General features: G+C 67.8%; 206 protein-coding genes and 2 riboswitches (1 of these 208 running past the window's edge). Of the genes, 100 read left to right on the top strand and 106 right to left on the bottom strand.

Features of this window, described 5'->3' with window-relative positions:
• Both IM708_RS01295 and IM708_RS01290 read right to left on the bottom strand, forming a co-directional pair.
• A protein-coding gene (locus IM708_RS01295; protein WP_209424486.1) for a cell division protein ZapA crosses the window boundary here: on the bottom strand, nucleotides 1-110 show its 5' end (the start). Its footprint begins 280 nt before the window's first position; 110 of the gene's 390 nt are visible here — the first part of the coding sequence; its start codon is at nucleotides 108-110; its stop codon lies off the left edge, out of view.
• Nucleotides 111-120: 10 nt separating this feature from the next.
• On the bottom strand, nucleotides 121-633 hold the full coding sequence (locus tag IM708_RS01290) for a hypothetical protein (protein WP_209424485.1): 513 nt from the start codon (nucleotides 631-633) through the stop codon (nucleotides 121-123).
• A 188-nt stretch (nucleotides 634-821) separates the two neighbouring features.
• Here IM708_RS01290 and tkt point away from each other — a divergent pair, with 188 nt between their 5' ends.
• The 4 genes from tkt to IM708_RS01270 are packed head-to-tail and all read left to right on the top strand — an operon-like array spanning nucleotide 822 to nucleotide 5,710.
• Nucleotides 822-2,834: a transketolase gene (gene tkt / locus IM708_RS01285; RefSeq protein ID WP_209424484.1), complete on the top strand. Its 2,013-nt coding sequence runs from the start codon at nucleotides 822-824 to the stop codon at nucleotides 2,832-2,834.
• A 30-nt stretch (nucleotides 2,835-2,864) separates the two neighbouring features.
• Nucleotides 2,865-3,842, top strand: a complete 978-nt coding sequence (locus tag IM708_RS01280) for a TRAP transporter substrate-binding protein (protein WP_209424483.1) — start codon at nucleotides 2,865-2,867, stop codon at nucleotides 3,840-3,842.
• Nucleotides 3,843-3,867: 25 nt separating this feature from the next.
• A complete protein-coding gene (locus IM708_RS01275; RefSeq protein ID WP_209424482.1) occupies nucleotides 3,868-4,446 on the top strand; it encodes a TRAP transporter small permease subunit in 579 nt (192 codons plus the stop codon).
• Nucleotides 4,447-4,450: 4 nt separating this feature from the next.
• Nucleotides 4,451-5,710 (top strand): TRAP transporter large permease, encoded by a 1,260-nt coding sequence (locus IM708_RS01270; protein ID WP_209424481.1) that lies wholly within the window; start codon nucleotides 4,451-4,453, stop codon nucleotides 5,708-5,710.
• Here IM708_RS01270 and otsB read toward each other — a convergent pair.
• The 14 genes from otsB to mbhE form a co-directional block, all read right to left on the bottom strand.
• Nucleotides 5,707-6,432, bottom strand: a complete 726-nt coding sequence (gene otsB / locus IM708_RS01265) for a trehalose-phosphatase (RefSeq protein ID WP_209424480.1) — start codon at nucleotides 6,430-6,432, stop codon at nucleotides 5,707-5,709. The genes IM708_RS01270 and otsB overlap by 4 nt on opposite strands.
• A complete protein-coding gene (locus IM708_RS01260; RefSeq protein WP_209424479.1) occupies nucleotides 6,429-7,808 on the bottom strand; it encodes a trehalose-6-phosphate synthase in 1,380 nt (459 codons plus the stop codon). Before IM708_RS01260 ends, otsB begins: the two co-directional genes overlap by 4 nt.
• 143 nt (nucleotides 7,809-7,951) lie before the next feature.
• Complete coding sequence (locus tag IM708_RS01255) at nucleotides 7,952-8,626, bottom strand: adenosylcobinamide amidohydrolase (protein WP_209424478.1); 675 nt, start codon at nucleotides 8,624-8,626, stop codon at nucleotides 7,952-7,954.
• A complete protein-coding gene (locus IM708_RS01250) occupies nucleotides 8,623-9,381 on the bottom strand; it encodes an ABC transporter ATP-binding protein (protein ID WP_209424477.1) in 759 nt (252 codons plus the stop codon). The genes IM708_RS01255 and IM708_RS01250 overlap by 4 nt, the downstream gene beginning before the upstream one ends.
• The gene (locus tag IM708_RS01245; protein ID WP_209424476.1) at nucleotides 9,381-10,370 is read right to left on the bottom strand and encodes an iron ABC transporter permease; all 990 of its coding nucleotides are present in this window, start codon (nucleotides 10,368-10,370) and stop codon (nucleotides 9,381-9,383) included. The genes IM708_RS01250 and IM708_RS01245 overlap by 1 nt, the downstream gene beginning before the upstream one ends.
• On the bottom strand, nucleotides 10,370-11,200 hold the full coding sequence (locus tag IM708_RS01240) for an ABC transporter substrate-binding protein (protein WP_245242917.1): 831 nt from the start codon (nucleotides 11,198-11,200) through the stop codon (nucleotides 10,370-10,372). Before IM708_RS01240 ends, IM708_RS01245 begins: the two co-directional genes overlap by 1 nt.
• On the bottom strand, nucleotides 11,178-13,043 hold the full coding sequence (locus IM708_RS01235; protein ID WP_209424475.1) for a TonB-dependent receptor: 1,866 nt from the start codon (nucleotides 13,041-13,043) through the stop codon (nucleotides 11,178-11,180). Before IM708_RS01235 ends, IM708_RS01240 begins: the two co-directional genes overlap by 23 nt.
• A 120-nt stretch (nucleotides 13,044-13,163) precedes the next feature.
• Nucleotides 13,164-13,367: riboswitch (cobalamin riboswitch) on the bottom strand.
• Nucleotides 13,368-13,426: 59 nt separating this feature from the next.
• Nucleotides 13,427-13,759 (bottom strand): monovalent cation/H(+) antiporter subunit G, encoded by a 333-nt coding sequence (gene mnhG, locus IM708_RS01230; RefSeq protein WP_209424474.1) that lies wholly within the window; start codon nucleotides 13,757-13,759, stop codon nucleotides 13,427-13,429.
• Nucleotides 13,752-14,069 (bottom strand): cation:proton antiporter, encoded by a 318-nt coding sequence (locus IM708_RS01225; protein WP_209424473.1) that lies wholly within the window; start codon nucleotides 14,067-14,069, stop codon nucleotides 13,752-13,754. Before IM708_RS01225 ends, mnhG begins: the two co-directional genes overlap by 8 nt.
• Nucleotides 14,066-14,545 (bottom strand): Na+/H+ antiporter subunit E, encoded by a 480-nt coding sequence (locus tag IM708_RS01220; protein WP_209424472.1) that lies wholly within the window; start codon nucleotides 14,543-14,545, stop codon nucleotides 14,066-14,068. Before IM708_RS01220 ends, IM708_RS01225 begins: the two co-directional genes overlap by 4 nt.
• An 8-nt stretch (nucleotides 14,546-14,553) precedes the next feature.
• On the bottom strand, nucleotides 14,554-16,056 hold the full coding sequence (locus tag IM708_RS01215; protein WP_245242916.1) for a Na+/H+ antiporter subunit D: 1,503 nt from the start codon (nucleotides 16,054-16,056) through the stop codon (nucleotides 14,554-14,556).
• A complete protein-coding gene (locus tag IM708_RS01210; protein ID WP_209424471.1) occupies nucleotides 16,053-16,415 on the bottom strand; it encodes a Na+/H+ antiporter subunit C in 363 nt (120 codons plus the stop codon). The genes IM708_RS01215 and IM708_RS01210 overlap by 4 nt, the downstream gene beginning before the upstream one ends.
• A 1-nt stretch (nucleotide 16,416) precedes the next feature.
• Complete coding sequence (locus IM708_RS01205) at nucleotides 16,417-16,839, bottom strand: MnhB domain-containing protein (RefSeq protein ID WP_209424470.1); 423 nt, start codon at nucleotides 16,837-16,839, stop codon at nucleotides 16,417-16,419.
• The gene (gene mbhE / locus IM708_RS01200; protein WP_245242915.1) at nucleotides 16,836-19,124 is read right to left on the bottom strand and encodes a hydrogen gas-evolving membrane-bound hydrogenase subunit E; all 2,289 of its coding nucleotides are present in this window, start codon (nucleotides 19,122-19,124) and stop codon (nucleotides 16,836-16,838) included. The genes IM708_RS01205 and mbhE overlap by 4 nt, the downstream gene beginning before the upstream one ends.
• 320 nt (nucleotides 19,125-19,444) lie before the next feature.
• Here mbhE and IM708_RS01195 point away from each other — a divergent pair, with 320 nt between their 5' ends.
• Both IM708_RS01195 and IM708_RS01190 read left to right on the top strand, forming a co-directional pair.
• Nucleotides 19,445-19,873, top strand: a complete 429-nt coding sequence (locus tag IM708_RS01195; protein ID WP_209424469.1) for a peptidylprolyl isomerase — start codon at nucleotides 19,445-19,447, stop codon at nucleotides 19,871-19,873.
• 78 nt (nucleotides 19,874-19,951) lie between these two features.
• The gene (locus IM708_RS01190) at nucleotides 19,952-20,548 is read left to right on the top strand and encodes a thymidine kinase (RefSeq protein WP_209424468.1); all 597 of its coding nucleotides are present in this window, start codon (nucleotides 19,952-19,954) and stop codon (nucleotides 20,546-20,548) included.
• Here the strand turns inward: IM708_RS01190 and IM708_RS01185 are convergent.
• The 8 genes from IM708_RS01185 to IM708_RS01150 form a co-directional block, all read right to left on the bottom strand.
• Nucleotides 20,503-21,462 (bottom strand): hypothetical protein, encoded by a 960-nt coding sequence (locus IM708_RS01185; protein ID WP_209424467.1) that lies wholly within the window; start codon nucleotides 21,460-21,462, stop codon nucleotides 20,503-20,505. The genes IM708_RS01190 and IM708_RS01185 overlap by 46 nt on opposite strands.
• Nucleotides 21,463-21,719: 257 nt before the next feature.
• The gene (locus IM708_RS01180; protein WP_209424466.1) at nucleotides 21,720-22,199 is read right to left on the bottom strand and encodes a hypothetical protein; all 480 of its coding nucleotides are present in this window, start codon (nucleotides 22,197-22,199) and stop codon (nucleotides 21,720-21,722) included.
• 84 nt (nucleotides 22,200-22,283) lie between these two features.
• On the bottom strand, nucleotides 22,284-22,748 hold the full coding sequence (locus tag IM708_RS01175) for an Lrp/AsnC family transcriptional regulator (protein WP_209424465.1): 465 nt from the start codon (nucleotides 22,746-22,748) through the stop codon (nucleotides 22,284-22,286).
• Nucleotides 22,749-22,920: 172 nt separating this feature from the next.
• Nucleotides 22,921-23,700 (bottom strand): succinate dehydrogenase iron-sulfur subunit, encoded by a 780-nt coding sequence (locus IM708_RS01170; RefSeq protein ID WP_209424464.1) that lies wholly within the window; start codon nucleotides 23,698-23,700, stop codon nucleotides 22,921-22,923.
• Nucleotides 23,701-23,711: 11 nt separating this feature from the next.
• Nucleotides 23,712-25,517: a succinate dehydrogenase flavoprotein subunit gene (gene sdhA, locus IM708_RS01165; protein ID WP_209424463.1), complete on the bottom strand. Its 1,806-nt coding sequence runs from the start codon at nucleotides 25,515-25,517 to the stop codon at nucleotides 23,712-23,714.
• Between the two features lie 9 nt (nucleotides 25,518-25,526).
• Nucleotides 25,527-25,907, bottom strand: a complete 381-nt coding sequence (sdhD, locus tag IM708_RS01160) for a succinate dehydrogenase, hydrophobic membrane anchor protein (RefSeq protein ID WP_209424462.1) — start codon at nucleotides 25,905-25,907, stop codon at nucleotides 25,527-25,529.
• A 12-nt stretch (nucleotides 25,908-25,919) separates the two neighbouring features.
• Entirely contained in the window at nucleotides 25,920-26,306 is a 387-nt protein-coding gene (gene sdhC / locus IM708_RS01155) for a succinate dehydrogenase, cytochrome b556 subunit (protein WP_209424461.1), read from the bottom strand.
• 180 nt (nucleotides 26,307-26,486) lie between these two features.
• Nucleotides 26,487-27,692: an acetoin utilization protein AcuC gene (locus tag IM708_RS01150; protein WP_209424601.1), complete on the bottom strand. Its 1,206-nt coding sequence runs from the start codon at nucleotides 27,690-27,692 to the stop codon at nucleotides 26,487-26,489.
• A 177-nt stretch (nucleotides 27,693-27,869) separates the two neighbouring features.
• Between IM708_RS01150 and trxA the strand changes: the two genes are divergently transcribed.
• The 4 genes from trxA to IM708_RS01130 all read left to right on the top strand — a co-directional run bounded on the left by trxA (nucleotide 27,870) and on the right by IM708_RS01130 (nucleotide 30,242).
• Nucleotides 27,870-28,775 carry a thioredoxin gene (gene trxA, locus IM708_RS01145; protein WP_209424600.1) on the top strand — a complete coding sequence of 302 codons (906 nt, stop codon included), beginning with the start codon at nucleotides 27,870-27,872 and terminating at the stop codon, nucleotides 28,773-28,775.
• Nucleotides 28,776-28,802: 27 nt separating this feature from the next.
• A complete protein-coding gene (locus IM708_RS01140) occupies nucleotides 28,803-29,453 on the top strand; it encodes an LON peptidase substrate-binding domain-containing protein (RefSeq protein WP_209424460.1) in 651 nt (216 codons plus the stop codon).
• A 47-nt stretch (nucleotides 29,454-29,500) separates the two neighbouring features.
• Nucleotides 29,501-29,656 carry a Trm112 family protein gene (locus tag IM708_RS01135; protein ID WP_209424599.1) on the top strand — a complete coding sequence of 52 codons (156 nt, stop codon included), beginning with the start codon at nucleotides 29,501-29,503 and terminating at the stop codon, nucleotides 29,654-29,656.
• 196 nt (nucleotides 29,657-29,852) lie between these two features.
• Nucleotides 29,853-30,242 (top strand): hypothetical protein, encoded by a 390-nt coding sequence (locus IM708_RS01130; protein ID WP_209424459.1) that lies wholly within the window; start codon nucleotides 29,853-29,855, stop codon nucleotides 30,240-30,242.
• A 4-nt stretch (nucleotides 30,243-30,246) separates the two neighbouring features.
• Here IM708_RS01130 and pheT read toward each other — a convergent pair whose 3' ends face one another.
• Together pheT and IM708_RS01120 are read right to left on the bottom strand one after the other, a co-directional pair.
• Nucleotides 30,247-32,664 (bottom strand): phenylalanine--tRNA ligase subunit beta, encoded by a 2,418-nt coding sequence (gene pheT, locus IM708_RS01125; RefSeq protein ID WP_209424458.1) that lies wholly within the window; start codon nucleotides 32,662-32,664, stop codon nucleotides 30,247-30,249.
• A 483-nt stretch (nucleotides 32,665-33,147) separates the two neighbouring features.
• Nucleotides 33,148-33,915 carry a cell cycle transcriptional regulator TrcR gene (locus IM708_RS01120; protein ID WP_209424457.1) on the bottom strand — a complete coding sequence of 256 codons (768 nt, stop codon included), beginning with the start codon at nucleotides 33,913-33,915 and terminating at the stop codon, nucleotides 33,148-33,150.
• Nucleotides 33,916-34,059: 144 nt separating this feature from the next.
• Here IM708_RS01120 and IM708_RS01115 point away from each other — a divergent pair, with 144 nt between their 5' ends.
• Entirely contained in the window at nucleotides 34,060-34,710 is a 651-nt protein-coding gene (locus IM708_RS01115; protein WP_209424456.1) for a ribonuclease T, read from the top strand.
• Between the two features lie 186 nt (nucleotides 34,711-34,896).
• Complete coding sequence (locus tag IM708_RS01110) at nucleotides 34,897-35,484, top strand: outer membrane beta-barrel protein (RefSeq protein WP_209424455.1); 588 nt, start codon at nucleotides 34,897-34,899, stop codon at nucleotides 35,482-35,484.
• Between the two features lie 100 nt (nucleotides 35,485-35,584).
• Here IM708_RS01110 and IM708_RS01105 read toward each other — a convergent pair whose 3' ends face one another.
• Entirely contained in the window at nucleotides 35,585-36,046 is a 462-nt protein-coding gene (locus IM708_RS01105) for an Lrp/AsnC family transcriptional regulator (RefSeq protein WP_209424454.1), read from the bottom strand.
• A gap of 122 nt (nucleotides 36,047-36,168) precedes the next feature.
• Here IM708_RS01105 and putA point away from each other — a divergent pair, with 122 nt between their 5' ends.
• From putA to IM708_RS01085, 4 genes are all read left to right on the top strand, one after another.
• Nucleotides 36,169-39,615, top strand: coding sequence for a bifunctional proline dehydrogenase/L-glutamate gamma-semialdehyde dehydrogenase PutA (gene putA, locus IM708_RS01100; RefSeq protein WP_209424453.1), 3,447 nt, complete (start codon nucleotides 36,169-36,171; stop codon nucleotides 39,613-39,615).
• 162 nt (nucleotides 39,616-39,777) lie between these two features.
• Complete coding sequence (locus tag IM708_RS01095; protein WP_209424452.1) at nucleotides 39,778-40,749, top strand: ABC transporter substrate-binding protein; 972 nt, start codon at nucleotides 39,778-39,780, stop codon at nucleotides 40,747-40,749.
• A complete protein-coding gene (locus IM708_RS01090; protein ID WP_209424451.1) occupies nucleotides 40,749-42,470 on the top strand; it encodes an iron ABC transporter permease in 1,722 nt (573 codons plus the stop codon). The genes IM708_RS01095 and IM708_RS01090 overlap by 1 nt, the downstream gene beginning before the upstream one ends.
• Nucleotides 42,458-43,549, top strand: coding sequence for an ABC transporter ATP-binding protein (locus tag IM708_RS01085; protein WP_209424450.1), 1,092 nt, complete (start codon nucleotides 42,458-42,460; stop codon nucleotides 43,547-43,549). The genes IM708_RS01090 and IM708_RS01085 overlap by 13 nt, the downstream gene beginning before the upstream one ends.
• 172 nt (nucleotides 43,550-43,721) lie before the next feature.
• On the opposite strand, the gene IM708_RS01080 is transcribed toward IM708_RS01085, so the two are convergent.
• Entirely contained in the window at nucleotides 43,722-44,525 is an 804-nt protein-coding gene (locus tag IM708_RS01080; RefSeq protein ID WP_209424449.1) for an alpha/beta fold hydrolase, read from the bottom strand.
• Nucleotides 44,526-44,648: 123 nt separating this feature from the next.
• On the opposite strand from IM708_RS01080, the gene IM708_RS01075 reads away from it, so the two are divergent.
• Nucleotides 44,649-45,440 (top strand): inositol monophosphatase family protein, encoded by a 792-nt coding sequence (locus tag IM708_RS01075; protein ID WP_209424448.1) that lies wholly within the window; start codon nucleotides 44,649-44,651, stop codon nucleotides 45,438-45,440.
• A gap of 8 nt (nucleotides 45,441-45,448) precedes the next feature.
• On the opposite strand, the gene IM708_RS01070 is transcribed toward IM708_RS01075, so the two are convergent.
• Nucleotides 45,449-45,766: an antibiotic biosynthesis monooxygenase gene (locus IM708_RS01070; protein WP_209424447.1), complete on the bottom strand. Its 318-nt coding sequence runs from the start codon at nucleotides 45,764-45,766 to the stop codon at nucleotides 45,449-45,451.
• Nucleotides 45,767-45,870: 104 nt separating this feature from the next.
• Nucleotides 45,871-45,972, top strand: a riboswitch (TPP riboswitch).
• A gap of 38 nt (nucleotides 45,973-46,010) precedes the next feature.
• Between IM708_RS01070 and thiB the strand changes: the two genes are divergently transcribed.
• The 3 genes from thiB (at nucleotide 46,011) to IM708_RS01055 (ending at nucleotide 50,194) form a co-directional block, all read left to right on the top strand.
• A complete protein-coding gene (gene thiB / locus IM708_RS01065) occupies nucleotides 46,011-47,012 on the top strand; it encodes a thiamine ABC transporter substrate binding subunit (RefSeq protein ID WP_209424446.1) in 1,002 nt (333 codons plus the stop codon).
• Between the two features lie 955 nt (nucleotides 47,013-47,967).
• Nucleotides 47,968-49,515, top strand: coding sequence for a thiamine/thiamine pyrophosphate ABC transporter permease ThiP (locus IM708_RS01060; RefSeq protein ID WP_209424598.1), 1,548 nt, complete (start codon nucleotides 47,968-47,970; stop codon nucleotides 49,513-49,515).
• Nucleotides 49,502-50,194, top strand: a complete 693-nt coding sequence (locus IM708_RS01055) for an ATP-binding cassette domain-containing protein (RefSeq protein WP_209424445.1) — start codon at nucleotides 49,502-49,504, stop codon at nucleotides 50,192-50,194. The genes IM708_RS01060 and IM708_RS01055 overlap by 14 nt, the downstream gene beginning before the upstream one ends.
• 64 nt (nucleotides 50,195-50,258) lie before the next feature.
• On the opposite strand, the gene IM708_RS01050 is transcribed toward IM708_RS01055, so the two are convergent.
• Both IM708_RS01050 and IM708_RS01045 read right to left on the bottom strand, forming a co-directional pair.
• Nucleotides 50,259-51,803, bottom strand: coding sequence for an alanine/glycine:cation symporter family protein (locus IM708_RS01050; RefSeq protein ID WP_209424444.1), 1,545 nt, complete (start codon nucleotides 51,801-51,803; stop codon nucleotides 50,259-50,261).
• A gap of 19 nt (nucleotides 51,804-51,822) precedes the next feature.
• Nucleotides 51,823-52,254, bottom strand: coding sequence for a universal stress protein (locus tag IM708_RS01045; protein ID WP_209424443.1), 432 nt, complete (start codon nucleotides 52,252-52,254; stop codon nucleotides 51,823-51,825).
• Between the two features lie 283 nt (nucleotides 52,255-52,537).
• On the opposite strand from IM708_RS01045, the gene IM708_RS01040 reads away from it, so the two are divergent.
• Together IM708_RS01040 and IM708_RS01035 are read left to right on the top strand one after the other, a co-directional pair.
• A complete protein-coding gene (locus tag IM708_RS01040) occupies nucleotides 52,538-54,328 on the top strand; it encodes an ABC transporter transmembrane domain-containing protein (RefSeq protein ID WP_209424442.1) in 1,791 nt (596 codons plus the stop codon).
• Between the two features lie 119 nt (nucleotides 54,329-54,447).
• Nucleotides 54,448-56,343: an acyl-CoA synthetase gene (locus IM708_RS01035; protein ID WP_209424441.1), complete on the top strand. Its 1,896-nt coding sequence runs from the start codon at nucleotides 54,448-54,450 to the stop codon at nucleotides 56,341-56,343.
• A 31-nt stretch (nucleotides 56,344-56,374) separates the two neighbouring features.
• On the opposite strand, the gene IM708_RS01030 is transcribed toward IM708_RS01035, so the two are convergent.
• Nucleotides 56,375-57,106 (bottom strand): alpha/beta hydrolase family protein, encoded by a 732-nt coding sequence (locus tag IM708_RS01030; protein WP_209424440.1) that lies wholly within the window; start codon nucleotides 57,104-57,106, stop codon nucleotides 56,375-56,377.
• Nucleotides 57,107-57,207: 101 nt separating this feature from the next.
• On the opposite strand from IM708_RS01030, the gene IM708_RS01025 reads away from it, so the two are divergent.
• Entirely contained in the window at nucleotides 57,208-57,648 is a 441-nt protein-coding gene (locus IM708_RS01025) for an NUDIX hydrolase (protein WP_245242914.1), read from the top strand.
• Between the two features lie 357 nt (nucleotides 57,649-58,005).
• Here IM708_RS01025 and trxB read toward each other — a convergent pair whose 3' ends face one another.
• On the bottom strand, nucleotides 58,006-58,971 hold the full coding sequence (gene trxB / locus IM708_RS01020; protein WP_209424438.1) for a thioredoxin-disulfide reductase: 966 nt from the start codon (nucleotides 58,969-58,971) through the stop codon (nucleotides 58,006-58,008).
• Between the two features lie 267 nt (nucleotides 58,972-59,238).
• On the opposite strand from trxB, the gene IM708_RS01015 reads away from it, so the two are divergent.
• Nucleotides 59,239-59,739, top strand: coding sequence for an Lrp/AsnC family transcriptional regulator (locus IM708_RS01015; protein WP_209424437.1), 501 nt, complete (start codon nucleotides 59,239-59,241; stop codon nucleotides 59,737-59,739).
• Nucleotides 59,740-59,977: 238 nt separating this feature from the next.
• On the opposite strand, the gene ald is transcribed toward IM708_RS01015, so the two are convergent.
• On the bottom strand, nucleotides 59,978-61,096 hold the full coding sequence (gene ald / locus IM708_RS01010; protein ID WP_209424436.1) for an alanine dehydrogenase: 1,119 nt from the start codon (nucleotides 61,094-61,096) through the stop codon (nucleotides 59,978-59,980).
• A gap of 132 nt (nucleotides 61,097-61,228) precedes the next feature.
• On the opposite strand from ald, the gene IM708_RS01005 reads away from it, so the two are divergent.
• The 3 genes from IM708_RS01005 to IM708_RS00995 all read left to right on the top strand — a co-directional run bounded on the left by IM708_RS01005 (nucleotide 61,229) and on the right by IM708_RS00995 (nucleotide 64,636).
• Entirely contained in the window at nucleotides 61,229-61,687 is a 459-nt protein-coding gene (locus IM708_RS01005) for an Lrp/AsnC family transcriptional regulator (protein ID WP_209424435.1), read from the top strand.
• 153 nt (nucleotides 61,688-61,840) lie between these two features.
• Nucleotides 61,841-63,106: an MFS transporter gene (locus IM708_RS01000; protein WP_209424434.1), complete on the top strand. Its 1,266-nt coding sequence runs from the start codon at nucleotides 61,841-61,843 to the stop codon at nucleotides 63,104-63,106.
• 195 nt (nucleotides 63,107-63,301) lie between these two features.
• A complete protein-coding gene (locus tag IM708_RS00995) occupies nucleotides 63,302-64,636 on the top strand; it encodes a dienelactone hydrolase (protein ID WP_209424433.1) in 1,335 nt (444 codons plus the stop codon).
• Between the two features lie 93 nt (nucleotides 64,637-64,729).
• Here IM708_RS00995 and IM708_RS00990 read toward each other — a convergent pair whose 3' ends face one another.
• Nucleotides 64,730-65,641: a hypothetical protein gene (locus tag IM708_RS00990; protein WP_209424432.1), complete on the bottom strand. Its 912-nt coding sequence runs from the start codon at nucleotides 65,639-65,641 to the stop codon at nucleotides 64,730-64,732.
• A gap of 272 nt (nucleotides 65,642-65,913) precedes the next feature.
• Here IM708_RS00990 and IM708_RS00985 point away from each other — a divergent pair, with 272 nt between their 5' ends.
• On the top strand, nucleotides 65,914-66,522 hold the full coding sequence (locus IM708_RS00985; protein ID WP_209424431.1) for a papain-like cysteine protease family protein: 609 nt from the start codon (nucleotides 65,914-65,916) through the stop codon (nucleotides 66,520-66,522).
• A gap of 238 nt (nucleotides 66,523-66,760) precedes the next feature.
• On the opposite strand, the gene rpsU is transcribed toward IM708_RS00985, so the two are convergent.
• Entirely contained in the window at nucleotides 66,761-66,967 is a 207-nt protein-coding gene (gene rpsU / locus IM708_RS00980) for a 30S ribosomal protein S21 (RefSeq protein ID WP_209424597.1), read from the bottom strand.
• A 116-nt stretch (nucleotides 66,968-67,083) separates the two neighbouring features.
• Between rpsU and IM708_RS00975 the strand changes: the two genes are divergently transcribed.
• The 5 genes from IM708_RS00975 (at nucleotide 67,084) to IM708_RS00955 (ending at nucleotide 70,973) form a co-directional block, all read left to right on the top strand.
• Nucleotides 67,084-67,833: a COQ9 family protein gene (locus IM708_RS00975; protein ID WP_209424430.1), complete on the top strand. Its 750-nt coding sequence runs from the start codon at nucleotides 67,084-67,086 to the stop codon at nucleotides 67,831-67,833.
• Nucleotides 67,834-67,902: 69 nt separating this feature from the next.
• The gene (locus IM708_RS00970) at nucleotides 67,903-68,760 is read left to right on the top strand and encodes a branched-chain amino acid aminotransferase (protein ID WP_209424429.1); all 858 of its coding nucleotides are present in this window, start codon (nucleotides 67,903-67,905) and stop codon (nucleotides 68,758-68,760) included.
• Between the two features lie 106 nt (nucleotides 68,761-68,866).
• Nucleotides 68,867-69,871 (top strand): NAD(P)H-quinone oxidoreductase, encoded by a 1,005-nt coding sequence (locus tag IM708_RS00965; RefSeq protein ID WP_245242913.1) that lies wholly within the window; start codon nucleotides 68,867-68,869, stop codon nucleotides 69,869-69,871.
• A 167-nt stretch (nucleotides 69,872-70,038) separates the two neighbouring features.
• Entirely contained in the window at nucleotides 70,039-70,374 is a 336-nt protein-coding gene (locus tag IM708_RS00960; protein WP_209424428.1) for a GYD domain-containing protein, read from the top strand.
• Between the two features lie 176 nt (nucleotides 70,375-70,550).
• Nucleotides 70,551-70,973, top strand: a complete 423-nt coding sequence (locus tag IM708_RS00955) for a hypothetical protein (RefSeq protein ID WP_209424427.1) — start codon at nucleotides 70,551-70,553, stop codon at nucleotides 70,971-70,973.
• 23 nt (nucleotides 70,974-70,996) lie between these two features.
• Here the strand turns inward: IM708_RS00955 and IM708_RS00950 are convergent, their stop codons facing one another.
• A complete protein-coding gene (locus IM708_RS00950; RefSeq protein WP_209424426.1) occupies nucleotides 70,997-71,323 on the bottom strand; it encodes a cytochrome c in 327 nt (108 codons plus the stop codon).
• Between the two features lie 228 nt (nucleotides 71,324-71,551).
• Complete coding sequence (locus IM708_RS00945; RefSeq protein ID WP_209424425.1) at nucleotides 71,552-71,770, bottom strand: hypothetical protein; 219 nt, start codon at nucleotides 71,768-71,770, stop codon at nucleotides 71,552-71,554.
• A 272-nt stretch (nucleotides 71,771-72,042) separates the two neighbouring features.
• Here IM708_RS00945 and IM708_RS00940 point away from each other — a divergent pair, with 272 nt between their 5' ends.
• From IM708_RS00940 to IM708_RS00920, 5 genes are all read left to right on the top strand, one after another.
• On the top strand, nucleotides 72,043-73,839 hold the full coding sequence (locus tag IM708_RS00940) for a DNA polymerase III subunit gamma/tau (protein WP_280859296.1): 1,797 nt from the start codon (nucleotides 72,043-72,045) through the stop codon (nucleotides 73,837-73,839).
• 17 nt (nucleotides 73,840-73,856) lie between these two features.
• Nucleotides 73,857-74,213, top strand: coding sequence for a YbaB/EbfC family nucleoid-associated protein (locus IM708_RS00935; RefSeq protein ID WP_209424424.1), 357 nt, complete (start codon nucleotides 73,857-73,859; stop codon nucleotides 74,211-74,213).
• Between the two features lie 3 nt (nucleotides 74,214-74,216).
• Nucleotides 74,217-74,816, top strand: a complete 600-nt coding sequence (gene recR, locus IM708_RS00930; RefSeq protein WP_209424423.1) for a recombination mediator RecR — start codon at nucleotides 74,217-74,219, stop codon at nucleotides 74,814-74,816.
• A 289-nt stretch (nucleotides 74,817-75,105) separates the two neighbouring features.
• Entirely contained in the window at nucleotides 75,106-76,020 is a 915-nt protein-coding gene (locus IM708_RS00925; RefSeq protein WP_209424422.1) for a ParB N-terminal domain-containing protein, read from the top strand.
• Nucleotides 76,021-76,207: 187 nt separating this feature from the next.
• Nucleotides 76,208-77,470 (top strand): hypothetical protein, encoded by a 1,263-nt coding sequence (locus IM708_RS00920; RefSeq protein WP_209424421.1) that lies wholly within the window; start codon nucleotides 76,208-76,210, stop codon nucleotides 77,468-77,470.
• 96 nt (nucleotides 77,471-77,566) lie between these two features.
• Here IM708_RS00920 and hisI read toward each other — a convergent pair whose 3' ends face one another.
• Nucleotides 77,567-77,926 carry a phosphoribosyl-AMP cyclohydrolase gene (hisI, locus tag IM708_RS00915; RefSeq protein ID WP_209424420.1) on the bottom strand — a complete coding sequence of 120 codons (360 nt, stop codon included), beginning with the start codon at nucleotides 77,924-77,926 and terminating at the stop codon, nucleotides 77,567-77,569.
• Between the two features lie 39 nt (nucleotides 77,927-77,965).
• Here hisI and IM708_RS00910 point away from each other — a divergent pair, with 39 nt between their 5' ends.
• Nucleotides 77,966-78,409 carry an iron-sulfur cluster assembly scaffold protein gene (locus IM708_RS00910; protein ID WP_209424419.1) on the top strand — a complete coding sequence of 148 codons (444 nt, stop codon included), beginning with the start codon at nucleotides 77,966-77,968 and terminating at the stop codon, nucleotides 78,407-78,409.
• On the opposite strand, the gene IM708_RS00905 is transcribed toward IM708_RS00910, so the two are convergent.
• The 5 genes from IM708_RS00905 to argH form a co-directional block, all read right to left on the bottom strand.
• Nucleotides 78,406-79,290, bottom strand: a complete 885-nt coding sequence (locus IM708_RS00905; RefSeq protein WP_209424418.1) for a DMT family transporter — start codon at nucleotides 79,288-79,290, stop codon at nucleotides 78,406-78,408. The two genes, IM708_RS00910 and IM708_RS00905, sit on opposite strands and share 4 nt — an antisense overlap.
• A 115-nt stretch (nucleotides 79,291-79,405) precedes the next feature.
• Nucleotides 79,406-81,868 carry a DUF4175 family protein gene (locus IM708_RS00900; protein WP_209424417.1) on the bottom strand — a complete coding sequence of 821 codons (2,463 nt, stop codon included), beginning with the start codon at nucleotides 81,866-81,868 and terminating at the stop codon, nucleotides 79,406-79,408.
• Nucleotides 81,869-81,879: 11 nt separating this feature from the next.
• Nucleotides 81,880-83,145, bottom strand: coding sequence for a diaminopimelate decarboxylase (lysA, locus tag IM708_RS00895; protein ID WP_209424416.1), 1,266 nt, complete (start codon nucleotides 83,143-83,145; stop codon nucleotides 81,880-81,882).
• 38 nt (nucleotides 83,146-83,183) lie between these two features.
• Nucleotides 83,184-83,507: a DUF2834 domain-containing protein gene (locus tag IM708_RS00890; protein WP_209424415.1), complete on the bottom strand. Its 324-nt coding sequence runs from the start codon at nucleotides 83,505-83,507 to the stop codon at nucleotides 83,184-83,186.
• Nucleotides 83,508-83,615: 108 nt separating this feature from the next.
• Nucleotides 83,616-85,007, bottom strand: coding sequence for an argininosuccinate lyase (argH, locus tag IM708_RS00885; RefSeq protein WP_209424414.1), 1,392 nt, complete (start codon nucleotides 85,005-85,007; stop codon nucleotides 83,616-83,618).
• Nucleotides 85,008-85,284: 277 nt separating this feature from the next.
• Between argH and IM708_RS00880 the strand changes: the two genes are divergently transcribed.
• The 4 genes from IM708_RS00880 (at nucleotide 85,285) to IM708_RS00865 (ending at nucleotide 89,443) form a co-directional block, all read left to right on the top strand.
• Complete coding sequence (locus IM708_RS00880; RefSeq protein ID WP_245242935.1) at nucleotides 85,285-86,025, top strand: EAL domain-containing protein; 741 nt, start codon at nucleotides 85,285-85,287, stop codon at nucleotides 86,023-86,025.
• 126 nt (nucleotides 86,026-86,151) lie between these two features.
• Nucleotides 86,152-87,324 carry an acetyl-CoA C-acetyltransferase gene (locus IM708_RS00875; protein ID WP_209424412.1) on the top strand — a complete coding sequence of 391 codons (1,173 nt, stop codon included), beginning with the start codon at nucleotides 86,152-86,154 and terminating at the stop codon, nucleotides 87,322-87,324.
• A 454-nt stretch (nucleotides 87,325-87,778) separates the two neighbouring features.
• Nucleotides 87,779-88,501, top strand: a complete 723-nt coding sequence (phbB, locus tag IM708_RS00870) for an acetoacetyl-CoA reductase (protein ID WP_209424411.1) — start codon at nucleotides 87,779-87,781, stop codon at nucleotides 88,499-88,501.
• Nucleotides 88,502-88,561: 60 nt separating this feature from the next.
• Nucleotides 88,562-89,443 carry an EamA family transporter gene (locus tag IM708_RS00865; RefSeq protein ID WP_209424410.1) on the top strand — a complete coding sequence of 294 codons (882 nt, stop codon included), beginning with the start codon at nucleotides 88,562-88,564 and terminating at the stop codon, nucleotides 89,441-89,443.
• On the opposite strand, the gene IM708_RS00860 is transcribed toward IM708_RS00865, so the two are convergent.
• The 3 genes from IM708_RS00860 to IM708_RS00850 form a co-directional block, all read right to left on the bottom strand.
• Entirely contained in the window at nucleotides 89,421-89,588 is a 168-nt protein-coding gene (locus IM708_RS00860) for a DUF465 domain-containing protein (RefSeq protein ID WP_209424409.1), read from the bottom strand. The genes IM708_RS00865 and IM708_RS00860 overlap by 23 nt on opposite strands.
• Nucleotides 89,589-89,701: 113 nt before the next feature.
• Nucleotides 89,702-90,460: a methyltransferase gene (locus IM708_RS00855; protein ID WP_209424408.1), complete on the bottom strand. Its 759-nt coding sequence runs from the start codon at nucleotides 90,458-90,460 to the stop codon at nucleotides 89,702-89,704.
• A 3-nt stretch (nucleotides 90,461-90,463) separates the two neighbouring features.
• Nucleotides 90,464-90,667: a DUF2007 domain-containing protein gene (locus IM708_RS00850; protein WP_209424407.1), complete on the bottom strand. Its 204-nt coding sequence runs from the start codon at nucleotides 90,665-90,667 to the stop codon at nucleotides 90,464-90,466.
• Nucleotides 90,668-90,718: 51 nt separating this feature from the next.
• On the opposite strand from IM708_RS00850, the gene IM708_RS00845 reads away from it, so the two are divergent.
• Nucleotides 90,719-91,720 (top strand): polyprenyl synthetase family protein, encoded by a 1,002-nt coding sequence (locus IM708_RS00845; protein ID WP_209424406.1) that lies wholly within the window; start codon nucleotides 90,719-90,721, stop codon nucleotides 91,718-91,720.
• Here the strand turns inward: IM708_RS00845 and IM708_RS00840 are convergent.
• The 3 genes from IM708_RS00840 to IM708_RS00830 all read right to left on the bottom strand — a co-directional run bounded on the left by IM708_RS00840 (nucleotide 91,696) and on the right by IM708_RS00830 (nucleotide 96,035).
• Entirely contained in the window at nucleotides 91,696-92,556 is an 861-nt protein-coding gene (locus IM708_RS00840; protein ID WP_209424405.1) for a 4-(cytidine 5'-diphospho)-2-C-methyl-D-erythritol kinase, read from the bottom strand. The two genes, IM708_RS00845 and IM708_RS00840, sit on opposite strands and share 25 nt — an antisense overlap.
• Complete coding sequence (locus IM708_RS00835; protein ID WP_209424404.1) at nucleotides 92,556-94,262, bottom strand: tetratricopeptide repeat protein; 1,707 nt, start codon at nucleotides 94,260-94,262, stop codon at nucleotides 92,556-92,558. The genes IM708_RS00840 and IM708_RS00835 overlap by 1 nt, the downstream gene beginning before the upstream one ends.
• 123 nt (nucleotides 94,263-94,385) lie before the next feature.
• A complete protein-coding gene (locus tag IM708_RS00830) occupies nucleotides 94,386-96,035 on the bottom strand; it encodes an electron transfer flavoprotein-ubiquinone oxidoreductase (RefSeq protein WP_209424403.1) in 1,650 nt (549 codons plus the stop codon).
• Between the two features lie 212 nt (nucleotides 96,036-96,247).
• Here IM708_RS00830 and greA point away from each other — a divergent pair, with 212 nt between their 5' ends.
• From greA to IM708_RS00810, 4 genes are read left to right on the top strand one after another with little or no spacing between them, the layout of a single operon-like run.
• A complete protein-coding gene (greA, locus tag IM708_RS00825; RefSeq protein ID WP_209424595.1) occupies nucleotides 96,248-96,718 on the top strand; it encodes a transcription elongation factor GreA in 471 nt (156 codons plus the stop codon).
• A gap of 16 nt (nucleotides 96,719-96,734) precedes the next feature.
• Nucleotides 96,735-97,685, top strand: a complete 951-nt coding sequence (locus IM708_RS00820) for a hypothetical protein (protein ID WP_209424402.1) — start codon at nucleotides 96,735-96,737, stop codon at nucleotides 97,683-97,685.
• A gap of 17 nt (nucleotides 97,686-97,702) precedes the next feature.
• Nucleotides 97,703-98,461, top strand: coding sequence for an AzlC family ABC transporter permease (locus IM708_RS00815; protein WP_209424401.1), 759 nt, complete (start codon nucleotides 97,703-97,705; stop codon nucleotides 98,459-98,461).
• Nucleotides 98,461-98,790: an AzlD domain-containing protein gene (locus IM708_RS00810; RefSeq protein WP_209424400.1), complete on the top strand. Its 330-nt coding sequence runs from the start codon at nucleotides 98,461-98,463 to the stop codon at nucleotides 98,788-98,790. The genes IM708_RS00815 and IM708_RS00810 overlap by 1 nt, the downstream gene beginning before the upstream one ends.
• 6 nt (nucleotides 98,791-98,796) lie before the next feature.
• Here IM708_RS00810 and IM708_RS00805 read toward each other — a convergent pair whose 3' ends face one another.
• From IM708_RS00805 to IM708_RS00790, 4 genes are all read right to left on the bottom strand, one after another.
• Nucleotides 98,797-99,405: a hypothetical protein gene (locus tag IM708_RS00805; protein WP_209424399.1), complete on the bottom strand. Its 609-nt coding sequence runs from the start codon at nucleotides 99,403-99,405 to the stop codon at nucleotides 98,797-98,799.
• Between the two features lie 51 nt (nucleotides 99,406-99,456).
• Nucleotides 99,457-99,591 carry an aa3-type cytochrome c oxidase subunit IV gene (locus tag IM708_RS00800; RefSeq protein WP_209424398.1) on the bottom strand — a complete coding sequence of 45 codons (135 nt, stop codon included), beginning with the start codon at nucleotides 99,589-99,591 and terminating at the stop codon, nucleotides 99,457-99,459.
• A gap of 76 nt (nucleotides 99,592-99,667) precedes the next feature.
• Nucleotides 99,668-100,723 carry an MBL fold metallo-hydrolase gene (locus IM708_RS00795; RefSeq protein ID WP_209424397.1) on the bottom strand — a complete coding sequence of 352 codons (1,056 nt, stop codon included), beginning with the start codon at nucleotides 100,721-100,723 and terminating at the stop codon, nucleotides 99,668-99,670.
• On the bottom strand, nucleotides 100,720-102,429 hold the full coding sequence (locus IM708_RS00790) for an acyl-CoA dehydrogenase (protein ID WP_209424396.1): 1,710 nt from the start codon (nucleotides 102,427-102,429) through the stop codon (nucleotides 100,720-100,722). The genes IM708_RS00795 and IM708_RS00790 overlap by 4 nt, the downstream gene beginning before the upstream one ends.
• A 127-nt stretch (nucleotides 102,430-102,556) precedes the next feature.
• On the opposite strand from IM708_RS00790, the gene IM708_RS00785 reads away from it, so the two are divergent.
• A complete protein-coding gene (locus IM708_RS00785) occupies nucleotides 102,557-103,531 on the top strand; it encodes an L-threonylcarbamoyladenylate synthase (protein ID WP_209424395.1) in 975 nt (324 codons plus the stop codon).
• A gap of 267 nt (nucleotides 103,532-103,798) precedes the next feature.
• Here the strand turns inward: IM708_RS00785 and IM708_RS00780 are convergent, their stop codons facing one another.
• The 3 genes from IM708_RS00780 to rpsD all read right to left on the bottom strand — a co-directional run bounded on the left by IM708_RS00780 (nucleotide 103,799) and on the right by rpsD (nucleotide 106,588).
• A complete protein-coding gene (locus IM708_RS00780) occupies nucleotides 103,799-104,728 on the bottom strand; it encodes a prephenate/arogenate dehydrogenase family protein (RefSeq protein WP_209424394.1) in 930 nt (309 codons plus the stop codon).
• Nucleotides 104,728-105,828, bottom strand: coding sequence for a histidinol-phosphate transaminase (gene hisC / locus IM708_RS00775; RefSeq protein ID WP_209424393.1), 1,101 nt, complete (start codon nucleotides 105,826-105,828; stop codon nucleotides 104,728-104,730). The genes IM708_RS00780 and hisC overlap by 1 nt, the downstream gene beginning before the upstream one ends.
• A 139-nt stretch (nucleotides 105,829-105,967) precedes the next feature.
• Complete coding sequence (gene rpsD / locus IM708_RS00770) at nucleotides 105,968-106,588, bottom strand: 30S ribosomal protein S4 (RefSeq protein WP_209424392.1); 621 nt, start codon at nucleotides 106,586-106,588, stop codon at nucleotides 105,968-105,970.
• Between the two features lie 306 nt (nucleotides 106,589-106,894).
• Here rpsD and IM708_RS00765 point away from each other — a divergent pair, with 306 nt between their 5' ends.
• On the top strand, nucleotides 106,895-107,197 hold the full coding sequence (locus IM708_RS00765; RefSeq protein ID WP_209424391.1) for a tryptophan synthase subunit beta: 303 nt from the start codon (nucleotides 106,895-106,897) through the stop codon (nucleotides 107,195-107,197).
• A 119-nt stretch (nucleotides 107,198-107,316) separates the two neighbouring features.
• Here IM708_RS00765 and IM708_RS00760 read toward each other — a convergent pair whose 3' ends face one another.
• Nucleotides 107,317-108,099 carry an SDR family oxidoreductase gene (locus tag IM708_RS00760; RefSeq protein WP_209424390.1) on the bottom strand — a complete coding sequence of 261 codons (783 nt, stop codon included), beginning with the start codon at nucleotides 108,097-108,099 and terminating at the stop codon, nucleotides 107,317-107,319.
• The gene (locus IM708_RS00755; RefSeq protein WP_209424389.1) at nucleotides 108,096-109,355 is read right to left on the bottom strand and encodes an acyl-CoA dehydrogenase family protein; all 1,260 of its coding nucleotides are present in this window, start codon (nucleotides 109,353-109,355) and stop codon (nucleotides 108,096-108,098) included. The genes IM708_RS00760 and IM708_RS00755 overlap by 4 nt, the downstream gene beginning before the upstream one ends.
• Before the next feature lie 97 nt (nucleotides 109,356-109,452).
• Between IM708_RS00755 and IM708_RS00750 the strand changes: the two genes are divergently transcribed.
• Complete coding sequence (locus IM708_RS00750) at nucleotides 109,453-110,484, top strand: phosphotransferase (RefSeq protein ID WP_245242911.1); 1,032 nt, start codon at nucleotides 109,453-109,455, stop codon at nucleotides 110,482-110,484.
• 495 nt (nucleotides 110,485-110,979) lie between these two features.
• Here IM708_RS00750 and IM708_RS00745 read toward each other — a convergent pair whose 3' ends face one another.
• Genes IM708_RS00745 through IM708_RS00735 form a run of 3 tightly spaced genes read right to left on the bottom strand, consistent with a single transcriptional unit; the run spans nucleotide 110,980 to nucleotide 115,435 of the window.
• Entirely contained in the window at nucleotides 110,980-111,867 is an 888-nt protein-coding gene (locus tag IM708_RS00745) for a DmsC/YnfH family molybdoenzyme membrane anchor subunit (RefSeq protein WP_209424388.1), read from the bottom strand.
• Complete coding sequence (locus IM708_RS00740; RefSeq protein WP_209424387.1) at nucleotides 111,867-112,616, bottom strand: 4Fe-4S dicluster domain-containing protein; 750 nt, start codon at nucleotides 112,614-112,616, stop codon at nucleotides 111,867-111,869. Before IM708_RS00740 ends, IM708_RS00745 begins: the two co-directional genes overlap by 1 nt.
• Nucleotides 112,613-115,435 carry a molybdopterin oxidoreductase family protein gene (locus tag IM708_RS00735; protein ID WP_209424386.1) on the bottom strand — a complete coding sequence of 941 codons (2,823 nt, stop codon included), beginning with the start codon at nucleotides 115,433-115,435 and terminating at the stop codon, nucleotides 112,613-112,615. Before IM708_RS00735 ends, IM708_RS00740 begins: the two co-directional genes overlap by 4 nt.
• Before the next feature lie 243 nt (nucleotides 115,436-115,678).
• Here IM708_RS00735 and IM708_RS00730 point away from each other — a divergent pair, with 243 nt between their 5' ends.
• Both IM708_RS00730 and clpX read left to right on the top strand, forming a co-directional pair.
• Nucleotides 115,679-116,308 carry an ATP-dependent Clp protease proteolytic subunit gene (locus IM708_RS00730; protein WP_209424385.1) on the top strand — a complete coding sequence of 210 codons (630 nt, stop codon included), beginning with the start codon at nucleotides 115,679-115,681 and terminating at the stop codon, nucleotides 116,306-116,308.
• Nucleotides 116,309-116,416: 108 nt separating this feature from the next.
• Nucleotides 116,417-117,685, top strand: a complete 1,269-nt coding sequence (gene clpX / locus IM708_RS00725; RefSeq protein ID WP_209424384.1) for an ATP-dependent Clp protease ATP-binding subunit ClpX — start codon at nucleotides 116,417-116,419, stop codon at nucleotides 117,683-117,685.
• A 163-nt stretch (nucleotides 117,686-117,848) separates the two neighbouring features.
• Here the strand turns inward: clpX and IM708_RS00720 are convergent, their stop codons facing one another.
• The 3 genes from IM708_RS00720 to edd all read right to left on the bottom strand — a co-directional run bounded on the left by IM708_RS00720 (nucleotide 117,849) and on the right by edd (nucleotide 121,573).
• The gene (locus tag IM708_RS00720; RefSeq protein ID WP_209424383.1) at nucleotides 117,849-119,027 is read right to left on the bottom strand and encodes a pyridoxal phosphate-dependent aminotransferase; all 1,179 of its coding nucleotides are present in this window, start codon (nucleotides 119,025-119,027) and stop codon (nucleotides 117,849-117,851) included.
• Nucleotide 119,028: 1 nt separating this feature from the next.
• The gene (locus IM708_RS00715) at nucleotides 119,029-119,658 is read right to left on the bottom strand and encodes a TetR family transcriptional regulator C-terminal domain-containing protein (protein WP_209424382.1); all 630 of its coding nucleotides are present in this window, start codon (nucleotides 119,656-119,658) and stop codon (nucleotides 119,029-119,031) included.
• Between the two features lie 109 nt (nucleotides 119,659-119,767).
• On the bottom strand, nucleotides 119,768-121,573 hold the full coding sequence (gene edd / locus IM708_RS00710) for a phosphogluconate dehydratase (RefSeq protein WP_209424381.1): 1,806 nt from the start codon (nucleotides 121,571-121,573) through the stop codon (nucleotides 119,768-119,770).
• A gap of 242 nt (nucleotides 121,574-121,815) precedes the next feature.
• Here edd and IM708_RS00705 point away from each other — a divergent pair, with 242 nt between their 5' ends.
• From IM708_RS00705 to IM708_RS00695, 3 genes are all read left to right on the top strand, one after another.
• Nucleotides 121,816-121,992, top strand: coding sequence for a hypothetical protein (locus tag IM708_RS00705; protein ID WP_209424380.1), 177 nt, complete (start codon nucleotides 121,816-121,818; stop codon nucleotides 121,990-121,992).
• 115 nt (nucleotides 121,993-122,107) lie between these two features.
• The gene (locus IM708_RS00700) at nucleotides 122,108-123,310 is read left to right on the top strand and encodes a class I SAM-dependent rRNA methyltransferase (RefSeq protein WP_209424379.1); all 1,203 of its coding nucleotides are present in this window, start codon (nucleotides 122,108-122,110) and stop codon (nucleotides 123,308-123,310) included.
• A gap of 1 nt (nucleotide 123,311) precedes the next feature.
• The gene (locus tag IM708_RS00695) at nucleotides 123,312-123,833 is read left to right on the top strand and encodes a PIN domain-containing protein (RefSeq protein ID WP_209424378.1); all 522 of its coding nucleotides are present in this window, start codon (nucleotides 123,312-123,314) and stop codon (nucleotides 123,831-123,833) included.
• A 248-nt stretch (nucleotides 123,834-124,081) separates the two neighbouring features.
• Here the strand turns inward: IM708_RS00695 and IM708_RS00690 are convergent, their stop codons facing one another.
• Nucleotides 124,082-128,269 carry a PAS domain-containing protein gene (locus IM708_RS00690; protein ID WP_209424377.1) on the bottom strand — a complete coding sequence of 1,396 codons (4,188 nt, stop codon included), beginning with the start codon at nucleotides 128,267-128,269 and terminating at the stop codon, nucleotides 124,082-124,084.
• Nucleotides 128,270-128,469: 200 nt separating this feature from the next.
• On the opposite strand from IM708_RS00690, the gene IM708_RS00685 reads away from it, so the two are divergent.
• The 3 genes from IM708_RS00685 (at nucleotide 128,470) to IM708_RS00675 (ending at nucleotide 131,341) form a co-directional block, all read left to right on the top strand.
• Nucleotides 128,470-129,183, top strand: coding sequence for a response regulator transcription factor (locus IM708_RS00685; RefSeq protein WP_209424376.1), 714 nt, complete (start codon nucleotides 128,470-128,472; stop codon nucleotides 129,181-129,183).
• 146 nt (nucleotides 129,184-129,329) lie between these two features.
• Nucleotides 129,330-129,521 (top strand): hypothetical protein, encoded by a 192-nt coding sequence (locus IM708_RS00680; protein WP_209424375.1) that lies wholly within the window; start codon nucleotides 129,330-129,332, stop codon nucleotides 129,519-129,521.
• A complete protein-coding gene (locus tag IM708_RS00675) occupies nucleotides 129,518-131,341 on the top strand; it encodes an ATP-binding protein (RefSeq protein ID WP_209424374.1) in 1,824 nt (607 codons plus the stop codon). The genes IM708_RS00680 and IM708_RS00675 overlap by 4 nt, the downstream gene beginning before the upstream one ends.
• A 213-nt stretch (nucleotides 131,342-131,554) precedes the next feature.
• On the opposite strand, the gene IM708_RS00670 is transcribed toward IM708_RS00675, so the two are convergent.
• From IM708_RS00670 to IM708_RS00660, 3 genes are read right to left on the bottom strand one after another with little or no spacing between them, the layout of a single operon-like run.
• On the bottom strand, nucleotides 131,555-132,484 hold the full coding sequence (locus IM708_RS00670) for an endonuclease/exonuclease/phosphatase family protein (RefSeq protein WP_209424373.1): 930 nt from the start codon (nucleotides 132,482-132,484) through the stop codon (nucleotides 131,555-131,557).
• Nucleotides 132,485-132,488: 4 nt separating this feature from the next.
• On the bottom strand, nucleotides 132,489-133,253 hold the full coding sequence (gene hpaI / locus IM708_RS00665) for a 4-hydroxy-2-oxoheptanedioate aldolase (RefSeq protein ID WP_209424372.1): 765 nt from the start codon (nucleotides 133,251-133,253) through the stop codon (nucleotides 132,489-132,491).
• Nucleotides 133,254-133,260: 7 nt separating this feature from the next.
• Entirely contained in the window at nucleotides 133,261-134,691 is a 1,431-nt protein-coding gene (locus IM708_RS00660) for a pyridoxal-dependent decarboxylase (RefSeq protein WP_245242910.1), read from the bottom strand.
• Nucleotides 134,692-134,868: 177 nt separating this feature from the next.
• Here IM708_RS00660 and IM708_RS00655 point away from each other — a divergent pair, with 177 nt between their 5' ends.
• The 9 genes from IM708_RS00655 (at nucleotide 134,869) to IM708_RS00615 (ending at nucleotide 145,742) form a co-directional block, all read left to right on the top strand.
• Nucleotides 134,869-135,996, top strand: a complete 1,128-nt coding sequence (locus tag IM708_RS00655; RefSeq protein ID WP_209424370.1) for an MlaE family lipid ABC transporter permease subunit — start codon at nucleotides 134,869-134,871, stop codon at nucleotides 135,994-135,996.
• Nucleotides 135,996-136,778, top strand: a complete 783-nt coding sequence (locus IM708_RS00650; protein WP_209424369.1) for an ABC transporter ATP-binding protein — start codon at nucleotides 135,996-135,998, stop codon at nucleotides 136,776-136,778. Before IM708_RS00655 ends, IM708_RS00650 begins: the two co-directional genes overlap by 1 nt.
• Nucleotides 136,779-136,780: 2 nt before the next feature.
• Complete coding sequence (locus IM708_RS00645; protein WP_209424368.1) at nucleotides 136,781-138,913, top strand: MlaD family protein; 2,133 nt, start codon at nucleotides 136,781-136,783, stop codon at nucleotides 138,911-138,913.
• Nucleotides 138,910-139,530 (top strand): ABC-type transport auxiliary lipoprotein family protein, encoded by a 621-nt coding sequence (locus IM708_RS00640; RefSeq protein WP_209424367.1) that lies wholly within the window; start codon nucleotides 138,910-138,912, stop codon nucleotides 139,528-139,530. The genes IM708_RS00645 and IM708_RS00640 overlap by 4 nt, the downstream gene beginning before the upstream one ends.
• 27 nt (nucleotides 139,531-139,557) lie before the next feature.
• Nucleotides 139,558-140,010, top strand: coding sequence for a tRNA (N6-threonylcarbamoyladenosine(37)-N6)-methyltransferase TrmO (gene tsaA / locus IM708_RS00635; RefSeq protein ID WP_209424366.1), 453 nt, complete (start codon nucleotides 139,558-139,560; stop codon nucleotides 140,008-140,010).
• A 108-nt stretch (nucleotides 140,011-140,118) separates the two neighbouring features.
• A complete protein-coding gene (locus IM708_RS00630) occupies nucleotides 140,119-141,084 on the top strand; it encodes a TAXI family TRAP transporter solute-binding subunit (RefSeq protein ID WP_209424365.1) in 966 nt (321 codons plus the stop codon).
• Between the two features lie 164 nt (nucleotides 141,085-141,248).
• Nucleotides 141,249-143,963: a TRAP transporter permease gene (locus tag IM708_RS00625; protein WP_209424364.1), complete on the top strand. Its 2,715-nt coding sequence runs from the start codon at nucleotides 141,249-141,251 to the stop codon at nucleotides 143,961-143,963.
• A gap of 11 nt (nucleotides 143,964-143,974) precedes the next feature.
• Nucleotides 143,975-144,400, top strand: coding sequence for a universal stress protein (locus IM708_RS00620; protein WP_209424363.1), 426 nt, complete (start codon nucleotides 143,975-143,977; stop codon nucleotides 144,398-144,400).
• Between the two features lie 13 nt (nucleotides 144,401-144,413).
• Entirely contained in the window at nucleotides 144,414-145,742 is a 1,329-nt protein-coding gene (locus IM708_RS00615; RefSeq protein WP_209424362.1) for an aspartate aminotransferase family protein, read from the top strand.
• Between the two features lie 183 nt (nucleotides 145,743-145,925).
• Here IM708_RS00615 and IM708_RS00610 read toward each other — a convergent pair whose 3' ends face one another.
• The 6 genes from IM708_RS00610 to sucC form a co-directional block, all read right to left on the bottom strand.
• Nucleotides 145,926-146,315 carry an MAPEG family protein gene (locus tag IM708_RS00610; RefSeq protein ID WP_209424361.1) on the bottom strand — a complete coding sequence of 130 codons (390 nt, stop codon included), beginning with the start codon at nucleotides 146,313-146,315 and terminating at the stop codon, nucleotides 145,926-145,928.
• Nucleotides 146,312-146,710 carry an MAPEG family protein gene (locus IM708_RS00605; RefSeq protein ID WP_209424360.1) on the bottom strand — a complete coding sequence of 133 codons (399 nt, stop codon included), beginning with the start codon at nucleotides 146,708-146,710 and terminating at the stop codon, nucleotides 146,312-146,314. Before IM708_RS00605 ends, IM708_RS00610 begins: the two co-directional genes overlap by 4 nt.
• Nucleotides 146,710-148,332, bottom strand: a complete 1,623-nt coding sequence (gene odhB / locus IM708_RS00600; protein ID WP_209424359.1) for a 2-oxoglutarate dehydrogenase complex dihydrolipoyllysine-residue succinyltransferase — start codon at nucleotides 148,330-148,332, stop codon at nucleotides 146,710-146,712. The genes IM708_RS00605 and odhB overlap by 1 nt, the downstream gene beginning before the upstream one ends.
• A 3-nt stretch (nucleotides 148,333-148,335) precedes the next feature.
• Nucleotides 148,336-151,308, bottom strand: a complete 2,973-nt coding sequence (locus tag IM708_RS00595) for a 2-oxoglutarate dehydrogenase E1 component (protein ID WP_209424358.1) — start codon at nucleotides 151,306-151,308, stop codon at nucleotides 148,336-148,338.
• A 67-nt stretch (nucleotides 151,309-151,375) separates the two neighbouring features.
• On the bottom strand, nucleotides 151,376-152,260 hold the full coding sequence (gene sucD, locus IM708_RS00590) for a succinate--CoA ligase subunit alpha (protein WP_209424357.1): 885 nt from the start codon (nucleotides 152,258-152,260) through the stop codon (nucleotides 151,376-151,378).
• A gap of 5 nt (nucleotides 152,261-152,265) precedes the next feature.
• Entirely contained in the window at nucleotides 152,266-153,459 is a 1,194-nt protein-coding gene (gene sucC / locus IM708_RS00585) for an ADP-forming succinate--CoA ligase subunit beta (protein ID WP_209424356.1), read from the bottom strand.
• 300 nt (nucleotides 153,460-153,759) lie between these two features.
• Here sucC and IM708_RS00580 point away from each other — a divergent pair, with 300 nt between their 5' ends.
• The gene (locus IM708_RS00580) at nucleotides 153,760-154,509 is read left to right on the top strand and encodes a lipopolysaccharide kinase InaA family protein (protein WP_209424355.1); all 750 of its coding nucleotides are present in this window, start codon (nucleotides 153,760-153,762) and stop codon (nucleotides 154,507-154,509) included.
• Nucleotides 154,510-154,615: 106 nt separating this feature from the next.
• Here the strand turns inward: IM708_RS00580 and IM708_RS00575 are convergent, their stop codons facing one another.
• The 4 genes from IM708_RS00575 to rpsF form a co-directional block, all read right to left on the bottom strand.
• On the bottom strand, nucleotides 154,616-154,966 hold the full coding sequence (locus IM708_RS00575) for a metalloregulator ArsR/SmtB family transcription factor (RefSeq protein ID WP_209424354.1): 351 nt from the start codon (nucleotides 154,964-154,966) through the stop codon (nucleotides 154,616-154,618).
• A gap of 137 nt (nucleotides 154,967-155,103) precedes the next feature.
• Nucleotides 155,104-155,676 carry a 50S ribosomal protein L9 gene (gene rplI, locus IM708_RS00570; protein WP_209424353.1) on the bottom strand — a complete coding sequence of 191 codons (573 nt, stop codon included), beginning with the start codon at nucleotides 155,674-155,676 and terminating at the stop codon, nucleotides 155,104-155,106.
• A gap of 10 nt (nucleotides 155,677-155,686) precedes the next feature.
• On the bottom strand, nucleotides 155,687-155,914 hold the full coding sequence (rpsR, locus tag IM708_RS00565; protein ID WP_209424352.1) for a 30S ribosomal protein S18: 228 nt from the start codon (nucleotides 155,912-155,914) through the stop codon (nucleotides 155,687-155,689).
• Between the two features lie 23 nt (nucleotides 155,915-155,937).
• Nucleotides 155,938-156,306 (bottom strand): 30S ribosomal protein S6, encoded by a 369-nt coding sequence (rpsF, locus tag IM708_RS00560; protein ID WP_209424351.1) that lies wholly within the window; start codon nucleotides 156,304-156,306, stop codon nucleotides 155,938-155,940.
• A 233-nt stretch (nucleotides 156,307-156,539) separates the two neighbouring features.
• On the opposite strand from rpsF, the gene IM708_RS00555 reads away from it, so the two are divergent.
• The 3 genes from IM708_RS00555 (at nucleotide 156,540) to IM708_RS00545 (ending at nucleotide 158,827) form a co-directional block, all read left to right on the top strand.
• Nucleotides 156,540-156,752, top strand: coding sequence for a hypothetical protein (locus IM708_RS00555; protein WP_209424350.1), 213 nt, complete (start codon nucleotides 156,540-156,542; stop codon nucleotides 156,750-156,752).
• Nucleotides 156,753-156,824: 72 nt separating this feature from the next.
• A complete protein-coding gene (gene fabD / locus IM708_RS00550; protein ID WP_209424349.1) occupies nucleotides 156,825-157,763 on the top strand; it encodes an ACP S-malonyltransferase in 939 nt (312 codons plus the stop codon).
• Nucleotides 157,764-158,233: 470 nt separating this feature from the next.
• Nucleotides 158,234-158,827 (top strand): invasion associated locus B family protein, encoded by a 594-nt coding sequence (locus tag IM708_RS00545; protein WP_209424348.1) that lies wholly within the window; start codon nucleotides 158,234-158,236, stop codon nucleotides 158,825-158,827.
• Between the two features lie 241 nt (nucleotides 158,828-159,068).
• Here IM708_RS00545 and lpxD read toward each other — a convergent pair whose 3' ends face one another.
• Nucleotides 159,069-160,178: a UDP-3-O-(3-hydroxymyristoyl)glucosamine N-acyltransferase gene (lpxD, locus tag IM708_RS00540; protein WP_209424347.1), complete on the bottom strand. Its 1,110-nt coding sequence runs from the start codon at nucleotides 160,176-160,178 to the stop codon at nucleotides 159,069-159,071.
• A gap of 45 nt (nucleotides 160,179-160,223) precedes the next feature.
• Entirely contained in the window at nucleotides 160,224-161,849 is a 1,626-nt protein-coding gene (locus IM708_RS00535) for a L,D-transpeptidase family protein (RefSeq protein ID WP_245242909.1), read from the bottom strand.
• A gap of 395 nt (nucleotides 161,850-162,244) precedes the next feature.
• Between IM708_RS00535 and IM708_RS00530 the strand changes: the two genes are divergently transcribed.
• Nucleotides 162,245-162,814, top strand: a complete 570-nt coding sequence (locus tag IM708_RS00530; RefSeq protein ID WP_209424346.1) for a DUF882 domain-containing protein — start codon at nucleotides 162,245-162,247, stop codon at nucleotides 162,812-162,814.
• 182 nt (nucleotides 162,815-162,996) lie between these two features.
• Nucleotides 162,997-164,295, top strand: a complete 1,299-nt coding sequence (locus IM708_RS00525; protein ID WP_209424345.1) for an HlyC/CorC family transporter — start codon at nucleotides 162,997-162,999, stop codon at nucleotides 164,293-164,295.
• Between the two features lie 263 nt (nucleotides 164,296-164,558).
• Here IM708_RS00525 and IM708_RS00520 read toward each other — a convergent pair whose 3' ends face one another.
• From IM708_RS00520 to IM708_RS00510, 3 genes are all read right to left on the bottom strand, one after another.
• A complete protein-coding gene (locus IM708_RS00520; RefSeq protein ID WP_209424344.1) occupies nucleotides 164,559-165,344 on the bottom strand; it encodes a DUF2189 domain-containing protein in 786 nt (261 codons plus the stop codon).
• A gap of 82 nt (nucleotides 165,345-165,426) precedes the next feature.
• Nucleotides 165,427-166,554 carry a peptide chain release factor 2 gene (prfB, locus tag IM708_RS00515; RefSeq protein WP_209424343.1) on the bottom strand — a complete coding sequence of 376 codons (1,128 nt, stop codon included), beginning with the start codon at nucleotides 166,552-166,554 and terminating at the stop codon, nucleotides 165,427-165,429.
• 87 nt (nucleotides 166,555-166,641) lie between these two features.
• On the bottom strand, nucleotides 166,642-169,176 hold the full coding sequence (locus IM708_RS00510; RefSeq protein WP_209424342.1) for a penicillin-binding protein 1A: 2,535 nt from the start codon (nucleotides 169,174-169,176) through the stop codon (nucleotides 166,642-166,644).
• A gap of 174 nt (nucleotides 169,177-169,350) precedes the next feature.
• Here IM708_RS00510 and IM708_RS00505 point away from each other — a divergent pair, with 174 nt between their 5' ends.
• Together IM708_RS00505 and IM708_RS00500 are read left to right on the top strand one after the other, a co-directional pair.
• Entirely contained in the window at nucleotides 169,351-170,106 is a 756-nt protein-coding gene (locus tag IM708_RS00505; RefSeq protein WP_209424341.1) for a DsbA family protein, read from the top strand.
• Between the two features lie 129 nt (nucleotides 170,107-170,235).
• Nucleotides 170,236-171,270, top strand: coding sequence for a hypothetical protein (locus IM708_RS00500; protein WP_209424340.1), 1,035 nt, complete (start codon nucleotides 170,236-170,238; stop codon nucleotides 171,268-171,270).
• Nucleotides 171,271-171,379: 109 nt separating this feature from the next.
• Here IM708_RS00500 and infC read toward each other — a convergent pair whose 3' ends face one another.
• Nucleotides 171,380-171,919, bottom strand: a complete 540-nt coding sequence (gene infC, locus IM708_RS00495; protein WP_209424592.1) for a translation initiation factor IF-3 — start codon at nucleotides 171,917-171,919, stop codon at nucleotides 171,380-171,382.
• A gap of 227 nt (nucleotides 171,920-172,146) precedes the next feature.
• Here infC and IM708_RS00490 point away from each other — a divergent pair, with 227 nt between their 5' ends.
• Nucleotides 172,147-172,833 (top strand): hypothetical protein, encoded by a 687-nt coding sequence (locus IM708_RS00490; RefSeq protein ID WP_209424339.1) that lies wholly within the window; start codon nucleotides 172,147-172,149, stop codon nucleotides 172,831-172,833.
• Nucleotides 172,834-173,033: 200 nt separating this feature from the next.
• On the opposite strand, the gene IM708_RS00485 is transcribed toward IM708_RS00490, so the two are convergent.
• The 6 genes from IM708_RS00485 to IM708_RS00460 all read right to left on the bottom strand — a co-directional run bounded on the left by IM708_RS00485 (nucleotide 173,034) and on the right by IM708_RS00460 (nucleotide 179,296).
• Nucleotides 173,034-173,855: a ferredoxin--NADP reductase gene (locus IM708_RS00485; RefSeq protein ID WP_209424338.1), complete on the bottom strand. Its 822-nt coding sequence runs from the start codon at nucleotides 173,853-173,855 to the stop codon at nucleotides 173,034-173,036.
• Nucleotides 173,856-173,944: 89 nt separating this feature from the next.
• Entirely contained in the window at nucleotides 173,945-175,570 is a 1,626-nt protein-coding gene (locus tag IM708_RS00480) for a GMC family oxidoreductase N-terminal domain-containing protein (RefSeq protein ID WP_209424337.1), read from the bottom strand.
• 31 nt (nucleotides 175,571-175,601) lie between these two features.
• On the bottom strand, nucleotides 175,602-175,769 hold the full coding sequence (locus IM708_RS00475; protein WP_209424336.1) for a hypothetical protein: 168 nt from the start codon (nucleotides 175,767-175,769) through the stop codon (nucleotides 175,602-175,604).
• Between the two features lie 174 nt (nucleotides 175,770-175,943).
• Nucleotides 175,944-177,785 carry a M3 family oligoendopeptidase gene (locus tag IM708_RS00470; protein WP_209424335.1) on the bottom strand — a complete coding sequence of 614 codons (1,842 nt, stop codon included), beginning with the start codon at nucleotides 177,783-177,785 and terminating at the stop codon, nucleotides 175,944-175,946.
• 71 nt (nucleotides 177,786-177,856) lie between these two features.
• A complete protein-coding gene (gene bmt, locus IM708_RS00465; RefSeq protein ID WP_209424334.1) occupies nucleotides 177,857-178,900 on the bottom strand; it encodes a betaine--homocysteine S-methyltransferase in 1,044 nt (347 codons plus the stop codon).
• A 78-nt stretch (nucleotides 178,901-178,978) separates the two neighbouring features.
• Complete coding sequence (locus IM708_RS00460; protein ID WP_209424333.1) at nucleotides 178,979-179,296, bottom strand: DUF1476 domain-containing protein; 318 nt, start codon at nucleotides 179,294-179,296, stop codon at nucleotides 178,979-178,981.
• A 177-nt stretch (nucleotides 179,297-179,473) separates the two neighbouring features.
• Here IM708_RS00460 and purC point away from each other — a divergent pair, with 177 nt between their 5' ends.
• Nucleotides 179,474-180,235, top strand: coding sequence for a phosphoribosylaminoimidazolesuccinocarboxamide synthase (gene purC / locus IM708_RS00455; RefSeq protein WP_209424332.1), 762 nt, complete (start codon nucleotides 179,474-179,476; stop codon nucleotides 180,233-180,235).
• 11 nt (nucleotides 180,236-180,246) lie between these two features.
• Complete coding sequence (gene purS / locus IM708_RS00450; protein ID WP_209424331.1) at nucleotides 180,247-180,489, top strand: phosphoribosylformylglycinamidine synthase subunit PurS; 243 nt, start codon at nucleotides 180,247-180,249, stop codon at nucleotides 180,487-180,489.
• On the opposite strand, the gene IM708_RS00445 is transcribed toward purS, so the two are convergent.
• The 3 genes from IM708_RS00445 to IM708_RS00435 are packed head-to-tail and all read right to left on the bottom strand — an operon-like array spanning nucleotide 180,465 to nucleotide 185,062.
• A complete protein-coding gene (locus IM708_RS00445; RefSeq protein WP_209424330.1) occupies nucleotides 180,465-182,051 on the bottom strand; it encodes an indolepyruvate oxidoreductase subunit beta family protein in 1,587 nt (528 codons plus the stop codon). The genes purS and IM708_RS00445 overlap by 25 nt on opposite strands.
• Nucleotides 182,048-184,210 carry an indolepyruvate ferredoxin oxidoreductase subunit alpha gene (locus IM708_RS00440; protein ID WP_209424329.1) on the bottom strand — a complete coding sequence of 721 codons (2,163 nt, stop codon included), beginning with the start codon at nucleotides 184,208-184,210 and terminating at the stop codon, nucleotides 182,048-182,050. The genes IM708_RS00445 and IM708_RS00440 overlap by 4 nt, the downstream gene beginning before the upstream one ends.
• Nucleotides 184,211-184,270: 60 nt before the next feature.
• Nucleotides 184,271-185,062 (bottom strand): cyclase family protein, encoded by a 792-nt coding sequence (locus tag IM708_RS00435; RefSeq protein ID WP_209424328.1) that lies wholly within the window; start codon nucleotides 185,060-185,062, stop codon nucleotides 184,271-184,273.
• A 311-nt stretch (nucleotides 185,063-185,373) separates the two neighbouring features.
• On the opposite strand from IM708_RS00435, the gene IM708_RS00430 reads away from it, so the two are divergent.
• Entirely contained in the window at nucleotides 185,374-187,677 is a 2,304-nt protein-coding gene (locus IM708_RS00430) for a DEAD/DEAH box helicase (RefSeq protein ID WP_209424327.1), read from the top strand.
• Between the two features lie 376 nt (nucleotides 187,678-188,053).
• Here IM708_RS00430 and IM708_RS00425 read toward each other — a convergent pair whose 3' ends face one another.
• A complete protein-coding gene (locus tag IM708_RS00425) occupies nucleotides 188,054-189,040 on the bottom strand; it encodes a D-glycerate dehydrogenase (protein WP_209424326.1) in 987 nt (328 codons plus the stop codon).
• A 139-nt stretch (nucleotides 189,041-189,179) separates the two neighbouring features.
• Here IM708_RS00425 and IM708_RS00420 point away from each other — a divergent pair, with 139 nt between their 5' ends.
• The 3 genes from IM708_RS00420 to IM708_RS00410 are packed head-to-tail and all read left to right on the top strand — an operon-like array spanning nucleotide 189,180 to nucleotide 192,444.
• Nucleotides 189,180-189,716, top strand: a complete 537-nt coding sequence (locus tag IM708_RS00420) for an SH3 domain-containing protein (protein ID WP_245242908.1) — start codon at nucleotides 189,180-189,182, stop codon at nucleotides 189,714-189,716.
• Between the two features lie 56 nt (nucleotides 189,717-189,772).
• Nucleotides 189,773-191,731: a PAS-domain containing protein gene (locus IM708_RS00415; protein WP_209424324.1), complete on the top strand. Its 1,959-nt coding sequence runs from the start codon at nucleotides 189,773-189,775 to the stop codon at nucleotides 191,729-191,731.
• Nucleotides 191,732-191,739: 8 nt separating this feature from the next.
• Nucleotides 191,740-192,444 carry a response regulator transcription factor gene (locus IM708_RS00410; protein WP_209424323.1) on the top strand — a complete coding sequence of 235 codons (705 nt, stop codon included), beginning with the start codon at nucleotides 191,740-191,742 and terminating at the stop codon, nucleotides 192,442-192,444.
• Here IM708_RS00410 and fliP read toward each other — a convergent pair.
• Genes fliP through fliF form a run of 4 tightly spaced genes read right to left on the bottom strand, consistent with a single transcriptional unit; the run spans nucleotide 192,441 to nucleotide 195,660 of the window.
• Nucleotides 192,441-193,151 carry a flagellar type III secretion system pore protein FliP gene (gene fliP / locus IM708_RS00405; protein WP_209424591.1) on the bottom strand — a complete coding sequence of 237 codons (711 nt, stop codon included), beginning with the start codon at nucleotides 193,149-193,151 and terminating at the stop codon, nucleotides 192,441-192,443. The genes IM708_RS00410 and fliP overlap by 4 nt on opposite strands.
• Before the next feature lie 25 nt (nucleotides 193,152-193,176).
• Nucleotides 193,177-193,491, bottom strand: a complete 315-nt coding sequence (locus IM708_RS00400; RefSeq protein ID WP_209424322.1) for a FliM/FliN family flagellar motor C-terminal domain-containing protein — start codon at nucleotides 193,489-193,491, stop codon at nucleotides 193,177-193,179.
• Complete coding sequence (locus IM708_RS00395; RefSeq protein WP_209424321.1) at nucleotides 193,484-194,080, bottom strand: hypothetical protein; 597 nt, start codon at nucleotides 194,078-194,080, stop codon at nucleotides 193,484-193,486. The genes IM708_RS00400 and IM708_RS00395 overlap by 8 nt, the downstream gene beginning before the upstream one ends.
• Nucleotides 194,080-195,660, bottom strand: a complete 1,581-nt coding sequence (gene fliF / locus IM708_RS00390; RefSeq protein ID WP_245242907.1) for a flagellar basal-body MS-ring/collar protein FliF — start codon at nucleotides 195,658-195,660, stop codon at nucleotides 194,080-194,082. The genes IM708_RS00395 and fliF overlap by 1 nt, the downstream gene beginning before the upstream one ends.
• 130 nt (nucleotides 195,661-195,790) lie before the next feature.
• On the opposite strand from fliF, the gene IM708_RS00385 reads away from it, so the two are divergent.
• The 5 genes from IM708_RS00385 to IM708_RS00365 all read left to right on the top strand — a co-directional run bounded on the left by IM708_RS00385 (nucleotide 195,791) and on the right by IM708_RS00365 (nucleotide 200,534).
• Nucleotides 195,791-196,273, top strand: coding sequence for a flagellar basal body-associated FliL family protein (locus tag IM708_RS00385; RefSeq protein WP_209424319.1), 483 nt, complete (start codon nucleotides 195,791-195,793; stop codon nucleotides 196,271-196,273).
• 86 nt (nucleotides 196,274-196,359) lie between these two features.
• On the top strand, nucleotides 196,360-196,836 hold the full coding sequence (locus IM708_RS00380) for a hypothetical protein (RefSeq protein WP_209424318.1): 477 nt from the start codon (nucleotides 196,360-196,362) through the stop codon (nucleotides 196,834-196,836).
• The gene (locus tag IM708_RS00375) at nucleotides 196,833-197,474 is read left to right on the top strand and encodes a hypothetical protein (protein WP_245242906.1); all 642 of its coding nucleotides are present in this window, start codon (nucleotides 196,833-196,835) and stop codon (nucleotides 197,472-197,474) included. The genes IM708_RS00380 and IM708_RS00375 overlap by 4 nt, the downstream gene beginning before the upstream one ends.
• Before the next feature lie 55 nt (nucleotides 197,475-197,529).
• Nucleotides 197,530-198,399 carry a flagellar motor stator protein MotA gene (motA, locus tag IM708_RS00370; RefSeq protein ID WP_209424317.1) on the top strand — a complete coding sequence of 290 codons (870 nt, stop codon included), beginning with the start codon at nucleotides 197,530-197,532 and terminating at the stop codon, nucleotides 198,397-198,399.
• The gene (locus tag IM708_RS00365) at nucleotides 198,396-200,534 is read left to right on the top strand and encodes a hypothetical protein (protein ID WP_209424316.1); all 2,139 of its coding nucleotides are present in this window, start codon (nucleotides 198,396-198,398) and stop codon (nucleotides 200,532-200,534) included. Before motA ends, IM708_RS00365 begins: the two co-directional genes overlap by 4 nt.
• A 42-nt stretch (nucleotides 200,535-200,576) precedes the next feature.
• On the opposite strand, the gene IM708_RS00360 is transcribed toward IM708_RS00365, so the two are convergent.
• Nucleotides 200,577-201,308: an RlmE family RNA methyltransferase gene (locus IM708_RS00360; RefSeq protein ID WP_209424315.1), complete on the bottom strand. Its 732-nt coding sequence runs from the start codon at nucleotides 201,306-201,308 to the stop codon at nucleotides 200,577-200,579.
• Nucleotides 201,309-201,312: 4 nt separating this feature from the next.
• Nucleotides 201,313-202,467: a Ppx/GppA phosphatase family protein gene (locus tag IM708_RS00355; RefSeq protein WP_209424314.1), complete on the bottom strand. Its 1,155-nt coding sequence runs from the start codon at nucleotides 202,465-202,467 to the stop codon at nucleotides 201,313-201,315.
• A 368-nt stretch (nucleotides 202,468-202,835) separates the two neighbouring features.
• On the opposite strand from IM708_RS00355, the gene IM708_RS00350 reads away from it, so the two are divergent.
• The 6 genes from IM708_RS00350 (at nucleotide 202,836) to IM708_RS00325 (ending at nucleotide 207,358) form a co-directional block, all read left to right on the top strand.
• Nucleotides 202,836-203,477 carry an outer membrane beta-barrel protein gene (locus IM708_RS00350; RefSeq protein WP_209424313.1) on the top strand — a complete coding sequence of 214 codons (642 nt, stop codon included), beginning with the start codon at nucleotides 202,836-202,838 and terminating at the stop codon, nucleotides 203,475-203,477.
• Between the two features lie 270 nt (nucleotides 203,478-203,747).
• On the top strand, nucleotides 203,748-204,401 hold the full coding sequence (locus IM708_RS00345; RefSeq protein ID WP_209424312.1) for an outer membrane beta-barrel protein: 654 nt from the start codon (nucleotides 203,748-203,750) through the stop codon (nucleotides 204,399-204,401).
• A gap of 210 nt (nucleotides 204,402-204,611) precedes the next feature.
• Nucleotides 204,612-204,917 (top strand): virulence factor, encoded by a 306-nt coding sequence (locus tag IM708_RS00340; protein WP_209424311.1) that lies wholly within the window; start codon nucleotides 204,612-204,614, stop codon nucleotides 204,915-204,917.
• Between the two features lie 16 nt (nucleotides 204,918-204,933).
• Nucleotides 204,934-205,842 carry a methylenetetrahydrofolate reductase gene (locus IM708_RS00335; RefSeq protein ID WP_209424310.1) on the top strand — a complete coding sequence of 303 codons (909 nt, stop codon included), beginning with the start codon at nucleotides 204,934-204,936 and terminating at the stop codon, nucleotides 205,840-205,842.
• A 19-nt stretch (nucleotides 205,843-205,861) separates the two neighbouring features.
• Nucleotides 205,862-206,821: a methyltetrahydrofolate cobalamin methyltransferase gene (locus IM708_RS00330; RefSeq protein WP_209424309.1), complete on the top strand. Its 960-nt coding sequence runs from the start codon at nucleotides 205,862-205,864 to the stop codon at nucleotides 206,819-206,821.
• 126 nt (nucleotides 206,822-206,947) lie between these two features.
• Nucleotides 206,948-207,358: a universal stress protein gene (locus IM708_RS00325; protein ID WP_209424308.1), complete on the top strand. Its 411-nt coding sequence runs from the start codon at nucleotides 206,948-206,950 to the stop codon at nucleotides 207,356-207,358.
• Nucleotides 207,359-207,820: 462 nt separating this feature from the next.
• On the opposite strand, the gene IM708_RS00320 is transcribed toward IM708_RS00325, so the two are convergent.
• Nucleotides 207,821-209,365 carry a trimethylamine methyltransferase family protein gene (locus tag IM708_RS00320; RefSeq protein ID WP_209424307.1) on the bottom strand — a complete coding sequence of 515 codons (1,545 nt, stop codon included), beginning with the start codon at nucleotides 209,363-209,365 and terminating at the stop codon, nucleotides 207,821-207,823.
• A gap of 149 nt (nucleotides 209,366-209,514) precedes the next feature.
• Between IM708_RS00320 and guaA the strand changes: the two genes are divergently transcribed.
• Nucleotides 209,515-211,071 carry a glutamine-hydrolyzing GMP synthase gene (gene guaA, locus IM708_RS00315; RefSeq protein WP_209424306.1) on the top strand — a complete coding sequence of 519 codons (1,557 nt, stop codon included), beginning with the start codon at nucleotides 209,515-209,517 and terminating at the stop codon, nucleotides 211,069-211,071.
• Between the two features lie 440 nt (nucleotides 211,072-211,511).
• Here guaA and ade read toward each other — a convergent pair whose 3' ends face one another.
• Together ade and IM708_RS00305 are read right to left on the bottom strand one after the other, a co-directional pair.
• Complete coding sequence (ade, locus tag IM708_RS00310) at nucleotides 211,512-213,206, bottom strand: adenine deaminase (RefSeq protein ID WP_209424305.1); 1,695 nt, start codon at nucleotides 213,204-213,206, stop codon at nucleotides 211,512-211,514.
• Nucleotides 213,199-214,077, bottom strand: a complete 879-nt coding sequence (locus IM708_RS00305) for an NAD(P)-dependent oxidoreductase (protein WP_209424304.1) — start codon at nucleotides 214,075-214,077, stop codon at nucleotides 213,199-213,201. Before IM708_RS00305 ends, ade begins: the two co-directional genes overlap by 8 nt.
• Before the next feature lie 92 nt (nucleotides 214,078-214,169).
• Here IM708_RS00305 and IM708_RS00300 point away from each other — a divergent pair, with 92 nt between their 5' ends.
• The 3 genes from IM708_RS00300 to metA all read left to right on the top strand — a co-directional run bounded on the left by IM708_RS00300 (nucleotide 214,170) and on the right by metA (nucleotide 218,595).
• Nucleotides 214,170-216,659, top strand: a complete 2,490-nt coding sequence (locus tag IM708_RS00300) for a penicillin acylase family protein (protein ID WP_209424303.1) — start codon at nucleotides 214,170-214,172, stop codon at nucleotides 216,657-216,659.
• A 39-nt stretch (nucleotides 216,660-216,698) separates the two neighbouring features.
• On the top strand, nucleotides 216,699-217,571 hold the full coding sequence (locus IM708_RS00295; RefSeq protein ID WP_209424302.1) for an ATPase: 873 nt from the start codon (nucleotides 216,699-216,701) through the stop codon (nucleotides 217,569-217,571).
• Nucleotides 217,572-217,665: 94 nt separating this feature from the next.
• Nucleotides 217,666-218,595: a homoserine O-succinyltransferase gene (gene metA, locus IM708_RS00290; RefSeq protein WP_209424301.1), complete on the top strand. Its 930-nt coding sequence runs from the start codon at nucleotides 217,666-217,668 to the stop codon at nucleotides 218,593-218,595.
• Nucleotides 218,596-218,727: 132 nt separating this feature from the next.
• Here metA and IM708_RS00285 read toward each other — a convergent pair whose 3' ends face one another.
• Nucleotides 218,728-219,684 (bottom strand): DMT family transporter, encoded by a 957-nt coding sequence (locus IM708_RS00285; protein ID WP_245242905.1) that lies wholly within the window; start codon nucleotides 219,682-219,684, stop codon nucleotides 218,728-218,730.
• Between the two features lie 85 nt (nucleotides 219,685-219,769).
• Between IM708_RS00285 and IM708_RS00280 the strand changes: the two genes are divergently transcribed.
• Entirely contained in the window at nucleotides 219,770-221,407 is a 1,638-nt protein-coding gene (locus IM708_RS00280; RefSeq protein WP_209424300.1) for an AMP-binding protein, read from the top strand.
• 243 nt (nucleotides 221,408-221,650) lie between these two features.
• Nucleotides 221,651-222,682 (top strand): hypothetical protein, encoded by a 1,032-nt coding sequence (locus IM708_RS00275; RefSeq protein WP_209424299.1) that lies wholly within the window; start codon nucleotides 221,651-221,653, stop codon nucleotides 222,680-222,682.
• Between the two features lie 162 nt (nucleotides 222,683-222,844).
• Here the strand turns inward: IM708_RS00275 and upp are convergent, their stop codons facing one another.
• Nucleotides 222,845-223,477 carry a uracil phosphoribosyltransferase gene (upp, locus tag IM708_RS00270; protein ID WP_209424298.1) on the bottom strand — a complete coding sequence of 211 codons (633 nt, stop codon included), beginning with the start codon at nucleotides 223,475-223,477 and terminating at the stop codon, nucleotides 222,845-222,847.
• Nucleotides 223,478-223,558: the final 81 nt, after the last annotated feature.

The following is a 223,558-nucleotide window of genomic DNA, read 5'->3' as shown; positions in this document are numbered from 1 at the left end:
TGAGCCTCGGCATCGAGCATGCCAGCGGCGGCGTGCAGGAACTGTTCCTCGCCAGCCTGGCAGGCCACTTCGAAGGTCTTGCCGCCGATCGTGATCTTCTCTTCGGGCATCGCGTCCTCCTCAGCCGGCGGTGCGGCCGTCAGCCGCGACAAACGGTTTCAGTTCGCTCAGGATCTCTTCCATCTCGGCCATTTCGGCGCGGCGTTCTGCCTGCAGCGCTTCCAGATCGGCGGAAATCGAACGGTTGATCAGCTGGTGATCCGGAAAGTTCTCGACATAGGCTTCGCGCAACGCCGCGTGAGCCTCCATCAACCGGGTGTTGGCCTTCTTCAGGCGCAGCATCTCCAGGCTTTGCAGGTCCAGCTGTTCCGTCAGCCGTGCCAGGCGTCGCTCCAGTTGACCCACCTGTCCGTCCTGCCGTTGCCGCGAGGCAGCCAGCCGTTCCGAAAGCTGCACATTTGTCGCGCGCTCCTTCTCAAGCGCCGACCTGAGCTGTGCAATGGTCGCTTCAGTGGCGGGATCCGGTTTTGCGGACACCTGTGCCGCGGCCGGACCCGGCCCGGCCTCGATCCGGCGGGCGATACGGTCCAGCGCAGCGGTAATGCGACGCTCATAGGCGGCAAGGTCGCTCATCTCGATCCTCCGTTTCGCAAGCACTCCGGCCAGGGCCGCGAATCAACCCGCAATTGCTGTCGGCCTCGGTTGACGCGCAGATTAGGCCGATTGCGCCGCCATTCCAACCAAGGGCTTGCAGCACGCGCTTGAACTTGCTCTTGAGCCTGCTAAGACGCGCTCAACCCCCTTTACGAGAGGACGTCGCCTTGGACATCGACACCCTGCGCACCCGGCACCCCGATCACTGGCAGAAAGCCTGCGCGATCCGTGTGCTTGCACTGGATGCCGTTGCCGCGGCGAATTCAGGCCATTCCGGCATGCCGATGGGCATGGCCGACGTGGCGACCGTCCTGTTCGAAAAACACCTGAAGTTCGACCCCAGCGCCCCCGACTGGCCGGACCGCGACCGTTTCATCCTGTCGGCGGGTCACGGGTCGATGCTGCTCTACGCGCTGCTGCATCTGACGGGCTATCAGGACATGACGCTCGATCAGATCAGGAACTTCCGCCAGTGGGGTGCGAACACCGCAGGGCACCCGGAATACGGCCACGCCAAGGGGATCGAGACGACGACCGGCCCGCTGGGCCAGGGGCTTGGCAATGCCGTGGGTTTCGCGATTGGCGAGGAGTCGCTGCGCGCGCGCTGGGGGGCGAAGATCCAGGACCATCACACCTGGGTCATCGCCGGCGACGGATGTCTCATGGAGGGCATCAGCCACGAAGCAATCGGTCTGGCAGGCAAACAGAAGCTGTCGAAGCTGGTCCTTCTGTGGGACAACAATGACATCACCATCGACGGCAAGGTCTCCATCGCCTGTATCACCGACCAGAAGGCGCGCTTTGCGGCCTCCGGTTGGGACGTGTTCGAATGCGACGGCCACGACCCCGACGACATCGACCGCGCGCTGACTGACGCCAAGACCAGCCCGGGCCCGGCGATGGTGGCCTGCCGCACGCATATCGCGCTTGGATCCAGTGCACAGGACACCGCCAAAGGTCACGGCGCCCTGACCGATGCCCAATTGATCGCGGACACGCGCAAGGCCTATGGCTGGGACCACGGCCCGTTCGAGATCCCTGACGAGATCAGGAAGGCCTGGAAAACGATTGGCGCCCGTGGTGGCGCGCCGCGCGAGGCATGGGAAAGACGCCTGGCGGAGCTATCGGCCGCCAAGCAAACCGAATTCGCCCGGATCTTTGCGCGCGAACTTCCCAAGCGCCTGCCCGCGACGATCCGCAAGGTGAAGAAGGAGGCCATCGAAAGCCGCCCGAAACTGGCCACCCGCGCGGCATCGGAGGCGGTGCTGAAAGCGATCAATCCGGTCGTGACCGAAGCCTTTTCCGGCTCGGCCGACCTGAGCGGGTCGAACAATACCAAAACCCCGGACCTGGGCATCTTCGAACCGGGAAACCGCAAGGGCCGCTACCTGCACTACGGTATACGTGAGCATGGCATGGCGGCGGCGATGAATGGCATGGCGCTTCATGGCGGCATCCGCCCCTATGCCGGCACCTTCATGGCCTTCACCGACTATGCGCGCCCCTCGATGCGGCTATCGGCGCTGATGGGTGTGCCGGTGATCTATGTCATGACGCACGACTCGATCGGCCTGGGCGAAGACGGGCCGACGCATCAACCGGTGGAGCATCTGGCGATCAGTCGCGCGACGCCAAACACCCTGGTCATCCGCCCGGCCGACCTGGTCGAAACCGCCGAAGCCTGGGAAATCGCACTGGATCAGACAACCACCCCCACAGTTCTTTCGCTGACCCGCCAAGGCGTCGAGGCGGTACGGACGAAGCACAGCACCAGCAACCTGACCGCCCAGGGCGCCTATGTCCTGGCCGAGGCCGAAGGCAAACGTCAGGTCATTCTGATCGCCACCGGCTCCGAGGTGAGCGTGGCCATGGCAGCGCGCGAAAAGCTGCAGACGCAAGGCATCGGCGTACGCGTCGTCTCCATGCCATGCATGGAACTGTTCGCCGCCCAGCCCGAGGCCTATCGGCGCCGCGTCCTGCCTGCGGGTCCTGTGCGCGTGGGCGTCGAAGCCGCGGTACGCGCGGGCGGCTGGGATCGGTGGCTGCTGGGCGAGCGCGCGAAGAAATCCGATTTCGTCGGGATGGAGGGCTTCGGCGCCTCGGCCCCGGCAGAAGTCCTCTACCGCCAGTTCGGCATCACGCCCGAGGCCGTTGCCGAGCGCGCGCAAGCCCTGCTCTGACCCGAATGACCATCCTGAAGGGAACCGCCGATGAAACCAAAGAAGTTCCTCGCCGCCTCCCTCGTCGCCCTTCTGGCTCTGCCCGCATCGGGGCAGGAGCGCAGCTTCGGGCTGGGATTGATCACCCCGCCGGTACATGTCTGGAACCAGGAGGTCGCGGCCATGGGCGAGACGCTGGCCAGTCGCTCTGACGGACGCTTCTCGGTCACCGCCTATCCCTCGGGCCAGTTGGGAAATGAAGCGACGATGCTGCAGCAGCTGCAGACGGGCGCCTTGGACATGGCCTGGCTGACCACGGCCGAGATCACGTTCCGCGTGCCGGCCATGGCGGCCCTGCACGCGCCTTTCCTGGTCGAAAACATCGCCGATGCCGCGCGCGTCCTGCGCTCGGACGAGGCGCGCGAGATCCTCGAACTTCTGCCGCGCGCCACCGGCACCATGGGGCTTTGCTACGCGATGACCGGCATGCGTCAACTGGTGACCCGCCAGCCCGTCGCATCGGCGGCGGATCTGAGCGGGCTGCGCTTTCGCATCACCCCCGCGCCGCCCATCCGTTCGTTCTTCGAGATGTTCGGCGCCGCACCGGCGCCGATGCCCTTGACACAGGTCTATGATGCGCTCGCCAACGCCCAGATCGACGCCATCGACATGGATTACGAGTCGATCATCAACTTCCGCTACTTCGAGCATGCGCCGCACCTGATGGAGACGAACCACCACATGTTCGGCATGGTCGCGCTCGTCTCGGCACGGGTCTGGGCCGGCCTGCCCGAGGATGATCGTGAACTCATCCGCGAGGCGACGCAGGAGCATTGTGACCGCACCATCGACCGCTTCGTCGCCGAAGAGGACGGCAAACTCGCACGACTGAGCGAGACCCCCGGCATCCACATCACCGAGGACGTCGGCCCCGATTTCTTCGGCGATGTCGTTGCGCGGTGGGATGCGGAATGGGGTGCGCAGACGCCCTATGTCGCGCGGTTGCGCGAACTGGTCGCGTCGTTCTGAGGGCTTGGGGCACGAGGGGCGGCCAATGACCCTCGTCCACCTCCTGCGGGGCATCTCGGACATTCTCACCGTGGTCGAGCGATGGCTCCTGACGGTGCTGATCGCGGGGGTCGCCGGGTTCGTTTTGATCAACGTGAGCTTTCGCGCCTTCGGTGTGACGCTCGCCTGGGCGGACGAATCCGCGATCCTTTCGATGACGCTCGCCACCTTCGTCGGCGCCTCGTTGATGCTGCGGGCGCGTTCGGATCCGGCAATGCGCGTGCTGCACGAGGTTGCGACGCCGCTTCTGCTGCGCGCACTGCGTGTCGCCGCGTCGGCGATGGCGGTCACCTTCGCGGTGCTGCTGGCCTGGCTCTGCTGGCGGTGGTTCGATCTGCCGGGTCTCTCGTCGGCGGGCTACGACATCGGGGAATTCGAGCTGAGGCATTTCAACTTCCTCTATACCGAGGTGACGCCCGTCCTGGGACTGCCCTACTGGTGGTTCTACCTGATCATGCCGTGGTTCGCGCTGACACTGATCGTGCATGCGCTCACCAATCTGGTCGAGGATCTGGGCTTGATCGACCGCCGTGCGTCAGACCTAAATTCCGGGGGCGAGGGATAGGGGGATGACGGTCGCAGCGTTCCTCGTTCTGTTGATGATCGGCCTGCCGATCGCGCTGGTCCTCTGCCTTGCCGCCCTGGTCTTCATCTTCGAGACCGGCAATCCCCTGCTGCTCGACAGCTATCCGCTGAAGATGTTCACCTCGCTCGACAACTTCGGCCTGCTGGCGATCCCGGTCTTCATCCTCGTGGGTGAACTGATGAACGGCGCAGGGGTCACGGCGCGGCTGGTCCGGCTGGCAGCCGTCTTCGTCGGCGCGTTGCGCGGGGGGCTTGCCTATATCAACGTCATCGCGAACATGATGGTTGCGTCGATCCTCGGCTCGGCAACCGCGCAGATCGCGATGATGAGCCGCGTCATGGTCCCCGAGATGGAACGCGCGGGTTACGAGCGCGCCTTCGCCGCGGGCCTTACGGCCTTTGGCGGCCTGCTCGGGCCGATCATCCCCCCGTCGATCGTCTTCGTGGTCTATGCGGTGCTGGCACAGGTCGCTGTGCGGGACATGCTGATCGCGGGCATCCTGCCGGGATTGATGCTGAGCGGGTTCTTCCTGCTGACGCTCGCAGCACTCGGCTGGCGCCATGCCTATCCGCAGGGCGAGCGGCTGGACTGGCCGTCCCGGTGGCGCGCGGCGCGCGCGGCGCTGCCGATGCTGGCGATCCCGACGGTGATCATCGGCACGATCCTGGGCGGTTTCGGCTCGCCGACCGAGGCGGCGGCGTTGGGGGCGGTGACAGCGGCGCTGATCGGATTTCTCTACACGCGAACGCTGCGATTGCGCGATCTGCCGGCGATCCTCCTGCGAACGGGTTTGAACACCGCGCTCGTCCTCTTCCTGGTCGCGGCGGCGGGCGTCTTTTCCTGGGTCCTGATCTACGGACAGGTGCCGCAAACCGCGGCAACATGGATCCAGTCGGTGGCGACAACGCCCTGGGCCTTCATGCTGCTGGTATTGCTTCTGTTGCTCCTTGTCGGGACGGTGATCGATGGCATCCCGGGTCTGATCATGGTGGTGCCGATCCTGCTGCCCATCGCGACCGAGGTCTACGGCATCAACCCGCTGCATTTCGGTGTGGTCGTCTCGATCAACCTGATCCTCGGACTGCTGACGCCACCGGTGGGGATCGGACTGTACGTTGCCGCCTCGGTCAGCGACACCGGCGCGCTTCAGATCTTCCGCGCCACCCTGCCCTTCTTCGCCGTGGCCTGCGTGGCCCTGGTGATCCTCGCGCTGGTTCCATGGCTGAGTCTGGCCCTGCTCTAGGCTCTCTCGGCCTCGCGGGCAATCCAGGCGCGCACGGCAGCGGGGTCGTTTGCGCGCAAATCGGCGACGCTCTCGCCCTCGCCCACCTTGACCGCGATCCCGCCAAGCGCACGCGCCGCCCGCATTGCGTCTTCGTCGGTGGTGTCGTCGCCCAGCATGATCGGCCGCCGCCCGGCGAAGGGTTCCAGCGACGCCAGACGGCGCAAGGCCGCGCCCTTGTCCGCGCCCTGGGGTTTCAGTTCCACGATCATCTTGCCGGATTGAACACTGTAGCCGGGCGCCAGGTCCAGCGCGGCTTTCGCCGCCTCAAGGCAGGCGACTTCGGCCTCGGGCGCGGCGCGGTAATGGATCGCGACGACAGGGCCCTTCACTTCGATCCGCACGCCAGGAATGACTGCAAGCGGCAGCAACGCATCCATGAAGGAACCGGACGGAGCGGAGGCGGCAGGAGGGATGGTCGCGCCAGGCGGCAACACCTCCAGCCCGTGCCCGCCGACGCGCCAAAGACTGTCGGGCGTGCGCCGCGCCAGGTCGCGCAGATCCCGTCCCGATAGCACCGCCAGCGCCCCGCCCAGGCGCGCGGCCAGCGCCGTCAGCGCGGCAAGCGTGGTGGCAGACAACATGATCGCGTCGGGGTCCGGACCGATCTCGGCAAGCGTGCCGTCGAAATCGAGATAGAGCGCGTCGCGCGCCGTCAGCCGCAAGGCGTCCAGGTCGCTCACGTCTCATCCCGTCCCATTCCTTCAAGGGCCGACAGGAAATTCTGCCGCCAGGCGACGACGTCGTGGTCCCGCACCTCCTGCATCAGACTTGTCCATCGTTCCGTGCGTTCCTCTCGCGACATCTCCAGCGCCCGTCGGATCGCATCGGCCATGCCATCGACATCGTGGGGGTTCACCAGGATCGCGGCCTGCATCCGTTCGGCGGCACCGGCGAACTCCGACAGGATCAGCACGCCCGGATCCTGCGGGTCCTGCGCGGCGATGTATTCCTTGGCGACAAGGTTCATCCCGTCGTGCAGCGGTGTCACCAGCCCGACGCGCGCCAGCCGGAACAGCCCCGCAAGAACCTCGCGCGAGTAGCTGCGCGCAATGTAGCGGATCGGCGTCCAGTAAAGGTCGGAATGATCGCCGTTCACCCGCCCGGTCAGGCGGTCGAGCTCTTCACGCAGATCCCGATAGGCCTCGACCGTCTCGCGCGAAGGGGGGGCGATCTGCAACAGGTTGACCCGTCCGCATAGCCGCTCGTCCTCATCCAGAAGCCGGCCAAAGGCCTGAAGCCGCTGAGGCAACCCCTTGGAATAGTCCATGCGGTCGACGCCGATGACCAGCGAACGACTCTCGATCATCCGACCCAGTTGATTTGACGCGGTGCGCGCCTCCTCGCTCTCGGCCATGGACGCGACCTCGTCGGGGTCGATACCGATGGGGAAGGCCTGCGCGCGGATCAGATGGTCGAAGACCTTGATGCGCCCATCGTCGAGACGTTCGGCGCCATGCTCCTCGACCATGTACCGGGTGAAGTTGCCGACATCCCGCTCGGTCTGGAAGCCCAGCAGATCGAATGCCGCCATGCCGCGCGCCAGGCGCTGGTGGTGGGGCAAGGCGGCGAAGATCTCGGCAGGCGGAAAGGGAATGTGCAGGAAAAACCCAATCCTGCCACGCCATCCATTGTCGCGCAGGGCATCGCCCAGCAACAGAAAATGATAGTCGTGGACCCAGACAACATCCGCCGGGCGCAACAGCTGAAGAAGCAGACGGCCGAACCGGCGGTTCACCGCGGCGTAGGTGTCAAAGGCGGCATCGTCGAAAACGGCGAGATCGACGCGGTAGTGAAAGACCGGCCAGAGCGCGCGGTTGGCGAAGTCGAGGTAATAGCCCTGATGTTCAGCCGCCGTCAGGTCGGCCAATGCGAAATCGATGTTGCCCTCGACCGCGAGGCGGATGCCGCGGGTTTCTCTCGGGACGATCTCGCCCGACCATCCAAACCAGACGCCGCCGCGCTCGGCCAGAGCATCTCCCAAGGCCACGGCCAAACCGCCCGCGCGTTCCTCGCCGGGGTTCGCGGTTCGGTTCGACGCGACGATCAGTCGGCTCATTCGCGATCCTTCCAAGGGTTGCCGTTCCAACGACGTGACGCGCCGGTGGTTCCGTGTCCAGGTTCGCGTTGCGCTTCAGACCGGCGTCGAAACAGGGTGGATCGTGACACAGCCCGGACCGGATTTCCACGGGGGCTGGTCGATCAACCCCCCCTGATCAAGCCTACCGTCGACTGCCAATCGCGCGCGCCGGCAAGCACGGCACCGTAGACCGCCCTCCCGAGCGCCACGCCGCAGTCGGTATGGAGGCCCGCGTAATCGTCGACGCCTTCGGGTGCGGCAATCGCGATGCAGTCGGTACCGGTTCCCGTCGCCAGCCCGGTCGGCAGATGTACCTGGGCGTCAAGGATCGCGGCGGTACGCGCCTCGGTCACGATGCTCAGCGCCTCCAGCATCCCCGCGCGCGACAGCGGGTGATCGACGCGCACCCCCACGTTGACCGTGCCGTAATGCGCCCCAAGGTCCAGGTCCCAGTTTCGGCCGGTTCGATCGGTACGCGTGCCGACCCGTTCGGCATTCGATAGTCCCACGGTCGCGACGGCGCAGGCCGCGACCGTGCCTTCACGCGCGTCATGCCGGACAAAGGCATCCAGCCGGCGCGAGGTCAGCAGGCAGGGCGCATCGGGCTTTCCCAAACGGGCGGTTTCCGCGTCGAGCCACGCCTTGACGTTCAGATCGGGCGGCAAGTCGGCGTTGCGGATCTCTCGCCAGATCAGATGGCGTCCGCGCACGAATCCGGGGCGGTTGACGGTCCAGCTGAGCACCGTCATCTCAACGCCCAGATCGAAGGACAGCCAGGGCCGATCGAGCACGATCATCGGATCAGCCCCAGCGGCTGAAAGACCGGCCCCTCGGGTCCCGAGGCGAAATGCGCGGTGATGTGAAAGACCCGCGCCAGCAGGTCGGGCGACATCACCGCGTCCGGCGCGCCATCGGCGGCGATACGGCCACGGTCCAGCACGACGACACGCGTGCAATGCCGCACCGCCAGACCCAGATCGTGGAGCGACGCCACGACCGCCCTGCCCTCGCGCGCGGTCTGGGCGAACAGTTCCATCAGGCCGATCTGGCTGCCCGGGTCCAGGCCCGCCGTCGGTTCGTCGGCCATCAGAAGCGGCGTGTCCTGCGCCAGCGCGCGCGCGATCAGAACCCGCGCCTGTTCGCCGCCGGAAAGTTGCGTGGCGATGCGCGTGCGAAAGCCGTCCAGTCCCATGCGCGTGATGGCAGCGTCGATTGCGACCCGATCCTCGGCGCCGGGACACTGGCCCGGCGCCAGATGCGGGGCGCGGCCCAGGGTGATCACCGTCTCCACGTCCATCGGCCAGGCGATTTCGCGCGCCTGGGGCAGCCAGGCGACGGCGCGGGCGCGGGCGCGGCGGTCAAGGGCAGCAAGGTTCGACTGCCCGCGTGACTGCATCAAGCCGAGCGCGGCGCGCATCAGCGTGGTCTTGCCGGCGCCGTTGGGACCCAGAAGCCCGACGAACTCGCCCGCCGCGACCGAAAGCGAGATGTCGTGCAGGACGTCACAGGGGCCCCGTGCCGCGTAGAGATTCGAAAGCGTCAGCAACGCCATCACAACCCCTCGCGTCGGGTGCGGTAGATGAGATGCAGGAAAAGCGGCGCCCCGACCAGCGCGGTCAGCACGCCCAGCTTCAGGTCGCGCTCGGGCAGGATCAGCCGCACCGCGATATCCGCCGCCAGCAGCATCGCCGCCCCACCCAGTGCCGAGGCCGCCAGCAGGCGCGACGGCCGCGCCCCGACCACCGGGCGCAGGATATGCGGCACCACAAGGCCGATGAAGCCGATGGCCCCGGAAATCGCCGTGCCCGCCCCGACCACGCAGGCCGTCCCGCCGATCAGCACCAGGCGCATCCGCGTCAGCGACACGCCCAGCGTCGCCGCCGCATCCTCGCCCAGCGTCAGCGCATCCAAGCCGCGCCCCAGCGTCGCGAGCAGCGCCCCGCCCACCACCATGAACGGCAGCGCGAGCCAGACATGGGTCATCGACCGGTCGGCCAGCGAGCCCATCATCCAGAACACGATCTCGGCAGCGGCGAAGGGGTTGGGCGACAGGTTCAGGACCAGCGCGGTCAACGCCCCCGCCATGGCAGAGACCGCGATGCCGGCCAGGATCAGCGTGATCGACCCGCCGCTGCGCCCCGCCAGCAGCAGGATCAAGCCCACCGCAACCACCGCCCCCGCCATCGCCGCCAGAGGCAGCGCCAGCACAAAGGCTGCGGCGACGCCGGTCTGCAGCGCCAGCACCGCCCCCAGCGCGGCCGAGCCCGAAATGCCTATCAGCCCCGGCTCGGCCAGCGGGTTTCGCAGATAGCCCTGCATCGCCGCCCCGGCCAGCCCCAGCGAGGCCCCGATCATCGCCGCCAGAAGCGCCCGCGGCAGGCGGATCTCGCGCATCACCAGCGTCTCGGCAACCCCCTCGCCCCGGATCAGCGCGGCCAGCGCGCGCGCCGGCACAATCCCGGCCGGGCCAACCAGAAGCGAGGCGGCGAAAAGCCCTGCCACCAGTAGCGCCAGCACGCCCAGCAGCAGGGGAAAGCGCATCAGCGCACCTCTGCCCGGAGCGCGACAAGGCGGGCCAGCGCGCGCAGCACGTTCGGCGTGCCGCAGACCCAATCGGCGTCGGACACGCCGCCTACGCGTCGCTCGCGCAACGCAATCATCGCGGGATGATCCAGCACCGCCTCGGCCCGACTTTCGCCCGGATAGCGCTGACCCGAGATCACCAGATCGGGTGCCAGCATCACGATCCGTTCCATCGGCAGCGTGCCACCGCCGCGCAAGCCTTCCTCGGCTGCGATGTTGATGAACCCGGCCAGGTTCAGCAATTCGTTGGCCAAAGTGCCCCCACCGGAGGTGTAGTTGTTGGCGTAATGCAGTACCGCGCGTGGGCGCAGGTCCGTCTCGGACGTCAGCGCTGCCAGCCCCTCGTTGAAATCGTCGATCAGGGCCTCGGCGGCACGCTCGCGGCCCAGCCAGGCACCCATCTGCGAGATCGTTTCGGGAATGTCCTGCAACCGATCGGCAAGCGGCAGTTCGCGCACCTCGACCCCCAGTCGCCGCAGCAACCCCACGGTGTAGCGCGAAGTGTAGGGCCCCGCCAGCACCAGGTCGGGCGCCATGGCATGCACTTCCTCGGCCTGGCCGTAGTTCAGGCGAAAGCGCGCGGCCTCGGCGGCCTGCGGCGAAACCCGGGGGTCGGCGGCAATGTGGCTTACCGAAACGAGCTGCCCCGGCGCGGCCAGCATGATCGCAAGCTGGTCGGTGCACAGATTGATCGAGACCACCCTTTCGGGTGGCCCCGCGGACGAGGCCGTGGCGCCGCAAAGCACCACGGCCAGCGCCGCCAGATCAGAAGCGCGCGGCAACGCCAAGGTAGAACGACCGACCGGGCGTCGCGTAGCCCGGCACCAGTTGATACTGCTGGTCGAACAGGTTCTCGACCCGCAGGTACATATCGGCGCTGTCGGTCACCGCGTAGCGCAGGCTTCCGCTCACGACGGTATAGTCGTCGAAGGCCGCGCCGAACTCCGCCGCGCGCCCCGAGACGCGCTGCAGATCGACCGCCCCGCGCCAGCGGTCGGCCAGTACCGCATCCAGCCCAAGCGCAAGGTCATGGCGCGGCACCCGCGTCAGCCTACCGCCCGACGGCAGGCGCGCATCGGTATAGGTATAGGCGCCGGTCACGGTCAGGCGGTCGCCCACCGGCAGGCTGCCCGACAGCTCCAGCCCATGGCGACGCGAGGTTCCGGGCACGTTGTTGAGCGTGTTGGGAACAGCGAGCCCGTCGTAGGTGATCAGGTTAGAAGTATTCAGCCAGAAGAGCGTGGCGCTGACCTCGCCGCCCCCAGCAAAGCGATGATCGAGACCGATCTCGGCGCTGTCGCTCGTCTCGGGCTGCAGGGCCGGGTTGCCGACGAAGAAACCGTAATCGCCAAAGCGTTCATCCAGCGATGGCGCGCGGAAGCCGCGGGCGAGCGCACCACGCAACGTGGTGCCCGGTGCGACCTGCCATGCCGCGGTCAGCCGGCCGGTCCTGAACGACCCGAAGGCCGAATTCCGGTCGACCCGCGCCGTCGCGCCCAGATCCAGTTGCGCGGTCGGTGCCCAAAGAAGTTGAGCAAATGCGCCGCTAGTCCGGGTGCTCTCGGTCCCGGCGGGGATCGTGTCGGCGGTCGCGCGCTCCTGCGTCGTGTCGGCGCCCCAGATCAAGGTCAAGTCAGGCGTGACTTCGGCGACGCCCTGATACGCCAGCCCGGCGCGCCGCCCGACATACCCGTTGGTCAGTGCGCCCAGTTCGTAAAGATCGCGGTCAATGCGGTACCGGGAAAACGACAGTTCATGCTGAACGATGCCGGTCTCGATCTCGGCGAAGACGCGGGCGCCACGGGTGCGCCAGCGCGACTCGGCATCGGAATTCGGGTCGGTCGGCCAGCCGGTGTCGTAGTCGTTGCGCGACCTCTGCCCGAAAGCGGAGAGTCCGAAGGTCAGCACCTCGCTGGCGCGGTAGCGGAAACTGGCCGACAGGCGGGTGGCCTCGAACCCGTCGGGCTCGGCGTCCGGGCTGAAGCCGGGGGTGCCGGGGATACCCTCCCAGGCAGTGAAGCCGCGCGTCCGGCGATGGACCAGCGACAGCCCCGCCTCCATCCGGTCGTCGCGGAACGACAGCGCGTAGCGCGCCGCGCGCGTGCGGTAGCTGCCCAGTTCCAGCCCGGTTTCCTGGCTGAAGCCGTCCCGCTCGGGCCGGTGGGTGGTGATGCTGATCACGCCGGCAACGGCAGACCCGCCATAGAGCGCCGATTGCGAGCCGCGCAGAACCTCGATCCGGCTGACGTCATCCAGAAGCATGTGCCCGAAATCGGTCTGCACCGAGGTCGCAGTGGGATCGTCGACGCGAATGCCGTCGACATAGACCGCGACATAGCCCGGCGCGGCACCGCGCATGCGCAGGCCGGTCAACGTGCCGGGACCACCCGTGCGCACGATGCTGACACCCGGCAGACGCGCCAGCAGATCGGCAAGCTGGGTGGCGCCGCTCGCCTCGATCGAATCACGCTCGATGACGCTGACCGAGGCGCCGCTGCGCTGAACCTCGGTCGCGACGCGCGTCGCCAGAACGGTGATGCGGCCCAGATCGACGATCTGCGCCTGGACAGGAACGGCGGCCAGCACGAAAAGACCGGCCAAGGCGGGTTTGAGAATTGGAAGCGAAGGCATGTAACCATCCCGAAAGTCGGCGCCGGGCGCCAAGTGACGACATGTCTGGGAGGCATTCCTCCGCAGACGGTGGGGCATCACCTCTACGGACGGACCGTTGCCCCTGCGCCACCCGCGCATGAACAGGGTGATCGCCTCGGCAGGTTTCCTGACTCGCGGGTCGTCGCTTTGCCGGGCCTTCCCATGGCTTGCGCCACAGTGGCATGTGCCGACATCGCTCGCCGCTTACAGTTGCGGGGGCAGTCGCGGAATTGGCCGAAGGGCCGCACCGCATTCCCTTTTAACAGGCAGAGTACCGCCTGCACCGAAGCAACCTTTGCTTAATCCAATCGTCCGCGCCGGGCAAGACAAGCTTCCACCCAGCGCCGCCCGATCGCGCAATACTATCCCTGGTTGTACTGCACAGGCGCCGAAGGATCGGCGTCGCCGGGGCGCTTTCGCCGCTCGGTCCGGGCATAGGCGCGACCGATCATATGCGCGGCGATGGGCGCGGTCAGCAGCAGGAAAAGCGAGGTGGCGATCGCCTTGCTGATCACCTCGGCCGAGCCGACATGGACGGCAAGGCCGGCCAGCACCAGCAGGCTGCCCAGCGTGCCGGCCTTGGTCGAGGCGTGCATCCGTGTCAGCAGGTCGGGCAGGCGCACGATGCCGATGGCGGCGATCAGCACGAAGGCGCCGCCTCCCAGCAGCAGGATGCCGGTGAGGATCTCAATCATGGCCCGCGCCCCCGCCGTTCTTGTCACCGTCGCGTTCGAACCGTCGCTCGGCGTAGCGCGCCAACGCCACCGTGGCCAGAAACCCGACCAGCGCCAGCACGATCGCCACGTCTAGGAACGACGGCTCGCGCACGGCAACAGCATAGACGCCGCAGAAGGCGATGATCGTGATCGTCATCATGTCCAGCGCCACGACCCGATCCGCCAGGGTCGGGCCGATGGCAAGGCGGACGAAGGCCACCACCAGGCCCAGCAGGATCATGCCCAGCGTCAGATTGACGGCGAAATCCAGAAACTCGGTTGCGGTCATTTTTCGAATACCTCCGCTACCAGCCGTTCCAACCCGTCCTTCAGTTCCGTCACCAGCGCCTCGGGGTCGTCGGCGAACATCGCGTGCACCAGCAAGGTCTCGCGGTCCGGCGTCACATCGACGCTCAGCGTCCCGGGGGTGAGCGAGATCAGGTTGGTCACCAACAGGATCTCGATATCGCTTTTCACGCTCAGCGGCATCTCGATGATCGCGGGCTGGTTGCGCGGAAAGGGGCGGATGACATCCCAGGCGACGCGAATCGACGACAGGGTCAATTCCCACAGGAAGAACAGCGCCAACCGCACGATCCGGTAGACCCGCGCGAAGTACAGCCGCTCGATCCCGATCAGCGGCGCGGATAGCCACAGCGCGAAAAAGCCCAGCACCGCCCCCGTGATCAGCGATCCCAGCGTGAAGCTGCCCTGCATCCCGGCCCAGGCGAAGGCCAGCAGCAGGTTGACCACCAGTGCATTCATGGACGTTTTCATGGTCGCGCCCCCAGCACGGTCTCGACATAGTCCGTCGGGTCCAGCAACTGCGCTGCCGCCACCTCGGCGAACTGCACGAAGGGTTCGGGGTAGAAACCGATGAGGATGGTCATCGCCGCCAGCCCGCCGATCGGGATCATCATCGGGATGCGCACCTTGTCGGGCACGCGGTCGGGCGTCGGGTCGATCCCGTCTGGATGCGGTTTCCAGAACGCCATGCCCCAGATCTTGGTCATCGAGAAGATCGTGAGCAGACCGACGAACAGCGCGACGAAGGCGATGAGCCAGTTGTCCAGTTCGATCGCCGCCTTGACGATCAGGTACTTCGCCCAGAAGCCCGACAACGGCGGGAAACCGGCAAGCGAAAACGCCGGGATGACGAACAGCGCGGCCAGCAGCGGCGAGGATTTGTAAAGCCCGCCGATGCGGTTGAGGTCGGTATGCCCGGCCAGCTTGTTCGCCACACCGGCGACTAGGAACAGATTCGCCTTCACGATGATGTGGTGCACCAGATAGAAGACGCCGCCCATCAGCGCCAGCGGCGTGTAAAGGGCCAACCCCAGCGTCATGTAGCCGATCTGGCTGATGATGTGGAAGCTGAGGATCTTGCGGAAATCGGTCTGCGCCGCCGCCCCCAGAACCCCCGTCAGCATGGTCAGCGCCGAGACCCAGATCAGGATCTCATGCGTGAAGCCGATGTCGCCCACGAAGACCAGCGTGAACATCCGCATCAGGGCGTAGACACCGACCTTGGTCAGCAGCCCCGCGAACACCGCCGAGACCGCGAAGCTGGGCGTGTGGTAGGACGCGGGCAGCCAGAAGAACAACGGAAAGACCGCGGCCTTCACCCCGAAGCCGACCATGAACATCATCGCGATGACGGTGATCAGGCCCTGGTTCTCGGCATTCGCCACCGCGTCGCGCAGGTCGGCCATGTTCAGCGTGCCGGTCACGCCATAAAGCAGCCCGATCCCCGACAGGAAGACCAGGGTCGAGACCAGGTTCAGCGCGACATACTTGATCCCCGCGTCCAGCTGCTCGCGCGATCCGCCCAGCACCAAGAGCCCGAAGGACGAGATCAGCATGACCTCGAACCAGACATAGAGGTTGAAGACGTCGCCGGTCATGAACGCACCGGTCACGCCGGCGATCAAGGTCTGGAACAGCGCGTGATAGCCCAGCTTCTCCAGCCGCGCGGGGATCTCGCCGAGGGCGTAGATGGCGGTCGCCAGCCCGGTGATGGCGGTGATCACCACCATCACCGCACCCAGGTAATCCACCACCAGCGTGATCCCGAAGGGCGCGTCCCAGCTCGACATCTGCGCGGCGACCACGCCGCGCTCCAGCACCGCGACCATCAGCGCCGCCGAGGCGAGCAGCGACAAAGCCGAACCCGCCAGCGAAATCCAACGCCCCGCATCGGACATGCGCATCAGATACGCCACGACCGCCGTGGCGAAGGGGATGGCGATGGGCATGACCAGAAGCCAGCTCATCATTCACGCTCCTCCTTCGGTTCGGCGTATCGCATCTTGTCGCTGTCCATCGTGCGCAGGCGGCGATAGGCCTCGAAGGCCAGCGCCAGGGTGAAGGCGAGCAGCCCGAAGCCGATGACGATGGCGGTCAGCACCAGTGCCTGCGGCAGGGCGTTGCCGACCACGCCAAGGGGCGTGTCCTCTCCGTAGGGGACAAGCGCGGGTGCGCCCGGCGTCATCCGCCCCGAAGCGAAGATGGTCAGGTTCGCGGCGTTCGACAGCAGGATCAGCCCGAAAAGAAAGCGCATGAAATTGCGCGCCAGCATCAGGTAGACCGAGGCGGCGACCAGAACGCCGATGATCAGGGCGGTGAGCGTTTCCATCTCAGGTCTCCTCCTCGAAGGCGAAGGCGATCGAGAGGATTCCGCCGAGGACCACCAGATAGACGCCGATATCGAAGACCAGCACCGAGTTGATGGAAAAGGCAGCGGTCTCGTAGCTGTCGCCGCCGACCCAGTACCATTGCCCGGTGAAGAACGGATCACCGAAGACGAAGGACACAAGTCCCGCCAGCAGCGCCACGCCCAGACCCACCATTGCCAGCCCCTCAGGGCTGACGCGCAGCGCCGTGCGCGCCTCGGCCGACCCGCAGGCCAGCGCATAGACGATGAACGCGATCGCGCCGATCAGCCCGCCGATGAAGCCGCCGCCGGGCAGATGGTGTCCGCGCAGCAACATGAACAGCGAAAAGACCAGCAGCAGCGCCACCAGGATCCGGGCGCCCGCGGTGAAGATGATGGAGTTCATTTGCTGTCCTCCTTCTCCGCCTCACCCTCGGCCCCGCGCTTCAAGCCGCCCTTGAGCAGGGCGAACGCCCCCAGCGCGGCGATGATCACGACCGCGATCTCGCCGAAGGTGTCCAGCGTGCGGAAATCGACCAGGATGACGTTGACGATGTTGCGCCCGAACGCCTCCATCCAACTGGCGCCCTCGAAGAAATCGGTCAGGCGCCGGTCGAAGGGGGTTTCGACCACCAGCAGCAGCACAGCCGCGGTCAGCCCGCCGACGACCAGTGCCAGGATCGCATCCATCGGGCGATGAACCTGCCGGTTGTCGGGGTCGAGATGCGGCATCTTCAGCAGCGCCACCGCCAAAAGCACCACGACCAGCAATTCGACCAGCAGCTGCGTGATTGCGACATCGGGAGCCGAGTAGACGATGAAGATCAGCGCCACGCCGATGCCGACGACACCCAGCCCGGTCAGCGCCACGATCCGCGAGGAGGTCAGCAGCACCAGCACGGTGCCCGCACAGATCAGGAAGCCGATACCCCATTCAAGAAAGCTCAGCCCCGCAAAGGTTAGCGTCATCCCGCCCACCGGTCGCAGCACCATCGGCACCACGATCGCCAGCGCCAGGACCGTGAACGTGGCGAAAAGGTACTGATGCATCACGCCGGTCTGGATCACCCGCGTCTGCAGCTTGGCGAAGTCCATGAAGCGCTCCAGCATCCGGTCCCAGCCGGCATCGAGGTTGGGGCCGCGCGCCTCGATCCGCGCCAGAAGCGCGCGCAGATCCTGGTGGAACCAGTAGAGCACGAACCCCAGCGCGAAGGTCGCAAGGCTCAGGACCAATGGCAGGTTGAACCCGGCCCAGAGCTTCAACCGCCCACCCGTATCCGGCGCGCTCATCACTGCGGCCACCGCCGGTTCGACCAGATAGTAGGCGGTGACCCCGGGCATGAGGCCGGCCAGAAGCCCCAACACCGCCAGCGTCGCGGGGCCGATCAGCATCGGCCAGGGCCCCTCGTGCGGTTTGCGCGGCAGCGCGCCCTGCGGGCCGAAGAAGGGGCGGTAAGCCACGATCGCCGCCACCGCGAACATCAGCGCGAAGGCCGCCAGCGACATCAGCACCACGAAGACCGTCAGCGCCATGCTCAGCCCGCCGGCATAGGCGACCTCCTTGGCGATGAAGCCCAGGAAGGGCGGGATGCCGGCCATCGCCAGCCCCGCCAGCAACGCCATCATCGCCGTGATCGGCATGGCCCGCGCCAGCCCGCCCAGAACATCGGCGTCGCGGGTGCCGGTCGCGTGGTCGATCACGCCGATGGTCAGGAAGAGGCACGCCTTGTAAAGCGAATGCACTATCAGAAACGTCATTGCCGCGGTGATCGCATACCCGGTGGACCCGGCCAGGAACATCACCAGCGTACCCAATGCCATCAGCGTCGTGTAGGCCAGCGTCTGCTTCAGGTCGATCTGCCGGAGCGCCATGAAGGACGCAAAGACCGCCGTGACCGCCCCGAAGATCGTCAGCACCCAGACCCAGACATCGGTACCCGACAGGCTGGGATGCATCCGTGCCAGCAGATAGACCCCCCCCTTCACCATCGTGGCCGAGTGCAGATAGGCCGAAACCGGCGTCGGCGCCGCCATCGCATTCGGCAACCAGAAATGGAACGGCACCTGCGCCGACTTGGTGAAGGCGCCCAGCAGCACCAGGATCAGGATGCCCAGGTAATAGGGTTGCTCCGCCATGCTGCCCGCGGCATTCAGCTCGGACATCTCGAACGTGCCCTGCGTGACGCCGATCAGGATGAAGCCCGCCAGCAGCGCAAGCCCCCCCGCCGCCGTCAGTAGCAGCGCCTGCAGCGCGTTGCGGCGCGACTTCGGATCGGTATGCGAAAAGCCGATCAGCAGGTACGAGGTGAAGGTCGTGAGTTCCCAGAAGACGAAGATCGCGATCAGGTTATCGGCCAGCACCAGTCCCAGCATCGACAGCATGAAGCTGAACAGATAGAGCGCGAAGCGGTTGTACTGCGGATGCCCCGCCAGATAGCGCGCGGCATAAAGCATCACGAACGCGCCGATTCCGGTGATCAGCAGCGCGAACATCAGGCTCAGCCCGTCCAGCCAGAACGACAGGTTGATCTGCAGGCTGGGAATCCAGTTCCAGCTCCATTGTACGGGTGATCCCGCCGCGACGACCGGCAGGTACTGCAGGAAAAAGGCGAACAATGCCGCCGTCAGCGCGACGGTCGCCATCCCCGCAAGATTCACCCAAGGCGCGTTCGCGTCCGAATGTTCCGCCATCTCCCCGTCCCGGCTGTTTCGCCTTTTTATTGATGTTGCACCCAGTCCGGCGCACCCGACCCATCGTGCCGGAGAACTTTGTTTCCCATCTTGAGCGGGATTTCGCAACGCCCAACCGACCGGAAAGCGATCCTTCCTTGCCTGACGATGCGCGTTTGCCCGTTCACGGAAGGGTCAACCAATCCGAACAAACCCTCATGAAGACCTGCCGGCGACGGGGTTTTCAGTTGCAGCATGTTTGGTTACGATGGCCTCGCACAGCGGAGCAACCGGCGCGTACAGCACCCCTCCGGCCATTCACCCCCGATCACGAGGTTTCCATGACCCAGGCAAAGGCGGGCGATACCGTCCAGCTACACTACACCGGCACGCTCAGCGACGGATCGGTCTTCGACAGTTCCGACGGGCGCGACCCCCTCTCCTTCACGGTCGGCGCCGGGCAGATCATCCCCGGGCTCGACGCCGCCGTCGAAGGCATGGCGGTCGGCGAGCAGAAGACCGTCACCATCCCGTCCGAGGACGCCTACGGCGACTACCAGCCCGAGGCGCGCCAGGCCGTCCCGCGCGAACAGATCCCCGAGCATATTCCGCTGGACCCCGGCACCATGCTGCAGATGCAGACCCCCGACGGCAACGCGATGCCGGTCGTCGTCGCCGAAGCCGACGAGTCGACGGTCGTGCTGGACGCCAACCATCCGCTGGCCGGCAAGGATCTGACCTTCGCGGTCGAGGTCGTGGCGATCGGCTGAAACCTCCGCCCCGCGGGCATGCGCAACGGGGGTCCGCCCGCCGTTGCGCGTGCGGCGAACTGCGGCTAGAGCCACGCCATGGCCAAGCTGCACTTCCATTATTCGACGATGAATGCCGGCAAGTCGACGATCCTGTTGCAAGCCGCGCATAACTATCGCGAACGGGGCATGATCCCCTATCTGCTGACCGCCCGGCTCGACCGTCGGGCCGGCATGGGCCGCATAGCCTCGCGCATCGGCATCGACGAGCCTGCGGATACCTTCAGCCCCGACGATGACCTTTTCAACCGTGTCGCCGAACGGCAGGCCGAAGGCCCCGTCGCCTGCGTGTTCGTCGACGAGGCGCAATTCCTGACGCGTGACCAGGTCTGGCAGCTTGCGCGCGCTGTCGATGACCTGTCCGTCCCAGTCATGTGCTACGGTCTGCGCGTCGATTTCCGGGGAGAGCTGTTTCCGGGCTCCGCCGCGCTGCTGGCGCTCGCGGACGAGATGCGCGAAGTCCGCACGATCTGCCATTGCGGCCGGAAGGCGACGATGGTCGTCAGGCTGGGACCGGACGGGGAACCGGCGAAGGACGGCGCGCAGGTGCAGATCGGCGGGAACGAGACTTATGTCTCGCTCTGCCGCCGTCACTGGCGCGCGGCGATGGACGGCCGCCCGGCAAGCCAGCGGTAGAAGCGCGTCATGACCAGCGGCGTCAGGTACATCGGGATCTGGTAGAGCCCGATGAAAAGCAGCAGTTCATCGGCCAGCGACGCCGGCAGGACCGACAGGAAAAGGGCGATGTTGCGATTGCCCGCGACGATCCCCAGCGGCGCAGCCGCGCTGTCAGACCCAGCCGCCCGCGCCAGCAACGCCACCCCCGCCTGAAGACCGAAGTTGAGCGCCATGGCCAGCGCCAGCAGGCCCCAGACGCTTCCCCCGTCCGCCAGGGCCGGGCCGACCGCCCCCATGATCGCCACCACGACGACACCCAGGATCAGCGAGGCCAATCCGTCCATCCGCCGCAGCGCCCGATCGTGACCCGGCACCACGCCACGCAAACGCAGGAACAGCGCAAGGCCCCCCGCCAGGGCGATCACACCCAGCAATCGAAGGACGATCGCGGCAACCTGAGCCGGCTCCCCAAAGGCCGGAACCAGCGCGAAGACCGGGATCACCGTCAGCGGCAGAAACGTCGTGCCCAGCACCAGTTGACGCAACGCCGGCACCGGGTCGCCACCGGACATGATGGCGATGTTCGGACAGCCGGTCAGCGGCGCGGCGCACAGGACCAGCACGACGCCCAGCGCCGCCGCGCCGTGCCATCCCAGAAGCAGTAAGGCCAGCGCCGCGACCACCGGTAGCAGCAGTTGCAGCACCAGCGTCACGCCCAGCGCGCTTCCGATCCCGCGCAGGCCTGCACGCACCCCTTCGGGGCCCAGTCTCAGGACCGCGAGGAACAGCAGCAGCACGACCATCGGCGCGATCAGCGCCCGACCGGCTTCGGCGACCGACGGCGCCGCAATGCCCAGCGCGATCCCGGCCACCAGACCGGCAACCAGAACGCCCCGCCCGTGCCGGGCGCAGTAGTCGAGCATTCCACCCATGCCTGCCTCCGCCGGACAGGCTACAGGGCGGCGCGGCTTTGTCCAGACAGACCCGCCGCAGGCCCGGAAACTCGCGCCGAATACTGGTGATCAACCGGGCAGGAACGTATGGGCGGGACTGTCGAACATCCTCAAACCGGCCCAGACAACCCGTCCGGAGAAAGTTTCACTGCGATTAACGCGACTGATTTCTCTCACCAAATCAACCACTTGGGAAAGCGCTCGCATGCGAGCACTTTCCACGACCGGCCGCGCGATCAGTCTTCCTCTTCGTCGTCCGTCGCGTCTTCCGCGCCGTCGGCCTCATCGGCGAGTTCGCCCTCGGCCTTGACGTCGACATCGATCGCGTCGTCGATCTCATCGTCCCCGGCACTTTCGGACTCACTGCTCTCATCCGAGGTATCACTCTCGTCGGCAGTATCGTTTTCGTCCGCGCTGTCGTTCTCTTCCGCGCTGGCCTGATCTTCGGTGTCGCCGTTCTCCTCGTCATCCGCCGCCGCCGCCGCGTCATTGACAGCCGCGCATCCCTCCATGTCCGGCGCCCTTTCGCAAACCAGAAGCCGCACCAGAACCGTCGCGCACCCCTCGGCCAGACGATCGTCCAGGCAGGTCTGGATTCGCTCGGATGTCAGGGTCGCGGCGGGACCACCTGCCTGCTGGGCTGACGCCGGCAACGCAACCACCGGCAAGCCGAGGACCGTAAGGGCAGTGAGGGACTTCATGAGGGGGCGCAGCATAGCGGACTCCTTTATCTGGGTTGACGTTCCTGGCGTTCCGTTTGCCGTACTCGGCCGCAGCGGCCCCAAGCCACCGTCCGGCGCTCATACCGGCAGGATGGTCGTGGCCTTGATCTCCTCCATCGATAGCAGCGCGGTGACGTTATAGATACGCACATCCCGTATCAGGGCCTGGTAAAACACATCATAGGCCCGCGCGTTCTGCACGCGCACCTTCAGGATGTAGTCGATCTCTCCGGCGAGGCGGTGCGCCTCCAGCACCTCGGGCCGGGCGCGGACGGAGCGCAGAAAGCGATCCTGCCAGTCGGCCTCGTGCTCCGACGTGCGGATCAGCACGAAAAAGCACGCCTCCAGCCCCAGCGCGTCGGGATCCAGCAGCACGGTCTGGCGGCCGATCACCCCGGCGTCGCGCAGCTTCCGGATCCGGTTCCAAACCGGCGTCTTGCTCGACCCGACCTTGCGCGCGATCTCGTCCAGCGACTGGCCCGCATCCTGCTGCAGTTCGGCAAGGATCTTGCGGTCCAGCGGATCGAGATCATGGGCAGGCATCTATCACTCCAAAGGGCGCCTCAGCACTAGCGCCGTCCGGAACAACGAGCAAGCCGCCGCGCCGGTTCCCTTGCACCGCGGTGCAGTTGGACTTGCAAGGAAGAAACGAGCGGCCAGACCCAGACGCTGAAGACGGCGACAGCGACTTTGCCGACCCTCCGAAAAAGGCGCCTTAGACCACCCGTTCGACCATCAGCTTCTTGATCTGCGCGATCGCCTTCGCCGGGTTCAAACCCTTCGGGCAAGTCTTCGTGCAGTTCATGATCGTGTGGCAGCGATAAAGCTTGAACGGATCGTGCAGATCGTCCAGCCGCTCGCCCGTCGCCTCGTCGCGGCTGTCGATGATCCAGCGATAGGCATGCAGCAACGCGGCCGGGCCCAGGTAGCGGTCGCCGTTCCACCAGTAGCTGGGGCACGCGGTCGAGCAGCAGGCGCACATCACGCATTCATAGAGTCCGTCGAGCTTCTCGCGATCCTCGATCGACTGGCGCCATTCCTTCGCCGGCGTGTTCGACTTCGTCTCCAGCCACGGCTGGATCGAGGCGTGCTGGGCATAGAAATGCGTCAGATCCGGCACCAGGTCCTTGACCACCGGCATGTGAGGCAGCGGGTAGATATTCACGTCACCCTTCACCTCGTCCATGCCGAAGATGCAGGCAAGATGGTTGCCGCCGTCGATGTTCATCGCGCAGGATCCGCAAATCCCCTCGCGGCAGGACCGCCTGAAGGTCAGCGTCGGGTCGATCTCGTTCTTGATCTTGATCAGCGCGTCCAGAACCATCGGCCCGCAATTGTCCATGTCGACGAAATAGGTGTCGACCCGCGGGTTCTCGCCGTCGTCCGGGCTCCAGCGATAGATGCGGAAGGTCCGCAGATTTGTCGCCCCCTCGGGCTTCGGCCAGGTCTTGCCGGTGCGCATCTGGCTGTTCTTCGGCAGGGTCAGTTGAACCATCGATCCATTCCTCAGTAAACACGGGCCTTGGGCGCGATCTTCTTCAGGTCGATCCCACCCTGATCGGCCGTGGTCAGCGGGTCGGTGACGACCGGGCGGTAGTCCAGCCGCACCTTGGTGCCCTCGACCCAGGCGAGCGTGTGCTTGCGCCAGTTGGCGTCGTCGCGGTCGGGGTAATCCTCGTGCGCGTGGGCGCCGCGGCTTTCCTTGCGCGCCTCGGCCGAGACGATGGTGGTCAGCGCGTTGGGCATCAGGTTCTCCAACTCCAGCGTCTCCATCAGGTCGGTGTTCCAGATCAGCGAGCGGTCGGTGACCTTGATGTCGGCCATCTTGGCGGCGACCGCCTCCATCTTCTTGCACCCCTCGGCCAGGGTCTTGTCGGTGCGGAAGACGGCGGCGTCCTCTTGCATGGCCTTCTGCATCTCCAGCCGCAGATCGGCGGTGGGCACCGCACCATTGGCGTTGCGGGTCCGGTCGAAACGCTCCAGCGCCTTGTCGACCGCGGCTTTCGATGCGCGCGGAATGGCGCTGTCGCGGTCGACGACCTGCCCCGCGCGGATCGCCGCGGCGCGGCCAAAGACCACCAGATCGATGAGCGAGTTCGACCCCAAACGGTTGGCCCCGTGGACCGAGGCACAGGCCGCCTCGCCCACCGCCATCAGCCCAGGGGCCAGGCGGGTCGGGTTCTCGGCATCGGGGTTCAGCACCTCGCCCCAGTAGTTGGTGGGGATGCCGCCCATGTTGTAGTGCACCGTCGGGAGGACCGGGATCGGCTCCTTGTTCACGTCCACCCCGGCAAAGACCCGGGCCGATTCCGAAATGCCGGGCAGGCGCAGATGCAGCGTTTCGGGCGGCAGGTGGTTCAGGTGCAGGTGGATATGGTCCTTGTCCGGGCCGACCCCCCTGCCCTCGCGGATCTCCATCGTCATGCAGCGGCTGACGACGTCGCGGCTGGCCAGGTCCTTGTAGGTCGGCGCGTAGCGTTCCATAAACCGCTCGCCCTCGGAGTTGGTCAGATAGCCGCCCTCGCCGCGCGCGCCTTCGGTGATCAGGCAGCCGGCGCCGTAGATGCCGGTCGGGTGGAACTGCACGAATTCCATGTCCTGAAGCGGCAAGCCCGCCCGCGCCACCATGCCGTTGCCGTCACCCGTGCAGGTATGCGCCGAGGTGGCGCTGAAATAGGCGCGCCCGTAGCCGCCGGTCGCCAGCACCACGACCTTTGCGTTGAACTGGTGCAGCGTGCCGTCATCCAGCTTCCACGCCAGCACGCCGACGCAGCCGCCGTCCTCGTCCATCAGCAGGTCGGTGGCGAAATACTCGATGTAGAACTCGGCCTTTTCCTTCAGCGACCGGCCATAAAGCGTGTGCAGGATCGCGTGCCCAGTCCGGTCGGCGGCGGCGCAAGTGCGCTGCACGGGCGGGCCTTCGCCGAATTCGGTCGTGTGCCCGCCAAAGGGGCGCTGATAGATCTTGCCATCCTCGGTCCGCGAAAACGGCACGCCGTAATGCTCCAGCTCGTAGACCGCCTTCGGCGCCTCGCGGGCCAGGTATTCCATGGCATCCGTATCGCCCAGCCAGTCCGATCCCTTGACGGTGTCGTACATGTGCCACTGCCAGTGGTCGGGACCCATGTTGGACAGCGACGCGGCGATGCCGCCCTGGGCCGCGACCGTGTGCGACCGGGTCGGAAAGACCTTTGTCACGCAGGCGGTCTTCAGCCCCTGTTCGGCCATGCCCAGCGTCGCGCGCAGCCCGGCGCCGCCGGCACCGACCACGACCACGTCATAGGAATGTTCTTCGATTTCATATGCAGGCATGGAGTATCCTCAGGCGCGCAACAGGATGGTCAGGATGGCGAAAACACCGGCGAGCGCGAAGGCCCCGCAAAGCAGCGTGTTGCCCAGCAGCAGCCCCATGCGCGGGCCCTTTTGCGGGACGTAATCCTCGACCACCACCTGCAGCCCCTGCGCCAGATGCCAGAAGCCGACCAGCAGGAACGCCACGGCGACAAGCGCGTTCCCCCAGCCGGAATAGGTGGCGAGGATCGCCTCGTACCCGCCGCCCAGCGCGCGGCCAAAGGGGATGACGAAAAGCGGCGTCAGCGGGATCAGCGCCAGCGACGAGATCCGCTGCCCCCACCAGTGGCCAACGCCTTCATGTGCGGCGCCGAGGTTCTGAACGCGTGCATAATCGGTCCGGTAGCCCATCGTCGCCCCCCTTTACCAGATCGCCAGGATGAAGATCAGCGTTAGCACGACCGATCCGCCAAGGACGACGTAGTTCGCTTTCTCGGTGAACTCCAGGTCGAACCCGCGCCCGATGTCCCACCACAGGTGCCGGATGCCGTTCAGCGCATGGTAGCAAAGCGCCCAGAGGCTTCCGATCAGGATCAGCTGCCCCAGGATCGAAGCCAGCAGCCCGTCGACGAAATCCGAATACCCCGGCCCGATCGCCGCCGCGATGAACTGCCAGGCGACCAGCAACGCGCCCAGCGTCAGCCCGGCACCCGTGATCCGGTGCAGGATCGACATCTTCGCGGTCAGTGGAAGGCGGTAGACCTGCAGATGCGGGGAAAGCGGCCGGTTGCCCCGGTTCACGTCAGCCATGATCGGTCCCTTTCGTGTGGCAGGCGGGACCAGATGCCCCACCGGCTTCGACGGAATGAATAACGCATTTTCCGGCCGAGTCACGCCCGGATTGCCGATTTCTGCGCGGGCTGCGACACTACGGATAGGGATTCCTTCCTTTGTGATCACTGTGAATAATTCAGTGATCACAAATAATCGCTAACCCGCAGAACCGCTTGCCACCCGCGCACGCGGATCGTGGGCGCCGGCGCCTTTCGCCGCCGCAGCCGTGTCGGCCATGCGCGCCAGCGTCCGCGGCAGCCGCGCCCGCAGCACCTGGATGCGACCCTCCAGCTCTTGCGTCACCGCCCCTGGACGCGGCGGATCGGCCAGCGTCGTCTTCCATTCGGCGGGCGGGGCGCGGCCGGCCGCGCGGCCCGGCCAGACCAGCGCCTCCAGCACCGCCGCGGCCTCGGGCGGCAACCGCTCGGGGATCGCATGGCCGCTCAGCGCGCCCCAGATCCGCGTCCAGCAGCGCGCCACCGACCACGGGTTATAGCCGCCGCCGCCCAGCACGATCAGCCGCGGGGTCATCGCGCGCAGCGCCAGCGCCATCGCCGCATGCGCCCCGTTCGACAGCGCCAGCCGCGACAGCGGGTCCTCGCTCACCCCATCGGCGCCCGCCTGCAGGACCACCGCGTCGGGTTCGAACGCCGCCAGCGCGGGCAGGATCAGGCGGTCGCGCACCCGCGCCATGCCGGCATCGCCAAACTCGCGCGGTACCGGCAGGTTGAAAGCGTTGCCGCCGCCGTCGTCGCCCAGCGCACCCGTGAACGGCCACCGCCGCTCCTCGTGTACGGACAGCATCAGAACGTCGCCCGCGCCGCCCAGGCCCGCCTCGACCCCGTCGCAATGATGCGCATCGATATCGACATAGGCGATGCGCCGCATTCCCAACGCCCGCAGCCGCAGGATGCACAGCACCGGATCGTTGAGATAGCAGAACCCGTTCGCCCGGTCCGCCATCGCGTGATGCGTGCCGCCGCCCGGCACATGCACCACGCCGCCCGCGCGCACCAGGTCGGCCGCCAGCATCACGCCCCCCGCCCCGGTCGCCGGGCGGCGGAACATCTCGGGAAAGACCGGATTCGCGAAGGTGCCCAGCCCGTGGCGCGCGCGCGTCGCCGCGTCGACCGCGCCCTCGGCCTCGGCCCGCGCCAGCGCCGCGACATAGGCGGGCGCGTGAAAGGCGGTCAGCGCCGCCGGCTTGGCGCGCGGGCTGGTGCGGTACTGCCCCGCCGGCAGCCAGCCCAGCGCGCGCGCCAGATCCATCACCGTCGACACGCGCGCGATCGCCAGCGGGTGCCGTCCCCCGTAGCTGGAGCGGCGATAGATCTCGGACCCGATGAAGACCGGCGCCTGCATCACCGGACCACGCCGGCCCTGCGATGACGACGACAATGACCGACACCTGCGCGCATCCGGCCCTCCCTTCCCGGTTGCGCGCAAGGTATCGTTTGCCCCCCGTCGATCAAGCGCCCCCTTGGCCTTTTTGCCCCACATGCGCATATAGGGGCCAAAGTCATGTCAGAGAGGACCATCATGCTGGGAATGTCCGAGCCCAAGGCCGCATCCGCCGCGCCGATCATCAAGGATACGACCGAGGCCAGCTTCATGGCCGATGTCGTCGAAGCCAGCCAGGAAGTTCCGGTCATCGTCGACTTCTGGGCCCCCTGGTGCGGCCCCTGCAAGACGCTGGGCCCGGCGCTGGAGGCCGCGGTGACCGCCGCGCGCGGCAAGGTGCGCATGGTCAAGGTCAATGTCGATGAAAACCAGATGATCGCCCAGCAGTTGCGCATCCAGTCGATCCCCACGGTCTACGCCTTCTGGCAGGGCCGCCCGGTCGATGCCTTCCAGGGCGCGCTGGCGCCGTCCGAACTCAAGGCCTTCGTCGACAAGCTGTCCGATCTGGCCGGCGACGGCGGTCTGGGCGAGGTGCTGGACGAGGCCGAGCGGCTGCTCACCGACGGCGCCGCGGTCGAGGCGGCGCAGCTCTACGCCGCGATCCTCGGGCAGGAGCCCGAACAGCCCGCCGCCCTCGGTGGCCTCGCCCGCGCTCATATCGCGATGGGCGAACTTGACCAGGCCGAGGCACTCCTGAACAACGCCCCCGCCGCCATCGCCTCCGCCAAGGAACTCGAAGCCGCGCGCGCGCAACTGGCGCTCGCCCGCCAGGCCGCCAACGCCGGCCCGGTCGAGGACTATCGCGCCCGGATCGAGGCCGACCCCGACGACCACCAGGCGCGTTTCGACCTGGCGCAGGCGCTGCACGCCCGAGGCGACGCGGCGGGCGCCATCGACGAGTTGCTGGAGCTCTTCCGCCGTGACCGCGACTGGAACGACGGCGCCGCCAAGACGCAGCTTCTCACCGTCTTCGACGCGCTCAAACCCAACGATCCCCTTGCGCAGAAGGGCCGCCGCCGACTCAGTTCGATGATATTTGCCTGAACGCCCCTGCGCATTAGCTGTAGGTCCATGAGCAAAGCCAGCGACCTGCCCGAAACGATCCCGATCTTCCCGCTTCCGGGGGCGCTGCTTCTGCCGCGCGCCCGGTTGCCGCTGCATATCTTCGAGCCGCGCTACCTCGCCATGCTCGAGGATTCCCTGAAAACGCGCGAGCGGCTGATCGGCATGATCCAGCCGCGCAGCGTGCCCGGCAGCGAGGCGCCGCGCCTGCATTCGATCGGCTGCGCCGGGCGGCTCACCGCGTTCTCGGAAACCGAGGATGGGCGCTACATGATCACCTTATCCGGGGTCTCGCGCTTTCGCCTGACCGCCGAGGTCGAGGGCTTCGCCCCCTATCGACGCGCGCATGTCTCCTGGGCCGGGTTCGAACGCGATACCGGCCCGACCGAGGCCGACGCTGGCTTCGACAAGCCGGCCTTCCTCGATCTTCTCGTGCGCTATTTCCGCACCGTGGACCTGTCGACCGACTGGGGCAGCTTGAAAGAGGCCGAGGACGAACTGCTGATCAACTCGCTCTCGATGCTCTGCCCCTTCGCGCCGGAGGAAAAGCAGGCCCTGCTCGAGGCGCCGTCGCTCTCCACCCGCCGCGAAACGTTGGTCACGCTGATGGAATTCACCCTCCGCGGCCAGAGCGGCACGCCCGAGGACCAGATCCAGTGACCGACGCCGCTCCCCCACCCGCGGACCGCCCCGCCTTCGACCGCAAGATGCTCGAGGCGCTGGTCTGCCCGGTGACCCAGGGCCGGCTCGGCTACGACGCCCAGCGGCAGGAACTGATCTCGCGCACCGCCCGCCTGGCCTTCCCGATCCGTAACGGCATCCCGATCATGCTGGCCTCCGAGGCGCGCGAAATCGACGTCTGACGCCACTACCGTCGGCGCAGGCCCGCAGGACCTGCGACCCCAAGTCGCCCCCGCCCGAACCGCCGTGACCCGACCCGCGCCCGGACGTCACGCCCACCCACCCGCCCCGTGCCGCCCGGGCGCGGGTCAGCCGTTGGCCACTGGACCCCGGGGCGCGGGCTGCTACACTCCGACTCACCCCGGAACGGAGTCGCCGATGCCCGCCTTCCGCCCCCTCACCGCGCTGGCCGCCCTCGCGCTTCTGGCCGCCTGCGGCACCCCGCTCGAACGCTGCGTCCTGCGCGCAGAGCGCGAGGTTCGCCTCCTCACCGAGGAACTGGCCGAACGTCAGGGCAACCTGATCCGCGGCTATGCCCTTGAGACGCGCATCGTCCCGCGCCTCGGCCCCGCCTGGTGCCGCGACAGCGAGGGCAGGGTCTACAGCTGCGTCGACTGGGTCGACACCCTGCGCGAATTCCGCCGCCCCATCGATCCGCGGGCCGAGCGCGCGCGCGTCGCCCTCCTCGAGGACGCCATCGCCCGCGAACGCCGCATCGCCGATGCGCAGATCGCCGCCTGCCGCACCCAGTTCCCCGAGGAGGGCTGACCCCTCAGCCGCGCAGGCTGCCGCCGGTGGCCTTCGCCACCTTCTCGACGATCTTCGCGCTCACCGCCTCGATCTCCTCCTCGGTCAGCGTGCGCTCCATCGGCTGCAGCCGCACGCTGATCGCCAGCGACTTGCGGCCCGCGCCCATCTGCGCCTCGGCCTTCGGGCCGGCGAACTCGTCGAAGACCCGCACGCTCTCGATCAGCGCCTTGTCCGCGCCCTGCGCCGCCTGCGCCACCACCTGCGCCTCGATGCGCGCATCCAGCACGAAGGCGAAGTCGCGCTCCACCGCCTGCAGGTCGCTGATCGCCAGCGCCGGGCGCGTCGCCTCGGACTTGCGCGGCTCGGGGATCGCGGCCAGTTCGACCGTGAAAGCGACCGCCGCGCCCTTGATCCCGTGGCTGCGCAGCACCCGCGGATGCACCTCGCCAAAGGCCGCCAGCCCCCGTTTTGGACCCAGCGTCAGCCGACCGGCGCGACCGGGATGGAACCAGCCGGCGACCTGCCGGTCGATCTGCACCCGCGCCGGCGCGCCCAGCGCCGCCAGCACCGCCTCGGCATCGGCGCGCGCGTCGAACGCGTCGACCGCCCGGCGGCTGCCGTGCGGATCGCGCGGCCCGGCGTGGCCGACCAGCAACCCCGTCGCGTGGATCGCCTGCTCGCCCGGCTGGCCGCCCGAAAACACCGGTCCCAGCTCGAACAGCGCCAGGTCCGGGATACCCCGCGCCTGGTTGCGCGCCGCCGCCGCCAGCAGGCCGGGCAGCAGGTCCGGGCGCAGATGCGTCATCTCGCTGGAAATCGGGTTCTCCAGCCGCACGGCATCGCCGCCGCCGCCAAAGGCCGCGGCCGACGGCGCGTCGATGAAACTGTAGGTCACGCATTCATGATAGCCCAGCGCCGCCAGCGTCCGCCGCGCCAGCCGCTCGCGCTTCTGCGCCGGCGTCAGGATCGGCGCCGGCACGCCGGCGGGACGCGCCAGCGGCCGCCCCTCCAGCCGCGTCAGCGAGGCCACGCGCGCCACTTCCTCGATGATATCGGCATCGCCCAGCACATCTGGCCGCCACGGCGGCGGCATCACGCTCTCGCCCTCCAGACGGAAGCCCAGCGCCTCCAGGATCGCGCGTTGCTCGGCCTCGGGCAGGTCCATCCCCACCAGCCGCCGCATCGCGTCCGGCTCGAACCGATAGGTCCGCGCGGTCTCGAGCGGCGCGCCATCCTCCGCCAGATCCGACGCCTCGCCGCCGCACAGGTCCAGCACCATCCGCGTCGCCAGTTCCAGCCCCGGCAGCGTGAACTCCGGATCGACACCGCGCTCGAACCGGTAGCGGGCGTCCGAATTGATCTTCAGCGCCCGCCCGGTCGCCGCCACCGTGATCGGGTCCCACCAGGCCGATTCCAGGAACACGCTGGTCGTCGCCGCGGTACAGCCGGTCTCCTCGCCGCCCATGATTCCGGCGATGCTCTCGACCCCGCGCAGGTCCGAGATCGCCATCATCCCCGGCGCCAACCGGTAGGTGCGGCCGTCGAGCGTCAGGATCTCCTCGCCGCCCGCAGCCGGATGGATGCGCAGCACGTCGCCCGAAACCTTCGCCATGTCAAAGGCATGCAGCGGACGGTTGAGGCCGAACGTGAAGAAGTTGGTGATGTCCACCAGCGCCGAGATCGGCCTCAGCCCGATCGCCTTGAGCCGGCGCTGCAGCCAGTCCGGCGACGGCCCGTTCGTCATCCCGCGGATCACCCGGCCGGCGAAATGCGGACAGCCCCGCGCCTTCAGCGCCGGATCGATCTCGACCCGAAGCGGGCTCGCGAAGACGCCGGGCACCGGCACCACGGACAGCGGCTTCAACGTGCCCAGGCCGCGCGCCGCCAGATCGCGGGCAATGCCGCGCACGCCCAGCGCGTCGGGCCGGTTGGGCGTGACCTTGATGTAGAGCATCGGGTCGTTCAGCCCGGCATAGTCGACATAGCGCGCACCCAGCGGCGCATCACCCGGCAGGTCGATGATCCCCTCGTGGTCGTCGGACAGTTCCAGCTCGCGCTCGGAACACATCATGCCGTTCGATTCTTGGCCCCGGATCACGCCGGGCTTCAGATCCACCCCGGTGCCCGGGATATGCGTGCCCACCGGCGCGAAGACCCCGACCAGCCCGGTGCGCGCATTCGGCGCGCCGCAGACCACCTGCACCTCCTCGGCCGCGCCACCCGACTCGTCCAGCACCTCGACCCGGCAAAGCCGCAGCCGGTCGGCGTCGGGGTGCGGCGCCGCCTCCAGGATGCGCGCGATGCGAAACGCGCCCAGCCGCTCGGCCGGGTCGTCGATCTCCTCGACCTCGAGGCCCAGATCGGTCAACGCCTCGGCGATCTCGGCCAGCGTCGCTTCCGTTTCCAGATGGTCCTTGAGCCACGAGAGGGTGAATTTCATCGCCTGTCCCCAAATTCCCTGCCGGCCCCGCCGCAGACGCGCCCGCAGCTTCCCCGCAGCCGGACCGCGCCCCGATTAGCCCAATCGGCGGGCCTTGGAAAGCCGCGCAAACCCCGACCGAATGAAAAGCCGACGGAAGTTCTCCCGCCCCTCGTCAGGCTGTGCGCGTTCCGCGCACGAACCTTCCTCGCGTTGGGCCGGGCGCCGCGCGCTGCGCGCGCGGCGAAAAGAGGCTGCGCAGCGAACGGCAGGCAACCCCCACCTCCCCATACTTTTCCTGTCCGAAAGTATCCCGGGGGGTGAATTGGCGCAGCCAAGAGGGGGGCAGCGCCCCCCTCCCTACCTCTCCCACAGCCCGAACCCGCGGGCTCAAACCTTACGCGATCCCTGCCGCACCGTTCGGAACTGCCATACGTTTGCCATACGCTTGCCAGCCACTTGCCATACGCCCGCCAGCACCCTGCCGGCGCGGCGCGGGGCGCCTCAGCCGCGCGGGTCGGTGTCGTCCTCGTCCTCGTCCTTCTCGTCCTCGTCGGGCAGGTTGAAGAAGCTTTCGGCATCCGAATAATCGGCGCGCTCGCGCTTCTCCTCGGCCATGTCCGAGATCGAGAAATTCTCCAGCCCGGCGATGTTGCTGGGCAGTTTCGGCTCGGCCGGCATTTCCAGCGACTGCTCGGTCGACACCAGGCGGCGCCGCGCGTCGTCGTCCATCACGCCACCCTCGGCGGCTTTCTTCTTCGCCGCCTTCTGCACCTCGCCATCCAGTTCGGACTGCTTGCAAAGGCCCAGCGCAACGGGATCGATCGGCTGGATGTTGTTGATATTCCAATGCGTTCGCTCCCGGATCGCCTGGATCGACGGGTTCGTCGTGCCGACCAGCTTGCGGATCTGCGCATCGGCCAATTCGGGGTGGAACTTGATCAACCACAGGATCGCCGCGGGCCGGTCCTGCCGCTTGCTCAGCGGCGTGTAGCGCGGGCCGCGGCGCTTTTCCTCGCCCTGGGCGGCGGGGTTGTACTTCAGCTTCAGCGTGTAGGCCGGGTCGGCCTCGCCCTTCTTGATCTCGACCTCGTCCAGCTGGTTGTGCGCGATCGGGTCGAACCCCTTGACCCCGGCCGCCACATCGCCATCGGCGATGCCCTGCACCTCCAGGTCGTGCAGCCCGCAGAAATCGGCGATCTGCTTGAAACTCAACGTCGTATTGTCCACCAGCCAGACCGCGGTCGCCTTGGCCATCAGGGGTTTTGCCATCGTCTTGGTCCTTCTCGCTTCCTGTCCTGCGGGCATGCGGCGACGCCCGCCGGGGTCACCGGCCGCGGGCCGGCGGCCGCGCATCCTCGCTTTCGGGGGATGGCGCGTATATAAGGGCCGAAATTCCGCAAGGAAAGAGAAAACATGGCCCCGTCCCGGCTGTTGCGCGCGCTGATCGCAGCCCTGCTTCTGGCCGGGGCGACGCCCGCCGCCGCCGAAGAGCGCGGTTTCGACCACTACCTGCTGGCGCTGACCTGGATGCCCAGCTTCTGCGAATTCGAAGGCGACGCCCGCGAGGACTCGCGTTGCGCGCCGGACAGCGGGCACGGCTGGACGGTCCACGGCCTTTGGCCGCAGCGCACCGGCGGGTCCTGGCCGGAATACTGCGACACCGCGCACCGCAACCCCTCGCGCCGGGAAACGGCGGCGCAGGTCGACCTTTACGGCGCCTCCGGCTCGGCGGGGCACCAGTGGAACAAGCACGGCCGCTGCACCGGGCTCAGCGCGGCGGACTATTTCGCCCTGACCCGCGCGGCCGCAGGAAGGCTGACGCTGCCGCAGGTCTTCGACGCCCTCGATCAAACAATCGTGCTGTCGCCCGATGTCGTCGAAGCCGCCTTCATCGAGGCCAATCCCGGCCTGACCTACACGATGATGCTGACAACCTGCCGGCAAGATGCCATAGTCGAGTTGCGCCTGTGCCTGACGCGCGACCTGCGCCCGCGCCCCTGCGATAACGCCCTGATTTTGCGGGGATGTTCGCTGGACGCCGCCAGGATGCCCGGCCTGCGCTGAACCTCGCGCCGCGACCCTCCGGCGCCGCCCCGCAGCACGATGAGCGGAAAACTGTTGCCGCGATGCCGCAACGCGTTTTTGATCCTTCCGGGGCGTTGTTCTCTCAGCCAGTTCGCCTTAAAATGGTATTCAATCGAACGGTCATGACTCCCTGCTGGCCGCGTCACGTCTTGAAGGAGTGTAACGATGAAAAAGTTGATCGCGTTGACTGCCGCCGCCCTCCTGGCCGCGCCCGCCGCCTTCGCCGGCAGTGCTGCGGCCCCGATGGCCGAGCCCCCGGTGGTGGCGCCGGCCCCGATGGCCCCCAGCATCGACTGGACCGGCCCCTACCTGGGCGTGACCGCCGGTGTGGCGCGCACGACCTGGAACGGCGGCCGCTCGACCGATGGCGCCGCGGCGCTGCATGCCGGCTACAACTACGACCTGGGTGACTGGGTCGCCGGTGGTGAACTGTCGATCGCCCCGGGCTTCAATCAGGAAATCGCCAACCGCGAAGTTCGCTGGGGCGCAGCCGCGCGTCTGCGCGCCGGTCCGAAGTTCGGCCCGGCCGGCAACACCTGGGGCTTCGGCTCGCTGGGCCTGACCCATGTCGAACACAAGCCGGTCGGCGGCGGCGCAAGCCGCAGCAGCAACGGCTGGCTGGTCGGCGTCGGCGCCTCGCACCTGCTGCAGAACAACGTCATCCTGACCGGTGAAGTCAACCACGGCCGTTTCGGCGGCAGCACCGACGTGCGCAGCACCGGCGTGACCGTGGGCGTCTCGTTCCGGTTCTGAACGACCGGGCCGGCAAAAACCGCCAGCCCTTCGGCACAAGAATAGAAAACGGCAGCCCGCGCTGCCGTTTTTTTTCGTTCCAGGGCCAGCCCCGAAGCGGTCACCGCCCGCCCTGTTCCTTCACGGATTCCATCGCGACATGGGTCGAGGTCGACGCGACATGCGGCAGGATCGAGATCCGCTCGGCCAGGATCGCGCGGTAGTTCTGGATATCGGCGCTACGCACCTTCAGCAGGTAGTCGAAGGCGCCCGCGATCATGTGGCACTCCTCGATCTCGGGCGTGGCGCGCACGGCGGCGTTGAACGCCTTCAGCGCCACCTCGCGCGTATCGGACAGCTTGACCTCGACAAAGGCGATATGGTCGTTGCCCAGCCTCGCATGATCGACCAGCGCCTGATAGCCGGTGATGTAGCCCTCGCGCTCCAGCCGTTTCAGCCGCGCCTGCGTGGGCGATTTCGACAGGCTGATCCGCCCGGCGAGTTCGGTGACGCTCAGCCGGCCCTCCTGCTTCAGGATGCGCAGAATCGCGCGGTCGAAATCGTCGATGGCGTCGCGGGACATTGAACTGCCTTTCCTGACAACTGCAGGCGAATACGCCGAACTTAGGGCAGAATCGGGAAACGGGAATTAAAATCTCGCGGTAAGCTACGGAAGATCGACCCCACAGACAAAACGGTGCTGCCTTGCCCCTTCCCGACGCCATCCTGCATGCCATCCCGCGCGACGAGGACGCCTGCGTCGCAACCCTGATCGAAACCGCGGCCCTTGACGCCACCGCGCGCGCCCGCATCGCCGCGGCCGGCGCGGACCTCGTCCGCCGCATCCGCTCCAGCGCGCGCCCCGGCCTGATGGAGGTCTTTCTGGCCGAATACGGCCTCTCGACCGACGAGGGCATCGCGCTGATGTGCCTGGCCGAGGCGCTGCTGCGCGTGCCGGACTCGCTGACCATGGACGCGCTGATCGAGGACAAGATCGCGCCGTCGAACTGGGGCAAGCACCTGGGCCATTCGTCGTCGTCGCTGGTCAACGCCTCGACCTGGGCGCTGATGCTCACCGGCCGCGTCCTGGACGAGGGCGAGCCGGGCGTCGCCAGCAACCTGCGCGCCGCCGTCAAGCGGCTGGGCGAGCCGGTCATCCGCACCGCCGTCGGCCGCGCCATGAAGGAGATGGGCCGCCAGTTCGTGCTGGGCGAAACCATCGAGGCCGCGATGCGCCGCGCCCAGGGGATGGAGGCGAAGGGCTACAGCTATTCCTACGACATGCTGGGCGAAGCGGCGCGCACCGGTGACGACGCCAAGCGCTATTTCGACGCCTATTCGCAGGCGATCCGCGCCATCGGCAAGGCCGCGACCAAGGGCGACATCCGCGCCAATCCCGGCATCTCGGTCAAGCTTTCGGCGCTGCACCCGCGCTACGAGGAAGCCCAGCGCGACCGGATCATGGACGAACTGGTGCCGCGCGTGACCGAACTTGCCCGCATGGCCGCCGAACGCAGCATGGGCTTCAACATCGACGCCGAGGAGGCCGACCGCCTGGCGCTCTCCTGCGACGTGATCGCCGCGGTGCTGGCCGACGAAAACCTCGCCGGCTGGAACGGCTTCGGCGTCGTCGTGCAGGCCTACGGGCCGCGCGCCGGCGCCATGATCGACTGGCTGCACGCGCTGGCCGAACGGCTGGACCGCAAGGTCATGGTCCGGCTGGTCAAGGGCGCCTACTGGGACACCGAGATCAAGCGCGCCCAGGTCCTGGGCCTGCCGGGCTTTCCGGTCTTCACCGCCAAATCCGCGACCGACGTCAGCTACATCGCCAATGCCCGCAACCTGCTGGCCAAGGTCGACCGCATCTATCCGCAATTCGCCACGCACAACGCCCACACCGTCGCGGCCGTTCTGGACCTTGCGCGCAGCATGGGAACCGACAAGCGCGCCTTCGAATTCCAGCGCCTGCACGGCATGGGCGAACGCCTGCACGACCTGGTGCTGGAGGGCGAAAAGACCCGCTGCCGCATCTACGCCCCGGTCGGCGCGCATCGCGACCTTCTCGCCTACCTCGTCCGGCGCCTGCTGGAGAACGGCGCGAACTCGTCCTTCGTCAACCAGATCGTCGATGACGCCGTCCCGCCCGAAACCGTCGCCGCCTGCCCGTTTGACACCTACGCCGCGCGCAAGCCGCGCCCGATCCGCACGGGCCCCGACCTCTTCGCGCCCGAGCGGCCGAATTCCAAGGGCTTCGATCTGACCGACCGGCCCGAGTTGCAGGCGATAGACGTCGCGCGCACGCCCTTCGCCGACCAGCGCTTCACCGCCGCCCCGATCCTTGCCGCGAAGGCCGAAGGCGGCGCGACCTATACCGCCCGAAACCCCGCCCGCCCCGACGACATCGTGGGCGAGGTGACGCAGGCCACGCGCGCCGATGTCGCGGCAGCGCTCGACGCCGCCCGCCCCTGGGACGCCCCGGCGGCAGAGCGCGCAGCGGTACTCAACCGCGTCGCCGACCTCTACGAGGAAGACTACGGCCGCATCTTCGCGATCCTCTCGCGCGAGGCCGGCAAGTCCCAGCTCGACGCGGTGGGCGAATTGCGCGAGGCGGTGGATTTCCTGCGTTACTACGCCTCCCGCATCACCGAAGGCATGCGCCCGCGCGGCCGGATCACCTGCATCTCGCCCTGGAACTTCCCGCTGGCCATCTTCACCGGCCAGATCGCGGGCGCGCTGGCCGCCGGCAACGCGGTCCTCGCCAAGCCCGCCGAACAGACCCCGCTGATCGCCGCCGCCGGGATCGCGCTGATGCACCGCGCCGGCGTCCCCGCCACCGCGCTCCAGCTTCTGCCCGGCGAAGGCGCCGAGGTTGGCGCGGCGCTGACCTCGGATGCGCGCGTCGACGGGGTGGTCTTCACCGGCTCGACCGAGACCGCGCAGGCGATCCGCAAGGCGATGGTCGCAAACCTTGATCCCGGCGCGCCGCTGGTGGCCGAAACCGGCGGCCTGAACGCGATGATCGTCGACTCGACCGCACTGCCCGAACAGGCGGTGCGCGACATCCTCGCCTCGGCCTTCCAGTCGGCGGGGCAGCGCTGCTCGGCGCTCAGATGCCTTTACGTGCAGGAAGACGTTGCCGGCCACCTGCAGGACATGCTCTTCGGCGCGATGGAAGAGCTGAAGCTGGGCGACCCCTGGCACCTGCCCACCGATGTCGGCCCGGTCATCGACGCCGACGCCCGGCAGGACATCGCCGACTATGTCGCCAAGGCTAGGGCCGAGGGGCGCGTGCTGAAGGAACTCGACACCCCGGCCGAAGGCCATTTCGTCGCCCCCGCCGTCGTCCGCGTCAGCGGCATCCAGGACCTCGCGCGCGAGATCTTCGGCCCCGTCCTGCACCTTGCCCGCTTCAAGGCAAAGGACCTCGCAAAGGTCATAGCGGACGTGAACGCGCGCGGCTACGGGCTGACCTTCGGGCTGCACACCCGCATCGACGACCGCGTGCAGGACGTGGTCGAGGCGGTGCGCGTCGGCAACCTCTATGTCAACCGCAACCAGATCGGCGCCGTCGTCGGCAGCCAGCCCTTCGGCGGCGAGGGGCTGTCCGGCACCGGCCCCAAGGCCGGCGGGCCGGACTACGTGCCGCGCCTGGCCGCGCCCGCCCCGGCCACGCCCTCCGCATCGGCAGGCGACACGGCAGGTTCGGCGGATATCTCCGCGCTCGAACGCCAACTCGCCAAGCCCCCGGCGGCCGCGGTGGTCGAGACGCTGGACCTCCCCGGCCCGACCGGCGAATCGAACCGCCTCCAGCTCAGCCCGCGCGCGCCCGTCCTCTGCCTCGGCCCCGGCCGGGCGGCCGAAGCCGCGCAGGTCGAGGCCGTGCGCATGCTGGGCGGCCGGGCCATCGCCGCCGGCGGCACCGTGCCCGCCGACTGGCTGGCGCGCGCGACCGGGTTCTCGGCCGCGATCTGGTGGGGCGATACCGACACCGCGCGCGACCTCGCCACTGCGCTGGCCGGTCGCAAGGGGCCGATCCTGCCGCTGATCACCGCGATGCCCGACCGCGCGCATGTCCTCACGGAACGCCATCTCTGCGTCGACACCACCGCCTCGGGCGGGAACGCGCAGCTTCTGGCCGCCGTGTCGGACTGAACAACCTCGCCGATACCCGGGGGGCAGCCTTGCAGCTTGCCCCCCGGCGCGTATAGAACGCGCCAGACCACCCCGCGCGCCGTCACGCACGCGGCTGTCATCGGCCTGTCATGCCATGCGCCTACCACCGCGCCATCCACAGGAACCACGAAGGGGACCCCGATGCGCACGCTTCTTCTCGCTCTCGCCGCCACCGCCCTGGCCGGCGGCGCGCTGGCCCAATCCGGCCCGCTGGTCATCTACACCTCGACCCCCAGCGATCAGATGGATCAGCTGGTCACGCGCTTCAACGAAACCCACCCTGACATCCAGGTCGACTACTTCCGCTCCGGCACGACCGAGGTGATGAACCGGCTCGAGGCCGAATTCGCCGCCGGCAACCCGCAGCCTGATGTCCTGCTGATCGCCGATACCGTGGTGATGGAGGGGCTGAAGGCCGAAGACCGCCTGCTCCCCTTCCCCGACGCCGTGACCGACGGCACCGACCCCGCCCTCCACGACGCCGACGGCACCTACTTCTCGACCAAGCTCATCACCACCGGCTTTGCCTACAACACCGAACGCGTCACCGACCCCGCGACCACCTGGGCCGAACTTTCCGACCCCACCATCGCCAGTCGCCTGACCATGGCCAGCCCCCTCTATTCCGGCGCCGCGATGATCCATGTCGGCACGCTGGCGGCGACCGACGGCTTCGGCTGGGACTATGTCGAGGCGCTCGCCACCGGCGGGGCGCTGGCCGGGCGCGGCAACGGCGGCGTCCTCTCGGCCGTCGCCACGGGCGAGGCGGACTACGGCATCATCGTCGATTTCATGCCCCTCAACGCCGCGGCCGACGGCTCGCCCATTGCCTTCGTCTTCCCGGACGAGGGCGTGACGGCGGTGACCGAACCCGTGGCGATCCTGTCGACCGCCGCCAATGTCGAAGCCGCGCAGGCCTTCGTCAACTGGCAGCTGTCCGAGGAAGGCCAGCGCTTCGCCGTCGAACAGGGCTACCTGCCGCTGCGCGCCGATGTCGGCCGCCCCGCCAGCTTTCCCGACACCGAGTTCCGCGTGATCCAGGCCGATCCCGCGCTCCTGCTCGAGCAGTCCGAGGACATCAAGCGCCGCTTCGCCGAGCTTTTCGGCGGCTGATGACCCCGGGCGCCGCGCGCAGGCTGGCCGGCTGGCGCCCGGCCCTTTCGGCCGAGGCGCTGCTGCTCGCGGCCCTCGGCGTCTACGTCCTCGGCCTCTGCGTCCTGCCGCTGCTGCGCCTTCTGGCGCTGGTCCTCGACGGCGGCGTGACCCAGGGCGCGGGGCTTCTGGCGCAGACCTGGGCCAGCCCCGCCGCGCGCACCGCGACCCTCAACACGCTCGACGCCGCCCTCTGGGCCACGGCCCTGTCGACGCTCCTTGGCGGCGGCATGGCGCTGCTGGTCAGCCTGACGGACGTGCGCGGGCGCGTCGCGCTCGTCTTCCTGCTGATCCTGCCGCTTCTGATTCCGCCGCAGGTCTCGGCGCTGGCATGGCTGTCATTGATCGGCCCGCAAAGCCCGCTCTGGGCGTTGCCGGGGCTCGACGGGCTCCGCCCCACGCGCAACCCGCTGCTGGGCCGCGAAGGCGTGATCCTCGTCATGGGCATCGAACACGCGCCGATGGTCTTTCTGGCCCTGCGCGCCGGCCTCCGCGCGCTGCCGGGCGAATTGATCGACGCCGCCCGCGCCGCCGGCTCGCGCCCCTCGGGCACCGTGGTCCGGGTGGTCCTGCCCCTGATGCTGCCCGCCGCCTCGGCCGGCGCCGCGCTCGCCTTCGTCTCGGCCATCGGCAATTTCGGCGTGCCGGCGCTGCTGGGCATTCCCGGCCGCTTCCCGGTCCTCTCGACGCTGATCTACCAGCGCCTCTCGGGCTTCGGCCCCACCGCCCTGCCCGAGGTCGCAGCACTCGCCCTCATCCTCGCCGGCATCGCCGCCACCGGCATCGCCCTGCAGGCCTTCGCGCTGCGCCGCTTCGCCGTGCCGACCGACCGCACCGCCGGCGGCCACCGGGGCTTCACGCTGGGGCGCGCGCGCGGACCGGTCACCGCGGCGGCCTGGGCGCTGATGACGCTGATCGCACTCCTGCCGCTGGCCGCGCTCGGCGCGCAGGCGCTGGTCCCCTCGGTCGGTGTGCGGCTGACCCCCGCCACCGCGACGCTCTCGAACCTGATCGAGGTGGTGACCAGCCTCGGCACGACCCGGCGCGCCTTCGTCAACAGCCTGACGCTGGCCACGCTCGCCGCCACCCTGACGCTCGCCGCCGCCATTCCGCTCGCCTGGCTCATGGCGCGCGGCTCGCGCACCGCACGGCTTCTCAACCTCGCCGCCGACGCGCCCTATGTGCTGCCGGGCATCGTGCTCTCGATCGCCTTCATCCTGACCTTCCTGCCGCCGCTGCCGCTTCTCGGCATCAGCCTCTACAACACGCTCTGGATCCTGCTTCTGGCCTATCTCGCGCGGTTCTTCGCGCTGGCCCTGCGCCCGGTCGTCGCCGCCCTCGCCCAGCTCGACCCGGCGCTGGAGGAAGCCGCGCGCAACGTCGGCGCCCGCGGCCTGCGTCGGCTTTTCACCATCGTCCTGCCACTGGTCGCCCCGGCGGCCGGGGCCGGCGCGATCCTCGTCTTCCTCGGCGCCTTTTCCGAACTCACCGTCTCGGCGCTTCTCTGGTCGCGCGGGAACGAGACTCTGGGCGTCGTCATCTTCTCGCTTTATGACGAGGGGCGAACGACCATGGCGGCGGCGGTCTCGGTCTGGGTGCTGGCCGTGGTCCTCGCGCTGGCGGGCGCTATCTCGCTTCTTGCCCGCCGCCTGCCGGAAGGAGTGCTGCCATGGCAGTCGTGACCATCGCCGATCTGGGCTTCACCGCCGGCGGGGCGCAGATCCTCGACCGCGTCGGGCTGGAGATAGCCGAGGGCGAGTTTCTCGCCCTGCTCGGCCCCTCGGGCTGCGGCAAGTCGACGCTCCTGCGCCTGATCGCCGGGTTCGAGCGCGCCAGCACCGGCGAAATCCGCCTCGACGGCCGCCCCGTCTCTGCCCCCGGCCTGCATGTCCCGCCCGAGGATCGCCAGATCGGCATGGTCTTCCAGTCCTACGCCCTCTGGCCGCACATGGATGTCGCGGGCAATGTCGGCTACGGGCTGCGCGTGCGACGCTTGCCCGCGTCCGAGCGCATCGCCCGCGTGGCCCAGGCGCTGGAAACCGTGGGCCTCGGCGGGTTTCAGAACCGCCGCGTGCAAAGCCTCTCGGGCGGCCAGCGCCAGCGCGTCGCCCTCGCGCGCTGCCTTGCCATGCGCCCGCGCCTTCTGCTTCTGGACGAACCGCTGGCCAATCTCGACGCCCATCTGCGCGAGACGATGGTCGAGGAATTTCGCCGCCTGCACCGCGCGACCGGCGCCACCATCCTCTACGTCACCCACGACCAGGCCGAGGCGATGGCGCTGGCCGACCGCATCGCGGTGATGGACAGCGGCCGCATCCTGCAACTCGCCCCGCCCGACCGGCTCTGGCGCGAACCCGCCTGCGCCACGGTCGCGCAATTCCTCGGCCGCGGCCAGATCGTCCCGGTCGAGGTGATCGCCCCCGGCCCCCCCGCCCGCGTGCGCCTTTTCGGGCAGGAACTGATCCTGCGCGCGCCTCACGGCCTCAGCCCCGGCCCGGCCCGCGCCTGCCTGCGCCGCACCGACCTGCACCCCGCGACCGAGGGGTTTCCGGCGCTTCTCGCCGACAGCCGGCGGCTGGGCGACCGGCACATTCTGACCCTCTCGCCCGAGGACACGCCGGACGTCCTGCTGCGCGCCGAGGCCGCCTATCCCCCCGCCGCCAACGGCGTCCTGCGCATCCGCGTCGCCGACGGCTGGGTCCTGCCCGGCCCGACCGAAAGCCTGCCCGCGCAACCCGCTCGCCGCACCCCCCGCGCCTGAAACGGGCCGGACGACGCGCCGGCCGGGAGCCCGGCAGAAATGAACGGAATTCCCTCCGCAGGCCCGCACTCGGCGGTTAAAATCCGGTTGACAAAAAATACGTTTCTACATGAAAACATTGGCTTGCGCCTTTGCTCAAGCTTGCGCACGTCCACCTCGCCGGGCTTTCCGATCAGTCCGCCACCGCCGCCACCGCGGCGCGCAATGCCCGCGTAAACGCCGCCTCGCCGTAAAGATCGTTGTGCCCGGCGGCCACCGTCTCGTCAAAGACCAGCCGCGGCGCCCCCGCGCGCAGCGCCGCCCGCAACGCCTCGGTCCGCGCCGCCGGCACGATCGAGTCCCGCGCCGCAGTGATCAGCGCCACCGGCAGATCCGCCCCCGCCAGATCCGCCGCCGGCGCCATCCGGTGGCGCAGGAGGAGCCGCACCGGCACCCAGGGGTAATGCGCGCCGGCCAGCGCGGTCAGCGAATCGAACGCCGTCACCAGCACCAGCCCCGCCACCGGCCGCGCGCCCGCCAGATGCGCCGCCGGCCCCGCGCCGATGCTGAACCCGACCACCACCACCCGCCCGGCCTCCAGATCGTCAAAGATTGCCACCGCATCCGCCAGCAGCGCCGCCGCCCCCGGCCGCCCGGTGCTGGGTCCGTAGCCGCGATAGTGAAACGCCACCACCTCGTGCTCGGGAAAGACCTGCGCCAGGTACCGCGCCATCGCCGCCCCGTCCCAGGCATTGCCGCCGAACCCCAGCAGCACCGGCGCCCCTTCGGCACCCCCCGCCGGGCGCAACCGATGCCCGACCAGCACCACCCCGTCCGGCCGCGCCACCTCCAGCCGCTCGGCGCCCGGCGGCAGATCCGGCCCCGGCCCCATCGCCCAGCGCGGGAACAGAAGCGCCGTCTGCGCCAGCGCCAGCACCGCGATCAGCACCGCATAGATCGCCACCGCGCCGAGAATTAGCTTCACAAACCAGACCATCCCGCGCCTCCGCCCGCAACATCGCAGCGCCGCGCCGCGCCATCAACCCACAGGTTTCCCCGCGCCCCTTTCCTTTGCCGGCCTTACCCCCTATGAGGGCGCGCGAAACCACGGGAGCCGGGCATGAAGGGCAGCGCGAACCTCAATCTGATGATCAAGGCGGCGCGCCGGGCCGGGCGCAGCCTGGTCAAGGATTTCCGCGAGGTCGAGAACCTGCAGGTCTCGGCCAAGGGACCGGGCGACTTCGTCTCCAAGGCCGATCTGGAGGCCGAGCGCATCCTGCGCGAGGAACTGCTGGACGCCCGCCCCAACTACGGCTGGCTGGGCGAGGAAACCGGCACCACCGAGGGCACCGATCCGACCCGCCGCTGGATCGTCGACCCGCTCGACGGCACCACAAACTTCCTGCACGGCCTGCCGCACTGGGCGATCTCGATCGCGCTGGAGCACAAGGGCGAGATCATCGCCGGCGTCGTCTACGACGCCGCCAAGGACGAGATGTTCCAGGCCGAGAAGGGCCTCGGCGCCTTCATGAACGACCAGCGCATCCGCGTCTCGGGCCGCTCGAAGATGATCGAATGCATCTTCGCCACCGGCGTGCCCTTCGGTGGCCGCTCGACCCTGCCCGCGACGCTGCAGGACCTCGGCCGCCTGATGCCGGTCTGCGCCGGCGTGCGGCGCTGGGGCTCGGCCGCGCTCGACCTCGCCTATGTCGCGGCGGGGCGCTACGACGGGTTCTGGGAACGCGCCCTCAACCCGTGGGACGTCGCCGCCGGGATCCTGCTGGTGCGCGAATCCGGCGGCTTCGTGGCCGGCCGCACGGCGACCGAGAACCCGCTCGACAGCAAGCTGATCCTGGCCGGCAACGGGCAGGTGTTCGAGCAGTTCGCCGGGATCATCCGCAACCCGGCCTGACCGCCGGCTCAATAAACCGCCGTGACCTCGTAGAGCACCGGCTCGAAGCGTGAACACATCGCGGCGATGGCGCGGTTGCGCTTGCGCATCTCGGCGGTGCGCAGCATCGCCTGGAAATCCTCGCGCCGGGTCCAGCGCGAATAGGTGGCGATCCGGGTCTGCGCGTCGTTGACATGGATCGCCGCGCCCAGGAACCCCGGCTGGTGGCGGATCACCTCGTCATAGGCGGCGGTCAGCGCCTCCAGCAGGTCGGTGCAGGTGCCGGGCGTCATCTCGAAGGTGGAAATCACGGTCTGGCCGGGGGCGTCGGAAGGAATATCGAGCATGGCGGGGCCTCCTCGCTGGCGGATCAGGCTGGCGCGTCCATTCTGGCACGCTTTGCCCGGCGATGCATCCTCCCCTTGATCGTCCCGGCGGGATGGTTAAGTCTCAGGCTACCTCGGGGTGCCCCTGATCGGGCTGAGATGCGTCGCGCGAACCCGTTGAACCTGACCCGGTTCGGACCGGCGGAGGGAAGGTGACAGGTCCGCCTCCACCCCCGACCCGCCCGTCGCAGATGGAGGATGAAACATGCGCTATCCGACACTCGCCGCGGGACTGCTGGCGGCCACCGCCACCGCGGCCCCGATGGCCACCCAGGCCCAGACCCCCGAACTGCTCGTCTACACCTACGACAGCTTCGTCAGCGACTGGGGCCCCGGCCCCGCCGTGACCGAGGCGTTCGAGGCCGTCTGCGACTGCCGGCTGAACATGGTCGGCGTCGGCGACGGCGCGGCGCTGCTGGCGCGGCTGCAGCTGGAAGGCGACCGCGCCGCGGCCGATGTCGTCCTCGGCCTCGACACCAACCTGACCGCGCGCGCCGCCGCCACCGGACTTTTCGCCCCGCACGGGGTGGAGGCCGCGCTGGACCTGCCGGTCGCCTGGGAAGACCCGCTGTTCCTGCCCTTCGACTGGGGCTGGTTCGCCTTCGTCCATGACCGCGAGCGCCTGCCGAACCCTCCTTCGAGCTTTCGTGAACTTATCGACAGCGACCTCAGCATCGTGATCCAGGACCCCCGCTCCTCGACCCCCGGCCTCGGCCTGTTGATGTGGGTCGAAGCCGCCTATGGCGAGCAGGCCGCCGAGATCTGGGCAGGGCTCGCCCCGCGCATCCTCACCGTGACCTCCGGCTGGTCTGAAGCCTACGGGCTGTTCCTGGAGGGCGAGGCCGACATGGTCCTCAGCTACACCACCTCGCCCGCCTATCACCTGATCGCCGAGGACGACGCCAGCAAGGCCGCCGCCCCCTTCGACGAGGGGCACTACCTGCAGATCGAGGTCGCGGGGGTGCTGGCGTCGTCCGAGCAGCCCGACCTTGCCCGGCAGTTCATGGAGTTCATGACGTCCGAGGCGTTCCAGTCGATAATCCCCACGACCAACTGGATGTACCCCGCCGTCACCCCCGAAGCCGGCCTGCCCGACGGGTTCGAGACGCTGCACCAGCCCGACACCTCGCTCCTCTTCCCGGATGCCGAGGCGGCGGCGATCCGCAATGCCGCGCTCGACCGCTGGCTGAACGCGCTGGCGCAATAGCGGGCGCGGCGGTGGCCCGGCCCCTTCCGACCGCCCGCAAGGGCCGGGTCCGGGCCCCGATCCGGCGCGGGGATTTCCCCGCGGGGAAATCCCGTGGGGTCATAGACTGCCCCCGACACGGCGCCCGGCGACCCCACGCGCCCCCACATTTCCACGCGGTAAAATGCACCCCGGCATCCTCCCCTTTCCCCGCGGGGAAACCCTTAACGACTTCCTATTTCCCCGCGGGGAAACGCGCCCACCCCGTCCCATCCCGCCCCGATTACCCTGAGGAGAGATCCCGCGAGGTCGTGGGCCACTCCCATAGCGCCCCGCGGCGCGGCACCCGTCGCCCGCCTGCGCCCCCGCAATTCCCCGCGGAAAAATGCACCCCGGCATCCTCACATGTCCCCGCGGGAAAAGCCTTAACGATTTCCTATTTCCCCGCGGGGAAATGCAGTTCGGCATCCTCCCATGTCCCCGCGCGGAAACCCTCAACGTCTTCCCAATTCCCCGTGGGGAAATGCGCCCCCTCCGTCCTATCCCGCCCCGATTACCCTGAGGAGAGATCCCGCGAGGTCGTGAGCCACCCCCATCGCGCCCCGCAGCGCGGCATCCGACGCCCGCCTGCGCCCTCGCATGTCCCCTCGGGGAAATGTTCCTTAACGATCTCCTATTTCCCCGCGGGGAAATGCATCTCGGCGTCCTCCCATGCCCCCGCGTTGAAACCCTTAACGTCTTCCCAACTCCCCGCGGGGAAATGCACCCCCTCGTCTTCGCATTTCCCCGCGGGGAAATGCGGGCCGCGCGCGCGGGGGGCTGCGCGCCGGATAACCCTCACCCACTGGCCCGCCGTGCCACGACACCGGGCCGGGGCGCGCGCATGAGCACCGCCGCCGCCCCCGGCGCCGCCGCGGCCGCCATCGTGCGGCTTCCCGCTCCGCCCTTGCCCTGGCGCAGACCCCTGCCGTTGGCGCTGGGACTTGCGGCCGGCGCGGTGGTCCTCGTGCTGCTCGCCCTCAACCTCGGCGCGCTGGCGGCGGTCGGCTGGCGGGCCGATCCGGGCAGCGCGGTCTTTCGCGCCGCCGACTGGGCGGCGCTGCGCTTCACACTGCTGCAGGCGGCGCTGTCGGCGCTGATCTCGGTCGTGCTGGCGATCCCGGTGGCGCGCGCACTGGCGCGCCGCCGCTTTCCGGGGCGCGGGGCGCTGATCGTGCTGATGGGCGCGCCCTTCATCCTGCCGACGCTGGTCGCCGTCGTCGGCGTGCTGGCGGTGTTCGGACGGGCCGGCATCGCCAATCAGGCGCTGGCCAGCTTCGGCATCCCGCCGGTTTCGATCTACGGGTTGCAGGGGGTGCTGGTCGCGCATGTCTTCTTCAACCTGCCGCTGGCGACGCGGCTGATCCTGCAGGGCTGGGGCCGCATTCCGGCCGAGCACCTGCGGCTGGCGGCGTCGCTGGGCTTCGACCGGCGCGCGATGTGGCGCCATGTCGAGGGGCCGATGCTGCGCCAGGTCGTCCCCGGCGCGCTGGCGGTGATCTTCCTGATCTGCCTGACCTCGTTCGCGGTGGCGCTGACGCTGGGCGGCGGGCCTCGCGCAACGACACTGGAACTGGCGATCTATCAGGCGTTCCGCTTCGAGTTCGACCTCGGCCGCGCCGCCCTTCTGGCGCTGGTGCAGGCGGCGGTCGGCATCGCGGCCCTCCTGATGCTGGCGCGGCTGGCGCTGCCGGTCGGCGCGCTCTCGGGCCTCGACCGTGCCGCGCCGCCCGCGCCGGGCGCGCTGTTGCGGGGGCTGGACGGCGCGGCGATCGTTCTGGCCGCGGCGTTCCTTCTGGTGCCGCTGGCGCTGGTCGTCTGGCGCGGCGCGCCGCACCTGCTGTCGCTGCCCGGCCCGGTCTGGACGGCAGTGCTGCAGTCGCTTCGCGTCGTGGCGCTGTCGGTCACGCTGCTCGCACTCTTCACCCTCGCGCTGGCGCTGGCCACGCTCTGGACACGTCGCGGCGCCTGGGTGTTCGAGCCCGTCGGCCTCAGCGCGCTGGTCGCCTCGCCGATGGTGATCGGCACCGGGCTTTTCATCCTGACCTTTCCGCATGCCGACCCGGCGCGGCTGGCGCTGCCGGTCACCGCGCTGGTCAATGCCGCGATGGCGCTGCCCTTCGCGCTGCGTGCCGTCCTGCCCGCGCTGCGGCAGGCCGAGGCCGACTACGCCCGCTTGTCGGCCGCACTGGGGCTTTCGACCGCGGCGCATCTGCGGCTGGTTCTCTGGCCCCGGTTGCGCCGGCCCTTCGGCTTCGGGCTGGGGCTGGGGGCGGCGCTGTCGATGGGCGATCTGGGCGTGATCGTCCTTTTTGCGCAGACCGGGGGCGAGACGTTGCCGATGCAGCTCCACCGCCTGATGGGCGCCTACCGGACGGCGGATGCGGCCGGGGCGGCGCTGCTTCTGCTGATCCTCGCGCTGGGGGCGTTTGTGCTGATCGAGCGGCTGGTGGGCGGAAAGGAGCCGCGCCATGCTGGAACTTGACGGGTTGCGGATCGAACAGGGCGATTTCCGCCTGGCCGCCGACCTGACGGTGGCCGAAGGGGCGCGGGTGGCTATCATGGGCCCGTCGGGCGGGGGGAAGTCGACTTTGCTGGGCGCCATTTCGGGTTTTGTCGAATTGACCGCCGGCAGCATCAGGTGGCAGGGCAAGCCGCTCGACCCTCTGCCGCCCGCAAAGCGCCCGCTGAGCATCCTCTTTCAGGACCACAACCTGCTGCCGCACCTGAGCGCGTTCGAGAATGTCGCACTCGGCCTCGATCCCAACCTGCGGCTCTCGGCCGAGCAGCGGCGTCGGGTCGAGGCGGCGCTGGACCGGGTCGGCCTGCAGGGACTGGGCGCGCGCCGGCCGGCGGAACTGTCGGGCGGGCAGATCAGCCGCACCGGGCTGGCGCGGGTCCTGTTGCGGGCGCGGCCGCTGATCCTGCTGGACGAGCCCTTTTCCGCGCTGGGGCCGGCGCTGAAGACCGACATGCTGGACCTTGTCGAAGCGATCACCGCGGAACAGGAAGCGACGCTGCTGATGGTCACCCACGACCCCGCCGACGCGCGGCGGATCTGCCCCGAGGTGGTGGTCGTCGCCGAAGGCCGCGCCGCACCCCCCGCCCCGACCGCGGACCTGCTGGACAACCCGCCGCCGGCGCTGGCCGCCTATCTGGGCTGAGCCGGCAACGCAAAAGGGGCCGGGCACCTGCGCGCCCGGCCCCCGTTTTTCGCCAGTCAGACGCTTACTTGTAGGCCTTGATCTCGCCCGACTTCAGCCGCGCGAGGTAGCTGTTCAGCTCCTTCTTGACGATCGGCATCAGGAAATAGAGCCCGATGATGTTGACGATCGCCATCGCGAACAGCGCCGCATCCGAGAAGTCGATCACCGCGCCCAGGCTGGACACCGCGCCGATGAAGACGAAGACGCAGAAGATGACCTTGAACACCATCTCGCGGTTCTTGCCCTCGCCGAACATGTAGGTCCAGGACTTCATCCCGTAGTAGGACCAGGTGATCATGGTCGAGAAGGCGAACAGGAACACCGCCAGCGACAGCGCGTAGGGCGCCCAGCCGAAGGCCGATCCGAACGCCGCCGAGGTCAGCGGCACGCCCGGCGCGGTGCCGCCCGCCGTGGCAATGCGCCCGGCATCGTCCAGCAGGTAGCGCCCGGTTTCCGCATCCACCAGCAACTGCCCGGTGATGATGATGACCAGCGCCGTCATGGTGCAGATCAGCACGGTATCGATGAACGGCTCCAGGAGCGACACGAAGCCCTCGGTGATCGGCTCCTTGGTGCGCACCGCCGAGTGGGCGATGGCCGCCGAGCCGATGCCCGCCTCGTTCGAGAAGGCGGCCCGGCGGAAGCCCTGGATGATGGCGCCGATGAAGCCGCCGACGATGCCCGAGTCGGTGAAGGCGCCGCGCAGGATCTCGCCAAAGGCCCAGCCGATCATGTCGAAGTTCGCAAACAGGATCACGAGACCGGTCAGGAAATAGCCGATGCCCATGAAGGGCACGACCTTTTCCGTCACCCGCGCGATCGACTTGATCCCGCCGACAATGACCGCGAAGACGATGACCGACAGTACCAGCCCGGTGATCCAGGTCGGGATGCCCAGCACGCTTTGGACCTGGGATGCCGCCTGGTTGGCCTGGAACATGTTGCCGCCCCCCAGCGACCCCAGCACGCAGAAGATCGAGAACATGACCGCCATGAACCCGCCCAGCGGCAGGCCGCGTTCGGCAAAGCCCTTCTTGAGGTAGTACATCGGCCCGCCGGAGACGGTGCCGTCGGGGTACTCGTTGCGGTATTTCACGCCCAGCGTGCATTCGGTGAACTTCGACGCCATGCCCAGAAGACCCGCCAGGATCATCCAGAACGTGGCCCCCGCGCCGCCGATGCTGACCGCGACCGCGACGCCGGCGATGTTGCCCAGCCCCACGGTGCCCGAGAGCGCCGTCGCCAGCGCCTGGAAGTGGCTGACCTCGCCCGCGTCCCTGGGGTCCGAATACTTGCCGCGCACCAGCTGCAGGGCGTGACCGAAAGCGCGGAACTGGATGAAGCCGAAGTAGATCGTGAAGACCGTGGCGCCGGCGACCAGCCAGCCCACGATCCAGGGCAGGTCGACGCCGATGATGCCCGCGGTGGGCAGGGTGGCGAAGATCAGGTTGACAAACCAGCCGGTCGACTGCGCGAAGATCGTATCGACCTGGTCGGCCCATTGCGCATGCGCCGGCAGGGCGGCCAGCGCGATCAACGCGGCCAGGATAAAGGCTTTGGGTTTCATGAGGTTTCTCCCCGGAAGATCAAGGTACGATGGTCAGCGGCACCGGCGCGATCTGCGCCAGCGTTCCTGCCACCGATCCGAACAGCCGTGCGGTTATGCCGGTGGCCCCGGTACGCCCGACGACGATGCTGTCGGCGCCGGTGTCCTTGGCGATGTCGACCAGCGTCTCGGCGACATGGCCGTAGCGGATCTCGGCCTCGACCTCGATCCCGCGCGCCTTCAGGTCGCGCAGCACCGGCGCCACCACCGCGTCACGGGCGCGCGAGAGTTCCTGCTCGCGGCGTTTGTGGCGCTCGGCCAGTTCCTCGGCAGACAGAAAGCTGTAGGGCGACCATTCGAGCACATGCGCCAGGATCAACTGCGCGGCCCCCCCTTCTGCATGCGCGACGGCATGGGCGACCGCACGTTGGCCGGCCTCCGATCCGTCATAGGCGACGACGATTTTCTCCATTCCAGAGTACCTCGCGTTTGTTCCCCGTCCCTTCGGGTATCGGAGAGCCTATTTCAATCAGGACGGGATATTCTCCGAAATACCGGGATTTTCGGAATGTTATTCGAAAGATGTCGCTTAATTGGCACTTTTTTCGGCGTATTCATGATGATTCGACAAGCATCACAGAACATTCTTGCGCCAGATCGCGAACGCGCGACGATCCTGCCGGCGACAGCCTGTCGCCTTGCCCCGGCGCGCCGGCTCGCCTAAACCCCGGGGTCGGAGAGGCAGCGGACGGAACATGGCGGACACGCAGCTGGCAGAGATCGAGAGCCGCGGGAAATCCCGCCGCATCCGGGCGCTGGTCGGGCTCTGGCCCTTTCTGGCGCGCTACCGGGGGCTGATGCTGGGGGCGATGGCGGCGCTGGTCGCCACGGCGGTCGTGTCGCTGTCGCTGCCGCTGGCGGTGCGCCGGGTCGTCGATGGGTTCGAAACCGGCGAACTGGGGCTGCTGAACCAGTATTTCCTGGCCTTCCTGGCCGTCGCAGCACTGCTGGCGGCGGGCACCGGCGTGCGCTACTACCTGGTCACGCGGCTGGGCGAACGGGTGGTGGCCGATATCCGGCGCTCGCTTTTCGCGCGCGTCATCGGCATGTCGCCGGCCTTCTACGAGCGCATCATGACCGGCGAGGTGCTGTCGCGCCTGACCACCGACACCACGCTGATCCAGTCGATCGTCGGCTCCTCGGTGTCGATCGCGCTGCGCAACGCGCTGCTGCTGCTGGGCGGGCTGGCGATGCTGGCGCTGACCTCGGCCAAGCTGACCGGGCTGGTGCTGCTGATCGTGCCGGCGGTGATCGTGCCGATCGTGGTGCTGGGCCGCCGCCTGCGCCGCCTGAGCCGCGAGAACCAGGACTGGATCGCGGCCTCGTCCGGCAACGCGTCCGAGGCACTGGGGGCGGTGCAGACCGTGCAGGCCTTCACGCACGAGGGGCCGTCGACCGCGACCTTCAACAGCGTCACCGAACGGTCCTTCGATGTCGCCATGCAGCGGGTGATGACGCGCGCGGCGATGACGGTGATCGTGATCTTCCTGGTCTTTGCGGGGATCGTCGGCGTGCTGTGGGTCGGCGCGCTGGACGTGCGCGCGGGCACGATGTCGGTGGGCGAGTTGGTGCAGTTCGTCATCTACGCGGTGATCGTCGCCGGATCGGTTGGCGCGCTCTCTGAGATCTGGGGCGAATTGCAGCGCGCCGCCGGGGCGACCGAGCGGCTGGTCGAGTTGCTGGAAACCACCGACAGCGTCCGCGACCCGGCCGCGCCCGCCGCCCTGCCCCGCCCCGTGCGCGGCGAGGTCGCGTTCGACGATGTGCGCTTCCACTACCCCTCGCGCCCCGAGCAATCGGCGCTGGAGGGGGTCAGCTTGCGCGTGAAGCCGGGCGAGACGGTGGCGCTGGTCGGCCCGTCGGGTGCGGGCAAGACCACGATCATCCAGCTGCTGATGCGCTTCTACGACCCGCAGGACGGGCGCGTCACGCTGGACGGGGCGGACCTGAGGGACCTTGCGCGCAGCGACCTGCGCAGCGTCATGGCGCTGGTGCCGCAGGACCCGGTGATCTTTGCCACCAGCGCGCGCGAGAACATCCGCTTCGGCCGCCCCGACGCCCCCGATGCCGAGATCGAGGAGGCCGCGCGCGCCGCCGCCGCGCACGACTTCATCGCGGCCCTCCCGCAGGGCTATGACACCGAACTGGGGGAACGCGGGGTGATGCTGTCGGGCGGCCAGCGCCAGCGCATCGCCATCGCCCGCGCCATCCTGCGCGACGCGCCGGTGCTGCTGCTGGACGAGGCGACCTCGGCTTTGGATGCCGAGAGCGAGCGCGCGGTGCAGGCCGCCGTCGAACGCCTGGCCGAGGGGCGCACGACGCTGGTCGTCGCCCACCGGCTGGCCACCGTGCGCAAGGCCGACCGCATCGTCGTCTTCGATCAGGGGCGGATCGTCGCCGAGGGCACGCATGACGCGCTGGTCGGCCAGGGCGGGCTTTACGCACGGCTGGCGCGGCTGCAGTTCACCGACGGCGAGGCCGCCTGACAGCACGCCCCGACGCCGGCCGAAGCGCCGGTTGACGCGACGCTCCCGCGCTTTCCAGAGCATTGCCGTCGCGTCGCAAAAAGGTCATGCTGCGGGTCGGAGGAACAGCAGGAAACGCCATGACCCGCAGATTTGCCAGCGTCGCCGACCGCGATGCCGCCCAGCAGGAAATGCCCTGGACCGATCGCGACGTGCCGATCACGGTCTACGACCAGATCGCGCGGACCCGCGACACGCATGGGCCCCGCAACGCCATCTCGTTCCAGATGTTCTCGGACCCCGGGGGGAAGGCCGAGACGCTGACCTGGAACGACTTCATGGGCAAGGTCACGCAGGCCGCGAACCTGTTCCGGTCGCTCGGCGTGAACGAGGGTGACACCGTCGCCTACATCCTGCCCACGATCAACGAGACCGCGATCACGCTCTTCGGGGCGATGACGGCGGGGATCGTCAACCCGATCAATCCGCTGCTGGAGCCCGAGAAGCTGGCCGGCATCCTGCGCGAGACGAACGCCAAGGTCGTGGTCACGCTGCGCGCCTTCCCCAAGACCGATGTCGCCCAGAAGGTGGCCGAGGCGGTGGCGAACGCGCCCAACGTCAAGACCGTGCTGGAAATCGATCTGCTGCGCTACCTGACCCCGCCGAAAAGCTGGATCGTCCCCTTCATCCGCCCCAAGACCGAGGTGCACCACAACGCCCGCGTGCTGGATTTTGCCAGCGAACTGGCGCGCCAGCCGGCGGTCAAGCTGACCTTCGATCTGCCGCCGAAGGACCGGGTCTGCGCCTATTTCCACACCGGCGGCACCACCGGCCTGCCGAAGGTCGCGCAGCACAAGGCCTCGGGGCTGATCTACAACGGCTGGATCGGGTCGGAACTGCTCTTCAAGGCCGAGGACGTGATCCTCTGCCCGCTGCCGCTCTTTCATGTCTTCGCCGCCTATCCGGTGATGATGTCGGCGCTCTGTTCGGGCGCGCATGTCGTGTTTCCGACGCCGCAGGGCTACCGCGGCGACGGCGTCTTCGACAATTTCTGGAAGCTGATCGAACGCTGGCAGGCGACCTTCATCTTCACCGTGCCGACGGCGCTGGCCGCCCTCATGCAGCGCAAGGTCGATGCCGACATCTCCAGCCTGCGCAACGGGTTTTCCGGCTCGGCCGCGCTGCCGGTGGAGCTTTACAAGCGCTTCGAGAAGGCCACCGGAGTGTCGATCGTCGAGGGCTACGGGCTGACCGAGGCCACGTGCCTCGTCTCCGCCAACCCGCCCGAGGGGGAAAAGAAGATCGGCTCGGTCGGCATCCCGTTTCCCTATACCGAGGTGCGCATCCTCGATTGCGGCTCGAACGGCGACATCCGCCACGAATGCGGCACCGACGAGGTGGGCGAGATCTGCATCGCCTCGCCCGGCGTCTTCGAGGGCTCGACCTATACCGAGGAGGCCAAGAACCTGGGCCTCTTCGCCGAGGACCGCTACCTGCGCACCGGCGATCTGGGCCGCATCGACGCCGACGGCTACCTGTGGATCACCGGGCGCGCCAAGGACCTGATCATCCGCAGCGGCCACAATATCGACCCCGCGATGATCGAGGAGGCGCTGCTCAGCCATCCCGCGGTGTCCTTCGCCGGGGCGATCGGCCAGCCCGACGCCACCGCGGGCGAGCTGCCCTGCGCCTATGTCGAGCTGGTCGCCGACGCCAAGGCCACGCCGAAGGAGTTGCTGGAGCATGTCTCGGACCGGATCGCCGAGCGCGCGGCGATCCCGAAACACATCGAGGTGCTGGACGAATTGCCGAAGACCGCCGTCGGCAAGGTGTTCAAGCCCGACCTGCGCCGTCGCGCCATCACCCGCGTGCTGGATGCCGACTTCGCCGAGAAGAAGCTTTCCGCCCGCGTGGCCGACGTGGTCGAGGAGAAGAAACGCGGCCTGGTCGCCCGGATCGACCGCAAGGGCGAGACCGACGAGGCCGGCGTGTGCGGCGTGATGGACAACTACACGATCCCCTGGGACTGGGCCTGACCGGCGCCGGCGGGCCCGTCCGCGGACGATGTCAGGGATTGGCCAGCTTGCGGATCGCGCTGGCCAGCGTGATGCCGTGATCGAAGGCGCCGTAGCGCAGGAACTCGACCACCTCGGCGATGGCGATCGGGTTCATCATGATCATCGCATGCGTGGCCGGCAGCACGATGTGATCGGTCATGCCCGCGACCCGCGTGCTCTCGACCGAGACGGTGCCGTCGTTCTCGCCCTCGATCAGGAACGGCCCGAGGGGGCTGATCGCGCGGTTGCCGGCGACGATGCCCAGTTCGTAGTCGGGTTCGGGCAGCTGGTTCAGGATCGAGCCCGCATCGGTGCCCAGTTGCACCACCGCCGGCCCGTGCATGAAGGTCATGATGTCGTGGAACAGCTCGTTCTCGGCCAGGTTGTCGACGATCTCGGTCCCGTGATTCGGCGGCGCCAGCATCACCACGCGCCCCATCAGCGCCGGGCGCTCCTCGCTCAGCCAGGCGCGCACCAGGATGCCGCCGAGCGAATGGGTGACGAAATGGGTCTGCTGGAACCCGCACTGATTGACCGCGAAGCCGACATGGCGCACCAGGTTCTCCACCGCCTCGTCGGTGGAGGGATAGTGGTAGTTGATCACCCGGTAGCCGTGATATTCCAGCGTCTCGGCGATCAGCCACATGGAGCTGTCGGTGCGCGACAGCCCGTGCATCAGCACCACGCAATCGGCGCGCGCAGGCAGCGGCAACAGCAGGAAGAGGACAAGCAACAGGCGCATGGCCGCAGTATAGTCCGTGCGGCGGTGCAGCGAAAGCCGGCGCGGGGCCGGCACGGCGGGAAGCGGCGGATGTCGGTGTCACGATGCTGAGAGGGGGTCGGATGCCGCGGCTGGCGGTGCGCGCGGTGATCGTGCAGGACGGCCGGTTGCTGGTGGTCAACGCCTGGCCGGGGACGGAAAGTGACCTCTGGTGCGCGCCCGGCGGCGGGGTCGAGCCCGGCACCTCGCTGCCCGAGAACCTGATCCGCGAGGTGCACGAGGAAACCGGGCTCGGCATCCGCGTCGGCGCGCCCTGCCTGGTCAACGAGTTCCACGACCCCGAAAGTGGCTTTCACCAGGTCGATGTCTATTTCCACGCCCGACCCATCGGCGGAAAGCTGTCCCCGGACTGGGCCGATCCGGCCGGCGTCGTCAACCGCCACCGGCTGGTGACCGCCGCCGAGTTGCGCGCGCTGCGCTTCAAGCCCGACAGCCTGCCCGATGTCGCCTTCGGCCCGCCCGGCCGGCTGCTCTACGACCCGCTGGAGCCGATCCTGCGCTGAGTTTTCCCGGGCCGGCCCCACCACGGGCTCCCGCCCCTTGTTGCGCTGAACCTGCGGTTCAACGCGCCTCGCGTTGGGCCGGGCTCGGGCGCTGCGCGCCCGAGCCTGACCTTGCGAAGAAGGGGGGCGCTGCCCCCGTCCCCGCCAAAGCGGGGACTCCCCCGGGATATTTGAGGACAGATGAAGCGCTGTGCGGTGGTGCTGCGGGCGGGACCTCTGTTCGCCGCGCCCGGCACGGGCGCGGCGCCCGGCCCAACGCGAGGAAGGTTGCACCAAGGATGCAGCCTGACGAGGGGCGGGAGCACCCTCTGGACCTGTGGCACCGGCGGCGCGGCGGGCGGCCGGGGGCCGCGCGGCTCAGACCGTGTCGAGTCCGCGCGCCGCTTCCAGCGCGGCGAGGTAGTGCTCGGCGTCGAGCGCGGCCATGCAGCCCATGCCGGCGCTGGTCACCGCCTGGCGGTAGACATGGTCGGTGATGTCGCCCGCGGCGAAGACGCCGGGGACCGAGGTGCGGGTCGATCCCGGCTCGACCCAGACATAGCCGCCGTTGTGCAGCTTCAGCTGGTCGCTGACCAGCTCCGACGCCGGCGCGTGGCCGATGGCGACGAAGAAGCCGGCGCAGGGGATGACCCGCTCGGCGCCCGTGTCGACATGGCGGATCCTGACGCCGGTCACCCCCAGCGGGTCGGCGTCGCCCAGCACCTCCAGCGGCACGTGGTCCCAGACGACCTCGATCTTGGGGTGCTTGAACAACCGGTCCTGCAGGATCTTCTCGGCGCGCAGGCTGTCGCGGCGGTGGACCAGGGTGACCTTGCTGGCGAAATTGGTCAGGAACAGCGCCTCCTCGACCGCGGTGTTACCGCCGCCGATCACCACCACCTCGCGCCCGCGGTAGAAGAACCCGTCGCAGGTCGCGCAAGCCGAGACGCCGAAGCCCATGAACTTCTGCTCGCTCGACAGGCCCAGCCATTTCGCCTGCGCCCCGGTCGCCAGTACCAGCGCGTCGGCGGTGTAGACCGTGCCGCTGTCGCCCTCGCCGCGGAAGGGGCGCTGGCCCAGGTCCAGCTTCAGGATCGTGTCGGTGATGATCTCGGTCCCCATCTCGCGCGCATGCGCCTCCATCCGCGCCATCAGGTCGGGGCCCATGACCGAGGCGTCGCCGGGCCAGTTCTCGACATCCGTCGTGATGGTCAGCTGCCCGCCGGGCTGCATCCCCTGCACCAGCACCGGCGCCAGCATCGCGCGCGCGCCGTAGACCGCCGCGGTATAGCCGGCGGGGCCCGAGCCGATGATCAGAAGGCGGGTGTGGCGGGACTCGGTCATGGGGTATCCTTTCGGTCTGTCGAGCAGGGCTTTACCGGCTCCGACCCGGATTGCAAGCCCTGCGGGCCGGGTGCGCGCCTTCATATTCGTGAACCTACATATATCCGCCACGGCCGATTTCAACCGCCGCCGCGCGGGCGCGTCGGCGCGCGGCGCTTGACCCTCCGGTTGCCGGGCCCGGAAAGATTCTTTCGGCCGCGCGAAACATTCTTGCGCAGGCATGCGGCCTGACGTAAGAACGGGCAAACACGCAACGGAGGCCCCGCAATGCCGAGCGCCAAGCTCGATCCGATCGACCGCATGATCCTGGCCGAGCTGCAGGCCGACGGTCGGATGACCAATGTCGAGCTGGCGCGCCGGGTCGGGATCTCGGCCCCGCCCTGCCTGCGCCGCGTCCGCACGCTGGAGGAGGCGGGCTATATCCGCGGCTATCACGCCCGCGTCGACGCGCGCGAGCTGGGCTTCGAGGTGCATGTCTTCGCCATGGTTCGCCTGCACCGGCAGAACGAGGCCGACCTGAAGGCCTTCGAGGATCGCTGCCGCGCCTGGTCGCTGGTGCGCGAGTGCCACATGCTCAACGGCGAGATCGACTTCATCCTGAAATGCACCGCGCCGGACCTGTCGAGCTTCCAGCGCTTCCTGACCGAGGAATTGCTGGCCGCCGACAACGTCGCCAGCGTCAAGACCTCGCTGGTGATCCGCTGCGCCAAGGACGAGCCCGGCGTGCCCTTCGACGTCATGGAAGAGCGCTACCGCAAGGAACCCTGAACCGCCCCGCGCGGCACAGCCCCGCGCCGCGCCCGGAACGGGCGCGGCGCCTGGCCCAACGCGAGGAAGGTTCGTGCGCGGAACGCGCACAGCCTGACGAGGGGCGGGAGAACGCCCGTCACCCCCGCGCGCCGGTTGCGAGGTCGCGCGGGGGGCCGTCTGCCCCCCAGGGCTCCTGCGGAGCCCTCCCCCCGAGGATATTTTCGGACAGATGAAGGCGGGCGGGACCGCCGCCGGGTCAGATCCGCAGCGCCTCGCGCGGGTTGATTGCCGGCAGGTCGAGCGCCTTGCCGACCGCCTCGTAGGTCAGCTTGCCGGCATGGACGTTGAGCCCGTTGAGCAGGTGCTCGTTTTCCGAACAGGCCAGCCGCCAGCCCTTGTTGGCCAGCGCCATCAGGAAGGGCAGCGTGGCGTTGCCCAGCGCCTGGGTCGAGGTGCGGGCGACCGCGCCGGGCATGTTGGCGACGCAGTAATGCATGATCCCGTCGACCTCGTAGATCGGGTCCTGGTGGGTGGTGGCGCGCGAGGTCTCGAAGCAGCCGCCCTGGTCGATGGCGACATCGACGATCGCCGCCCCCGGCTTCATCTCGGACAGTTGCGCGCGACTGACCAGTTTCGGCGCCGCGGCGCCGGGGATCAGCACCGCGCCGATCACCATGTCGGCATCGGCGACATGGCGCGCGGTCTTCTCGGCGCTGGCAAAGCCGTTCTTGAACTGCCGGCCGAAGACATCGTCGAGATAACGCAGCCGCGGCAAGGAGCGGTCGAGCACGGTCACATCCGCCCCCATCCCGGCGGCGATGCGCGCCGCGTGGGTGCCGACGACGCCGCCGCCGATCACCACCACCTTCGCCGGTGCCACGCCCGGCACGCCGCCCATCAGCACGCCGCGCCCGCCATTGGCCTTCTGCAGCGTCCAGGCGCCGACCTGCGGCGCCAGCCGCCCGGCGACCTCGGACATCGGCGCCAGCAGCGGCAGCCCGCCCGCGGCGTCGGTGACGGTCTCGTAGGCGATGGCGGTGCAGCCGGAGGCGATCAGATCCTCCGTCTGCGCCCGGTCCGGCGCGAGGTGCAGGTAGGTGAAGAGCACCTGCCCCTCGCGCAGGCGCTTGCGCTCCACCGCCTGCGGCTCCTTCACCTTGACGATCATCTCGGCACGCGCGAACACCTCCTCGGCGGTGCCGACGATCTCGGCGCCCATGGCGCGGTAGTCGTCATCGGGAAACCCGGCGCCGCTGCCGGCCTCGGTCTCGATGATCACCTGATGGCCGGCGCGCGTCGCCTCCATCACCGCGGCGGGCGTCATGCCGACGCGAAATTCCTGTGGCTTGATCTCTTTCGGGCATCCGATAAGCATGGCGTCCTCCTCTGCTGGCGCATAAATCGCCGAAATCGCCGGGCGGGTGCTTGGAAAGCGCGAGCCGATCTGGCAGATTTGAACAAGAAGCTTCGAGGATTCCATGACCCGTTCGAAGATACTTGCGCTGCGATGCGGCTAGACCCGACCGACCGTCGCATCCTCCATGTCCTTCAGCGCGAGGGGCGCATCTCCAATGCCGAACTGGCCGAGCGCATCGCGCTGTCGCCCTCGGCCTGCCACAGGCGGGTGAACCGGCTGGAATCCGAAGGCTACATCCGCGAGTATGTCGCACTTCTGGACATGCGCAAGGTCGGCAAGCCGACCGTGGTCTTCGTCGAGATCCGCCTCTCGGGCCAGAGCGACGAGACGCTGGAGGCCTTCGAGAAGGCGGTGCGCAAGATCCCCGACGTGCTGGAATGCCACCTGATGGCCGGCGAGGCCGACTACCTGTTGAAGGTCGCGGTCGAGGATACCGAGGATTTCGCCCGCATCCACCGCCAGTACCTGGCCCGCCTGCCCGGCGTCGCGCAGATGCAGTCGTCGTTCTCGCTGCGCACCGTGGTCAAGACGACGGCGCTGGAGGTCTGAGGCGCCCCGCACCGGCCGCCCGGCGCGGGGCCGGAACCGGCGCGCGAGTCGCAAACGGACACGCATGCGGCGCTGCAGCGACGGCAGCCCGCGCCGGTCTGGTGCAAAGCCTCGGCCAGACGTCACCCCCGGCGCGCGAAGGGATGCTTTTTCATGGCGACAGTGCTTTCCGGGGTCTGGGCGCTTCTGCTCGGCATCGTCTTCATCATGCTGGGCAACGGCATGCATTTCACCCTGATCGGCCTGCGCGGCGGGATCGAGGGGTTTTCGGCCGCCGAGCTGGCCATCGTCACCTCGGGCTACTTCCTGGGCTTCCTGTCGGGGGCGCGGATCACGCCGATAATGATCCAGCGGGTCGGGCATGTGCGGGTCTTCGCGGCGCTCGGCAGCTTCATGTCGGCGGCGCTGATCGCCTTTCCGCTGCTCGCCGATCCCTGGGCCTGGACGCTGCTGCGCATCCTCGTCGGCTTCTGCATGTCCGGCGTCTATGTCGCCGCCGAAAGCTGGCTCAACCACGCCTCCACGAACGAGACGCGCGGCAAGGTGCTTTCGGCCTACATGATCGCGCAGACGCTGGGCATCATCGGCGCGCAGGGGCTGCTGACGCTGGGCGACGCCGGCAACGCGACGCTCTTCATCGGCGCCTCGATCCTGGTGTCGATCTCGTTCGGGCCGATCCTTCTGTCGGCGGTCCCGGTGCCCGCCGTGCAGGTGGCGCGCCCGATGCGCCTGCGCGCGCTTTTCGAGGGCTCGCCGCTGGGCACCGTGGGGATCTTCCTTCTGGGCAGCGTTTTCGCCACGCAGTCGGGAATGGGCGCGGTCTTCGGCTCGCAGATCGGGATGACCGCGTCGCAGATCGCGCTTTTCGTCGCCATGCTCTTTGCCGGGGCGCTGGTGATGCAGTACCCCATCGGCTGGCTGTCGGACCGGTTGGACCGGCGCAAGCTGATCTTCGGCGCGGCGGCGCTGGGCGCGGTCTCCAGCATGGTCGGCTGGATCACCGGCGGCGCGCTCTGGCCGCTGATGGCCGCGGCCTTCTTCGCCGGCGGGGTGACGACGCCGCTCTATGCGCTCTTTCTGGCCTATACCAACGACTTCCTTTCGGCCGAGGACATGCCGGCCGCCTCGGGCGGGCTGATCTTCACATTCGGGCTGGGCGCGATCATCGGCCCGCTGGTCACCGGCTGGGCGATGCAGGGCTTCGGCCCCTTCGCCTTCTGGCCGGTCCTCGGCGCGACCTTCGCGCTGATCGCGCTCTACGCGCTCTACCGCATGACCCAGCGCGCCGCCTCCCCCTCGCAGGAAACCGAAAGCTACCTCGGCGTGCTGCCCACCGCCTCCATCGTCGCGGTGGAGGCTGCGGGCACCTGGGCCGCCGAACAGGCCGAGGCCGAGCGCGAAAGCGACGCCCCGACCTGACCGCACCCCCGCCGACACCGCGGTCTTGACGGGCGGGCGTGCCGCCGCGCCCGTCGCAGATCCGTCGCCTTGCGGTGCTATGGAACGGTCACCGCGCCCCGGCGCGCCGGTCAACCATGGCTTGTGCGATCCCCGAAGGGTGCTAAGAAGGTTAACGCAACAATAATGCGCCAAACAACCTGGGAGGGATCGGAAATGAGGCATCTTGCACTGACCACCGCCGTCATCGCGGTGGCGCTTGCCGCACCGCTTGCGGCGCAGAACCGGATCGACGGGCAATCGCCCGACGCGCCCGAGCTTGCGGCCTATGGCCCGTTGCCCGTGGGCGTGCGCCAGCTTGCCTTCACCAACCCGGACCAGGTCGACATCGTGGCGATCAGCCCGACCGGCGCGCCGCCGGCGGAGCTGCCCCGCTACGACCGGCCGCTGACGGTCGAGATGTGGTATCCCGCCGCCGAGGGGGCGACCGGCGATACCTCCTTCAAGACCCTGCTGCGCGACGGCACGACCGAGGTGACGCTCACGGGTCAGGCCATGCGCGACGCCGCCCCGGCCACGGTCGACGCGCCGCTGCCGTTGGTGCTGCTCAGCCACGGCTATCCCGGCAACCGCTTCCTGATGTCGCATCTGGCAGAAAACCTCGCCTCCAAGGGCTATGTCGTCGCCTCCATCGATCACACGGACTCGACCTACGACAACCAGCGGGCCTTCGCCTCGACGCTGGTGAACCGGTCGCTGGACCAGCTCTTCGTGCTGGACCAGATGGCGCGGATGAATACCGACGCGGGCTCAGGCATGGCCGGGATGATCGACGCGGGCAACACCGCGCTGGTCGGCTATTCGATGGGCGGCTACGGCGCCATCGTCACCGCCGGCGGCGGCGTCAGCGATTTCGCCCTCAACTTCGCACCACACGGCACGCTGGGTATCCACAAGCAGGGCAGCGAAACGCACGAGGCGCTGCCCGACCCGCGGATCAAGACGGCGGTGGCGATCGGTCCCTGGGGCATGCAGAACGGCTTCTGGGACGCCGAGGGGCTGGCCGGGATCGAGATCCCCATGCTCTTCATCGCCGGCTCGAACGACACGGTCTCGCAGTATGAAACCGGCGTGCGCGCGATCTGGGAGGGGGCGAGCAGCATCGACCGCGCGCTTCTGACCTTCGACGGCGGCGGCCACAACACCGTCGCGCCGATCCCCGCGCCCGTGGAAAGCTTCGAGGCCGGAGTCTCCGGGCACTACACCGATGCGGTCTGGGACACGGTCTTTATGAACAACGTCGGCCAGCATTTCGTCACCGCCTGGTTCGACCTGCTGCTCAAGGGCGACACCAGCAAGGCCGCGTATCTGGACCTGCCGCCTATCGGCGGCGACAGCTACTGGAAGGGCTTCGCCGAAGGCACCACCGCCGGCCTGCGCTACGAGACGCTGGCCCCCACGCCGATCCCGCTGCCCGCCTCGGTCTGGATGCTCGCGCTGGCGCTGGGCGGCATCGGCGCGCTGCGCCTGCGCCGCGCCCGGACCGCCTGACCCGGCCGCACGCCCGCCTTCAGATCACGAACCCACGGCCCCCTCGGGGCCGTGGTCTTTTGCCCCCCGCGCCGGCCGCGCCAGGCACGGACCTCACAACAAGGCGCGCGCGTGCCTTTCCAGTTGCCGCCCGGCCACATGGACAAAGCTGGAGTTTCCGGTCCGCCGGTAGACGTAGAACGCCCCCGCCCGCCGCGGCGCGTCATGCGAGAGCCCGCGCGCCCAGTACTGGTTGTTCGGCGGATCGCCGACGCTGATGTAGATGCGCATCTGGTCATTGGTGTTGTCGCTGGGCCGGACCTGAAAGTAGGCGCCCGCGCCAAGGTGGCGCGCGACGCTCGGCTGGTTCACCGCATGGTCCGACGCGCTGTTGAGCTGGTTGTTCCTGTAGCGGTAGCAGGCCTCGTCGCAATCCTTGCCCATCTGCACCTGCTGATCCGCCCATTCCTGCTGCGGCGTCGGCGGCACCCAGGGCGTCTGCTGGGGCCGGACCTCGCTGGGCCGCCGGTCGGCCTTGGCCTTGCCAAAGCTTGTCGTCTTGGCGAAGCTTAGCGCGAAAAACTCGTCGTCGGACAGGTCCTTCGACTTCTTCTTCTTCGCCTTCGGCACCGCGGCCTGTACCGCCGGCTCGGGCTTCGCGGTGCTGGCGGCGACCACCGGCTGCGCCCGCGCCCGCGCCTCCAGCTGGCGGATCTCCTTCTCGATCTCGGGCAGGAACTCTTCCTTCAGGTCCTGCAGCCGGGACCGGACCGCATGCGCGTCCCAGTACGAGATCGTCTGCTCCGCCACCTCGCCCAGCAATTGCCACCAGTCCAGCACCAGGAAATCGAGTTCCTGGTCCTCGGGCGTCTTCTCGGGCAGTTTCAGCAGCGCCGCGCGCAACTCCTCGTAGAGCCGCTCGATGTCGCGCCGCAACTCCACCGGGTTGCCGTACCACATCTGATAGACCCGGTTGACCTCGCCCTGCCAACTCGTGTCGAACCTCAGCTTCTTTCGCGTCACCATGCCCGCCACCCCTGCCCTTGCGCTGAATCCCGAGGCCCCCGCGACACCCCGCAACAAGCCCCCTTGCAGAGCCCGCCCGACCACCACCCGACCCCGCCGTCAGTTAAGCGACACACCCCGCGCGTTATCAAGAAAAAAGCCCTGACGGGCGCCGCGACCTCGGGGCCGCGGCGCGTGTCCTGGGCAATCTCGGATTTCAGGCTTGAACACAGTCGCCCTTCGCCAGGCGCGGGGTTTGCCCGCGTGCCAGGGACATTATCGGCGCTTCGGCGATGACGATGCAGATAGACTTGTGCAGGGTCGCTCGCTACCGTGGCCCGCCAGGCTTGCTTTCCGCACTGTGCCACCCAAAGGAGACTGCGGTGAAAGTTCCCATGTTCATAGCAAAGACGGTCCTCGGGCGATCGGGATATTCCAAGACCCGCCTCCAATCCGACGGCTACGGATACGAAGTTCCCTTCCTCAAGCAGAAGCACGCCAACATGTGCGGCGACGCCTGCCTGGAGATGCTGAGCCGGTATTTTGGCTGGGGCCTCAACATCGATCTCGGCACCAATCCACGCGGCATGGCGGACGGCCTTGGCGGCAGTAGCATCCTCGCCTCCTACGGCGCCCGGGTCTGCCAGGGATTTGCCAGTGATGCGCAGGTGCTGACGGGTTTGTTGAAGCGCCGTGGGCCCATCATGTGCTCAGGTATCTTCGCGCACATGGGGCTGATGGGCGATCAGGGCCACTGGATACTGATCAAGGGCGCGGACGCCGCCCATTTCTGGACGCATGACCCGTGGCACGGCGCAAACGTGAAGATCAGCAAGGCGCAGCTCTATGCCAATCGGTCCGCCAACCCGTTGGGCGACCCATCGCTGCTTTATGCTGCGTGACCCACAACGAAGCCCGGTGCCCACGGGTGCCGTCCTTCGGTGGACATCCACCCCTTTTGAGCGGATCTTGCGCCCCGCTTCCGCCGTGAAAGGGCATTCCCGCAGGTCGGTCTGAAAGCGCAGGTTCGCAGCGCGTGCAGCGATGGACCGCATTCGGCGCTCCCCCCCCGAACAGAAAACCCCCGCGCACCAGGTGCCGGGGGTTCCCCATCGTCGTCTCGGGCGGGTCGGAACCCGGTCAGAGGCCGTTTTCGCGTTGCGCCTTCTTGCGCGCCAGCTTGCGCGCGCGGCGGATCGCCTCGGCCTGCTCGCGGGCCCGCTTCACGGAAGGCTTCTCGAAATGCTCCTTGAGTTTCATCTCGCGGAACACGCCCTCGCGCTGAAGCTTCTTCTTCAGCGCCCGAAGCGCCTGTTCGACATTGTTGTCACGAACAGATACCTGCATGTGGTTTTCACCACCTTTCCAAGCTAGAGTTACATCAATGATGCAGGGAGCGGCCTGATAGCAGACCGGGCCGCGCCTGTCCAGCCGTGCCAACCCCCGTCCCGCAGGAGGGTCCGATGCCCGAATCGCCACAACAGTCCCCGCAACCCCAGACCGAAACCCTGGCCGAGAGGGTGCTGGAGGCGGCGCTGATGCATGTGCCCTTCGACGGCTGGTCGCAGGCGACGCTGGCCGCCGCCATCACCGACACCGGCATCGACCCCGCCCTGGCGCGCGCGCTTTTTCCGCGCGGCGGGCTGGACCTGGCGCTGGCCTACCACCGGCAGGGCGACGCGCAGATGCGCGCCGGGCTGGCCGCGCGCGCGGCCGAGGACATGCGGATGCGCGACCGCGTGGCCCTGGCCGTGCGCCTGCGGCTGGAGGCGGCGGACCCCGAACTGGTGCGCCGCGCCTCGGCGCTCTTCGCGCTGCCGCCCTACGCGCCCGAGGGGCTGCGCGCCGTCTGGGGCACCGCCGACGCGATCTGGGACGCGCTGGGGGATACGTCCGAGGACGGCAACTGGTATTCCAAGCGCGCGATCCTGTCGGGGGTCTATTCGGCGACGCTGCTCTACTGGCTGGGCGATACCAGCCCGGGGCACCAGGACACCTGGGCGTTCCTCGACCGGCGCATCGACGAGGTGATGCAGTTCGAGAAGACCAAGGCGAAGGTCCAGCAGGACCCGGTGCTGCGCCGGATTTTCGCGCTGCCGATGGCCGCGATGGGCGCGCTCCGCAAACCCGCCGAGGGCAACCTTCCGGGCCGCTGGCCCCCCGACCCCGGCGCCGGCGCGCCGGGCCGCGACGACCCGCCCCCCTCGGCTTGACGCTTGGTCAGCCGGGGGCTAAGCCCGGCGGGACGCAGGGGCGGGAACGCGCCGCCGAGGGAGGTTCGCATGGCTGTCGGCACCGAAATCGTCACCTGGTACGAAGGCCGGTGGCACCGCGGCAACGCGCCGATCATCAACGCCGCCGACCACGCCGCCTGGCTGGGCAGCGCGGTCTTCGACGGCGCGCGCCAGTTCGAGGGGGTGCGCCCCGACCTCGACCTGCATTCGGCGCGCATCGTGCGGTCCGCGCGGGCGATGGGCATGGTCCCGCCGGTCGACGCCGCGACCGTCGAGGGCCTGCTGGAGGAAGGCGCGCGCATGTTCGACGAGGGCGCCGCGCTATATTTGCGGCCGATGATGTGGGCGCGCGATTCGACCGCCGGGATCATCGACCTGGAGCCCGAGAGCACCGGGTTTGCGATCTGCATCGAGGCGCTGCCGATGCCGCCCATCGACGGCTTCTCGCTCACCGTCTCGCCCTATTCGCGCCCGCGGCCCGACATGGCGATGACCGAGGCCAAGGCCGCCTCGCTTTATGCCAACAACGGCCGGATCATGGCCGAGGCCCGCGCGCGGGGCTTTTCTAACGCGCTGTCCCGCGACCCCGACGGCAACGTGGCCGAGACGGCCTCGACCAATGTCTTCATGGTCAGGGACGGCCAGGTGCTGACGCCGGTGCCGAACGGCACGTTCCTCAACGGCATCACCCGCCAGCGGGTGATGAAGCTGCTGGCCCAGGACGGGACCGAGGTGCTGGAAACCGTGCTGACGATCGAGGATTTCGCCCGCTCCGACGAGATCTTCTGCACCGGCAACATCGCCAAGGTGATGCCGGTGGCCAAGTTCGAGGACCGCGAGATGCCGCCCGCGCCGGTCACCACGCGCGTGCGAGAGATGTACTGGGATTTCGCGCATTCCCGTTGACCAGGGCGCGGGGGCTGCCCGCCCCCGCACCCCCGGCCCAAGGGGGCACGCGTGCCCCCTTGGGAAACCCCCGCACCCCGTGCCGCAACCGACCGGAGACCCCGAGATGCCGCAATCCGTCCCGCAATCCCACCTGATGCGCGCCATCGAGATCGGCAAACACGGCGGCCCCGAAGGGCTGGTGCCCTGCGACCGCCCCGTCCCCGTGCCCGGCGCGGGCGAGATCGTCATCCGCGTCGCCTGGGCCGGCGTCAACCGCCCCGATGTCTCGCAGCGGCTGGGCAACTACGCGCCACCCCCCGGCGCCTCGGACCTGCCGGGGCTGGAGGCCGCGGGCCATATCGCCGCCATCGGCCCCGGCGTCACCCGCTGGCGTGAGGGCGACGCGGTCTGCGCCCTTCTGCCCGGCGGCGGCTATGCCGAATACGCCGCCACCCCCGCCGAGCACGCCCTGCCGATCCCCGCGGGCCTATCCCTGCGCGACGCCGCCGCCCTGCCCGAGAACTACTTCACCGTCTGGACCAATGTCTTCGAGCGCGGCAACCTTCAGGCGGGCGAGCGGTTCCTCGTCCACGGCGGCTCCTCGGGCATCGGCACGACGGCGATCCAGCTGGCGCAGGTGCGCGGCGCGCGGGTCTTCGCCACCGCCGGCTCGGCCGAGAAATGCGCCGTCTGCGAGAAGCTCGGCGCCGAGCGCGCCATCAACTACCGCGAGGCGGATTTCGTCGAGGTGCTGCGCGCCGAGGGCGGCGCCGACCTGATCCTCGACATGGTCGGCGGCGACTACATCCCGCGCAACCTCAAGGCTCTGGCCGACGACGGCCGGCTGGTGCAGATCGCCTTCCTGCAGGGCCCCAAGGCCGAGGTGAACTTCGCCCAGCTGATGGTCCGCCGGCTGACCATCACTGGCTCCACCCTGCGCCCGCAGTCCGACGCCGCCAAGGCCCGCATCGCCGCCGCGCTCGAGGCCGAGGTCTGGCCGCTTCTGGCCGCCGGCCGCATCGCGCCGATCGTGCACCAGGAATTCCCGCTCGAAGACGCCGCCGAGGCCCACCGCCTGATGGAAAGCTCGACCCATATCGGCAAGATCATGCTGAAGGTCGAGGACTAGCGCCGCCCCTCGCGACCGTCGACGCCTGCCCCGCCGCGTGCTATCCTCGCCGACGCAGGCCCCGGCTGCCGGCCGCTGCCCGGCGGTGTCGCGGAAGGGCGGGCGTCCGACTGCAGGGTCCGGGGAGACGCCGCCCGCCCCGCCCGCGTTTCGCGAAAGGAAAGGCCATGCCTTTCTACCTCTACCAGATCGCCTATACGCCCGAGGCCATGAAAGCCATGGTCGCGAACCCGCAGGACCGCACGAAGGCCGCCGAACAACTGGTCGAGGCGCTCGGCGGGAAGCTCCACCACCTCTTCTTCGCATTCGGCAAGTTCGACGTCATCTGCCTGATCGAGGGGACGGACGACACGATGATGGCCGCCGGCGCGATGGCCGTGGCCGCCGCCGGCACCGTCTCGCGCTCCGAGACGGTGAAGCTCCTGACCGCCGCCGAGGCGCGCGAGGCGATGACCCGGGCAGGCAAGGCCACCGGCGCCTACAAGGCCCCCTCCGCCGCCTGACCCGCGCGCATGACTGGGGGCCGGTCGGTCGCCCCGCCCCGCCCGCTGACCGACCGGCCCCGGCAGGGCGGCTGTACGCGCGCTTGACGCCCGCCGCCCGCTCGCGGTTTAGTTGATCGCGCGACGGCGCTTCGGCGTCCGGTTGCACCGCTCAACTCAGCTTCAAGGGGATGCCAATGGGCGAAATCGACATGGGTGAATTCTCGAGCGTCGACGCCGCGCGCGACGCCATCAAGCGCAATCACCCTCGGGTTGCCGACTACACGACCCCCTGGTGGGGCGACAAGGAAACCGCCTCGGGCAACATGAGCAACCGCGGCTTCGTCATCGGCTTCCGCGACGAGAGGACCAGCGCCCAGTGGCGTCTGGACTATGACGAGATCAAGAAGCTGCACATCAACTGGACGCAGGAACTCAGTGGGCGCGACACCCTGAAGGAATGCTACCGGATCGCGTCCATCCGACCGCAGGAAACGCTTTGGGACTATCTGGTCGGATGGACCAGACCGCGCAGCGACGACATTCCCTCCGAGATCAAGGCGCGGCTGGACAAGGACGGCGGCGCAAAAAGGTGGAACGGTCGATACTGGGCCACTTGAGCGGCTGACGCGCTGGGCGCTTTCTACTCCGTCCGCAGGCTTTCGATATACGCCAGCAGGTCGCGGATTTCGGCGCGCGTCAGGCTCAGGTCCGGCATCGGCGGATGCGGGTCCATCAGAAAGCCCGCCAGCGCATCGATCGCCTCGGGCGTCCGCTCCGCGATCGACAGGAAGGTTGGCGCATCGACCGGCGCGCGCGCCTGATCCTCGGAGACGAGGTGGCAAGCCGCGCACCAGCGCTCGGCAATCTCGGCACCCTCGCGGGCATCGCCGGTCATGCCCTGCCCCAGCGCGGGGCCCGCAACCCCGATCACCGCGAGGCTGCCGATCACACGAAGCACCTTCCGCATCCGATCTCCCGTCACACTCGCCCCTTCCCTCGATCCCCTGCATGGCGGCGCAATCCTTCCGCAGCCCCATTCGGAGTCACTTCTACCGCAAGAACGCTATCATCATCCCGCCGCCGCGCAAACGCCCTTCAGCGACGCGCGCGGCCAGCGCCCGCGGGACGGGGGCCGTCCCGCGGGCGCTGGCCGTGCTTTCCCCCGCCGGATCCGCCCCCCCGATTTTCCCGCGCCCTACTTGTTCGTCCGCCCGCGCTGCCTCGGATCAACGCCGCCCTGCGGGGTGGTGTCGTTCTTCACGTCGCCCTCGAACGTGTTCTCCCCCTCGAGCGGCGGCTCGTTCGTCCGCGCGAACCGGCCCTTCGACCGCCCGATGCCCGGATCGTCCTCCAGATTGTTGGGAAGATCGGCCTCGATCTCCTTGTCGGACTTCGGCTGCTTGCTCTTGCTCATGGCGCACTCTCCCTTTCGTCGCTGAAAGCTCAACCGGACCGGCACCGCCCCGGTTCCCCCTCCAGCGCCAATCGTGAACGCGGCAGGTCGGGTCGGGACAGGCAGCGCGGCCGCGGTCGCGGCGAACCCCCACCGCGCCCCGCGCGCATCGTCAGCGCCCGCGGGACGGGGGCGGGTGGGTGGGCCGTCCCGCGGGCGCTGGCCGGGCTTCCCCCCGCCGGATCCGCCGCCCCCCGATTTCCCGGTTTCCCTTCCCGGCCGTCCGCACTACCCTGCGCCCAAGCCGCACGACGCCCGATGAAAGCCCCATGAGCGATTCTCCCGCCTACCAGGTCCTCGCCCGCAAATACCGGCCGGAAACCTTCGCCGACCTGATCGGGCAGGAGGCGATGGTGCGCACGCTCAAGAACGCGTTTGCCGCCGACCGCATCCACCACGCCTTCCTGATGACCGGCATCCGCGGCACCGGCAAGACCACCACCGCACGGATCATCGCCAAGGGCCTCAACTGCATCGGCCCCGACGGCGCCGGCGGCCCCACCACCGACCCCTGCGGCCAGTGCGAGAACTGCCGCGCCATCGCCGAGGGTCGCCATGTCGACGTGCTGGAAATGGACGCGGCCAGCCGCACCGGCGTCGGCGACATCCGCGAGATCATCGATTCGGTCGCCTACCGCGCCGCCTCCGCCCGCTACAAGATCTACATCATCGACGAAGTCCACATGCTGTCGAACAGCGCCTTCAACGCGCTCCTGAAGACGCTGGAGGAACCGCCGCCGCATGTGAAATTCATCTTCGCCACGACCGAGATCCGCAAGGTCCCCGTCACCGTGCTTTCCCGTTGCCAGCGGTTCGATCTGCGCCGGGTGGAACCCGAGGTGATGATCGACCACCTGACCCGCATCGCCGGCCAGGAAGGCGCCAATATCGACCGCGACGCGCTGGCGCTGATCACGCGGGCCGCCGAAGGCTCGGTCCGCGACGCGATGAGCCTGCTCGACCAGGCGATCAGCCACGGCGCCGGGCAGACCGGCGCCGATCAGGTCCGCGCCATGCTGGGGCTGGCCGACCGCGGCCGCGTCCTCGACCTGATGGAGGCGATCCTGCGCGGCGACGCCGCCGGCGCGTTGAACGAGTTGTCCGCGCAATACGCCGACGGCGCCGACCCGGCGGCGGTCCTGCGCGATCTCGCCGAAATCGCGCACTGGCTCAGTGTCATCAAGATCACGCCGGCCGCCGCCGAGGATCCCACCGTCGCGCCGGACGAACGCGCCCGCGGCCTGACGCTGGCCGAGCGCCTGTCGATGCGCATCCTCGCCCGCTTCTGGCAGATGCTGCTGAAATCGCTGGAAGAAGTCGCCCTCGCCCCCAACGCGATGATGGCCGCCGAAATGGCCGTCATCCGCCTGACCCATGTCGCCGACCTGCCGACGCCCGAGGATCTGCTGCGCCGCCTCCAGGACAGCCCGCCGCCCCCCGGCCCCGCCGGCCCGTCCGGCCCCTCGGGCGGCGCCTTCCCGCCCGGCGGTGGCGCGCCCGCGCCGCGCGGCCCCACGCTCGCCACCTCCGGCACCGGCGGCGGCAACGGCGGCGCCCGGGCCAGCGCTCTGCGCGCCGAGCACCCCGCGCCGCTGGCGCAATACGCGACCTTCGACAGCGTCGTCGCCCTGATCCGCGCGCAGCGCGACATGCGCCTCCTGATGGAGGTCGAGACCCACATCCGCCTCGTGCGCTACTCCCCCGGCCGGATCGAGTTCGAACCGACCGCCGACGCGCCCCCCGACCTCGCCGCCCGCCTCTCGGGCCGGCTGCAGGCCTGGACCGGCGCGCGCTGGGGCGTCTCGGTCGCCGGCAGCGGCGGCGGCGCGACCCTGGCCGAATCCCGCGCCCGCGACGACGACGCGCGCAAGGCCCGCGCCCGCGACAACCCGCTGGTGCAGGCGCTCTTCGCGACCTTCCCCGGCGCCCGCATCACCGCCGTCCGCGACCCCGCGCCCGACGCCCCCTCCCCCGCCGAGGAGGCCCTTGCGCCGGTCGAGGACGAATGGGACCCCTTCGAGGACAACTGAACAAAGGACGACACGACATGATCAAGGGATTGGGCGGCCTGGGTGGCCTGGGCGACATGGGCAAGATGATGAAGGCCGCGCAGGAGATGCAGGCGAAGATGGCCGAGTTGCAACAGCAGCTCGAGACCATCACCGTCACCGGCGAATCCGGCGCCGGCCTGGTCAAGGCCACCGCCACCGCCAAGGGCACGCTGACCGGGCTCGACATCGACCCCTCCATCTTCTCGGCCGAGGACAAGGAGGTGGTGGAGGACCTGATCCTCGCCGCCATCAAGGACGTGCAGGCCCGCGCCCAGGAACGCTCCAAGGCCGAGATCGGCAAGATCGCCGAAAGCATGGGCCTGCCGCCGGGCATGGACCTGCCGAACTTCTGATCCATGCCCGACGCACCCGGCGACATCGAGGGGCTGATCGCGCTGATGGCCCGCCTGCCGGGCCTCGGGCCGCGCTCGGCGCGCCGGGCGGTGCTGCACATGCTGCGCAAGCGCGCGGTGGTGATGGAACCGCTCGCCCGCGCCCTCGCCCAGGTCGCCGAAACCGCGCGCGACTGCCGGCTCTGCGGCAACATCGCCACCGCCGATCTCTGCCCGGTCTGCGCCGATCCGCGCCGCGCCACCGGCACAATCTGCGTGGTCGAGGATCTCGCCGACCTCTGGGCGATGGAGCGGGGCGGCGGCTTCAAGGGCCGCTACCATGTCCTCGGCGGCACGCTCTCGGCGCTCGATGCGATGGGCCCGGAGGAGCTGCGCATCCCCGCCCTCGTCGCCCGGATCGGGGCCGAGGGCGTGAGCGAGGTCATCCTCGCCCTCAACGCCACGGTGGAGGGGCAGACCACCGCCCACTACATCGCCGACGCGCTGGCCCCCACCGGCGTCGCCCTCTCGGCGCTGGCCCAAGGCGTCCCGATGGGGGGCGAGCTCGACTACCTCGACGACGGCACCATCGCCGCCGCCCTCTCGGCCCGCCGCCGGCTGTAGCGTCCGATCTTCTTTTTCTTCGGCCGTGCGCCAGCACGGCCAGCGCCCCCTCTACGCGCGGTAGGCATCGAAAAGCACGGCCAGCGCCCGACCCGAGGGGTGGGCGTAAAGCGCCCGCCCCGTGGGGGCGGGTCGGGCGCTGGTCGTGCTGACGCACGACCAAAAAGAAAAAAGAAAAAGCCCCCCGCGCCCCCCTACCAAATCCCTACCCCACCGTCCGCCGCGCCCGCCCTTCCTTCACCCAAACCCCGGTCAATCCCCCCGCACCCACGCGCCAAGGAGACCCCGGATGACCGACCACCCCACACCCCCCGAAACCGCCCAAACCCCCGCAACCCCCGCCGACACCACCGCCGCCCCGCAGGTCCACCTGATCGCCCCCGCCGACATCCTGGCCGAGGCCCTGCCCCGCGACCGCACCGCCCTCGACCCCGCCGCCCTGGCCGAGCTGGAAATGTCCGTCCTCCTCGACGGCCTGCGCCAACCGATCGAGGTCTGGGCCATCCGCAACCCCGCCGAGGGCGGGCCGCGCTACGGCCTCATCTCGGGCATGCGCCGCCTGACCGTCTTCCAGCGCCTCCACCAGCACAAGCCCGACGCCCGCATCCCCGCCTTCATCCGCGAGCCCCACGACCTCCCCGACGCCATGGCCCGGATGATCGCCGAGAACGAGATCCGCGCCGAGATCTCCCCCTGGGAAAAGGGCCGCATCGTGGTCGAATCCGTCCACGAGGGCCTCTTCGACACCCTCGACGCCGCCGTCGCCACCCTCTACAAACCCCTGAACAAGCAGCGCCGCAATCGCATCCGAGCCATTGCCGAAGTCGTTTCCGAAATCGGCGACCGCCTGCTGAGCCACCCCGAAACCCTGTCGCAGACGCAACTGACCCGCATCGCTGCCGCGATTCGCCAGGACCGCGGCCCCTTGATCGAACATGCGCTTCTGCACTCGGCTGACCGCTCACCCGATGGTCAGTGGAAAATCCTCCTCCCCATCCTCGAGGAAGTCGAGGGAGAGACCCGTGCGCCGCAATACGACTACCGCCCCGGCCGCCCCCGTCGGATCGTCCACCCCCGCGTCGGCCTCCACATCCGCCGCGAAAAGAGCGTTGAGGGCTGGAACCTCCGCTTCACCGGCCCCGACGCTACCGGCCCGCTGATGGAGGACATCATGGACTACGTCGAACAGCAGTTCGGCCGCTAAGTCGCGGTTCAGTTCTGAGCGTCGCAAATCGAAATCGATCTGTCACGATCAGAATTTCTGGCCGTGGGGAGCGAAACCGGCGGAGGAGCTGACCGGTTTTCGCCGCTTTGTCAAGTAAGCGTTGCTCAACGTAGATCAATGAATATAATGCCGGTGGCAACCACAACAAACTCTTCCGCTGCCGGAAATGCTAGGATTCAAAGTCAACCTTTTCGAGCTGATTGAGGGTATCCGTGAAGGAGTTTTCGGGTTCCTCGGAAACTTTTTTTGGACACTCATCGTCTTGTTGCGCCATCCCGTTCGGGGACCAAAATTTCTTGCAACTAGGTTCCAGAATAGAAACTACTTGCAGATCGGCCCGTTCACCTTAATTACGACGTTTGTGCTTTGCGCGCTGCTAATTTTTGCGAGCAACGACCATTTACGCAGTGACGAGGTACTGAGAACGCCTTCTGGCCAACCTGTAACGATCAACGCATCGGATTACCTTGATCTGCTTTCAACCTCCAATGCAGTCTTGCTCTTGTTGACCTCGGCGCTGTTCGCCATCCTACTCCAAGGAATGCAGTGGGTCTTTTTCAGACGATTAAGAAGTTTTTCGACAAAGCAAGGCTTAGAAAAGATACATAGCGCGCTAGGTTATTCTTCAGTTCCAGTTTTGTTGACCTCAACAGCATTCTTCATGGCCGGGGCCATCCCTGTCTTTCTTATTCTGCTAATGTCAGAGAGCATTCGATTTCTCGGTGCGGGAGAAGACAACGAAATCGCCATTTTCCTCTCTTTTTCCACGTTGTTTGTTTTGGCAGTTTCTGCAGGCTGTATATTTCCGGTTATTTCAGTTCGGCGTCACATGCGCCGTGCGTTGAAGGCAGGGTCAATCTTGGCCGAACCGCTTAATTGGAGAAACGCTCTATTTCGGTGCACTGTGCCTTATTTTTTCGCAGTCAGCATCACAAGTGGAATCGTGGTTATTTCACTTCCTGAGCCACCACGGATCTGGATCTCACATGTGAAGTGCAGCGCGGCATCCGGACATATCAGGGCCGACTTCATCGTTGCAAACCAGACAGCAGGCGACATTATCGTTCCACGCGACTTCTTTGAAATCGAAGTCACACCTGATCATGGTGGCGTTGGTGGTTTTGCGGCTGCTGGGTTCTTTTCGGTATTGACCGGAACCGCGCACAATGTCCGTGGACAGACTATGTTCTCCACCGAGAACAGCAGAGATATACATACAGCAGTTATTCTTGAGGGTGGAAAAATCTATCATGGCACGCTGGTTTTTGAACTAGGCGCCGATCAGTTGGCCGACTTGAATCGGTTCCTTTCTGGAACTAGGGAGTTGAGGTGCCGGTTGCATCCGGGGGGAAGGCAGAACTCAGAGATCGTTAGAAACGTGAAGTTTGAGTATCCAATGGCAGCCGGCGAACAAATCAGTGACGAATGATCGGACGAAACCGTTGCCAAGTGCTTAACAAAAAAAACGATTTCTCATCTATTCAATAGCTTAGCCTCCGGTCCACGCGTGGACCGCACCTTCCCCTCACCCCTCCACCCCAAAGATCTCCACCTCCTCCCCGTCCCGGATCGCCGTGAAAAAGCAGCTCCGCCGCCCGGTGTGGCAGGCCGGGCCGGTCTGCTCCACCCGCACCAGCAGGCAGTCCCCGTCGCAGTCCAGCCGCATCTCGACCAGCCGCTGGACGTGGCCGGATGTCTCTCCCTTCACCCAGAAGGCCTGCCTTGACCGCGACCAGTAGGTGACCCGCCCCGTCGCCAGCGTCCGGCCGACGGCCTCGGCGTTCATCCAGGCCAGCATCAGCACCTCGCCGCTGGCATGATCCTGCGCGATCGCCGGGATCAGGCCGTTCGCATCGAAGCGCAGGGATTGCGGATCGAAAGTCATGATCTATATCCTGAACCAGTCCGACAGGAGCGCCCCCTAGTGTCCGATACCGCCGATCTGATCAAGCTCTATTCCGCCCGCATCCTGGCGCTGACGACCGACATCCCCCATCTCGGCCGGCTCGACGCGCCGCAGGTCAGCACCCGCAAACGCTCCCCCCTCTGCGGCTCCACGGTGACCGTCGACCTCGACATGCAAGCCGGCCGCGTCGCCCGCTTCGGCCAGGACGTGAAAGCCTGCGCGCTGGGCCAGGCCGCCGCCTCGGTCCTCGGCGGCGCGGTGATCGGCCGCACCCCGGCCGAACTGGACCGCGCCGCCGCCCAACTGGAAGCGATGCTGAAGGAAGACGGCCCCGTCCCCGACGCCCCGTTCGACGGGTTCGAGGCGCTGCTACCGGCGCGCGAGTTCCGCAACCGCCACGCCTCGATCCTCCTGGCCGTGCAGGCCGCGTCCGAAGCCGCGCACCAGGCCGTAGACGCCTAGGCCTGCGGCCGCGGCACCGGCGCCGCCTTGGTCAGCTGCACCGCCAGGATGCCGGCCATGATGATGACAACGCCGACCAGGTCCATCGGCCCCAACGCCTCGCCCAGCAGCAGCGCCGCGATCGCCACCCCGAAGAACGGATTGAGGAAGTGGAAGGTCGCGCCCCGCACTGCCCCGATCCGCTGCACCAGCATGAACCAGACCCAGGTCGCCGCCAGCCCCGGCACCAGCGTCGTGTAGGCGAACGCCAGCACCAGCTGCAGCGACCAGTTCACCACCGGCTCCTCCAGCGCCAGCGCCGGGCCGATCAGGATGGCGGCGCCGACCAGCATCTGCAGCCCGACGACCATCATCACGTTGCCCCCCGCCGACGCGCCCCGCATCGACAGCGTCGCCACCGTCAGCGCCCCCGCCGCCAGCACGCACAGCCCCACGCCCAGCGGGTCCAGCCCCCCGCCCCAGCGCGCGCCCATGATCAGGATGACCCCCCCAAACCCCGCAAACAGCCCGGCGACGGCCACGGGCTTCAGCCGGTCGCCCAGGAACGCCCAGCCGGCCGCCGCGACCAAGAGCGGCAGGGTCGAGGCGATGATCGCCGCCACCGACGCCTCGATCCACTGCATGGCGACGAAGTTGAGCCCGAGGTAGAGCGCGTTCTGGCACAGCCCGAAGATGATCGTCGCCCGCCACTGGCCCGGCGTCAGCCGCCAGCTCTGCCCCAGCGCCAGCGCGATGGCGACGCCGATCACCCCGGAAAGGAAAAACCGCAGCGACAGCGCCAGCAGGGGCGGCGCATCCAGAACGATCATCCGCGCCGAGGTGAAGGCCGAGGACCACATCAGCGCGAAGGCCAGCCCCATCAGTATCGCGCGGATGTCCAACTCTGCCCCCTGCCCGGTCCGGCGCCTGCTTAGCCGCTGCGCCGCGCCAAGGCCAGAGGGGGAAGTCCCGCGCCAGCCACCCGGCGCGGGAAAGGCCGGGCCGCCGCGCCGGGGGTCAGAAGCGGTCGATCAGTCGGTTGAGGTAGTCGCGCTCGGCCTCGGGACGCTCCAGCTCGGCCGAGCGGCGGCGGATCTCGTCCATCAGGTCGCGGGCGCGTTCGCGCGGGTCGGCACCGGGCACGGTCGTGCCGCCTTCGCCGCCGGTGGCCGAGTCGCCCTCGCGCTCGCGGCCCAGCGGATCGCGGCCCAGTCCCTGGCCCTGGCCCTGCGGCGCGTTGTCGGCGCGCTCCCGGCGGTCCTGGCGCATCGCGTCGCCCAGTTGCCGGAGGCCCTCGCGCATCGCCTCCAGCGCCTCGGCCTGGCGTTCCAGCGCCTCGCGGGTTTCGCCGTCGCGCAGGGCGCGCTCGGCCTCGTTCATCGCGCGCTCGGCGTCCTCCAGCGCGTCGAGGGCGCTGTCGCCTTCGGGCGTGCCTTCGCCGGGCAGGGTCTGCAATTGCTGCCCGCGCAGGCGTTCGCGCAGCTCCTGCTGGCGCTCGGCGAGGCCCTGCCCGCTATCGCCCGTGCCCTCGCCTTCGCCTTCACCCTCGCCCTCGCCGGACTCCTCGCCGCGGCCGAACTGTTCCTGAAGGTCGCGGAAGGTGTCGTCGGCCAGGTCCTGCTGATCGGACAGCGTATCGCCCAGACCCTCCATCGCCTCGTCGCCGGGCATCGGCTCGCCGCCCTCGCCCTGCCCCTCGGTCACCTGCAGGTTTTCCAGAAGCGCGTTGAGCTGCGCCATCAGCTCGGCCGCCTCGTCCATGCGGCCCTCTTCCATCAGCTCCTGAATGCGGTTCATCAGCTCCTGGATCTGGTCGCCGGTGACCTGCATCTGCTCGCCCGGATCGCGCTCGCCCCGCTCGCGCGGCTGTTCGGCCAGCATGCGGATGTAGTCGCGCATCGCCTCGCGCAGCTCTTCCATCAGCGCCGCAATCTCGTCCGAGGAGGCGCCGTCGCGCATCGCCTGGTCCAGCATCTCCTGCGCGCGCTGCAGGCGTTCGCGGGCGTTGGCGAGTTCCCCTTCCTCGATCAGCAGCGCCAGATCCCAGAGCCGTTCGGCCAGTTCGTCGCGCGCCTCGTCGCTGAGGCCCTCGTCCAGTCGGGCCTCGATATAGTCGACGGCGCCGCGCAACTCGCCCGGCGCTGCCTTGGCGCGAAAGGCGTCCTCCGACTGGTGCAGCATGGCCCGCATCAGCTGCGCGGACCGCGGCGCGTTCGCGCGGTTCCACAAGATGTCACGACGCAGTTCGGACACCGCCAATGCCGCGGGTTCGAAGAACCGCCGCCCCGGCAGCGTCCCCTCAACGATGCGGCTTTCGGCGGACTGGCCGGCGGCATCGGCGACTCGCAGCACCACGCGCACCGGCAGATGCGCCCAGACGTGCTGCGACATGTCCTCCTGCAGGATCTCGTCGAATTCGGTGCGATTGGCGGTCATCGGCAACGGCAGGTCGATGCGCAGGGGATCGCGCGCCTCGGGCGCGATCGTCAGCCCGTGGGACCTGTCGACGGCGTCGAGGTCGAGCACGATCTCGGCCTCGCCGAAGGTGATGCCGTAGTCGTCAACGGCCCGGAACGGCTGTTCGAGGATGCCGCCGCGCCCGCGCCGCAGGGGTTCGGTCGCCGTGACCTCGGGTTCCTCGTCGCGCAGGACCAGCACATGCCAGGCGCGCCCGCCGGGCCCCTCCACCGCCAGGCGGCCGGTCTGCAGGGCGGGAAACTCCACGACCTGTCCGGTGTCGTCGGCGCTTGCCTCGCCGCCAAGTCCCTGCTGCACGCTGAGGACACCATCGGCACCGTAAAGGCGCATGACCACGCGCGACCCCGACGGCACCTCGAAGGACTCGCGCGCGACCTCATTGAGATAGAGCGCCGGGCGCCCGGTATAGGCGGGCGGGGTGATCCAGCCCTCCCAGGCCGGGGCGATGGCGGCGCCGGCGGGGGCGGTCAGGCTGCCGACCTCGGAAAGGCGCAGGGGTTGGCCGAAGGTCAGCGCGACCGCCGCGCCGGTCAGCGCGATCAACCGCAGGCCGAACGGGTCGCGCCGCGGCAGGCCCGGACGCGGGCCGATGGCGCGGGCTTTCGCCGCGGAGGCCAGCATGCGCCCGCGATGCAACGCCCAGAGCGCGCTGGAGGCCGCGTCGTTCCCGCCGATCGCCTGTTCGTCCGACAGCGCGGCCAGCGGCCGGCCTGGCAGGCTGCGGTCCAGCCGGGCGACGGCTTCATCCCGGCGCGGCCAGTGAAACCGACGCAGCGCAAGGATCAGCGAAACGAGGAGAAGCAAGGCAAACCCGGCCGTGGCCCAGCCCCTCCAGCGCACCGGCAGCAGGGAAAGCAGATCGAAGGCAAGGACTGTGAAGCCCAGCAACGCCAGCGCGACCGGCAGCCAGAAAGCCTGCGTCAGCCGTTCGGCCACCAGCCCCGCCTGCGTCAGCCGCACCGCGCGGGTGATGACGACGGTGGGATCGGCGCGTCGGGCCATTCGATCCTCGTTCACATCCACGCGGGAAACGTATCGCGTGCGAGCATCTCGTCAAAGGTCGGGCGTGCCCGGATAACCGCGAAGTGATCCCCGCAGACCAGAACCTCGGGGATCAGCGGGCGGGAGTTATACTCCGAAGACATGACCGCACCATAGGCCCCGGCCGAACGGAAGGCGACAAGATCGCCGGCGGCAAGCGGCGGCATCGGGCGCTGGCGGGCAAAGGTGTCGCCGGTTTCGCAGACCGGTCCGACGATATCGACCGGGGCAAGCGGCGCGCCGGCCTCGGGTTCGATCAGCGGCACGATGTCGTGGTGCGCGCCGTACATCGCCGGGCGGATGAGGTCGTTCATCGCCGCGTCGAGGATCAGGAAGTCGCGCCCCTCGCCCTCCTTGCGGTAGATGACCTGCGCGACCAGCACGCCCGCGTTGCCGGCGATCAGGCGGCCGGGTTCGATCTCGACCTCGCAGTCCAGATCGCCGAGGACGCGCTTGACCATCGCGCCGTAGTCGGTGGGCAGCGGCGGCGCCTCGTTCGAGCGGGTGTAGGGGATCCCCAGCCCACCGCCGAGGTCCAGCCGTTCGATGCGATGCCCCTCGGCGCGCAGCGCGCGGGTCAGGTCGGCCATGCGGGTATAGGCGGCCTCGAACGGCGCGAGGTCGGTCAGCTGGCTGCCGATATGCATGTCGATACCGACGACTTGCAGACCGGGCAGCGCCGCGGCACGGGCATAGATCTCCGACGCGCGGGCGATGGGCACCCCGAACTTGTCCTCCTTGCGACCCGTGGCGATCTTCTCGTGCGTTCGGGCGTCGACATCGGGGTTGACGCGCAGGGCGATCGGGGCCGTCGCCCCCATGCCCGCGGCCACCTCGGACAGCGCTTCAAGCTCGGGTTCGGATTCGACGTTGAACTGGCGGATGCCGCCCTCCAGCGCGATGCGCATCTCCTCGCGCGTCTTGCCGACCCCCGAGAAGACGATCCGCTCTCCGGGGACGCCAGCGGCCCGGGCGCGCAGGTATTCGCCGACCGAGACCACATCCATCCCCGCGCCCAGGTCGCCCAGGTGCTTCAGGACCGCGATGTTCGAGTTCGCCTTCACCGCAAAGCAGACCAGATGCCGAAGCGGCGACAGCGCATCGGTGAAAAGCTGGTAGTGGCGGGTCAGCGTCGCGGTCGAATAGCAATAGAAGGGTGTGCCGACGGCCGCCGCGATGTCGCGCAGGACGACGTCTTCGGCGTGCAGTTCTCCGTCGCGGTAGAGGAAATGATCCAAGCGCGCCTCCTCGGGCTGCGTCGTTGCGGACCCGGCGCTCAGGCGACGCGCGTGGCGATGGGCCGCAGGAAAAGATAGAGCGGCAGCCCGCAGCTGACTCCGATGCAATAGGTCGCCGGTATCGCCCAGAGACCCCGCCAGTTGCGCGTGCGGATCGATTCGACCGCGACCCAGATCGTCAGGGTCACGGCGGCGATGGTCAGATCCCACACCAGGCCCGAACTGGCGAGGTTTGCGTGCCAGGCGTCGACCATCGCCAGGATTGACCATTCGTTCGCCAGAAACCAGCCGATGAAGTAATACATGGGATGCACGGTGCCCCAGACGGCGAGGGCAAGCCAGAGATAGCGGATGGACGGCATGTCAGTCGCTCCAGAACGCCGCAAGGTCGGGTCCGCCAGGCGGTGCGGCAGGCGGTTCGGCCACGCCGCAGCCCGCCAGCACCAGCGTCAGAAGGAGCGCGACAGCCCTCATCCCAGTACCTCCTGCCATCGGGCGAGCTCTGCGCGCACGCGCTCGGGCGCCGTTCCGCCGTATGACATGCGCGAACGGACGGAGTTTTCCACCCCGAGCACCTCGAAAACCTCGGCGGTGATGCCGGGATGGACCGACTGCATCTGCGCAAGCGTCAGGTCGGGCAGGTCGCAACCCGCCTCCTCGGCCATCCGGACGAGCGATCCGGTGACATGATGCGCGTCACGAAACGGCAGGTTCAGCGCGCGCACCAGCCAGTCGGCAAGATCCGTCGCGGTCGAGAAGCCCGAGGCGGCCGCGGAAGCCAGCGCGGCACGGTTCGCGTTCATGTCGCGCACCATTCCCTCCATCGCTGCCAGCCCCAGCATCAGCGTGTCGGCGGCGTCGAACAGCTGTTCCTTGTCCTCCTGCATGTCCTTGGAATAGGTCAGCGGCAGGCCCTTCATGACGACCAGAAGCGCCACCTGCGCCCCCATCACGCGCCCCAGCTTGGCGCGCAGCAGTTCGGCCGCGTCGGGGTTCTTCTTCTGCGGCATGATCGACGAGCCGGTCGAGAAGGCATCCGAAAGCGTGACGAAGCGAAACTGCGCCGAGGACCAGATCACCAGTTCCTCGGCAAAGCGCGACAGGTGCATCGCGCAGATCGACGCGCCCGAGAGGAAGTCGAGCGCGAAGTCGCGGTCCGAGACCGAATCGAGACTGTTCCCGGTGGGCCGGTCGAACCCCAGCGCCCGCGCGGTCGCGTCCCGGTCGATGGGGAATGAGGTGCCCGCCAGCGCGGCGGCGCCCAGCGGGCATTCGTTCATCCGCGCGCGCGCATCGGCAAAGCGGGACCGGTCGCGCGCCAGCATCTCGACATAGGCCAGCATGTGGTGACCCCAGGTGACCGGCTGCGCGGTCTGCAGATGGGTGAAGCCGGGCATGACCCAATCGGCGCCGGCCTCGGCCTGGGCCAGGAAGGCGCGCATCAGCGCCTCGATGCCAAGGATGGCCGCGTCGCACTGATCGCGCACGAAAAGCCGGAAATCGACCGCCACCTGATCGTTGCGCGACCGCGCCGTGTGCAGGCGACCGGCGGGTTCGCCGATCAGCTCGCGCAGCCGGGCCTCGATGTTCATGTGGATGTCTTCGAACTCGGTCCGGAAGGGGAAATCACCCGCTTCGATCTCCGCGGCCACCCGGCTCAGCCCGTCGTCGATGGCCTGTGCATCCGCTTGCGTGATGATCCCCGTCGCCGCCAGCATCGACGCATGCGCGCGCGACCCGGCGATGTCCTGCGCCGCCAGCCGCCTGTCGAAGCCGATCGAGGCGTTGATCGCCTCCATGATCGCGTCGACGCCGCCCGCGAAGCGCCCGCCCCACATCGTGTTCGCGCCGCCTTCGTTCATCCTGCGCCCCCGCATGCAACTGTCCGCGCCCCTATAGCGGCCCCGTCAGGCTGGCGCAATTGGCCCAGACCCGCACAATTCTAGCAATCTCGGGCGCGGTCAAAGGCCGCGCTTCATATCGCCTTAACCGCTGCCCGGCACTCTGCCCCCCAAAGCCCCTTTCCGGCGGAGTTCCACGATGTCCGACCCCAATTTCGACGATTCCGATCCGGTCCCCCGCGACCAGACCGAGACCCGGGATGTCAGCCGGACGCCGGAGGGGCAGGAAACCCTGACCATGGTCGAACACGCGCTGGACGAGCGGCGTGGGCTGCTGGCCTACCAGCCGGTGGTTCAAGCCCGCATGACCAACCGCATCGCGTTCTACGAAGGCTTCATCCGCATCCTTGACGAGGACGGGAATGTCTTGCCCGCGCGCAGCTTCATGGATGTGGTCGAGACGACCGAGACGGGGCGCCGGATCGATTGCCTGGCGCTCGAGTTGGGACTACAGGCGCTGGCCGAGGAACCCGGCCTGCGGCTATCGATCAACATGTCGGCGCGCTCGATCGGCTATCCCGCCTGGCTGACGACGCTGCAACGCGGGCTGCGTGGCGACCCCGCCATCGCCGAACGCCTGATACTCGAGATCACCGAATCCTCGGCAATGGACGTGCCGGATCTGGTCAGCGAATTCATGTCGGACATGCAGGCGCGCGGCATCTGCTTTGCGCTGGATGACTTCGGCTCGGGCTACACGTCCTTCCGCTACCTGAAGGATTTCTTCTTCGACATCGTCAAGATCGATGGCGAGTTCATCCGCGGCATTGCCACGGACACCGACAACCAGGTGCTCGCCCAGGCGCTGGTGACCATCGCACGCCATTTCGACATGTTCACCATCGCCGAGGAGGTCGAGTCGTCCGAGGATGCGCGCTACCTCATCGACATCGGCGTGGACTGCCTGCAAGGCTATCATTTCGGCGCCCCCGAGACCGAGGCGCCGTGGCGAACCTCGCGTCTGATCCGCCATGCCTGACGGGCTGCATGGGGGTGCATGGTGACTGCCTTTTGCGGCGCGGCATTGCCCTGAAGCGGCTTCACGCGTAAGACTCCCGCCAGATACGGGTGCGCCCCCGCGCGCCCTTCGAGGAGAGGAGTCCCTATGACCAATGTCGTGATCGTTTCCGCCGCCCGAACCGCGGTCGGGTCCTTCAACGGAGCCTTCGCCAACACGCCCGCGCACGATCTGGGCGCGGCCGTGATCGAGGCGCTGATCGCGCGGGCCGGCATCGACAAGGCCGACGTGTCCGAAACCATTCTCGGCCAGGTGCTGACCGCCGGGCAGGGCCAGAATCCGGCGCGCCAGGCGCATATCAACGCGGGCCTGCCGAAGGAATCCGCGGCCTGGGGGATCAACCAGGTCTGTGGCTCGGGCCTGCGGGCCGTGGCACTGGGCGCGCAGCATATCCAGTTGGGCGACGCGGGCATCGTGGTGGCCGGCGGCCAGGAAAGCATGTCGCTGTCCCCGCATGTCGCGCATCTGCGCTCTGGCACCAAGATGGGCGACACCAAGTTCGTCGATTCGATGATCAAGGACGGGCTCTGGGACGCGTTCAACGGCTACCACATGGGCCAGACCGCCGAGAACGTGGCGCAGAAATGGCAGATCAGTCGCGAGGCGCAGGACGAATTCGCGGTGGCCAGCCAGAACAAGGCCGAGGCCGCCCAGAAGGAAGGCCGCTTCAAGGACGAGATCGCGCCCTTCACCGTGAAGACCCGCAAGGGCGAGACGGTCGTCGATCAGGACGAGTACATTCGCCACGGTGCCACGATCGACGCGATGGCCAAGCTCAAGCCGGCCTTCGCCAAGGACGGCTCCGTCACCGCGGCCAACGCCAGCGGCCTCAACGACGGGGCCGCAGGTGTGATCCTGATGTCGGCCGAGGAGGCCGAAAAGCGGGGCCTGACGCCGCTCGCGCGCATCGCCAGCTACGCGACCGCCGGGCTTGACCCGGCAATCATGGGCGTGGGGCCGGTCCATGCCAGCCGCAAGGCGCTGGAAAAGGCCGGCTGGAAAGTCGGCGATCTGGACCTGGTCGAGGCCAACGAGGCCTTCGCCGCCCAGGCCTGCGCGGTCAACAAGGACATGGGTTGGGACCCCGAGATCGTGAACGTCAACGGCGGCGCCATCGCCATCGGCCACCCGATCGGCGCCTCGGGCGCGCGAGTCCTCAACACCCTGCTTTTCGAGATGCAGCGCCGCAACGCGAAGAAGGGCCTTGCCACGCTCTGCATCGGCGGCGGCATGGGCGTTGCGATGTGCCTGGAACGCTGACCTGATGGTCGCCCGCCGCCCCCCAAGTCGGGTCGGCGGGCGACGACATTCAGCCGCTTGTCCGGTCTTTCCGGACCGGGCAGCATCGGGGGCTCGCCGGCCATCTTGAACTCTTTGGGATGGTTGCGGGCATGGTCGACGTCCCGGCGCTGCGCCGGCGGATCATTCGCCAAGGTCGGCGCCAGCCCGTACCGCGGCACCAATCCAAAAGTTTCATTGCGGTAAACGCCCTCATTTTACTCCGTTTCATCAATAGCTTGCCAAACTGTCCACGCGTGGACACCCGCGCCTTTTCGTCGCTTCATGCCACCTCAGCCACCGCCGCCACGATGCCGCCCCCGGTCTGACAAGCCGGCGGGAAAACCCACCCCGGCCGCAGAAAGCTTGTATCACTGCCTCCGGGGCGCTAGTCACGAAAGGGGGCAGGTGGGCCCGCTGATTAAGGGAGGAACGCATGGGTAGGGTTGCATTGGTCACGGGCGGCTCGCGCGGCATCGGCGCCGCGATTTCAAAGGCGCTCAAGGACGCGGGCTACACGGTCGCGGCGAATTACGCCGGCAATGACGAGGCCGCGTCGAAGTTCAGCGACGAGACCGGAATCAAGACCTACAAATGGAACGTCGCGGATTACGACGCGTCGAAGGCGGGGATCGCAAAGGTCGAAGCCGACCTCGGCCCGATCGACGTGGCCGTCGCCAATGCCGGCATCACCCGCGACGCCCCCTTCCACAAGATGACGCCGGACCAGTGGAAGCAGGTCATCGACACCAATCTCACCGGCGTCTTCAACACGATCCACCCTGTCTGGCCCGGCATGCGCGAACGCAAGTTCGGCCGCGTCGTGGTCATTTCCTCGGTGAACGGCCAGAAGGGGCAGTTCGCGCAGGTCAACTATGCCGCGACAAAGTCCGGCGACATCGGCATCGTGCGCAGCCTGGCGCAGGAGGGCGCGCGCTTCGGGATCACCGCCAATGCTGTCTGTCCGGGGTATATCGCGACCGAAATGGTCATGGCCGTACCCGAGAAGGTGCGCGAACAGATCATTTCCGGCATCCCCGCCGGCCGTCTGGGCGAACCCGAGGAGATCGCGCGCTGCGTCGCGTTCCTCGTGTCGGATGACGCGGGCTTCGTCAACGGCTCGACGATCAGCGCAAACGGCGCGCAGTTCTTCGGCTGAATCGCGCCGCAGGAAACCGGGGCCGGGTTTGCGCCCGGCCCTTTGTTCCGGACACGCCCGATGACCCGCGCTACCGCCACGCTCATCGGTTTTTCCGCGGTCCTCCTCTGGGCGCTTCTGGCTTTCTTCACCGTCGCCTCGCAGCCGGTGCCGCCGTTCCAGCTGAACGCGCTCTGCTTCGCAATCGGGGGTGGCGCAGGGCTGATTTGGCTGCTGGCAACGGGCGGCTGGCGAAAGCTTTCCGGCATACCGCTGCGGGTCTACGCCTTCGGGACCGCCGGGCTTTTCGGCTATCACTTCCTCTATTTCAGCGCGCTGCGCCTCGCCCCGCCGGCCGAGGCGGGGCTGATCGCCTATCTTTGGCCATTGCTCATCGTGCTCGGCTCAGGCCTTCTGCCGGGCGAGCGTCTGCGCGCGGGGCATGTGATCGGCGCCGTGATGGCCTTCGTCGGCGCGGGGCTGATCGTCACCGGCGGGATCGGACGGATCGAGGGCGCGCTGACGGGCTACGCGCTGGCCTTCGTGGCGGCGCTGACCTGGACCAGCTATTCCCTCGGCTCGCGCCGACTGGGAAAGGTACCGACAGCCGCGGTGGTGGTCTTCTGCCTGGCATCCAGTGGGCTGTCGGCGCTGGCGCATCTTGCGCTGGAAGTCCCGGCCTGGCCCAGTGATCCCGCAGCCTGGGCCGCGATCGCTGGCCTTGGGTTGGGCCCGGTGGGGCTTGCGTTCTTCACCTGGGACATCGGCGTCAAGAAAGGGGACATCCAGCTTCTGGGCACGGCCTCCTATGCCGCGCCACTCTTGTCCACGCTCATCCTGGTCGCGACCGGGATGGCCTCAGCTAGCTGGTCGTTGGTGCTGGCGGCAGTCCTGATCACGGGCGGCGCGATCCTTGCCGCGCGCGCCGCCCGCAGTGGCTTCAGTCGGCCGAAAGACGGGTAATTTCTTCCTTCAGACGCAGTTTCTGCTTCTTCATTTCAGAGATCTCCAGATCATCAGAAGCCGGCGATCGCTGCGCCTCCTCCACCTTTTGAGAAAGGGCTTCGTGCTTGCGGCGCAGTTCCTGAAGATGCGAAGTCAGCGTCATGGATTCCTCCTCTGAAGGTATGTGACGGGCCGATAGGAACATATCTTCGAGCAGTTGTCACATGAAACCGGCGTGCAATTGCCGAGGACAGCTCGCCTAATAGGTGTGCGCGATCAGTTCCAGTCGAGCGCCGCCGCATCGCGCAGGATCGCGCGCGCCTCGCTCGCGAAATCGTCGCCGTCCTTCGTGTGCGACAGACCGGCATGCAGGATCAGCGGCGCAAGCAACCGAAACGGCGCGCGCGCGCCCTTGCGTGCCTGGACCAACACGCGACCCGCTGCCCGGCCGGTCCGTGCGGCGAGCGGCCGAACCGCAACGGCCCCGACTCGACCCTGAAGCGCAGAAAGGATCTCGGGCAAGCGTTCGGCCCGGTGAATCAGCGTCAGATACCCGCCATCATTCACGCGGCGCAGACCGGCATCGATCCAGAGGCTGAGCGGCGTCGCTTCACGCAGCGCGCCGTCGCGTCCAGGATCGCTTGCCGGCGTCGCCGTCGGTGGATGGAAGGGCGGGTTGGCCATGACGTGGTCGAACCTCAGCGTGCGCAACTCGGGCGGCATCCGGGTCAGGTCCGCATGCCAGATCACTGCCGGGATTCCATTCTCCGCGGCATTTAGCCGCGCAAGTTCGGCGTAGTCCACCTGCCGCTCGACGCCGACAAGCTGCAGATCCGGGACCCGGCAGCCAAGAGAAAGCAGCGCCACCCCTGCCCCGCACCCAAGTTCCAGAGCGGACTGGCCCGGCCTGGCCGCGACCGCCGCGGCCAGCAGAACCGGATCCGTGGAGGCCCGATACCCGGATCGCGGCTGCAGGATCTCGACCCGCCCGCCGAGGAAGGCGTCGCGACTGAGTTCCGCCGCCGAGAAGCCCATGTGTCAGCTTTCCAGCGGCACGCCGGCTTCGCGCAGAATTGCGCGGGCCATGAACAGGTCGGTATCGCGAACCATCAGCCGCCGGGGAACGAAGCCCAGGGTGCTCATATGGACGTCGAGTTCAAAGCACTCTATACCTTCACCGTGGAGAAGGGTCGTGGCGTAGGGGATGACCGTCGGGTCGTTCGTGCGCAGAAGTTCCTTCATGAAGACACTTAATGGCAGGCCCGCGGGCTTGTCGAGCCGTTGCGGAAACCGATGCTGCTGAACCCTTCCATCACCGCGCCGCACGACCGCCTCGCCCAGTGGCTGGCCCACGACATGGCGCGCGTGAACGAACTGATCCGCGAGCGTATGGCGTCCGAGAACGCGCCACGCATCCCCGAAGTGACCGCGCATCTGGTCGAGGCCGGTGGCAAGCGGTTGCGCCCCCTGCTCACGCTCGCCACGGCGCGGCTTTGCGGGTACGAGGGTACGGCCCATCACGCGCTGGCCGCGGCGGTCGAGTTCATCCACACCGCGACGTTGCTGCACGACGACGTCGTGGACGAAAGCCGCCAGCGCCGGGGGCGTCCGACGGCGAATCTGCTGTGGGACAACAAGTCGAGCGTGCTGGTCGGCGATTACCTGTTCGCGCGGTCGTTCCAGTTGATGGTCGAAGCGGGCAGCCTGCGGATCCTGGGGATCCTGTCCAACGCCTCGGCCACGATCACCGAGGGCGAGGTGCTGCAACTGACGGCGTCGCAGAACCTGGCGACGACCGAAGCGATCTACCTGAAGGTCGTCCGGGGCAAGACTGCGGCGCTTTTTTCCGCGGCAAGCGAGGTGGGCGGGGTGATTGCGGGCGTGCCGGAATCCCAGGTGCGGGCGCTGCATGCCTATGGCGACGCGCTCGGGATCTGCTTCCAGATTGTCGACGACTACCTGGATTACGCCGGGCTGGGCGAAAGTCTGGGGAAAAACACCGGTGACGATTTCCGCGAACGCAAACTCACGCTGCCACTGATCCGCGCGATCGAGCGCGCCGACCCAGACGAGCGCGCCTTCTGGGAGCGCGTGATCGCGCGAGGCCGTCAGGAAGCGGGTGATCTGGACCGCGCCCTGGAGATTCTGAACCGTCACGGCGCGCTGGAAAGCACGCGGGCGACCGCCCTTCAATGGTCGGCGCGCGCGCGTGCTGCGCTTGAGGATCTGCCGGATCACCCGCTGCGCGAAATGCTGGCTGATCTTGCGGACTACGTTGTCGCGCGGGTCAACTGAACGTCGCCGTTCAGAGTTTCCGTGGCCGCGACAAAGCGCCCCGGAGCGTGCATAGTCTCTGCCGCCCGCCGCAAGGCATTCCGATCGCTGAAGATCCCAAAGCAGGTTGCACCCGACCCCGTCATCCGTGCCAGCCGGCAACCCGGTTGATTGGCGATCGCCTTGAGCAATTCGTCGATTACGGGTAGCAGGCGTCGCGCCGGTGGTTCCAGGTCATTGCGCATGTCGGCCAGCCAGGCGCAGAAGTCATCGGCGTCGGACCAGTCCGGCAGCACGTCGGGCATCGGCGAGTTGTCCCGGATTTTCAGCGCCGAAAAGACCGCGGCGGTCGACAGCGGCACTCCCGGATTGACGATCAGCAGTCCCAGTTGCGGCAGCGGCGCCAGCGGCTCGACCCACTCGCCGCGTCCGCGCATGCGGCAGGGCGCCGGCGCGGCCATGCAGACGGGCAGATCGGCGCCGAGGCCCATGAGCGCCGCCCGCGTCGGCAGCGGCAATCCCCTGCATTCCGCCAGTAGATGCAGCGCCGCCGCCGCGTCCGAGGATCCGCCCCCCATGCCGGCCGACGCGGGCAACCGCTTGTCCAGAATAAATGCGGCAGCTGGCGCTTCGATCAGGCGCGCGGCGCGGGCGATCAGATTTTCCGGCCCCTGCGGCACGCCGGTGGCCAGCGGACCGGTGATGCGCAAACCCGCATGCGCGCCGGGTACGAATGTAACGATATCGCCAACGGCTGCAAAAACGACAAGGGAGTCGAGAAGATGATAGCCATCGGGTTGTCTGCCAGTGACATGAAGGGTCAGGTTCACCTTGGCGGGGGCCAGCCGCGACGGCATCAGTCCACCTGGTGCGGCAAGGGTTCGCCTTCTTCCTCCAGCACCTCGTAGAGACCGACCTCGATCTTTCTGCGTACGCGATCCATGTCAAGATCATCGTGCGGACCGAAGGAAAGCGCCCGCCGCCACTGAAAACGCGCCTCTCGGTAGCGGCCAAGCGTCCAATAGACATCGCCCAGATGATCGTTGAGGATCGGATCGGACGGCATCAGTTCCACCGCGCGCTCCATGTGCGGCAGCGCCTCCTCGTATCGTCCGAGCCGGAACAGCGCCCAGGCGAGGCTATCGACGATATATCCGCTGTCGGGATCGCCCGCGACCGCGCGCTCGATCATCTCCAACGCCTCGTCGAGATTCTCGCGCCGCTCGACCAACGAGTAGCCCAGGTAGTTGAGCACCAGCGGTTGATCCGGCGCATCGACCAGCGCGCGACGGAAATCGGCCTCGGCCTCAGCCCATTGCCCGCTCCGCTCATGAGCGACGGCGCGCGAGAACCAGAGCGGCCATTCCGCTTCGATCCCCTGCGCCTCCAGCAACTCGATGGCGCGGGTATAGGCCCCCAACGACTCCTCGTGACGTTCTGCGCGGCGCAGGAAATCGGCGAGGGCCTGGTGGGCGCCGGCCGCATCCGGGTAACGCGCCACCAGATCTTCAAGCACCTCGATCGCTTCATCCAGTTGGCCGAGGTTGTCGAGGACCTGCGCGCGGCCCAGTGTCGCGGCCATGTCGAAACCGCTGTCGGGCGGCAGAACGCCAAAGGCCGTCTCCGCCAGTTCCGGCTGCTCCAGTTCCACGAACAACTGGCCCAGCATGAGCTGCACATCCGGCATCTGCGGGTTGATCCATTCGGCCGCGCGCGCATAGAGCAGCGCATCGAAACCGCCCTGCCCGCCGCGCACGGCCGAGGCCATGACGGCCAGCACCTCGGCCATCCCCTCGGCCGGATCGGCGATCAGGTCGAAGGGTACGGCGCGGCCTTCGGCATATGCGGATTTCATCTGCTCAACCCGCTCGTCCTGCATGCCGTTGAAGGCGCGGTTCAGCAACTCCAGCGCGTCGTCGAACCGCTCCAACTGTCCAAGGATCTGTGCGTGCGCGATCACGCCACGGCGGTTCAGCGCGGCGGAAACGCCCGTCTCAGGGCCCTCGATGATCTCGACCGCGCCTTCGAAATCGCCGACGATCGCCAATGCCAGCGCGCGGCAGTAGAACGTGAAAGCCTCCATGCCGTCTTGCGCGGCGACCTCGTCGAAAGCCTCGAAAACCTCGGCCATGCTGCCCTGGCCCAGATTCGCCCAGGCCCGCGCCAGTCCATCGACCGCCGGATGGGTCAGCGCGCCGGCGTCGAGATGGGCCAGCACCGCGGCATAGTCGCGGGTCGAGAACGCCTCGGCCATCAGAACCAGCGCCGCGGTACTGCTTTGCGGCAACTCGTCCAGCAAGATCCCTGCCGCACGCGCGGCTTCCTCCTGCCGACCGAGCGCAAGATAGGACCCCGTCAGGCTGTCGCGCAACTGCGGATTGGCGATCTCGCTGTCCATGAGCCGCTCAAGGAAGGGCACCGCGCGCACGAAGTCATTGGCGGTGCCGGCAGCGCGGGCAGCGAGGAATGCGCCTGCCGTCCCGTCCTGAGCGACCGAGACGGACGGCGCGAGCGCCAGAGCGGCGGCAAGCGTCAGGGAAGTCAGAGTGATGCGGCGCGGCAAGGACGGCTCCCGGTCTGGTTGCGGCTGGGTCCCAGGCCGCGCCCGGGGCTCGGCGCAGATGTAGCCCCGCCACGGGACAAGGGCAATGCACCGCCGTGTGATGACAGTGCGCGGCTTTCGGGATCACATGTTCGGATAGTTCGGCCCGTCGCCGCCTTGGGGGGTTACCCAGACGATGTTCTGGCTGGGGTCCTTGATGTCGCAGGTCTTGCAGTGGACGCAATTCTGGAAGTTGATGACGAAACGGGGCTCCTCTCCCGCTTCCTCGACCACTTCATAGACCGCGGCCGGACAGTAGCGCTGTGCGGGCTCGGCGTATTTGGGCAAGTTCACCGCGATCGGGATCGACGGGTCCTTGAGCGTCAGATGCGTCGGCTGATTTTCCTCATGGTTGGTGAAGGAAAAGGCGACATTGGTCAGCCGGTCGAAGGACAGCACGCCATCGGGCTTCGGATAGGCGATCGGTTCGAACTTTTCGGCCAGACCGGTCGCCGCGGCATCGGACTTGCCGTGCTTGATCGTGCCGAACGCCGAAAATCCCAGCGTGTTGGTCCACATGTCGAACCCGCCGAGTGCGAGCGAGGGCACAAGACCCCATTTCGACCACATCGGCTTGACGTTACGCACCTTCTTCAGGTCCCTGCCGACCGGCCCGTCGCGCAGTTCCTTCTCGTAGGCGCTCAGTTCGTCGCCTTCGCGGCCGGCCTTGATCGCGTCATGCGCGGCCTCGGCGGCGGCGATACCGGACAGCATGGCGTTGTGATTGCCCTTGATCCGCGGCACGTTCACCAGGCCCGCGGAACAGCCCAGAAGCGCCCCACCGGGGAAGACCACCTTGGGGATCGACTGATAGCCGCCCTCGCTGATCGCGCGCGCGCCGTAGGCCACGCGCTTGCCGCCTTCCAGCAGCTCGGCGACCATCGGATGGTGCTTGAAGCGCTGGAACTCGTGATAGGGGGACAGATACGGGTTCTCGTAGTTGAGATGCACCACGAAGCCCACATAGACCTGATTATTGTCGAGGTGGTAGATGAAGGACCCGCCGCCAGCGTTCCCCCCCAGCGGCCATCCCATCGTGTGCGTGACCGAGCCCTCCCGGTGTTTGTCGGGGTCGATCTCCCAGATCTCCTTCATTCCGAGGCCGAACTTCTGCGGCTCATAGTCCTTGGACAGATCGAACCGCTCCATGACCTGTTTCGACAGCGATCCGCGGACGCCTTCTCCCAGGAAGACGTACTTTCCCAGCAACTCCATTCCCGGCTCGTAGTTCGGACCCAGCGTGCCATCGGGGTTCTTGCCGAACTCCCCGGCGACGACACCCCGGACGCGGCCGTCCTCGCCATAAACGACCTCGGAAGCCGCCATCCCGGCGAACACCTCGACCCCCAGCGCCTCGGCCTGTTCGGCCATCCAGCGGCAAACGTTGCCCATGGAGACGATGAAGCAGCCATGGTTCGACATCAGCGGCGGCATCGGCCAGTTCGGCACGCGCAACTGCCCCGCCTGTCCCAGCACGTAGAACCGGTCTTCCTTCACCGGGACGGTGATCGGCGCGCCCAACTCCTCCCAGTCGGGAAGGAGGCGATCCAGGCCAACGGGATCGAGCACCGCGCCGGACAGGATATGTGCGCCGACTTCAGACCCCTTCTCCAGCACGACGACGCTCAGGTCGGCATCGAGTTGCTTCAGCCGGATCGCCGCGGACAGACCCGCAGGCCCCGCACCGACGATGACGACGTCGTATTCCATGGACTCGCGTTCGATCTCGCTCATGGGGGCTCCCGGTTGATTGCTGGCTGATCGCAGGCGTTGCATCGATACCGCAGGCTGGCCGCAGGGGTCAATCATGACCCCACATCAAAAGCCCGCGGGTTCGGCGCGGGCGACGCGAGGCTTGCAATTTCCCGAGCCGTGGTATCTGTTGGATCGAAGGACAGCAATGCCCCCGGCCTTGGCCGCGGGCGTTTTCATTCATGGTGCAGCCGATGGAAAAGATACCGATCACGCGCCGGGGCTTCAACGCGCTGGATGCTGAACTCAAGCAGCTCAAGAGCAGTGAGCGGCCCGCGGTCATCCGCGCCATCGCCGAAGCGCGCGCGCATGGCGACCTGTCGGAGAACGCCGAGTATCACGCCGCGCGCGAGAAGCAGAGTTTCATCGAGGGCCGCATCAAGGAACTCGAGTCGATCATTGGCCGGGCCGAGGTCATCGATCCGACGCGCCTGCATGGCTCGATCAAGTTCGGAGCGACGGTCAAGCTCATCGACGAGGACACCGAGGAAGAGCGGACCTACCAGATCGTCGGCGAGGCCGAAGCCGATATCGAGAACGGTCTGCTGAATATCCGCTCCCCTCTGGCGCGCGCTCTGATCGGCCGGGAACCGGGGGATTCCGTCGAAGTGCGCACACCTGGTGGCGAGCGCAACTACGAGATCGTCGCGGTCGAGTATCGCTGAAGCGGGAGGCGCCATCATGGCCGAAGCGGATGACCGCGAGGCTGGCCTCGGCGGCGAATTGAAGACTGCGCTGGGACTGATTGCGGCGACCGTGCTTTGGGGCGGCGCGATCTGGGTCGCGCTCAACCGTCCCGACCTGACAGATCCCTATGGTCCCGAGGCGCGGTTCGCGGCTCTCGCCGTGGCCTGGGGGATTCCGCTTCTGCTGACGATCCTGTCCTGGGCAACGCTGCGACGCGCGCGTGAAGCCCTTGCCGCCGCGCGCGCGCTTCACGCCGAAACCGACGCCCTGGCGCGTCACATGGCCGAAGCGCGCCGGACCAGCGGGAGTCAGTCTGCCGCTGCCCCCGCCGCATGGCCCGAGGCGGAGCCGAAACCCGCCGCACCCGCTCCGGCCCCGCAGACGGAAACGCCGACACCCGACCCGACGGCGGACATCATTCAACGGGTACCACGCGCGCCCTTGGCAGCCGGCGAGCCGACCCCGACACGCACGACACCGCCCGATGCCCTGTGGGCCGCGCTCGACTTCCCGCGTTCGGAATCCGACGAGGCCGCTTTCGCGGCGCTGCGCCGCGCGATGGCGGACGAGCCGTCGCTGGCCGACGTCATCCGCACTGCACAGCATGTGCTGTCGCTACTGGCCCAGGAAGGCGTGCATCTGCAGTCGACGGATCGAAGTCCGCCGCCGCCTGAAGTCTGGCGGCACTACGTCGACGGAACGCGCGGACCCGCCCTCGCCCCGCTTGGCGAACCCGAGGACCGGGAGAGCCTGGCCCTGACCGTGGGCCGGCTGCGGCGCGACCCGGCCTTTCGCAGCGCCGCACATCGCTTCGTCGCCGCCTTTGACACCTGGCTTGCCGGCTTCGCGCGCAACGCCGATGACGTCACACTCCAACGCGTCGGCAGCAGCCGGACGGCGCGCGCCTTTCGTCTGCTGGGCCGCGCGACCGGCAGCTTTGGTTGACGGCAAGACCCAGACGCATGTCACAGAACCTTCCGCCACGCTCCGATGACGCTGGCCCGCAGGCACCTTGGCCGGGGCGCGTTTTCCTGCAGGGATTGCGCGACAGCCTGCCTTTTCTTCTCGTCGTGGTTCCCTTCGGCATGGTGTTCGGCGTCGTGGCGACCGAGGCCGGCCTGAGCCTCGCGCAGACCATGGGATTTTCCGTCGGTGTCTTCGCCGGCGCCTCGCAACTGGCGGCATTGCAACTGATGAGCGCGAATGCCCCCGTGTTGATCGTCATGGCGACCGCGCTTGCGGTCAATCTGCGCCTGGCGATGTACTCGGCCTCCCTCGCCCCCTATCTTGGCGCAGCACCCGTCTGGCAGCGCGCGATCGTCGCCTGGCTGCTGGTCGACCAGTCCTACGCGCTGGCGCATGCGCGCTACGAATCCAGCCCGCGCATGCCGATCCCCGCGCGCTTTGCCTATTACCTGGGGTCGGTTACGCTGATCGTGCCTTTCTGGTGCGTGGCAAGCTACCTGGGCGCGGTTCTGGGCAATCGCATTCCCGCTGGCCTGCCGGTCGATTTCGCCGTGCCGATCACCTTTCTGGCGGTGATCGCGCCGATGTTGCGGACGCTTGCGCATGTCGCCGCTGCGCTGACCTCGGTGGTTGGCGTCCTCGCCTTCGCCGCGCTGCCCTTCAACCTGGGCCTTCTGGTCGCCGCACTGATCGCGATGGTGGTCGGCGCTCGGGTCGAGGTCTGGCTCGCACGCCAACAGGGCGGAGGGCGGTGATGGACTACACCCTCACGCAGATCTGGGCGATCATCGCGGTCCTGGCCGTCGGGACCTTCGCGTTGCGCTACTCGTTCCTGGGTCTGATCGGGCGTCGCGAGTTGCCGGAATGGACGCTGCGCATCCTGCGATACACGCCGGTCGCGGTGCTGCCGGGACTGATCGCACCGCTCGTTCTTTTTCCGGCTGCGACAGATGGACAGCCCGACCTTGCGCGCGCGCTTGCCGCGGTCGTCACACTGGCGCTGGGGCTGTGGACCAAGAGCGTGCTCTGGGCGATCCTCGGCGGAGCCGTGACGCTTTTTGCGGTGCTTCACGTCGTCGGCTGAGGCCTGTCAGCCCGGTGTCGGCGTCGCCACGGGCGCTGGGGGCAGATTGGGTTCGCGGTCGGAATAGACGCGCTCCTCGGTCACGCCGGGTAGCAGCGCAAAGGCATCCGAAAGAACCGTCGGAAACCAGGTCATCGGCAACGACCCGAAACCGTCAAGCTCGCGCAGGATCTCGGCGATCGCCCGCGTGCAGTACGAATCGGAGACCGGGCCCGCTGCACGCGCCCGGGTCAGGATCCGTTCGGCCAACTCCGGCGAGACCTGCATCCGGTACATTCGGACATGGTGGGTGTTGCGCGCGTGGTAATGAATGTAGTTCTGCAGGGCACGTTCGTTGAAACCATGATGGACGTCGTGCCGCTCGGGCGCCGCCGAATGCGACCAGCTTCCTGCCGGGTCGAAAATGACACGCTCGCTGGCGTTGATCATCAGGGCGGCGTGCGCGCCCCCTCCGGTTTCATTGTTGACGACGTTGAAAAGCGTGATCTCGGCGGGTCCGGCGTGCCGGTAGCGCGCCGCGGCCACGGCGTCATCGGGCGCCCATACGACCGGCTTGGTGCAGCCGGCGAACGAGATGATCGCAACCAGCAGGGCAATCGCCGCGGCAATTCGCATCGCGCACACTCATGGGATCAGTGGCGCGATCGCGCAGCGACCGCGGCCAGTTTAGGAATTGGCCAGCGCCAGAAAGAGCAGGATACCGATGCTGACGCCCGCCACCCAGGCCGACGCACGCAGGAAGCCGGCAAAGGTCTTTTCCTGCTCGGTGGTGTCCATCGATCCGTGTTCGTGCTCGGCCATGCGATGCTCCCGTTTGTACTGATTTGCCGACTCTCTAGCCGATGCGCCCCGCGCTGTCATCCCGTCAAAGCATCGGTCACGCCGCTTCGAACAGCCAGACCCCTTCGGCGGTGCTGCGCCGCCGCACGCGCCCGGCCCGATGCAGGTGGTTCAGATGCGCCACCGCCTCGACCAAGGCAAGACCATAGACCCCGGGACCGATCGGCCGTTTGAAGAGGGGCGCAAAGCACTCCGCCGCGCTGCGCGGCCGGTCGAGATGCGCCACCAGTCGCTCCAGCGCGCCGTGATGGTTGTCCGCCATCTGTCGCAGGCGCAGCGGCAGGCCAACGAAGGGCAGCTTATGTCCCGGCAGCACGAACTGGCCGGCCGTGGCGAAGCCGGCAAACCGATCGCAGCTTTCCAGCCATTCGGCGATGGGGTCGGCCTCGGGCTCGGTCGCGTAGACGCCCAGATTGGGCGATATCCCCGGCAGCAGCTGATCGCCGCCAATGACCAGATCGTCGTCAAGGCTCCAGAACGTGGCGTGTTCGGGCGCGTGACCATTGCCCATCCGCACAGCCCAGCGGCGCCCGCCCATCCGCACGGTGTCGCCTTCGCGCAGGCGATGGAATCCCAGCGGCATCGGCGCGACGACATCGCAGAAGTTGAAGGGCCGTTCCTCGGCCCGCTGCGCCAGCAAGTCAGGGTCCATGCCGGCCGCCCGCCAGAACGCGATCGACTCGGCCGAGGGGCGCTCCTGCTCGTCAAGAACCAGCATCCGGGCGAACAGCCAGGCGGTGCGCGTGGTCCAGAGTTCCGCGCCGTGTTCGGCCTGAAACCAGCCGGCCAGCCCGATGTGATCGGGATGGTGATGGGTGACGACCACGCGCCGGATCGGCCGCCCGCCAAGCGGCCCGGCCATCAGGTCCGTCCAGATCGCGCGGGTCGTCTGCGTATCGAAGCCGGTATCGATCAGCGTCCAGCCGTCGCCCTCCTCCAGCGCGTAGACATTGACGTGATCCAGCGCCATCGGAAGCGGCAGCCGCAGCCACAGGATGCCGGGCGCGACCTCGATCGCCCCGCCGCGTTCCGGCGGTGCCTCGAACGGGTGCCGGATGCCCTCGGCCACGGCTGTCCTGTGGGACGGATTCATGCGGCTTCCAACTCCTCCGCCGAAAGGGCGTAGAGCGCCGCTGCCCCCTCTTTCGCGCGCACCAGCAGCGCGGCGTGCTCGGGCAGAAGCCGGCGGATGAAGACGCGCGCGAGACGCGCCCGCGGCCCGTCGGGATCGACCTGCGCCGCGCAGAGGTGATAATGCGCGCCCAGGACGCGGGCAAAGGCCCGCAGATAGGGCACCGCGCCGGCGAAGCGGTCGGTCATGTCCTGCGCGATCAGCCACTCGGTCGCCTCGCGCAATGTTTCCGCCGCCGACCAGACATCGCCCGCCAGTTCCGGCAGAACCGCGCGCGCGGCTTCGGCCCGGTCCTCGACCTCCTGCAGCAGACGGAAGGCAGCCTCGCCCCCGTCCATCATCTTGCGCGCCACCAGGTCCATTGCCTGAATGCCGTTGGTGCCCTCGTAGATCGGGGTGATCCGCGCATCGCGGTAGAACTGCGCCGCGCCCGTCTCCTCGACAAAGCCCATGCCGCCGTGAATCTGCACGCCCAGGCTGGAAACCTCGCAACCGATATCCGTGCCGTGCGCCTTGGCGATGGGGGTCAGCAGCGCGGCGCGGGTGTGCCAGTGATCCTGGCCCGTGGCCCGGCCCATGTCGATCGCCACGCCGCAGGCCAGCGCGATGGCGCGGGCGGCGAACACCTCGGCGCGCATTTCGGTCAGCATCCGGCGGACATCGGCATGATCGAGGATCGCCCCCTCACCCCTTGGCGTGCGCCCCTGCTTGCGATCTTGCGCATAGGCCAGCGCGTGCTGGTAGGCCGCTTCGGCCACGCCCACCCCTTGCACGCCGACACCCAGACGCGCGTTGTTCATCATCGTGAACATCGCGGCCATGCCGCCGTGGGGCTCGCCCACCAGCCAACCGGTTGCGCCGTCGAATTCCATCACCGCGGTGGGAGATCCGTGAATGCCCAGTTTGTGCTCCAGCGAAACGACGCGCAGGGAATTGCGCGCACCCGGTCGCCCCGCTTCGTCGGGAATGATTTTCGGCACCAGGAAAAGGCTGATCCCCTTGGTGCCGGGCACACCGTCGGGCAGCCGGGCAAGAACCAGATGGCAGACATTCTCGGCGACATCGTGATCGCCCCAGGTGATGAAGATCTTCTGACCGCTGATCGCATAGGTGCCGTCGCCCTTCGGCTCGGCCTTGCTGCGCAGGGCGCCGACATCCGATCCCGCCTGCGGTTCGGTCAGGTTCATCGTCCCCGTCCATTCGCCCGAGATCAGCTTCGGCAGGTAGAGCGCCTTCAACTCATCGCTGGCGTGATGCTCCAGCGCCTCGATCTGGCCCTGGGTCAGAAGCGGGCAAAGCTGCAGCGACAGGCAGGCGCCCGACATCATGTCGGCGACCGCCGTATTCAGCGCCTGGGGCAAGCCCATGCCACCGTGGTCGGGATTGGCCGAAAGGCCGATCCAGCCGCCCTCGGCAATCGCGCGATACCCCTCCGCGAAGCCCGGAGAGGTGCGCACGACGCCATTTTCCAGCCTTGCGGGATGCAGATCGCCAGCGCGGTTGAGGGGCGCCAGCACGTCGCTGCACAGGCGACCGACCTCGGTCAGGATCGCCTCGGTGACGTCGGCGCCGGCCTCGGCGAACAACTCCGTCGCGGCAAGCTGATCGTAGCCGACGACGTGATCGAACAGGAAGCGAAAATCGCCGACAGGGGCCTTGTAGGACATGCGCTTTCCTCCTCACGGGTTTGCACGGTATGCACCGGACCGGCCCGCTTGTGAAGCCGGGCGACGGCGACTAAGAGCAGCATAGAGTTCCCGCCCGCTCCGACAAACCCGAACGCCGCGTCACGACATGCCCGCTTCGACCCAGATCCTGCAACCCGATGCAGAAGGCATCGCCCGTGCCGCGGCGCTGCTGCGCGCGGGCGCGCTGGTCGCCATCCCGACCGAGACGGTCTACGGGCTGGCCGGCGATGCGGCGAACGACCACGCGGTGGCGGCGATCTTCGCGGCCAAGGACCGGCCGCGCTTCAACCCGCTGATCGTGCATCTGGCGGACATGGCGCAAGTCACCGAGATCGCACGGCTTTCCCCTCTGGCTCGGGCGCTGGCGGCAGCCTTCTGGCCCGGCCCGCTGACGCTGGTCCTGCGCCTGAAGCCGGGGGCGCGGGTGGCACCGCTGGTGACCGCGGGCCTGGATACGGTGGCGTTGCGCCTGCCGGCGCATCCCGTCGCGCGGGCAGTGCTGGCGGCCGTCGGCGGCGGCCTGGCGGCCCCCTCGGCCAACCCGTCCGGCCGGATCAGCCCGGTCAGCGCGGCGCATGTGCTGGCCGGGTTGGAGGGGCGGATCGCGGGGGTGGTTGATGGTGGCGACTGCGCGGTGGGAGTGGAATCGACGATCCTTGATGCCACGGGCGCGGTGCCGATCCTGCTGCGCGAGGGCGGGTTGCCGGTCGAGCGGATCGAGGAGGTGCTCGGCCTCAAGGTTGCGGCGCGGCAGGATGGCGCGCTTCTGTCGGCGCCGGGGCAGTTGGCGTCGCATTACGCGCCGCGCGGCGCGGTTCGGCTGGAGGTCGCTCGACCAGAAAAAGATGAGGTATGGCTTGGGTTTGGCAAGATCCTTTCTGGAAGTGAAGGACTGAACCTGTCGCCCTCGGGCGATCTGACGGAGGCGGCGGCGCGGCTCTTCCACCTGTTGCACGAGGCCGATGCACGGGCTGGCGCGGGGGGGCGGATCGCGGTGGCGCCGGTCCCGGAGGTGGGTCTGGGACGGGCGATCAATGACCGATTGGGGCGCGCGGCGGCGCCGCGGGAGGGGCCGAAATAGGCGCTGGCAGGGTGCTGGCAAGCGTATGGCAAATGGCTGGCAAGCGTATGGCAAACGTATGGCAGTTCCGAACGCTGGCGAAAGCGGATGGTAAGGGACGATCCGGTCGAATCTGGTGCGGAAAGCGCCGGGAAACCCCCCGGCCCCGGCCCGAGGCAGCTAACTTCGGCGGGCAGAGCGCGCCCGGACGGCATGACGGAGGCGCGCGCGCTGCCTGCCCGGATGCCGTAGATCCGTGAGCCGTGGCGCGCCCTGCCCCCGGTCCGGTCAGCCGCGCTTGGCGCGCCCGAAGTCCGGCGCGTCGGTGTCCTGACCGGCTTCGATGATGCCGCGGCGGATGGCGCGGGTGCGGGTGAAATAGTCGTGCAGATAGGCGCCGTCGCCCATGCGGATCGCGCGTTGCAGCACGAACAGCTCCTCGGTGAAGCGGCCGAGGATGTCGAGCGTCGCCTCCTTGTTGGTCAGAAACACGTCGCGCCACATCACCGGGTCCGAGGCGGCGATGCGCGTGAAGTCCCGAAAGCCGGCGGCGGAATACTTGATCACCTCGGACTGCGAGACGCGGCGCAGGTGATCGGCGACACCCACCATCGTGTAGGCGATCAGGTGCGGCGTGTGGCTGACCACGGCCACGACCAGATCGTGATGCGGGGCGTCCATCTCCTCGACATTGGCACCCAGAGCCTGGCAGAAATCGCGCAGCCGCGCGACGGCGGCGGGGTCGCTGTCCGGCAGCGGCGTCAGCAGCCACCAGCGGTTTTCAAAGAGCGTCGCGAAACCCGAATAGGGGCCGGAATGTTCGGTCCCGGCCATCGGGTGGCCGGGGATGAAATGCACGCCCTTCGGCAGGTGTGGCGCGACCGCATCGATCACCGCCTGCTTGACCGAGCCGACATCGGTCAGCGTGCAGCCCGGCGCCAGATGCGGGGCGATTTCGCGCGCGACCGCCTCCATCGCGCCGATGGGCACGGCGAGGACCACCAGATCTGCGCCCTGCACGGCGTCGGCGGCACTGTCGTGGACGGTATCGACGAGGCCGATCTCAAGCGCGGCGGCGCGGGTTTCAGGGGTGCGGGCATGGCCGGAAATGGCGCCCGCCAGCCCGTGGCGGCGCATCGCATGCGCCATCGACGAGGCGATCAGCCCCAGTCCGATCAGCGCGACCTTGCGGAAATGAACCTGGGTTTGCGGGGCCATCAGTCGGCTTCCAACGTCTGGACAACCAGACCGGCAAGGCGGCGGCAATCCTCCATCGTGCCGATGGTGATGCGCAGCGCCTCGGGCAGGGCGTAGCCGTCCATCCGGCGCACGAGGATGCCGCCCGCCTGAAGCGCCGCATCGACCTGAGCGGCGCGCGCCGGCGTGTCGAAGCGGGCGAGGATGAAGTTGCCCAGGCTGTCATCGACCCCGACCCCGGCGGCGCGCAGCGCGCCGGTCAGCCAGTCACGGGCGGCGGCGTTTTCGCGGCGCGAGCGGGCGACATGGTCGTGATCCTCCAGCGCGGCGGTGGCGATGGCCTGCTGCAGGCTCGACAGGTTGAAGGGCCCGCGCACGCGGTTGAGCACGTCGATCACCGCCTTCGGCCCGTAGCCCCAGCCGACGCGCAGCCCGCCCAGCCCGTGGATCTTGGACAGCGTGCGGGTCATGACGACATTGCTGCGCCCCTCGACCAGCGCGAGGCCGCCGTCGAAGCCTTCCACATATTCGGCATAGGCCCCGTCGAGCACCAGAAGCGCGTGATCGGGCAGGCCGTCGGCCAGCCGCTCGATCTCGGACGGGTCGATCATCGTGCCGGTCGGATTGTTGGGATTGGCGACGAACACCAGCCGCGTGCGTTCGGTCGCCGCGGCCAGCAGCGCATCGACATCGGTGTGGCGGTCGCGTTCGGGCGCGGCGACGGGCGTGGCGCCGGCGGCCTGGGCCGAGATGCGGTACATCAGGAAGCCGTACTGGCTGAACAGCACCTCGTCGCCCGGGCCGGCATAGGCCTGGCAGAGAAAGGCGATGACCTCGTCCGAGCCGACGCCACAGATCACCCGCGCCGCATCGAGGCCGTGGACGCGGGCGATGGTCTCGCGCAGCTCGGCGTGGTCGGTCGAGGGGTAGCGGTGCAGATCCGCCCCCGCATTGCCCAGCACCAGCCGCTTGAGCGCGGCCTGCGCGGCGGGGCCGGGGCCCAGCGGGTTCTCGTTCGACGAGAGCTTCAGAACCTCGTCCCGGCCGGCGAGCTTGGCCTTGCCGCCTTCATAGAGCGCGATGTCCAGGATGCCGGGTTGCGGGCGGATGGCGTCGCTCATCAAATCCTCCTTGGCCGCGCGGGCCGATGCCCCGGGGGGCCCTACGACGAGGCACCCCGCGGGGGCGCGCACAGAAAAGGGCCGCGCCGGTTCCCCGGCGCGGCCCCAAGATCCACGGAACCGTCAGGCCAGGGCCGGATCAGTTCTTGGCGTAATATTCGACGACGAGGTTGGGCTCCATCTGCACCGCGTAGGGCACATCGGCCAGCGCCGGCGTGCGCACGTAGGTCGCGGTCATCTTGGAATGGTCGACCTCGAGGTAGTCGGGCACGTCGCGTTCCACCAGGCCCACCGATTCGAGCACGATGGCGAGCTGCTTGGAGCGGTCGCGAACGGCGATCACGTCGCCTTCCTTCACGCGGTAGGAGGCGATGTTCACGCGCTTGCCGTTCACGGTGATATGGCCGTGGTTCACGAACTGGCGCGCGGCGAAGATCGTGGGCACGAACTTGGCGCGGTAGATGACGGCGTCGAGGCGACGCTCCAGCAGGCCGATCAGGTTCTCGCCGGTGTCGCCCTTGACGCGGGCGGCGTCGCTGTAGATGCGCTTGAACTGCTTTTCGGTCAGGTCGCCGTAATAGCCCTTCAGCTTCTGCTTGGCGCGCAGCTGGATGCCGAAGTCGGAAAGCTTGGTCTTGCGGCGCTGGCCGTGCTGGCCGGGGCCGTATTCGCGGCGGTTGACCGGGCTTTTGGCGCGGCCCCAGATGTTCTGGCCCATGCGGCGGTCGAGCTTGTGCTTGGCAGCGGTGCGTTTGGTCATCGCTGATCTCCTTCGTTCGTGGACTGGCCCCGGGGGCCGTTTCGAAGGGCGTTGTCCTCCTCCCCCCGCGGGGGGCGACAGGTTTCCCCTTGCGGGGTCCACCAACACCAATGAATGACCCGGGCGCCTGAGCCCCCGGGATGGCGCGGCTTATACAGGCCCCCGGCCCGGCGTCAAGGCCCCCGCCCGGCGCCGCGTCACGTCTGCGCGAGGGCGCCGCGATGGGGCGCTGCGACGTCTTGTCCGACGCCGGGTCCCTGTCCATGCTGGGGCGTAACGCGCGCACCAAGGACGACAACACCGACCATGAACCGGCAGGATCGACGATTCCAGCGGCAACTCGCCTCCTCGGCGCGGGGGTATCCGCGGCTGCAGCGCCTGATCGAGCGGCTGACGGCCCCGCATCTGGTGCTCGTGCGCCTGCCGTTGGCAGTGCTGTTCACGCTGGGCGGCCTTTTCTGGTTCCTGCCGCTGGTCGGGCTGTGGATGCTGCCGATCGGGCTGCTGCTGCTGGCGGTCGACCTGCCGGCGCTGCGGCCGCGCGTGTCGGCGGCGATGATCCGGCTGCGGCAATGGCTGCGCGGCAAGCGGCGGCGGGGCTGGTTCTGATCCGCACGCCTGGGCAAGGGATGGCGCCGCCCCTGCCAAACGTTTCATTGCGGTTAACGGAGGATTTTTCCCGTTTTTTATCAACTTGTTGCCGTAATGCGCGCATGCGCGCACTACCCTCACCCGCCGCCGGCGGGACGCGGTGCGAACGGAAGGCTGGCCGAAAGCCCACCATCGACGACGATCACCTGCCCGTTGACATAGCTTGCCGCGTCCGAGGCGAGGAAGGCGACCGCTTCGGCCACCTCCTCGGCCTCGCCACCGCGGCGCAGCGGGTTCAGTTGGCCGATGCGGCCCTCCCGCCCCCGGGCGCGGGCATCGGTGTAAAGCGGCGCAGTCATCGGCGTCTCGATCAGCCCCGGCGCGACGGCGTTGACGCGGATACCGGTCCCCGAAAGCGCCGCGGCGGTGGTCTGCACCAGGTTGATGACCCCGGCTTTCGAGGCCGAGTAGGGCAGCCCCCCTGCCCCCGCCGCGAGCCCCGCGACCGACGCGGTGCAGACGATGGCCGCGCCGGCGCCCAGATGCGGCCGCGCCGCGCGGATCGCCAGCCACGGACCGATCAGGTTGACGCGCAGGATCTCGGCGAACTCCGCCGCGCCGGTGGTCAGGTCGGGATTGAGCGGACCCGAGATCCCGGCGTTGGCGTGCAGGATGTCGAGCCGGCCGAACGACGCGACGGCCTGCGCCACCATCGCGGCCGCGCCGGCCTCGGTCGCGCAGTCGGTGGCCAGCCCCTCGGCCGCGCCACCGTCCCCGCGGATCAGCGCCACCGTCTCGGACGGGTCCTTCAGATCGACCGCCAGCACCGCCGCGCCGCGCGCCGACAGCGCCCGCGCCGAGGCGCGGCCGATGCCGCCCGCGGCGCCGGTGACCAGCGCCACGCGGCCCGCAAGCGTCATCCCGGCAGACCCCGCGCGGTCACCATCGGCGTCCAGCCCGGATGGTTGAGACCCTTGCGCTTCTTGATCTCCAGCCGCGCCAGCTGGTCGCGGTGCACCTCGTCCGGGCCGTCGGCCAGACGCAGGACGCGGGCGATGGCATAGGCGATGGCGGTGCCGAAGTCGTTGCCGGTGCCGCCGCCACCGAAGACCTGGATCGCCCAGTCCGACACCTTGCACAGCATGTTCGGCACCGCGATCTTGATCATCGCAATCTCGGCGCGGGCTTCCTTGTTGCCGACGGTGTCCATCTTGTGCGCGGCGTGCAGGGTCAGCAGCCGGCACTGGTCGATCATGATCCGCGCCTCGGCGATACGCTCGCGGGTGACGCCCTGGTCGGCCACCGGCTTGCCGAAGGCCACGCGCTGAAGGGCGCGGTCAACCATCTGTTCCAGCATCCGCTCGGCCATGCCGATGGACCGCATGCAGTGATGGATGCGCCCCGGTCCCAGCCGGCCCTGCGCGATCTCGAAGCCGCGCCCCTCGCCCAGCAGCATGTTCGAGGCCGGCACGCGCACGTTCTCGAACAGCACCTCGGAGGCGCGGTCGGGCACGCCGTAGTAGCCGAAGACCGGAAGCGAGCGGGTTACGGTCACGCCGGGCGCGTCCATCGGCACCAGGATCATCGACTGCTGCTTGTGCCGGTCGGAGTTCTGCGGGTCGGTCTTGCCCATGAAGATGCAGATCTTGCAGGCCGGGTTCGACGCGCCGGTGGTGTACCATTTGTGCGCGTTGATGACGTACTCCTCGCCCTCGCGCCGGATCTCGGCCTCGATGTTGGTGGCATCGGACGAGGCGACGGCGGGTTCGGTCATCGCAAAGCAGGAGCGGATGTCGCCGGCCAGCAGGGGTTCCAGCCACTGGCGCTTGTGCGCGTCGGTGCCATAGCGCTCCAGCACCTCCATGTTGCCGGTGTCAGGGGCGTTGCAGTTGAAGACCTCGGGCGCCAGAAGCGAGCGGCCCATGATCTCGCACAGATGGCCGTATTCGACGTTGGTCAAGCCGGCGCCGCGGTCGGATTCGGGCAGGAAGAGGTTCCACAGACCCGCCGCGCGCGCCTTCGGTTTCAGCTCCTCGATCACCGGGTAGACCTGGAAAGGGCCCAGTTCCTCGGCCTCGCGGAAGAAGCGGGCTTCGTTGGGATAGACATGCGCTTCCATGAAGTCCCGCAGCCGGGCAGCGAGTTCGACGACGCGGGGCGATTTGTCGGGGATCATTCGGGGTCCTCCTGCGGTTGGCGGCACGGTAGCGGGGGGGCTGCGGGCTGGCAAGCAGGCGCGGCTTGACTTGGCGCACGACAGGCGGGACGGTCGCATGGTCGGGGGAAAGGCGCGCAGGATGGCCGAGGCGGAACTGGAACGGTGGATGACGGCGCATGTGCCGGGCTATGCGGGGCCGCTGCGGCTGGAACGGCTGTCGGGCGGGCAGTCGAACCCGACCTGGAAGATCTGCGCGGCCAGTGGCGATTATGTGTTGCGACAAAAGCCCTTGGGGGATGTTCTTCCCTCGGCGCATGCGGTCGACCGGGAGTTTCGGGTGATGCGGGCGCTGGCGGATACGGATGTGCCGGTGCCGAAGGTGCATGCGCTGTGCGAGGACGCGTCGGTCATGGGGGCGATGTTCTTTGTCATGGATTTCCTGCCCGGGCGGGTGCTGTTCGACCCACGCCTGCCGGGGGTCGAACCCGTTGAACGGGCGGGGATTTTCGACGCGATGAACGCGACGCATGCGGCGATCAGCCTGGTCGATCCGGACGCGGTGGGCCTGGGCGACTACGGGCGGCCGGGGGGGTATGTGGCGCGGCAGGTGCATCGGTGGACGAAGCAGTACCGCGCGAGCGAGACGCGGAAGATCGAGGCGATGGAGGGGCTGATCGCGTGGTTGCCCGAGAACCTGCCGCAGCGCGAGGAGGAGGTGCGGCTGGTGCATGGGGATTACCGGCTGGACAACCTGATCTTGCATCTGACCGAGCCGCGGGTACTAGCCGTGGTAGACTGGGAGCTGTCGACGCTGGGCTGTCCCTATGCCGATTTCGCCTATAACGTGATGGTCTGGCGGATCGCGCCGGGGCTGTTCCGGGGGCTGGGCGGGGTCGATCTGGCGGGCACGGGCATCCCGCAGGAGGCCGACTATGTCGATGCCTGGTGCAGCAGGACCGGGCGGCAACGACCTGACAACTTTGACTTTTACGTCATTCTCGCACTGTTCCGGATTGCCGCGATCCTGCAGGGCATCGCCAAGCGGGCCGAGGACGGGACGGCGTCGGACCCGAAGGCGGCGGAGATGGGGCGCACGGCTGGGCCGCTGGCGGAGATCGCCTGGGACATGGTGCGCGCGCGGGGCTGAAATCCGCCCGAAACGGGCGTCGGCAGGGTGCCGGAAAGTGTATGGCAAGCGGCTGGCAAGCGGCTGGCAAGCGTATGGCAAACGTATGGCAGTTCCGAACGGTGCGGCAGGGGTTCGGTAACCGCTGCCCGACCGAGGCTCGGACTGGTGACGAGGTGGATCAGGGGGGCGCTGCCCCCCTCTTGGCTGCGCCAATTCACCCCCCGGGATATTTTTTGGACAGATGAAGTTGCGGGCGTTGGGTGGAATGTCCGGCGTTTTGCGGCGGAGACTCTTTTCGCCGCGCGCGAAGCGCGCGGCGCCCGGCCCAACGCGAGGAAAGTTGCACGCGCAGCGTGCAGCTTGACGAGGGGCGGGAGCATCCTCGGGCTCTCGGGTGCGGCGCGGGGCCGGGGCGGCTCGACCGGGGGCGTCAGCCCCCGCGGCGCGAGGCCCCCTCGATGGGGGCCGAGCGCCGGCCCCGCGAACCGGTCCACCGGCCGCGGCAGGTGCGGGTCAGTGGCGCCCGTAATAGAGCCCCATGACATGCTCGGCCTCGGCAAAGAAGAGCCAGCGGGCGGCGAGCATGCCGAGGACATGCAGCGCGACGGCCAACGCCCAGACCGGGGGGCTGACCGGCTGTCCGACCGGCGTCAGGACCAGCAGCAGCATCGGCAGCACCGCCGCGCAGACCAGCGCCAGCACCCGCAGCTTGATCGCGTGCCGGCGGGCCACGACATGCGCCATCTCGCGCAGCAGGTAGTTGGTGCCGGTGTGCGGCGGCTCCAGCTGGCGGACCTGTCCCAGCGGGCCGAGGCCGGTGGCGGTTTCGCCGGTGTGGCCCGCCCCGGCGAAGCGCTGGTCGCCGATCATCCAGTGCGCCAGAAGTGCGACCGCCAGCAGCGCCAGCGCCAGCGGCGCCAGCGTCGTGCTGCCGATCAAGAGCAGCCCGCCGGCAAAGGCGGCGAGCAGGAAGAGGACGGGCACGGACCAGTGGTGCCAGCGCGGCACGGTGCGCAGTTGCGCGTAGATCATCGCTGTGGCGAGCACGGTCAGCAGCGCCATCAGCGCCGCCACCAGGCCGAGGGCGGGCATCGGCCGGGCCAGAAAGACCGACCCCGCGGCATGCGGCGCGATCAGCAGCAGTGCGGCCAGCGCCAGCACCGCCTCGCGCGAGAGCCAGCTTGTGCGCCATTGGGTGAAGGCCTTGAGCGCGCGTTCGGGGTGACGCAAGTGCAGGGCCGAGGCGCCGAGCCCGCACAGTGTCAGAGCGTAGCCGAGGCCGAACCACAGGAACGCGGCCCACCCCGTCGGCACGATCAGCCCAAGCCCAAGCATGGCCAGCAGGCCGAGGCCGAGGCCCGAGAGGACGCTGAAGGCGATGAGCGAGGGGGCGGGATGCATCAGAGTTTCTCGAGCGTGCGGTCGAGCCAGCCGAGAAAGCCGCCCAGACCCTGGGTGGACGGCTCGCAGAGCGCGGCGAGGTTTTCGGGCGGGGCGGTCAGGTGGTCGCGGCGCCGCGGGGGCAGGTACTTGTTGACCGGCTTCGTGCCCTGTTCGGGCATCAGGTCGATGCCGCCGCGATCCGCGACCAGCCGGCTGACGGCGCTGTCGGGGTCGCCCAGGTCGCCGAAGTGCCGCGCGCCGGCGGGGCAGGTGCGCACGCAGGCGGGTTCGCGGTCTTCCGGGGCCAGGTTCTCGTTGTAGATCCGGTCGACGCAGAGGGTGCATTTCTTCATCACGCCGGCGACCGCGTCCATCTCGCGCGCGCCATAGGGGCAGGCCCAGGCGCAGAGGCCGCAGCCGATGCAGTCCTCCTCGTTGACCAGGACGATCCCGTCCTCGGCGCGCTTGTAGCTGGCGCCGGTGGGGCAGACGGTGACGCAGGGCGCATCCTCGCAATGCAGGCAGGACTTGGGGAAATGGACGACGACCGGGGCGCCCTGTGGTGGCGTGACCTCGTAGGTATGGACGCGGTTGAGGAAGGTGCCTTCGGGGGCGGCGCCGTAGGCGTCGGTGTCCGACAGGGCCGTGCCGTAATTCTCGGTGTTCCAGCCCTTGCAGGCGACGACGCAGGCGTGACAGCCGACGCAGGTGTCGAGGTCGATCACCAGGCCGAGTTTCCGATCCGTCTTGGCGGGAAGGTCAGTCACGGCGTCCCCTCCGTCTTGAGCGCGACGCGCGCCGGGCCGCGGCCGACGGGCGAGGCCTGGGTGGCGGCGCGGGGCGCGACCGGGCCGCCCTCGGGCGCCTTGGCGATGCGCACGCGCAGGTCGTACCAGGCGGCCTGGCCAGTGACGGGATCGGAGTTGGACCAGCGCAGGCCGTCGCCTTTGGGCGGCAGAAGTTCATGGATCAGGTGGTTGAGCAGAAAGCCCTTTTCGACCTCGGGCGCGGCGGGGTCCAGCGCCCAGGCGCCGGCGCGCTTGCCGATGGCGTTCCAGGTCCAGACGGTATGGTCGTTGAGCGCGTCCATGCGCGCGACCGGCAGCCGGATGCGGCCATGCGGCGAGATGAGCCAGGCCCAGTCGCCCTCGGCAAAGCCGTGGTCGAGCCAGACGGATTTCGGCACGTAGAGCGGGTTCATGCCGTGGATCTGGCGCAGCCAGGCGTTCTGCGACCCCCAGGAATGATACATCGCCGCCGGCCGCTGGGTGAGCGCGTGCAGCGGGTAGTCGGCGGGATCGGTCGCAGCCTCCTCGAACGGCGGATACCAGAGGGGCAGCGGGTCGAGGGTTTGCCGGATGCGGGCGCGCAGATGCTCGGGCGGCTGGCGGGTGCCATGCCCCTCGGCGGCAAGCTGGAAGCGGCGCAGGGGTTCGAGGTAGAGGTTGAAGAGGTAGGGGGCGGGTTTGTCCATCAGCCCGCGTTCGACGGCCCAGTCCTGGTAGGCGGCGTTCCAGGGTTTGAAGAACTGCGCCTCCTCGGGGATGTGGTCGGCGAAGAAGCCGCCGTTTTCGATGTATCGGTCGAGTTGGGCGGGGTTGGGGGCGGCGCGGCCCGAGGCCGTGCCATCGCCGCGCCAGCCGGCGAGCGGGCCGACGCCGGGGCGGCGTTCATGGTTGACGATGTAGTCGGCGTAGTCGCGGAATTTCGGCTGGCCCGCGTCGTCCACCATGCCCGGCAGGCCCAGCCGCGCGCCGAGGTCCAGGAGCACCGACTGGAAGGGGCGCACGCCCTCATGTCCCGGCCGGTCGGGCGCGACCACCGGCCAGCGGATGGCGTCGGCCATGGCGTCGGCCTCGCAGATCGGGCGGTCGAGGAGGCTGATGCAGTCGTGGCGTTCGAGGTAGGTAGTGTCGGGCAGGACGAGATCGGCGAAGGCCACCATTTCGGACGAATAGGCGTCGGAGACGATGATCCGGGGGATGACGTAGTCGCCGGCGGCGTCGGTGTCGGTGAGCATGCGCATCACTGCGCCCGTGTTCATCGACGAGTTCCAGGCCATGTTGGCCATGTAGAGAAAGAGCGTGTCGATCGGGTACGGATCGCCCGCATGCGCGTTCGAGATGACCATGTGCATCATGCCGTGCGCCGAGAGCGGGTTTTCCCAGGTGAAGGCCTTGTCGATGCGGATCGGCGCACCGGTGTCGGTCAGCAGCAGGTCGTCAGGGCCGAGCGGGTAGCCAAGATGCGGGCCGTCGAGGGGTTGGCCGGGCTGGCTGCGCCCGTGCGGGCGGGGATGGCCTTCGGGCGGTTTCGGGTAGGGCGGCTTGAAGCGGAAGCCGCCGGGGGTGTCGACGCTGCCGAGCAGGATCTGAAGGACGTGGAGGGCCCGGCAGGTCTGGAAGCCGTTGGAATGCGCCGAGATGCCGCGCATGGCGTGGAAGGCGACGGGGCGGCCGATCATCTGCGTGTGCCGCTCGCCCCGGAAGTCGGTCCAGGGGCGGTCGAGGGTGATCTCCTCCTCGAAGGCCACGCGCGCGAGTTCCGCGGCGATGGCGCGGATGCGCTCGGCCGGGATGCCGCAACGCGCGGCGACGGCGTCGGGGGCGTGGTCGGGCGCAAGGTAGCGCGTGGCCATGTGGCGCAGGACGGTCTGGTGGCCCTGCCATTCGGCGCCGGGGTCGGGGCGCACGCCGGGGGCGTTCCAGGGGGCGGGTTCGCCCGTGCGACGGTCGAGGACCAGCGGCGTGCCGGTGCCGTCGCGCAGGAAGAGGCCCTTCTCCGGGCCATCCTCGGTGTTCACCAGGAAGGGGGCGTTGGTGTAGCGGATGAGGTAGTCGAGGTCGATCTTGCCCGCGCGCATCAATTCATGGATGAGCGCGAGGATCAGCAGCCCGTCGGTACCCGGCGTGATCGCCAGCCAGTCGTCGGCGATGGCGTTGTAGCCGGTGCGCACGGGGTTCACGGCGATGACCCGTGCGACGCGCGCCTTCAGCTTGCCCAGCCCCATCTTGATCGGGTTCGAGTCGTGATCCTCGGCCACGCCGAAGATCATGAAAAGCTTCGTGCGGTCCCAGTCGGGCTGGCCGAATTCCCAGAACGACCCGCCCATCGTGTAGATGCCGGCCGCCGCCATGTTGACCGAGCAGAAGCCGCCATGCGCGGCCCAGTTCGGCGTCCCATAGGCCTGCGCCCACCAGCCGGTGAAGCTTTGCGACTGGTCGCGCCCGGTGAAGAAGGCCAGCTTCTCGGGCGCGGTCTCGCGCAGGGGTTTCAGCCAGTCGACGGCGGTTTGCAGCGCCTCGTCCCACGAGATTTCGCGAAATTCGCCCGATCCGCGCGGGCCGACGCGTTTGAGCGGTGCGCGCAGGCGGGCGGGCGAGAGGTGCTGCATGATCCCCGCGCTGCCCTTGGCGCACAGCACGCCGCGGTTGACCGGATGGTCGCGGTTGCCTTCGATATAGGCGACCTTGCCGGCCTTCATGTGCACGTTGATCCCGCACCGGCAGGCGCACATGTAGCAGGTCGTCCGGTGCACCGCGTCCGACACGGGCGGCGACAGGTCAAGCACGGGCTGCTGCGGCATCCTTCCTCCGAAACGTGCGCCGGTTCGCGGCGTCCCCGTTTGCGACCAAGTCATTGCAGGATTGTCCACGCGCGTCTAGGGCCAGACCGGCACTGAGGGCAGCGCCAGCGCACAACGCCACGTTGCGCCACAGCCCGGCGAAGCGAACGGGGGCGCCCTTGCAGGGGTTGGCGCGGCGGGCTAAGTCTGTCGCAAGGTTTGTCCCCTAGACCGCAAACCATCCCACGACACGAGGCCCGAGCAATGCACGATCCCATCGAGACCTACATGAACCTCGTCCCCATGGTGGTCGAGCAGACCAGTCGCGGCGAGCGGGCCTACGACATCTTCTCGCGCCTGCTGAAGGAGCGGATCATCTTCGTGAACGGCCCGGTGCATGACGGGATGTCCAGCCTGGTGGTGGCGCAGCTTCTGCACCTGGAAGCGGAGAACCCCACGAAAGAGATCAGCATGTACATCAACTCGCCCGGTGGCGTGGTGACGGCGGGGATGTCGATCTACGACACGATGCAGTACATCAAGCCGGCGGTGTCGACGCTGGTCTGCGGGATGGCCGCATCGATGGGGTCGGTGATCGCGATCGGCGGGGAGAAAGGCATGCGCTTTTCGCTGCCGCATTCGGAGTTTCTGGTCCACCAGCCCTCGGGCGGGGCGCGGGGCACGGCCTCCGACATCCTGATCAGCGCGAAGTCGATCGAGGCGACGCGTGAACGAATCTATCAGCTTTACATGAAACATACGGGCCACGACTACGACACGATCCAGCGCGCGCTGGACCGCGACACCTGGATGACCCCCGAAGACGCCAAGAAATGGGGCCATATCGACGAGATCGTGGAGAACCGGACCAAGGTGGAAAGCCCCAAGGCATGACGCTAACCGGTTCATGCAGTTTTGCGTTGTCGGCGCGGGCAACCTCGCCTAACCTTGACGAAATGCCCGCAAGAAGGTCCGCCCTCCCGAAGACCACGAGGTATCTGAATGGCTAGTTCTTCCGGCAGCGACAGCAAGAACACCCTCTACTGTTCTTTCTGTGGCAAGAGCCAGCACGAGGTGCGCAAGCTGATTGCGGGCCCGACGGTGTTCATCTGCGACGAATGCGTCGAACTGTGCATGGACATCATCCGCGAAGAGACCAAGAGCTCGGGCCTGAAGACCACCGACGGCGTGCCCACCCCGCGCGAGATCTGCAAGGTGCTGGACGACTATGTCATCGGACAGGAACACGCCAAGCGGGTGCTCTCGGTCGCGGTGCACAACCATTACAAGCGGCTCAACAATTCCGGCAAGGCCGGCGAGGTGGAGCTGTCGAAGTCGAACATCCTGCTGATCGGCCCCACCGGCTGCGGCAAGACGCTGCTGGCGCAGACGCTGGCGCGCATCCTGGATGTGCCCTTCACGATGGCGGACGCGACCACGCTGACCGAAGCCGGCTACGTGGGCGAGGATGTCGAGAACATCATCCTGAAGCTGCTGCAATCGAGCGAATACAACGTCGAGCGGGCGCAGCGCGGCATCGTCTACATCGACGAGGTCGACAAGATCACCCGCAAGTCGGACAACCCCTCGATCACCCGTGACGTCTCGGGCGAAGGGGTGCAGCAGGCGCTCCTAAAGCTGATGGAGGGCACGGTCGCCAGCGTGCCGCCGCAGGGCGGACGCAAGCACCCGCAGCAGGAGTTCCTGCAGGTGGACACGACGAACATCCTGTTCATCTGCGGCGGGGCATTCGCCGGGCTGGACCGGATCATCGCGCAGCGCCAGAAGGGCACGGCGATCGGCTTCGGCGCTGATGTGAAGGACGAAAGCGCCCGGCAGATCGGCGAGACGCTGAAATCGCTGGAGCCCGAGGACCTGCTGAAGTTCGGCCTGATCCCCGAATTCGTTGGCCGCCTGCCGGTGGTGGCGACGCTTGCGGACCTCGACGAGGACGCGCTGGTCACCATCCTGACCGAACCGAAGAATGCGCTCGTCAAGCAATACCAGCGCTTGTTCGAGATCGAAGGCGTGGAACTGTCCTTTACCGACGACGCGCTGCGCGCCATTGCCAAACGCGCGATCGCACGCAAGACCGGCGCGCGCGGGTTGCGGTCGATCATGGAGGATATCCTGCTCGACACCATGTTCGAACTGCCGGGCATGAGCAATGTCGAGAAAGTGCTGGTCAACGAGGAAGCGGTGAATGCCGACGGGCGCCCGCTGATGATCTATTCCGAGGCCAAGCGCGAACAGCCCGCCTCGGCGCGCTGAACCAGCCTTAGCCTACGCAAGGCAAGCAGGCCCCGGCAAATTGCCGGGGTCGTTGCATTTCGGGAGTCCTTTCGGCCGGGCGAACTTTCCTCGCGCTGGGGGGCGCAGATCACGCGGCTTTGTCCGCCAAGGATTTCGGCAAATCGCCAGACTGTCGCGGTCTTCAGGCCGCCTGCCGCTGGACGAAACCGCCGATCCGGTTGCAGGCTTCGTCGGTCAGCGCATCCGAGGCGTTGAGCGCGACGCGCAGCCATCCTTCAAGCGCGCAACCGAAGGACGCGCCGGGCATCACGGCGACACCGGTCGCCTCCAGCAACTCCAGCGCGAAGACCTTGGAATCCCTGGAATGCGCGCGGATATCGAGGAGCGCGAACATCCCCGCCTGCGGAAGATGCACGCGCAGGCCGGCGACACCGTCGAGCCTGTCGTGGATCAAGCGGGCGCGGCGGGCCATGCGGGCCGCCATCGCGCGGGCCACGACCGGCGGGGCGCGCAGCGCGTCGGCGGTCATGTCGGCGATGAAGGGTTGCGAACCGAAGAGCATGGTTTCCGATACCGGCAGCGCGCGGCGGCAGAACTCCTCGGACGCGCAAAGCCAGCCTGACCGGAACCCCGGTGCGGCGTGGGACTTGGAAATCGACGACGCGATGACCACGCGATCCTCGAACCGCGGGTCGGCAAGGGCGGAGGTGAAGGCCTCGTCGTCATGCGTGAGGTCCTGATAGACCTCGTCGGAAATGACCCAGAGGTGATTTTGCGCCGCCAGATCGCAGAGCGCCGAAAGATCGTCGGGTGTCAGCAGCGCACCGGTCGGATTGTGCGGGGTGTTGAGGAAGATCGCGCGCGTGGCGGGCGTAATTTGGCGGGCGACGTCCGCGACGCCAAGGCGAAACCCGGCCTCCGGCCGCAGGGCGACGGGAACCGGGTTTGCCCCCGCGGCGCGGACCAGCCCTTCGTAACTGGCGTACATCGGATCGCCCAGAATGACCTCGTCCCCCGGCGCGCAAATCGCCATGAACGCGAGATAGAGCGAGGTCTGGGTGCCCGGGAGGCACAGAAAGCGCGACGGGTTGATAGAGCGCTTGAGAATATCGGTGTAACGCTCTGATAACGCTTTCAAAAGCGCATCTTCCCCTTGGCCGTTCGAATAGCCGGTGCGGCCTGCCTGCATTGCGCGGGTTGCAGCCTCGATCAGGTCCTGGGGGGTGGGCACATCGGGCTCCCCGATGGTCAGGTTGATCACCTCCTGCCCGCGCGCGCGCCGGGCGTGGGCCGCCGCGTTCAGGGCCCATTTGTCCGAGCCGAGACCGGCGAGGCGGTCGGTGATCGGGGCGTAGCGCATGTCAGTCCTCCAGCGGCAGGTTCAGCAGCCGGGAAAACGCGGACAGCGCCAGTTCCGGCAGATCGATTTCGGAAAAATGGTCGGGTATCGCTGCGGCTTCGATCCACAGCCCGTCGAGCAGCGCATTGCCGGCAATCGCATGCGCGCGCAGGGTCGCGGTGTCGGTAGACCGCCCGGCGGCGTGCAGGGCGTCGGCAATAAGCCCGGCGAGGCGGTCGCGAAAGGCCAGGTAGGTCGCCTCGTGCACCCGGCGCATGGCTGCATCGCGCGGTACCAGTTGCATCGACGCCGCCCAAAGCGCCATGGCGCGTGGCTCGGTGACCGGAGGCGAGACGCTGGCGACGATGAAGTCGCGCAAGCGCGCGCGCGGGTTGTCGGTCAGTTCATCGAGCCGCGCGGTGGCCGCTTCGGTCAGCCCGGTCATCAGAGACTCGTGCGCCGCGGCGACCAGATCTTCCTTGGTGGCGAAATAATGCCGGATCAGGCCCGGCGTGACATCGGCCCGCGCGGCGATTGCGCGAACGGTCGCGGCTGCAGGGCCGCCTTCGGCGATCAGGTCCAGCGTGGCGGAAATCAGCGCGGCGCGGCGCGCCTCTTCGCCGGCGCGCTGGAAGGAACGGCGTGGGCTCATCTGCTCCCGGCCCCGCTTTCATGCCGTCCCGATCCTGCCCTACGATACGGCATGCGCCCCTCCTTAATTATACAAACGTATAATTGTTGGGGCTACCGGAGGCAAGGGGTCAGAAAAGCGGGGAAGCACCTTTGGTTGCCGGGCCGGCGTGCTGGCGGAAAAGCCCGAAAAGCTCGCGCCCGATCCCGTGCTGGTTGGCGGAAAGATCCGGCACCAGCGGCGCACGGTCTTCCAGGCCGTCGACAAGCGCCTCCAGTCGACCAGTCACGGCATCGAGGCGGATCACGTCTCCGTCGCGCAAACGGGCAAGCGGACCGCCGGTGGCGGCCTCGGGCGCGACGTGGATCGCGGCGGGAACCTTGCCGCTGGCGCCTGACATCCGGCCATCGGTGACCAGCGCCACCTTCAGTCCGCGATCCTGCAGGACAGCCAGGATCGGGGTCAGGCTGTGCAACTCCGGCATCCCGTTGGCGCGCGGCCCCTGAAAGCGAACAACGACGATCGTATCTTTCGTGAATTCATGCGCTTGGAAGGCTTTCTTCACGTCGTTCTGATCGTGGAAGATGCGTACGGGTGCCTCGATCACATGCCGCTCCGTGGCGACGGCCGAGGTCTTGATGACGGCATCGCCCAGGTTGCCGGTCAGGTGCCGCAACCCGCCTGACGGCTGAAAGGGATCCGCGACGGGGCGCAGAATCCGGTCGTTCAGGCTTTCGCCCGACCCGGGCGTCCAGGTCAGGCCAGCTTCGGTCAGTTTCGGCTCCTCGGTATAGCGTGCGAGGCCCGGACCGGCGATGGTTTCGACATCGTCATGCAGCAGACCGGCCGAGAGCAATTCGCCGATCATGTAGCCCAGCCCGCCGGCGGCGTGAAAATGGTTCACGTCGGCAAGTCCGTTCGGATAGACCTTGGCCATCAGGGGAACCACCTCGGAAATCTGGGCAAAATCCGCCAGCTCCAGTTCGATCCCGGCGGCGCGGGCCATCGCTGGCAAATGCAGGACCAGGTTGGTCGACCCGCCGGTCGCCATCAGCCCGACGATCCCGTTGACGAAAGCGCGTTCGTCAATGATGCGGCCGGCGGGGCGGTAGTCGTTTCCCAGCGCGGTGATCGCAGCGGCGCGGGCGACGGCGGCTTCGGTCAGCGCGGCGCGCAGGAGGGTGCCGGGATTGACGAAGCTGGTACCCGGCAGGTGCAGGCCCATGAATTCCATCAACATCTGGTTGGTGTTCGCAGTGCCGTAGAAGGTGCAGGTGCCGGGGCCGTGGTAGCTGGCCATCTCGGCCGACATCAGATCGGCGCGCGTGGCCTGACCGGCGGCGAAGGCCTGGCGGACCTTCGCCTTCTCGTCGTTCGGCAGGCCCGAGGTCATCGGACCGGCGGGCACGAAGACCGCGGGCACATGTCCGAAGGTCGCCGCGGCGATGATCAGCCCCGGCACGATCTTGTCGCAGACCCCCAGCCAGAGCGCGGCGTCGAAGCAGTTGTGGCTCATCGCCACGCCTGCCGACAAAGCGATCACGTCGCGCGAGAATAGGCTCAGTTCCATTCCCGGCTGACCCTGGGTGACCCCGTCGCACATCGCCGGCACGCCGCCCGCGACCTGCGCTGTGGCCCCCGCCGCACGGGCCGCCGCACGGATCCGCTGCGGAAAATTCTCGAACGGCTGATGCGCCGAGAGCATGTCGTTGTACGCCGTCACGATACCCAGGTGGGGCGCGCGGCTTCCGGCCATGGCAGCCTTGTCGTCGCCCGTGGCCGCATAGGCATGCGCCTGGTTCGAGCACGAAAGATGGGCCCGCGCCGGCCCCGCCTCGGCCGCGCGGGAAATGCGGTCGAGATAGGCCTCGCGGCGGTCACGCGAACGGGTGCGGATGCGGTCGGTAATGGCGAGGATACGGGGATCGGTGGGCATGGCGTCCTTTCTGTCAGCTCTGCCCGGCAGCGGGCCGGTCCATCCCTTCTACATAGCGGATAGCGCTAACGCCGCAAGTGCCGCTACGTCAGCATTGCACCCGGCGCAAGGCGGGAATGCCGCTTTGGCTGGTGTTGTTTCTGCGCCGCGGCATTATCTTCGTTGCAGGTTTCACGGTGCCGCCGAGAGGTCTGCCAGACGGGCAGGCAGGCGCGCATCAAGGATAGCACAGGAGAGAAACCATGAACCGCAAGGACGCCTTTCACGGCGAAATCCACCATTACGACGTTGTCGACGTTGTTGCAATCGAGCGTCAGGCACGCGCGATGCAGGCCGAAGTGATGGCCGGGCTGATCCGCTCGGGCTGGAACTGGCTGGCCAACCGGCTGCGCCGTGCGCCCGCCGGGCACGCCGCCTGACCCACGACCAAAGCAGGCCCTCGAACGCAGCCCCGCGCCATTGGCGCGGGGTTTTGCGCTTTCGCCTGCTGGCTTCGGCGGGTATGGCAGGGCCAGACATTCCGGACGATTTGCCATGACCGACCCCACTGCCCCCCTGCCCCGGATCCGGCTGCGCCCCAAGGCCCAGGCGCGCGCCATCCGCCATGGTTTCCCCTGGGTCTACGCGGATGAACTGGTGCTCGACCGCCGGAGCCGAGCGCTTGCCGGCGGTTCGTTGGCCGTGCTGGAAGATGCCGAACGCGAGCCCCTGGGACTGGTCACGGTCAATCCGGCGTCGAAGATCGTCGCAAGGATGCTCGACCGCGATCCGCAGGCCAGCATCGACGCCGACTGGCTGCGCGTACGGCTGGAGCGCGCGCTGGAACTGCGCGCCCGGCTCTATCCGCAACCCTACTACCGGATGGTCCATGCCGAGGCCGATGGCCTGCCCGGTATCGTCATCGACCGTTTCGGCGACGCTGCGGTCATCCAGCCGAACGCCGCCTGGGCCGAAGCACGGATCGAGATGCTGGCGGATACGCTGATTTCGCTGACCGGGGTGAAGGTCCTGGTCAAGAACGGCACCGGCCGTGCGCGAACGCTGGAGGGCTTGGCCGAGGAAACCGTGGTGCTGCGCGGCAGGATCGACGCGCCTGTGCAGGTTCCCATGAACGGCGCGACCTATCTGGCGGACCTGACCGGCGGGCAGAAAACCGGGCTTTTCTACGATCAGCGTCCAAATCACGCCTTTGCGGCCAGTCTGGCCAGCGGTGCGCGGGTCCTCGATGTGTTCAGCCATGTCGGCGGGTTTGCCTTGGCGGCGCTGGCGGGAGGCGCCGAAAGCGCGCTGGCGGTCGATTCCTCGGCGCCGGCGCTGGAGCTTGCGGTGGAGGGCGCGCGCGCGTCGGGCGTGGCGGCGCGGTTTGAGACGCGCCGCGGGGATGCGTTCACCACGCTCGAGGCGCTGGGGGCGGAGCAAGCACGCTTCGATCTGGTCGTCTGCGACCCACCCGCCTTTGCGCCCAATCGCCAGGCACTGGAGGCCGGGCTGCGCGCCTACGAGCGGATCGCGCGACTGGCCGCGCCCCTGGTCGGCCGGGGCGGGTTTCTTGTCCTCTGTTCATGCTCGCACGCCGTCGACCTGGCCGCCTTTCGCACCGCCTGCACGCGCGGGATCGGGCGGGGCGGACGGGCTGGGCAGCTTCTGCACACAGGATTTGCCGGGCCCGACCACCCGCAACTGCCGCAACTGGCCGAGAGCGGGTATCTCAAGGCCCTGTTCTACCGCCTGGACTGAGATGCGGGTTCTGCTGGACACCTGCGTCCTTTACCCTGCGAAATTGCGCGACCTGCTGCTGGGACTGGCCGCACGAGGGCTTTTCACCCCGCTCTGGTCGCATGGCATCGCGGCGGAGTGGCTGCATCTGGTGGCGCGTCGCAACCCGGCGGAACACCCTTTGGTTGCGGGGCTTCTGACGAAGATGTCGGCGCGCTGGCCCGAGGGTCGCGTGAGCGCCGGCGCACCGGAAGCGCTGGACCTGCCGGATGCCGCCGATCGGCATGTCCTGGCGGCGGCGATCGCCGGGGATGCGGCGTTGATCCTGACCGACAACTGGCGGGACTTTCCGGTCTGGGCGCTGGATCCGCACGGCATGAAGGCGGTCACGCCGGACAACTTCGTGATGCAGCTCTGGCTGGACGCGCCCGATGCGGTCGCGTCCGAGGTTGCGGCGCTCTGGCCCGGAATGGCGGGGGCGGAGTTGCGCAAGGCGCTGCGCAAGGCGGGACTGCCGCGCCTGGGCAAGGCGCTGGAACACTGATTCCGCCGGAAATTGCGGCCGATTGGCCCCTGCGCGGGCAAGTGTTCGCATGCGAACACTTCTGCTACCTATTGACCAAAAACGATAAATTCGAAAAATTTACCTCATTGAAACTTTCTCGTAGCCCCTCGGTTGCGCCTGCGGCCGACCGGTTCCTGCCGCGCTCGCCGGCAGCGATAGACCGGCCTTGAGTGGGAAAGTCCCCCAAGGCGGCAACCCGCCGCCTCGTGCAACAGGCGCTCCGGCGATCAACCCTTCCGCGCTTCGCGCAGTCTTTCCGCCACCGTATAGATCACCTTCAGGAGTTCGCGCCGCTGGATGGGCTTCATGAGGTAGAGATCATCGATGCGCAGGCCGTTTCCATGGACCGCAGCCTCGTTCGCGTAGCCCGACATAAAGACCACCCCAAGTCCCGGGGCGCGCTGCTTGAGTTCCCGCGCCAGTGCCGGCCCCTGCAGCTTGCCGGGCATGACGACATCGGTGAGCAGGATATCGAACGCGCTCATCGACCTTTCGAAAGTCAGAAGCGCGGCATCGCCGGTGGCAGCCTCGGTGACGGAATGCCCGCGTTCGGTCAGGATGCGGGCGACCGTGCGGCGAACCGCATCCTCGTCCTCGACCAGCAGAATGCGCGCGCCATTGCCAGTAAAGGAATCCTTTTCATGCCACTGCGACGCGGCAGCATGCCCGGCGGCGTCATCCTCGGCCGGCAGCAGGATCTTCACGGTCGTGCCGACCCCCGGTTCACTGTAGATGCGCAGCGCGCCACCGGACTGGCGCGCGAAGCCGTGGACCATCGCCAGACCCAGTCCGGTGCCCAGATGCGGCCCCTTGGTCGTGAAGAAGGGTTCGATCACCTTCTCGATGATCTCGCGGGCGATGCCGGTGCCGGTATCGCTGACCGCCAACATCACGTAGCGCCCGGGGGCGAGTTCCTCGGCACGTTCGGTGACGTAGCTATCGCTCACGCGCATGTTGCCGGTCTCGACGGTCAGTCGGCCGCCCTGGGGCATCGCGTCGCGCGCGTTGACCACCAAATTTAGAAGCGAGCTTTCCACGAAGGTGGGATCCGCGCGGGTGTTCCAGAGGCCAGCCGTCAGGGCGGTGCGCATCTCGATGCTTTCCGGGATCGCGCGGCTGATCAGCCGGCTCATGCCGGTAACGACCTCGTTCAGATTGACTACCTTCGGCGCCAGATGCGACCGCCGGGCAAAGCTGAGAAGCCGGCGTGTCAGTTCCGCGCCGCGCTGGCAAGCCTGCACGATCTCGGTGCCGAATTCCTCGGTGCGGGCGGTGTCGGGGTCTTCCATCGCCAGTTCGGCATTGCCCATGATCACGGCGAGCAGATTGTTGAAATCATGGGCGATACCGCCTGCGATTCGGCCGATGGACTCCATCTTCTGGGCCGAGCGAAGCTGGTCTTCAAGCCTGCGCCGCTCGGTCACGTCGTCGAAGCTGCCGATGACGCGCAAGGCCCGGCCGTTCTCGTCCCGCAACGCGACGACGCGTTCTTCCACATGCGCCCAAGTCCCGTCACCGCGCTTCAGGCGATGGGAATCCCGCCAGCGCACGGCGCGACCGCGCAGGAACTCCTCGAACCCCTGCACGGTGCGCTGCAGATCTTCAGGATGTACCGCCTCGCGCCAGGGCGAAGGAACCGGGTGTTCGCCCACCCAGCCCTGGCCGAAATACTTTTCGATTCCGTCGCTGAATACCATCGTGTTGCTGTCGGGATGGTATTCCCAGACCGCATCCGCCGACACCTCGACGATGGCGCGCATCCGTGCCTCTTCCCGATGCAATTCGGTGACGTCGAGAATCATGCCGACCAGCCGCGCCGGCCGCCCGGTCGGACCGTCGACCGCCACCGAACGGCTGATCACGTTGGACAGGCTGCCGTCGGCGCGATAGAGCCGAAAGGAGACTTCGTGCAGTTCGGGAAAATCTTCACCGCGACGGAGGGTTCGCGCGCCGTCGATGAGGATATCGCGGTCCTCGGGGTGGACCTGCGCGATGAAATTGCCCGAGTTGCCGGGAAATTCCGAAGGGTCGTAGCCGTAGCGGTCCATCACCGCGCCGCTCAACTGCAACCGGTCGCTGGCGATGTCCCAGTCGAAGACCACCTCGCGCGAGGCCAGCGTGGCAAGGCGCAGACGTTCCTCGCTCTGACGTTGGGCGGTCAGGTCGACCAGCGCGGCGAAGGCGCGCCGCACGGTCCCGTCGCGCGCGCGCAGGACGATGATGCGCTCCTGCACGAAGGCCCAGCGGCCATCGCCGCGCCGCAAGCGGTACTCCAGAATCGCGCTGTCGTCGCGGCTTTTCAGAAGCGCGAAGAACCCGTCGACCGCGCGCTTGCGATCCTGCGGATGCATGTTCTCGATCAGCGGCGTCGGGATCTCGTGCGCGCCGACGAGGTCGATCCCGAAGACCGTGCGGAACCCTTCGCCGAAGATGATCAGGTTGCAATCCGGATCATACTCGAACACCGCGTCCGAGGCGATCTGGACCAGGGCGCGCTGACGTTCGTCTTGGGCGCGTTCCGTGGTGACATCGACCATGACCCCGATCATCCGTCGCACCTTGCCGTCCCGGTCACGCAGGACACGAAACCTGTCCTCGACAACGGCATAGGTGCCGTCGGCGCGCCGGAAGCGATACTCGTTCTTCATGTCGTCGATGGCGCCCGCCTCGACCGGCGCGATGGCGGTCACGACGCGTTCGCGATCGTCGGGATGGATCAGGTCGCTCCAGCGCGCGCCCATCCGCGACAGCACCTCGGGATCGTGGCCGTAGCGCAGGCGAAAGCCCTCGCTGCACCAGGTCTGGCCCGTGAGCGCGTCGTGGTCCCAGATCACGTCACTGCACAGATCGGCGACGACGCGCATCCGCTCTTCGCCATGAACCTTGTCGGTGATCTCGTTCAGGCAATGCACGACGCGGTTGGGCGGCCCCTCCCCCATGCTGAAGCCCAGGCGCTGGACCACATGGATCGGCCGGCCGTCGGCGCGCCGGACCAGGAGTTCGGTGGGCGGCGGCGCGGTGCCGTTCACGAAGGCCACCACCTCGTTCAGGAAGCTTTCGCGCGCGGCCGGCTCCTCGAACCACTGCTGGTGAATGCGTTCGATATCCTCGGCGCTGCTTGCCGCGAAGATATCGAACGCGGTGGAATTGGCGGAGGCGACGGCGGGTTTCTGCTGCAGATCGTGCAGAAGCTCCGGATGGGCCTCCAGATGCGCGCGCAAATCGGTGATGCCTTCCGCGGTCAACCTGTCGGCCAGGGCGCGCACCGCGCTCCAGTCTTCCTCCCAGACGGCGACGGGCAGCATTTCGAGCAGTGAACGATGCCGTTCCTCGCTTGTGCGGAGGGCGGCTTCCGCCTGCTTGCGGTCGTCGATGTCGATGCCGACGCCGTTCCATTTCACCAGGTGCCCGTCATCGTATTGCGGCCGGACGGCAACCTGATGCCACCGGTACCCGGAATTGACGATATCGCGCAGCCGCACTTCGATATCGAGGGGGCGCGGCGCGTCGAGCGATGAAAGATGCAACTCCTTGACCCGCGCGCGATCCTCCGGATGCAGCGTGTCGATCGCGGCGGCGGTGCTGGTGCGCTCGACCGGCAGCCCGGTCAGATCGTGGAAGGACTGGCTGACGAAGTCCAGTTCGCCTGTGCGATCGACGGTGAAAACGATGACCGGCAGGGCCTCGGCCAGCGCGTGGCGCAGGCGGTGCTCCTCTTCCAGATTCCGCGCCGCAAGGGCGATCTGCGGCACCAGCCCTTCAATCCGGGCAAGGTCGATCATGGTCCCGAGCATCCGCACCGGACGCCCCTGCGCATTGAGCTGTATCTCGCCGCGCTCTAGAACATGGGTCGCGCGACCGTCGGCCCGCATGAGGCGGTAGGCGCCGGTCCAGCGCCGGCCTTCCGGTCGTGCGAGTATCCGGTTCAGGGCGTCGCGCATGCGCGGGCGATCTTCCGGATGCACAAGCGCAAGCCAGTCCGCGATCGTCTTGGGCAAGGACGCCAGGTCGAGCCCGAAGCGCGCGCAGGCTTCCGGCGACCAGACCAGCTGATCCGCGGTGATGTCCCAATCGAACGCGACATCCTCGTTGATCGCGGCGACCTTTGCGGTCAACATTCGATCGGTCGTCGCGACTGCAGCCGTCGCGCCCAGCAGCACGGCCGCACTTCCCTGCCACTCGATCGATGTCGAGGTGACGTCCAGCTCGATCGACCGGGCATCCGCCTGGTCCACCCGCAGTCGCGTCGCACCCCGGCTCAGGCCAAGCGCGGACGGCGGCCGTAGCCTGAGATCCTCGCAGGACGCGCTCATCAGGTTGCAGGCAGCGGGGTTGGCGTGAAGGACCTGCTGAAATCCCGGATCCAGGATCCAGACCGGATCGACATGTCGGTCCACAAAGGCCTGAAACGTCATCGCGATCCCGCCCCGAACCGTACAAGCAGCAACGATATCCTGAAGTTATGCTACCCTGCGTTGTGCATTGAAACAATCCATTATTCAGGATCGACCGGAAAACACACATTCAGACCTACGTTTTTTCGCCGCAAGGGAAGTCTTGCGATCACATCTCATGCGATTATGGTGACGCCTGCGTTCAACCTGCGGGGTCCGGCGTGCAACCGACCGTGATGGTCCTAGACGACGATGAGGCAGTGCTGCGCCTGGTCGAGACCGCCCTTGCGGAGGAGGGTTGCACCGTCGTCTGCGGATCGACGATCGGATGGGCGCGCGCGGCACTTCAGAGCCGGCATGTCGATCTTTGTATCGTGGACCTAGATCTTCCCGACGGCAGCGGCCTGACGCTTGTCGAGGACCTTCGCCAGCGGGCGGGAACAGGCATCATCATCCTGACAGGACGCACCGACGAGATGGATCAGGTGCAAGGGTTTGAACTGGGCGCAGACGATTATATCGCCAAGCCTTTTCGCTTGCGGGAATTGCGCGCGCGGGTGAATGCCGTTCTGCGCCGGACCCAGCCGACGCGGATACAAACCGATAATTCGGTGCCGGCCCCCGACCATCGCTTCGGAAGCTACCGGGTCTTCCTCGGGGCGCGTCAGGTCCTCGATGCGAACGGGAACGAGGTGGCGCTGACCCCGATGGAATTCGACGCGCTGGTGGCGTTCCTGCACAACCCGAACGCGGTGCTGAGCCGTGATCAGTTGATGACGGCCATCCGCGGGCGCGATTGGTTCAGCTATGACCGCTCGATCGACGGGCTGGTGAGTCGGCTGCGCGCCAAGCTGCCCGCCGCGGAGGGCCAGCGGCCCCATATCGCCACGATCTATGGCGTCGGATACTGCTTTCGCCCGGTCGAGAGCGGCTAGAAAACGCATCGGATGCGTTGACGGGGAACTTTTCCACAGGATCTGCAAATTTCGTGCAAGGTGTTGGTCTAACGGTTTTTCCATGCGGAGGGGCGGCGAGCGTCCCCGACCGCGCCTACCCGTGTTCCGGCGAACGGAGTGAACGAATGGAAAGACACCGCTGGATGGTCGGGCACATGATTGCCCTGATAGCCTATTGCGAACGCGAAGGGCTTGACGATGTATCGGGTCCGCTGGCCGAGGCGATGGAAAAGATCGCCCCGTCCTTGCGCGCCGCGACAGGTGGCGCGACTCTGTTGCACATGGCCTCGCACAGGGCATCGCTGGCCGCCGAATGAACATCAATCAGAAATTCGACGCCGGGCCGCAACGCGACCTGGCGCGGATTACGGTTTCTCTGCTCAACGATCTGGTCGCCGCGCCATTCGATCAGGCCGATGCGGCGGCGGATCGGGCCATCAGGGTGCTGGGCGTCGCCGGCGGGTTCGACCGGACCTATCTGTTCGAGATCCGCGATGACACGCTGCTTGACAACACCCATGAATGGGCCGCCCCCGGCGTTGCGCGGGTCATGGAAAGCCTGCAGGGCGTGCCGATCGGGGCGCTGGGGTCCTGGCTGGACGACTTCAGGCGCGACCGCAGCGTCGAGATCGAGCAGGTCGCCCATCTGACACCCGAGCATCCGGCGCGGCAGATGCTGATCGAACAGGGGATCAAGTCGCTGCTTCTGGTTCCGCTGCTGGGCGATGGGCAACTGTTGGGCTTGCTGGGATACGACGCCGTGCGCGCGCCGCGCCGTCTGAACCGGGACGAGGTCTTTCTGCTGCGCTGCGCATCGAACGGAATCGCGGCGCTTTTCGCACGTCGGCGCGCGGCCGCGGAACGCGATCAGGCAACTGCGAAGCTCCGTGCGGCCTTGCTGGAGAAGGATCGCGCCGAGAAGCGCTTTCACGACGTCGCCGGCATGGACGTGTCCGAGTTGCGCCATGCGCTTGAGCGGGCGGAAGCCGGCAGCCGCGCCAAGAGCGTGTTCCTGACCGCGATGAACCGCGAGATCCGCACGCCGCTCAACGGCATCCTTGGTGCCACCGAACTCATGCAGGACCTGGTCGAATCGCCGCGCGCGATGGAATGGCTGGGGGCGATCCGCGATTCCGGTGAGGCGCTGATGCGCATGCTCGACGATCTGCTCGACATTTCCGACCTCGAAGCCGGGGCGCTGGTGCTGCAGGATGGAACGCTGAACCCGGTCGAGCTGGCGGGGCGGCTGGAGCCGATCTATGCGCTGCGCGCGCAGGATCGCGGGCTCGAATTCGCGGTGCGCGTCAAGCCTGCCGCGATCGGGCCGCGCCGCGGCGATGCGGCGCGGCTGATGCAGATCCTGCACCATCTGCTGGGCAACGCGCTGAAGTTCACGCCCAGGGGAACCGTCAGCCTGCAACTGGAGGTGCCGGAGCCCGACTGGATGCGGATCACCGTGGGCGATACCGGCATCGGCATGGATGCCGATGAGCTGGATCGTGTCTGGTTGCCGTTTGAGCGCGCGGGGTGCGCGCGCGATCGCCTGCAACCTGGACGTGGCCTGGGCCTGACCATCGTGCGCAGCCTGGTGTCGGTCATGGGCGGCAGGATCACGATCCAGAGCCAACCGGACGCGGGCACGCGTGTTGTCCTGGACCTGCCGCTGCCGCGCTGCCATGCGGCCGACGCCGCCCTGATCGCGGCGCAGCCGGTTTCACCGCGCAAGGACCTCTTGCGCGGGAGGAGACCCTGGGCGGCGTTGTCGGTGCTGGTGGCGGATGACAATTCGATCAACCGGCTGATCCTGAAGTCGATGCTGGAAGCCATCGGGATCCAGGCGGATATCGCGAACGACGGGCACGAGGCGGTGGCGCTGTGGCGAACGCGCCGGCATGAGCTGGTCCTGATGGACATCGCGATGCCCGGCATGGATGGCCTGTCGGCGCTGACGGCCATCAACGACTGCGCGGACCGGGACGGGCATCCGCGGCCCGCGGCGGTGGCGGTTACGGCGAACGCGCTGCGCCCGCATCTGGACGACTACCTGACGGGCGGGTTCGACCTCTGTGTCGCCAAGCCGGTACGCCGCGCCGAGCTGGAGGCCGCGATCGCGGCCTTCTGGCCGAAAGGCGACTGACGCCGCCAGCGCCCCATCGACCTTTCTTACGGACCCAATACGACGCCGACGCGGCAGGGTGTGCACGCGTGCACGCTTTCGCAAGACATTGATTAATATACATAGTCAAGCTCCATTAACCGCAATGAAACTTTCTCCCGCCCCCGGCGCGGAGTCGCGAAAAACGGCGATCGTGCGGGCTGGTCGTGCATCCGACCACGGGCACCAGACCGATCAGGCGCCCGGCAGTTCGAGCATCAGCAGCGCGTGGTCGCTGGCGTGGGGCCGGTGGTGCCCGACCGCGTCGAGCCGGGGGCCGGCGTGGCGCCGCGCCTCGGTGCCGAGCCCTTCGCGCAGCGCTTGCGGGCGGGCAAGCGGCCAGCGCGCGGCCAGCGCCGGAGCGGCCAGCATGGCATCGGGGCGCGCGTAGGTCCGGCCATCGGGCGCAAGCCAGGTCCAGCGGTCCGGCAGGGACATCCGCGCGACGAGGTCTACCGCGAAATCGGTGACAAGCGGGGCGATCGCGCGCTCTGCCCTCGGCTCGGACGACGGTTCGTTCAGATCGCCGAGGATGAGCCACAACGCCTCCCGGTCGCCGCCGAAGCGCGCCTCCACCAGTTGCCGCAGGGCCAGAGCCTCCAGCCGGCGCTGCTGCCATGCGACATCAGCATCTGGCCATGGCGCCTTGAAATGTATCGCGAAAAACGAGACGTGACCCGCGCTGAAACTCAGGCAGTCGCGGCAGAAGGCGGGCCGATCCTTGCGTGCGCCGGGATGTTCGTCGAGGCCCAGATCGCGGGGTCTCAGGGTTGCATGGCTGACGACATCTTCCAGCGGCAGACGCGACATGACGGCCAGATTGCGCCCGCCGTCGTTGCCCGGCAGGCAGACGCGATGCGGCCAGGGCCGCGCGCCGGTCTGGCGAAGCAGATGGTCGTGGAAATAGTCGAGCGTCGCGGCGTCGAAGACCTCTTGCAGGCAGACGATATCGGCATCGGCCTGAGCCAGCACCGCCGCGGTCAACCGCCGGTCGGCGAGATCGAGCGCCATGCCTTCGGGGGTGGCATCCTGGGGCATGTCACCGTCGCGCGCGCCATCGAAGCGCGGCTGCCCGCGCGACTGGCGTAGTCGCAGGTTCTGGACGTTGAAGGTGGCGATGCGCATTGCCCTAGCGAAACGTGGCCGAGAGCGCGCGCAGCGACCGGGCCAGCACCACCACATCGATCCCCACCGCCACGAAATTCGCGCCGTGACCGATCCAGTGGCGCGCCTCCGCCGGGTCGAGCGAGAGGATGCCGGCCGCCACGCCCGCCTTGCGTATCCTTGCGATCGCGTCGGCGATCGCCTCCATGACCTCCGGCGCATACGACTGGCCCAGAAACCCCATGTCCGCCGCCAGGTCCGCGGGACCGATGAAGACGCCGTCGACGCCCTCGACCGCCAGAATCGTATCGAGCGCCTCGAGGCCGGCGCGGCTTTCGACCTGCAGCAACAGGCAGACCTGGTCATCGGCGCGGGCAAGATAGTCCTCCGCCGCCGAGAACCGCGAGGCGCGGGCCAGCGCCGCCCCGACCCCGCGCACGCCCGCCGGCGGATAGCGGGTCGCGCGCACCAGCGCCTGCGCCTGATCCGCGCTTTCGACCATCGGGATCAGCAGGGTTTGCGCGCCGATGTCGAGCGCCTGCTTGATCATCCAGACCTCGCCCACCGGCAGCCGCACCACCGGGGCGGACGGCGCGGCAGCCAGCGCCTGAAGCTGCGCCAGGATCGAGCGCAGATCGTTCGGCGCGTGTTCGCCATCGATCACCAGCCAGTCGAAGCCGGCGGTTCCGGCGACCTCGGCGGCGTAGGGGTCCGCGAAACCGAGCCAGCAGCCGATCAGCGTCCGGTTCGTGCGCAAGGCGGCCTTGAAGGGGTTTACGGGCGTCTGCATGGAGTCCTCATGAAAGTTCGGCCAGCACGTCGCCGGCTAGCTGGATGTCGGCCTGGGTCGCGGCGAAGGCGCCGACCTGAAAGCGCAGGACGATCTGCCCGTCGACGCGGGTCTGCGTCAGGTAGATGCGTCCATCGTCATTGATCCGGCCGAGATAGGCGATCTGCGCGTCGTCCCCCTGCCCCTTCAGGCGGAAGGTGAAGAGCGAGAGCACCGGTTCGGTCACGATCTCGAACCGCGGATCGGCGCGCAGGCGCGCGGCCAGGGCGACGGACCAGCGGACATGATCGCGGATCATCGCGCGCAACCCGTCGAGGCCGTAGTATCGCAGCACGAACCAGAGTTTCAGCGCCCGAAACCGGCGGCCCAGCGGGATCGACCATTCGGAATAGTCGATGACGCCATCGGCGCCGTGGGTCTTCAGATACTCCGGCCGGATGGCGAGGGTGCGCACCAGATCGTCGGGGGCGCGGACGAAATGGGCGGCGCAATCGAAATGCGCGCCCAGCCACTTGTGGGGGTTCATGACGACCGAATCCGCCCCCTCGACCCCTTCCCAGAGCGTGCGGAACTCGGGGCAGATCATCGCCGAGCCGGCCCAGGCGGCGTCGACATGGGTATATAGCCCCGCCGCCCGCGCCACCGGCAGCAGATCGCGCAGGTTGTCGCAAGCCCCCGCCCCCGTCGCGCCGATACAGGCGATCAGGCCCGCGGGCAGATGCCCGTCCGCGTGGTCCCGGGCGATGGCGGCGCGCAGGTCGGCGGGATCGATGGACCGGCCCGGCCCGCTGGCGGGAAGCCGCACGAGGTTTTCGCTGCCGATGCCGGCGACCCACGCCGCGCGTTCGACGGAGGAATGCGCCTCGACCGAGACATAGAGGCGCAGCCGCTTCTGCCCCGAAAGGCCCTGCGCGTTGCCCTGCCAGTCCAGCGCGCGCTCGCGCATGACAAGAACCGCCGCCAGCGTCGCCGAGGACGCGCTGTCCTGGATCACGCCCTGGAAGCTTTCGGGCAGTCCCAGGGCCTGGCGCAGCCAGTCCAGCACATGCGTTTCCAGCTCCGTCGCCGACGGAGAGGTCTGCCAGAGCATGCATTGTGGGGCGAGGATGGCGGTGACGAACTCGGCGAGGATCGAGGGGGGCGCGGCATTGGCCGGGAAATAGGCGAAAAAACGCGGGTGCTGCCAATGCGTGAGGCCGGGCATCACATGCGTTTCCAGATCGGCCCAGATCGCCGCCATCGGCTCGGCCGTCTCGGGCGGGGCGGGGGGCAGCGCCGCGCGCAGGCGGCCGGGCTGCAGCGGGGCGCGCACGGGACGGTCGCGCAGGTCGCGATGATACGCGGCGCCCCAGTCGGCGATGCGGCGGCCCCAGTCGGCCAGCACGTCCCAATCCGGAGCGGGCCGGGTGTCGGTGGATGCGGGGGGTGTGTCGGGCAAGTCCAGCCTCCTGCGCTGCGTGGCGGGGACAGGGTACGGCGTGGATGCGGGCGCGAAAACCACTTTCCGGCAGGCCTGCCACATTCCGGTGTCGCGGGGGAAGATGGCGGGCTATTGAGTTGACCGCACGCGGTTTTGCCCACAAGACACGGGATGCAGTCGCGTCGTGGACGGTGGATGACCGAGCACCAGGTGCAGATCGAGGAGGGGGACGAGGACGGCACGCGCGTGCTGCGTCTTTCCGGCGATCTGTCGGTGCAGACGCTGGGCAAGGTCGAACCCGTGCTCGCCCGGCACGATGCCGGGGTTCCCCTGAAACTCGACCTGTCGGATGTGGACCGCTTCGACACGGCGGGCGCCTGGGCGATCGCGCAGCTTCAGGTCCGGATGGAGGCGGCCGGCAGCGCGCTGGAACTGAGCGGCGCGGACAGCCGCCAGCGCCAGCTTCTTGAAACCGTTACGGCCGCGCTTCCGCAGCCCCCCGAAGAAACCCCGCGCCGGCGTGGCCTTCTGGAGATGCTGGATGCATTGGGGCGCGCGACCGTGTCCGCGGGGCTTTTCCTGGCCGAGCTGTCGCATGTCCTGGGCCTGTTCCTGGGGCGACTGGCCCGCAGCCTGCTGCAGCCGCGGCGCCTGCGGTGGACCGCGCTGGTCGCGCATTGCCAGGATGTCGGCTGGCGGGCGATCCCGATCGTGTCGCTGATGGCCTTCCTGATTGGTGTCGTGCTGGCCTTTCAGGGGTCGGTCCAGTTGCGCCAGTTCGGGGTCGAGGTCTTCGTCGTCGACCTGATTGCCATCTCGATCCTGCGCGAGTTGGGGATCCTGCTGACCGCGATCATCGTCGCGGGGCGGACGGCATCGGCGTTCACCGCCGCCATCGGTTCGATGAAGATGCGCGAGGAGATCGACGCAATGCAGACGCTGGGCATCGACCCGGCCGAGGCGCTGTTCCTGCCGCGGATCCTGGCGCTTTTGCTGATGCTGCCGATCCTGGGGCTGATCGCCAACCTGATGGGGCTTTTCGGCGGGCTGGTCATGTCGTGGATCGAACTGGGCATTTCGCCGGCGATGTTCATCACCCGTCTGGTCGAGGGCACCAGTATCGACCACGTGATCGTCGGCATGGTCAAGGCGCCGGTCTTCGCCATCATCATCGGCGTGGTCGGGGTGCATGGCGGCATGAAGGTGGAATCGAACGCCGAGTCGCTGGGCCGGATGACCTCGGCCTCGGTGGTGACGGCGATCTTCGCGGTGATCGTCGCCGACGCGATGTTCTCGATCTTCTTTGCCCGGCTGGGCATGTGATGGCGGACCGCGAACCCAACATCCGCCTGCGCGGCATCCGTAACGCCTTTGGCGCAGATGTCGTGCATGACGATCTGGAACTCGACATCTTTCCGGGCGAGATTGTCGGTATCGTCGGCGGATCGGGCACCGGCAAATCGGTGCTGCTGCGCACGATCACGGGGCTAAGGCGTCCGCAGGCAGGCACGATCGAGCTCTTCGGGCAGGATGCCCTGAACGCCGACGAGGATACGCGCGCCACGATCGACCGGCGCATGGGCGTCATGTTCCAGGATGGCGCACTCTTTTCGGCGTTGACCGTGCGGGAGAACGTCGAAGTGCCCCTGCGCAATGTGGACGACCTGTCGGCGCGAATGCGCGCGGAACTGGCCGACCTGAAGATCTCGCTTTCGGGACTGCCCTACACGGCCGGCGACAAGTATCCGTCCGAACTGTCGGGCGGGATGCGCAAGCGCGCGGGACTGGCGCGCGCGCTGGCGCTGGACCCCGAAATCGTCTTTCTGGACGAGCCGACCGCGGGCCTCGATCCGATCGGGGCGGCGGGCTTCGACACCCTGATCCGAAAGCTGTCACGCACGCTGGGGTTGACTGTCTTTCTCGTGACGCATGATCTAGACACGTTACATGCAACCTGTGACCGCATCGCGGTGTTGGCTGAAAAGAAAGTGCTGGTGACCGGGACAATGGCCGAGATGCTGGAAGTCGACCACCCTTGGGTGCATGAGTATTTCCACGGCCCGCGCGCACGCGCGGCGCTGGCCACGATGGAAGGGAAAGCCTGAGGATGGAAACCCGCGCCAACTATGTGCTTATCGGCGCCTTCGCATTGGCCGGTTTCATCGGGCTTCTGGCATTCCTTCTGGTCTTTGCCCGGATCGAGCTTGACCGCCAGTTCGACTATTACGAGGTGCGGTTCAGTTCGGTCGCCGGTCTGAGCCGCGCGTCCGAGGTGCGTTTCGCCGGCCTGCCGGTGGGCCAGGTGGTCGATGTGCGCCTGGCTTCGGAACGCGACGGATCGGTCCTTGTCCGACTGGAGGTCGGCGGCGACGTGCCCGTGCGCACAGACAGCGAAGCAACGATCGAGATGATGGGTGTAACCGGCGTGTCGTATGTCGGCATCAGTGCCGGCTCGCCCGAAGCGCCGATCCTGACGCAGGACGAAGGCATCCCCGAGATCCCCGCCGGCCGCTCGGTCCTGCAGACGCTGACCGAAGACGCGCCGGAAATCCTGGCAGAGGCGCTGACCCTCGTTCGTCAGGTCAGCGAACTTTTCGACGCGAGCAACCAGCAGAAGGTGCAGAACATCCTCGACAACCTGGAGCGTTCTTCGGAGGAGTTGAGCCAGGCGCTGATCGACTTCGCCGGCGTCAGCCAGACCGTCGGACAGGCCACCGCCGACATCGCCTATTTCACCACGATCCTGGAACCCGTGGTCGAGGGCGCCGAGGCGACGCTTCTGCGCATAGATACCGCGCTGGAAACCTATACCGCGCTCGGCGCCCGCGCGATCGAGGTGCTGGAGGAAGGCGACGAGGTGCTTCTGGCCGGACAGCGGGCACTGGAGGCCGCGGGAACCTTCCTCGAGACCGAACTGCCGGTGCTGGTGCGCGAACTGACGGCGACAAGCGAGACGGCACAGATCCAGATCGACCGGATCGGGGCGCAGGCGGAAGCGCTGATGGCGGGGTTCACGGAAACCGGCACACTCGCCAACGAACGGCTGGCGGAAGTTGCCGCCACCATAGCCGCCGCCGACGCCGCGCTGGCCGAACTGAGCGGTACGATGGCGACGGTGAGCCAGGCGGCGGAGAGCGTCGACACGCTGATCGCGGGTGAATCGACGCAGGCGACGCTGGCCCGGCTCGATACGGCGCTGGAAACCTACACCACGCTGGGCACGCGCGCGACCGAAGTGCTGAACGAAAGCGATGCGGTGATCGAGGCCGGGCGGCGCGCCTTGGTCGCGCTGGAGGGCGTGGCGGCGGGCGACGCGCCCGAATTGATCGCCGAACTGATCGCCACCAGCGAAGCGCTGCGCAGCCAGGTCGACCAACTGGGCGGGCAGGCGCAGACCCTGATGGCCGAATTGCAGGAAACCGGCGTTCTGGCCAGCGCGCGCCTACGCCAGGCCGAGGCCACGCTGACCGCCACCGATACCGCGCTGGCCGGCCTGTCGCAGACGCTCGACACGATGGAGCGCGCGGCCGGCAACTTCGACACGCTGATCACCGGCGAGGCGACGACGCTGGTTTCCGAGACCCGCGCGATGATCTCCGACGCGAACGAGGCGGTCGAGGTCATCAGCCGGGCGGCGCAGGAGGATCTGCCGTCGATCGTCGCCGACATCCGGGGCGCGACCGAGACGGCGAACCGCGTGATCGCCGATGTCGGCAGCAACCTGATCGAAGCCAGCGTTCGTTTCGACGACGTGGCCGAGGCGACGGAAGCGGCGCTTGCGCAGGTCACCGCCACCTTTGCGCGCGCCAACACCACGCTCGAAGCGGTGGACCGCGCGCTGGTCACCGGCGAGCGGACGCTGGAGGTGGCCGAGCGCGCCTTCGCCGGCGCCGAACGCGTGATCGACGAGGAGATCGGGACGCTGACCGCCGATCTGCGCGCGACGCTCGACCGACTGGACGGGGCTGTCGCACGGGTATCCGAAGACATTCCCGAGGTCAGTGCCAGCCTGCGCGCCGCCGCCGCAAGCGCCGAGGAGGCATTCGCCGAACTCGGACGCATGGTCAGCGCGTCGGGCGGGCCGGTGCGCGACTTCACCACGCGCGCCCTGCCCCAGTTCACCCAGCTTGCGCGCGAAACGCGCACGCTGATCACCAATCTTGACCGGCTCACGCGGCAGATCGAGCGCAATCCCGCGCGCTTCTTTCTTGGCAGCCAGGCCCCGGAGTTCAGACGATGATCCTTGCTCGCGCCTTACTCGCCGCCCTTGCTTTCGGCCTGCTGTCGGGTTGTGGTGGGCTTCTCGGGGGGGCGAGCACGCCACTCGAAGCCTACGACCTGCGCGCGCCGCAGGTTCCCTCGGTCGCGCGCACGACCGGCCGGTCGCTGGTCATCGAGACGCCGGGCGCCGGTGGCGCGCTGGCGACAGACCGGATCATGATCCGCCCGAACCCGCTGCAGGCGCAGTACCTGCCCGGCGTGCGCTGGACCGAGGAGGCGCCGGTCATGCTGCAGACGGTGATGCTGCGCGCCTTCGAGGACACGAACGCGCTGCGCTATGTCGGCCGCCGGCCGCTGGGCGGCTTCGGCGATGTGGTGCTGGTCAGCGAGCTGACCGACCTGCAGGCCGAGATCGGACCCGATGGCGCAGTGACCACGCGCCTGCGCATGTCGGCGCGGTTCGTGCGGGAAAGCGATGCCACGGTGCTGTCGAGCCGCAGTTTCCAGGCGGTGGTGCCGGTGGCCAGCAACGAGACGATGGATGTCGTCCGCGGCCTGAACGCCGCGTCGGATGCGGTGATCGGGGAACTGGTCCTGTGGCTTCTGGGTCAGATCGGCGTCCGGCCGACCAGCTGACCGCATCCGCCCCCGGGGAGACGCCTGATGACCCAACCGACGCGCAAGGACGAAGTGGCCGCCGACGCGCCGGTATCGGAAGACGCGACGCTGACCTTCATCGGCCGGATCGAAACCCCCTGGCCCCGACGCGAGGATTGTCCCCGCCGAGGGCGCCTCGACGGCCCGGAATGCACGCTGATCGTCGATCCGCCCTGGGACCGGGCGCTGGAAGGGATCGAGGGTTTTGAGGGGCTCGACATCCTCTATTGGCTGCACCAGTCCCGACGCGATCTGCTGATCCAGAACCCCGCGCATGCCGACCGGGTGCGCGGCACCTTCGCGCTGCGCTCGCCGATCCGTCCCAACCCGATCGGGCTCAGCCGGGTGCGACTTGTCCGGCGCGCGGGAAACCGGCTGGTGGTCCGCGGGCTGGATTGCGTCGACGGCACGCCGCTTCTGGACATCAAGCCCGAGACCTGCCCCGCCGCCGGAGCGTGAACTTCGGGCTTCAGTTGACTCTCGCGGCGCGATTGTTTCAACTTGATAGTGATCCCGCGGCCAACCCGTGGGAGCGACGGAAGCAACAAAAGACCTAGGGAGGTCCAAATGAACAAGACACTTCTGACGGGCGTAGCGGCTGCGGCACTTTTCGTGGGCGGCGCAGCCAGCGCGCAACAGACCTTCATCGGTATCGGCACCGGCGGCGTGACGGGCGTCTACTACCCGGTCGGCGGCGCCATCTGCCGGCTGGTCAACCGCGACCGGGCCGAGCATGGCATCCGCTGCGGCGTGGAATCGACCGGCGGGTCGGTGTTCAACGTCAACGCCATCCGCGCCGGCGAGCTGGAATTCGGCGTGGCGCAGTCGGACATCCAGTTTCACCTCTACAACGGCTCGGAAATGTTCGAGGCAGACGGCGCCTACGAGGATCTGCGCGCGATCTTCTCGCTGCACCCTGAACCCTTTACTGTCGTCGCGCGCTCGGACGCCGATATCTCGACCTTCGAGGATCTGCAGGGCAAGCGCGTGAACATCGGGAACCCCGGCTCGGGCCAGCGCGCCACGATGGACGTGGTTCTTGAGGCAATGGGCTGGACCACCGGCGACTTCGCCCAGGCCACCGAATTGCCGCCCGGCGAGCAGGCACTGGCGCTTTGCGACAACAACGTCGACGCCATCGTCTACACCGTCGGCCACCCGTCCGGCGCGATCCAGGAAGCGACGACCGCCTGCGACACGGTTCTAGTGAACGTCGACAATGACGAGATCCGCGCCCTGCTCGAAGATCGGTCGTATTACCGGATGGCGACGATCCCCGGCGGCATGTATCGCGGAACGGATAGCGACGTGACCACCTTCGGTGTCGGCGCGACCTTCGTCACCTCGGCGGCTGTGGACGAGGAGATTGTCTATCAGTTGACCCGCGCGATCTTCGAGAACTTCGACCAGTTCAAGGGCCTGCACCCGGCGCTGGAGATCCTCGAGCCCGAAACGATGGTCAGCGACGGCAATTCGGCGCCGCTGCACGCTGGCGCCGAACGCTACTACCGCGAGGCCGGGCTGCTCGAATGAGCGCCTTTCCGACCGCGCTTGCCGCGACGCGGCACGGCTGCTGACCGATTGAACGGCGCGCGGAGCGATCCGCGCGCCGTTTTCTTTTCTTGCCTGCCGAGGGGCGACGGTTAAGATCAACGGATCACAAGCCCGACATAACGGGCCAGGAACGGGGGAGCGTGATGGCGGACCGGAAGAGCGATACGAACCAGGATCGCAAGTTCACCGATGAGGACCTTCAGGATCTGGTTGCCAGCAGCGACTCGGGCGGGCGGGTGCCCACCAGCCGCGCCGTGGCGATCCTGATCGCGGCTGTCGCCTTCTTCTGGTCGGTCTTCCAGATCTGGATCGCCGATCCCCAGTTCTGGCTTGCCCAGCACATTCCCGGCCTGCGCATCATCGGTTCGGACCAGACACGCCCGATGCATCTGACGCTGGCCATGTTCCTCGCCTTCCTGGTCTATCCGGCGTTCAAGACCTCGCCTCGCGGCCACGTGCCGATCGGCGACTGGATCCTTGCCATCGTCGGCGCGGGCTGCGCCTTCTACGTCTTCTGGTTTTCGCGCGCCTTGTCCGACTCGGCGCGCCAGGGGCGCCTGACCGAATGGCAGACGGCCGATGTGCCAATCCTGAACAACTTCGAAGGGCTGTTCGGCACCGTGATCTATCCGCAGGTCATCGTCGGCACCATCGGGATCCTGCTGCTGCTCGAGGCGTCGCGCCGCGCGCTGGGGCCCGCCCTGACGATCGTCGCCGGCCTTTTCCTCGCCTATTCCTATTTCGGCACGGGCTGGCTGATCCCTGAACTGATCGAACACCCGGGCCGGTCGTTCAGCGCGACGGTCAACACGCAGTGGCTGTCGACCGAAGGCGTCTTCGGCATTCCGCTGGGCGTGTCTACGGCGTTTGTCTTCCTCTTCGTGCTTTTCGGCGCGCTTCTGGACAAGGCCGGGGCCGGCAACTACTTCATCAAGATGGCTTTTGCCGGCCTCGGGGGTCTGCGTGGCGGACCTGCCAAGGCGGCGGTCGTCGGTTCCGCGGCGACCGGGCTGATCTCGGGCTCGTCGATCGCCAACGTGGTGACCACCGGGACCTTCACCATTCCCCTGATGAAGCGCGTGGGTTTCAGCAGCGAAAAGGCCGGCGCGGTCGAGGTGGCGAGTTCGGTCAACGGGCAGATCATGCCGCCGGTGATGGGCGCCGCCGCCTTCCTGATGGTCGAATTCGTCGGCATCTCCTATCTGGACGTGATCAAGCACGCCTTTATTCCGGCGGCGATCTCGTACATCGCGCTGGTCTATATCGTCCATCTCGAGGCGCTGAAGAAGGACATGCCGGCACTGGGCGCAACGCCGAGCCTGCTGCGGATGTTCCTCAAGGTCGCGATCGGTTTCGTCGTCGCGGGGACGGCCTTCTACGGGGCGATCTGGGGCGTGAATACCTTGCGCACGGTCGCACCCGGCGTGTCGGATCCGATCGTGCTTCTGGTCGTTCTGGGGCTGTATCTGGGCGCGCTCTGGGTGGCCTCGGCGCGCGCGGATCTTCAAATGGACGATCCCAACGAAAAGGAAATCCGGCTGCCGGTGATGAGGGAGGTCGTGCCCACCGGCCTGCACTTCATCCTGCCGATCCTGGTGCTGGTCTGGTTCCTGATGGTCGAGCGGCAATCGCCAGCCAAGTCGGCCTATTTCGCGGTGATGACGATGCTGTTCATCATCCTCACCCAGCGCCCGATCAAGGCGCTGATGCGGGGCGAGGGCGAGCGATTCATGGAAGAGTTGAAAGCCGGTTTCGGCGATCTTCTGGAAGGCATGATCGGCGGGGCGCGCAACATGATCGGCATCGCCGTCGCCACCGGCGCGGCAGGCATGATCGTCGCCACCGTGACGCGCACGCCGATCGGCACGGAGCTTGCGGGGCTGGTCGAGATGCTGTCGGCCGGCAACCTCTTCATCATGCTGCTGCTGGTCGGGGTCTTCTCGCTGATCCTCGGGCTCGGGTTGCCGACGACGGCGAACTACATCGTCGTGTCGTCCCTCATGGCGACCGTCGTCGTCTCGCTCGGCGCGCAGGAGGGGCTGATCGTGCCGTTGATCGCGGCGCACCTCTTCGTGTTCTATTTCGGGATCATGGCGGATGTAACACCACCCGTGGGCCTTGCCAGTTTCGCCGCGGCGGCGGTTTCCGGCGGCGATCCGATCAAGACAGGCTTCACCGCCTTCTTCTACAGCCTTCGCACGGTCGCGCTGCCGTTCCTGTTCATCTACAATCCCGTCCTGATCCTCTATGGGGTCGACCTGGGGACGGCGGCGGGGATGATGCAGGCCGCGTTCGTCTTCGTCACCGCGACCTTCGCCATGCTTCTGTTCGCTGCCGCGACGCAGGGCTATTTCCTGGCGCCGTCGCGGATATGGGAAACCGTGGCGCTGCTGCTGGTGGCCTTCACGCTTTTTGTGCCGAACTTCTGGCTCAATCGCGTTCAGCCCGCTTTCGAGACCTTGCCGGCGACGCAGTTCGAGGCGGCCTTGCAGGAAGCCGAACCCGGCGACCGGTTGCGCGTCATTGTCGAGGGGCCGAGTTTCACCACAGGTCAGCCGACGCGAACCACGCTGCCGGTGGACGTCGACGAAACCCCGCCCGATCAGCGGCTTGATCAGAGCGGTCTCTGGCTGATGCCCGAGGACGACATCGTGGTGATGGACGAACCGATGCTGGGCACGCCCTATGCCGATGCGTTGTCGGGCTTCGACTTCTACGGCACCGATCCCGTGACCATCGCCGAGGTCCAGCGCCCGGCGGACCGCTTGCCGGCACAGGTCTTCTACATCCCTGCCCTGCTCTTGCTCGCATTCGTCATCTTCATGCAGCGCCGCCGCCAGACCAAGCCCGCCTTCTGAGGAGGAGACCGATGCCCAAGACGATCCTGTTGCCGATCGACATGTCGGACGAGGCGAGCTGGCGCAAGTCACTGGCCGAAGCGCTGACGCTACTGCACGATGGCGGCGTGCTGCATGTCGCCACCGTCCTGCCCGACTTCGGGCTGGTGCAGGTTTCGGGCTTCTTCAGCAAGGACTTCGAGCGCGAGGCGCTGCACCAGATGGGTGTAGAGTTGACCGAATGGGTGAATGCCCATGTGCCCCGCGAGGTCGAGGTGCATCCCCATGTGCTTCATGGCAAGATCTACGACGAGATCCTGCGCGCCGCCGACAAGCTGGGCGCGGACGTGATCGTGATGGGGTCGCACCGGCCTGAATTCAAGGACTACCTGCTGGGTCCGAACGCGGCGCGCGTCATGCGCCATGCCCGGCAGTCAGTCTATATCGTGAGGAACTGAAAAGGGGCAGCCGATGCCGGGACATATCTTCGGGCGCACCACCAGGGGCAACCTGCCCGTCGCCGACAAGGGCGACGGCGCCTATATCATCGACGCGGCGGGCAAGCGATATCTCGACGGATCGGGCGGCGCGGCGGTCTCCTGCCTGGGGCATTCCGACCCCGATGTCCGCGCGGCCCTGCACGCGCAGCTCGACCGGATCGCCTTTGCCCATACCGGCTTCTTCACCACCGCGGCCGCCGAGACGCTGGCGGACCTGCTGATCGAGCAGGCTCCCGCGGGGATCGACCGGGTCTATCTGGTCTCCGGCGGCTCCGAAGCGGTCGAGGCGTCGATCAAGCTGGCGCGCCAGTACTTCCTGGAGATCGGCGAGCCACAGCGGCACCGGGTCATTGCCCGCCGCCAGAGCTATCACGGCAACACCCTGGGCGCGCTGGCCGCCGGTGGCAATCTCTGGCGCCGCGCGCAGTTCGCCCCGCTTCTGGCCGAGGTCAGCCACATCGCGCCCTGCTACGAATACCGCGACCGCCGCGATGACGAGGGGCTGGAAGCCTACGGCCGGCGCATCGCCGACGAGCTGGAGAGCGAGATCCTCGCGCTTGGTCAGGACACGGTCATGGCCTTCATCTGCGAGCCGGTGGTCGGCGCGACGGCGGGCGCGGTGCCGGCGGTGCCGGGCTACCTGAAGCGGATCCGCCAGATCTGCGACAAGTATGGCGTGCTGTTGATTTTCGACGAGGTGATGTGCGGCATGGGGCGGACCGGCTACCTCTTCGCCTGCGAGGAGGACGACGCCGCCCCCGACATGATCACCATCGCCAAGGGGCTGGGCGCGGGCTACCAGCCGATCGGCGCGCTGCTGACCAGCGCGAAGATCTATGACGCGATCGCGGCGGGCTCGGGCTTCTTCCAGCACGGGCATACCTACATGGGCCACGCGATGGCGGCTGCCGGCGCCGGCGCCGTTCTGCGCGCGATCCGCGAGCGGGGCCTTCTGCAGCAGGTGCGAGACCGGGGCGAGGAGTTGGACGCGGCGCTGCGCGCCCGGTTCGGCCAGCACCCGCATGTCGGCGACATCCGCGGCCGCGGGCTGTTCCGCGGGCTCGAGTTCGTCGAGGACCGCGAGACGAAGGCCCCCTTCGATCCCGCGCGCAAGCTGCACGCCCGGATCAAGGCCGCGGCCCTGGACGAGGGGCTGATCTGCTACCCGATGGGCGGCACGATCGACGGCGCGCTCGGCGACCACGTCCTTCTGGCGCCGCCCTTCATCGTGACGTCCGACCAGGTGGGTGAACTGACCGACAAGCTGGGCCGCGCGGTCGACCGGGCGCTTGCCGCCTGAGCGGCGATCAGGGGATTCGCGACGGCTGCTCAAGCTTGAGCATTCGTACAATCCATTGATTTCTAATAGTTCCTTGTTTTTTGTTAACCGAATCGAAAGCTGTTTCAAACACCCAAGAGGGGGGTCCCATAGCGAGCACGGCGCACGCAAAGCCGAACGCGCCGTCCATGTCGATCCCGCAGCTCAGAACAGCGCGGCGAGCAGCATGGCCAGGGTGGCGAGAAACCCGACCGCCCAGATCACCGAGCGCCAAGGCGTCCAGCCCAGGGCATAGGCGGGCAGATAGAGCACGCGCGCGGCCAGATAGGCCCAGGCACAGCCGGCCGTGAAGCCACTCGCGCTGCCCGAAAGCGTCACCGCGACCACCGCGATGGTAAAGAGCGTCAGCCCCTCGAAGTGATTGGCAAGCGCACGCTGCAGCCGGCCGGCGACACCTGTCAGCGGCCGCTCCTTGTCGCGGGGGGACGTGGAATAGCCAAGACCGACCTGAAGGTTGGCCGTGATGGAAAAGACCACATATTGCAGAACCTGCAGCAGGCCCGCGAGGATCAGCACAAGGATTTCCGGGCTCATGGAAACACCACCCCTCCCAGCATGAGGACAAGTCCGATCGTCGCCACCAGCCACGCGGCACTGCGCAGATACGGGACGCCCGAAACATAGGCAGGCAAGTAGACAAAACGTCCCGCCAGATAGGCCCCGGCGCCGACCTCGATCCAGATGCCGCCACGCTGCGCGACATGTGCTGCCAGCATCAGGACGAGAAAGGTCGGCGTCGTTTCAAGAAAGTTGTGCAAGGCGCGCGTCGCACGCCCGGCCAACGCCCCAGGCTGGACCGCGGTGTCGCGCGCGCCCATGGTCCAGGCGTTGCCGACCGACGCTTTCAGAAGCAGCGACTGGGTCCCGACATGGAGCAGCGAGAGCAGCGCGAAGCCCGTCAGCACGTAAGTGGCGATGCCAATGTCCATCAAAGATCCATCAGCAACCGCCGTGGGTCCTCCAGCGCCTCTTTCACCCGCACCAGGAACGTCACCGCGCCCTTGCCGTCGACGATCCGGTGGTCGTAGCTCAGCGCCAGGTACATCATCGGGCGGATGACGATCTGCCCCTTCTCCACCATTGGACGGTCCTGGATCTTGTGCATCCCCAGGATCCCCGACTGCGGCGGGTTCAGGATCGGGCTGGACATGAGGCTGCCATACACGCCGCCGTTCGAGATGGTGAAACTGCCGCCCTGCATCTCGGCCATCGACAGCTTGCCGTCGCGGGCCCGCGCGCCCAACTCGCCGATCCGCTTCTCGATCGCGGCAAAGCCCATCTGATCGGCATCGCGCACCACCGGCACCACCAGCCCCGAGGGCGTGCCGACGGCCACGCCCATGTGGACGTAGTTCTTGTAGACCACGTCCTGGCCGTCGATCTCGGCATTGACCTCGGGAACTTCCTTCAGCGCGTGGCAGCAGGCCTTCACGAAGAAGGACATGAAACCCAGCTTCACGCCGTGCTTCTTCTCGAAGGCCTCCTTGTAGGCGTTGCGCAACTCCATGACCGTCGTCATGTCCACCTCGTTGTAGGTGGTCAGCATCGCCGCGGTGTTCTGCGCATCCTTCAGGCGGCGCGCGATGGTGGCGCGCAGGCGGGTCATCTTCACCCGTTCCTCGCGCGCGGCGTCCTCGGCCGCGACCGGCGCCCGCGAGGTGCCCGATGGGGCAGCGGGGGCGGGCACGGTCGGCGAAGCCGCCGGGGCCGACGCCGCCGCGGCGATGGCCTTCTGCACGTCTTCCTTCATCACCCGTCCGTCGCGGCCGGATCCCTCGACCTTGTCGCGGTCCACGCCCTTTTCCGCCATCAACTTCTTTGCCGAGGGCGCGTCCTCGACATCCGCCCGGCCGGACGATCCCTCCTTGTCGGACGAACCGGCCTTCTCGGACTTCTTCTCGACGGCGGCGTCGTCCTTGGTGGCGGGCTTCGCGGCCACCGCCCCGCCGATCACCGCCAGATCGCCGCCGGCGGCAACGGTCTCGCCCGCATCGGCCAGGATCTCGCTCAGGGTGCCCGCGACCGGCGCCGGCACCTCGACCGAGACCTTGTCGGTCTCCAGTTCGCACAGCATCTCGTCCTGTGCGACGGTGTCGCCCACCTTCTTGAACCAGGTCGCGACCGTGGCCTCTGACACGCTTTCGCCCAGTGCCGGGACCTGGACGGTGACCGACTTGCCGTCGTCCTTGGCGCCGCCCTCATCCCCGTCGGACGGCTTCTCGGCCTCCGACGCCTTCTTCGCGGCGGGCTTCTCGGCCTTCTCTGCCTTCTCCGCGCTCGGGCGTTCCTTGGTCTCCTCGGGACCGGCAGCGCCTTCCTCGGCGATCGTCGCCAGAAGCGCGTTGACGCCGACCGTCTCGCCCTCGGTGGCGACGATCTCGCTGAGCACGCCTGCGGCGGGTGCGGGGACTTCCACCGTCACCTTGTCGGTTTCCAGTTCGCACAGCATTTCGTCAGCCGCGACGATGTCGCCCGGCTTCTTGAACCAGGTGGCGATGGTGGCTTCCGATACGCTCTCGCCCAGGGTGGGTACGCGGACTTCGATGCTCATTCTTCACTTCCCCTCGAAAGACAGCGCCTCGTTCACCAGCGCCTCCTGTTGTGCCTTGTGCCTGGAGGCCAGCCCCGTCGCGGGGGACGCCGCCGCGCTGCGCCCGACATAGCGCGGGCGGGTCTGCTTTGCGTCGATCTGGTTCAGGACCCACTCCAGGTTCGGCTCCATGAAGAACCAGGCGCCCTGGTTCTTCGGCTCTTCCTGGCACCAGATCACCTCGGCCGACTTGAAGCGGCCCAGTTCCTGCCGCAGCGACTGCGCCGGCAGCGGATAGATCTGCTCGACCCGCAGCAGGTAGATGTCGTCGATGCCGCGCGCGTCGCGTTCGGCCAGCAGGTCGAAATAGACCTTGCCCGAACAGAGCACGACGCGGCGGATCTTGTTGTCCGGCTTCAGTTTCGTGTCCGAGTTGCCCTTCTCGGCATCGTCCCAGAGCACCCGGTGAAAGGTCGAGCCGTCGGTGAAATCCTCGGCCCGGCTGATGCAGAGCGGGTGGCGCAGCAGCGACTTCGGCGTCATCAGGATCAGCGGCTTGCGGAAGTCGCGGTGCATCTGCCGGCGCAGGACATGGAAGTAGTTGGCCGGCGTCGTGCAGTTGGCGACGATCCAGTTCTCCTCGGCCGAGTTCTGCAGGAAGCGTTCCAGCCGCGCCGAGGAATGCTCGGGCCCCTGCCCCTCGAACCCATGCGGCAGCAGGCAGACAAGCCCCGACATGCGCAGCCATTTCGCCTCGCCCGAGCTGATGAACTGGTCAAACATGATCTGCGCGCCGTTGGCGAAATCGCCGAACTGCGCTTCCCACATGACCAGCGCGTTGGGCTCGGCCAGCGAATAGCCGTATTCGAACCCGAGCACGGCATATTCCGACAGCATCGAATCGATGACCTCGTAGCGCGACTGCCCGGCGCGGATATGGTTGAGCGGATAGTACCGCTCCTCCGTCGTCTGGTCGACGAGCGCCGAATGGCGCTGGCTGAAGGTGCCGCGGGCGCTGTCCTGACCGGCCAGCCGCACCGGGAACCCCTCGACCAGGAGAGAGCCGAAGGCCAGCGCCTCGGCGGTCGACCAGTCAAAACCCTCGCCGGAGTCGAACATCTTCTGCTTGGAGCCAAGCTGGCGCGCGACCGTCTTGTGCAGGTCGAAGTCGCCGGGGGAACGGGTGATCGCGGCGCCGATCTCAGCCAGCGTCGGCGCGGAAATCCAGGTCTGCCCGCGCTGGTAATTCTCGCCTTCCTTCGGTTTCATCGCCTTCCAGCGGCCATCGAGCCAGTCGGCCTTGTTGGGGCGGAACTCCTTTCCGGCTTCGAACTCTTCGTTCAGATGCGCCTGAAAGGCGGCCTTCATGTCGTCGATCTCACCCTCGGGGATCAACCCGTCCTCGATCAGACGTTCGGTATAGAGCTGCAGCGTCGTCTTGTGCCGCTTGATGCGATTGTACATCTGCGGGTTGGTGAACATCGGCTCGTCGCCTTCGTTGTGACCGAAGCGGCGATAGCAGAAGACATCGAGGACCACGTCCTTGCTGAACTGCTGGCGGAACTCGATGGCGACCCGGGCGGCATGCACCACGGCCTCGGGGTCGTCGCCGTTGACGTGAAAGATCGGCGCCTCGACCATCAGGGCGATGTCGGTGGGATAGGGCGACGAGCGCGAGAAATGCGGCGCCGTCGTGAACCCGATCTGGTTGTTGACGATGATATGGATCGTGCCGCCGGTCCGGTGCCCGCGCAGCCCCGACATCCCGAAACATTCCGCGACCACGCCCTGTCCGGCAAAGGCCGCGTCGCCGTGCAGCAGGATGGGCAGCACCGCGCGACGCTCCGGATCGTTGAGCTGGTCCTGCTTGGCGCGCACCTTGCCCAGAACGACCGGGTTGACCGCCTCGAGGTGGCTGGGGTTCGCCGTCAGCGACAGGTGCACGACGTTGCCGTCGAACTCGCGGTCGGACGAGGCGCCGAGGTGATATTTCACATCGCCCGAACCGTCGACATCCTCGGGCTTGAAGCTGCCGCCCTGAAACTCGTTGAAGATCGCGCGATAGGGCTTGCCCATCACGTTCGCCAGCACGCTCAGCCGCCCGCGGTGCGGCATGCCGATCGCGATCTCGCGCACACCCAGCGCGCCGCCGCGCTTGATGATCTGCTCCATCGCCGGGATCAGCGCCTCGCCACCGTCGAGGCCGAAGCGCTTGGTGCCCATGTACTTCACGTGCAGGAACTTCTCGAAACCCTCGGCCTCGACCAGCTTGTTGAGGATCGCGCGGCGACCGCGGCGGGTAAAGTGGATCTCCTTGCCGTAACCTTCGATCCGTTCCTTCAACCAGGCCGCCTGGACCGGGTCCGAGATATGCATGAACTGAAGCGCGAAAGTGCCGCAGTAGGTCCGCTTCAGGATGTCGATGATCTGCCGAAGCGTCGCAACCTCCAGCCCGAGGACATTGTCGATGAAGATCGGGCGGTCGTAATCCGCCTCGGTAAAGCCGTAGGACCTGGGGTCCAGTTCGGGATGCGGGTCCTCGTCGCGCATGCCCAGCGGATCCAGCTCCGCCACCAGATGGCCGCGGATGCGGTAGGCGCGGATGATCATCAGCGCCCGCAGGCTGTCGACGACGGCGCGCTGCACCTGGCGGTCGCTCAACTCGACCCCCGAATCCTGCGCCTTCGCGCGGATCTTGTCGCCCGCCGCCTTGCCCTCGCGTCCTGCGGGCGTCGCGGGCCATTCCCCGGTCAAAGCCGCGGTCAGGTCATCCGTCGGCGACGGCGGCCAGTCAGGCCGCGCCCAGCTTGGCCCCGAGGCCTGCCGAGTGGCATCCGCCGGGTCGTCATCCAGCGTCCGGAAAAATGCCGCCCATTGCGCATCGACGCTATCGGGGTTCTGCGCGTAGCGCGCGTGCATCTGGTCGATATAGTCGGCGTTCGCCCCCTGCAGGAAGCTGGACGCGTGGAACTGTTCGTTGGGAGAATGCTCGGTCATTGCTGCCCCTGTGCGTAACTGGACCTTGCGGTCAAAGGGGCACAGCACGGCCACGCCCCGACATCGATCATCCCTTGATCGCCTGCATCACCGCTTCGCCCAATGTGGCCGGGCTGTCGGCGACGACGATGCCGGCGCGGCGCATCGCCTCAATCTTCGAATCCGCGTCGCCCTTGCCGCCCGCGACGATGGCGCCGGCGTGGCCCATGCGGCGTCCCGGGGGGGCGGTGCGGCCCGCGATGAAGCCGGCCACGGGCTTCCAGCGGCCTTTCTTCTTCTGCTCGGCGATGAACTCGGCGGCCTCTTCCTCGGCCGCGCCGCCGATCTCGCCGATCATGATGATCGAGGTCGTCTCGTCATCGTCGAGGAACATGTCGAGCACGTCGATATGCTCGGTCCCCTTGATCGGGTCGCCGCCGATGCCGACCGCAGTCGACTGGCCAAGCCCCATGTCGGTGGTCTGCTTCACCGCCTCGTAGGTCAGCGTGCCCGAGCGCGAGACGACCCCGACCGAGCCGCGCTTGTGGATATGGCCGGGCATGATGCCGATCTTGCAGGCATCGGGCGTGATGACGCCCGGACAGTTGGGGCCGATCAGGCGGCTTTTCGTGCCCTCCAGCGCGCGCTTGACCTTCATCATGTCCAGCACTGGGATCCCCTCGGTGATGCAGACGATCAGTTCCATCCCGGCGTCGATCGCCTCCAGGATCGAATCGGCGGCGAAGGGCGGCGGGACATAGATCGCGCTGGCATTGGCCCCGGTCTTCGCCTTCGCCTCGTGCACCGAGTTGAAGACGGGGAGCCCCAGATGCTCGGACCCGCCCTTGCCGGGCGTGACGCCGCCGACCATTCTGGTGCCGTAGGCGATGGCCTGTTCGGAATGAAAGGTGCCCTGCGAGCCGGTGAAGCCCTGGCAGATGACCTTGGTGTTCTTGTCGACTAGAATGGCCATGCCGATTACCCCTTCACCGCCTTGACGATCTTTTCCGCCGCGTCCGACAGGTTGTCGGCGGCGATGACGTTGAGCCCGGAGTCGTTGATGATCGCCTTGCCCTTCTCGACATTCGTGCCCTCCAGCCGGACGACCAGCGGCACCTGCAGCCCGACCTCCTTGACCGCGGCGATCACCCCCTCGGCGATGATGTCGCAGCGCATGATGCCGCCGAAGATGTTGACCAGGATGCCCTTCACGTTCGGGTCCGAGGTGATGATCTTGAACGCCTCGGTCACCTTCTCCTTGCTGGCGCCGCCGCCGACATCGAGGAAGTTCGCGGGCTCGGCGCCGTAGAGCTTGATGATGTCCATGGTGGCCATCGCCAGGCCCGCCCCGTTGACCATGCAGCCGATCTCGCCGTCGAGCGCGATGTAGTTCAGATCGAACTTCGACGCGGCGAGTTCCTTCGGGTCCTCCTCGGTCTCGTCGCGTAGCGCCAGGATTTCCGACTGCCGGTAGAGCGCGTTCGAATCGAAGCCCATCTTGGCGTCGAGGCATTTCAGGTCGCCGTCGGTGGTGACGATCAGGGGATTGATCTCGACCATCTCGGCGTCGCGTTCGACGAACAGCTTGTAGAGCTTGTTCACCAGATCGACGCATTGCTTGACCTGCTTGCCCTCCAGCCCCAGCGTGAAGGCGACGCGGCGACCGTGAAAGCCCGAGATGCCGGCGGCCGGGTCGATGGTGAAGCTCAGGATCTTCTCGGGGGTCGAGGCCGCGACCTCTTCGATATCCATGCCGCCCTCGGTCGAGCAGACGAAGGATATGCGGCTCGACCCGCGGTCGACCAGCACGGCCAGGTAAAGCTCGCGCTCGATGTCCGAGCCATCCTCGACATAGATGCGGTTGACCTGCTTGCCGGCGGGACCGGTCTGATGCGTGACCAGCGTCCGCCCCAGCATGGCGCTGGCGTGTTCGGCGGCTTCCTCGACCGAGCGGGCCAGGCGTACCCCGCCCTTCTCGCCGGCGGAGGCCTCCTTGAACTTGCCCTTGCCGCGGCCGCCCGCATGGATCTGCGCCTTGACCACCCAGAGCGGCCCATCGAGTTCGCCGGCAGCCGATTTCGCCTCTTCGGCCCGGAAGACGACGCGCCCGTCCGAAACCGGCACCCCGTAGCTGCGAAGCAGGCCCTTCGCCTGATATTCGTGAATATTCACCTCGGCTGTCCCCGTCTGCTGCGTCTTTGCAGTGCGTATTGGCACGATTTGCGCGCTACAGGAACGAAGAATCCGCATGAATCGAGGGGAAGGCCGAAGAATCCCGCCCTTTGTGATCACAGTGAAACACCGTGTGATCACACGCTGCACTGCAGCTTGAGGCGATGTCGTGCCGCGCCTATTTCCGCGTTTCCCGACAGAGTCGCGCGCCATGGCCGGACCGGCGCGCGTTGGCGTCCTGCCGGCGGCGTGCTAGGGGACGGGGGGCCGCGGTGGATGCGCGGCAAAGAAGGGCCGGGCATGGAAATCGCAGGCGATCCCGACACGAAAGCGGCCTTGCGCGACCGGATCGCCGGGATCCTGGCACCGGAAAACACCCCCTTCACCCGCGTTCAACCGCTCGAGATCGGGTCCCAACGCTTCTGGCTCAAGCGCCCGGAACGCCCACGCTCCCTGCGCTGGCGGCTGCAGAAGGGCGATCCGCGCAAGGCCTTCGCACGCGATCTGGCCGGGCTGCGCTTCATGTTCGACCGCGGACTTGCGGCGCCCCCGATCGTGCTTTCCGGCGCGGACTACTTCGTGATCGAGGACGCGGGGCAACCGCTGGACCGCCTGCTGACCGGCGACATTCCAGCGGCGGAGAAGGCACGCGCGGTCGTCGCAGCCGGTCGGGCCCTGGGCGCGCTGCACCGGGCCGGCGCCCGTCACGGGCGGCCAAAGATCCGCGACATCTGCTGGGACGGTGACAAGGCGCGGCTGATCGACATGGAGCGGTTCAGCCCGCGCGCCAGCAAGCGGGCGATGGGCCTCGACCTGGCGATCCTGCTGCATTCAATGCTCGAGGTCGGGATCGACGACCCGGCGCTCCTCAACCTCGCGCTGCGCGGCTATGCGGATTCCGCCCCGCCTGCCGCCGTGACCGACGGGAAACGCTGGATTCGCCGCATCGGCTTGTCCGCCCCGCTCCTGCGCGCGGCGCTACGCTTTCGGCCGGACAACCGCGAACTGAAAGCCTCCGCAAGACTGGCCGAGATGGTCGGGAAAACTTGAGGTCAAGCGAACGCGCGGGTTTTGACGCCAAAGCGTGGGAGCAACCCATCCACGCCTGGAAACGCGAGCAAAGCCACAAGGCGCCCCGCCTGCCCGCGAGCTGGCGTCAGCTTTTTTCGTCGCAGAAGAGCTCGTAAAGCAGGCCTATCACGCGCGCGGCTCTCGGATCGCCCAGGGCGTAATAGATCGACTTGCCTTCGCGCCGGCTGGTGACCAGCCCTTCAAGGCGCAGCCGCGCAAGCTGCTGGCTGACCGCCGCTTGCCGCGCGCCCAGAAACGCCTCGAGCTCGGAAACCGATTTTTCGCCCGTCGCCAGCTGACACAGGATCAGCAACCGACCTTCGTGCGCCAGCGCCTTGAGCAGGTTGGACGCCGACTGTGCCTGCGCCACCATATCCTCGGCGGCCTTCGGTTCGTCCAGGGGAAGTCCGGCCTTGGTTTGCGGAATCATCGGCATGACCTTCATCTACATTCAAAGATGAGAATAGCTAGATCGGGAATATATGCCGGATCGGGGGCTGCGACAAGGTCGGCGGAAAAAAGCAGGACGCGCCGCGGATTTGCGACGCGTCCTGTCAGTGATTTCCGGGGCGATTACTCGTCGTCTTCGTTGGCTGCGCCGATATCCTCGAACAGCTCGGCGATCTCGAAATCGGCAGCGGCTTCCTCTTCCGCGGCGAGTTCCTGGATCGACTTGCCGGCCGCCTGCAACTCCGCCTCTTCGGTGGAGCGGGCGACGTTGATGGTGACGTCTGCATCGACTTCCGGATGAAGGCTCACCTGCACAGGGTGAAGCCCCAGCGCCTTGATCGGTGCGCTGAGCACGATTTGCCGGCGTTCGACGGTGAAGCCGCCCTCGCCCAGCACGTCCGCGATGTCGCGCGGCGTGACCGAACCATAGAGCGCGCCCGACTCCGATGCCGAGCGGATGATGACATGCGTCGTGCCGTCCATCTTCGCGGCCAGGCCCTCGGCATCCTTGCGGGTTTCGAGGTTGCGCGACTCAAGCTGCGCCTTCTGCGCCTCGAAGGCTTGCAGATTGGCGTCCGAGGCACGCAGCGCCTTGCCCTGTGGCAGCAGGAAGTTGCGCGCATAGCCCGCCCGCACCTTCACCACGTCGCCCATATGGCCCAGCTTCGCCACGCGTTCCAGTAGAATGACCTGCATGGTGGGCTCCTTATTTCACGGCGTAGGGAAGCAGCGCCAGGAACCGCGCGCGCTTGATGGCGCGGGCCAGTTCACGCTGCTTCTTCGACGACACGGCGGTGATGCGCGACGGCACGATCTTGCCGCGCTCGGAAATGTAGCGCTGCAGCAGACGCACGTCCTTGTAGTCGATCTTCGGCGCATTGTCGCCCGAGAAGGGGCAGACCTTGCGGCGGCGGAAAAACGGTCTTGCGGCCATGGTTCTAGTCCTTTCCTGATCGATCAGCGACGCGGGCGATCGCCGCGGTCCCCGCGGTCACCGCGGTCGTCACGCTTCTGCATCTGCGCCGAGGGGCCGTCTTCATGCGCCTCGACCTTGACGGTCAGCATGCGCATCACGTCGTCGTGCAGGCGCGCCAGACGCTCCATCTCCTGCACCGCGCCCGAGGGGGCATCGGTGCGCAGGAAGGCGTAATGCCCCTTGCGGTTCTTGTTGATCTTGTAGGCCATCGTCTTGACGCCCCAGTATTCGGAGCCGACGACCTTGCCGCCGTTGTCCGAAAGGATGGTCGAGAGATGTTCGATCAGGCCTTCGGCCTGCGCGCTGGACAAGTCCTGACGCGCGATCATCACATGCTCGTAGAGCGGCATGCTGTCTCCAGTTCTGTCGGGGCGCATTTCACAGGACAGGCTTCGCCCTGCCGCGCTCTGCCCACGAGAGACTGCGCCGGATACATGGTATGCGGCAGGAATGCGGCCTTATACAGCCTGTACCGGACGGCGCAAGGGGCGACTTGGGGGGCGGGAAGATTGAAGATTTCCCGGCAAATCGCTATCTTCGACGAAGGACATTCGTTTCGCATGCTGCTGGAGGAGGTGGTGCGATGTGGAACCGATGGCTCGACAGGGTTCTGCGGCGATTTCTACGGCAGGGCACCCTGAACCTGACCTTCCCGGATGGCACGGCGCAACGCTACGGCGACGGCGCGCCCTTGGTGTCGGTCCGGCTGACCGAGGCGTCCCTGCCCCGGCGCCTCGTCCTCGATCCGCAGCTTCCGCCCTCCGCCGCCGGCGCCCTGCAATCGGCCGCGGAATAGAGGGCATTCCCTTACCCGTCCTCGCGGATTAGGAAGACGCCCGAGATCATCGGCATGCAGGAGGAGACCGTCATGACCCGCGCCTTCGTCTTTCCCGGCCAGGGGGCCCAGCAGATCGGCATGGGCCGGGACCTGGCCGATGCCTATCCCGCCGCCCGCGCCGTCTTCGACGAGGTGGACGCCGCGCTGGGCGAAAAGCTCTCGGCGCTGATCTGGGACGGCACGATCGAGGATCTGACGCTCACCGCGAACGCCCAGCCCGCGCTCATGGCGACCTCGCTCGCCGCGCTGCGCGCCCTGGAGGCCGAGGGGTTCGCCGTCACCGCTGCGGCCTATGTCGCCGGCCATTCGCTCGGTGAATACTCCGCCCTCGCGGCCGCCGGCGCGCTCAGTATCGCCGACACCGCGCGGCTGCTGCGCATCCGGGGCCGGGCGATGCAGCAGGCGGTGCCGGTTGGCGAAGGCGCGATGGCGGCGATTCTTGGCCTCGACCTCGCCGCCGCGACCGCCGTCGCCACCGCGGCCGCCGCGGCGACTGGCGGGCGCGTCTGCCAGGCGGCCAATGACAACGATCCCGCGCAGGTCGTCGTGTCCGGCCATCGCGACGCGGTCGAACACGCGGTCGAGATTGCAAAGGACCACGGCGCGAAGCGCGCGCTGCTGCTGCCGGTCTCCGCCCCGTTCCACTGCACCCTGATGCAGCCCGCCGCCGACGCGATGGAGGCCGCGCTGGCCGAGGTCGAGATCCGCGCGCCGGCGGTTCCGCTGGTCTCCAACGTCCGCGCCGAGGCGGTCACCGATCCGGCGACGATCCGCGCGCTTCTGGTGTCGCAGGTCACCGGCGCGGTCCGCTGGCGGGAATCGGTCGAATGGATGACCCGGCAGGGCGTGACCGAGTTCTGGGAGATCGGCGCGGGCAAGGCGCTTTCGGGCATGATCCGCCGCATCGACCGTGACGCGACAGTGCGCAACATCGGCACACCCGGCGATTTCGCCGCCCTGCGGGACTGAAGCGGCGCGCGCAGGATGAACAGCCCTGCAAGCCGCCTGACGGACGGACCACCGCTTGTTAAGATTCCTTTGCGATTGTGCAGATCAACGGGTCGTCAGGCGGCAGAAGACATCGGAACGACATCATGCAACGAGGGGACGGGGTCCCACTCCCGCCCGCGAAACGGCCGCAACAAGGCCAGCGATGCTTGATCCGTCAGCGGTCTGACGACGATAAAAACCTCCACAAACTGACCGCACCTTCGGGTGCGGTTTTTTTGTTGACGCAGGCCCGGTTTCTTCCTAGCGTCGCGTCGATAAGTCGGCCAGTCCGGCAGGGAGAACGACGAAAAGGGTCCTCAACTGGGCCCTTTTCGCATTTTTCCCGCCGGCGCATGACCGGTTTTCACACCCTCATCACATCGTTTTCGGCTGACACCTGCAACCGGGCGTGCTAGGTCGCCGCGAGCAGCCAGAAAGAGGTCAAATTCATGCATCCGACCCCCACCATTCGCACCTTGCTCGTCTGTGCGGCGATGGCCGTTCCGGGTAGCCTTGCGGCGCAGGACACGGCGACCGAGGAGCCGACGCTTGAAGTCGATCCCTCCGCGACGACCGCGACCGCGACCGGCGAAAGCCGGGTGGCGGCGACCCACCGCGACTGGCAGATCCAGTGCACGCGCGTCAACGAAGAGGGTCAGGAAATCTGCGAGATGGGGCAATTGCTGGAAACCGATGACGGTCCGATTGCCGAGATTTCCATCGTCGTTCTGCCCGAGGAAGCCGAATTCGCCGCCGGGGCGACCATCACCACCCCGCTCGAGACGTTCCTGCCCACCGGGCTTGGTTTCCGCATCGACACCAGCGAGATGCGGCAGGAGCCGTTCCAGATCTGCGCCATGATCGGGTGCATCGCGCGCATTGGTCTCAGCGCCGAGGAAATCGAGGCGATGCGCCGCGGGGCCTCCGGCTTCATCACGATCGCGCATTATTCGCAGGTCAACCAGCCGATCGAAATCCCGGTGTCGCTGATGGGCTTCACCGCCGCGATGGACGATCTGCAGGCGCGCGCCCCGACCGAATAAGGCCAGCCGCACGCCGTGATACCGACACAAGCGATCCGGCGGCACTGGCCGCCGGGTCCGAGCCGTCGCTGGGCCGGAGCGATACTTCGGACGCACAGGCGACCTATGAATCGATACGTAGGGGCAAAAGTTTCGCTGCGGTTAATTTCTCGATTTTCTAACGTGTAATCAAGGCTTTGGCCAGGCGCACAAATTTGTGCGCCTCGGCGCGCGTCGCCCAATCCGGTCGGCCGCCGCATACCTAGGGGCCCCAGTCGGCCTCGCCCCGCTTCGCCGTTCCCTTGACGCCCTGGCGCAGTTCGGCGACCTGGGCGAACAGCCGTGGCAGCCGTCGCAGCAGTTTGTAGAGCTCGATCTGCGCGACCATCTTCTGCGCGGGCGCGCCCAGCAGCATCCGCCCCGCCGGCGCGTTCGAATAGATCTTGGTCGACCCGCCGGCGACAACGTCGTCGCCCACGAAGATATTGTCGCTGACCCCGCACTGACCGCCCAGCACCACCCGGTCGCCGATGCGGGCAGACCCCGCGATCCCGACCTGTCCACACAGCAGGCAGTCGCGCCCGACGGTGACGTTGTGGCCGATATCCACGAGGTTGTCGATCTTCGTGCCGTCGCCGATCCGGGTGGCGCGGATCGTTCCGCGGTCGATGGTCGAATTGGCACCGATCTCGACATCGTCGCCGATCTCGACGCCGCCCAGCGAATGGATCCGCGTCCAGCTCTGCGCCGCCGCCCCACCGGTTTCGCCCAGGCTTTCGCGCGCCGCCTCGACGGCCGATTTCTCGGGCGTGACGAAGGAAAAGCCGTCGGCCCCGACGACCGCGCCGGGATGCGCGATGAACCGCGCCCCGATCCGCACCCGTGCGCCCAGCCGCACGCCCGAGACCAGCAGTGCCCCCGGTCCCAGTTCCGCCTCCTCGGCGATATGGCAGTGCGGGCCGATCCGCGCCCCCTGCCCGATCCGCGCGCCGCGCCCGATCACCACCAGCGGGCCGATGGCCGCGTCCGGCGAGATCTCGGCCTCGGGGTGGATCACCGCGCTGGGGTGGATGCCGGGCAGGATCTCGGGCCCCGGATCGAGCGCGCGGGTGATCCCCGCCATCGCGTAGCGCGGCCGTGGCACGAAAAGCGCGGCCTCCAATCCCAGCGCCCGCCAGTCCGCCCCCTCCCACAGGACGGCCGCGCGCGCCTTTCCCTTCGCCAATCCCTCGGCATATTCCGGCGCCATGGCGAGGGCCAGCGCGCGCGCGTCTGCTTCCGCCGGCTCGGCGGCACGGTCGATCATCAGGTCGCCACGACCCTCCAGCCGCGCGTCCAGCGCCCGGGCGATATCGGATAGTCGATGCGGCATGACAGCCTCCCGCCGATGCGGCGCAGATCGCCGCGCCTTGCGGGTCTAGCTCTGCGCCGGTTGCATTTCCACCCCCGCCGCGCGCAGCGCCTCGTAGATGCGACCATCGCGAGCGTAGACATCGTTGCGATACTGCATCTCGCCATCGGCCGAGGTAAAGGCCGTCCGGTAGACCAGATGGATCGGCACCGGCTGGTCGAGGTAGATGCGCTGCAGGCTGCCGCGCCGCAACGTGCCCTGATAAAGCGTGACCGGATCGTCGGTCTGCCGCGAGAGAAGCTCGTAGGCGAACTCCTCGGGGTCGTTCAGGCGCACGCATCCGGACGAATGGGTGCGCACCGTGGTGCGGAACAGCTGCCGCGCCGGGCTGTCGTGCAGGTAGATCGCGTAGGGGTTGGGAAACATGAACTTGACCTGCCCCAGCGGGTTCGACGGTCCCGGCGGCTGGCGCACCTCGAACGGAAAGTTCCGCGGCGTGTAGCGTGCGAAATCGATCGCCTCGCGCGGGACGACCCGGCCGCGCGCATCGACCACCTGCAGATACCGGTGCCCGCCATTCGCCAGCCCGTTCCAGTAGCTGCGCGCCACGATCGACCGCGGCAGCGTCCAGTCCGGGTTCAGTTCAAGATAGGTCATCCGGTGCGAGAACTCCGGCGTCTGCATGTCCGACTGCTGCGCGCCCACCACCGCGCGCGTCTCGAACGTGACGAGGTCGTGATCCACGATGCGGGCGTGAAAATCGGTCAGGTTGACCCAGATGTGCCGCTCGCCGCGCTCGATGTTCATCCAGCGCTCGCGCTCCAGCGCTACGATGATCGCACGGCGGCGCTGTTCCGGTTCGGTATTGATCGCCGCCAGCGTCTCGCGCCCGGCGATGCCGTCGGGGTCGATCCCGTGCGCTATCTGGAAGGCCTGCACCGCGCGCTGCATCGCGCCGTCATAGCGCGCCGTGGCGACCCGCGGCATGTAGCCCATCGCGATCAGCCGGTTGCGCAGCGCGACCACCGCCTCGCCGGTCTCGCCCGGACGCAGGCCTGTGGACGGGACCTGTGCACCCCACCCCCCCTGCGCCATCTGCGACTCGAGTTGGCGCTTGGCGTGCAGCAGGCGCGCGTATTCCGGTGCCCGTGGCGCCAGGCTGCGGATGAAGCTGACGGGTTCGGCGGCGACGAAATCGTGCATCAACTCGGTGACGTCGGGCCGCGGCAGCTCGCGCACGATCTGCTCGATGATCGCGCCGGGTTCCAGCACGCCGCTGGTCAGATCGCGTGCATATTGCAGGAAGGCAAGGCTGGCGCGCGCCTCGGCCAGTCCGCGATCGCGCTCGCTCTCGACGGCGCGGAAGGCGGACAGCAGGCCCGGCAGATCGTAGCGCCGCGCCGGCAGCCCGTGATCGCCCGCCTGCGCCAGTGCGGACACCAGCGCAGTGCGCCGCGCCGCCTGGTCGGCGCCGGTCCAGACCGGGGCAAATTCGCTCTGCCGGTAGAAGGCTGCAAGGCCGGGGTCCGCCGCCACCCCCTCGGCCAGCGCCTGGCGGAAGGCGGGAAAGCTTTGTGCAGTCGCGGGCGTCGGCAGGACCACCGCTGGCAGCGACGTCAGAACGACGCCGATCCCGACCAGCATCCCCGACAATGCAGACCGATACCTGCCCGTGCCCCGAATTCCCAGCATCCCAATTCCTTCCGTCAATCACTCGTCCACGCGTTCGCCGCTGATATCCGTCGGCACCAATCCGCTCAACGGTTTAACAATGGCAAGGTTCCCGCCGCGTTCGAATCACGAAGCCGTGAGTCCCGCGCGATCGGCCCTGCAGGGAACTTACGGCGCGTCGGTTAAGCTCGTGTCAGCAAAATCCCGCCTATTCTGGCACTTGCCGAACCATTCGTGCGATTCAGCGCTTGGGCGGATCACGCGATTGTGGCAAGACAGCATCAGAGGCGAAAATAAAGCGCCTGGCCCACCGCCCCGGCACGCGACCAACGATCGTGCATCAACCCAGAAAGGGGCGAGAAGATGCCAGGCCAGAAGGCAGGAAAGAGCATGACCGGGATGGGACAGGACTGATCATGGAACGGAACGACACGGCCGGGATCTCCCGGCGCGCCCTCTTGGGCATCTTCGCAGCAACCGCAGTCACCGCCGCTCCAACATACGCCAACGCGTTTTCATTTCTCCGAGGGTCGGGGGATATCCGCCGGCTCCGCGTCTACTCCGGGCGCACCGGCGAGGTGATGGATGCGGTCTACTGGGTCGATGGCGAGTACATCCCCGAGGTCATCGCCGAGATCAATCACTTCTTCCGCGACTGGCGCAACAATCAGGTGCATCGCATCGACACGCGCACGCTGGACATCATGTCCGCCGCGCACCGGCTGCTCGATGCGGACGAGCCCTACAACCTCCTCTCGGGCTATCGTTCTCCGCAGACCAACGCCATGCTGCGCGCCCGCTCGCGCGGCGTCGCGTCGAATTCGCGCCACACGATCGGTCAGGCGGCGGATCTGCGGATGCGCTCGCGCAGTGTCGCGCAGGTTGCACGGGCCGCGTCGGCCTGCCGCGCCGGTGGCGTGGGGCGGTACTCGCGGTCGGACTTCACCCATATGGATTGTGGCCCGGTCCGCAGCTGGGGCGCCTGATCCGCCGATCTTTCCCAACGATCTTGCGCAGAGCACTTGTCAGCCGCGTGCATCCGGCCATACTGACAGGCAAGATGTCGACCCTGACGTGACACCCTGATGAAACCCCGACCTTGCGGCTCCTGCCGCCCAGAATGCATTTATCCCGACCGCCGGCGTGACACGCCGTTTCCGGGGCGGGGATGATGGCATCCCTCGACACCGCCTTCTGGATCACCACCCTGTCGATCCTTGGCCTGCTGGTGCTGTCGGCCTTCTTTTCCGGCAGCGAGACGGCGCTGACCGCGTCGTCGCGCGGCAAGTTGCGCGCGCAGGCCGACAAGGGATCGTTGGGGGCGGCCACCGCGCTCAAGATCACCGAAGACAACGAACGCCTGATCGGGTCGGTGCTGCTGGGCAACAACCTGGTCAACATCCTGGCCGCGTCGCTGGCCACGGCGCTCTTCACGCGGATATTCGGCGATTCCGGCGTGGCGCTGGCGACGCTGGTCATGACGCTGCTGGTCCTGGTCTTCGCCGAGGTGCTGCCGAAGACCTATGCGATCACCAACCCCGAGGTTGCCGCGTCGCGGGTGGCCCCGCCGATCCGGCTGATCGTTCTGGTGCTGTCGCCGGTCGTCGCCGCCGTGCGGGCGCTGGTGCGGGTGATCCTGCGGCTTTTCGGCGTCACGACCGACCCCAACGATGCGATCCTTTCCTATCACGAGGAGATTGCCGGCGCGCTGGCGCTCGGCCATTCCGAAGGCGTGGTCGAGAAGGAAGACCGCGATCGCCTGCTCGGCGCGCTGGATCTGGGCCATCGCACGGTGGAGGAGATCATGCTGCATCGCAGCCAGATCGAGACCATCAACATCGACGATCCGGTGGACGAGATCATCGCGCAATGCGTCAACTCCAGCCACACCCGCCTGCCCGCCTGGCGCGACGACCCCGAAAACATCGTCGGCGTGATCCATTCCCGTGACCTCATGCGCGAGGTGCATCGCCTGGTGGTCGAGGCCGACGGAAAGTTCGCGGCGGTCACCCGGTTGGACCTCATGTCCGTCGCGCGCGAACCCTATTTCGTCCCCGAAACCACGCCGCTGGACGAACAGATGCGCCAGTTCCTGACCCAGCGACGGCATTTCGGACTGGTCATCGACGAATACGGCGCGCTGCTGGGGCTCATCACGCTGGAGGATATCCTAGAAGAGATCGTCGGCGAGATCGAGGACGAACACGACGAGGACGCCCCCGACCCGATCCATCGACTGTCCGACGGAACGATCGAGATCGACGGCGCCATGACCATCCGCGACCTCAACCGCGCGATGGACTGGAACCTGCCCGACGAGGAGGCGAACACTGTCGCGGGCCTGGTGATCCACGAAGCGCAGCTGATCCCCGAAGCCGGGCAGATCTTCCGCTTCCACGGCTTCCGGTTCGAGGTGGCGGACCGCGCCGACAACCGCCTCACCCGCCTGCGCATCCGCGCTATGTGACCCAGCAGCCCCGGCATATGCCTGAGGGTCCTGCCGCTTCGCGGCACGCGTGTGGTTCCCACTGGGCGCTTGAAGTTCGCCTTGGGCTTGAAGTGCGCCTCCTGGGGCCGAAGGCAAGAACCAGCCCCGGCACCCCCCGGGGCCAGACCTTTCACTACGGTTAACGGGCCCGATTCACGGTTGAATTACAGATACTTGCAGAAAGGTCCAAGCTTGGACCCTCGCGCCGGACAGCGCCTCGGCCATCCGGCGCGGTGCCTCGATCAGTCGGCGATCACCCGGCGATAGAGATGCCAGGTCGCATGCCCCAGTAGCGGCAGAACGATCAGAAGCCCTAGGAAAAGCGGCAGCATCGCCACGATCAGAAGGCCCGCGATGATGGCCGCCCAGAGCAGCATCACCCGTCCGTTCGCCCACACCCCCGCGATGCTGGTGACGATCGCGGTGACGAAATCGACCGGGCGGTGCAGCAGCATCGGCAGGCTGAAGGCGGTGACGGAAAAGAGCGCAAGCGCCATCAGGCCGCCGACGACCGTGCCGACCAGCAGCATCGTGGTGCCGGCAAGCGTCAGCAACTCGCCCAGGTTCTCGGCCCCGATCCCGGACTGGCCGACGAAAATGGCGAAGATACCGCGTGCGAGGATCACCCAGAAGCCGAAGGCCAGCAGCACGACGACCGCCATGACCGGCAACTGCCCGTCGCCATGCCCGCGCAGCGCGCCGAGGACCGGGCCCCATTTTAGCGGCTCCCCGGCCTCGCGGCGCCGGCTGACCTCGTAGAGGCCGACGGCGGCGAAGGGGGCAAGCAGCGGAAAGCCCGCCGCAACCGGGATGAACCAGAACGGCTCTCCCGCGCCCAGAAGCCCGAAGAACAGCCCCATCCCGCCCAGGGTATAGATCACCGCGAAGAAAAGCCCGAAAGCCGGCGCGGCCTTGAAATCCGTCCAGCCGTCGGCAAGCGCGGCGCGCAGATCATCCGTCGTCAAGCTGCGGATCGGCGGAATATCGGCGTCGAAGCTGTCGAGAGCGCCGGAACCTGGATCGGACATCGCAAATCCTCCTCTTTCGCGCAGGATAAGTGCGCAACGCACCTGCGCGCAAGACAAATGATCGCCCGCCAGCGCGAAGCGGTCAATCGGCGGCCTGCGCCTCGGACCGGCTTTTGCCGGCGACATCCTGCGCCAGCGTCGCGGCCATGAACGCGTCCAAGTCGCCGTCGAGAACGCCCTGCGTGTCCGATGTCTCGTACCCCGTGCGCAGGTCCTTCACCATCTGGTAGGGCTGCAGCACGTAGCTGCGAATCTGGTTGCCCCAGCCGGCGTCGCCCTTGGCATCGTGCTGCGCCTCGATCGCCTCGGTGCGCTTGCGCAGTTCCAGCTCGTAAAGTCGGGATTTCAGCGCCTCCATGGCGACGGCCCGGTTCTGGTGCTGGGACTTCTGGCTGGAGGTCACGACGATGCCGGTCGGCAGGTGGGTGATGCGCACGGCCGAGTCGGTGGTGTTGACGTGCTGCCCTCCGGCGCCCGAGGACCGATAGGTGTCGATGCGGATCTCGTTGTCGGGCACGGTGATCTCGATATTGTCGTCGACCACCGGGTAGACCCAGACCGAACTGAACGAGGTATGGCGCCGCGCGGCGCTGTCATACGGCGAGATGCGCACCAGCCGGTGGACGCCGGATTCCGATTTCAGCCAACCAAAGGCGTTGTTCCCCGAGATGCGGTAGGTGGCCGAGCGGATGCCCGCCTCCTCGCCCGCGCTTTCCGAGGTCAGCTCGACCTTGTAGCCTTTCTTTTCGGCCCAGCGGACATACATCCGCGCCAGCATCGACGCCCAGTCGCAGCTTTCGGTGCCACCGGCGCCGGCGTTGATTTCCAGATAGGTGTCGTTGCCGTCGGCCTCCCCGTCCAGCAACGCCTCCAGTTCCTTCTCGGCGGCTTTCGTGGCGAGCGCCTTGAGCGCGGCCTCGGCCTCGGTCACGACCTCGGTATCGCCCTCCGCCTCGCCCAATTCGATCAGGTCGATATTGTCCTGCAGATCCCGGGCAATCGAGTCATGGGTGGTCAGCGCCTCCATCAACATCTGCCGCTCACGCATCAGCTTCTGGGCGCGTGCCGGGTCGTTCCACAGGTTCGGATCCTCGATCATCGCGTCGAATTCCTCGAGCCGGAACGTCGCCGTGTCCCGGTCCATCCGCTGCGCCAGCAGTGCCAGCGACTTGCGGATACCTTCGATCCAGGCCTGTGTCTCTGCACGCATGAACAAACGTCCTGAAAACGTGGCGCCCGGAGGGGCGCGGTTGGGTCGGTCTGATAGCGCGCGTGCGCCCGACCGGCAAGGGCAGGATCAGTAGAGACCGCCGGAGCTGACGGTGCCGAAGGTCGCCGCACCACCCGCGCCGCCGGTCCCCCCGGTGCCGCCCGTACCGCCGGTGGCATCCCCGGTCCATTCGTCATCCGCGTCCTGATCGCGGCTGAACATCGGCAGGTTCACCCCCATCGCGAATCCGCCATCGATCAGCGCGCCGATGCCGAAGACAGGCTCGGCCCCTTCGCGGAAATACTCGGCCACGACATCGGCGCCCGAGGCGTCGTCCGGCAACCGCTCGCCCGTGCGCCGGTCGATGCGGATAAAGCGACCACCCGGTGGCACGGCAAAACGCGTGCCGCCGAATTCGGCGACCGCGTCCTGCATGAAGCGCGTGAAGACCGGCCCGCACATCCCCCCGCCCGAGGCACCGCGGCCCAGCGGGCGCGGCCGGTCATAGCCGATGTAGCAACCCGCCACGATGTTCGAGGTGTAGCCGACGAACCAGACGTCGCGCGCCTCGTTCGTGGTGCCGGTCTTGCCGGCGACGGGAACCGAGAGGTTGACGGTACGCGCCGCAGTACCGCGCTGCACCACCCCCTCCATCATCGAGGTCAGCTGAAAGGCGGTGATCGCATCCATCACGCGGGCACGCTGCGCGCTGATCGCCGGCGCGGCGCCGGGGCGCAGGGCGGCGTCGTCGCAGTTCAGGCAGGTGCGCTGGTCGTGGCGGTAGACGGTGCGCCCCCAGCGGTCCTGCACGCGGTCGACCAGCGTCGGTTCCACCCGCTCGCCACCATTGGCGAACATGGCGTAGGCCGCGACCATGCGGAAAAGCGTCGTCTCCTGGCTGCCCAGCGAGTTGGCGAGGAACGGCTGCATCCGGTCGTAGACGCCGAAGCGTTCGGCATAGCCCGCGACCACGTCCATGCCGACTTCCTGCGCCAGTCGCACGGTCATCAGGTTGCGCGACATCTCGATCCCGGTGCGCACGGGGATCGGACCGTAGAACTGGTTGGAGGCGTTGGTCGGCCGCCAGATGCCCTGCGCGGTCTCCAACTCGATCGGCGCGTCGATGACGATGGTCGCGGGGGTGAAGCCGGAATCGAGTGCCGCCGCGTAGACGAAGGGCTTGAAGGCCGAACCGGGCTGGCGCATGGCCTGCGTGGCGCGGTTGAAGACCGAATGCTGGTACGAGAAGCCGCCCTGCATGGCGATCACCCGGCCGGTGTTCACGTCCATCGCCATGAACGCGCCCTGCACCTCGGGCACCTGGCGCAGCGACCAGCGCACGAAACCGCCATCCTCGTCGCGGGTGATGGGGCGGACATGGACCACGTCGCCGACATCCAGGTTGTCGGCGAGGGACCCGCGCGCCCAGTCCAGATCACTGTTCTCGACGGTGCCGGGTTCGTCCGCGTCCTCAATCCCCAGGGTCGCGGTGCCGCCCTCGACGGAAAGCACCACGGCCGGATGCCAGCGGTTGCCAAGGGTCACGTCGCGGGCCACACGCATCCGCGACAAGCCCGCGCGCCAGAGTTCCTCGGAACCCAGATCGTCGGCTTCAAGGCGCAGACCGGTTCCCCGCCAGCGCCCCAGACTGCGGTCATAGTTCTCCAGCGCGCCCCGAAGCGCCTGCGCGGCGCTGACCTGCAGCTCGGGATGCGCGGTCGCGCGGATGCTCAGCCCGCCGGTGAAAAACTCGGATTCGCCGAAGCTCGAGGAAAGCTGGCGGCGGATTTCGTCGGTAAAGTAGTCGCGCGGGGGCAGCGCCTCACGGAAGGCGATGACGTCGCCCGACTGGACGGTCAGCAGCGGTTCTTCCGCCGCCGCTTCGGCCAGATCGGGGTCAATGTAGCCGTTCTCGACCATCTGGCCCAGGATCCAGTTGCGCCGACCTGTCACCCGTTCGCGCGCGCGGACCGGATGATACTCGGACGGCGCCTGCGGAAGGGCGGCCAGAAACGCCGCCTCGTGCAGGTCCAACTGGTCCAGCGTCTTGTTGAAATAGCTCTGCGCCGCCGCAGCCACCCCGTAGGAGTTCTGCCCCAGGAAAATCTCGTTGAGGTAGAGCTCGAGGATCTGGTCTTTCGACAGCGTCTGCTCGACCCGGTAGGCGAGGATGATCTCGCGGATCTTGCGCTCGCCCGTGCGGTCGCCCGACAGCAGGAAGTTCTTCATCACCTGCTGCGTGATGGTCGAGGCGCCGCGCAGCGTCTGGCCACGGCTGACCACCGCATCACGAAGCGCCGACACCATTGCCAGCGGATCGAAGCCGGCGTGATCATAGAAATTCCGATCCTCGGCCGAGATGAAGGCGTGCTTCACCTGCTCGGGAATGTCGCCGATCGGCACGAAGAGCCGCCGCTCCTGGGCAAACTCGTCGATCAGTTGCCCCTCGCCCGAGTAGATCCGGCTGATGGTCGGCGGCGTGTAGTTCGCCAACTGCTCGTGACTGGGAAGATCGCGCGTGTACATCCAGATGACGCCGCCCACGGTCAGGGCAACGGCACTGATCCCCAGCACCAGAAAGCTGAAGATCCCTCCAAAGAACGACAGAATGAAACGCAACACGAGACAGGCTCCTTCACCAAGGTTGTTCTATACGCGCTTGCGCGGCAGGGGTCAAAAGCGACACGGCGTCGAATGCCGCGCCAATCTTCACGATGCGGTGCGCGGATACGGGTGGGCTTGATCTCGGCCCGCCGGACAGCGCAAAAGGCAGGAAACCTCCAACCAGGAGCTGTCATGCCTTTTCTGCCTCTCGTCCCGCTGCTTGCCGCCGGGCTTGCCCTTGCCGCGCCCGCCGCTGCGCAAGACACCTACAGCGATGCCGAACGCACCGCCCTGCGGGCCGAGATCCGCGCCTATCTGCTTGAGCATCCGGAAGTCCTGTTCGAGGCGGTGGCCGAGTTCGAGAATCGCAATGCCGCGGCGCAGGCCGACATGGATCTGGCGCTGATCGAGATCAACGCCGAGGACATCTTTTCCGACGCGCATTCCTGGGTCGGCGGCAACCTCGACGGCGACCTGACCCTGGTCGAATTCGTCGACTACCGCTGCAGCTTCTGCCGGCGCGCCTTCGACCACGTGATGGATTTCGTGGCGCTCGATGGAAACGTCCGCTTCGTGATCAAGGAATTTCCGATCCTCGGCGCGCAGTCGGAACTGTCCTCGCGACTGGCGATCTCGGTCCTGCAGCTTGGCGGCGATGAAGCCTACGAGGCGGTGCACGAGCGCCTGCTGACGCTGAACGGCGACTTGACCGAAACCGTGACCCGCGCCATCGCGGTCGAACTGGACCTCGACCCCGATGCCGTGACCGCGCGGATGGGCAGCGACGAGATCACGGCGATCCTTGCGGAAAACCGTGCCCTGGCGCAACGCCTGCAGATCAACGGCACCCCGACCTTCGTCATGGGCGGGCCCGAGAACGGGCAACTGATCCGGGGTTTCCTGCCCTCGGAAGAGTTGCACAACCTGGCCGGGACGCTCAGGGACTGAGGATTGCCAAGGGCGATTTCGCCGCATTCGTCGACGTTTTTGCACTTGCACCCCCCGCGCGGGATTTCGCAAGATGCCGCCAAGCGGCGGCGTCGGGGGGCGCACGCCCGCGCGAGGGAAACGCATATCGTGCCGTTTGGACCATTGATCAGGCGCCTGCAGCGCAGAGCCGCGCGCGCGCTCGGCTGCGTGGGGCTTGTCGGCGCGGTATTCCTGTCCGCAGGCCCCGCGCTGACCAAGGCCGACCTTCCCGGCGCCGAGCATCCGGCGCTGACGGTAGCCGTCGAAAACTGGCTCGACAACGACGAGGAAACCGCGCTGCCTGCGATCAGCCGGCTGGCCCACGACGGCAACAAGGCGGCGCAACTGCTGCTGGCGATCATCGACAAGACGCCGGCGTTGCAGGGTCCATGGCTGGCGCATCTGCCGCGCGCGCAACGTATCACCCTGATGCGCCAGCCCGGTGGCGTGTCGGGACGAAGCTGGCTGCACGCGCTTTCCGATCATCCGCTGGGGTCGGCCTGGCTGGCCCTGATGAACCCCGCGACCGGCCCCGAAGTCATCGAGCGTTTCGAGGCGATGGGAGAGGCGCGCGCCGCGCGCGAGGCGATGGTCGCGCTGGCTGCGCGTGAAAATCCGGGCCTGCGCGATCGGGACCCGGCCCAGGTGCCCCCCGATACGATCTATCTTCTCTGGCGCGGATCTACCGGCGAGCGGAGTGCGGAGCTTCTGGATCGCATCGCCGCCGACAGCCTGCAGCGCGCCCTGGTCGAAGGAACCTTCGATCCGTTACAACTGTCCGGCTGGCTGGCGGAGGCCCCCTTGGCCGCGCCGCTGGACGCAATCTGTTCGCGGGATTGCCACGAAACGCGCGCCACCTGCCTCAGCGGCGCCTATCTGGCGCTGGCCAGTCACAACGCGCTTCTGACCCTGGGCAGCCCGGTCGAGGCCATCATCGAGCAGGACGATTTCCTGTCGCGTCCGCGCGGGCGTTCGACCGTGCTGCGGCGCATCCTGCAGACCCATGACGCGCGCGGCCGCCGGGCAGTCATCGCGCAGATGCGCACCCATGATGCCTGCCTTGCCGACATGCTGGCGGAAGAAGCGGCGCGGTATCACTACAACCGGGTCGGGAACGGCACGGGCCCGTCGCAAGGCAACTGAAAGGCGCGGGCAAGGCGCATGCGCCGTCGACCACGGTCGCAGGGTCCGCAAAAACGAACCGGCGCACTTTCGCGCGCCGGAGTGAACGGTCAGGGCATGGGCAACGGGTTCAGCGCGGGCCGATCATCATCACCATCTGCCGGCCTTCCAGCTTCGGCATGTTCTCGACCTTGCCGATCTCGGTCACGTCATCGGCAACGCGGTGCAGCAATTCCAGTCCAAGCTGCTGGTGCGCCATCTCGCGGCCGCGGAAGCGCAGGGTCACCTTGACCTTGTCGCCCTCTTCCAGGAACTTCTTAACCGAGCGCATCTTGACGTCATAGTCATGGGTATCGGTTCCTGGGCGGAACTTGATTTCCTTGACCTCGATGGTCTTCTGCTTCTTGCGGGCCTCGGATTCCCGCTTCTGCTGTTCGTACTTGAACTTGCCGTAGTCCATGATCTTGCAGACCGGCGGTGTCGCATTCGGGGAAATCTCGACCAGGTCGAGTCCCGCTTCCTCAGCCAGCTGCATCCCCCGCGCAGGGGTCACGACGCCGACGTTCTCGCCCTCTGCGCCGATCAGGCGGATTTCAGGCGCACGAATTCGGTCATTGACCCGCGGTCCGGTGTCGCGGCTGGGCGGGGCGTGGTGTGGTCTGCGAGCGATGGGTGTCTTCCTTCTGTGGATCAAGCGCGCGCGAAAATAGACCGCGCCGCCTGAACTGACAAGCGATTCTACACCTGACGTGCGATTCGACGCAGGCGGATCCCGGCGGCGCGTCACCGGGTGATGTCGCGCCGATTTCTGCGTCTGCGCGATCTTTCTGATGCCTGTCGATTGCCTTTCAGTAGCCAAGTGCACTAAAGAGGCGCCATCGAAAAACGGAGGCTGCCATGAAGAAGGCTCTGATCATCATCGTGATCGTCATCGCGGCGGCCGTCGGCTATTGGCTGGTCCAGGACGAGCCGGCACCCGCGCCTGCGCCCGTCAGCGCCCCCGAGCTTCCGGCAACCGAGGACGAGACGACGGATGACCCGGTCATCGAGGACCCCGAGCCGATGCTCCCGGAAGATGACGGCGCCGCTGCGGAACCGGAGGCGACCGACCCCGAGGCGCTGATCGATCGGGCGATGGAGGATGCCTCCGAAGCCGGCGAAGCCGCCGAAAGCACCATCAGCGAGATCCTCGAGGCGCAGGAAGAAGCCGCCGCCGAAGCCGAGGCACGCGCGCAGGAAGCGATCGACCGGGCGCTGGCCGCGGGCGACGAGGCCGAGGCCGAGGCCGAGGCCCTGGTCAACGAGGCGCAACAGACGATCCGCGATCAGGTCGAGGCCGCCGAGGCCGAAACCGAGGCGATGCGACAGGCGGGAACCGACGCCCCCACCCTGGCCGAGGCGGAGGCCGAGGGGTTGTTCACCGAGGAAGGGTTCGATTTCGACCGCGCGATGCAGGTCATCGAAGCCTCGGAACTGGACGCGATCAACCGCAGCGCCGCACGCGCCCTGCTGGAAAGCGCCCGCAACGACCCCGACGCGCAGGAAGCCGCGCTGGCGCAGGTGCGCAGCATGCTCGACATGTAACCGCTGCCGCAGCCGGCTTTCTCCTTGCAGAAGGCCGGTGAAAGCAGGCGTCCGCATGCGGACAATTCTTCAACGTGTTGATTTTGTGCACATAGTCAAACGCTGTTAACCGAAACGAAACATCTGGTTTGGGCGTCCGAATCCGGGCAAGCGGCCCCCGCTTTCCAGGGGCCATTCTTCTTCGTGATGTTGCGTGGCGGTCAGACGCCGTCGCCGACAAAGGCCTTTTCGACCACGTACTCGGCCGGGTCGGAATTGGCGCCTTCGCGCAGCCCCCACCCTTCGAGGATCGTCTTGATGTCAAGGTTGAAGGCCAAGGAGCCGCAGACCATCGCCCGGTCGCGTGCCGGGTCCATCGGCCCGTCGATACCCAGATCCTGAAACACCCGGCCCGAGGCGAGGTTCTCGGTCACCCGGCCCATCCGCTCGGACGGCTCGCGTGTGGTCGTGGGATAGTAGAGCAGCTTGCCCTCGACCATCTCGCCGATCAGGGGGTCGTTGCGCAGGTCCTCGATCAGTTCGCGCCCGTATTCCAGTTCCGCCTTCTCGCGGCAGGTGTGCATCAGGATCACCTGATCGTACTTCTCGTAGGTCTCGGGGTCGCGGACCAGGCTGGCGAAGGGCGCGATGCCGGTGCCGGTGGACAGGAACCACAGCCGCTTTCCCGGCAGCAGCGCGTCATGAACCAGCGTTCCGACGGGTTTCGGACGCAGGATGATGGCGTCGCCCGGAACGATATGCTGCAGGCGCGAGGTCAGCGGACCATCGGGGACCTTGATCGAATAGAATTCCAGCGCGTCGTCCCAACTGGGCGAGGCGATGGAATAGGCGCGCAGAAGCGGCTTGCCGCGTTCGTCCAGAAGCCCCAGCATCACGAATTCGCCCGAACGGAACCGCAGGCTTTGCGGACGCGTGCAGCGAAACGAAAACAGGCTGTCGGTCCAGTGACGGACCGAAGTGACCGTCTGGGCATCCGCAATCGCCTTCGACTGCGGTCTGGTCTGGGGGGCGTTGTCCGACATCTTCGCCTCTCGCGGATGGTTTCGGCATGACATAGGCGGTTCGCGCGCGCAGCGAAACCCCCACGCGCAGCGGTCGGTTGTCGCGCGGGCTATCCGACGCGGCGTCGATCCTCGATCATCAGCCCGGCGCCGATCCAGCCCATCAGCATGGCCGGCGCGTTGGTGTTCCCGGCGATCAGGCTGGGAAAGGCCGAGGCATCGCAGACCCTCAGCCGTTCCAGACCGCGCACGCGCAGGCGCGGGTCGACCACCGATTGCGCCGGATCGGCCCCCATCCGGCAGGTGCAGGAGGGGTGGTAGACCGTGCCGCTGCGCGCGCGCAGATCGGCCACCAGATCGTCATCCGACTGCACCTGCGGGCCAGGGCGCAACTCCTCCTCCAGCAGACCGGCCAGCGGCTGGGCCGCCGCGATCCGGCGCAACAGCTTCACCGCGGCCAGCATCTCGGCCACATCGGCATCGGCCGCGTAGGCATTGGCGAAGATCCGCGGCGGCGCGAAGGGATCGGGGCTGCGCAGTTCGATCCGCCCGCGACTGGCCGGACGGCAGTTCGACAGCCCGATCGACAGGCCTGAAAACGGGTCGGGGCTGAGCACCGGTCGCTCGCCCAGCCGCGGCAGCAGGGTCGAGAAGGCCTGGAAATATAGCTGCATGTTCGGCCGGTCCCGCGCCGGATCGGTGCGGAAGAACCCGCCGGCGTGGTTGATCGACAGCGCCAGCGGCCCGTCGCGGCGCGCCAGATAGCGCAGCCCCACGCGCAGCTTGCCCCACCAGGGGCGCAGCATGTCGTTCAGCGTCGGCACGCGCGCGCGCCAGGTATAGTTCAGGCCCTGATGGTCGCTCAGATGCGCGCCGACATTCGGCTGGTCCAGTCGCACGGGCACACCCATCGCCTGAAGGCCCTGCCCCGGCCCCACGCCGGACAGCATCAGAAGCTGCGGCGAGTTCACCGCGCCGCCGGACAGGATGACCTCGCCCGCGCGGGCGGTGTGGGTGGCACCCTTCCAGCGGTATTCGAGGCCGGTCGCGCGGGCGCCATCGAACAGGATGCGCGTGACCTGCGCCCCGGTGCGCAGCGCGACATTGCCGCGCGCCACCGCCGGATAGAGGAAGGCCCGCGCGGCCGAGTTGCGGCGCCCACCCCGGATGGTCATCTGATACATGCCGACGCCATCCTGTTCGGCGCCGTTGAAGTCGGCATTGCGCTTCAGGCCGGCGCTTTCGCAGGCCGCCAGAAACGGCTCGACCAGCGGATGGGCGGGGGCGCGGTTCGACCGGATGAAAAGCGGCCCACCGGCGCCGCGCCAGTCCGACCCGCCATCCTCGTTATCCTCGATGGCGCAATAGGCGGCGCGCGCCGCGTCCCAGCCCCAGCCGGGGTTTCCGGCGGCCTGCCAATCCTCGTAATCCTGCCGGTGCCCGCGCACCCAGACCATCGCGTTGATCGACGACGACCCGCCCAGGACCTTGCCGCGCGGCCAGTAATCCGCCTGCCCGGCCAGTCCGGGGTCGGGTTCGGTCCGGTAGCACCAGTTGACCCGCGGGTCGAAAAAGAGCTTGCCGTAGCCCAGCGGCATATGGACGAAAAACCGCCGGTCGCTGCCGCCGGCCTCCAGCACCAGGACGCGCGTGCGCCCGTCGGCTGACAGGCGTTCGGCGAGCACGCAACCGGCGGAACCGGCACCCACGATCAGATAGTCGAAATCACCGTCCATGCCCGCGCGCCCCCGACCGGTCGCGCCGAGTTCAACGCGAGGATGCGCCGCGCTTCAAGCGGAAATCCGGGGCGCTCTGGGAGGGTTGCAGGCCAGAAAGCGCGAACGCGCTGAGCAGGCCCTGCGGCAGGAGTGTCAGCATCCCCTCGTCATGGCCCAGATCGGCGAGGCGGTGCAACTCGCAGACCACGAAGCCCACGCGCGGCCAGAACGCGGGGCGCGATGGCAGCGGTGAAACCCGACGCGTGCGACAAAAGTTTCATTGCGGTTAATTTTTGAAATTTGCCTTTGTTCTTCAGTTGGTTGAAGAAGCGTCCACGCGTGGACGCTTGCTCCATCGGCCCGTCGGGCGGCCGCGCCTTGAGGGCGCCAGTCAGTCCTCCATCGCCTCCAGTTCGTCGATGAAGGCCGCGATCATGTCCAGCCCGCGATCCCAGAACGCCGGGTCCGAAGCGTCGAGGCCGAAGGGCGCCAGCAACTCCTTGTGGTGCTTCGACCCGCCGGCGGCGAGCATCTCGAAATACTTGTCCTGAAAGCCGGGGCCGGCGTCGCGATAGACCGCGTAGAGAGCGTTCACCAGCCCGTCGCCGAAGGCGTAGGCATAGACGTAGAAGGGCGAGTGGACGAAATGCGGGACATACGACCAGAAGGTCTCGTAGCCATCCATGAACTCGAAGACCGGGCCCAGGCTTTCGGCCTGCACGCTCATCCAGATCGCGTTGATGTCGTCGGGCGTGAGTTCCCCCTCGCGCCGCGCCGCGTGCAGCTTGCATTCGAAATCATAGAACGCGATCTGCCGAACGACCGTGTTGATCATGTCCTCGACCTTGCCGGCCAGGAGCGTCTTGCGCTCGGCCTGGGTCTTGGCGTTGGCCAACAGGCGCTGGAAGGTCAGCATCTCGCCGAAGACTGAGGCGGTTTCGGCCAGCGTCAACGGGGTTGACGACAGCAGTTCCCCCTGCCCCGCCGCCAGACGCTGGTGGACGCCGTGGCCCAGTTCGTGCGCCAACGTCATCACGTCGCGCGGCTTGCCGAGGTAGTTGAGCATCACATAAGGGTGCACCGTGGTGACGGTCGGATGTGCGAAGGCGCCCGGCGCCTTGCCGGGCTTCACGGCCGCGTCGATCCAGCCCTTGTCGAAAAAAGGTTCGGCCAGTTCGGCCATCTTCGGCGAAAACTCGGCATAGGCGTTCATCACCGTCTCGCGCGCCTCGGGCCACTGGATGGTGCGTGGCGGCTCGATCGGCAGCGGCGCGTTGCGGTCCCAGACCTGCAGCTTGTCCAGCCCAAGCCATTTCGCCTTCAGCGCGTAGTAGCGGTGCGACAGGCGCGGATAGGCGGCGACCACCGCATCGCGCAGCGCCTGCACCACCTCGGGTTCGACATGGTTCGACAGGTGCCGGCCGTGCTGCGGCGTCGGCATCTTGCGCCAGCGGTCGGTGATTTCCTTGTCCTTCGCCAGAGTGTTGTGGACGCGCGAGAAAAGGCGCAGGTGCTCCTCAAAGACCTTGGCGAGCGACCGCGCGGCCGCCTCGCGTTTGGCGCGGTCGGGGTCGGTCAGCAGGTTGAGCGTGGATTCCAGCGGCAGCGGATCTTCCTCGCCCTCCACCTCGAAGCTGAGGCCCGCCATCGTCTCGTCGAACAGTCGGTTCCAGGCGGTGGCGCCAACGGTGGACTGGTCGTGCAGGAACTTCTCCAACTCGTCCGACAACTGGTGCGGGCGCATCGCGCGCAGCCGGTCGAAGACAGGCTTGAAGCGCGCCAGATCGGCGTCCGCGGCAAAAAGCGCGTCATAGGCCGCATCATCGATCCGGTTGAGCTCGAGCGAGAAGAAGACCAGCGGCGTCGTCGCCACCGTGACCCGGTCCTGCGCATCGGCCATGAACTTGGCGCGCGCCGAATCCGTGGTGTTCTGGTAGTAGCGCAGACCGGCGTAGGACATCAGCCGACCGGCGGTGATGTCGATCTCCTCGTAGCGCTGGACGCAGCGCAGGAAATCGGCGGCATCCAGCCCTGCCAACTTGCCCTCGTAGTCCGAGGCGAAGTCGGCGCAGGCTTTCTCCAGCCAGTCGAAATCGCGCGCGAACTCGGGCGCGTCGGGGGCCTTGTAGAGGTCGGTAAGATCCCATTCCGGCAGATCGCCGAACGCATCGGCCCTTGCGGCGGTTTCGGCGTCGAAACGGCGCGGGTCATGAAGGGCGGGCAGTCTGAACATGGGATCCCCTTTGCTGGTCTGAGTGGCGATCTATGCCGCCCGGGGACGGCTGGCAACCCGACCCCGAGGGATCAACCGCGCCGACGCCCCCCGCGGCGCGCGCGGGCCTCGGCGGCCGCCGCGTCCGCTCCCGGCTCGGTGCCGTCCGAGGGCGAGGAGAAATCGCCCATGGCGGCCGCGACCTGCTCCAGCGTCGGCCGTTCGCCGCGCGGGCGGCTGTCCAGCGCCGCGCGCATCTTCGCCAGATGCTCGGGCATCGTGCCGCAGCAACCGCCGATGATGCGGGCGCCCGCGTCGCGGGCCAGTACCGCGTATTCGGCCATCAGGTCGGGCGTGCCGTCGTAGTGGATGTGGCCATCGACATATTTGGGAATGCCGGCATTGCCCTTGGCAATCACCGGGATCGCGGGTTCCAGTGCCGTGATCCCGAGCACGGTGCGCAAAAGGTCCGATGCGCCGACGCCGCAATTCGCGCCGAAGGCGACGGGGGGGTGGGGCAGCTTGCCCACCAGCTTCACGAAATCGGCCGAGGTCAGCCCCATCATTGTGCGACCCGCGGTGTCGAAGCTCATCGTGCCGGCCCAGGGCATGCCAGCCAGATGGCAGGCCTCGGCCGCGGCGCGATACTCCTCGGGCGACGACATCGTCTCGACCCAGAGGAGGTCGGCGCCGCCTTCCTTCAGCCCTTCGGCCTGTTCGTGGAACATCTCGACCGCCAGCGAATGGGTCAGCGCGCCCATCGGTTCCATGATGTCGCCGGTCGGGCCCATCGAACCCGCGACCAGTACGCGCCGATCCGCGCGATCCACGATCTCGCGCCCCAGTTCCGCGCCGACACGGTTGAGTTCGCGCACCCGCCGTTCGGCCGCGTGCAGTTTCAGCCGGCTGGCATTGCCACCAAAGGTATTGGTCAGGAACAGATCCGACCCGGCATTGACCGCGCCCTGGTAAAGGGTGCGGATCTTTTCGGGCGCGTCGGTGTTCCACAACTCCGGCGCCTCGCCCGAGGCAAGGCCCATGTTAAAGAGGTTCGTCCCCGTGGCCCCATCGGCCAGCAGAACGTCCCGCTCGGCCAGAAGCGCGCGCAACGGATCGGTCGGGGGGGCCAAGGGCATGCGGTCTCCGATACGGGGATTGGGCGCCGGCAGAACGGCGGACGGGTTTCGCGCGCCGGGCAAACCCGGCGGCGCGCGTCAGCCTTGCTTGACCAGTTGTTCCTTGGCGATCAGCAGGAACTCGTCCATCTTGGCGCGGATCGTCGCCTCATCGGCCTTGCCTTCCAGATCGGCGCTGACCTTGCGATAGACGTCCTCGTGGCCGGCTTCCTCGAAATCGGCGCGGATCACTTCCATCGCGTAGTCCTCGGCCGCCTGTCCCGACCTGCCCAGCAGGTCCGCCGCCCAGAGCCCCAGAAGCTTGTTGCGGCGCGCCACCGCCTTGAACTGCATTTCCATGTCGTGAGCGAACTTGGACTCGAAGGCGCGCTCGCGGTCGTCGAATGTGGTGTTCATCGGGGGCCTCACAGGTTTTGGTCAGGCCTTGATATGGGGGTATCGGCCGCGCGTCGCAAGCATTTATCGCAGTCTGCGGCGCCCGCGGCCGTCCTTGCGGCGAAGTCGGCGTTGGCGTATAGGGGCGCCTGTTTCCGTGCGCTCCCGCGCTGCGGGCAGCCCTGATTCGGAGAAAGCATGGCACGTCGCACCAAGGTCTATGAGGGCAAGGCCAAGATCCTTTACGAGGGTCCCGAGCCCGGCACCTACGTGCAGTATTTCAAGGATGATACCTCGGCCGGCGATGGCGCCAAGAAGGCGCTGATCGAGGGCAAGGGCGTGCTCAACAACCGCTTGTCGGAATTCTTCATGAACGGGCTGAACGAGATCGGCGTGCCCACGCATTTCATCCGCCGCCTGAACATGCGCGAGCAACTGATCCGCGCGGTCGAGATCATTCCGCTGGAAGTGGTGGTGCGCAACATCGCCGCAGGCTCGATTTCCAAGCGCCTGGGGATCGAGGAGGGCACGCCGCTGCCCCGCCCGATCGTCGAGTTCTACTACAAGAATGACGCGCTCCACGATCCCATCGTCAGCGAGGAGCATATCCTGGCCTTCGGCTGGGCGACGCATCAGGACCTCGACGACATGGTGGCGCTGGCGCTGCGCGTGAACGACTTCCTGTCGGGCGTGATGATGGGCGTCGGCATCAAGCTCGTGGATTTCAAGATCGAGATCGGGCGCATCTACGACGGCGATTTCCAGCGCCTCGTCGTCGCCGACGAGATCAGCCCCGACAGCTGCCGCCTCTGGGACGCCAAGACCGGCCAGAAGCTCGACAAGGACGTGTTCCGCCGCGACCTGGGCAACCTTTCCGAGGCCTACACCGAGGTTGCGCGCCGACTGGGCGTCATGCCGTCGAACGCGACCCCGATGGTCAAGCCACGATTGATGAACTGAAGGACATTCCGATGAAGGCGCGCGTGCATGTCATGCTGAAGACCGGCGTCCTCGACCCCCAGGGCGAGGCGGTGCGTCGCGCCCTGGGCAGCCTTGGCTTCGAGGGGGTCGAGGGCGTGCGCCAGGGCAAGGTGATCGAGTTGGACCTGGCCGAGGCCGACCGCGCCCGTGCCGAGGAACAGGTGCGCGGCATGTGCGAGAAGCTGCTCGCCAATACCGTGATCGAACGCTACTCGGTCGAACTGGTCGACTGATCGCGCGCGGCACCGGCGAACGTGCCGATGGTGCGCAGCGCCCCGTCCAGCGCCAGCCCCTCCTCGTCCTGCAGGGCCGCCTCGCGCAGGCGGCGGGTCCAGTCGGCGGCGTCCTTGCGCCCGGCCACAGCCTGGGCGCCCGCCAGGGCCCGGTCGAATTTCGACAGGCCGCGGGCATGGGTGTCGGCATAACCCTTCACGAGCCGCCGCAGGCGTAGCGTTTCGACCCCATGCGCCGGGTCGCAGCGCGCGTGTTCCAGCGCCACCTCCAGCCAGCCGTCCAGATGCGCCATTTCGGCGGCATGGCGTAGCGTCCGCCGCCGCCAGCCGCGCAGCCCGGCCAGCAGGTAGAGTTGCAGGAATGGCAAGATGCGGTCGCTGCGCAGCCGCCGCCCCCGGTTCACCCGCCGGTCGATCCAGCCCATCAGCCGCGGCCGCGCCGTCACCCATCGGCCCAAACGCGCGGGAAACAGGCTCACGACTTCCTCGGCGCGGGGATGGGTGTAGTCGATCAAGCGCAGCAACCGGCCATCCGCCACCCCCATCTCGTCCCGGATGCGGGCGAAGCGATCGGGTCGGGTCTTGGCGTCGGCCACGCGGATCATGTCGTCATAGGCCATCGCATTGGCGACATATTTCGCAGCCTCGCGCGTTAGTTCATGGTCGCCCGCCCCCATATCGAGCGTCGCCACGCGCGCGACCCTGTCGAGGTATTCGAACCCGTAGCCCATGTCCTGAAAGCCCACGACCTTGACCAGCCCCGCGCGCACCATGTCCCGCGCGCCCCGGGGCACACGGTCGATCCGGCCAAGGAGCGCGACCCAGTCGGCGCCGAGGTGCGCGCCCGGCGGAGTCGCGGGCGCCGGCACCTCGGCCGTGGCCGCCGCGGCCGGCGCGTCGCCCCGTGCTTCGGCGAAGGCCGCATCGAAGGCTGTAAGCGATGCCTCCACCCCGCGGCCCGAAGCGCGGATCGCGTGCTCGTAAGCGTGTCGCGCGAAGGGCAGCGAAACCGATCCCGCCAGCGCGCCGAACAGCGCGGCCGAAATCACCGTGCCAGCGCGCTGCGCCACCGCTTCCATGTCGAAAAGGATCAACCGCTGCGCCGCCAGTTCGGCGGCCGCCACCACCTCCTCGGCATGGGCGATCCCGTCGCCGGGCACGGTCTTCTCGCTCACCGCCAGCGCCCGGTGGTTCGACGCGATCAGCGTCGTGCGGTCGGGGGTGACGAAACCGCGCAGGACGGCGCGCCCGGCCTCCATCAGCTCCGCGGCGATCAGGATGTCCACGTCCCCCGCCGCCGGCGCCAGCGAAAAGACCGGCGCGGCCCCCTCGCCCCCGTCGCGCGCCATCTCGATATAGTAGATCGTCGCGCCGGTGCGCTGTGCCACGCCCGCCACGGATGTCGCCTGCACCGCCCAGCCCTGCGCCCGCGCCATCGACTCGATCCAGCCGGTCAGCACGCCGCCGCCCTGCCCGCCCACGGCCATGACCGCCAGCTTGATGACCGTATCGAGTGTCGCATCGCGCGGCGCGGGCGTCAGGATCGGGGCCGCCTCGTTCATTCCGCCGCCACCCCTTGCACGGCCGCCAGATCAGGACGTTTGCGCGCCCGGCGGGTCTGCAGCCAGCCGATGACGCCGCGACGCCAGCGATCCAGCCGCGCCTCCAGCGCCGAGGGGTTGTGCACCACCCGGGCCTCGTAGAAGGACGGACAAAGGATCGCGGCATCGGCCACCTCGCCGCAATTGCCGCAACCGACGCAGGATTGGTCGATATGCGCCACCGGGTCGTCGCGCAGCGGATCGTCCAGCCGCTTCAGCCCCAGGGACGGACAGCCCGACAGCCGCATGCAGGCGTGATCGCCGGTGCAGATATCCGCGTCGACGCCGAAGCGCGGCTTCTCGACCCGCCTTCCGTCCCGGATCGCGGCATTGACGATGGGTTTCTCGCGCCGCTGCCGGTTGAGCATGCATTCCGATGACGCGACGATCACCTTCGGCCCCTTGACCGGCGTCGTCAGCGCCTCCCGCAGCACGTCGCGCATCCGCGCCACGTCGTAGGTGCGGTCGATCACCCGCACCCAGTCGACGCCGACGCCGCGCAGGGCCTTCTCGATCGGCTGGTTGGTGGTCCTCGTCGGGTTACGCGCGCGCGACGACAGGATGTCCTGTCCTCCGGTCGCCGCCGAATAGAAGTTGTCGACGATGACCACCACGCCGTCGGACTTGTTGTAGACCATGTTGCCGATGGAACTGGACAGCCCGTTGTGCCAGAACCCGCCGTCGCCGAGGATCGCGATGGGCCGCTTGTCGCCACCCCCGTCGAACGCCCCGTTCGACGCCGGGCCCAGCCCGTAGCCCATCGTCGCGCCGCCGATGTTGAAGGGCGGCAGCGCGCCAAACAGGTGGCAGCCGATATCGCCCGCGATCTGATGCTCGCCCAACTCCTGCTGCACCAGCTTCATCGCGGCAAAGATCGGGCGTTCCGGACACCCGGTGCAGAAGCCGGGCGGGCGGATCGGCACGGTCTTCGACAGGTCGGGGATCGCGGGTGCGAGAGCGTTCGGCGCACGCACCCGCGCCGGCAGCAGGTCGGGCGCGGCGCGGCGCAGGAACGCCTCGACGCCCTCCAGCATCACCTGGCCCGTGTATTCGCCCGCCAGCGGCAGCGTGTCCTTGCCGTGCAGCTTCACCCGCGCCCCGGCGCGGTAGAGCATCCCCGCCAGCGTCTCCTCGATGAACGCGGGCTGGCCTTCCTCGACCACCAGCACCGCATCCTTGCCGGCGCAGAATTCCAGCAGTTCGTCCTCCAGCAGCGGATAGGTAACGTTCAGCACATGCAGCGGGATATCGGTCTGGCCGTAAAGGTCCGCCAGCCCCAGCCGCTGCAACGCGCGAACGGTGGCGTTGAACATGCCGCCCTGGCAGATCACGCCAATGCGGCCCTGATCGGGGCCGAAACGCTCGTTCAGCTTGTTGGCGCGGATGAAGTTCACCGCCGCCGGCCAGCGGTTCCGCACCTTGTCCTGCTCCTGCGCGTAGGACATCGGTGGCAGGACCACGCGGGCGACATCGCGGCGGGGGTTCGCCAGCGCCTTGCGCACCGTCAGCGGTGGGCGCTTGTTGTCGCGGGTCATGAACTGCCCGGTGACATGGCAGGCCCGGATGCGCACCAGCATCATCACCGGCGTGTTCGACGCCTCGGACAGATCGAATCCCTGCTCCACCGCGCGCACGATCGAGGGCAAGTTCGGCCGCGGGTCCATCAGCCAGAACTGCGACTTGCGGGCAAAGGCGTCGCTTCGCTCCTGCATGATCGAGGACCCCTCGCCGTAATCCTCGCCGACGATCACCAGCGCACCGCCGGTGACGCCGGCCGAGGACAGGTTCGCCAGCGCGTCCGAAGCGACATTGACACCCACCGGCCCCTTGAAGGTCACCGCGCCGCGGATCGGGTAATGCACGCTCGCCGCCAGCATCGCTGCTGCCGCCGCCTCCGAGGCGTTCGCCTCGAACCGAACGCCGAGATCGCTCAGGATCTCCTCGGCATCGGCCAGCACGTCCATCAGGTGGCTGATCGGCGCGCCCTGGTAGCCGCCGACATAGCCGACGCCGCATTCCAGCAGCGCCTTGGTGATCGCCAGGATCCCCTCGCCGGTGAAGGTCTCGCCCGCGCCCAGTTTCAGGTGTTGGACTTCATTGCGAAAGGATCGTTCTGCCATGTCGAAGCGGCCTCGGGGGTCGTGCGGACGGAAGGGAGTGCGGCGGGGGTCCCGGCCGCCTCAGCCCCTCGGCACCAGCGCCAGCGCCCTGATGGGCGAGCCGGTGCCGTGCGCGATCTTCAGCGGCGCCGCGATCAGGATCGCGCCCTTCGGCGGCAGCCGGTCCAGGTTGGCCAGCGAGGCCAGCCCGAACATGTTGTTCTTGTGCAGCATGTTGTGGGCGGGAAAGGGCGGCGACATGCCCGCCGCCTGCCCGGCATCGGTACCGATGCACTGGCTGCCCCAACCGACGATGCCCCGTGCGATCAGGTATTCCAGGCAATCGAGCGTCGGCCCGGGGCTGTGCGGCCCGGTCTCGTCGGCGTTCAGGAAGGCGGCCTCGTCGCCCGCGCGCTTGTCCCAGTCACTGCGCAGGACCACCCATTCGCCAGCGCCGATGGGACCGTGCTCGGCTTCCCAGGCCTTCACATGCTCGGCGGTCAGCAGGAAATCGGGGTCCGCGGCGGCTTCCTTCGAACAGTCGATCACGTTGACCGGCGCCACCACCCGCTGCACATCCAGCGTGTCGGTGTAGCCGTCGGGAAACTCGCGCCCGGTGATCCAGTGGTGCGGGGCATCGAAATGCGTGCCCGAATGCTCGCCCAGCTTCAGCCAGTTCCAGGCCCAGAAGGGGCCGTTGTCGTCGTATTCGCTGATCCGATGGATCTCCACCGGGGGCGTGTCGACGGCCAGCTCCGGCGGCAATTTCAGAAGCGGCGTCTGCGGGCCCAGCAGCCCGGTGCAATCCACCACCTCGATCCGCCCGGCCAGCAGCATCTCTCCCAGGTCCTTCAGCGTCTCGCTTGCCGTCATCCTTGCGCCTCCCTTGCGCGGCGGCGGGATCGTCGCCCGCGCCCGTTCCGGAAACGCTGCGCCAGTTCGCCTGCAAATGCAAGTTCACCGCCCCATCGCCGCCCCCACTAAAGGCCGCGCCGCCGGGACGCGCACGGGAAAGCGGGACGGGCGCTGCCGAACGCCCCCTGCTTTCCTTCAAACGCACCGCGCCCAAGCGCACGCCCGCCCCTGCCCGCGCACCCCCCTGCGCAAACCGGCCGGTTTTCGCTATACTTCGGCGCTCGCCCGGCGTAAGTCGCGCGCTGAACCCCTGCTTGCCGGATGACATCATGCCTGCCTTTCCCGCCCCCCTTGCCGCCGCCCTCGACGCAAAGGGCTTCGGCGCGCTGACCCCGGTGCAGGAGGCGGTGCTGGACCCGGCGCTGGCCGGGCGCGACCTGCTGGTCTCGGCGCAGACCGGCTCGGGCAAGACCGTGGCCTTCGGCCTGGCCATGGCCCAGGCGCTGCTGGACGAGGATGACACCCTGCCGCGTGCGGACACGCCGCGCGCGCTGATCGTCGCACCGACCCGCGAGCTGGCGTTGCAGGTCCGGCGCGAGTTCGAATGGCTTTATGCCGAGGCTGGCGCGATCATCGCCTCCTGCGTCGGCGGCATGGACATCCGCACCGAGCGGCGCACGCTGGAGCGCGGCGCGCATATCGTCGTCGGCACGCCCGGCCGGCTACGCGATCACCTGGAACGCGCCTCGCTCGACCCGGCGCTGATCGCCACCGTCGTTCTGGACGAGGCCGACGAGATGCTCGACCTCGGCTTCCGCGAGGATCTGGAGTTCATCCTCTCCGCCCTGCCGACCGAGCGCCGCACGCTGATGTTCTCGGCCACCGTCTCGGACGGGATCGAACGGCTGGCCCGCACCTTCCAGCAGGACGCCGCGCGCGTGACCACCGCCGCCTCGGACGAGGCGCATGCCGACATCGCCTACCGCGCGCTGACGGTTGCCCAGGAAGACGCCGAAAACGCCATCGTCAACGTCCTGCGATACCACGAGGCGAAGAACGCGCTGGTTTTCTGCAAGACGCGGGCGACGGTGAACCACCTGACCGCGCGCCTGCTGAACCGCGGCTTCGCGGTGGTGCCGCTGTCGGGCGAACTGGCGCAGGACGAACGCGCGCGCGCGTTGCAGGCGATGCGCGACGGCCGCGCGCGGGTCTGCGTCGCGACCGACGTGGCGGCGCGCGGCATCGACCTGCCGGGGCTGGAACTGGTCATCCATGCCGACCTGCCGTCCAATTCCGAAACGTTGCTGCACCGCTCGGGCCGCACCGGGCGCGCGGGGCGCAAGGGCACCAGTGCGCTGATCGTGCCGACCCGCGCGCGCCGCAAGACCGAACGGCTGCTGTCCGAGGCGGGTGTCGCGGCGGAATGGGGCGCGGCGCCAACCGCCGCCGACGTCAGCGCCCGCGACACCGAACGGCTGTTCACCGACGACGCCCTGACCGCGCCCGAGACGACCGAGGAACACGCGCTGATCACCGCGCTGATCGAACGCTTCACGCCCCGCGAATTGGCCGCGGGCGTCGTGCGCCAGTACTTCAGCGCCCGCTCCGCCCCCGAGGACATCGCCGCCGTGACCGATGCCGCGCCAGCCGAACGCGCGCGCGCCAGCTTCGAGCGCAGTTTCTGGGTGCGCCTCGACATCGGCCGCGACAAGCGGGCCGAGCCGCGCTGGCTGCTGCCGCTCCTGTGCCGCGCGGGCGATCTGACGCGCGACGACATCGGCGCGATCCGTATCCTCGACGACGCCACGCTGGTGCAGCTCCACGCCGACGCCGAGGCGCGCTTCTTCAACGCCCTCGGGGACGATGCGCAGCTGGAACAGGACATCTCGGTCACCCGAAGCGCCGCCCCGTCCGGGGGCGCGCGCCCGGAACGCAGCACCGGAAAACCCCGCGGTGCGCGTCCGGGGCCGCGCTCGGGCCCCCGCCCGGATGCACGCACAGAGTCGCGGCCGGCCGTGCGGCCAGGCTGCCCCGACAACGCACGCAGCCCGCGCCAGGACAAGCCCGAGGCGCGCAAGGATGCCCCGCAGAGTGCGCCGCGGCCCGACCGCCCCGCCCCGCGCCCCCAACTGGCTGCCGCAGCACCGGCAGACCGGGCCGCGACATCGTCCCGACCGGACACCCGCCCCCGCCCCGACTCCGGCGCGGACCGCTCCGCGCGTCGCACGCCGCCCACCGACAATGCCCCGCGCCGGCCCGAAGACACGGGAAAACCCTTCGCCGGTCGCAAGGCGCCGGGTGCGGGCAAACCCCCGCATCGCGGCCCCAAGTCCGCCGCAAGCCCCGAGGGCGCGAAGTATCCGCCGCGCAAGCGACCCGAAGGCTCCGACACCACCCCGCGCAAGCCTCGCCCCGCCGCGCCGGCCGCCCCGGCCCGACCCGAGCGCAAAGCCGCCCTCGACCCCTCGGCCCGGCTCGACCGGCCCGGCGCGAAACCGCGCGCCGGCGCCCGCAAGGGCACGGACGCCAAGGGCGGCCCCGCCAAGCCGCGCGGCGCCAAGGGCAAGCCACCGCGCGGCCGCACCGGCCCCGGCGACGGCAGCACACCGCCCTACCGCCCGCGCCGCGGCTGACCTCTAAGCCCACACCACCAAGGCTCCCAAAACTACTCCCGCCCCTCGTCAGGCTGTGCGCGCTTCGCGCACAACCTTCCTCGCGTTGGGCCGGGCGCCGCGCGCTCCGCGCGCGGCGAAAAGAGGCCCCGCCGCCAAGGGCGGTCGCTCCTCACCGCCCCGGACTTTTCCTGTCCGAAAATATCCCGGGGGGTGAATTGGCGCAGCCAAGAGGGGGGCAGCGCCCCCCTGACCCGCCCCAGCAACAGCCGGTCACCGGCGGCAAAGTCCTTGCCAATTCCCTGCCGCACCGTTCGGAACTGCCATACGCTTGCCAGCCACTTGCCATACGCTCGCCAGCAGCCTGCCGGTAGGCTTCGAAAGCCCCGGCGGAGGGCTACAGCATCCCCGGCAGCACCTGGTCCGGCGGGCGGTGACCGTCGGCGAAGGTCTTCACGTTCAGGATCACCTTCTCCCCCATCTCGATCCGCCCCTCCAGCGTGGCCGAGCCCATATGCGGCAGCAGCACCACGTTCGGCAACTCGCGCAGGCGCGGATTGATGTCGTAGCCACGCTCGTAAACGTCGAGCCCCGCCCCGGCCAACTCGCTTGCGCGCAGTGCCCGTGTCAGCGCGTTCTCGTCGATCACCTCGCCCCGCGACGTGTTCACGATCACCGCCGTCGGCTTCATCAGCTTCAGCCGCCGCGCATTGAGAAGGTGGAAGGTCGACGGCGTGTGCGGACAGTTGACCGAGATCACGTCCATCCGCGCCACCATCTGATCGAGGCTTTCCCAGTAGGTCGCCTCCAGCGGTTCCTCGACCTCGAGGCGCAAGCGCTTGCGGTTGTGATAGTGGATCTGCATACCGAACGCCTGCGCCCGCCGCGCCACCGCCTGACCGATCCGCCCCATGCCCAGGATGCCCAGTCGCTTGCCACCGATCCGGCTGCCCAGATGCGCCATCGGCGACCAGCCATGCCATTCGCCGGCCTGCATCTCGGCCAGGCCTTGCGGTATCCTGCGCGTCACCGCAAGCATCAGCGCCAGCGTCATGTCGGCGGTATCTTCGGTCACCACCCCGGGCGTGTTCGACACCAGCACGCCGCGCTGACGGGCGGACTGCACGTCGATATGGTCGACCCCGGCGCCGTAATTCGCGATCAGCTTCAATTTGTCGCCGGCCTGGCCGATCATCGCCCCGTCGATCGTGTCGGTGATCGTCGGCACCAGAACGTCGGCGCGTTTCATCGCCCCCACCAGTTCCTCGCGCGACAGGGGCGTGTCCTCGTCGCGCAGTTCGACGTTGAAAAGCTCTTTCAGGCGCGTCTCGACCGGGTCGGGCAGGCGTCGCGTGACGACAACACTCAAACGCTTCAGCGGCATCGGAACCTCCTGGGGGCTTTCCTGTCTCGGCGCGTGATGGCAGACTGACGCATCGGGAAACGAGGCACAAGAACCCCCGCAGCCTGCACGCAATAAAATGTCGCGGCGGGTCTCAAGGGGTCGGAGAGCGGGCAGAGACATGTGGACAAAAGCCGGTTGGGCGGCCGTACTGGTTACGGGACTTCTGATGATCGGCGCCGATGCGCGCCCAGCCCTTGCCCAGGGCGCGGCGGCCGCCGCCGAACCGCGCCGCGGCCCCGAGACGGGCTTGCCGCTGCCCCGCTACGTCTCGCTCAAGACGTCGGAGGGGCGCGCCCGCCGGGGCCCTGGGCAGACGCATCGGATCGACTGGCTTTTCACCCATCGCAACATGCCGCTGCGCGTCACCGCCGAATTCGAGAACTGGCGCCGGATCGAGGACATGGAGGGTCAGGGCGGCTGGATGCACCATTCGCTGCTGTCGGGCGTGCGTACCGTGCTGATCGTAGACGAGGTGGTGACGATGCACACTCAGCCGCAGTCGAACGCCCCCGAGGTCGCGCATCTGCAGGTGGGCGTCGTGGCCCGGGTTCTGCGCTGCGAGCCTGACTGGTGCCGGCTGGGCGTCAACGGCCATCGCGGCTGGGTGGAGCGCGCCGCGCTCTGGGGGATAGAGCCGCACGAATTTCTGGACTAGGACCGCCGTCCGGCGCTACCGTTGCGATACCTACGCGCGGGGGAGAGCGTCCGAAGGTGAGCCAGGAAACGACCGACAAGCTGACCCGCGCAGGGTTGAACCTGATCCAGCAGGCGTTGTCGATCTTCGACCGCGACCTGCGGCTTGCCGTCTGCAACCAGCGCTACCAAGAGATGTTCAGTCTGCCTGACTGGCTGGTCACCCCCGGTGCCGCCTTCGAGGACACGATCCGCTATCTGGTCATGCGCGGCGAATACGGGCCGCAGTCCGACGCCGAGGCCGCGGTTCGCACCCGCGTCGATGCCGCACGCGCCTTCCAGCCGCATTACATGGAGCGCCAGCGCGCCAACGGACGCTGGATCAGCGTCGAAGGGGCGCCGCTGCCGCAGGGGGGCTGGGTCACGGTCTATACCGACATCACCGAGATCAAGCTGCAGGAACAACTGCTCCGCGCCCGGTCCGAGGAGCTCTCGGGCCAGCTTTTCGCCCATGCAGAGCGGCTCAGCCTGGCCAACCGGGAACTGGCCTCGACGAACGCGGCGCTGGCCGAAGCCAAGCGCGAACTGACCGAGATCGAGGCGCGCACCCGGCTGACGACCGAGATGATGCCCGCCCACATCGCCCATGTGAACCGCGACCTGGTCTATACCTATTCCAATCGCAGACTCTCGACCGTGATGCCGGGCACGCCGGACGATGCCGTCGGGCTGCACGCCGCGGTGGCGCTTGACCCTGACACCTTCGGCCGCATCCGTCCCTATCTGGACCGGGCGCTGGCCGGCGAAGCGGCGGTCTGCGAGATCACGCACGAAGTCAGCGGGCGGCGCATCCGCGTGGCGCTGACCCCCGACCCCGTCGTGACCACGCCGGAAGGGCAACAAGCCGGTGGCGGTGTCTATATCCTGTCCACCGACATCACCGAGGAAACGCAGGCGCGCGCGGCGCTGATGCAGACGCGCAAGCGCGAACTCGCGGCACAACTCACCTCCGGTCTGGCGCATGACTTCGCCAATCTTCTGACCATCATCCTAGGGCTTCAGGGACGGTTGTCGCGCCTGCCCGGCCTGCCCCGGGAAGCCACAGATATCGCCCGCGCCACGGTCGGAGCCGCGCGTCGGGGCGGCGCGCTTCTGGAACGCATCGGCGCCATTTCCGGTCATCGGGAACTGCACGCCGAGCCGGTGGACCTGCGCCTTCTTCTGGACGACCTGCGGATGATGGCGCGTCCCTCGTTGCCCGCCCAGACCGAATTGCTGATCTCGATGGAAGCCGACCTCGAATCGGTCCTGCTCGACCCCGGCGCGCTGCAGGACAGCCTGCTGAACCTGATCCTGAATGCGCGCGACGCGATCGGCGCGACCGGCGGGACCATCCGTCTGGTTGTACAGCGACGACGCGATACCTGGCTGGAAATCACCGTCGAGGATACGGGACCCGGATTCAGCGAAGAGGCGCTACGGCACGGCACCGAGCCGTTTTTCACCACCAAGGGCGGCGAGGGTTCAGGCCTCGGGCTGGCGATGGTCTTCGACCAGACTTCGCTGGCGGGTGGCAGCCTGCGCCTTGCGAACCGGGCCGAGGGCGGCGCGCGGGTGACCTTGCGCCTGCCGCTCAAACCCGCCGATCAGCGCCTGCCGCCGCTTCTGATCCTGCTTGTCGAGGATGACCCGGATATCCGCGCCAACACGCGCGAATTGCTGTGCGCCGCCGGCCATAGCGTGGTAGAGGCGGAAAACGCCACCGATGCGCGCGCGCTGGCGGCGCTGGACGGGCTGGGGCTGGTCCTTTCGGACATACATCTGGGCGCGGAGGAGACCGGCCTCGACCTGCTGCGTGCGCTGCGGACGCAGCTGCCGGAAGTGGCAATGGGGCTGATGACCTCGCTGCCGCCAAACGATCCGCTGCACGACGAGGCGGCGCGGGAGTTTCCGGTCCTGCGCAAACCGTTCGAGCCTGGGGACCTGCGCCGCTTTCTGGCGCACTGCACCGCCACACCGCGCGCCGCCGCGGAATAGGAGAGACGATGCACCAGCCCCATGTCGCGATCCTCGACGACGAGGCGGAGATCAGGCGCATGCTCGCCGATGCCCTGTCCGACGCGGGTTTCCGGACCACAGCCTATGCGCGCGCGACAGAGTTCGAAGCCGCGCTCAAGCGCACCACCCCCGATGTCTGCCTGGTCGATCTGGGCCTGCCAGACCGTGACGGCCTGGCGCTGGTGCATCGTCTGGCGCTGGAGTCCGGCGCCACGATCATAATCATCTCAGGCCGGTCGAACGTCTATGACCGGGTGACGGGGCTGGAACTCGGCGCCGACGACTACATCATCAAACCGTTCGAACCCGCCGAGGTCGTGGCCCGCATCCGTGCCCGGCTGCGCAAGTCGCGCGGAGTTGGCGCAGAAGCACCGATGGTGGCCAGCTTCAATGGATGGCAGGCCCATTTCGACCGCTACGTCCTGCTTGCCGCGGACGGCAGCGAGGTGCCCTTCAGCCATGCCGAGGGGGAGGTTTTGCGGCTTTTCCTGGAAATGCCGAAGCGGCTGATTACGCGGGCGCAGATGCAGGAAAGCCTGGGCGGCGCGGCCGGCGAAAGCTTCGATCGGGCAATGGACGTGCGGATCTCGCGGCTGCGCACGAAGCTGCGCGAGGATCCGCGCAACCCCCGTTTGATCAAGACCATCTATGGCGCCGGATACATCTTTCTGGGCGACGTGAACTGGCGCTAGAAATACCCCTGCACCAACGCGGCAGAGATCAGCGACCAGCCGTCGGCGACGACGAAGAAGGCAAGCTTGAAGGGCAGCGCGACGATCGCTGGCGGCACCATCATCATCCCCATCGACATGAGCACCGCCGCAACCACCAGGTCGATGATCAGGAACGGCAGGAAAATCAGGAAACCCACCTCGAAGGCGCGCGAAAGTTCTGACAGCAGGAACGACGGCACCAGCACCGAAAGCGGTGCCTCGGCACCGAAGGCGGGCGCATCCGGGCGCAGGGCAGCAAGATTGGCAAAGGTATCGACGCTGACGCGGCCCAGCATGAAGGTGCGAAACGGCTCGATCGCGCGCGCGAAGGCTTCCTCCAGCCCGACCTCCCCGGCATTCAGCGGCACAATCCCGGCGGTCCATGCGGCGGTGAAGACGGGTTCCATGACGAAATAGGTCAGGAACATCGCAAGCGTCGTCAGCAGCATCCCGGGGGGCGATTGCTGCAGGCCGATCGCCTGGCGCAGGATCGCCAGCACCGTCACGATGAACGGAAAGCAGGTGATCATGATCGCCAGCGCCGGCACGAGGCTGAGAACCGTGAGCAGCACCAGCAACTGCACGGTTCGCGTCGCCAGCGCGTCGCCCTCGCCGAAGTTCAGCGTGATCTCCTGGGCCAGAAGGGGCGCGGGCGCAAACACGGCCGCCAGCACCAGAAGCGCCAGCGCGTGCCGCTCCCGCTGGGTCACCTCAGACCCCGTCGCTCAGATCGGCAACCTCGGTCAGGCGGACGGCCATCTGTCCTGCCTGCTCCCCTTCGAGTTCTTCCAACTGGCCGCGGGCGATCAGCTTGTCACCGACGTAAAGCTCGACCGGGTCGTCGACGCGCCGGTCCAGCGGCAGCACGCTGTCGCGCTGCAAACGCAGAAGGTCGCGGACCATCGGACGCGCGCGCCCGACTGAAATCACTATCTCAATGGGAACCTGTGTGAAGGCCCCGCGGGACAGGTTCGGCGTGCCGCCCTGTGCCTCCGGGGTGGCGGCGGGGGCTTCGGCATCAGGCATGTTTCACCTCTTCATTCTGGATCATGTAGAAGCGCGTGATGGCGGCGCGCAATTCGGCAGACACGGCTTCAAGATCGATCCGTGTCTCGTTCGGCTCAAAGGCGATTTCAGCCTGCAGGGGGGCGACCTTCTCGCACTCGACAATGGCCAGTGGCGGCAGGACCAGTCCACCGAGCGCCGCCTCGAACTCCGCACGCGTGCCGGGGCTCACGCGCAGCGTCACCGGGGTCTCGGCGATCGCACCGGCCAGTGAAATCAACTGCTCGATCGCCATCGGCAGGACCGAAGCGCGCGCTGCCGCCGGGATCACGGTGGCGAGCATCGCCTCGAAGACCGGTTCGATCGCGCGCAGCAGATGCGCGCGCACCTCGTGATAGGTGAAGGCAAGTTGCTGCAGCTGGCGCTCGACCTCAACCCGCCGGGCACGATCTTCATCCGCGACCTGGTGTCCGGCATCGTCCCAGCCCGCATTGTAGCCGTTCTCGTAGGCCGAAAGGCGCAACTCCTCGATCTGCTCGGGCAGCAGAAGTTGCGGCACGCCGGATTCTGCGAGGGTTTCGAAAACTTCAAGGCGAAGCGGCATCGGCATCAGCGGGTTTCCTCGCGTTCTTCCATCCAGCCGCGCAGAATCTCGACGGTCTCGTCCTGGCGCTCGGCGATCAGCCGGCGCATGCGTTCGACCGGGTCCTCGGGCACTGCATCGGCGCGGCTGCCATCGGCATTGACCGGATAAAGCGCACTGGCATCGGAATCGCCGTCATCGATCTCGCCACTCAGATACGGGCCGCCGGCCAAGGCGCCGCCCGGGCGCGGCAGTTCAAGCGGATCGTCCGCGCCGCGACGTCCCAGCAACAAGGGCCGCAGCACGAAGAGCGCCAGGAAGATCGCCACCACCGCAAGGGCGGCAAGCCGGATCAGCGCCATAACGTCGAGGCCCAGACGCTCGATCAGGCCCAAGGACGGCGCGCTGCCTTCGGCGCGCATCACCGGCTCGAACGGCAGCGAGCGGATGGTGATCACGTCGCCCCGCGCTTCATCGTAGCCCACTGTCGAGGCCACGAGTTCGCGCAGGGACTCAAGTTCGGCGTCGGAGCGTGGTGTCCATTGCATCGCGCCGCTCTCGTCCGGGGCACGCAGGCCGTCGATCAGCACCGCTACGGTCAGCCGTCGCACCGCACCCGGACCGCGCTGGATTTCGCGCTGGGTCTGGCTGACATCGTAGCTGATGCGCTGCCGGCTGGAGGTGTCCCGCGATTCGCTGCGCCCGTCTCCGCCCGCGGCATCGCCATCGGGCAGGTTCGACGCAACCGTGACACCCGCCGAACGCGAGTCGTTCGAGGTGGCGTTGCGCTCCTCGCTTTCCTGAGTCACCGCGATGCGACTCTCCGGATCGATCCGCCGCTCGACGATGGTTTCGCGGTCCGTCACGGTTTCCACGTTGACCTCGACGACGGCGCGACCGGCACCGACATGCGCCTCGAGCAGACGCTCTACATTGCGTCTGAGTTCGCTTGCCCGGTCGCTGCCGCTGGCGGTCCCCTCGCCCGGTTCTGCGACGACCAGACCGGTGCTGGTATCGATCACCGATACGCTTTCTGCCGCCAGCCCGGCGACCGCAGACGCCACGAGGAAGCGGATCGCCTGCGCCTGCGGTGGCGAAAGCACGGTCCCCGCCGGCGTGATCATGACCGACGCCGATCCGAGCTGGTCGCGCCGGAAAGCCAGCCCGGCACCCTGCGAGATATGCACCCGCGCTGCCCGGACATGGGGATTGGCGACGATGGTCCGGGCAAGCTCGCCCTCCTTCGCCCGCCAATAGGCAGCGTCGAACATCTGCGAGGTGGTGCCGAAACCCGTCAGCCCGTCCAGCAATTCGTATCCGCTGGTCGAATTCGCCGGCAGCCCCTGCGCGGCCAGCGACATGCGAGTCTCGTCGCGCACCCGCGCGTCGACATAGATCGCGTCGCCACGCACCTCGAAGGCGATGTTGCGTTGGTCCAGCGCCTGAACGACCTCGCCCGCCGGTCCGCTTTCAAGCCCGGCATACAATAGCGCCATGGACGGCGCGGCCGCCATCCGCGCCAGGCCCGAAACGGCCAGAAACACCGCCAGCGTCGCACCCACGATCACGACCCGTCGCCGCAGATCGAGCGCATTCCAGACTGACATCACCTGTTCCAAGTGTCTCTCCCGCTCGGCCTTCTGCCGCGTCGGGGTCGATCCTTGAACGACAGCGTTTAACAATCGGTTAGTGACAATGTGCCAGAACCTGCGGCGAAAGCGCGAATGCGAGGACCGCATGACCGACACCGCCATGCCGCAGGACGCGGCACCGAAAGGCTCGAAACTACCCTTGCTCGCGGGACTTATCCTGGCGGCGGCACTGGGTGCGGGCGGCTTCTTCGCAAGCTACACGGATTTGCTGGGTCTCGACGTCGCTCCTGATCCCGTAGTCGCCACGGTCCGGCCGGGCCAGAACATCACGCATGTCTTCGTTCCCCTCGATCCGCTCGTCATAAGCCTGGGCGGGCGCGGCGAGGCGCGGCATCTGCGCTTCGTCGCCGAGCTGGAGGTGCTTCCTGCGCACGAGGCCGAAGTGACCCGCCTCGCCCCTCGGGTCCTTGATGTGATCAACGTCTATCTGCGCGCATTGGAAGCCCACGAGATCGAGGAACCCGCGGCACTTCTGCGGCTGCGGGGTCAGATGCTGCGCCGGGTTCAGATCGTCACCGGGCCGGGGCTGGTCAGCGATCTTCTGATCACCGAATTCGTGCTGAACTGAGGGACAAGATGGATTTCCTAGCCGATCTTCTGATTGCGGGCGGGGCTCTTGGAGTCACCGCCTTCTGCTTCGTGCTTTCGCGTCGATTGAAGGCGCTGGGGCGTCTCGACAGTGGCATCGGCGGTGCGATCGCGATCCTGTCCGCCCAGGTCGACGATCTGACCCGCGCCTTGAAATCCGCGCAGGAAACCGCCCGCGAATCGGCCGGAAAACTGGAAAGCCAGACCAAGCGCGCCGATGCCGCATGCCGCCAGCTGGAGCTGTTGATGGCCGCGCTGCACGATCTGCCGCCATCCGACACCGTGCGCCCGCCGAAACAGGCACGCGCCGCCGCGGCAACCCGCGTCTCAGACTCCTTTCCATCGGCGCGGCCCCTGTCACGCTGGAACACGAACCGTCTGCAATCCGACGCCGAGAGCGACGCTGAAGGCACCGCTGCAAATGGGGATATTGCGCCGGACCAGGCCTCCCGGGCTGGAACCCTCGAACCGGTCGAGCGGCCGATGAAACGCTCGCGAAGCCGCGTCGTTCGCCGCCGGCGTCGGATCGAGGCGAGCGCATGACCCGACCGACCAGCCCCGTAGCGCCCGGAAAGTACGCCACGCGGTCCCGTCCGCGCGCGCGCATCCTGCCGACCATGGCCGCGATAATCTGCGTTGCCGGCGCGCTCCGTCTCGCCTCTGGCCTGGGGGAAGCGGTTGCGCTGGACGCTGCAGCCGCTGCCGCCCCTCCGGCAACCTCGATCGAATCCCAGCCCGCCGCGCGTCCCGTCAGCAGCGCCGAAACGGCCGACATTGTCCTGAGCCTGACGCGCCGCGAACAGGCCCTGCAGGCGCGCGAAGAAGCGCTGGATGATCGCGCCCGCAACCTGGCCGAGGCCGAGCGCCGGATCACCGAACAGATCGCCGCGCTGCGCGCCGCCGAAGAGGCGCTTGCCGCCACCATGGCGCGCGCCGACCGCGCGGCCGAGGACGACATCGCGCGCCTCGTGCAGGTCTACGAGAACATGAAGCCCGAGGAGGCCGCGCGCGTCTTCGCCGAGATGGAGGTCCAGTTCGCGGCCGGCTTCCTTGGCCGACTGCGCCCCGAAATCGCCGCCCCGATCCTTGCCGGACTGGAACCGCGACAGGCCTACGCGCTCAGTGCCATGCTGGCCGGGCGAAACGCGCTCGTTCCGCGCCGGGAACCCGTTGAAGAGTGACGCTTTCTTAAGGCAGGCCTGAAAAGCTGGCCGAGCGCAAACCCCGGAGCGATGCATGCTAGGAATCGTCGGCATTCTTGTCGTCTTGGTGATGGTCTTCGGCGGCTACACGATGGCCGGCGGCAAGTTCGGAATCATCCTCTACGCGCTGCCTTTCGAGATGACGATGATCGGCGGCGCCGCGCTCGGCGCGTTCCTGATCGCCAACTCCGGCGCCGGTGCCAAGCAGACCCTGCGCTATATCGGCAAGGTCTTCCGCGGACCGGACTGGCAACCCGGCGACTACCGCGATCTTCTGTGCCTGCTCTTCGAACTGATCCGCCTCGCCCGGCAGAACCCCGTGGTCCTGGAAGAGCATATCGAGAACCCCGAGGACTCCTCGATCTTTACCCGCTACCCGAAAATCCTGAAGGATCACGAGGCTGTCGATCTCATCTGCGATACGTTGCGCGCGATCACCATGAGCTACGACGACCCCCACCAGGTCGAGGAAGTGCTCGACAAGCGGATGGAGGCCAGTCTGCACCACGCGCTGCATCCGAGCCACGCGATGCAGACGGTGGCCGACGGCCTGCCCGCGCTGGGAATCGTCGCGGCGGTCCTTGGCGTGATCAAGACCATGGCCTCGATCAACGAACCCCCGGAAATCCTCGGCGGGATGATCGGCGGCGCGCTCGTCGGCACCTTCCTTGGCGTCTTCCTTTCCTACGGTTTTGTCGGCCCCTTCGCCGGGCGCATGCGCTCGGTCGTCGAGGAGGACGCGCATTTCTATTCGCTGATACGCGAGGTCCTGATCGCGAACCTTCACAACCATCCGGCGAACATGTGCATCGAGGTCGGCCGGCAGAACACGCCCCACCACGTTCGTCCCAGCTACACCGACCTGGAATCGGCCCTGCGCGAACTGAAGCGCGAGGCGGCATGAACCCGCGCTACCCGGCCCGCATGATCGCGCGCAGTCTTGTCTGCGCGGCGCTTCTGATGCCGCCTTCCGGGGCGATCAGCGCGCAGACCGTCCGAGTCACCTCGGGCGAGCACGCCGATTTCACGCGCATCGTGCTTCAATCCGCAAGCGCGATTTCCTGGGACCTGACGCCGGAGGGACCGGAACGCCGGATACGGGTCAACGCAGAAACACTCGATTTCGATTCGGCCGAGATCTTTCGCCTTATCCCCCGCACGCGGGTTTCCGACCTGCGACGGGTCGACGATGGGCTGGCGCTGACCCTGAACTGCGATTGCGATCTTCGCGTCAGCGAACCCCGTCGCGGCGTGGTCGTGCTGGACATTCACGATGCAGCAGACGCCACGGACGCCCTCCCGACAGTGCAGCGCACCCCACCGGTACTGCCGCGCCCGCGACCGCGCGCGCCGATCATGGCGCCGCCCCGGGCGATCACGCTCGATCCGCGCCCAGCGTTTTCGGCGGACATTGCACGCACGATCGGCGCCGATCTGGCCCGGCGCATGCGCGCGGCCGTGGTGGACGAAGCACCGCCACCCGCCGTTGATCCGCGAATGGACCGCGCACCGCTGATGGAGCAGTTGAGCCGGCAGATGTCGATGGCGATCGCGCAGGGGTTGTTGTCGGCTACGATGGCGCAAGGTGCGACCATTCTGCCGCCCGCCGACCCCCAGCCCTCCGACACCGATCTGAACAATCTGCGAATCACCCGTGCCACCGATCCGACAACCAGCGAACTCGAGGCAGATTCCCGCGTGTCCGAAGGCTGCCTCGGCAGCGACATGCTGGACTTCTCCGTCGCCGACGACGCGCCCGGTTTCCGCAATCGTCAGGCCGAGATCATGCGCGGCCTCTATGGGGAGTTCGACGCGCCGGACATCGACACCCACATGGCGCTCGCCCGTCTCTATCTCGAACACGGCTTCGGCGCCGAGGCGCGGCTGGTCATCGAGAACATGCCCGGGCAGGTCCCGGCGCGCGATCTGCTGCTCGGCCTCAGCGACATCTTCGAGGAGAGGTATTCGAACGCCCGTCTGCGGCTGGCCGAACGCATCGATTGCGGCGGCGCGGCCGTGATGTACGCCGCCCTCGCCGGGGCGGAACCCGCGGCGATCCGTCAGAACGCCGACGCCATTGCGCGCGCCTTCGTCGCAGCGCCGCAAACGCTGCGCGCCATCCTGGGTGAAACGCTGGTGCGCCGCCTGATCGCGGTCGGCGCGCGCGATGCGGCGCGGATGATCGCCGATAGCCTGCGCCGCGCGAACGAAGCGCCCCTGTCCGCGATGCTGAGGGTGGACGCCCTCCTCGACGCCGCGCGGGGCGAGGTCGACCGCGCCGCCGCCCGGATCGACCAGGCCGGACCCCGCGATCCCACGACGATGCTGATGCGGCTCGATCTGGCTCTGGAACGCAGCGAACGGGTCAGCGAAGAACTGCTGGCAGACGCCGAGGCCCTGGCCGGCAGCGAACGGGGAACCGACGCGGGCCGCACCCTGATGTCGCAACTGATCCGCTTGCGCACCGCCGCCGACCAACCGACCGAGGCCTTCGCCCTGCTCGACCGCCTCGCCCGCTGGTTGCCCGAAACCCCGACGAACGCGCAGATGCTGCAAAGCCTGAGCGAAGATATCTGGGCGCGGCTAACGCGGCAGGCCGAGGACGCGGACTTCCTTCAGATCGTCTTCGACCGCGCGGACTGGCGCTCGGCAACCCTGTCCCCGGCGACGCGCCTCGCGCTTGCCGAACGCCTGCTGGACTTCGGCCTCAGCGAACCGGCGGTGACCCTGGCCGCCGGGCTGAAGGACGTGAACGCGCGCCGCATCCGCGCGCGCGCGCTTCTGCTCGACGGCACGCCAGACGCCGCGCTGGTCGAACTTGAAGGGCTGGACGACGCGGATACGGCGCGCCTTCGCGCGCGGGCGCTGCGGCGATCGGGCGGTCCCGACCTGCCGGAACGCATCGCGACCGAGGCGGGCCAGGTGCCGATGGCCGCCACTTTCGCGCCAGCGGACGGCGGCTTGATGCAGCGCAGCACCTCGCTTCTGACGGAGAGCTCGGACCTCCGCGATACGCTGGCCGACCTGTTGCGCCCCTGAGCCTGCCAAGAATAGCCGGTGCCGCCCCAGAACGCCGCCGGCTCACTCCGCCTCCGCGGCCCCCCGGAACCCCAGTGCGACGACATATTTCTCGGAACTGTCCGATCGGCTGGCGGGCGGCTTCACGTTGTGCACCTTGGCGAAGCGCTGTTTCAGAAGTCCCTGCAAACTGCCCTCCGCCCCCCCGGCCAGCACCTTGGCCACGAAGGTCCCGCCGTCCTCCAGCACATCGAAGGCGAACTCGGCCGCCGCCTCGCACAGCGTCATGATGCGCAGGTGATCGGTCTGCTTGTGGCCACTGGCCGAAGCCGCCATGTCGGACAGCACGACATCCGCCGTCCCGCCTAGCCAGTCCTTCACCCGATCTTCGGCGCCCTCGTCCAGAAAGTCGAGGAGATGCACCTCGGCACCGGCCAGCGGCTCGACCTCCTGCAGGTCGACGCCAAGAACGAACCCCTGCTTCTTGCCCGATTTCGTCCCCAGCGCATTGACCCGCTCGACCGCCACCTGCAGCCAGCCTCCCGGCGCACAGCCCAGGTCGACCACGCGCGCGCCGGGCTTGAGAAAGCTGAACCTGTCGTCCAGTTCGACCAGCTTGAAAGCGGCGCGCCCACGATAGCCCTCGCGTCGGGCGCGGGCGACATAGGGGTCGTTCAACTGCCGCTCCAGCCAGCGGGTCGACGACAGCTTTCGCCCCTTCGCGGTCTTGACCTTGACCCGCAACTCGCGCGATCCGCGCCCCGATCCGCCCTGTCCTGTCGATTTCTGCGCCATCACGTCAACCCACGTCCAGCACGCCGTCGCGCGTCATCAGCGCGTAAAGCAACCCCTCGCGCAGCCCGCGATCGGCGACCGACATCACATCGGTCGGCCAGACCCGCATCAGCGCCTGCAGGATCGCCGCGCCCGACATGATCAACCCGTGCCGCTCACGCCCGATGCGCGGATCGTAGCGCCGACCGACCGGCCCCAGCGCCAGGTAGTCGCGGATCACCCGGTCGATCTGGTCGGAGGTCATGGTCAGGCCATCGACCTTGGTGCGGTCATACCGCTTGAGACCCAGATACGACGCCGCGACCGTCGTCACCGTCCCCGAGGTGCCGATGATCTGGAACCCCTCGCGCGGCGCGGGATTCTGGTAGGGCGAAAAGCTGTGCAGCTGCTCCTCGAAATGCCAGCTCATCAACGCGAAACGCGCGGCATCGTCATCGACATCGGTAAATAGATCGCGCAGCGTCGCCACGCCCAAGGGCACGCTGATCCAGTCGACGACGCGCGGCAGACCGGGCCGCTCGGCCGGCCATTGCGCCGAATCGAGGTCAAGTCGGACCTGCATCATCGCCTTGCGCCGCGACAGCGCATCGACACCCGATAGGTCGATCCACACCAGTTCGGTCGACCCGCCACCGATATCGATCACCAGCAGCTGGTCGGTTTCCGGGGCCACCAGCGGCGCGCAGGAAATGACGGCAAGCCGCGCTTCCTCCTCGGGCGGGATGATCTCCAGCCGCAGGCCGGTCTCGCGCTGGATCTTGCCGATGAACTCGCGCGCGTTGCGGGCGCGCCGGCAGGCTTCGGTGGCGACCAGTCGCATCCGGGTGACGCGGTGCACATCCAGCTTGCGCCGGCAGATGCGCAAGGCATGCACGGTGCGCGCCATCGGCGCGTAGCCCAGCCGGCCCGACGCCTCCAGGCCCAGGCCCAGCTCGACGGGACGGGAAAAGCTGTCCACGACCTCAAATTGCGCGCCGTTGGGGCGCGCAATCAACATCCGGCAACTGTTTGTCCCCAAGTCGAGCGCGGCATAGAGCCCCGCTCCCTCGGGCCGTGTCAGGCGCTTCGGCTCGATCGGTGCCGGGGCCACACCAGCGGTAACAGAAGACCCCTGCTCTCGGGAACGCGCCGCCGCGCCTGCGGGACGCTCGGGCGTCATGTCGCCCTCCAATTCGTGTTGCGCCGAGAGTAGTCCGCAACCCCATCGCGTGCAAGCAACTTGCGCGATGGCGCTTTTCGCGCCTTAGTTGTGCCGACTCGCGCCTCACGACCGGATACTGCAACATAAGTGTCACAGCGCGCCACCATCAACTCTCGCGGGAACCGTATCCGCGCGATCCACGTTTACCCTGAGGCCGAAAAATGGCATGAATCGGCCCATGCGCTGCCTCTGACAAGATCGTGAGTCGAGCAAGACTTTGCACGCGACGTTATAGATGTCACAGGCGTAGGAGCGTCAAACCACTGGAGGATTACCCAATGCGCAAGTTTACAGTTTCACTCTCTGCACTCGCCCTGAGTGCGGGCATGGCCCATGCCGGCGGCATGACCGTCCCGCAAGAACCCACTGTCATGGCGCCCGCGCCGATGATGCAGACCTACGACTGGACCGGCGGCTATGTCGGTCTCGGCCTCACCTATGGCCGCGCCAGCCACAGCGCCGACGCGACCGCGCCGGACGTGGGCGGCTTCCCGGTCAACGATTTCTGGCCCAACGGCTCAGGCTGGGGAATCGGCGGTCTTGGCGGCTACAACTGGCATGACGGCAACCTGGTCTATGGTGTCGAAGGTCACGTCTCCGCACACCGGATGCGCGGCGATGCCAATGTCGGCGGCGTCGATATCGAAACCGACATTCGGAGCATGGCTTCGATCCGCGGCCGACTGGGCGTCGCCCAGGACCGCACGCTGTTCTTCATGACCGCCGGTCCTGCGATTGCCAACGTTCGACACAACGCCGTGGGTGTCGACAGCGAATCAAACACCGTCACCGGTTTCGTGATCGGCGCCGGCATTGAGCACGCCATGGCCGGCGGCTGGAACCTTCGCGGCGACCTGGAGCATCATCGCTTCCGCAGCAAGGACTTCAACACCGTCGCCCCGGGCACATTCCCCAATGTCCGCACCCGCGCGAACCTTGCACGGATCAGCGCGGTCTACCGCTTCTGATCTGACGCCATATCACGATCCCGGAAGCCCGGCCCTCGCGGCCGGGCTTTTTTGTTGCGCAAGCTGTCGGAGTTCTAGCGCCGCTCGAAATGCGCTGCTGCCACCTTCCACACCGCGAAACGGACCGAAACGCCGCGACGCCGATCTTTTTAGAACGCACCACAATATTTTGCATGACAGATTGCCAAAGCGCATGCATGTTAACCTTTATTAACAAACTGTGAACACTGCCAGTTGAGTGAAGCGCGCACACAGACGAGGTGGTGAACCATGCGACGCCTATTCCTTTCCATTTCGGTTATTGCCTTGGGGGCCACCGCCCTTGCCAGCACCACGCAGCCAGTCCGGGCGCAAGGTATGTTGGGCATGCAGCCTGGCTACGACTGGACCGGCGCCTATGCCGGCCTCGGGGTCAGCCAGGGACGCGCGGACTACCGCTACACGCCCGCGCCCGAATTCTGGCCAAACGGCTCCGGCGCCGGATTCGGCGGTCTCATCGGCTACAGCTGGCAGCAAGCCGACCGCGTCTACGGCGTCGAGGCGCATTTCTCCGCCCACCGGATCCGCGGCAGCAGCGCCACGGGGATGGGCCTGGTGGAAACCGACATGCGTACCCTCGCCTCGATCCGCGGGCGCGCCGGCATCGCGCGGAACCGGACCTTGTTCTTTGCCACCGCGGGTCCCGCCATCACCAATGTGCGCCACACGGCGGTGGACGCGGGATTGCGGGATTCGCAAACGGTCGCCGGCGTCATGATCGGCCTCGGGGTGGAGCATGCCCTGCTCAGCGGCTGGCATCTTCGCGGCGAGCTGGAGCATTACAACTTCGGCAACGGCGACTTCGACACCGGCAATCCCGGGGCCTTCCCCGACGTGCGCATCCGCGCCAACGTCATCCGCCTCAGCGCCGTCTTCCGCTTCTGACCGCCCGGCCCCCGCATTGCCTTGAAACCCGACCTGGCGGTCGGGTTTCTTCGCTTGTGCGCGTTGCAGGGGCGCGATCCCGGCGCGGAACGCCGCACGGTCCGGCTTGACGACCCAAGACCATGTCGCAACCCGTCGCCCGCGGGTCGAAATTGTCCCCGCCCGGCGCCCGGAACGGTCTATCAGAGGGGCAACGCAAGGAGGGCGCTCATGAACCCCGTGGTCATCGTCTATTGGCGCGACATCCCCGCGCAGGTCATCGTCGGCAAGGGCCGAAAAGCCATGAAGGTGCAACTGCCCGAACGCTTCGAACAGGCGATCGACCGCTGCGCGATGAAGGTCGGCACGCGGGACGCCGACGCCTATCTGGGCGAATGGCGCAAGGCCGCGCCCGTCGATGTCGCAGGCGATCCGAATGAGGTCGCTCGCGCCGAGGCCGCGCGGCTGGAAGCGGCATACGACGCTGCCAGACTGAAGGCGCTGATCGCCAATGATGGCTGGGATGCGCGCGGGTAAGCTCTGGGAGGCGCTGATGGCTATCTTCAAGTTCGGTCGCAGGGACACGGCTCATGGGTCGGCGGATCTGGCAGGCTTCCTCGACGGGTTTTCCATCGAGGTGATGCCGCGCACCGCCGAGAAGGTCGCGGATTTCCGCGACCTGCTGCCCGGCGGCACCCGCGTCTACATCGCCCATATCGACGGCACCCCCATCGACGAGATGGTGGCGACCGCCGCGCGCCTGCGCGCCGAGGGGTTTGAGCCGATGCCGCATTTCCCCGCCCGCATCATCCCCGACGCCGCCACGCTGCGCGACTGGGTCGCCCGCTACCGGGGCGAGGCCGACGTGAAGCAGGGCCTGATCCTGGCCGGCGGCGTGGCCCAGCCGGCCGGCGCCTTCGACTCCTCGATGCAACTGCTTGAATCAGGCGCCTTCGACGGGTTCGAGCGGCTGCATGTCGCCGGCCACCCCGAGGGCAACCGCGACATCGACCCCGACGGCTCGGACCGGATGGTGTCCGAGGCTTTGCGCTGGAAGCAGGCTTTCGCGGATCGCACCGACGCCAAGATGGCGCTGGCCACGCAGTTCTGCTTTGACGCCGCCCCGGTGATCGCCTGGGTCGACCGCCTGCAGGCCGAAGGCATCGCGCTGCCCGTCCACATCGGCATCGCCGGCCCGGCGAAACTCCAGACGCTGATCAAGTTCGCCATCGCCTGCGGTGTCGGGCCCTCGCTCAAGGTGCTGCAGAAGCGCGCGATGGACGTCTCGAAACTGCTCCTGCCCTACGAGCCCGACTCCATCCTCGAGGCGCTGGCCGCCCACAAGGCCGCCAACCCCGCCTTCGGCATCGAGGCCGTGCATTTCTTCCCGCTGGGCGGTATCAAGGCCACCGCCGACTGGACCCAACGCCACGGCCAGCGCCCTCAGCGCGCCGCCGCCTGACAGCAACCGAAGGACCCCCATGACCCGCACCATCGTCGAATCCGCCACCAAGACCGTCGTCATCGGCTTTGAAGAGCCCTTCTGCGTGATCGGCGAGCGGATCAACCCCACCGGGCGCAAGAAGCTCGCCGCCGAACTGGAGGCGGGCGATTTCTCGACGGTCGAGCGGGACGCGCTGGAGCAGGTCGCCTGCGGGGCGATGGTCCTCGATGTGAACGCGGGCGTCGTCTACAACTCCAACCCCAACCCGAACGAGACCGAACCGCCGCTGATGCGCAGGGTGATCGAACTGGTGCAGGGGCTGGTCGACGTGCCGCTCTGCATCGACAGCTCGGTCCCCGCGGCGCTGGAGGCCGGTCTGGCCGCGACCAACGGCCGGCCGCTGCTAAACTCGGTCACCGGCGAGGAAGACCGGCTGGAACTGGTCCTGCCGCTGGTGAAGAAATACAACGTGCCGGTCGTCGCCATCTCGAACGACGACACCGGCATCTCCGAAGATCCCGACGTGCGTTTTGCGGTGGCGAAGAAGATCGTGGAACGCGCCGCCGATTTCGGCATCCCGGCGCATGACATCGTGGTCGACCCGCTGGTCATGCCGGTCGGCGCGATGGCCTCGGCCGGGCAGCAGGTCTTCGCGCTCGTCCGCCGCCTGCGCGCGGAACTGGGCGTCAACACTACCTGCGGCGCCTCGAACATCAGCTTCGGCCTGCCCAACCGGCACGGCGTCAACGCTGCCTTCCTGCCCATGGCGATCGGCGCCGGCATGACCTCGGCGATCATGAACCCCGTCCGCTCGGTCGAGATGGAGGCAATCCGCGCCGCGAACCTGCTGATGAACCATGACGCCAACGGCGGCGAATGGATCCGCATGGCCAAGGTTCTGGAAGCGGTCAAGGAAGGCGCCAGCTTCGCCGAGGCCAGCCAGGCCGCAAGCCAGGCCAGCTCCGGTCGTCGCGGCGGCCGGCGCGCGCGCGGCTGATCGACCGGGCCGGAAAACCTGCATGATCTCCGTCGATTTGCGTCGCGGCAGTTGACGCAGATCAACGCCTTGCGTCACATTCGGGCGCAGGGTCGCGTCAGCCAGGAACCCGGACAGGAGGGCCAAATGTACAAGAACATCATCATCGCCGTCGATCTCAGCCATGGCGAGGCCGGCAAGGAACTGATCGACCGCGCGAAAGCGCTGATCGACGACGGCGGCACCGTCCGTCTGGTCCATGTGCTGGAAGACGTGCCAAGCTACATCGCCGCCGAACTGCCGCGCGACCTGAACGACCGCCGGCAGGCCGAAGCCAAGGTCGAACTGGGCCTGCTGGCGAAAGAAGTTTCCGGCAATGTCGTCTCCGAAGTGCGTACCGGCGCCGCGTCCAGCCAGATCATCCAGGCCGCCGAGGATCACGGCGCCGACCTGATCATGATCGCCTCGCATCGCCCCGGGCTCAGCGATTACTTCATCGGCTCCACCGCCGCGCGCGTCGTCCGTCACGCGCAGTGCTCGGTCCTGATCGCACGCTGAGGATCACCGCCTCGCGCGACCGGGGGGCGGTTCGCCGCGGCCATCGCCACCCCACTGGATCAACCGAATGAGCGCTCAGTGAAGGAGTGTCCAAATTTGGACGCTCTGACAACGCATTGAAATAGAACGATCATTCATCTCCATTAACCGCAACGAAACTTTCGGGCGCCGACGCCAACCCGGTTTCCGAAACGCAAGCGCCCTGCCCGCGTCAAGCAGTTGGAACTGACAATACGTCCTTACCCAAGGGCGTTGCCGAAACCTTTCCATGCGGTTAACCGCCCAACAATAGCCATCGGAAATCAGGTACTTGCGAATTTGTGCGCATGCGCACGCCTGCCGCTGAGCGCCCTTGCAAGCGCAAAGATCGGCACTCCCGCCCCCGAAGACTACCTGTCCGGAAATATCCTCGGGGGGTGAGGCCGCAGGCCGAGGGGGGCAGACAGCCCCCCTTTCCGCCGCCTAGCCAAAGGCGTCGGGCTCGGCGGCCTTGCGCTGGGCGACGTAGCCCTGCAGCGCCTCGTTTATCGCCGGGTCCAGATAGGGCGCCTGGAAATCGCGCAGCTGCTTTTCCACCCGCGCCGCGGCCAGTGACGCCGAATCGCGCGCGCCCTCGTCTTCCCAGGTCTCGAACGGCTTGTAGTCCAGCACGTCCGACCGCCAGAAGGCGGACTTGAAATTCGCCTGCGTATGCGCGCACCCCAGGTAGTGCCCGCCCGGCCCCACCTCGCGGATCGCGTCCATCGCCTGGCCGTTGTCGTCGACCGCGACCCCCTGCGCCAGGTGGTGCAGCGTGCCCAGCTGGTCCGCGTCCAGCACGAACTTCTCGAAGCTCGCCACCAGCCCGCCCTCCAACCAGCCGCAGGCGTGCAGCATGAAGTTGACGCCGGCCAGCAGCGCCATGTTCAGGCTGTTCGCGCTCTCATACCCCGCCTGCGCGTCGGGCAGCTTCGATCCGCAGAAGGCGCCGCCCGACCGGTACGGCACCCCCAGCCGCCGCGCCAGCTGCCCCGCCCCGTAGGTGATATGCGCGGCCTCCGGCGTGCCGAACGTGGGCGCGCCCGAGTTCATGTCGATCGAGGTCACGAACGCCCCCATGATGACCGGCGCGCCGGCGCGGATCAACTGGCTGTAGGCCACACCCGCCAGCACCTCGGCCAGAACCTGCGTCAGCGTGCCCGCCACCGTCACCGGCGCCATCGCGCCGCCGACGATGAAGGGCGAGACGATGCAGGCCTGCCCGGCGCGCGCATAGACCTCCAGCGCGCCCATCATGGTGGCGTCGAAGGTCAGCGGCGAGTTGATGTTGACCAGCGACGTCATCACGCAATTGTCGTGCACGAAATCCGCGCCGAACAGGATCTCGGCCATCTTCACCGAATCTTCGGCCCGCACGGGTTCGGTGACCGAGCCCATGAAGGGCTTGTCCGACAGCGTCATATGCGCCAGCAGCATGTCCAGATGGCGCTTGTTCACCGCGATGTCGGTCGGCTCGCAGACCGTGCCGCCGGAATGGTGCAGCCATTTCGACATGTAGCCCAGCTTCACGAACTTCTGGAAATCCGCGATCGTGGCATAGCGCCGCCCGCCCTCGATATCGCGCACGAAGGGCGGCCCGTAGACCGGGGCCAGCACCAGCGACCGGCCGCCGATCTCGACCGAGCGTTCGGGATTGCGCGCGTGCTGCGTGAACCGCGCCGGCGCCGTCGCGCAAAGCTGCCGCGCCAGCCCGCGCGGGATGCGCACCCGCTCGCCCCGCACATCGGCCCCGGCCTGCCGCCACAGATCCAGCGCCGCGGGGTTGTCGGCGAAATTGACGCCGACCTCCTCCAGCACCGTCTCGGCGTTCCATTCGATGATCTGCAGCGCCTCTTCGTTCAGCAGATCCAGGTTCGGGATGTTGCGCTCGATGAAGCGCGCGGTCTCGATGCTGACGGCCGTGCGCTCGGCCCGCCGTGCCGCCCCGCCGCCGCCGCGTGCCCGCCGTTCCGCCCGTGCCTCGTTCATGCCGCGCCCTCCGTCTGCCGGTTTGCGCATCCGATACGCCACCCGGGGCCGGGGCGAAGGGTCGGATGCGCCGCCTTATGGCGAAAGGCGACATCGGCGAACGCCGGCACAGGCTTGCGCGGCGCGGTGTTCTGGCCTAACCGGCAGCCATGAGCCAGCATGACCGCCTTCTGATCATCGACTTCGGCAGCCAGGTGACGCAGCTGATCGCGCGCCGCCTGCGCGAGTTGAACGTCTATTGCGAGATTCACCCGTTCAACCGGGTCGACGACGCCTTCCTGCGCGATTTCGCGCCGAAGGCGGTCATCCTCTCGGGCGGGCCGGCCTCGGTCTTCGCCGAGGGCGCGCCGATGCCCCCGGCCCGGGTCTTCGATCTTGGCGTGCCGATCCTCGGTATCTGCTACGGGCAGCAAGTGATGATGCACTGCCTCGGCGGGCATGTCGAACGCGGCGACGGCACCGCCGAGTTCGGCCGCGCCCATGTCAGCCCGACCGAGGAACGCCTGGACCTCCTGCAGGGCTGGTTCGACGAGGCCCGCGAACAGGTCTGGATGAGCCACGGCGACCATGTCGCGCGCCTCGCCCCCGGGTTCCGGGTCTTCGGCACCTCGCCGGGCGCGCCCTTCGCCGTCACCGCCGACCCCGACCGGCATTTCTACGCCGTCCAGTTCCACCCCGAGGTGCACCACACCCCCCGCGGCGCGCAGCTTTACGCCAATTTCGTCCGCATCGCCGGCTTTTCGGGCGACTGGACGATGGGCGCCTACCGCGAGGAAGCCGTCGCGAAGATCCGCGCGCAGGTCGGCGACGGCAAGGTGATCTGCGGTCTGTCCGGCGGCGTCGATTCCTCGGTCGCGGCGGTCCTGCTCCACGAGGCGATTGGCGACCAGCTCACCTGCGTCTTCGTCGATCACGGCCTCCTGCGCCTGGGCGAGGCCGAGCAGGTCGTGACCATGTTCCGCGACCACTACAACATCCCGCTGATCCACGCGGATGAGAGCGAATTGTTCCTGACCGCGCTCGATGGTGTTTCCGATCCGGAAACAAAACGCAAGATCATCGGTGGATTGTTCATAGATGTCTTCCAGAAGCACGCCAACGATGTCGGCGGCGCAAAATTCCTCGCCCAGGGCACGCTCTATCCAGACGTGATCGAAAGCGTCAGCTTCTCGGGCGGCCCCTCGGTCACGATCAAGAGCCACCACAACGTCGGCGGTCTGCCCGCCAAGATGGGGCTGAAGCTGGTCGAACCGCTGCGCGAGCTTTTCAAGGACGAGGTCCGCGCGCTCGGTCGCGAACTGGGCCTGCCCGAGTCGTTCATCGGCCGCCACCCCTTCCCCGGCCCCGGCCTCGCCATCCGCTGCCCGGGCGAGATCACGCGCGACAAGCTCGCCATCCTGCGCCGCGCCGACGCGATCTACATCGACCAGATCCGCAAGCACGGGCTCTATGACGAGATCTGGCAGGCCTTCGCCGCGATCCTGCCGGTGCGCACCGTCGGCGTGATGGGCGACGGGCGCACCTACGACTTCGCGCTGGCCCTGCGCGCCGTCACCTCGGTCGACGGCATGACCGCCGATTACTACCCGTTCAGCCACGACTTCCTCGGCGAGACCGCGACGCGCATCATCAACGAGGTGCCGGGCATCAACCGCGTCTTCTACGACGTGACCTCCAAACCCCCGGGCACGATCGAGATGGAATGACAGCGCCGCCCCCGGCCGGGGCGCGCCCGATGGCAGGATCCGACCGGCGCTGCGCGAACTGGCCTTATTCGGCCTCTGACCCTGGACTCATGGGCGCATTCCCGGGCCGCCAACGGTCGAAAGCCGTTGCATTCCCCGCCCCACCGACCGTTGCGTCGACCCCCGAAAACCGCCGAAATGGCGGCATCTGCCATACGTTTGCCATACGCTTGCCATACGCCTGCCATACGCTTTCTGGCACCCCGAATCCCAGCAAAACAAGGCGATCCGCCCCTCTCACCCGTTGCCGGGCCACGCAGCCCCGAACCGCGCATTCAGATCTCGTAAACGACCGCCGCCCGCGTCCCGGCCCGGCGGCCCCGCAGGGGCCCGCCCGCGGCGAGCGGGGGCTCGATGCCCCCCGAGCCGCGCCCCCGTTACGCCGTCACGCCGTCACGCCGTCAGCCCGCGATCACCTCGAACCGGTCGACATCGACCAGCCCGTGGTCGGTGATCTTCAGATGCGGGATCACCGGCAGCGCCAGAAAGGCAAGCTGCAAAAACGGCTCCTCCAACTCCACCCCCAGCGCCCGCGCCGCCGCCCGCAGCGCGACCAGCCTCTGATGCACCGTCTCGAACGGCTCCAGCGACATCAGCCCGGCCACCGGCAGCGCCAGTTCCGCCCGCACCTCGCCGCCCTCCACCACGACGAACCCGCCCTCGATCTCGGCCAGCCGCGCCGCCGCCCGCGCCATGTCGGCGTAATCGACCCCGACCACCGCGATGTTGTGATGGTCGTGGCAGACGGTCGAGCCGATGGCGCCGCGCTTGAGCGAAAACCCCCGCACGAACCCGTTGGAAATACGACCGATTTTCCCATGCCGCTCGATCACCGCGATCCGCGCCAGGTCGCGCGCAGGGTCCGGCGGCCGGTCACCCTCCACCTCGGCCACCACCTCGCGGATATGCTCGGTCAATATCTTCCCCGGCCAGATGCCGATCACCGGCGTCTCCGCCTCGGTGCCCGCATACCGGAAACTCCCGGGCGAAACGGCCGGCAGATGCACCGACCCCCGCGCCACCGGCGCCACCACCTCGCGCGCCGCAAACGCCGCGTCCTCCGCCAGCACGCCCCCGCAGAACACCATCGCCGCCCGGCACTCCGCCGCCGCGCCCTCCAGCACCACGATATCCGCGCGCCTGCCCGGCGCGATCTGCCCGCGATCCTTCAGCCCGAACGCCTCCGCCGCACTCAGGCTCGCCGCGCGAAAAACCGCCAGCGGGTCGCAGCCCGTCTCGATCAGCCGGCGGATCATGTAGTCCAGATGCCCGTGCTCGGCGATGTCCAGCGGATTGCGGTCGTCGGTGCAGAGGCACATGTAGGGCGCCGTCAGCGGGGTCAGCACCTCGGCCAGCGCGGCGAGATCCTTGCTGACCGACCCCTCGCGAATCAGCACCCGCAACCCCTTCGTCAGCTTCTCGCGTGCCTCAGCGGCGCTCGTCGCCTCGTGCTCGGTCCGGATGCCCGCCGCCACATAGGCGTTCAGATCACGCCCCGACAGCAGCGGCGCATGCCCATCGATATGCCGCCCGGCAAAGGCGCGCAGCTTCTCCATGCAGCCCGGATCGCGGTGGATCACGCCAGGGTAATTCATGAACTCCGCCAGCCCCAGCACCTTGGGGTGATCCGTGAGCGCCAGCAGGTCGTCTGCCGACAACTCCGCCCCCGCCGTCTCCATATGCGTGGACGGCACGCAGGAGGACAGGTTCACCCTGATATCCATCACCGTCCGCTCGGCGGCGGACAGGAAATACCGGATGCCCGCCGCCCCCGCGACATTGGCGATCTCGTGCGGGTCGCAGATAGCCGTCGTCACGCCGCGCGGTGCCACGCAACGGTCGAACTCGAAGGGCGTGATGCAGGAGGACTCGATATGCAGATGCGTGTCGATGAACCCCGGCACCAGCAACCGACCCGCCACGTCGACCTCGCGCTTGCCCGCATACTCCGCCCCGATCCCCACGACCGTGTCGCCGCAGATCGCCACATCGCCCGCGATCTTCTGGTCGGTGACAAGGCACCAGACCGTGCCGCCCTTCAGCACCAGATCGGCGGGCGTGTCCCCGCGTCCCTGGGCGATCCGGTCCTCAAGCATCCGAGAGCTTGCGCAGCCGCGCGATCAGCGACGAGGTGTCCCAGCGCCCGCCACCCATCGCCTGCACGTCCTTGTAGAACTGGTCGATCAGCGCGGTGACCGGCAGCGGCGCGCCAATCTCGTTCGCGGTCTCCAGGCAGATGCCCAGATCCTTGCGCATCCAGTCCACCGCGAAGCCATAGTCGAACTTACCGTCCAGCATCGTCTCGTGCCGGTTGGCCATCTGCCAGGACCCCGCCGCGCCCTGGCTGATCACCTCGACCACCGCCTTGCCGTCCATGCCGGCCTTTTCGCCGAAGCGCAGCGCCTCGGCCAGGCCCTGAACCAACCCGGCGATCGCGATCTGGTTCATCATCTTGGCGATCTGCCCGGCCCCGGTCTCTCCCAGCCGCTTCACGGTGCGCCCGTAGGCGCCCATCACCGGCTCGGCGCGGGAGTAGTCGTCGGCATCGCCGCCGCACATGATCGACAGGACCCCGTTCTCCGCGCCCGCCTGCCCGCCCGAAACCGGCGCATCGACGAAGCCCACGCCAGCGCTGCGCGCCTCCTCGGCCAACTCCCGCGTGATCCGGGCCGAGACGGTCGTGTGATCGACGAAGACCGCCCCCTTGCCCATCCCGGCCAGCGCCCCGTCCGCCCCCCGGCAGACCTGCGCCAGGTCGTCGTCGTTGCCGACGCAGGCCATGACCAATTCCGCGCCTTCGACCGCCGCGCGCGGCGTCGCCGCGTGGCGACCGCCGTGCTTCTCCGTCCAGGCTCTGGCCTTGGCCTCGGTGCGGTTGTAGACGGCAACCTCGTGCCCCTTCGCGGCCAGATGCCCGGCCATCGGAAAGCCCATCACCCCCAGTCCCAGAAACGCCACCTTTGCCATGCCAGCCCTCGATCCCTTGAATTGCATATTCCCGCAAGGCACCATAGGAAACGAAGCCGCCGACAAGGTCAACCGACGGAGCCCGGCCCGCCATGCTCACCCTTTTCCGCTGGCTTCTCCGCATCGCGACGGGCCTTGTCGTGATCTTCGTGCTGGCCGTCGCCGGGGTCTATTACTTCCTGTCGCGGTCGATCCCCGACTATTCGGCCCAATGGCCGGTCCGCGGGATCGAGGCCCCGGTCGAGATCGCGCGCAACACCCATAACGTGCCGCATATCTTCGGCGCCAGCGACGCGGATGTCTTTTTCGGGCTGGGCTTTGTCCATGCCCAAGACCGGCTGTGGCAGATGACGGTGATGCGGCGCACCGTGCAGGGCCGCCTGTCCGAGGTTTTCGGCCCGCGCACCCTGCGCACCGACGAGTTGCTGCGGCGGCTGGATCTCTATGGCCTGGCGCAGGCGTCGGTCGACGCACTGGATGCTGAAACGCGCGGGCTGCTCGACGCCTATGCCCGTGGCGTGAATGCCTGGATCGAGCAGATGAACGCGCGCGCGCTCGGCCGTGGCGCGCCCGAATTCTTCCTCTTTCCCGCCGAGATCGGCCTCTGGCAGGCCGCGGATTCGATCGCGCTGGTCAAGCTGATGGCGGTGCAGCTATCCGGCCATGTCGATACCGAGGTGCGCCGCGCGCGACTGTCGACGCTGATCGGCGAGGACCGCTTGCGCGACCTGATGCCGGATCATCCCGGCCAGGGGGTGGCCGCGCTGCCGGATTTCGCCGCGCTCTTCCCCGGGCTGGACCGGACGCAGGTGGCCGGGTCCCACCCGCCGCCTTCGTCGCAGCCGGGCGCCATGCTCTCGCCCTTCCCGCAGTGGGAATTCGCCGGCGCCTCCAATGCCTTCGCGGCGGCGCCGCAGGCCTCGACCACCGGCGGCACGCTTCTGGCCAACGATCCGCATCTGGGCTTTTCGGCGCCCGCGATCTGGTATCTTGCCCGGCTGGAGCTGCAGACCGGCGGCGTCATCGGCGGCACGATCCCGGGCATTCCGGCGGTGCTGGTCGGCCGGTCGGACCGGCTGGCCTGGGGGCTGACCACCGCCTATGTCGACGATCAGGACCTCCTGCTGGAGGATTTGGACCCCGACGATCCCTCGCGCTACCGCACACCCGACGGTTGGGCGGAATTCGAAACGCGCCGGTCGATCATTCGGGTCAAAGACGACGATCCGGTGACCATCACGCTGCGCCGGTCGGAAAACGGCCCGATCCTGCCGGGCGCGCACTACAACCTCGGCACCATCCTGCCCTCGGGTTATGTCGCGGCGCTCAGTTGGACTGCGCTCAGCGATGCAGACACTTCGATCGCGGCGGCACTCGCGATCATGCGCGCGACTTCCGTCGATGCCGCGATCGAGGCCGGGCAGGACTACATCGCGCCGGCGCAGAACCTGATGCTGGCCGACCGCGACCGCATCGCCCTGCAGGTGATCGGCCGGATGCCCCGCCGCGACCCCGACCATCCGACGCAAGGCAGGATGCCGGCGCCCGGCTGGGACCCCGCCGCGCGTTGGCAGGGCATGCTGCCCTACGAGGCCAATCCCCGCTTCACCGACCCCGAAACCGGCCTGTTGGGCAACACCAACAACAAGACCCTCGACCGCCCCTTTCCGATGCATGTCAGCTTCGACTGGGGCGACAGCCAGCGGATCCAGCGCTGGGTGCGCCTGATGCGCCAGCGCGCCGTGCACACCCGCGAAAGCTTCATCGAGGCGCAACTCGACACCGTCAGCCAGGCGGCGCGCAACCTGCTGCCACTGGTCGGCGCGAACCTGTGGTTCCAGGGCGAGGCCGCCGAGGGTGGCACGACCGAGGCCCGCCGCCAGCAGGCGCTGCAGTTGCTGGCCGACTGGAACGGCGAGATGAACGAGCATCTGCCCGAACCCCTGATCTACGCCGCCTGGATGCGCGAGCTGCAGTTTCGCCTGATCCGCGACGAACTGGGCCCCCTGGCCGAGACCTTCGGCCATCTGGAGCCCTTGTTCGTCGAACGCGTCTTCGGCGATACCGACGGCGCCGGCGAATGGTGCAACGTGGTCCAGTCGGCAGTGACCGAAAGCTGCACCGACATCGCCCGCGTGGCGCTGGACAACGCCCTTCTGTGGCTGGCGGAGAGGTACGGGCCGAATATCGAAAGCTGGCGCTGGGGCGACGCGCACCAAGCCACCCACGATCATGCGGTTCTGGGCGACGTGCCGATCCTGCGCCACTTCGTCAACATCCGGCAGTCGACCAGCGGCGGCGACAACACGCTGTTGCGCGGCCGCATCCGGGGCGGCCCGTCGACCGAGCCGGAGCCGTTCCTCAACGTCCACGGCGCGGGCTACCGCGGGGTCTACGACCTGGCCGATCCCGACGCCTCGGTCTTCATCATCTCGACCGGGCAGTCGGGCCATCCGCTCAGCCGGCATTTCGACGATCTGGGCGTGCTCTGGCGGCGGGGTGAATACATTCCCATGACCCTCGACCCGGATCTGGCGCGCGCCGGCGGCATCGGGGTCACCCGCCTTGAACCCGCGCCCTGAGCGCGCCATGATCCGCCGCGTTTTCCCGAAAGGCCCGCGATGATCTACTCGACCGCCGAGGACTGGCTGAAAGCGACCGAGAAGCGCGTGCTGCTGTTCGGCATGTCCGGGCTGGGCAAGACCCGGATCTCGGCCCTCTTGCGGGCGAGCGGGTGGTTCCACTACTCGGTCGACTACCGCATCGGCACCCGCTACCTGGGCGAGGACATCGCCGACAACTTCAAGCGCGAGGCGATGAAGGTGCCGCTGCTGCGCGAGCTTCTGCTGTCGGACTCGGTACATATCCGGTCCAACATCACCTTCGACAACCTGGCGCCGTTGGCGACCTGGCTGGGCAAGCCGGGCGACCCGCGCAAGGGCGGGCTGCCCTTCGACGACTACCGCGAGCGCCAGGACATGCACCGCGACGCCGAGATTGCGGCCATGCTGGACACCCCGCGCTTCATCGCCCGCGCGCAGGAGATCTACGGCTACGCGAACTTCGTCTGCGACACCTCGGGGTCGATATGCGAGGTTGTGGACCCCAGCGATCCGGCCGACCCGGTGCTGAACACGCTCTCGAAACACCTGCTGATGATCTGGATCGCAGGGACCGAGGCGCATACCGCCGACCTGGTGCGCCGCTTCGACCGGGCGCCGAAGCCGATGTATTATCATCCCGATTTTCTCAATGACGCCTGGCGGGCCTACCTTGCCGAAACCGGCCTCGCGCCCGACGCCGTCGATCCCGATGCCTTCATCCGCTGGACCTATGCCCGCGCGCTGGCCCATCGCCAGCCGCTCTACCAGGCGATGGCGGAAAACTGGGGCCTGACGGTCGCCGCGGCCGACATCGCGCGCGTGGAATCGGCGCAGGATTTCAACGACCTCGTCGCGCGCACCCTCGACAAGCGGGCTTCGGTCCAGCCTTGAACCCGAAACCAACTCGCCGGCCACATGTCCCGCCGGCGACGCTTGAACGCCCCGCAAGCGCCGCGTACATCTGCCCGGCACCAAGGACACCGCCATGCCGATCACCCTGCCCTCGTCCCTGCCCGCCTTTGACGTGCTCGCCCGCGAGGGCGTGTCGGTCATGTCGCATTCCCGCGCCGCACGGCAGGACATCCGGCCGCTGAAGATCGCGCTGCTGAACCTGATGCCGAAGAAGATCCAGACGGAGAACCAATTCGCCCGGCTGATCGGCGCAACGCCGCTGCAGATCGATCTGCGCCTCATCCGGATGAGCGCGCACCGCACGAAGAACACCGCGGCCGAACACATGGCCGCCTTCTACCGGCCCTTCCGGCAGGCGCGGAAGGAAAAGTTCGACGGCCTGATCATCACCGGCGCCCCGATCGAACATCTGCCGTTCAAGGACGTGACCTACTGGGACGAGTTGTGCGAGGTCTTCGAGTGGACGCAAACCCATGTCCATTCGACCTTCGGCGTCTGTTGGGGCGGTATGGCGATGATCCATCATTTCCACGGGGTGCAGAAGCATCTGCTGGAAAAGAAGGCGTTCGGCTGCTTCCGCCACCAGAACCTCGCGCCCGCCTCGCCCTTCCTGCGCGGTTTTTCGGACGACGTGCTGATCCCGGTGTCGCGCTGGACCGAGATGAAGCAGGATGAGATCGACGCCGCGCCGGGGCTGGTCACGCTGCTTGGTTCCGACGAAGTCGGCCCCTGCCTGGTCGAGGACGCCACGCATCGCGCGCTCTATATCTTCAACCATCTGGAATACGACTCGACCACCCTGAAGGACGAGTTCGACCGCGACACCGCCGCCGGCAGCCCGATCGACGTGCCGGTCAACTACTATCCCGACGACGACCCGTCGCAGATGCCGACGAACCGCTGGCGCAGCCACGCGCATCTGCTCTACGGCAACTGGATCAACGAGATCTACCAGAGCACGCCCTACGACCTCGACCGCATAGGCACCGAGGTGCGCGACTGAACGGGACGTGGGCCTGCGCAGCATCCGGACATGCCCGCACGCCTGGACCTTCACCTCGCGGTAGACGCTTCCCGTCGGCGCGGTGCCATCACACTGGACGGTCGGTCCATACCGGCCGACCGCACAATGCGGTCACGCGTCCGGCTGACCGCGCCAGACGATCGCGCTGCCTGCCGCCACGATCAGCGCCATGCCGACGAGGGCCACCCAGCCCAGCGTCTCGCCCCACAGAAACCAGCCCCAGAGCGCGGCAATCGGCAGGATGACGTATTCGAAGATCGCGACGCGACTTGCCTCGGCCAGTTGGTAGGCGCGCACCACAAGCCCGACCGCAACCATCGACCCCACCGCCTGCACCGCTGTCCAGTAAAGAAACGTCCCCGTCGGCCAGACCCAGCCGCGCGCGATGAACCCGTCAGCCCCCGCCGCCACCGGCAACGGCACGACCGCCAGCGCGAGCACCCCTAGCAGCCCCGCCGCGCCGAGGGCGACGAAGAAGCCCAGCGTCAGCGTCGCCGCACTCTCGCCCACGCACCATTCCCGCGTGGCGATGTTGCCCAGCGCATAGAGCGCCCCCGCCGCGATCGGCAAGACGCTGGCCCAGCCCAGCGGCGCCTCGGTCCCCGGCATCAGCGCCAGGATCACGCCCAGAAAGCCCACAGCCGCCGCAAGGATCCGCGCCGGCCCCAGCGCGTGCCCGTAGACGAAGCGCGCGATCAGCAGCACGAAGATCGGCGCGGTGAACAGGCCCGCCGCGACCTGCGCCACCGGCAGGAACGCCAGGCAGCCGAAATAGATCAGCATCGCGCCGCCATGCAGCGCCGAACGCCCCGCCACCGCGCGCCAGCTCTTTGGCCGCAGGTCCAGCCCCAGCACGGGCGCCACCGCGAAGAACACCGCCGCCGCCATCAGCGTCCGGATCAGGTGGAACTGCCAGAGCCCCGCCTCGACCGCGACGACGCGCACGTAATTGTCGGTGTAGCCGATCAGCGTGGCGTAGCCCAGCACCGCGAAGGCCGCCGCCAGCGTCCGGTTGGGCAGGCCCGTGCGCGCCCCCATCGTCGGCTGATCTGCTGCGGTACCGGACATCTTCTCCTGCCTTTGCTCTTTCATCATTCTGCGCCTGCGGACATTATGGCTGAACAGAAGCGCGGGCGATTGGCAAGGGGGCGACATGGGCTGGCTGGCGGACGAGACGGGGCTGGAGAAATGCGCGGCCAACTACACGCCGCTGACGCCGCTGTCGTTCCTGGCGCGCGCCGCCGACATCTTCGCGGACCGCGAGGCGATGGTCTACGGCGCCACGCGGCGAACCTACGCCGATTACCGCGCCCGCGTCAGCCGGCTGGCCTCGGGCCTGGCCGGTCTCGGCGTGCGCCCCGGCGATGTCGTGGCAACCATCCTGCCCAACGTACCGCCGCACGCCGAGGCGCATTTCGGCGTCCCCGCCTGCGGCGCGGTGCTGAACGCGATCAACACGCGGCTGGACGTGGACACCGTACGCTACATTTTCGACCACGGCGGGGCGAAAGTGGTGATCGTCGATACCGCCTTCCTGGACCTGGCCGAGGCCGCGCTCGCCGACCGCGCCGACCCGCCGACGCTGATCGAATGGCCGGATGCGGAGGCGGGCTTCGCCCCCTCCGGCCGCCACCGGACGTATGAGGATTTGCTGGCCGCCAGCGATCCCGGTTTTGCCTGGCAGATGCCGCAGGACGAATGGGAAAGCCTCGCGCTCAACTACACATCCGGCACGACCGGGCGGCCGAAGGGCGTGGTCTACCACCACCGCGGCGCCTATCTGGCGGCGATGGGACAGGTGGTCAGCTGGCGCATGGTGCTTTACCCCCGCTACCTGACCATCGTGCCGATGTTTCACTGCAACGCCTGGTGCCACCCCTGGATGCTGCCCCTGCTGGGCGGCACCATGATCTGCCTGCGCGACATCACCGCGGCCGGCATCTACCAGGCCATTGCGGGCGAAAAGGCCACGCATTTCGGCGGCGCGCCCATCGTGCTCAACACGATCATCAACGCGAAACCCGCGGACCGCCTGCCCTTCGACCACGTGGTCGAGGTCTTCACCGCCGGCGCGCCCCCCGCCGCCGCGACGCTCGCCGCGATCGAACCCCTGGGCTTCAACGTGACGCAGGTCTACGGCCTGACCGAGACCTACGGGCCGGCCACCGAATGCACTTGGCATGACGGCTTCGACACCCTGCCCCCCGACGACCGCGCCGCCGTCAAGGCGCGCACCGGCGTCGCCATGCCCTTCATGGACGACGTCACCGTCACCGCCCCCGACCTGACCCCCACCCCGCGCGACGGCGCGAGCCTGGGCGAGATCATGCACCGCGGCAACGGCGTGATGAAGGGCTACTACAAGAACCCCGAGGCCACGCGCGCGGCCTTCGACGGCGGCTACTTCCACTCGGGCGACATCGCCTACCGCCATCCCGACGGCTACATCAAGATCGCGGATCGCGCCAAGGACATCATCATCTCGGGCGGCGAGAATGTCAGTTCGGTCGAGGTCGAGGGCATCCTGATGAAACACCCCGCCGTCATGTTGGCCGCCGTCGTCGCCAAGCCCGACGAAAAATGGGGCGAGGTACCTTGCGCCTTCGTCGAACTGAAGGACGGCGCCACCGTCGACGCCGACGCACTGATCGCCTTCTGCCGCAACAGCCTCGCCGGGTTCAAGACACCCAAGGCGGTGGTCTTCTGCGAATTGCCCAAGACCTCGACCGGCAAGATCCAGAAATTCGAACTGCGCGAGAAGGCGCGCGCGCTGGTCGGCACGCCGGGCTGATCGCCGCCGCGCCGTTGCGCAAGCGGCCGCACCCGCGCGCGCAACGCAGGCACCCGGTATCCACGCGGCCCCTACGTGTTAGGCATGTCGGCAAGCAGGCCGGAACGGGGCGGGTCGTCCGCGTCAATCGCGGGTTTTCAGCACCACCTTGGCGTGCGGGCAGTAGCGGCGGGCGCGACGCTGGGCTAATGTGAGGCGGACAGACGGGCAGCAAGCGCACAGGAAAAGGCGCGGACGCAGGCAATGACGGCGCTGAAGAAATACAAGCGGCTGGAAGGCCCCGCGGTCTGGCGCGCCGACCCGGACGCGCAACGACGCGACGTCGTGATCTCGCTCGGCAAGTCCAGCCTGGTGATCACCGACAGCCGCTCGGGCGCGATCGTCAGCCATTGGTCGCTGCCGGCGCTGGTGCGGCTCAATCCGGGTCGCGAACCCGCGGTCTACGCCGCGGGTCCTGACGAAGCCTCTGAGATCATCGAGATCGACGACCTGACCCTGATCGAGGCGTTCGAGACGATCCGCGCCGCGCTGCGGCCCCGCGTCCGGCTGCGCCACCTGCGCAAGCTGCTCGTCGGCCTGTCGATCCTGGCGGTCGCGCTGGCCGCCTGGTTGTGGATGCCGCCGGCGCTGGTCGATCACACAGCCGCCATCGTACCCCCCGCCAAGCGCGCCGAGGTCGGCCGCGCCGCGCTGGCCGATCTGACGCTGGCCGACGGCGGGCCGCGCCTCTGCACCGATCCGGCCGGGCGGCAGGCGCTGACCACGCTGCGGCTGCGGGTGCTGGGTCCCGGCTTCACCGTCGCGGTCCTTTCCGGCGGCGCGGCCTTCGGATCGGCGCATCTGCCCGGACGCCTGGTCGTCATCGACGCCCGCCTGCTCGACCGGCTGGACAGCGCCGAGGCGCTGGCCGGCTACCTTCTGGCCGAGGAACACGCGCTTCTGACCCGTGACCCGATGCGCGACGTGCTCTCCCATGCCGGGACGCTGGCCACCTTCCGGCTGCTGATCACCGGCAATCTGCCCGACCCGGCGCTGGCGGGCTATGCCGCGCAGCGCTTTGCCGCCAGCCGCCCGCCCGCCGATGCGCCGTACCTGGCCGAACGCTTCGCCGCAATCGGCGTCTCGCCCGCGGCGTTCGCGGTCTCGCTGCCCCCGGGGTTCGAGGCCCTGACCCGCGCGCTGGCCGACACCCCCGCACCCACCGATCAGGCGCCGCTTCTCAGCGACGGGGAATGGCTGACACTGACGCAGATCTGCCAGACCACCGCGCGCTGACAAGGCCGGCTTTCAAGCCGTCGCAAAGGGTTGAAATCCGGTTAAGATTTTTTCGCTTTTCTTTTTTTGTCAGATAGTTACGCGATTGCTCAAGCTTGAGCATCGCCGCATCTGGCACCTTCCGGGCACCCGCGTGCCCGTCGGTCGGGCCCCGGATCGCCTCTATTTCGTGCCGAACATCCGGTCACCGGCATCGCCCAGCCCCGGCACGATATAGCCATGATCGTTCAGCCGCTCGTCCAGCGCGGCGGTCACGATCGGCACGTCGGGATGCGCCTCTTTCATCCGCTTCACCCCCTCGGGCGCCGCCAGCAGGCACAGGAACCGGATGTTCTGCGCCCCCGCCTGCTTCAGCAGATCGACCGCCGCGGCCGAGGAATTGCCGGTGGCCAGCATCGGATCGACCACGATGACCAGCCGCTCGTCCAACTCCGACGGCAGCTTGCAGTAATACTGCACCGGCTGCAGCGTCTCGGGGTCGCGGTAGAGCCCGATGAACCCCACGCGCGCCGACGGCACCAGTTCCAGTATCCCGTCCAGCAACCCGTTGCCCGCCCGCAGGATCGACACCAGCGCCAGCTTCCGGCCGGCGATGATCGGCGCGTCCATCGGCTGGATCGGCGTCTCGATCCGCTGCGTCGTCATCTCCATCCGGCGCGTCACCTCATAGGCCAGCAGCATGCTGACCTCGCGCAGAAGCTGGCGGAACTTCGCGGTCGAGGTGGTCTTGTCGCGCATGATGGTCAGCTTGTGCTGGACCAGCGGGTGGTCGACAACGGTCAGATGGTCGCTCATGCGGGGGCCTCCAGGCGTTCGATCGGTCACTATCGGGTCACGGCGTCGTGGGCCGTCGCCGCAGCGGTTGATGGCTTGGAA

This window comes from Pararhodobacter sp. SW119, from assembly GCF_017811755.1.
Lineage (GTDB): Bacteria > Pseudomonadota > Alphaproteobacteria > Rhodobacterales > Rhodobacteraceae > Pararhodobacter.
Note: the sequence above shows the minus strand (reverse complement) of the source record. Positions and strands in the feature narration are given on the sequence as shown.

What these genes read in the sequence shown, in the direction of transcription:
- IM708_RS01290 (WP_209424485.1), bottom strand. Translation starts at nt 633, where the DNA reads ATGAGCGACCTTGCCGCCTATGAGCGTCGCATTACCGCTGCGCTGGAC.
- IM708_RS01280 (WP_209424483.1), top strand. Translation starts at nt 2,865, where the DNA reads ATGAAACCAAAGAAGTTCCTCGCCGCCTCCCTCGTCGCCCTTCTGGCT.
- IM708_RS01275 (WP_209424482.1), top strand. Translation starts at nt 3,868, where the DNA reads ATGACCCTCGTCCACCTCCTGCGGGGCATCTCGGACATTCTCACCGTG.
- IM708_RS01270 (WP_209424481.1), top strand. Translation starts at nt 4,451, where the DNA reads ATGACGGTCGCAGCGTTCCTCGTTCTGTTGATGATCGGCCTGCCGATC.
- IM708_RS01260 (WP_209424479.1), bottom strand. Translation starts at nt 7,808, where the DNA reads ATGAGCCGACTGATCGTCGCGTCGAACCGAACCGCGAACCCCGGCGAG.
- IM708_RS01255 (WP_209424478.1), bottom strand. Translation starts at nt 8,626, where the DNA reads ATGATCGTGCTCGATCGGCCCTGGCTGTCCTTCGATCTGGGCGTTGAG.
- IM708_RS01250 (WP_209424477.1), bottom strand. Translation starts at nt 9,381, where the DNA reads ATGGCGTTGCTGACGCTTTCGAATCTCTACGCGGCACGGGGCCCCTGT.
- IM708_RS01245 (WP_209424476.1), bottom strand. Translation starts at nt 10,370, where the DNA reads ATGCGCTTTCCCCTGCTGCTGGGCGTGCTGGCGCTACTGGTGGCAGGG.
- IM708_RS01235 (WP_209424475.1), bottom strand. Translation starts at nt 13,043, where the DNA reads ATGCCTTCGCTTCCAATTCTCAAACCCGCCTTGGCCGGTCTTTTCGTG.
- mnhG (WP_209424474.1), bottom strand. Translation starts at nt 13,759, where the DNA reads ATGATTGAGATCCTCACCGGCATCCTGCTGCTGGGAGGCGGCGCCTTC.
- IM708_RS01225 (WP_209424473.1), bottom strand. Translation starts at nt 14,069, where the DNA reads ATGACCGCAACCGAGTTTCTGGATTTCGCCGTCAATCTGACGCTGGGC.
- IM708_RS01220 (WP_209424472.1), bottom strand. Translation starts at nt 14,545, where the DNA reads ATGAATGCACTGGTGGTCAACCTGCTGCTGGCCTTCGCCTGGGCCGGG.
- IM708_RS01215 (WP_245242916.1), bottom strand. Translation starts at nt 16,056, where the DNA reads ATGATGAGCTGGCTTCTGGTCATGCCCATCGCCATCCCCTTCGCCACG.
- IM708_RS01210 (WP_209424471.1), bottom strand. Translation starts at nt 16,415, where the DNA reads ATGGAAACGCTCACCGCCCTGATCATCGGCGTTCTGGTCGCCGCCTCG.
- IM708_RS01205 (WP_209424470.1), bottom strand. Translation starts at nt 16,839, where the DNA reads ATGAACTCCATCATCTTCACCGCGGGCGCCCGGATCCTGGTGGCGCTG.
- mbhE (WP_245242915.1), bottom strand. Translation starts at nt 19,124, where the DNA reads ATGGCGGAACATTCGGACGCGAACGCGCCTTGGGTGAATCTTGCGGGG.
- IM708_RS01195 (WP_209424469.1), top strand. Translation starts at nt 19,445, where the DNA reads ATGACCCAGGCAAAGGCGGGCGATACCGTCCAGCTACACTACACCGGC.
- IM708_RS01190 (WP_209424468.1), top strand. Translation starts at nt 19,952, where the DNA reads ATGGCCAAGCTGCACTTCCATTATTCGACGATGAATGCCGGCAAGTCG.
- IM708_RS01185 (WP_209424467.1), bottom strand. Translation starts at nt 21,462, where the DNA reads ATGGGTGGAATGCTCGACTACTGCGCCCGGCACGGGCGGGGCGTTCTG.
- IM708_RS01180 (WP_209424466.1), bottom strand. Translation starts at nt 22,199, where the DNA reads ATGCTGCGCCCCCTCATGAAGTCCCTCACTGCCCTTACGGTCCTCGGC.
- IM708_RS01175 (WP_209424465.1), bottom strand. Translation starts at nt 22,748, where the DNA reads ATGCCTGCCCATGATCTCGATCCGCTGGACCGCAAGATCCTTGCCGAA.
- IM708_RS01170 (WP_209424464.1), bottom strand. Translation starts at nt 23,700, where the DNA reads ATGGTTCAACTGACCCTGCCGAAGAACAGCCAGATGCGCACCGGCAAG.
- sdhA (WP_209424463.1), bottom strand. Translation starts at nt 25,517, where the DNA reads ATGCCTGCATATGAAATCGAAGAACATTCCTATGACGTGGTCGTGGTC.
- sdhD (WP_209424462.1), bottom strand. Translation starts at nt 25,907, where the DNA reads ATGGGCTACCGGACCGATTATGCACGCGTTCAGAACCTCGGCGCCGCA.
- sdhC (WP_209424461.1), bottom strand. Translation starts at nt 26,306, where the DNA reads ATGGCTGACGTGAACCGGGGCAACCGGCCGCTTTCCCCGCATCTGCAG.
- IM708_RS01150 (WP_209424601.1), bottom strand. Translation starts at nt 27,692, where the DNA reads ATGCAGGCGCCGGTCTTCATCGGGTCCGAGATCTATCGCCGCTCCAGC.
- trxA (WP_209424600.1), top strand. Translation starts at nt 27,870, where the DNA reads ATGCTGGGAATGTCCGAGCCCAAGGCCGCATCCGCCGCGCCGATCATC.
- IM708_RS01140 (WP_209424460.1), top strand. Translation starts at nt 28,803, where the DNA reads ATGAGCAAAGCCAGCGACCTGCCCGAAACGATCCCGATCTTCCCGCTT.
- IM708_RS01135 (WP_209424599.1), top strand. Translation starts at nt 29,501, where the DNA reads ATGCTCGAGGCGCTGGTCTGCCCGGTGACCCAGGGCCGGCTCGGCTAC.
- IM708_RS01130 (WP_209424459.1), top strand. Translation starts at nt 29,853, where the DNA reads ATGCCCGCCTTCCGCCCCCTCACCGCGCTGGCCGCCCTCGCGCTTCTG.
- pheT (WP_209424458.1), bottom strand. Translation starts at nt 32,664, where the DNA reads ATGAAATTCACCCTCTCGTGGCTCAAGGACCATCTGGAAACGGAAGCG.
- IM708_RS01120 (WP_209424457.1), bottom strand. Translation starts at nt 33,915, where the DNA reads ATGGCAAAACCCCTGATGGCCAAGGCGACCGCGGTCTGGCTGGTGGAC.
- IM708_RS01115 (WP_209424456.1), top strand. Translation starts at nt 34,060, where the DNA reads ATGGCCCCGTCCCGGCTGTTGCGCGCGCTGATCGCAGCCCTGCTTCTG.
- IM708_RS01110 (WP_209424455.1), top strand. Translation starts at nt 34,897, where the DNA reads ATGAAAAAGTTGATCGCGTTGACTGCCGCCGCCCTCCTGGCCGCGCCC.
- IM708_RS01105 (WP_209424454.1), bottom strand. Translation starts at nt 36,046, where the DNA reads ATGTCCCGCGACGCCATCGACGATTTCGACCGCGCGATTCTGCGCATC.
- IM708_RS01095 (WP_209424452.1), top strand. Translation starts at nt 39,778, where the DNA reads ATGCGCACGCTTCTTCTCGCTCTCGCCGCCACCGCCCTGGCCGGCGGC.
- IM708_RS01090 (WP_209424451.1), top strand. Translation starts at nt 40,749, where the DNA reads ATGACCCCGGGCGCCGCGCGCAGGCTGGCCGGCTGGCGCCCGGCCCTT.
- IM708_RS01085 (WP_209424450.1), top strand. Translation starts at nt 42,458, where the DNA reads ATGGCAGTCGTGACCATCGCCGATCTGGGCTTCACCGCCGGCGGGGCG.
- IM708_RS01080 (WP_209424449.1), bottom strand. Translation starts at nt 44,525, where the DNA reads ATGGTCTGGTTTGTGAAGCTAATTCTCGGCGCGGTGGCGATCTATGCG.
- IM708_RS01075 (WP_209424448.1), top strand. Translation starts at nt 44,649, where the DNA reads ATGAAGGGCAGCGCGAACCTCAATCTGATGATCAAGGCGGCGCGCCGG.
- IM708_RS01070 (WP_209424447.1), bottom strand. Translation starts at nt 45,766, where the DNA reads ATGCTCGATATTCCTTCCGACGCCCCCGGCCAGACCGTGATTTCCACC.
- thiB (WP_209424446.1), top strand. Translation starts at nt 46,011, where the DNA reads ATGCGCTATCCGACACTCGCCGCGGGACTGCTGGCGGCCACCGCCACC.
- IM708_RS01055 (WP_209424445.1), top strand. Translation starts at nt 49,502, where the DNA reads ATGCTGGAACTTGACGGGTTGCGGATCGAACAGGGCGATTTCCGCCTG.
- IM708_RS01050 (WP_209424444.1), bottom strand. Translation starts at nt 51,803, where the DNA reads ATGAAACCCAAAGCCTTTATCCTGGCCGCGTTGATCGCGCTGGCCGCC.
- IM708_RS01045 (WP_209424443.1), bottom strand. Translation starts at nt 52,254, where the DNA reads ATGGAGAAAATCGTCGTCGCCTATGACGGATCGGAGGCCGGCCAACGT.
- IM708_RS01040 (WP_209424442.1), top strand. Translation starts at nt 52,538, where the DNA reads ATGGCGGACACGCAGCTGGCAGAGATCGAGAGCCGCGGGAAATCCCGC.
- IM708_RS01035 (WP_209424441.1), top strand. Translation starts at nt 54,448, where the DNA reads ATGACCCGCAGATTTGCCAGCGTCGCCGACCGCGATGCCGCCCAGCAG.
- IM708_RS01030 (WP_209424440.1), bottom strand. Translation starts at nt 57,106, where the DNA reads ATGCGCCTGTTGCTTGTCCTCTTCCTGCTGTTGCCGCTGCCTGCGCGC.
- IM708_RS01025 (WP_245242914.1), top strand. Translation starts at nt 57,208, where the DNA reads ATGCCGCGGCTGGCGGTGCGCGCGGTGATCGTGCAGGACGGCCGGTTG.
- trxB (WP_209424438.1), bottom strand. Translation starts at nt 58,971, where the DNA reads ATGACCGAGTCCCGCCACACCCGCCTTCTGATCATCGGCTCGGGCCCC.
- IM708_RS01015 (WP_209424437.1), top strand. Translation starts at nt 59,239, where the DNA reads ATGCCGAGCGCCAAGCTCGATCCGATCGACCGCATGATCCTGGCCGAG.
- ald (WP_209424436.1), bottom strand. Translation starts at nt 61,096, where the DNA reads ATGCTTATCGGATGCCCGAAAGAGATCAAGCCACAGGAATTTCGCGTC.
- IM708_RS01005 (WP_209424435.1), top strand. Translation starts at nt 61,229, where the DNA reads ATGCGGCTAGACCCGACCGACCGTCGCATCCTCCATGTCCTTCAGCGC.
- IM708_RS01000 (WP_209424434.1), top strand. Translation starts at nt 61,841, where the DNA reads ATGGCGACAGTGCTTTCCGGGGTCTGGGCGCTTCTGCTCGGCATCGTC.
- IM708_RS00995 (WP_209424433.1), top strand. Translation starts at nt 63,302, where the DNA reads ATGAGGCATCTTGCACTGACCACCGCCGTCATCGCGGTGGCGCTTGCC.
- IM708_RS00990 (WP_209424432.1), bottom strand. Translation starts at nt 65,641, where the DNA reads ATGGTGACGCGAAAGAAGCTGAGGTTCGACACGAGTTGGCAGGGCGAG.
- IM708_RS00985 (WP_209424431.1), top strand. Translation starts at nt 65,914, where the DNA reads ATGACGATGCAGATAGACTTGTGCAGGGTCGCTCGCTACCGTGGCCCG.
- rpsU (WP_209424597.1), bottom strand. Translation starts at nt 66,967, where the DNA reads ATGCAGGTATCTGTTCGTGACAACAATGTCGAACAGGCGCTTCGGGCG.
- IM708_RS00975 (WP_209424430.1), top strand. Translation starts at nt 67,084, where the DNA reads ATGCCCGAATCGCCACAACAGTCCCCGCAACCCCAGACCGAAACCCTG.
- IM708_RS00970 (WP_209424429.1), top strand. Translation starts at nt 67,903, where the DNA reads ATGGCTGTCGGCACCGAAATCGTCACCTGGTACGAAGGCCGGTGGCAC.
- IM708_RS00965 (WP_245242913.1), top strand. Translation starts at nt 68,867, where the DNA reads ATGCCGCAATCCGTCCCGCAATCCCACCTGATGCGCGCCATCGAGATC.
- IM708_RS00960 (WP_209424428.1), top strand. Translation starts at nt 70,039, where the DNA reads ATGCCTTTCTACCTCTACCAGATCGCCTATACGCCCGAGGCCATGAAA.
- IM708_RS00955 (WP_209424427.1), top strand. Translation starts at nt 70,551, where the DNA reads ATGGGCGAAATCGACATGGGTGAATTCTCGAGCGTCGACGCCGCGCGC.
- IM708_RS00950 (WP_209424426.1), bottom strand. Translation starts at nt 71,323, where the DNA reads ATGCGGAAGGTGCTTCGTGTGATCGGCAGCCTCGCGGTGATCGGGGTT.
- IM708_RS00945 (WP_209424425.1), bottom strand. Translation starts at nt 71,770, where the DNA reads ATGAGCAAGAGCAAGCAGCCGAAGTCCGACAAGGAGATCGAGGCCGAT.
- IM708_RS00935 (WP_209424424.1), top strand. Translation starts at nt 73,857, where the DNA reads ATGATCAAGGGATTGGGCGGCCTGGGTGGCCTGGGCGACATGGGCAAG.
- recR (WP_209424423.1), top strand. Translation starts at nt 74,217, where the DNA reads ATGCCCGACGCACCCGGCGACATCGAGGGGCTGATCGCGCTGATGGCC.
- IM708_RS00925 (WP_209424422.1), top strand. Translation starts at nt 75,106, where the DNA reads ATGACCGACCACCCCACACCCCCCGAAACCGCCCAAACCCCCGCAACC.
- IM708_RS00920 (WP_209424421.1), top strand. Translation starts at nt 76,208, where the DNA reads ATGCTAGGATTCAAAGTCAACCTTTTCGAGCTGATTGAGGGTATCCGT.
- hisI (WP_209424420.1), bottom strand. Translation starts at nt 77,926, where the DNA reads ATGACTTTCGATCCGCAATCCCTGCGCTTCGATGCGAACGGCCTGATC.
- IM708_RS00900 (WP_209424417.1), bottom strand. Translation starts at nt 81,868, where the DNA reads ATGGCCCGACGCGCCGATCCCACCGTCGTCATCACCCGCGCGGTGCGG.
- IM708_RS00890 (WP_209424415.1), bottom strand. Translation starts at nt 83,507, where the DNA reads ATGCCGTCCATCCGCTATCTCTGGCTTGCCCTCGCCGTCTGGGGCACC.
- argH (WP_209424414.1), bottom strand. Translation starts at nt 85,007, where the DNA reads ATGAACGAAGGCGGCGCGAACACGATGTGGGGCGGGCGCTTCGCGGGC.
- IM708_RS00880 (WP_245242935.1), top strand. Translation starts at nt 85,285, where the DNA reads ATGGTCGAACACGCGCTGGACGAGCGGCGTGGGCTGCTGGCCTACCAG.
- IM708_RS00875 (WP_209424412.1), top strand. Translation starts at nt 86,152, where the DNA reads ATGACCAATGTCGTGATCGTTTCCGCCGCCCGAACCGCGGTCGGGTCC.
- phbB (WP_209424411.1), top strand. Translation starts at nt 87,779, where the DNA reads ATGGGTAGGGTTGCATTGGTCACGGGCGGCTCGCGCGGCATCGGCGCC.
- IM708_RS00865 (WP_209424410.1), top strand. Translation starts at nt 88,562, where the DNA reads ATGACCCGCGCTACCGCCACGCTCATCGGTTTTTCCGCGGTCCTCCTC.
- IM708_RS00860 (WP_209424409.1), bottom strand. Translation starts at nt 89,588, where the DNA reads ATGACGCTGACTTCGCATCTTCAGGAACTGCGCCGCAAGCACGAAGCC.
- IM708_RS00855 (WP_209424408.1), bottom strand. Translation starts at nt 90,460, where the DNA reads ATGGGCTTCTCGGCGGCGGAACTCAGTCGCGACGCCTTCCTCGGCGGG.
- IM708_RS00850 (WP_209424407.1), bottom strand. Translation starts at nt 90,667, where the DNA reads ATGAAGGAACTTCTGCGCACGAACGACCCGACGGTCATCCCCTACGCC.
- IM708_RS00845 (WP_209424406.1), top strand. Translation starts at nt 90,719, where the DNA reads ATGCTGCTGAACCCTTCCATCACCGCGCCGCACGACCGCCTCGCCCAG.
- IM708_RS00840 (WP_209424405.1), bottom strand. Translation starts at nt 92,556, where the DNA reads ATGCCGTCGCGGCTGGCCCCCGCCAAGGTGAACCTGACCCTTCATGTC.
- IM708_RS00830 (WP_209424403.1), bottom strand. Translation starts at nt 96,035, where the DNA reads ATGAGCGAGATCGAACGCGAGTCCATGGAATACGACGTCGTCATCGTC.
- greA (WP_209424595.1), top strand. Translation starts at nt 96,248, where the DNA reads ATGGAAAAGATACCGATCACGCGCCGGGGCTTCAACGCGCTGGATGCT.
- IM708_RS00820 (WP_209424402.1), top strand. Translation starts at nt 96,735, where the DNA reads ATGGCCGAAGCGGATGACCGCGAGGCTGGCCTCGGCGGCGAATTGAAG.
- IM708_RS00815 (WP_209424401.1), top strand. Translation starts at nt 97,703, where the DNA reads ATGTCACAGAACCTTCCGCCACGCTCCGATGACGCTGGCCCGCAGGCA.
- IM708_RS00810 (WP_209424400.1), top strand. Translation starts at nt 98,461, where the DNA reads ATGGACTACACCCTCACGCAGATCTGGGCGATCATCGCGGTCCTGGCC.
- IM708_RS00805 (WP_209424399.1), bottom strand. Translation starts at nt 99,405, where the DNA reads ATGCGAATTGCCGCGGCGATTGCCCTGCTGGTTGCGATCATCTCGTTC.
- IM708_RS00800 (WP_209424398.1), bottom strand. Translation starts at nt 99,591, where the DNA reads ATGGCCGAGCACGAACACGGATCGATGGACACCACCGAGCAGGAAAAG.
- IM708_RS00795 (WP_209424397.1), bottom strand. Translation starts at nt 100,723, where the DNA reads ATGAATCCGTCCCACAGGACAGCCGTGGCCGAGGGCATCCGGCACCCG.
- IM708_RS00790 (WP_209424396.1), bottom strand. Translation starts at nt 102,429, where the DNA reads ATGTCCTACAAGGCCCCTGTCGGCGATTTTCGCTTCCTGTTCGATCAC.
- IM708_RS00785 (WP_209424395.1), top strand. Translation starts at nt 102,557, where the DNA reads ATGCCCGCTTCGACCCAGATCCTGCAACCCGATGCAGAAGGCATCGCC.
- IM708_RS00780 (WP_209424394.1), bottom strand. Translation starts at nt 104,728, where the DNA reads ATGGCCCCGCAAACCCAGGTTCATTTCCGCAAGGTCGCGCTGATCGGA.
- hisC (WP_209424393.1), bottom strand. Translation starts at nt 105,828, where the DNA reads ATGAGCGACGCCATCCGCCCGCAACCCGGCATCCTGGACATCGCGCTC.
- rpsD (WP_209424392.1), bottom strand. Translation starts at nt 106,588, where the DNA reads ATGACCAAACGCACCGCTGCCAAGCACAAGCTCGACCGCCGCATGGGC.
- IM708_RS00765 (WP_209424391.1), top strand. Translation starts at nt 106,895, where the DNA reads ATGAACCGGCAGGATCGACGATTCCAGCGGCAACTCGCCTCCTCGGCG.
- IM708_RS00760 (WP_209424390.1), bottom strand. Translation starts at nt 108,099, where the DNA reads ATGACGCTTGCGGGCCGCGTGGCGCTGGTCACCGGCGCCGCGGGCGGC.
- IM708_RS00755 (WP_209424389.1), bottom strand. Translation starts at nt 109,355, where the DNA reads ATGATCCCCGACAAATCGCCCCGCGTCGTCGAACTCGCTGCCCGGCTG.
- IM708_RS00750 (WP_245242911.1), top strand. Translation starts at nt 109,453, where the DNA reads ATGGTCGGGGGAAAGGCGCGCAGGATGGCCGAGGCGGAACTGGAACGG.
- IM708_RS00745 (WP_209424388.1), bottom strand. Translation starts at nt 111,867, where the DNA reads ATGCATCCCGCCCCCTCGCTCATCGCCTTCAGCGTCCTCTCGGGCCTC.
- IM708_RS00735 (WP_209424386.1), bottom strand. Translation starts at nt 115,435, where the DNA reads ATGCCGCAGCAGCCCGTGCTTGACCTGTCGCCGCCCGTGTCGGACGCG.
- IM708_RS00730 (WP_209424385.1), top strand. Translation starts at nt 115,679, where the DNA reads ATGCACGATCCCATCGAGACCTACATGAACCTCGTCCCCATGGTGGTC.
- clpX (WP_209424384.1), top strand. Translation starts at nt 116,417, where the DNA reads ATGGCTAGTTCTTCCGGCAGCGACAGCAAGAACACCCTCTACTGTTCT.
- IM708_RS00720 (WP_209424383.1), bottom strand. Translation starts at nt 119,027, where the DNA reads ATGCGCTACGCCCCGATCACCGACCGCCTCGCCGGTCTCGGCTCGGAC.
- IM708_RS00715 (WP_209424382.1), bottom strand. Translation starts at nt 119,658, where the DNA reads ATGAGCCCACGCCGTTCCTTCCAGCGCGCCGGCGAAGAGGCGCGCCGC.
- edd (WP_209424381.1), bottom strand. Translation starts at nt 121,573, where the DNA reads ATGCCCACCGATCCCCGTATCCTCGCCATTACCGACCGCATCCGCACC.
- IM708_RS00705 (WP_209424380.1), top strand. Translation starts at nt 121,816, where the DNA reads ATGAACCGCAAGGACGCCTTTCACGGCGAAATCCACCATTACGACGTT.
- IM708_RS00700 (WP_209424379.1), top strand. Translation starts at nt 122,108, where the DNA reads ATGACCGACCCCACTGCCCCCCTGCCCCGGATCCGGCTGCGCCCCAAG.
- IM708_RS00695 (WP_209424378.1), top strand. Translation starts at nt 123,312, where the DNA reads ATGCGGGTTCTGCTGGACACCTGCGTCCTTTACCCTGCGAAATTGCGC.
- IM708_RS00690 (WP_209424377.1), bottom strand. Translation starts at nt 128,269, where the DNA reads ATGACGTTTCAGGCCTTTGTGGACCGACATGTCGATCCGGTCTGGATC.
- IM708_RS00680 (WP_209424375.1), top strand. Translation starts at nt 129,330, where the DNA reads ATGGAAAGACACCGCTGGATGGTCGGGCACATGATTGCCCTGATAGCC.
- IM708_RS00675 (WP_209424374.1), top strand. Translation starts at nt 129,518, where the DNA reads ATGAACATCAATCAGAAATTCGACGCCGGGCCGCAACGCGACCTGGCG.
- IM708_RS00670 (WP_209424373.1), bottom strand. Translation starts at nt 132,484, where the DNA reads ATGCGCATCGCCACCTTCAACGTCCAGAACCTGCGACTACGCCAGTCG.
- hpaI (WP_209424372.1), bottom strand. Translation starts at nt 133,253, where the DNA reads ATGCAGACGCCCGTAAACCCCTTCAAGGCCGCCTTGCGCACGAACCGG.
- IM708_RS00655 (WP_209424370.1), top strand. Translation starts at nt 134,869, where the DNA reads ATGACCGAGCACCAGGTGCAGATCGAGGAGGGGGACGAGGACGGCACG.
- IM708_RS00650 (WP_209424369.1), top strand. Translation starts at nt 135,996, where the DNA reads ATGGCGGACCGCGAACCCAACATCCGCCTGCGCGGCATCCGTAACGCC.
- IM708_RS00645 (WP_209424368.1), top strand. Translation starts at nt 136,781, where the DNA reads ATGGAAACCCGCGCCAACTATGTGCTTATCGGCGCCTTCGCATTGGCC.
- IM708_RS00640 (WP_209424367.1), top strand. Translation starts at nt 138,910, where the DNA reads ATGATCCTTGCTCGCGCCTTACTCGCCGCCCTTGCTTTCGGCCTGCTG.
- tsaA (WP_209424366.1), top strand. Translation starts at nt 139,558, where the DNA reads ATGACCCAACCGACGCGCAAGGACGAAGTGGCCGCCGACGCGCCGGTA.
- IM708_RS00630 (WP_209424365.1), top strand. Translation starts at nt 140,119, where the DNA reads ATGAACAAGACACTTCTGACGGGCGTAGCGGCTGCGGCACTTTTCGTG.
- IM708_RS00625 (WP_209424364.1), top strand. Translation starts at nt 141,249, where the DNA reads ATGGCGGACCGGAAGAGCGATACGAACCAGGATCGCAAGTTCACCGAT.
- IM708_RS00620 (WP_209424363.1), top strand. Translation starts at nt 143,975, where the DNA reads ATGCCCAAGACGATCCTGTTGCCGATCGACATGTCGGACGAGGCGAGC.
- IM708_RS00615 (WP_209424362.1), top strand. Translation starts at nt 144,414, where the DNA reads ATGCCGGGACATATCTTCGGGCGCACCACCAGGGGCAACCTGCCCGTC.
- IM708_RS00610 (WP_209424361.1), bottom strand. Translation starts at nt 146,315, where the DNA reads ATGAGCCCGGAAATCCTTGTGCTGATCCTCGCGGGCCTGCTGCAGGTT.
- IM708_RS00605 (WP_209424360.1), bottom strand. Translation starts at nt 146,710, where the DNA reads ATGGACATTGGCATCGCCACTTACGTGCTGACGGGCTTCGCGCTGCTC.
- odhB (WP_209424359.1), bottom strand. Translation starts at nt 148,332, where the DNA reads ATGAGCATCGAAGTCCGCGTACCCACCCTGGGCGAGAGCGTATCGGAA.
- IM708_RS00595 (WP_209424358.1), bottom strand. Translation starts at nt 151,308, where the DNA reads ATGACCGAGCATTCTCCCAACGAACAGTTCCACGCGTCCAGCTTCCTG.
- sucD (WP_209424357.1), bottom strand. Translation starts at nt 152,260, where the DNA reads ATGGCCATTCTAGTCGACAAGAACACCAAGGTCATCTGCCAGGGCTTC.
- IM708_RS00580 (WP_209424355.1), top strand. Translation starts at nt 153,760, where the DNA reads ATGGAAATCGCAGGCGATCCCGACACGAAAGCGGCCTTGCGCGACCGG.
- IM708_RS00575 (WP_209424354.1), bottom strand. Translation starts at nt 154,966, where the DNA reads ATGCCGATGATTCCGCAAACCAAGGCCGGACTTCCCCTGGACGAACCG.
- rplI (WP_209424353.1), bottom strand. Translation starts at nt 155,676, where the DNA reads ATGCAGGTCATTCTACTGGAACGCGTGGCGAAGCTGGGCCATATGGGC.
- rpsR (WP_209424352.1), bottom strand. Translation starts at nt 155,914, where the DNA reads ATGGCCGCAAGACCGTTTTTCCGCCGCCGCAAGGTCTGCCCCTTCTCG.
- rpsF (WP_209424351.1), bottom strand. Translation starts at nt 156,306, where the DNA reads ATGCCGCTCTACGAGCATGTGATGATCGCGCGTCAGGACTTGTCCAGC.
- IM708_RS00555 (WP_209424350.1), top strand. Translation starts at nt 156,540, where the DNA reads ATGTGGAACCGATGGCTCGACAGGGTTCTGCGGCGATTTCTACGGCAG.
- fabD (WP_209424349.1), top strand. Translation starts at nt 156,825, where the DNA reads ATGACCCGCGCCTTCGTCTTTCCCGGCCAGGGGGCCCAGCAGATCGGC.
- IM708_RS00545 (WP_209424348.1), top strand. Translation starts at nt 158,234, where the DNA reads ATGCATCCGACCCCCACCATTCGCACCTTGCTCGTCTGTGCGGCGATG.
- lpxD (WP_209424347.1), bottom strand. Translation starts at nt 160,178, where the DNA reads ATGCCGCATCGACTATCCGATATCGCCCGGGCGCTGGACGCGCGGCTG.
- IM708_RS00535 (WP_245242909.1), bottom strand. Translation starts at nt 161,849, where the DNA reads ATGCTGGGAATTCGGGGCACGGGCAGGTATCGGTCTGCATTGTCGGGG.
- IM708_RS00530 (WP_209424346.1), top strand. Translation starts at nt 162,245, where the DNA reads ATGGAACGGAACGACACGGCCGGGATCTCCCGGCGCGCCCTCTTGGGC.
- IM708_RS00525 (WP_209424345.1), top strand. Translation starts at nt 162,997, where the DNA reads ATGATGGCATCCCTCGACACCGCCTTCTGGATCACCACCCTGTCGATC.
- IM708_RS00520 (WP_209424344.1), bottom strand. Translation starts at nt 165,344, where the DNA reads ATGTCCGATCCAGGTTCCGGCGCTCTCGACAGCTTCGACGCCGATATT.
- prfB (WP_209424343.1), bottom strand. Translation starts at nt 166,554, where the DNA reads ATGCGTGCAGAGACACAGGCCTGGATCGAAGGTATCCGCAAGTCGCTG.
- IM708_RS00505 (WP_209424341.1), top strand. Translation starts at nt 169,351, where the DNA reads ATGCCTTTTCTGCCTCTCGTCCCGCTGCTTGCCGCCGGGCTTGCCCTT.
- IM708_RS00490 (WP_209424339.1), top strand. Translation starts at nt 172,147, where the DNA reads ATGAAGAAGGCTCTGATCATCATCGTGATCGTCATCGCGGCGGCCGTC.
- IM708_RS00485 (WP_209424338.1), bottom strand. Translation starts at nt 173,855, where the DNA reads ATGTCGGACAACGCCCCCCAGACCAGACCGCAGTCGAAGGCGATTGCG.
- IM708_RS00480 (WP_209424337.1), bottom strand. Translation starts at nt 175,570, where the DNA reads ATGGACGGTGATTTCGACTATCTGATCGTGGGTGCCGGTTCCGCCGGT.
- IM708_RS00470 (WP_209424335.1), bottom strand. Translation starts at nt 177,785, where the DNA reads ATGTTCAGACTGCCCGCCCTTCATGACCCGCGCCGTTTCGACGCCGAA.
- bmt (WP_209424334.1), bottom strand. Translation starts at nt 178,900, where the DNA reads ATGCCCTTGGCCCCCCCGACCGATCCGTTGCGCGCGCTTCTGGCCGAG.
- IM708_RS00460 (WP_209424333.1), bottom strand. Translation starts at nt 179,296, where the DNA reads ATGAACACCACATTCGACGACCGCGAGCGCGCCTTCGAGTCCAAGTTC.
- purC (WP_209424332.1), top strand. Translation starts at nt 179,474, where the DNA reads ATGGCACGTCGCACCAAGGTCTATGAGGGCAAGGCCAAGATCCTTTAC.
- purS (WP_209424331.1), top strand. Translation starts at nt 180,247, where the DNA reads ATGAAGGCGCGCGTGCATGTCATGCTGAAGACCGGCGTCCTCGACCCC.
- IM708_RS00445 (WP_209424330.1), bottom strand. Translation starts at nt 182,051, where the DNA reads ATGAACGAGGCGGCCCCGATCCTGACGCCCGCGCCGCGCGATGCGACA.
- IM708_RS00440 (WP_209424329.1), bottom strand. Translation starts at nt 184,210, where the DNA reads ATGGCAGAACGATCCTTTCGCAATGAAGTCCAACACCTGAAACTGGGC.
- IM708_RS00435 (WP_209424328.1), bottom strand. Translation starts at nt 185,062, where the DNA reads ATGACGGCAAGCGAGACGCTGAAGGACCTGGGAGAGATGCTGCTGGCC.
- IM708_RS00430 (WP_209424327.1), top strand. Translation starts at nt 185,374, where the DNA reads ATGCCTGCCTTTCCCGCCCCCCTTGCCGCCGCCCTCGACGCAAAGGGC.
- IM708_RS00425 (WP_209424326.1), bottom strand. Translation starts at nt 189,040, where the DNA reads ATGCCGCTGAAGCGTTTGAGTGTTGTCGTCACGCGACGCCTGCCCGAC.
- IM708_RS00420 (WP_245242908.1), top strand. Translation starts at nt 189,180, where the DNA reads ATGTGGACAAAAGCCGGTTGGGCGGCCGTACTGGTTACGGGACTTCTG.
- IM708_RS00410 (WP_209424323.1), top strand. Translation starts at nt 191,740, where the DNA reads ATGCACCAGCCCCATGTCGCGATCCTCGACGACGAGGCGGAGATCAGG.
- IM708_RS00400 (WP_209424322.1), bottom strand. Translation starts at nt 193,491, where the DNA reads ATGCCTGATGCCGAAGCCCCCGCCGCCACCCCGGAGGCACAGGGCGGC.
- IM708_RS00395 (WP_209424321.1), bottom strand. Translation starts at nt 194,080, where the DNA reads ATGCCGATGCCGCTTCGCCTTGAAGTTTTCGAAACCCTCGCAGAATCC.
- fliF (WP_245242907.1), bottom strand. Translation starts at nt 195,660, where the DNA reads ATGTCAGTCTGGAATGCGCTCGATCTGCGGCGACGGGTCGTGATCGTG.
- IM708_RS00385 (WP_209424319.1), top strand. Translation starts at nt 195,791, where the DNA reads ATGACCGACACCGCCATGCCGCAGGACGCGGCACCGAAAGGCTCGAAA.
- IM708_RS00375 (WP_245242906.1), top strand. Translation starts at nt 196,833, where the DNA reads ATGACCCGACCGACCAGCCCCGTAGCGCCCGGAAAGTACGCCACGCGG.
- motA (WP_209424317.1), top strand. Translation starts at nt 197,530, where the DNA reads ATGCTAGGAATCGTCGGCATTCTTGTCGTCTTGGTGATGGTCTTCGGC.
- IM708_RS00365 (WP_209424316.1), top strand. Translation starts at nt 198,396, where the DNA reads ATGAACCCGCGCTACCCGGCCCGCATGATCGCGCGCAGTCTTGTCTGC.
- IM708_RS00360 (WP_209424315.1), bottom strand. Translation starts at nt 201,308, where the DNA reads ATGGCGCAGAAATCGACAGGACAGGGCGGATCGGGGCGCGGATCGCGC.
- IM708_RS00355 (WP_209424314.1), bottom strand. Translation starts at nt 202,467, where the DNA reads ATGACGCCCGAGCGTCCCGCAGGCGCGGCGGCGCGTTCCCGAGAGCAG.
- IM708_RS00350 (WP_209424313.1), top strand. Translation starts at nt 202,836, where the DNA reads ATGGCCCATGCCGGCGGCATGACCGTCCCGCAAGAACCCACTGTCATG.
- IM708_RS00345 (WP_209424312.1), top strand. Translation starts at nt 203,748, where the DNA reads ATGCGACGCCTATTCCTTTCCATTTCGGTTATTGCCTTGGGGGCCACC.
- IM708_RS00340 (WP_209424311.1), top strand. Translation starts at nt 204,612, where the DNA reads ATGAACCCCGTGGTCATCGTCTATTGGCGCGACATCCCCGCGCAGGTC.
- IM708_RS00335 (WP_209424310.1), top strand. Translation starts at nt 204,934, where the DNA reads ATGGCTATCTTCAAGTTCGGTCGCAGGGACACGGCTCATGGGTCGGCG.
- IM708_RS00330 (WP_209424309.1), top strand. Translation starts at nt 205,862, where the DNA reads ATGACCCGCACCATCGTCGAATCCGCCACCAAGACCGTCGTCATCGGC.
- IM708_RS00325 (WP_209424308.1), top strand. Translation starts at nt 206,948, where the DNA reads ATGTACAAGAACATCATCATCGCCGTCGATCTCAGCCATGGCGAGGCC.
- IM708_RS00320 (WP_209424307.1), bottom strand. Translation starts at nt 209,365, where the DNA reads ATGAACGAGGCACGGGCGGAACGGCGGGCACGCGGCGGCGGCGGGGCG.
- guaA (WP_209424306.1), top strand. Translation starts at nt 209,515, where the DNA reads ATGAGCCAGCATGACCGCCTTCTGATCATCGACTTCGGCAGCCAGGTG.
- ade (WP_209424305.1), bottom strand. Translation starts at nt 213,206, where the DNA reads ATGCTTGAGGACCGGATCGCCCAGGGACGCGGGGACACGCCCGCCGAT.
- IM708_RS00305 (WP_209424304.1), bottom strand. Translation starts at nt 214,077, where the DNA reads ATGGCAAAGGTGGCGTTTCTGGGACTGGGGGTGATGGGCTTTCCGATG.
- IM708_RS00300 (WP_209424303.1), top strand. Translation starts at nt 214,170, where the DNA reads ATGCTCACCCTTTTCCGCTGGCTTCTCCGCATCGCGACGGGCCTTGTC.
- IM708_RS00295 (WP_209424302.1), top strand. Translation starts at nt 216,699, where the DNA reads ATGATCTACTCGACCGCCGAGGACTGGCTGAAAGCGACCGAGAAGCGC.
- metA (WP_209424301.1), top strand. Translation starts at nt 217,666, where the DNA reads ATGCCGATCACCCTGCCCTCGTCCCTGCCCGCCTTTGACGTGCTCGCC.
- IM708_RS00285 (WP_245242905.1), bottom strand. Translation starts at nt 219,684, where the DNA reads ATGTCCGGTACCGCAGCAGATCAGCCGACGATGGGGGCGCGCACGGGC.
- IM708_RS00280 (WP_209424300.1), top strand. Translation starts at nt 219,770, where the DNA reads ATGGGCTGGCTGGCGGACGAGACGGGGCTGGAGAAATGCGCGGCCAAC.
- IM708_RS00275 (WP_209424299.1), top strand. Translation starts at nt 221,651, where the DNA reads ATGACGGCGCTGAAGAAATACAAGCGGCTGGAAGGCCCCGCGGTCTGG.
- upp (WP_209424298.1), bottom strand. Translation starts at nt 223,477, where the DNA reads ATGAGCGACCATCTGACCGTTGTCGACCACCCGCTGGTCCAGCACAAG.